Source organism: Archangium sp. Cb G35 (assembly GCF_001896145.1).
Lineage (GTDB): Bacteria > Myxococcota > Myxococcia > Myxococcales > Myxococcaceae > Archangium > Archangium violaceum.
In genome coordinates this window covers 1,034,992-1,261,315 of record NZ_MPOI01000001.1, presented here as the reverse complement: position 1 = coordinate 1,261,315, position 226,324 = coordinate 1,034,992, and the positions used below count along the sequence as shown (strand labels likewise).

203 protein-coding genes and 1 other RNA gene (1 of these 204 cut by a window edge) are annotated in these 226,324 nt (G+C 69.0%); 107 read left to right on the top strand and 97 right to left on the bottom strand.

Going from position 1 to position 226,324, the window contains the following annotated elements:
• Positions 1-310, bottom strand: the 5' portion of a protein-coding gene (locus tag BO221_RS05285; protein ID WP_073559157.1) for a tRNA (guanosine(46)-N(7))-methyltransferase TrmB. 311 nt of this gene lie to the left of the window's left edge; only the first 310 of its 621 coding nucleotides appear in the window; the start codon lies at positions 308-310; its stop codon lies beyond the left edge, outside the window.
• A gap of 91 nt (positions 311-401) precedes the next feature.
• On the opposite strand from BO221_RS05285, the gene BO221_RS05280 reads away from it, so the two are divergent.
• From BO221_RS05280 to BO221_RS05255, 6 genes are all read left to right on the top strand, one after another.
• Complete coding sequence (locus tag BO221_RS05280) at positions 402-1,340, top strand: bifunctional riboflavin kinase/FAD synthetase (RefSeq protein ID WP_073559156.1); 939 nt, start codon at positions 402-404, stop codon at positions 1,338-1,340.
• A gap of 187 nt (positions 1,341-1,527) precedes the next feature.
• Positions 1,528-3,234, top strand: coding sequence for a type IV-A pilus assembly ATPase PilB (gene pilB, locus BO221_RS05275; RefSeq protein ID WP_073559155.1), 1,707 nt, complete (start codon positions 1,528-1,530; stop codon positions 3,232-3,234).
• Between the two features lie 46 nt (positions 3,235-3,280).
• Positions 3,281-4,393: a type IV pilus twitching motility protein PilT gene (locus BO221_RS05270; RefSeq protein WP_073559154.1), complete on the top strand. Its 1,113-nt coding sequence runs from the start codon at positions 3,281-3,283 to the stop codon at positions 4,391-4,393.
• A 50-nt stretch (positions 4,394-4,443) separates the two neighbouring features.
• Complete coding sequence (locus BO221_RS05265) at positions 4,444-5,700, top strand: type II secretion system F family protein (RefSeq protein WP_073559153.1); 1,257 nt, start codon at positions 4,444-4,446, stop codon at positions 5,698-5,700.
• A 13-nt stretch (positions 5,701-5,713) separates the two neighbouring features.
• The gene (locus BO221_RS05260) at positions 5,714-7,318 is read left to right on the top strand and encodes a nitrogen regulation protein NR(II) (protein WP_369864310.1); all 1,605 of its coding nucleotides are present in this window, start codon (positions 5,714-5,716) and stop codon (positions 7,316-7,318) included.
• 22 nt (positions 7,319-7,340) lie between these two features.
• Positions 7,341-8,735, top strand: coding sequence for a sigma-54 dependent transcriptional regulator (locus tag BO221_RS05255; protein WP_304528693.1), 1,395 nt, complete (start codon positions 7,341-7,343; stop codon positions 8,733-8,735).
• Between the two features lie 25 nt (positions 8,736-8,760).
• Here BO221_RS05255 and BO221_RS05250 read toward each other — a convergent pair whose 3' ends face one another.
• From BO221_RS05250 to BO221_RS05235, 4 genes are all read right to left on the bottom strand, one after another.
• Positions 8,761-9,528 carry an ABC transporter permease gene (locus BO221_RS05250; protein ID WP_073559151.1) on the bottom strand — a complete coding sequence of 256 codons (768 nt, stop codon included), beginning with the start codon at positions 9,526-9,528 and terminating at the stop codon, positions 8,761-8,763.
• Positions 9,528-10,490, bottom strand: coding sequence for an ABC transporter ATP-binding protein (locus tag BO221_RS05245; protein WP_073559150.1), 963 nt, complete (start codon positions 10,488-10,490; stop codon positions 9,528-9,530). Before BO221_RS05245 ends, BO221_RS05250 begins: the two co-directional genes overlap by 1 nt.
• A 4-nt stretch (positions 10,491-10,494) precedes the next feature.
• The gene (locus tag BO221_RS05240; protein WP_233165676.1) at positions 10,495-11,397 is read right to left on the bottom strand and encodes a hypothetical protein; all 903 of its coding nucleotides are present in this window, start codon (positions 11,395-11,397) and stop codon (positions 10,495-10,497) included.
• 98 nt (positions 11,398-11,495) lie between these two features.
• Positions 11,496-12,131, bottom strand: coding sequence for a prepilin-type N-terminal cleavage/methylation domain-containing protein (locus BO221_RS05235; RefSeq protein WP_073559149.1), 636 nt, complete (start codon positions 12,129-12,131; stop codon positions 11,496-11,498).
• Positions 12,132-12,428: 297 nt separating this feature from the next.
• Between BO221_RS05235 and BO221_RS05230 the strand changes: the two genes are divergently transcribed.
• The 17 genes from BO221_RS05230 to BO221_RS05150 all read left to right on the top strand — a co-directional run bounded on the left by BO221_RS05230 (position 12,429) and on the right by BO221_RS05150 (position 37,288).
• Positions 12,429-13,367 carry an A24 family peptidase gene (locus tag BO221_RS05230; protein ID WP_073559483.1) on the top strand — a complete coding sequence of 313 codons (939 nt, stop codon included), beginning with the start codon at positions 12,429-12,431 and terminating at the stop codon, positions 13,365-13,367.
• A gap of 16 nt (positions 13,368-13,383) precedes the next feature.
• Positions 13,384-14,508 carry a sensor histidine kinase gene (locus BO221_RS05225; protein ID WP_073559148.1) on the top strand — a complete coding sequence of 375 codons (1,125 nt, stop codon included), beginning with the start codon at positions 13,384-13,386 and terminating at the stop codon, positions 14,506-14,508.
• A 49-nt stretch (positions 14,509-14,557) separates the two neighbouring features.
• On the top strand, positions 14,558-15,973 hold the full coding sequence (locus BO221_RS05220) for a sigma-54 dependent transcriptional regulator (RefSeq protein ID WP_073559147.1): 1,416 nt from the start codon (positions 14,558-14,560) through the stop codon (positions 15,971-15,973).
• A gap of 215 nt (positions 15,974-16,188) precedes the next feature.
• Positions 16,189-17,271 carry a type IV pilus assembly protein PilM gene (gene pilM, locus BO221_RS05215; protein ID WP_043391957.1) on the top strand — a complete coding sequence of 361 codons (1,083 nt, stop codon included), beginning with the start codon at positions 16,189-16,191 and terminating at the stop codon, positions 17,269-17,271.
• Positions 17,272-17,307: 36 nt separating this feature from the next.
• Positions 17,308-17,982 carry a PilN domain-containing protein gene (locus BO221_RS05210; protein ID WP_073559146.1) on the top strand — a complete coding sequence of 225 codons (675 nt, stop codon included), beginning with the start codon at positions 17,308-17,310 and terminating at the stop codon, positions 17,980-17,982.
• Between the two features lie 14 nt (positions 17,983-17,996).
• The gene (locus BO221_RS05205) at positions 17,997-18,608 is read left to right on the top strand and encodes a type 4a pilus biogenesis protein PilO (protein WP_073559145.1); all 612 of its coding nucleotides are present in this window, start codon (positions 17,997-17,999) and stop codon (positions 18,606-18,608) included.
• A gap of 48 nt (positions 18,609-18,656) precedes the next feature.
• Positions 18,657-19,232: a pilus assembly protein PilP gene (locus BO221_RS05200; protein WP_052517843.1), complete on the top strand. Its 576-nt coding sequence runs from the start codon at positions 18,657-18,659 to the stop codon at positions 19,230-19,232.
• Positions 19,233-19,301: 69 nt separating this feature from the next.
• Positions 19,302-22,028, top strand: a complete 2,727-nt coding sequence (gene pilQ, locus BO221_RS05195; RefSeq protein ID WP_073559144.1) for a type IV pilus secretin PilQ — start codon at positions 19,302-19,304, stop codon at positions 22,026-22,028.
• 36 nt (positions 22,029-22,064) lie between these two features.
• A complete protein-coding gene (locus BO221_RS05190) occupies positions 22,065-22,754 on the top strand; it encodes a hypothetical protein (RefSeq protein ID WP_143195262.1) in 690 nt (229 codons plus the stop codon).
• A gap of 41 nt (positions 22,755-22,795) precedes the next feature.
• Positions 22,796-23,158, top strand: coding sequence for a hypothetical protein (locus BO221_RS05185; protein WP_073559142.1), 363 nt, complete (start codon positions 22,796-22,798; stop codon positions 23,156-23,158).
• 104 nt (positions 23,159-23,262) lie between these two features.
• Positions 23,263-23,841 (top strand): elongation factor P, encoded by a 579-nt coding sequence (gene efp / locus BO221_RS05180; protein ID WP_073559141.1) that lies wholly within the window; start codon positions 23,263-23,265, stop codon positions 23,839-23,841.
• 31 nt (positions 23,842-23,872) lie between these two features.
• Positions 23,873-24,478 carry an acetyl-CoA carboxylase biotin carboxyl carrier protein gene (gene accB / locus BO221_RS05175; RefSeq protein WP_073559140.1) on the top strand — a complete coding sequence of 202 codons (606 nt, stop codon included), beginning with the start codon at positions 23,873-23,875 and terminating at the stop codon, positions 24,476-24,478.
• A 38-nt stretch (positions 24,479-24,516) separates the two neighbouring features.
• Positions 24,517-25,902: an acetyl-CoA carboxylase biotin carboxylase subunit gene (gene accC, locus BO221_RS05170; protein WP_073559139.1), complete on the top strand. Its 1,386-nt coding sequence runs from the start codon at positions 24,517-24,519 to the stop codon at positions 25,900-25,902.
• A gap of 180 nt (positions 25,903-26,082) precedes the next feature.
• On the top strand, positions 26,083-29,250 hold the full coding sequence (locus BO221_RS05165; RefSeq protein WP_073559138.1) for a tetratricopeptide repeat protein: 3,168 nt from the start codon (positions 26,083-26,085) through the stop codon (positions 29,248-29,250).
• 24 nt (positions 29,251-29,274) lie between these two features.
• Positions 29,275-30,216, top strand: a complete 942-nt coding sequence (locus BO221_RS05160) for an ExeA family protein (RefSeq protein ID WP_073559137.1) — start codon at positions 29,275-29,277, stop codon at positions 30,214-30,216.
• 5 nt (positions 30,217-30,221) lie between these two features.
• Positions 30,222-34,151, top strand: a complete 3,930-nt coding sequence (locus BO221_RS05155; RefSeq protein ID WP_073559136.1) for a translocation/assembly module TamB domain-containing protein — start codon at positions 30,222-30,224, stop codon at positions 34,149-34,151.
• A 5-nt stretch (positions 34,152-34,156) separates the two neighbouring features.
• Positions 34,157-37,288, top strand: a complete 3,132-nt coding sequence (locus tag BO221_RS05150; RefSeq protein WP_233165674.1) for a POTRA domain-containing protein — start codon at positions 34,157-34,159, stop codon at positions 37,286-37,288.
• A 25-nt stretch (positions 37,289-37,313) separates the two neighbouring features.
• On the opposite strand, the gene BO221_RS05145 is transcribed toward BO221_RS05150, so the two are convergent.
• Positions 37,314-39,611, bottom strand: coding sequence for a YfhO family protein (locus tag BO221_RS05145; protein WP_073559135.1), 2,298 nt, complete (start codon positions 39,609-39,611; stop codon positions 37,314-37,316).
• Between the two features lie 210 nt (positions 39,612-39,821).
• On the opposite strand from BO221_RS05145, the gene BO221_RS05140 reads away from it, so the two are divergent.
• The 6 genes from BO221_RS05140 (at position 39,822) to BO221_RS05115 (ending at position 46,318) form a co-directional block, all read left to right on the top strand.
• Complete coding sequence (locus tag BO221_RS05140; protein ID WP_143195261.1) at positions 39,822-40,382, top strand: hypothetical protein; 561 nt, start codon at positions 39,822-39,824, stop codon at positions 40,380-40,382.
• Positions 40,383-40,400: 18 nt separating this feature from the next.
• Positions 40,401-41,252, top strand: coding sequence for an HNH endonuclease (locus tag BO221_RS05135; protein WP_073559133.1), 852 nt, complete (start codon positions 40,401-40,403; stop codon positions 41,250-41,252).
• Positions 41,253-41,816, top strand: a complete 564-nt coding sequence (locus tag BO221_RS05130) for an SMI1/KNR4 family protein (protein ID WP_073559132.1) — start codon at positions 41,253-41,255, stop codon at positions 41,814-41,816.
• Between the two features lie 157 nt (positions 41,817-41,973).
• Positions 41,974-42,600, top strand: coding sequence for a hypothetical protein (locus BO221_RS05125; RefSeq protein ID WP_158079788.1), 627 nt, complete (start codon positions 41,974-41,976; stop codon positions 42,598-42,600).
• A gap of 111 nt (positions 42,601-42,711) precedes the next feature.
• Positions 42,712-44,049 (top strand): lysophospholipid acyltransferase family protein, encoded by a 1,338-nt coding sequence (locus BO221_RS05120; RefSeq protein WP_073559481.1) that lies wholly within the window; start codon positions 42,712-42,714, stop codon positions 44,047-44,049.
• A 16-nt stretch (positions 44,050-44,065) separates the two neighbouring features.
• Positions 44,066-46,318, top strand: coding sequence for a hypothetical protein (locus BO221_RS05115; RefSeq protein ID WP_073559130.1), 2,253 nt, complete (start codon positions 44,066-44,068; stop codon positions 46,316-46,318).
• A 9-nt stretch (positions 46,319-46,327) separates the two neighbouring features.
• Here BO221_RS05115 and BO221_RS05110 read toward each other — a convergent pair whose 3' ends face one another.
• On the bottom strand, positions 46,328-47,458 hold the full coding sequence (locus BO221_RS05110; RefSeq protein WP_073559129.1) for a CotH kinase family protein: 1,131 nt from the start codon (positions 47,456-47,458) through the stop codon (positions 46,328-46,330).
• A gap of 265 nt (positions 47,459-47,723) precedes the next feature.
• Between BO221_RS05110 and BO221_RS05105 the strand changes: the two genes are divergently transcribed.
• The 3 genes from BO221_RS05105 to BO221_RS05095 all read left to right on the top strand — a co-directional run bounded on the left by BO221_RS05105 (position 47,724) and on the right by BO221_RS05095 (position 50,828).
• A complete protein-coding gene (locus tag BO221_RS05105; RefSeq protein WP_073559128.1) occupies positions 47,724-49,109 on the top strand; it encodes a glycosyltransferase family 1 protein in 1,386 nt (461 codons plus the stop codon).
• A 92-nt stretch (positions 49,110-49,201) separates the two neighbouring features.
• On the top strand, positions 49,202-49,948 hold the full coding sequence (locus BO221_RS05100) for a hypothetical protein (RefSeq protein WP_083680745.1): 747 nt from the start codon (positions 49,202-49,204) through the stop codon (positions 49,946-49,948).
• Between the two features lie 100 nt (positions 49,949-50,048).
• Positions 50,049-50,828, top strand: coding sequence for an arylamine N-acetyltransferase (locus BO221_RS05095; RefSeq protein WP_073559127.1), 780 nt, complete (start codon positions 50,049-50,051; stop codon positions 50,826-50,828).
• Positions 50,829-50,843: 15 nt separating this feature from the next.
• Here BO221_RS05095 and namA read toward each other — a convergent pair whose 3' ends face one another.
• From namA to BO221_RS05040, 11 genes are all read right to left on the bottom strand, one after another.
• A complete protein-coding gene (namA, locus tag BO221_RS05090) occupies positions 50,844-51,914 on the bottom strand; it encodes an NADPH dehydrogenase NamA (protein ID WP_073559126.1) in 1,071 nt (356 codons plus the stop codon).
• 120 nt (positions 51,915-52,034) lie between these two features.
• Positions 52,035-53,294 (bottom strand): MFS transporter, encoded by a 1,260-nt coding sequence (locus BO221_RS05085; RefSeq protein WP_073559125.1) that lies wholly within the window; start codon positions 53,292-53,294, stop codon positions 52,035-52,037.
• Positions 53,291-54,220, bottom strand: coding sequence for a Ppx/GppA phosphatase family protein (locus BO221_RS05080; RefSeq protein ID WP_073559124.1), 930 nt, complete (start codon positions 54,218-54,220; stop codon positions 53,291-53,293). The genes BO221_RS05085 and BO221_RS05080 overlap by 4 nt, the downstream gene beginning before the upstream one ends.
• Before the next feature lie 15 nt (positions 54,221-54,235).
• The gene (locus tag BO221_RS05075) at positions 54,236-55,420 is read right to left on the bottom strand and encodes an aminotransferase class V-fold PLP-dependent enzyme (RefSeq protein ID WP_073559123.1); all 1,185 of its coding nucleotides are present in this window, start codon (positions 55,418-55,420) and stop codon (positions 54,236-54,238) included.
• 35 nt (positions 55,421-55,455) lie between these two features.
• Positions 55,456-55,839 carry an MmcQ/YjbR family DNA-binding protein gene (locus BO221_RS05070; RefSeq protein ID WP_073559122.1) on the bottom strand — a complete coding sequence of 128 codons (384 nt, stop codon included), beginning with the start codon at positions 55,837-55,839 and terminating at the stop codon, positions 55,456-55,458.
• Positions 55,840-55,849: 10 nt separating this feature from the next.
• On the bottom strand, positions 55,850-57,211 hold the full coding sequence (locus BO221_RS05065; RefSeq protein ID WP_073559121.1) for a restriction endonuclease subunit S: 1,362 nt from the start codon (positions 57,209-57,211) through the stop codon (positions 55,850-55,852).
• A complete protein-coding gene (locus BO221_RS05060) occupies positions 57,208-58,731 on the bottom strand; it encodes an N-6 DNA methylase (RefSeq protein ID WP_233165673.1) in 1,524 nt (507 codons plus the stop codon). Before BO221_RS05060 ends, BO221_RS05065 begins: the two co-directional genes overlap by 4 nt.
• A gap of 124 nt (positions 58,732-58,855) precedes the next feature.
• Complete coding sequence (locus BO221_RS05055) at positions 58,856-60,142, bottom strand: DPP IV N-terminal domain-containing protein (protein ID WP_073559120.1); 1,287 nt, start codon at positions 60,140-60,142, stop codon at positions 58,856-58,858.
• Complete coding sequence (locus BO221_RS05050; protein WP_073559119.1) at positions 60,139-60,912, bottom strand: energy transducer TonB; 774 nt, start codon at positions 60,910-60,912, stop codon at positions 60,139-60,141. The genes BO221_RS05055 and BO221_RS05050 overlap by 4 nt, the downstream gene beginning before the upstream one ends.
• 3 nt (positions 60,913-60,915) lie before the next feature.
• Positions 60,916-61,383, bottom strand: a complete 468-nt coding sequence (gene tolR, locus BO221_RS05045; RefSeq protein ID WP_043390607.1) for a protein TolR — start codon at positions 61,381-61,383, stop codon at positions 60,916-60,918.
• A gap of 12 nt (positions 61,384-61,395) precedes the next feature.
• The gene (locus BO221_RS05040) at positions 61,396-62,103 is read right to left on the bottom strand and encodes a MotA/TolQ/ExbB proton channel family protein (protein ID WP_073559478.1); all 708 of its coding nucleotides are present in this window, start codon (positions 62,101-62,103) and stop codon (positions 61,396-61,398) included.
• A 182-nt stretch (positions 62,104-62,285) separates the two neighbouring features.
• Between BO221_RS05040 and BO221_RS05035 the strand changes: the two genes are divergently transcribed.
• Together BO221_RS05035 and murI are read left to right on the top strand one after the other, a co-directional pair.
• Entirely contained in the window at positions 62,286-63,329 is a 1,044-nt protein-coding gene (locus tag BO221_RS05035) for a hypothetical protein (protein ID WP_073559118.1), read from the top strand.
• Positions 63,330-63,439: 110 nt separating this feature from the next.
• Entirely contained in the window at positions 63,440-64,258 is an 819-nt protein-coding gene (gene murI / locus BO221_RS05030) for a glutamate racemase (RefSeq protein WP_073559117.1), read from the top strand.
• Between the two features lie 2 nt (positions 64,259-64,260).
• Here murI and carF read toward each other — a convergent pair whose 3' ends face one another.
• Positions 64,261-65,115, bottom strand: coding sequence for a plasmanylethanolamine desaturase (gene carF / locus BO221_RS05025; protein WP_073559116.1), 855 nt, complete (start codon positions 65,113-65,115; stop codon positions 64,261-64,263).
• 209 nt (positions 65,116-65,324) lie between these two features.
• Here carF and BO221_RS05020 point away from each other — a divergent pair, with 209 nt between their 5' ends.
• Complete coding sequence (locus BO221_RS05020) at positions 65,325-65,873, top strand: hypothetical protein (RefSeq protein ID WP_073559115.1); 549 nt, start codon at positions 65,325-65,327, stop codon at positions 65,871-65,873.
• Positions 65,874-65,888: 15 nt separating this feature from the next.
• Here the strand turns inward: BO221_RS05020 and BO221_RS05015 are convergent, their stop codons facing one another.
• Positions 65,889-67,376 (bottom strand): DASS family sodium-coupled anion symporter, encoded by a 1,488-nt coding sequence (locus tag BO221_RS05015; RefSeq protein ID WP_233165671.1) that lies wholly within the window; start codon positions 67,374-67,376, stop codon positions 65,889-65,891.
• Between the two features lie 250 nt (positions 67,377-67,626).
• On the opposite strand from BO221_RS05015, the gene BO221_RS05010 reads away from it, so the two are divergent.
• From BO221_RS05010 to BO221_RS04975, 8 genes are all read left to right on the top strand, one after another.
• Positions 67,627-69,171: a DUF2380 domain-containing protein gene (locus BO221_RS05010; RefSeq protein WP_083680744.1), complete on the top strand. Its 1,545-nt coding sequence runs from the start codon at positions 67,627-67,629 to the stop codon at positions 69,169-69,171.
• A gap of 3 nt (positions 69,172-69,174) precedes the next feature.
• The gene (locus BO221_RS05005) at positions 69,175-69,645 is read left to right on the top strand and encodes an NUDIX hydrolase (RefSeq protein ID WP_073559113.1); all 471 of its coding nucleotides are present in this window, start codon (positions 69,175-69,177) and stop codon (positions 69,643-69,645) included.
• A 186-nt stretch (positions 69,646-69,831) separates the two neighbouring features.
• Positions 69,832-70,527, top strand: coding sequence for a cell division ATP-binding protein FtsE (ftsE, locus tag BO221_RS05000; RefSeq protein ID WP_043390621.1), 696 nt, complete (start codon positions 69,832-69,834; stop codon positions 70,525-70,527).
• Positions 70,524-71,426, top strand: a complete 903-nt coding sequence (locus tag BO221_RS04995) for an ABC transporter permease (RefSeq protein ID WP_073559112.1) — start codon at positions 70,524-70,526, stop codon at positions 71,424-71,426. The genes ftsE and BO221_RS04995 overlap by 4 nt, the downstream gene beginning before the upstream one ends.
• A complete protein-coding gene (locus BO221_RS04990; protein WP_083680743.1) occupies positions 71,423-72,592 on the top strand; it encodes a murein hydrolase activator EnvC in 1,170 nt (389 codons plus the stop codon). The genes BO221_RS04995 and BO221_RS04990 overlap by 4 nt, the downstream gene beginning before the upstream one ends.
• A complete protein-coding gene (locus BO221_RS04985; protein WP_073559110.1) occupies positions 72,589-73,614 on the top strand; it encodes an oxidoreductase in 1,026 nt (341 codons plus the stop codon). The genes BO221_RS04990 and BO221_RS04985 overlap by 4 nt, the downstream gene beginning before the upstream one ends.
• 113 nt (positions 73,615-73,727) lie before the next feature.
• Positions 73,728-74,579 (top strand): alpha/beta fold hydrolase, encoded by an 852-nt coding sequence (locus BO221_RS04980; protein WP_369864296.1) that lies wholly within the window; start codon positions 73,728-73,730, stop codon positions 74,577-74,579.
• Between the two features lie 39 nt (positions 74,580-74,618).
• Positions 74,619-76,013: a S41 family peptidase gene (locus tag BO221_RS04975; protein ID WP_073559476.1), complete on the top strand. Its 1,395-nt coding sequence runs from the start codon at positions 74,619-74,621 to the stop codon at positions 76,011-76,013.
• A 125-nt stretch (positions 76,014-76,138) separates the two neighbouring features.
• Here BO221_RS04975 and BO221_RS04970 read toward each other — a convergent pair whose 3' ends face one another.
• The 15 genes from BO221_RS04970 to BO221_RS54755 form a co-directional block, all read right to left on the bottom strand.
• A complete protein-coding gene (locus BO221_RS04970) occupies positions 76,139-77,260 on the bottom strand; it encodes a site-specific integrase (RefSeq protein ID WP_073559108.1) in 1,122 nt (373 codons plus the stop codon).
• 248 nt (positions 77,261-77,508) lie between these two features.
• A complete protein-coding gene (locus tag BO221_RS04965; RefSeq protein WP_073559107.1) occupies positions 77,509-77,691 on the bottom strand; it encodes a hypothetical protein in 183 nt (60 codons plus the stop codon).
• Between the two features lie 62 nt (positions 77,692-77,753).
• The gene (locus tag BO221_RS04960; protein ID WP_073559106.1) at positions 77,754-78,536 is read right to left on the bottom strand and encodes a hypothetical protein; all 783 of its coding nucleotides are present in this window, start codon (positions 78,534-78,536) and stop codon (positions 77,754-77,756) included.
• Positions 78,537-78,563: 27 nt separating this feature from the next.
• Positions 78,564-78,785 carry a hypothetical protein gene (locus BO221_RS04955; RefSeq protein WP_073559105.1) on the bottom strand — a complete coding sequence of 74 codons (222 nt, stop codon included), beginning with the start codon at positions 78,783-78,785 and terminating at the stop codon, positions 78,564-78,566.
• Positions 78,786-78,809: 24 nt separating this feature from the next.
• Positions 78,810-79,226: a hypothetical protein gene (locus BO221_RS04950; RefSeq protein ID WP_073559104.1), complete on the bottom strand. Its 417-nt coding sequence runs from the start codon at positions 79,224-79,226 to the stop codon at positions 78,810-78,812.
• Entirely contained in the window at positions 79,223-79,828 is a 606-nt protein-coding gene (locus tag BO221_RS04945) for a glycoside hydrolase family 19 protein (RefSeq protein ID WP_233165669.1), read from the bottom strand. Before BO221_RS04945 ends, BO221_RS04950 begins: the two co-directional genes overlap by 4 nt.
• Entirely contained in the window at positions 79,825-80,025 is a 201-nt protein-coding gene (locus tag BO221_RS04940; RefSeq protein WP_073559103.1) for a hypothetical protein, read from the bottom strand. Before BO221_RS04940 ends, BO221_RS04945 begins: the two co-directional genes overlap by 4 nt.
• Positions 80,026-80,036: 11 nt before the next feature.
• Positions 80,037-80,498 (bottom strand): hypothetical protein, encoded by a 462-nt coding sequence (locus BO221_RS57020; protein ID WP_073559102.1) that lies wholly within the window; start codon positions 80,496-80,498, stop codon positions 80,037-80,039.
• Positions 80,499-80,501: 3 nt separating this feature from the next.
• Positions 80,502-81,179 (bottom strand): hypothetical protein, encoded by a 678-nt coding sequence (locus BO221_RS04930; protein ID WP_073559101.1) that lies wholly within the window; start codon positions 81,177-81,179, stop codon positions 80,502-80,504.
• A gap of 31 nt (positions 81,180-81,210) precedes the next feature.
• Complete coding sequence (locus BO221_RS04925) at positions 81,211-81,510, bottom strand: hypothetical protein (RefSeq protein WP_073559100.1); 300 nt, start codon at positions 81,508-81,510, stop codon at positions 81,211-81,213.
• Positions 81,507-82,232, bottom strand: a complete 726-nt coding sequence (locus BO221_RS04920; protein WP_143195260.1) for a hypothetical protein — start codon at positions 82,230-82,232, stop codon at positions 81,507-81,509. The genes BO221_RS04925 and BO221_RS04920 overlap by 4 nt, the downstream gene beginning before the upstream one ends.
• Positions 82,233-82,349: 117 nt before the next feature.
• On the bottom strand, positions 82,350-83,696 hold the full coding sequence (locus tag BO221_RS04915; protein ID WP_073559098.1) for a hypothetical protein: 1,347 nt from the start codon (positions 83,694-83,696) through the stop codon (positions 82,350-82,352).
• Between the two features lie 210 nt (positions 83,697-83,906).
• Positions 83,907-84,530, bottom strand: a complete 624-nt coding sequence (locus tag BO221_RS04910) for a hypothetical protein (RefSeq protein WP_073559097.1) — start codon at positions 84,528-84,530, stop codon at positions 83,907-83,909.
• Between the two features lie 2 nt (positions 84,531-84,532).
• On the bottom strand, positions 84,533-85,144 hold the full coding sequence (locus BO221_RS54760) for a hypothetical protein (RefSeq protein WP_073559096.1): 612 nt from the start codon (positions 85,142-85,144) through the stop codon (positions 84,533-84,535).
• A 36-nt stretch (positions 85,145-85,180) separates the two neighbouring features.
• Positions 85,181-85,462, bottom strand: coding sequence for a hypothetical protein (locus BO221_RS54755; protein ID WP_073559095.1), 282 nt, complete (start codon positions 85,460-85,462; stop codon positions 85,181-85,183).
• Between the two features lie 322 nt (positions 85,463-85,784).
• Here BO221_RS54755 and BO221_RS53440 point away from each other — a divergent pair, with 322 nt between their 5' ends.
• Both BO221_RS53440 and BO221_RS04895 read left to right on the top strand, forming a co-directional pair.
• Positions 85,785-86,045, top strand: a complete 261-nt coding sequence (locus BO221_RS53440) for a helix-turn-helix domain-containing protein (protein ID WP_233165667.1) — start codon at positions 85,785-85,787, stop codon at positions 86,043-86,045.
• On the top strand, positions 86,042-86,719 hold the full coding sequence (locus BO221_RS04895; protein WP_083680742.1) for a recombinase family protein: 678 nt from the start codon (positions 86,042-86,044) through the stop codon (positions 86,717-86,719). Before BO221_RS53440 ends, BO221_RS04895 begins: the two co-directional genes overlap by 4 nt.
• 316 nt (positions 86,720-87,035) lie before the next feature.
• Here the strand turns inward: BO221_RS04895 and BO221_RS04885 are convergent, their stop codons facing one another.
• From BO221_RS04885 to BO221_RS04870, 4 genes are all read right to left on the bottom strand, one after another.
• A complete protein-coding gene (locus tag BO221_RS04885) occupies positions 87,036-87,254 on the bottom strand; it encodes a hypothetical protein (protein ID WP_073559092.1) in 219 nt (72 codons plus the stop codon).
• A complete protein-coding gene (locus BO221_RS04880) occupies positions 87,251-87,670 on the bottom strand; it encodes a hypothetical protein (protein WP_073559091.1) in 420 nt (139 codons plus the stop codon). The genes BO221_RS04885 and BO221_RS04880 overlap by 4 nt, the downstream gene beginning before the upstream one ends.
• Positions 87,667-88,017, bottom strand: a complete 351-nt coding sequence (locus BO221_RS04875) for a hypothetical protein (RefSeq protein WP_143195258.1) — start codon at positions 88,015-88,017, stop codon at positions 87,667-87,669. Before BO221_RS04875 ends, BO221_RS04880 begins: the two co-directional genes overlap by 4 nt.
• Before the next feature lie 521 nt (positions 88,018-88,538).
• Positions 88,539-90,332, bottom strand: coding sequence for a hypothetical protein (locus tag BO221_RS04870; protein ID WP_233165665.1), 1,794 nt, complete (start codon positions 90,330-90,332; stop codon positions 88,539-88,541).
• Positions 90,333-90,559: 227 nt separating this feature from the next.
• Between BO221_RS04870 and BO221_RS55345 the strand changes: the two genes are divergently transcribed.
• Complete coding sequence (locus BO221_RS55345) at positions 90,560-91,090, top strand: hypothetical protein (RefSeq protein WP_073559088.1); 531 nt, start codon at positions 90,560-90,562, stop codon at positions 91,088-91,090.
• An 85-nt stretch (positions 91,091-91,175) separates the two neighbouring features.
• Here the strand turns inward: BO221_RS55345 and BO221_RS04860 are convergent, their stop codons facing one another.
• From BO221_RS04860 to BO221_RS04835, 6 genes are all read right to left on the bottom strand, one after another.
• Positions 91,176-92,969: a M4 family metallopeptidase gene (locus BO221_RS04860; protein ID WP_073559087.1), complete on the bottom strand. Its 1,794-nt coding sequence runs from the start codon at positions 92,967-92,969 to the stop codon at positions 91,176-91,178.
• 202 nt (positions 92,970-93,171) lie between these two features.
• Positions 93,172-93,972 (bottom strand): glutaminyl-peptide cyclotransferase, encoded by an 801-nt coding sequence (locus BO221_RS04855; protein ID WP_233165663.1) that lies wholly within the window; start codon positions 93,970-93,972, stop codon positions 93,172-93,174.
• A 32-nt stretch (positions 93,973-94,004) separates the two neighbouring features.
• Entirely contained in the window at positions 94,005-94,943 is a 939-nt protein-coding gene (locus tag BO221_RS04850; protein WP_233165661.1) for an L-lactate dehydrogenase, read from the bottom strand.
• A gap of 98 nt (positions 94,944-95,041) precedes the next feature.
• Positions 95,042-96,238, bottom strand: a complete 1,197-nt coding sequence (gene thrS / locus BO221_RS04845) for a threonine--tRNA ligase (protein ID WP_073559085.1) — start codon at positions 96,236-96,238, stop codon at positions 95,042-95,044.
• Positions 96,239-96,542: 304 nt separating this feature from the next.
• Positions 96,543-97,082, bottom strand: a complete 540-nt coding sequence (locus BO221_RS04840) for an ankyrin repeat domain-containing protein (protein ID WP_073559084.1) — start codon at positions 97,080-97,082, stop codon at positions 96,543-96,545.
• 38 nt (positions 97,083-97,120) lie between these two features.
• Positions 97,121-98,593 carry a catalase gene (locus BO221_RS04835; RefSeq protein WP_073559083.1) on the bottom strand — a complete coding sequence of 491 codons (1,473 nt, stop codon included), beginning with the start codon at positions 98,591-98,593 and terminating at the stop codon, positions 97,121-97,123.
• A 128-nt stretch (positions 98,594-98,721) separates the two neighbouring features.
• On the opposite strand from BO221_RS04835, the gene BO221_RS04830 reads away from it, so the two are divergent.
• Complete coding sequence (locus BO221_RS04830; protein ID WP_073559082.1) at positions 98,722-99,648, top strand: LysR substrate-binding domain-containing protein; 927 nt, start codon at positions 98,722-98,724, stop codon at positions 99,646-99,648.
• 197 nt (positions 99,649-99,845) lie between these two features.
• Here BO221_RS04830 and gspC read toward each other — a convergent pair whose 3' ends face one another.
• The 3 genes from gspC to BO221_RS04815 form a co-directional block, all read right to left on the bottom strand.
• Entirely contained in the window at positions 99,846-100,736 is an 891-nt protein-coding gene (gspC, locus tag BO221_RS04825; RefSeq protein ID WP_073559081.1) for a type II secretion system protein GspC, read from the bottom strand.
• Between the two features lie 249 nt (positions 100,737-100,985).
• Positions 100,986-101,441 carry a hypothetical protein gene (locus BO221_RS04820; protein ID WP_073559080.1) on the bottom strand — a complete coding sequence of 152 codons (456 nt, stop codon included), beginning with the start codon at positions 101,439-101,441 and terminating at the stop codon, positions 100,986-100,988.
• A 130-nt stretch (positions 101,442-101,571) separates the two neighbouring features.
• Positions 101,572-102,018: a hypothetical protein gene (locus BO221_RS04815; protein ID WP_073559079.1), complete on the bottom strand. Its 447-nt coding sequence runs from the start codon at positions 102,016-102,018 to the stop codon at positions 101,572-101,574.
• A 345-nt stretch (positions 102,019-102,363) separates the two neighbouring features.
• On the opposite strand from BO221_RS04815, the gene BO221_RS04810 reads away from it, so the two are divergent.
• Genes BO221_RS04810 through BO221_RS04795 form a run of 4 tightly spaced genes read left to right on the top strand, consistent with a single transcriptional unit; the run spans position 102,364 to position 106,999 of the window.
• Entirely contained in the window at positions 102,364-103,335 is a 972-nt protein-coding gene (locus tag BO221_RS04810; RefSeq protein WP_073559078.1) for a hypothetical protein, read from the top strand.
• Entirely contained in the window at positions 103,328-104,035 is a 708-nt protein-coding gene (locus BO221_RS04805; RefSeq protein WP_073559077.1) for a PIG-L deacetylase family protein, read from the top strand. Before BO221_RS04810 ends, BO221_RS04805 begins: the two co-directional genes overlap by 8 nt.
• On the top strand, positions 104,032-105,900 hold the full coding sequence (locus tag BO221_RS04800) for a hypothetical protein (RefSeq protein WP_073559076.1): 1,869 nt from the start codon (positions 104,032-104,034) through the stop codon (positions 105,898-105,900). Before BO221_RS04805 ends, BO221_RS04800 begins: the two co-directional genes overlap by 4 nt.
• 1 nt (position 105,901) lies before the next feature.
• Positions 105,902-106,999 (top strand): trans-aconitate 2-methyltransferase, encoded by a 1,098-nt coding sequence (locus BO221_RS04795; RefSeq protein WP_073559075.1) that lies wholly within the window; start codon positions 105,902-105,904, stop codon positions 106,997-106,999.
• Between the two features lie 21 nt (positions 107,000-107,020).
• On the opposite strand, the gene BO221_RS04790 is transcribed toward BO221_RS04795, so the two are convergent.
• On the bottom strand, positions 107,021-107,884 hold the full coding sequence (locus tag BO221_RS04790) for a LysR family transcriptional regulator (protein WP_158079787.1): 864 nt from the start codon (positions 107,882-107,884) through the stop codon (positions 107,021-107,023).
• 106 nt (positions 107,885-107,990) lie between these two features.
• Between BO221_RS04790 and BO221_RS04785 the strand changes: the two genes are divergently transcribed.
• Complete coding sequence (locus BO221_RS04785) at positions 107,991-108,827, top strand: MBL fold metallo-hydrolase (protein ID WP_073559073.1); 837 nt, start codon at positions 107,991-107,993, stop codon at positions 108,825-108,827.
• Between the two features lie 48 nt (positions 108,828-108,875).
• On the opposite strand, the gene BO221_RS04780 is transcribed toward BO221_RS04785, so the two are convergent.
• The 6 genes from BO221_RS04780 to BO221_RS04755 all read right to left on the bottom strand — a co-directional run bounded on the left by BO221_RS04780 (position 108,876) and on the right by BO221_RS04755 (position 124,612).
• Positions 108,876-109,343 (bottom strand): OsmC family protein, encoded by a 468-nt coding sequence (locus tag BO221_RS04780; RefSeq protein WP_073559072.1) that lies wholly within the window; start codon positions 109,341-109,343, stop codon positions 108,876-108,878.
• 48 nt (positions 109,344-109,391) lie between these two features.
• Positions 109,392-109,946 (bottom strand): hypothetical protein, encoded by a 555-nt coding sequence (locus tag BO221_RS04775; RefSeq protein WP_143195257.1) that lies wholly within the window; start codon positions 109,944-109,946, stop codon positions 109,392-109,394.
• Between the two features lie 131 nt (positions 109,947-110,077).
• On the bottom strand, positions 110,078-111,313 hold the full coding sequence (locus tag BO221_RS04770) for a sulfotransferase (protein ID WP_073559473.1): 1,236 nt from the start codon (positions 111,311-111,313) through the stop codon (positions 110,078-110,080).
• Positions 111,314-111,326: 13 nt separating this feature from the next.
• On the bottom strand, positions 111,327-113,945 hold the full coding sequence (locus tag BO221_RS04765; protein WP_073559070.1) for a MupA/Atu3671 family FMN-dependent luciferase-like monooxygenase: 2,619 nt from the start codon (positions 113,943-113,945) through the stop codon (positions 111,327-111,329).
• Positions 113,942-117,916, bottom strand: coding sequence for an amino acid adenylation domain-containing protein (locus tag BO221_RS04760; RefSeq protein WP_073559069.1), 3,975 nt, complete (start codon positions 117,914-117,916; stop codon positions 113,942-113,944). The genes BO221_RS04765 and BO221_RS04760 overlap by 4 nt, the downstream gene beginning before the upstream one ends.
• A gap of 24 nt (positions 117,917-117,940) precedes the next feature.
• Positions 117,941-124,612 carry a type I polyketide synthase gene (locus BO221_RS04755; protein WP_073559068.1) on the bottom strand — a complete coding sequence of 2,224 codons (6,672 nt, stop codon included), beginning with the start codon at positions 124,610-124,612 and terminating at the stop codon, positions 117,941-117,943.
• Positions 124,613-124,738: 126 nt separating this feature from the next.
• Here BO221_RS04755 and BO221_RS04750 point away from each other — a divergent pair, with 126 nt between their 5' ends.
• From BO221_RS04750 to BO221_RS04735, 4 genes are all read left to right on the top strand, one after another.
• Positions 124,739-126,109, top strand: coding sequence for a cytochrome P450 (locus BO221_RS04750; RefSeq protein WP_073559067.1), 1,371 nt, complete (start codon positions 124,739-124,741; stop codon positions 126,107-126,109).
• Positions 126,110-126,118: 9 nt separating this feature from the next.
• Positions 126,119-126,967, top strand: a complete 849-nt coding sequence (locus tag BO221_RS04745; RefSeq protein ID WP_073559066.1) for an MBL fold metallo-hydrolase — start codon at positions 126,119-126,121, stop codon at positions 126,965-126,967.
• 261 nt (positions 126,968-127,228) lie between these two features.
• Positions 127,229-128,218, top strand: coding sequence for a D-alanine--D-alanine ligase (locus BO221_RS04740; protein WP_073559065.1), 990 nt, complete (start codon positions 127,229-127,231; stop codon positions 128,216-128,218).
• Positions 128,219-128,448: 230 nt separating this feature from the next.
• Positions 128,449-129,966 (top strand): cellulose synthase family protein, encoded by a 1,518-nt coding sequence (locus tag BO221_RS04735; RefSeq protein ID WP_073559064.1) that lies wholly within the window; start codon positions 128,449-128,451, stop codon positions 129,964-129,966.
• A gap of 70 nt (positions 129,967-130,036) precedes the next feature.
• On the opposite strand, the gene BO221_RS04730 is transcribed toward BO221_RS04735, so the two are convergent.
• Positions 130,037-130,615, bottom strand: coding sequence for a hypothetical protein (locus tag BO221_RS04730; RefSeq protein WP_073559063.1), 579 nt, complete (start codon positions 130,613-130,615; stop codon positions 130,037-130,039).
• An 84-nt stretch (positions 130,616-130,699) separates the two neighbouring features.
• On the opposite strand from BO221_RS04730, the gene BO221_RS04725 reads away from it, so the two are divergent.
• The gene (locus BO221_RS04725; protein WP_073559062.1) at positions 130,700-131,698 is read left to right on the top strand and encodes a PEGA domain-containing protein; all 999 of its coding nucleotides are present in this window, start codon (positions 130,700-130,702) and stop codon (positions 131,696-131,698) included.
• A 3-nt stretch (positions 131,699-131,701) separates the two neighbouring features.
• Here the strand turns inward: BO221_RS04725 and BO221_RS04720 are convergent, their stop codons facing one another.
• From BO221_RS04720 to BO221_RS04710, 3 genes are all read right to left on the bottom strand, one after another.
• On the bottom strand, positions 131,702-132,049 hold the full coding sequence (locus BO221_RS04720; RefSeq protein WP_073559061.1) for a DUF4180 domain-containing protein: 348 nt from the start codon (positions 132,047-132,049) through the stop codon (positions 131,702-131,704).
• Positions 132,050-132,197: 148 nt separating this feature from the next.
• The gene (locus BO221_RS04715) at positions 132,198-133,382 is read right to left on the bottom strand and encodes a DUF6348 family protein (protein WP_073559060.1); all 1,185 of its coding nucleotides are present in this window, start codon (positions 133,380-133,382) and stop codon (positions 132,198-132,200) included.
• Positions 133,383-133,411: 29 nt separating this feature from the next.
• On the bottom strand, positions 133,412-134,986 hold the full coding sequence (locus BO221_RS04710; RefSeq protein WP_073559059.1) for a HEAT repeat domain-containing protein: 1,575 nt from the start codon (positions 134,984-134,986) through the stop codon (positions 133,412-133,414).
• 83 nt (positions 134,987-135,069) lie between these two features.
• Here BO221_RS04710 and BO221_RS04705 point away from each other — a divergent pair, with 83 nt between their 5' ends.
• Together BO221_RS04705 and BO221_RS04700 are read left to right on the top strand one after the other, a co-directional pair.
• Entirely contained in the window at positions 135,070-135,705 is a 636-nt protein-coding gene (locus tag BO221_RS04705) for a hypothetical protein (protein ID WP_073559058.1), read from the top strand.
• A gap of 98 nt (positions 135,706-135,803) precedes the next feature.
• Positions 135,804-137,594 (top strand): M1 family aminopeptidase, encoded by a 1,791-nt coding sequence (locus BO221_RS04700; protein WP_233165660.1) that lies wholly within the window; start codon positions 135,804-135,806, stop codon positions 137,592-137,594.
• Between the two features lie 3 nt (positions 137,595-137,597).
• Here the strand turns inward: BO221_RS04700 and ftsY are convergent, their stop codons facing one another.
• On the bottom strand, positions 137,598-139,178 hold the full coding sequence (ftsY, locus tag BO221_RS04695; RefSeq protein ID WP_073559472.1) for a signal recognition particle-docking protein FtsY: 1,581 nt from the start codon (positions 139,176-139,178) through the stop codon (positions 137,598-137,600).
• Positions 139,179-139,308: 130 nt separating this feature from the next.
• Here ftsY and BO221_RS04690 point away from each other — a divergent pair, with 130 nt between their 5' ends.
• Positions 139,309-139,866 (top strand): hypothetical protein, encoded by a 558-nt coding sequence (locus BO221_RS04690; protein ID WP_073559056.1) that lies wholly within the window; start codon positions 139,309-139,311, stop codon positions 139,864-139,866.
• A gap of 13 nt (positions 139,867-139,879) precedes the next feature.
• Here the strand turns inward: BO221_RS04690 and rnpB are convergent.
• From rnpB to BO221_RS04675, 3 genes are all read right to left on the bottom strand, one after another.
• An RNA gene (gene rnpB, locus BO221_RS04685) (RNase P RNA component class A) lies at positions 139,880-140,271 on the bottom strand.
• A 58-nt stretch (positions 140,272-140,329) separates the two neighbouring features.
• Positions 140,330-140,965, bottom strand: coding sequence for a ribonuclease HI family protein (locus BO221_RS04680; protein ID WP_073559055.1), 636 nt, complete (start codon positions 140,963-140,965; stop codon positions 140,330-140,332).
• A gap of 9 nt (positions 140,966-140,974) precedes the next feature.
• Complete coding sequence (locus tag BO221_RS04675; protein ID WP_073559054.1) at positions 140,975-141,700, bottom strand: zinc ribbon domain-containing protein; 726 nt, start codon at positions 141,698-141,700, stop codon at positions 140,975-140,977.
• A 289-nt stretch (positions 141,701-141,989) separates the two neighbouring features.
• Between BO221_RS04675 and BO221_RS04670 the strand changes: the two genes are divergently transcribed.
• Complete coding sequence (locus BO221_RS04670) at positions 141,990-142,169, top strand: hypothetical protein (protein ID WP_073559053.1); 180 nt, start codon at positions 141,990-141,992, stop codon at positions 142,167-142,169.
• Positions 142,170-142,225: 56 nt separating this feature from the next.
• Here the strand turns inward: BO221_RS04670 and BO221_RS04665 are convergent, their stop codons facing one another.
• Entirely contained in the window at positions 142,226-142,516 is a 291-nt protein-coding gene (locus BO221_RS04665; protein WP_073559052.1) for a TIGR02300 family protein, read from the bottom strand.
• A gap of 144 nt (positions 142,517-142,660) precedes the next feature.
• On the opposite strand from BO221_RS04665, the gene BO221_RS04660 reads away from it, so the two are divergent.
• Positions 142,661-144,361 (top strand): AgmX/PglI C-terminal domain-containing protein, encoded by a 1,701-nt coding sequence (locus BO221_RS04660; protein WP_073559051.1) that lies wholly within the window; start codon positions 142,661-142,663, stop codon positions 144,359-144,361.
• Positions 144,362-144,366: 5 nt separating this feature from the next.
• A complete protein-coding gene (locus BO221_RS04655; RefSeq protein WP_083680740.1) occupies positions 144,367-145,560 on the top strand; it encodes an MFS transporter in 1,194 nt (397 codons plus the stop codon).
• Positions 145,561-145,568: 8 nt separating this feature from the next.
• Here BO221_RS04655 and BO221_RS04650 read toward each other — a convergent pair whose 3' ends face one another.
• Positions 145,569-145,844 carry a DUF3006 domain-containing protein gene (locus BO221_RS04650; protein ID WP_073559050.1) on the bottom strand — a complete coding sequence of 92 codons (276 nt, stop codon included), beginning with the start codon at positions 145,842-145,844 and terminating at the stop codon, positions 145,569-145,571.
• Positions 145,841-147,016 (bottom strand): ComEC/Rec2 family competence protein, encoded by a 1,176-nt coding sequence (locus tag BO221_RS04645; RefSeq protein WP_073559049.1) that lies wholly within the window; start codon positions 147,014-147,016, stop codon positions 145,841-145,843. The genes BO221_RS04650 and BO221_RS04645 overlap by 4 nt, the downstream gene beginning before the upstream one ends.
• Before the next feature lie 104 nt (positions 147,017-147,120).
• On the opposite strand from BO221_RS04645, the gene deoC reads away from it, so the two are divergent.
• The 4 genes from deoC to BO221_RS04625 all read left to right on the top strand — a co-directional run bounded on the left by deoC (position 147,121) and on the right by BO221_RS04625 (position 150,841).
• Entirely contained in the window at positions 147,121-147,930 is an 810-nt protein-coding gene (gene deoC / locus BO221_RS04640; RefSeq protein ID WP_073559048.1) for a deoxyribose-phosphate aldolase, read from the top strand.
• Positions 147,931-147,951: 21 nt separating this feature from the next.
• Positions 147,952-148,344, top strand: coding sequence for a TraR/DksA family transcriptional regulator (locus BO221_RS04635; protein ID WP_073559047.1), 393 nt, complete (start codon positions 147,952-147,954; stop codon positions 148,342-148,344).
• A gap of 89 nt (positions 148,345-148,433) precedes the next feature.
• Positions 148,434-150,170, top strand: coding sequence for a phospho-sugar mutase (locus BO221_RS04630; protein WP_073559046.1), 1,737 nt, complete (start codon positions 148,434-148,436; stop codon positions 150,168-150,170).
• Entirely contained in the window at positions 150,167-150,841 is a 675-nt protein-coding gene (locus BO221_RS04625; protein WP_073559045.1) for a hypothetical protein, read from the top strand. Before BO221_RS04630 ends, BO221_RS04625 begins: the two co-directional genes overlap by 4 nt.
• 27 nt (positions 150,842-150,868) lie before the next feature.
• On the opposite strand, the gene BO221_RS04620 is transcribed toward BO221_RS04625, so the two are convergent.
• The 4 genes from BO221_RS04620 to BO221_RS04605 form a co-directional block, all read right to left on the bottom strand.
• Positions 150,869-151,402, bottom strand: a complete 534-nt coding sequence (locus tag BO221_RS04620) for an ATP-binding protein (RefSeq protein ID WP_083680739.1) — start codon at positions 151,400-151,402, stop codon at positions 150,869-150,871.
• A 377-nt stretch (positions 151,403-151,779) separates the two neighbouring features.
• Entirely contained in the window at positions 151,780-152,709 is a 930-nt protein-coding gene (locus BO221_RS04615) for an ABC transporter permease (protein ID WP_073559044.1), read from the bottom strand.
• The gene (locus tag BO221_RS04610) at positions 152,702-153,838 is read right to left on the bottom strand and encodes an ABC transporter permease (protein ID WP_073559043.1); all 1,137 of its coding nucleotides are present in this window, start codon (positions 153,836-153,838) and stop codon (positions 152,702-152,704) included. The genes BO221_RS04615 and BO221_RS04610 overlap by 8 nt, the downstream gene beginning before the upstream one ends.
• Positions 153,831-155,294, bottom strand: a complete 1,464-nt coding sequence (locus tag BO221_RS04605) for an ABC transporter ATP-binding protein (protein WP_073559469.1) — start codon at positions 155,292-155,294, stop codon at positions 153,831-153,833. Before BO221_RS04605 ends, BO221_RS04610 begins: the two co-directional genes overlap by 8 nt.
• 166 nt (positions 155,295-155,460) lie before the next feature.
• Here BO221_RS04605 and BO221_RS04600 point away from each other — a divergent pair, with 166 nt between their 5' ends.
• Positions 155,461-156,195, top strand: coding sequence for a hypothetical protein (locus tag BO221_RS04600; protein ID WP_073559042.1), 735 nt, complete (start codon positions 155,461-155,463; stop codon positions 156,193-156,195).
• The gene (locus BO221_RS04595) at positions 156,192-156,836 is read left to right on the top strand and encodes a hypothetical protein (RefSeq protein WP_143195254.1); all 645 of its coding nucleotides are present in this window, start codon (positions 156,192-156,194) and stop codon (positions 156,834-156,836) included. The genes BO221_RS04600 and BO221_RS04595 overlap by 4 nt, the downstream gene beginning before the upstream one ends.
• A gap of 426 nt (positions 156,837-157,262) precedes the next feature.
• On the opposite strand, the gene trxA is transcribed toward BO221_RS04595, so the two are convergent.
• The 4 genes from trxA to BO221_RS55845 all read right to left on the bottom strand — a co-directional run bounded on the left by trxA (position 157,263) and on the right by BO221_RS55845 (position 161,511).
• The gene (trxA, locus tag BO221_RS04590; protein WP_073559040.1) at positions 157,263-157,589 is read right to left on the bottom strand and encodes a thioredoxin; all 327 of its coding nucleotides are present in this window, start codon (positions 157,587-157,589) and stop codon (positions 157,263-157,265) included.
• Positions 157,590-157,681: 92 nt separating this feature from the next.
• Entirely contained in the window at positions 157,682-158,029 is a 348-nt protein-coding gene (locus tag BO221_RS04585; RefSeq protein WP_073559039.1) for a calmodulin, read from the bottom strand.
• 206 nt (positions 158,030-158,235) lie between these two features.
• Positions 158,236-159,510 carry an ankyrin repeat domain-containing protein gene (locus tag BO221_RS04580; RefSeq protein ID WP_073559038.1) on the bottom strand — a complete coding sequence of 425 codons (1,275 nt, stop codon included), beginning with the start codon at positions 159,508-159,510 and terminating at the stop codon, positions 158,236-158,238.
• 111 nt (positions 159,511-159,621) lie between these two features.
• A complete protein-coding gene (locus BO221_RS55845) occupies positions 159,622-161,511 on the bottom strand; it encodes a LysM peptidoglycan-binding domain-containing protein (protein ID WP_073559037.1) in 1,890 nt (629 codons plus the stop codon).
• Positions 161,512-161,750: 239 nt separating this feature from the next.
• On the opposite strand from BO221_RS55845, the gene BO221_RS04570 reads away from it, so the two are divergent.
• From BO221_RS04570 to BO221_RS04560, 3 genes are all read left to right on the top strand, one after another.
• Positions 161,751-162,638 carry a hypothetical protein gene (locus tag BO221_RS04570; protein ID WP_143195253.1) on the top strand — a complete coding sequence of 296 codons (888 nt, stop codon included), beginning with the start codon at positions 161,751-161,753 and terminating at the stop codon, positions 162,636-162,638.
• A gap of 133 nt (positions 162,639-162,771) precedes the next feature.
• Positions 162,772-163,218: a nuclear transport factor 2 family protein gene (locus BO221_RS04565; protein ID WP_073559035.1), complete on the top strand. Its 447-nt coding sequence runs from the start codon at positions 162,772-162,774 to the stop codon at positions 163,216-163,218.
• A gap of 87 nt (positions 163,219-163,305) precedes the next feature.
• On the top strand, positions 163,306-164,613 hold the full coding sequence (locus BO221_RS04560) for a thymidine phosphorylase (RefSeq protein WP_073559034.1): 1,308 nt from the start codon (positions 163,306-163,308) through the stop codon (positions 164,611-164,613).
• Positions 164,614-164,626: 13 nt separating this feature from the next.
• Here BO221_RS04560 and BO221_RS04555 read toward each other — a convergent pair whose 3' ends face one another.
• Positions 164,627-165,277, bottom strand: coding sequence for a hypothetical protein (locus BO221_RS04555; RefSeq protein WP_073559033.1), 651 nt, complete (start codon positions 165,275-165,277; stop codon positions 164,627-164,629).
• A gap of 2 nt (positions 165,278-165,279) precedes the next feature.
• Positions 165,280-165,525 carry a hypothetical protein gene (locus BO221_RS04550; RefSeq protein WP_073559032.1) on the bottom strand — a complete coding sequence of 82 codons (246 nt, stop codon included), beginning with the start codon at positions 165,523-165,525 and terminating at the stop codon, positions 165,280-165,282.
• 790 nt (positions 165,526-166,315) lie between these two features.
• Here BO221_RS04550 and BO221_RS04545 point away from each other — a divergent pair.
• The 8 genes from BO221_RS04545 to BO221_RS04510 all read left to right on the top strand — a co-directional run bounded on the left by BO221_RS04545 (position 166,316) and on the right by BO221_RS04510 (position 172,576).
• The gene (locus tag BO221_RS04545) at positions 166,316-166,696 is read left to right on the top strand and encodes a PilZ domain-containing protein (protein WP_052517835.1); all 381 of its coding nucleotides are present in this window, start codon (positions 166,316-166,318) and stop codon (positions 166,694-166,696) included.
• Positions 166,693-167,097, top strand: coding sequence for a cytidine deaminase (locus BO221_RS04540; protein WP_073559031.1), 405 nt, complete (start codon positions 166,693-166,695; stop codon positions 167,095-167,097). Before BO221_RS04545 ends, BO221_RS04540 begins: the two co-directional genes overlap by 4 nt.
• 10 nt (positions 167,098-167,107) lie before the next feature.
• Positions 167,108-168,436: a 5'-deoxyadenosine deaminase gene (locus BO221_RS04535; protein ID WP_073559030.1), complete on the top strand. Its 1,329-nt coding sequence runs from the start codon at positions 167,108-167,110 to the stop codon at positions 168,434-168,436.
• Positions 168,437-168,622: 186 nt separating this feature from the next.
• A complete protein-coding gene (locus BO221_RS04530; protein WP_043391843.1) occupies positions 168,623-169,357 on the top strand; it encodes a PspA/IM30 family protein in 735 nt (244 codons plus the stop codon).
• 27 nt (positions 169,358-169,384) lie between these two features.
• Positions 169,385-170,572 carry an ABC transporter substrate-binding protein gene (locus BO221_RS04525; RefSeq protein WP_073559029.1) on the top strand — a complete coding sequence of 396 codons (1,188 nt, stop codon included), beginning with the start codon at positions 169,385-169,387 and terminating at the stop codon, positions 170,570-170,572.
• Between the two features lie 39 nt (positions 170,573-170,611).
• Positions 170,612-171,421: a hypothetical protein gene (locus BO221_RS04520; RefSeq protein ID WP_073559028.1), complete on the top strand. Its 810-nt coding sequence runs from the start codon at positions 170,612-170,614 to the stop codon at positions 171,419-171,421.
• A gap of 92 nt (positions 171,422-171,513) precedes the next feature.
• Positions 171,514-171,984 (top strand): hypothetical protein, encoded by a 471-nt coding sequence (locus BO221_RS04515; protein WP_073559027.1) that lies wholly within the window; start codon positions 171,514-171,516, stop codon positions 171,982-171,984.
• Positions 171,985-171,997: 13 nt separating this feature from the next.
• On the top strand, positions 171,998-172,576 hold the full coding sequence (locus BO221_RS04510) for a hypothetical protein (RefSeq protein WP_143195252.1): 579 nt from the start codon (positions 171,998-172,000) through the stop codon (positions 172,574-172,576).
• Positions 172,577-172,620: 44 nt separating this feature from the next.
• Here the strand turns inward: BO221_RS04510 and BO221_RS04505 are convergent, their stop codons facing one another.
• Positions 172,621-173,724 (bottom strand): alpha/beta hydrolase, encoded by a 1,104-nt coding sequence (locus BO221_RS04505; protein ID WP_083680736.1) that lies wholly within the window; start codon positions 173,722-173,724, stop codon positions 172,621-172,623.
• Positions 173,725-173,902: 178 nt separating this feature from the next.
• On the opposite strand from BO221_RS04505, the gene BO221_RS04500 reads away from it, so the two are divergent.
• The 8 genes from BO221_RS04500 to BO221_RS04465 all read left to right on the top strand — a co-directional run bounded on the left by BO221_RS04500 (position 173,903) and on the right by BO221_RS04465 (position 184,782).
• Entirely contained in the window at positions 173,903-175,513 is a 1,611-nt protein-coding gene (locus tag BO221_RS04500) for a hypothetical protein (protein ID WP_073559025.1), read from the top strand.
• On the top strand, positions 175,510-176,205 hold the full coding sequence (locus BO221_RS04495; protein WP_073559024.1) for an ABC transporter ATP-binding protein: 696 nt from the start codon (positions 175,510-175,512) through the stop codon (positions 176,203-176,205). The genes BO221_RS04500 and BO221_RS04495 overlap by 4 nt, the downstream gene beginning before the upstream one ends.
• The gene (locus BO221_RS04490; RefSeq protein ID WP_073559023.1) at positions 176,202-177,485 is read left to right on the top strand and encodes an ABC transporter permease; all 1,284 of its coding nucleotides are present in this window, start codon (positions 176,202-176,204) and stop codon (positions 177,483-177,485) included. The genes BO221_RS04495 and BO221_RS04490 overlap by 4 nt, the downstream gene beginning before the upstream one ends.
• Positions 177,482-178,276, top strand: a complete 795-nt coding sequence (locus tag BO221_RS04485) for a hypothetical protein (protein WP_073559022.1) — start codon at positions 177,482-177,484, stop codon at positions 178,274-178,276. Before BO221_RS04490 ends, BO221_RS04485 begins: the two co-directional genes overlap by 4 nt.
• Before the next feature lie 101 nt (positions 178,277-178,377).
• Positions 178,378-180,891 carry a serine/threonine-protein kinase gene (locus BO221_RS04480; RefSeq protein ID WP_073559021.1) on the top strand — a complete coding sequence of 838 codons (2,514 nt, stop codon included), beginning with the start codon at positions 178,378-178,380 and terminating at the stop codon, positions 180,889-180,891.
• Between the two features lie 72 nt (positions 180,892-180,963).
• Complete coding sequence (locus BO221_RS04475; RefSeq protein WP_073559467.1) at positions 180,964-182,718, top strand: ATP-binding protein; 1,755 nt, start codon at positions 180,964-180,966, stop codon at positions 182,716-182,718.
• Positions 182,719-183,029: 311 nt separating this feature from the next.
• Positions 183,030-184,166, top strand: coding sequence for a hypothetical protein (locus BO221_RS53420; protein ID WP_143195251.1), 1,137 nt, complete (start codon positions 183,030-183,032; stop codon positions 184,164-184,166).
• A gap of 115 nt (positions 184,167-184,281) precedes the next feature.
• Positions 184,282-184,782, top strand: coding sequence for a hypothetical protein (locus tag BO221_RS04465; protein WP_233165658.1), 501 nt, complete (start codon positions 184,282-184,284; stop codon positions 184,780-184,782).
• Positions 184,783-184,827: 45 nt separating this feature from the next.
• On the opposite strand, the gene BO221_RS04460 is transcribed toward BO221_RS04465, so the two are convergent.
• From BO221_RS04460 to BO221_RS04450, 3 genes are all read right to left on the bottom strand, one after another.
• Positions 184,828-186,822, bottom strand: coding sequence for a lytic transglycosylase domain-containing protein (locus BO221_RS04460; protein ID WP_073559019.1), 1,995 nt, complete (start codon positions 186,820-186,822; stop codon positions 184,828-184,830).
• Positions 186,823-186,970: 148 nt separating this feature from the next.
• Positions 186,971-188,518 (bottom strand): multiheme c-type cytochrome, encoded by a 1,548-nt coding sequence (locus BO221_RS04455; RefSeq protein ID WP_073559018.1) that lies wholly within the window; start codon positions 188,516-188,518, stop codon positions 186,971-186,973.
• Between the two features lie 4 nt (positions 188,519-188,522).
• Positions 188,523-188,906, bottom strand: coding sequence for a PleD family two-component system response regulator (locus tag BO221_RS04450; RefSeq protein ID WP_043391817.1), 384 nt, complete (start codon positions 188,904-188,906; stop codon positions 188,523-188,525).
• 169 nt (positions 188,907-189,075) lie between these two features.
• Here BO221_RS04450 and BO221_RS04445 point away from each other — a divergent pair, with 169 nt between their 5' ends.
• Both BO221_RS04445 and BO221_RS04440 read left to right on the top strand, forming a co-directional pair.
• Positions 189,076-190,707 carry a mechanosensitive ion channel family protein gene (locus BO221_RS04445; RefSeq protein ID WP_073559017.1) on the top strand — a complete coding sequence of 544 codons (1,632 nt, stop codon included), beginning with the start codon at positions 189,076-189,078 and terminating at the stop codon, positions 190,705-190,707.
• Positions 190,708-190,858: 151 nt separating this feature from the next.
• Positions 190,859-192,190 (top strand): dicarboxylate/amino acid:cation symporter, encoded by a 1,332-nt coding sequence (locus BO221_RS04440; protein ID WP_073559016.1) that lies wholly within the window; start codon positions 190,859-190,861, stop codon positions 192,188-192,190.
• Between the two features lies 1 nt (position 192,191).
• On the opposite strand, the gene BO221_RS04435 is transcribed toward BO221_RS04440, so the two are convergent.
• Together BO221_RS04435 and BO221_RS04430 are read right to left on the bottom strand one after the other, a co-directional pair.
• Positions 192,192-192,608, bottom strand: a complete 417-nt coding sequence (locus BO221_RS04435) for a VOC family protein (RefSeq protein ID WP_073559466.1) — start codon at positions 192,606-192,608, stop codon at positions 192,192-192,194.
• Between the two features lie 76 nt (positions 192,609-192,684).
• Complete coding sequence (locus tag BO221_RS04430; protein WP_073559015.1) at positions 192,685-193,638, bottom strand: sigma-70 family RNA polymerase sigma factor; 954 nt, start codon at positions 193,636-193,638, stop codon at positions 192,685-192,687.
• Between the two features lie 178 nt (positions 193,639-193,816).
• Here BO221_RS04430 and BO221_RS04425 point away from each other — a divergent pair, with 178 nt between their 5' ends.
• On the top strand, positions 193,817-194,572 hold the full coding sequence (locus tag BO221_RS04425; RefSeq protein WP_073559014.1) for a ZIP family metal transporter: 756 nt from the start codon (positions 193,817-193,819) through the stop codon (positions 194,570-194,572).
• A gap of 147 nt (positions 194,573-194,719) precedes the next feature.
• Complete coding sequence (locus BO221_RS04420; protein ID WP_073559013.1) at positions 194,720-195,127, top strand: CBS domain-containing protein; 408 nt, start codon at positions 194,720-194,722, stop codon at positions 195,125-195,127.
• A gap of 21 nt (positions 195,128-195,148) precedes the next feature.
• Here the strand turns inward: BO221_RS04420 and BO221_RS04415 are convergent, their stop codons facing one another.
• Entirely contained in the window at positions 195,149-195,634 is a 486-nt protein-coding gene (locus BO221_RS04415; RefSeq protein WP_158079786.1) for a universal stress protein, read from the bottom strand.
• A 188-nt stretch (positions 195,635-195,822) separates the two neighbouring features.
• On the opposite strand from BO221_RS04415, the gene BO221_RS04410 reads away from it, so the two are divergent.
• Together BO221_RS04410 and BO221_RS04405 are read left to right on the top strand one after the other, a co-directional pair.
• Entirely contained in the window at positions 195,823-196,617 is a 795-nt protein-coding gene (locus BO221_RS04410) for a bifunctional 2-polyprenyl-6-hydroxyphenol methylase/3-demethylubiquinol 3-O-methyltransferase UbiG (protein ID WP_073559012.1), read from the top strand.
• Positions 196,614-197,357, top strand: a complete 744-nt coding sequence (locus BO221_RS04405; RefSeq protein WP_073559011.1) for a Type 1 glutamine amidotransferase-like domain-containing protein — start codon at positions 196,614-196,616, stop codon at positions 197,355-197,357. Before BO221_RS04410 ends, BO221_RS04405 begins: the two co-directional genes overlap by 4 nt.
• A 203-nt stretch (positions 197,358-197,560) precedes the next feature.
• On the opposite strand, the gene BO221_RS53415 is transcribed toward BO221_RS04405, so the two are convergent.
• Positions 197,561-197,926 carry a hypothetical protein gene (locus BO221_RS53415; protein WP_143195250.1) on the bottom strand — a complete coding sequence of 122 codons (366 nt, stop codon included), beginning with the start codon at positions 197,924-197,926 and terminating at the stop codon, positions 197,561-197,563.
• A 193-nt stretch (positions 197,927-198,119) separates the two neighbouring features.
• Here BO221_RS53415 and BO221_RS04400 point away from each other — a divergent pair, with 193 nt between their 5' ends.
• The 3 genes from BO221_RS04400 to BO221_RS04390 all read left to right on the top strand — a co-directional run bounded on the left by BO221_RS04400 (position 198,120) and on the right by BO221_RS04390 (position 204,060).
• Entirely contained in the window at positions 198,120-201,725 is a 3,606-nt protein-coding gene (locus tag BO221_RS04400; RefSeq protein WP_073559010.1) for a PAS domain-containing protein, read from the top strand.
• 200 nt (positions 201,726-201,925) lie between these two features.
• The gene (locus BO221_RS04395) at positions 201,926-202,888 is read left to right on the top strand and encodes a hypothetical protein (RefSeq protein WP_073559009.1); all 963 of its coding nucleotides are present in this window, start codon (positions 201,926-201,928) and stop codon (positions 202,886-202,888) included.
• Between the two features lie 146 nt (positions 202,889-203,034).
• The gene (locus BO221_RS04390; protein WP_073559008.1) at positions 203,035-204,060 is read left to right on the top strand and encodes a peptidoglycan-binding protein; all 1,026 of its coding nucleotides are present in this window, start codon (positions 203,035-203,037) and stop codon (positions 204,058-204,060) included.
• Positions 204,061-204,129: 69 nt separating this feature from the next.
• Here BO221_RS04390 and BO221_RS04385 read toward each other — a convergent pair whose 3' ends face one another.
• From BO221_RS04385 to BO221_RS04370, 4 genes are all read right to left on the bottom strand, one after another.
• The gene (locus BO221_RS04385) at positions 204,130-204,546 is read right to left on the bottom strand and encodes a hypothetical protein (RefSeq protein WP_073559007.1); all 417 of its coding nucleotides are present in this window, start codon (positions 204,544-204,546) and stop codon (positions 204,130-204,132) included.
• A gap of 82 nt (positions 204,547-204,628) precedes the next feature.
• Complete coding sequence (locus tag BO221_RS04380) at positions 204,629-205,705, bottom strand: ketoacyl-ACP synthase III family protein (protein ID WP_073559006.1); 1,077 nt, start codon at positions 205,703-205,705, stop codon at positions 204,629-204,631.
• On the bottom strand, positions 205,702-207,252 hold the full coding sequence (locus BO221_RS04375; protein WP_073559005.1) for an AMP-binding protein: 1,551 nt from the start codon (positions 207,250-207,252) through the stop codon (positions 205,702-205,704). Before BO221_RS04375 ends, BO221_RS04380 begins: the two co-directional genes overlap by 4 nt.
• A gap of 15 nt (positions 207,253-207,267) precedes the next feature.
• Positions 207,268-207,741, bottom strand: coding sequence for a nuclear transport factor 2 family protein (locus BO221_RS04370; protein WP_083680734.1), 474 nt, complete (start codon positions 207,739-207,741; stop codon positions 207,268-207,270).
• A gap of 195 nt (positions 207,742-207,936) precedes the next feature.
• On the opposite strand from BO221_RS04370, the gene BO221_RS04365 reads away from it, so the two are divergent.
• From BO221_RS04365 to BO221_RS04345, 5 genes are all read left to right on the top strand, one after another.
• Positions 207,937-209,160 (top strand): hypothetical protein, encoded by a 1,224-nt coding sequence (locus BO221_RS04365; RefSeq protein ID WP_143195249.1) that lies wholly within the window; start codon positions 207,937-207,939, stop codon positions 209,158-209,160.
• A 17-nt stretch (positions 209,161-209,177) separates the two neighbouring features.
• Positions 209,178-209,975 carry a helix-turn-helix domain-containing protein gene (locus tag BO221_RS04360; RefSeq protein ID WP_073559003.1) on the top strand — a complete coding sequence of 266 codons (798 nt, stop codon included), beginning with the start codon at positions 209,178-209,180 and terminating at the stop codon, positions 209,973-209,975.
• An 88-nt stretch (positions 209,976-210,063) separates the two neighbouring features.
• Positions 210,064-210,453 carry a VOC family protein gene (locus tag BO221_RS04355; RefSeq protein WP_043391788.1) on the top strand — a complete coding sequence of 130 codons (390 nt, stop codon included), beginning with the start codon at positions 210,064-210,066 and terminating at the stop codon, positions 210,451-210,453.
• A gap of 286 nt (positions 210,454-210,739) precedes the next feature.
• Positions 210,740-211,240: a hypothetical protein gene (locus BO221_RS04350; RefSeq protein WP_143195248.1), complete on the top strand. Its 501-nt coding sequence runs from the start codon at positions 210,740-210,742 to the stop codon at positions 211,238-211,240.
• Positions 211,237-211,884 carry a hypothetical protein gene (locus tag BO221_RS04345; protein ID WP_073559001.1) on the top strand — a complete coding sequence of 216 codons (648 nt, stop codon included), beginning with the start codon at positions 211,237-211,239 and terminating at the stop codon, positions 211,882-211,884. The genes BO221_RS04350 and BO221_RS04345 overlap by 4 nt, the downstream gene beginning before the upstream one ends.
• 9 nt (positions 211,885-211,893) lie before the next feature.
• On the opposite strand, the gene BO221_RS04340 is transcribed toward BO221_RS04345, so the two are convergent.
• Together BO221_RS04340 and BO221_RS04335 are read right to left on the bottom strand one after the other, a co-directional pair.
• Positions 211,894-213,162, bottom strand: coding sequence for a cytochrome P450 (locus BO221_RS04340; RefSeq protein ID WP_073559000.1), 1,269 nt, complete (start codon positions 213,160-213,162; stop codon positions 211,894-211,896).
• Positions 213,163-213,204: 42 nt separating this feature from the next.
• A complete protein-coding gene (locus BO221_RS04335) occupies positions 213,205-214,065 on the bottom strand; it encodes a class I SAM-dependent methyltransferase (protein WP_073558999.1) in 861 nt (286 codons plus the stop codon).
• A gap of 75 nt (positions 214,066-214,140) precedes the next feature.
• Between BO221_RS04335 and BO221_RS04330 the strand changes: the two genes are divergently transcribed.
• Both BO221_RS04330 and BO221_RS04325 read left to right on the top strand, forming a co-directional pair.
• Complete coding sequence (locus BO221_RS04330; protein ID WP_073558998.1) at positions 214,141-214,563, top strand: helix-turn-helix domain-containing protein; 423 nt, start codon at positions 214,141-214,143, stop codon at positions 214,561-214,563.
• A gap of 77 nt (positions 214,564-214,640) precedes the next feature.
• Positions 214,641-215,414, top strand: coding sequence for a hypothetical protein (locus BO221_RS04325; protein ID WP_073558997.1), 774 nt, complete (start codon positions 214,641-214,643; stop codon positions 215,412-215,414).
• Between the two features lie 160 nt (positions 215,415-215,574).
• On the opposite strand, the gene BO221_RS04320 is transcribed toward BO221_RS04325, so the two are convergent.
• From BO221_RS04320 to BO221_RS04305, 4 genes are all read right to left on the bottom strand, one after another.
• Positions 215,575-216,081 (bottom strand): ABA4-like family protein, encoded by a 507-nt coding sequence (locus tag BO221_RS04320; RefSeq protein WP_073558996.1) that lies wholly within the window; start codon positions 216,079-216,081, stop codon positions 215,575-215,577.
• 505 nt (positions 216,082-216,586) lie between these two features.
• Positions 216,587-217,471 carry a nucleotidyltransferase domain-containing protein gene (locus BO221_RS04315; protein WP_233165656.1) on the bottom strand — a complete coding sequence of 295 codons (885 nt, stop codon included), beginning with the start codon at positions 217,469-217,471 and terminating at the stop codon, positions 216,587-216,589.
• Positions 217,468-218,529 carry an isopenicillin N synthase family oxygenase gene (locus BO221_RS04310; RefSeq protein WP_073558995.1) on the bottom strand — a complete coding sequence of 354 codons (1,062 nt, stop codon included), beginning with the start codon at positions 218,527-218,529 and terminating at the stop codon, positions 217,468-217,470. Before BO221_RS04310 ends, BO221_RS04315 begins: the two co-directional genes overlap by 4 nt.
• Positions 218,530-218,541: 12 nt before the next feature.
• Positions 218,542-219,297: a bifunctional 2-polyprenyl-6-hydroxyphenol methylase/3-demethylubiquinol 3-O-methyltransferase UbiG gene (locus tag BO221_RS04305; protein ID WP_073558994.1), complete on the bottom strand. Its 756-nt coding sequence runs from the start codon at positions 219,295-219,297 to the stop codon at positions 218,542-218,544.
• A gap of 219 nt (positions 219,298-219,516) precedes the next feature.
• Between BO221_RS04305 and BO221_RS04300 the strand changes: the two genes are divergently transcribed.
• Positions 219,517-219,867 (top strand): DUF1428 domain-containing protein, encoded by a 351-nt coding sequence (locus BO221_RS04300; protein WP_073558993.1) that lies wholly within the window; start codon positions 219,517-219,519, stop codon positions 219,865-219,867.
• A gap of 213 nt (positions 219,868-220,080) precedes the next feature.
• Positions 220,081-221,214 (top strand): hypothetical protein, encoded by a 1,134-nt coding sequence (locus BO221_RS04295; protein ID WP_073558992.1) that lies wholly within the window; start codon positions 220,081-220,083, stop codon positions 221,212-221,214.
• An 83-nt stretch (positions 221,215-221,297) separates the two neighbouring features.
• Here BO221_RS04295 and BO221_RS04290 read toward each other — a convergent pair whose 3' ends face one another.
• Positions 221,298-221,864 (bottom strand): DnaJ domain-containing protein, encoded by a 567-nt coding sequence (locus BO221_RS04290; RefSeq protein ID WP_073558991.1) that lies wholly within the window; start codon positions 221,862-221,864, stop codon positions 221,298-221,300.
• A 123-nt stretch (positions 221,865-221,987) separates the two neighbouring features.
• Complete coding sequence (locus BO221_RS04285; RefSeq protein ID WP_073558990.1) at positions 221,988-223,067, bottom strand: hypothetical protein; 1,080 nt, start codon at positions 223,065-223,067, stop codon at positions 221,988-221,990.
• Between the two features lie 415 nt (positions 223,068-223,482).
• Here BO221_RS04285 and BO221_RS04280 point away from each other — a divergent pair, with 415 nt between their 5' ends.
• A complete protein-coding gene (locus BO221_RS04280) occupies positions 223,483-225,111 on the top strand; it encodes a serine/threonine-protein kinase (protein WP_083680782.1) in 1,629 nt (542 codons plus the stop codon).
• 51 nt (positions 225,112-225,162) lie between these two features.
• Here BO221_RS04280 and BO221_RS04275 read toward each other — a convergent pair whose 3' ends face one another.
• Positions 225,163-226,278: a hypothetical protein gene (locus tag BO221_RS04275; RefSeq protein ID WP_143195247.1), complete on the bottom strand. Its 1,116-nt coding sequence runs from the start codon at positions 226,276-226,278 to the stop codon at positions 225,163-225,165.
• Positions 226,279-226,324 lie beyond the last annotated feature (46 nt).

Genomic DNA, 226,324 nt, shown 5'->3' with positions numbered 1-226,324 from the left:
CGAGCGACTGGTCCGCGAAGATGCGCGGCACCACGAAGCGCGCGTCCGCCTCGAGTACCCGCAGGTTGCGCAGGCCCATCTTGCTGCCGCGGTCCAGGGTGTCCCGCGCGTATTTCTTGCGCCACTCGAAGGCGACGAAGCGCACCTGGGGGTTGCGCCGGCAGTACTCCAGCGCGTGGCCACCGGCGCCGGAGCCGATCTCCAGCTCGAGGGGTCCAGAGAAGCCGAACTCCGCGTCCCAATCGGGAGGGGTTTCGAGCTGGGCCAGATGCAGGCCGACGGGATCGGGGAGGAGGCGGGGGCGGGCCATGACGGATGCGTGACGCTGGGGGGCCTCTTCGCATGGGCCGGGGCGGTCTGGCCAGGGCAAAGCGACGGCTTTGGGGGTATACCGGCGCTCCATGAAGGTCTTCCACGGTGTGACGGAGGCGCGGGAGCTGGCCGGCTGTTCGCTCGCGCTGGGCAACTTCGATGGGGTGCACCTGGGCCATCAGGCCCTCTTCGCCGAGGCCCGGCGCCAGGGTTCGCCCACCGCCGCGCTCACCTTCCTGCCCCACCCGGGCAAGGTGCTGCAGCCGGAGCTGGCCCCCAAGCTCATCTCCCTGCTGCCGCGCAAGCTGGAGCTCTTCGAGGACTGTGGGCTGGACGCGGCCGTGGTGCAGCCCTTCACGCGCGAGTACGCCCGCCACTCGCCGGCCGACTTCGAGGCCTCGTTGCTGGACGTGCTGGGCGCGCGCCACATCGTGGTGGGCTACGACTTCACCTATGGCGCCGCCCGCGCCGGCACCGCGGACACCCTGCGCGAGGCCGCCGCCGCCCGGGGCGCCCAGGTGCACGTGGTGCCTCCCGTCACCGTGGATGGGGTGGTGGCCTCGTCCTCCAAGGTGCGCGAGTACATCCTCGAGGGCCGGGTCAGCGCGGCGCAGCGCCTGTTGGGGCGGCCCTTCGACCTGGACGGCACCGTCGTCACCGGTCATGGGCGTGGCCGGGGCATCGGCTTCCCCACCGCCAACGTGGACACCCAGAACGAGCTGCGGCCCGCCGCTGGCGTCTACGCCATCCGCGTCCGCTTCCTCGGCGCCTCCGGGTCCACTCCGGACGCCACCTGGCTCCCCGGGGTGGCCAATATCGGCGTCAAACCCACCTTTGGCGTCAACGAGGTCACCATCGAGGCGCACCTGCTGGACTTCAGTGGTGATCTCTACGGGCGGGAATTGAGGGTGCAGTTCCTGGAGCGGCTGCGCGCCGAGCGCCGTTTTGGCTCGGTGGCGGAGCTCGTGGGGCAGATCAAGAGGGACGTCGAGGCTGCTCGGGCGGTTATCGCCCGGGCGTCCGGCTGAACTTTTCCCGAGTAGATTCAACGGTTTGCCAGGAGAGCGGGCCTGAGACGCCGCCTTGACAGGCCCGCGCGTCCCTTTCTTTAATCCTGAAACATCGGTGCGCTCGTATCCGCGCGCACCAGGGCGTCCTCTCGCGCCGACACGCGAGGGGAGCCATCAAGCCATTTCAACGTTCGAGGCCATCTGAATGTCCGGTCGACTTGGTGAACTGCTGGTTCGTGAGAACCTCATTTCCGTCCAGCAGCTGCGCAAGGCCCAGGAGGAGCAGCAGAAGACGGGCACGCGTATCGGCACCGCCCTCATCAAGACGGGAGCCATCGAGGAGTCCAAGCTCACCGACTTCCTCTCCAAGCAGTACGGCGTCCCGGCCATCAACCTGAAGGACTTCGACATCGACGCGGAGATCATCAAGCTCGTGCCGAAGGAAGTGGCCGAGAAGCACCTGGTGATTCCCGTCAACCGCGCCGGTCCCTCGCTCATCGTGGCGATGTGCGATCCGTCCAACATCTACGCGGTGGACGATCTGAAGTTCCTCACCGGCTACAACGTGGAGCCGGTGGTCGCCTCTGAAATCTCCATCCGCGAGGCCATCGAGCGCTACTACGCCGAGAAGGGCCCGGACATGAACGCGCTCGTCGAGGAGATGGCCGACGACATCGAGGTGGCCAAGGAGGAGGAGGAGGATGGCAACGTCGAGCAGATGGCCCGCGCCGCGGACGACGCCCCCGTCGTCAAGCTGGTGAACCTCATCCTCCAGGACTCCATCAAGAAGGGCGCCTCGGACATCCACGTCGAGCCCTACGAGAAGGACTTCCGGGTCCGCTTCCGCATCGACGGCTCCCTCTACGAGGTGATGCGCCCTCCGATGAAGCTGCGCAACGCCATCACCAGCCGTCTGAAGATCATGGCGAACCTGGACATCTCCGAGCGCCGCCTGCCGCAGGACGGCCGTATCAAGATCAAGCTCGGCGGTGGCAAGGAGATGGACTTCCGCGTCAGCGTGTGCCCCACGCTCTTCGGCGAGAAGGTGGTGCTCCGCCTCCTGGACAAGTCCAACCTCCAGCTGGACATGACGAAGCTGGGCTTCGATCCGCAGCCGCTGGCCTGGTTCAAGGAGGCCATCGAGCGCCCCTACGGCATGGTGCTGGTGACGGGTCCCACGGGCTCCGGCAAGACGACGACGCTCTACTCGGCGCTCTCGATGCTGAACCAGATCGACACCAACGTCGCCACCGCCGAGGACCCGGTCGAGTTCAACTTCGCCGGCATCAATCAGGTGCAGATGCATGAAGACATCGGCCTGAACTTCGCCGCGGCGCTGCGCTCCTTCCTCCGTCAGGACCCGGACATCATCATGATCGGTGAGATCCGCGACTTCGAGACGGGTGAAATCGGCGTCAAGGCAGCGCTCACGGGCCACCTGGTGCTCTCCACGCTGCACACCAACGACGCGCCGGGCACGGTGAGCCGTCTGCTCAACATGGGTATCGAGCCCTTCCTCGTGACGGCCTCGCTCAACCTGATTCTCGCCCAGCGTCTGGCGCGCCGCCTGTGCGCCGCCTGCAAGCGGCCGGCGGAGAACGTGGACGAGCAGGCCCTGCTCAACGCCGGCGTGCCCGCGGAGAAGCTCGGCACCTTCACGCTCTACGAGAAGGTCGGCTGCCGCGACTGCAACGACCGTGGCTACCGCGGCCGCGTGGCCATCTACGAGGTCATGCCCTTCTGGGATGGCCTCAAGGAGCTGGTCATCAACGGCGCCTCCGCCGCCGAGCTCAAGCAGGAGGCCATCCGCCTGGGCATGAGCTCTCTGCGCATGTCGGCCCTGGCGAAGATGATGGACGGCGTCACCACGCTGGACGAGGTGGTGGCCAACACGGCGCCCGACACCTTCTGACCCTCTCGCACCACCCGCCACACCCCCTACCCGAAGGACGGTTTTCGTGAATCTGCATCAGCTGCTCAAGGCGATGGTCGAGAAGGGCGCCTCCGACCTCCACATCACCACCGGCTCCCCGCCCCAGCTCCGCGTGGACGGCGAGCTGGTGCCGCTCAAGACGGCCCAGCTCACCCCGGTGGAGACCAAGCAGCTCTGCTACTCCATCCTCACGGACGCCCAGAAGCACAAGTTCGAGGAGGAGAACGAGCTCGACCTGTCCTTCGGTGTGAAGGGACTCTCCCGCTTCCGCGCCAACATCTACATGCAGCGCGGCGCGGTGGCCGGTGCCTTCCGCACCATTCCCTTCAAGATCCTCACCTTCCAGGAACTCGGCCTGCCCCCCGTGGTGGCCGAGCTGGTGAAGAAGCCGCGCGGCCTCATCCTGGTGACGGGTCCCACGGGCTCGGGCAAGTCCACGACGCTCGCGTCCATGGTGGACAAGATCAACACCGATCGTCACGAGCACATCATGACGATCGAGGACCCCATCGAGTACCTGCACCCGCACAAGAACTGCCTGGTGAACCAGCGCGAGGTGGGCGCGGACACGCGCAACTTCAAGACGGCGCTCAAGTACATCCTCCGGCAGGATCCGGACGTGGTGCTGGTGGGCGAGCTGCGTGACCTGGAGACGATCGAAGCGGCGCTCGTCATCGCCGAGACGGGCCACACCTGCTACGCCACGCTGCACACCAACAGCGCGGTGCAGACCATCAACCGCGTGCTGGACGTGTTCCCCCCGTACCAGCAGCCGCAGGTGCGCGCGCAGCTGTCCTTCGTGCTGGAGGGCGTGATGAGCCAGTCGCTCATCGCCAAGCAGGGCTCTCCGGGCCGCGTGCTGGCGCTGGAGGTGATGATCCCCAACCCCGCCATCCGCAACCTCATCCGTGAGGACAAGGTGCACCAAGTCTACTCGGCCATGCAGGTGGGCCAGGCCAAGTTCGGCATGCAGACCTTCAATCAGGCCCTGGCGCAGCTGCTGGCGCGGCGGCTCATCTCCCAGGAAGAGGCTTTCGGCCGCTCGAGCGACCCGGACGAGCTGCGCAACATCCTGTCGGCGGGCACGGGTCCTGGTGGCGTGCCTGGTCAGCGGCCGGCCGGTCCTGGCGGACGCTAATTCGCGAAATTCGACGCAGGGGATAGACTCGCATCCCCTCGGAGGGCTGTATGGCGGCAACGGCAACCCAGAAGTCTGCATCCCCAAAGTCCAAGAACACAGCCCAGTTCCTCTGGGAGGCCAAGACCAAGTCTGGCGAGACCAAGAAGGGAGAGATGGAGGCCTCCGACATCGAGGCGGTCAATGCCCGTCTCAAGTCGCTCGGTCTCAACCCCGTCAAGGTCCGCCGCAAGGGTCTCCTCGACTCCGACCTGAACCTGACCATCGGTACGGGCGTCACGGGCAAGGACATCCTCGTCTTCACCCGTCAGTTCGCCACGATGATCGACGCCGGCCTTCCGCTGGTGCAGTGCCTCGACATCCTCGGCAGCCAGATGGACAACCCGGCCTTCCGCAAGGTCGTGTTCGCCATCAAGAACAAGGTGGAGCAGGGTTCCACCTTCGCCGACGCGCTGGCGGACCACCCCAAGGTCTTCGACGAGCTCTTCGTCCAGCTGTGCGCGGCCGGTGAGGTCGGCGGTATTCTCGACAACATCCTCAACCGTCTCGCGGCCTACCGTGAGAAGAACGAGAAGCTCAAGCGCAAGGTCAAGGGCGCGATGACCTACCCGGCCATCGTGCTCCTCGTGGCCTTCGGCGTGACGGCGCTGCTGCTCCTCAAGGTGACGCCGACGTTCGCGAAGATGTTCTCCGACTTCGGCCAGGCGCTGCCGGCGCCCACCCAGTTCGTCGTGGACCTGTCCGAGTGGGCGCAGAAATACGTGCTCCACGCCTTTGCTGGCATCGCCGCCATCGCCATCGCCTTCACGTACACGTACCGGCATCCGCAGGGACGGCGCTTCCTGGACAAGGTATTCCTGATGGCGCCCATCTTCGGGCCCGTCATCCGCAAGGTGGCGGTGGCGCGCTTCACCCGTACGCTCGGCACGATGATCTCCTCGGGCGTGCCCATCCTGGACGCGCTGGACGTGACGGCGAAGACGGCCGGTAACCGCTCCGTGGAAGAGGCCATCTACTTCGTGCGCGGGAAGATCGCCGAGGGCAAGAACATCGCCGGTCCGCTGCTGGAGACGAAGGTGTTCCCGCCCATGGTGGTGCAGATGATCGGCGTGGGTGAGGCCACGGGCGCCATGGACACCATGCTCAACAAGATCGCCGACTTCTACGACGACGAGGTGGACACGGCCGTCGCCGGTCTCACGGCGATGATCGAACCGCTGATGATGGTGTTCCTCGGCGGCGTGGTCGGTGGCTTCCTCATCTCGATGTACCTGCCCATCTTCGCCATCGCCGGTGCCGTCAAGTAGCGTCGGCGGTCTCGTGCTCGCGGCGCCTCCGCAGTCGGATGCGCTGCGGACACGGCTGGTGTGGCTCACCGTGTTCCGCACGGTGGCCGTCAGTCTGTCGCTGGTGGCGGTGGTGGCCCGGCTGCTCATGCAGCCGCTGGTGGAGGAGCCCAGCCGCGGCGACACGTTGTCCTTCACCGTCATCGGGCTCGTCTACCTCTTCACCCTGGTGTACGGCCTCATGCTGCGCGGGGGCCGGGCGGACCGGGTGGCGGCGGTGGTGCAGGTGGTGGGTGACCTGCTCATCGCCTCGGTGCTCGTCTTCCTCACCGGAGTGGGGGACAGCCCCTTCACCTTCCTCTACCTGCTAGCCGTCATTGGCGCGAGCATCCTGCTGGATGGCCGGGGCGCGCTGCTCGCCGCGGGGGCCGGAGCCATTGCCTACGGCTCGCTGCTGATGGCGGTGAAGCTGCGGTGGCTGGAGCCGCCCCTGGGCGTGGGGGACATCACCCGGCAGCGCCTGGCCTTCCTGCTGGGCAGCAACGTGCTGGCCCTCTTCCTCATCGCCGCGCTGGCCGGCTACCTGACGCGCCAGCTGTCGGCCACGGGCGGGAGGCTGTCCGAGCGCGAGGCGGACCTCAAGAAGCTCGACACCCTGCAGCGGCAGATATTGGCCTGCATGCCCTCGGGGCTCATCACCTGCGACGAGTCGGGGCGGGTCACCTTCGTCAACGGGGCCGCGCGCTCCATCCTGTCCCTGGAGGGGCGGCTGGTGCCGGGCCTGCACGTGGAGTCCCTGCTGCCGGGCTCCCTGGGGCCGGAGGTCCGCCAGCGCCGCCGCGAGCTCACGGTGCAGACGCCCTCGGGCCTGCGCACGCTCGGGCTGACGGTGACGGGGCTGGAGGGCAGTGGAGGCGGGGGCACGCTCGTCGTCTTCCAGGACCTGACGGAGCTGCGCCGCATCGAGGAGGACCTGAAGCGCGCGGACCGGCTGGCCGCCCTGGGGACGCTGGCCGCCCAGCTCGCCCATGAGATTCGCAACCCCCTGGCCGCCATGAGGGGCTCGGCGCAGCTGCTCGTCCAGGAGCCCGGCGGGGACCCCACGTCGGCCAAGCTGGTGGAGATCCTCCTGCGCGAGTCGGACCGGCTGTCCAAGTTGGTGGAGGACTTCCTGCGCTTCGCCCGTCCGCCGCCTCCCGTCAAACAGGCGTTGGACCTGGAGGTGCTGGTGGCGGAGACGGTGGACATGTTGCAGGCGGATCCGCTGGCCTGGCAGGTCGGGGTGGAGCAGGTGCTGGCCCCGCTGCGGGTGCCGGTGGACGCGGATCAGCTCCGCCAGGTGCTCATCAACATCCTGCGCAACGCCTTCCAGGCGGCGGGCCCGGGAGGCCGGGTGCGGGTGACGCTGGAGGGCGCGGACGAGCTGGCCCTGCTGCGCATCTGGGACTCGGGGGGAAGCATTCCCTCCGCGGACCTGTCGCGCATCTTCGAGCCCTTCTTCAGCACCCGGGAGGGTGGTACCGGGCTGGGTCTGTCCACTGCGTACTCCATCGTGCGCTCGCATGGTGGCAACATCCGGGTGTCCTCCTCTCCGCAGGAGGGCACCGAGTTCCTCATCCAGCTGCCCGTGCAGGGTTGAGGGGGAAAGGGAGAGCGTGGCCGTGCACATCCTGGTGGTGGACGATGAGCTGTCGATGCGCGAGTTCCTGGAGGTGCTGCTGACCCGTGCGGGTTACCAGGTGACGTGCGCGGACGGCGTGAAGGCGGCCCGGGAGGTATTGGGCTCGGCGAAGGTGGACCTGGTCATCACCGACATGAAGCTGGGCTCCTCGCAGAGTGGCATGGACGTGCTGCGCGCCACGCGCTCGCTGCCCGAGCCGCCCGAGGTCATCGTCATCACCGCTTTTGGCACGGCGGCGTCGGCGGTGGAGGCCATGCGCGAGGGGGCGTACGACTACATCGGCAAGCCCTTCGACAACGAGGAGCTGAAGCTGCTGGTGCAGAAGGCGCTGGAGAAGCGCTCGCTGCGCCAGGAGAACGTGTCGCTGCGCGAGCACCTGGTGCCCGGCGCGGGGGTGATGGGGGTGGGGCGCAGCGAGCGGATGCGCGCCGTGTGGGGCCTGGTGGAGAAGGTGGCGCCCACGCGCTCGACCGTCCTCATCCACGGGGAGAGCGGCACGGGCAAGGAGCTCATCGCCCGGGCCATCCACCTCAAGAGCCAGCGGGCGGGCCAGCCCTTCCTTCCCGTCAACTGCGCGGCCCTCAACGAGGGCGTGCTGGAGAGCGAGCTCTTCGGCCACGTGAAGGGCGCCTTCACCGGGGCCACGCAGGAGCGGCCGGGCCTGCTGGTGCACGCGGGCGAGGGGACGGTGTTCCTCGACGAGATTGGCGAGGTGCCGCTGGCCACCCAGGTGAAGCTCCTGCGCGTGTTGCAGGAGCGCAAGGTGAAGCCGGTGGGCAGCTCGGCGGAGATTCCCTTCCACGCGCGCGTGGTGGCCGCCACCAACCGGCGCCTGGAGGCCGAGGTGAAGGCGGGGCGCTTCCGGGAGGATCTCTTCTACCGGCTCAACGTCATCACCCTGGAGCTGCCGCCGTTGCGCGAGCGGGCGGGAGACATCGCGTTGCTGGCCGAGCACTTCCTCGAGCGCCAGCGCAAGGAGCTGGCGCGGCCGGGGATGCGCTTCTCACCGGAGGCGCTGTCGGTGCTGTCCGCCTACTCCTTCCCGGGCAACGTGCGGCAGCTGGAGAACATCGTCGAGCGCGCGGCCACGCTGGCGGATGGGGACGTGCTGACGCTGGGCTCGCTGCCGCCCACGCTGCGCGGTGAGCCGGCTCCGTCCCTGGTGGCGGCGGCCCCGTCGGCGGAGGTGCAGCTCGGCCCCGGCTTCTCACTGGAGCACCACCTGGATGATGCCGAGCGGCGCTACCTGCTGGCCGCCCTGGCCCAGGCCGGCGGGGTGAAGATTCGCGCGGCGGAGCTGCTCGGGCTGACGTTCCGCTCCTTCCGCTACCGCCTGGCCAAGCACGGGCTGTCGGAGCGGGAAGACGAGGCCTGAGCCCCGTCTCCCCGGGCCGCGGGCCTCAGCGGAAGTCGCGCCGGTTGAAGAGGATGATGGCCAGCGCCACCAGCACGCCGGTGAAGGCCATGCCGTACGCGGCGGCCGACAGCAGCTCGCTGGAGGTGACAGGGGCGTAGTACGTCGCGTGCGGCCGGTAGTTGAAGCGGGAGAGGTCCGGCAGCACGTAGTACACGGCCTTGCCCAGCGCCTGGATGGCTCCGCTCTGGGACTTCGAGGCCAGCTTGTAGATGTCCGACGACAGGTGGCCGGCGAAGTAGACGCTCACCGTGACGAACGCCGACACCATCTGGCTGGAGAAGCTGGACATCAGGAAGCCCACGGCGCTGAGCACCCACAGCTCGAACCACAGCATGCCCACCGCCGCCAGGTGCGCCGGGCTGATGGGGCTCTGGTAGAAGTACATCATCGCGAAGAAGAGCGCGGCCATGAGCAGCTGCAGCACCGTCACGGTGAGCATGTTGCCCGCCAGCCGGCCCACGAGGAACGCGCCACGCGACAGCGGCTTGGACACCATGAGGAAGATGGTGCGCCTCTCAATCTCCCGCGAGATGAGCCCGCTGGAGAGGAAGATGGCGAGCAGCACCAGCATCAGGCTCATGGCTCCCAGGCCCACGTCGGTGATGACGCGATCGAACGTGCCGACGGTGATCTCCAGCACGAGCGTGGTGGACATGAGCATGGCCAACGCGAAGATGGCCACCAGCAGGGTGACCCGGTTGCGCCGGGCCTCCCTGAAGCCATTGAGCGCCAGGGCGATGAACGGACCCATCACGAAATCTCTCCTCCAACGGGACCCTGCTTCGCCTCTTCCAGGGCACGCAGGAACAGTTCTTCCAACGAGAAGCGGGCGGGGTGGAGCTGGGTGACCCGTCCCCCCTGCTCCAGCAGGCGCTTGAGCAGCGGCTGTGCATCCGACTCGCGCACGTGCAGCAGTACGCGGTTCTCCAGCGGCCGGGCCATCTCCAGGGTGATGCCCATCGCCTGGATGCGCTCCAGCGGCAGCCCCTCCACCGTCATCTCCACGTGCGTGGTCTGCGAGCTCACCAGCTCGGCCACGCTGCCCTCGCGCACGCGCCGGCCACCCACCAGCACGGCCACCCGGTCACAGAGCGCCTCCACGTCCGGGATGATGTGCGTGCAGAAGAGCACCGTGGTGCCGCGGTGGCGCTCCTCGAGGATGAGATCGCGGATCTGCCGGCGGCCCACGGGATCCAACCCCGAGGTGGGCTCGTCCAGGATGAGCAGGGCGGGCTTGGACACCAGGGCCTGCGCCAGCGCCACGCGCTGCACCATGCCCTTGCTGTAGCGGCGGATCTGCAGGTTGGCGGCGCGGGTCATCTGCACCATGCCCAGCACCTCGGAGACCCGGTCATCCAGCTCCTTGCCGCTCAGGCCATTGAGCCGTCCCGACAGCGTGACGAACTCGCGGCCCGTGAGGTACTCGTAGGGCGCGGGGTTCTCCGGCACATAGCCCACGCGGCGGCGTGCCTCACGGTCCGACGGGGACAGGCCGAACAGCCTCGCCTCGCCTCCCGAGGGCTGCACCAGGTTCAGGAGGATCTTGATGGTGGTGGACTTGCCGGCGCCATTGGGCCCGAGCAGTCCATACACCTGGCCCGGCATCAGCGAGAGATCCAACGACTGGAGGGCACGCACCTGCCGGTTCATGAGGAAGCCGAGCCGGTACGTCTTGGACAGGTTTCGGATTTCGATGGGAGAGGGAGAGTCCATGGGTTCACCGCTCCATGGGCATGGCCCACTGGTAACCACGGTTGTCGGGGGTGAAGATCTCGAGCCGCCGCTGCTGCGTATGGGAATAGGCGCGTTCATCGCTACCAATGAAGAACCCGCCGTCCTGGGGGTCGTACGGCGGCCTGTCCAGGAAGCCCAGCCACAGCAGCGTGTTGATGTCCGGAGGGGCCACGCCGAACTCCTGGCGGAAGCGGCCGATGGAGGCCTCCACGCGCCGCAACTCGCCTTCGAGCTCCAGGTCCCTCACGCGCTGCTTGAAGATCTCCCGCGTCTCCTCGTCCTCCGCGGAGTTCGCGAGGGTGCGGGCCAGCGCGAGGCCCGCGTCCACGCTCCCGGATTGGGCGTAGAGGCGGGTGGCCAGGGCGGGCAGGTACGAGGGCGCGCCCGGCAGCTTCGAGGCCCGCTCCAGGACTTGGGCGGCCTCCTGGTACTGCTGGTGGAAGGCGCTCAGGTTGTAGGCCAGCAGCACGTGCATCTTGAGATCGTCCGGGAACTGCTTCAGGCCCTTGCGCAGAAGACGTGTGGACTCATCGGTGTTGGCCCAGATCTCCCGTCCGGTATTGGTGGGCAGCACGCCGCCGGCGAACACGTAGACGAGGCCGAATTTCGGATCCAGGTCCGTGGTGAGATCCGCATACGGATAGATGTCTCTGTACTCTTCGGCCACGAAGGCACGGCCGGTGGACTGGATGGTCTGAAGCCAGAAGTAGTCGGCGACCAGTTCCAGGTATCCACGGCCGGCCAGGCGCAACAGCTCCTGGCGGGGGAGCAGGGGCTCCTGGTGGGGACCTCGGGGCTGCTGACGAGGCGGCGCCGCGAGCAGGACGAGAGCGGTCAGGCAGAAGGCGCCAACCAGCAGGGCAGGCAGGGAAGTTCGCGACCTCATGGGCGGCATTAAAACAGAAAGGACACCCGGCTTTATGCCCGAGTGTCCTCTCATTTTCGACGGCGGCTCACAAGAGCCTATCCGGCGAGGCGACTACATCAGTCGCAATCCACGTCGTTGTAGTTCATGTACGGCGTACCGGCGACGGCCATGGTCTCGTCGGCGTTGCCGCAGGAGGCCGTACCCGTGGAGTCACCCGTGGAGATGTACCAGGTGTCGATACCGGCGGTCTCGTTGTCGATGTTGCCGGCGGCGATCGCGTCGATGTTGCAGCCGGGGCAGGAGCCGGAGATGCCCGGCTTCAGGGGCGCGCCGCCCGTGCCGGCGTGGTTCAGGTTGACCGTGGCGGCCGTCGGGTTCGTCGTGGAGCCCTTGAACTTACCGGTGTCCACCGTGATGCCGGTGGCGGAGGTCTGGTCGGCCTTGATCGCCTCGCCCTTGCGCTCCTCGAAATCCAGGGTCTGCGCGAAGTAGTAGGCGTAGCGGTTGCCGCGCTCGGGGGCGTAGCCGATGATCTTGATGTCCTCCTCGTAGCGGTCCTTCTCCTGGAGGAAGGCGCGCTGCGTGGTGAACCAGGCCTTCAGGTTGGCCTTGGCCTCGCCCTGCTTGGAGCGAGCCTGGAACTTGATGAAGTTCGGGATGGCGATGGCGGCGAGGATGCCGATGATGGCCACCACGATCATGAGCTCGATGAGCGTGAAGCCGCGGTTCTTACGGGCGAACAGACGGGTCATTTGAATTCCCTTCGGGTGAAGGAGGGGTTGCGGCCGAAGCCGTCGTGAGGAATAGCACGAACGGTGCCAGGATCAAACCCTTGCAGCCTTCACGCTGATCCAAGGACTTGGCTTTGGCGCGCGGCGTGGGTGACGGTTTTGGGGTGCCAATTTTTGTCACCAGGTGACAGGAATCGTCTGCCCCGGTGACGCGCTTGGGCCCTATGCTCCGCCATCCGCGGATGCTCGCGGAACGAAGGGACGCGGAACGTGACTCCTCAGGCGGTGGAAGGCGCGGCCGTGACGCTGGTTTTCGTCATGGGCCTGCTCTTCGGCAGTTTCTTGAATGTCGTGATCGCTCGCGTGCCCGCGGGCGAGAGCATCGTGCGTCCCCGCTCGCGGTGTCCTCGATGCGGGCATCAACTCGCGTGGTACGAGAACATTCCAGTCCTGTCGTGGCTCGCGTTGCGTGCGCGTTGCAGCTCGTGCGGTCTGCCCATTTCCTGGCGCTACCCGCTCATCGAGCTGCTCACCGCGCTGCTCTTCCTGGCCTGCCAGCGCCGCTTTGGTTGGACGCCCGAGCTGGTGGCCGCGCTGGTGCTGGTGCTGCTGCTGGTGCCGCTCTCCTTCATTGATCTGGAGCATTGGATCCTCCCGCAGGAGCTGACGTGGCCGGGAATCGTCGCCGGGGTGGCGCTGTCCGTGCCGATGGGGATGGACCGGGTGCGCGACTCCGTCATTGGCGCGGTGGTGGGCTTCCTCGTCTTCTGGGGGATGGAGTGGCTGGGGGAGAAGATCTTCAAGAAGGAAGCGCTGGGCGCGGGAGACAAGGATCTGCTCGCGCTCATTGGCGCCTTCCTCACGTGGAAGCCGCTGCTCGCCGTCATCTTCCTGTCCTCGTTGCAGGGAGCGGTGGTGGGCTCGCTGATGCTGCTCGTCCGCGGGCGGGCGGGACCGGTGCCGGACCCCGAGCCGGAGTCCCCCACCGCGCCGCCGCCGGCCACGCCTTCCGAGACCGAGAGTCCCCAGGCGGCGGAGGGGCCCGGGCCGGTGCCGAAGCCGGAGGGAACGGAGCCGGTGGCCGCCCGGGAGGGTGACGAGGAGGGCGAGGAGGAAGACGACTGGGAGCCGGGCCCCACCAACATCCCCTTCGGACCCTGGCTGTCGCTCGCGGCGCTCGAGGTGATGCTGCTCGGTCCATGGCTGCGCGAGGTGTTGCCGGTGCCGCTGGACATGCTGTTCGCGGGAGCCCGGTGAGCGAGGGCGGACGCGGATGAAGTGGCGGATCGCCAGCATCGCCTTCCTGCTCAGCGTGGTGGGCACGGGCTTCACCTGGCTCACCTTGCAGCGGCCGTTGCTGACGCTGTTGGAGGTGGCACGGCACGGCTCGGCGCCCGGCTCGTTGGAGGCGGCGGTGTTGTCGCGGACGCTGGGCTCGTTGCCCTTCCTCCTGATGCTGGACCTGGTGCTGCTCACACTCCTGGCGTACGGGGTGTTGGACTTCATGGTGGGCCGGCCCCTGCGGCGCACCGAGGTGGTGGTGGAGCAGCTCGGCCGGTTGGAGCTGGACGTGTCGGTTCCGGAGAGCCCGGGGCCGCTGCTCTCGCGCATCCAGCGGGCGCTCTCGCGGATGGCGGCGGCGCTCCAGGAGGAGCAGGAGACCACGCGGCGGCAGGTGGAGGCGCTGCGGGCGGCCAACGCGCGCCTGGCCCAGGCGCAGACGGAGCTCGTCTCGGCGGAGCGGCTGGCCACCGTGGGCCGGCTCGCCGCGGGCGTGGCCCATGAGGTGGGCAACCCGCTGGCGGGCATCCTCGGCTACCTCTCGCTGGCCGGAGCCCGCGTGAAGGATCCCGAGGTGCAGGAATACCTCGGGCGCATCGATCATGAGGTGCAGCGCATCGACGGCATCGTCCGGGGCCTGCTGGAGATCGGCCGTCCCGCGCGCGAGCAGCTGGGGCCGGTGGAGGTGGGGAACGTGGTGGAGACGTGCGTGCAGCTGGTGAAGGTGGGCCGGGACTTCTCGCGGGTGCGGCTGGAGCTGGACCTCACCCCCGGACTGCTCGCGCGGGCGGATTCGGGCCCGCTGTCACAGATCGTCATCAACCTGTTGCTCAACGCGGTGCAGGCCATGGGAGGGGAGGGGCTCGTCCGGCTCGCCACCCGGAGTAGTGAGGAAGGGGAGGTGATGCTGGTGGTGGAGGACACGGGGCCTGGCATCCCGGCGGAGGTGATGCCGCGCCTCTTCGAGCCCTTCTTCACCACCAAGGAGCCCGGTCAGGGCACGGGACTGGGTCTGGCCGTCTCGCGGTACCTGTCGGAGGGCATGGGGGGGCGGCTCACGGCGGAGAACATGCCGGGAGGGGGTGCTCGCTTCTCTGTCCGGCTGCCAGCCATCTGAGGCGGAATCTGGCCGCGCACCCCGGAGTGGGCTACTTCTGAAGGGTCCCATGGCCCTCTTCCGCAGCATCCTCGTCGCCGACGACGAGCCCTCCGTCCGCCACGTGCTCACCCTGGTGCTCTCGGGGATGGGCTATGAGGTGCGCGCCGTGGCAGATGGAGAGGAGGCGCTGCGGGAATTGTCCGCGCGCGGCTACGACGTGCTCCTGTGCGACGTGCGAATGCCCAAACGCGACGGCCTGTCCGTGCTGCGCCAGGCGCTCGCCGAGCACCCGGGGCTGACGGTGGTGGTGATGAGCGCCTACGGCTCTCAGGAGCAGGCGCTCGAGGCGGTGGGGGCCGGCGCGTACGACTACGTGCGCAAGCCCTTCAAGCCCGAGGAGATCGTCTTCGTCCTGCGCAAGGCGGAGGAGCGCGAGCGGCTGCTGCGGGAGAACCGGCGTCTGCAGGCCTCCGGCGGCGTCGCGCCCGGCGAGGGCATCCTCGGCGAGAGCGAATCCATGCGCGTGGTGATGCGGCAGGTGGAGCGGCTCGCGCCGGTGGGCACCACCGTCCTCATCACCGGCGAGAGCGGGACGGGCAAGGAGCTCATCGCCCGGGCCCTGCATGCGCGCTCCCCCCGGGCCGCCATGCCCTTCGTCGCCGTCAACTGCGGCGCCATCCCCACGGGCCTCATCGAGAGCGAGCTTTTCGGCCATGCCCGGGGGGCCTTCACCGATGCGCGCACCGCCCGGCGCGGCCTCTTCAGCGAGGCCGACGGCGGCACGCTCTTCCTCGACGAGGTGGGGGAGCTGCCCCCGCCCGCCCAGGTGAAGCTGTTGCGCGTGCTACAGGAGGGCGAGCTGCGCCCGGTGGGGGAGAACCGCGCGGAGAAGGTGGACGTGCGCGTCCTGGCCGCGACCCTGCGCGATCTGGGCCGGCTGGTGGAGCGGGGCGAGTTCCGCGAGGACCTCTACTACCGCCTCAACGTGGTGAACGTGCGCGTGCCCCCGCTGCGCGAGCGCCACTCGGACATCCTCCTGCTGGCCCGCGCCTTCCTCCTGCGCTTCAACCGCGAGCTCAACCGCGAGCCCCCCGTGCGCGGCTTCGGCCCCGAGGCCGAGGCCCTCCTGGCCTCCTACGCCTGGCCCGGCAACGTGCGCGAGCTGGAGAACGCGATGGAGCGCGCCGTCCTGCTGGCCGAGGGAGAGCTGATCCTCCCGGAGAACCTGCCAGAGCGGCTCTGGGCCACGCCCCCACCGGCCAGCGCGCCCGCGCTCACCCCCACGCGCCCCTCTTCCGAGGCCAACCTGTCCCTCAAACAGGCCATCCGCGACCTGGAGGAGTCCTACATCCGTGCCGCCCTGCGCCGCACCCGGGGCAACCGCACCCGAGCCGCCGAGGTGCTGGAGATCAGCCATCGGGCCCTGCTGTACAAAATCAAGGAGTACGGAATCGACGCGGACGCCGAGGGGGAGCGAGGCTGACTGGCTGCCGGGTAGAGGACGGAGCGGGGAGCGGGGCGATTTGACGGAACGCGTCCGAAGCCGGAAAATCGGCCCCACAAGAGCGGCGTGGGTGCACCGCCGTGGGATTCCGGGGGACAGATTGGCCGTCTGCTGCACGGGCAGGCGCGGAGCACTTTTTAGGAGGGCCCGCGAGCCGGTGCTACGCTGGCGGCCCCTCCAGGAGCAATGACTGTATGGCGAAGGGAAAGCTGGCTCTCGGTCTCGATATCGGATCGACCTCGGTGAAGATGATCCTCCTCAAGGAGCAGCGCAAGCGCGGCCAGGTGAGCTACGCGCTGCAGAGCTTCGGCATGAAGCCGCTGCCTCCCGAGGCCATCGTCGACGGCGCGCTCATGAACTCCACCGCCATCGTCCAGGCGCTGCAGGAGTTGATGACCGAGCTGAAGGTCAAGAACAAGGAGGTCGCCATCGGCGTCTCCGGCCACTCGGTCATCATCAAGAAGATCCAGATGCCCCGGATGAGCCAGGAGGAGCTCGAGGAGAGCATCCAGTGGGAGGCGGAGCAGTACATCCCCTTCGACGTGAAGGACGTGAACATCGACACGCAGATCCTGGACGCGGGCGGCAATGACGCCACCGGCCAGATGGACGTGCTGCTGGTCGCGGCCAAGAAGGACATGATCAACGACTACACCACCGTGGTCTCCGAGTCGGGGCTGCAGCCGGTGGTGGTGGACGTGGACGCCTTCGCCGTCCAGAACATGTTCGCCTCCAACTACGACGTCCCCGACAAGGAGACGGTGGTGCTCATCAACGCGGGCGCCTCGGTGGTGAACATCAACATCATCTCCAACGGCATCACCGTCTTCACCCGTGACGTGACCATCGGTGGCAATCAGTTCACCGAGGAGATCCAGAAGCAGCTCAACGTCTCCTACGAGGAGGCCGAGGCGCTGAAGATCGGCGGCACGCGCGGGGACTCGGACGCCGTGGTTCCCCAGGAGGTGGAGCGGGTGCTGATGGGCGTGGCCGAGCAGGTGGCCGGTGAAATCCAGCGCTCGCTGGACTTCTACGCGGGCACCGCGGTGGACGCCAACTTCACCAAGGTCTACCTCTCCGGCGGAACCGCCAAGATTCCGGCGCTGTTCAAGACCATCGAGACGCGCGTGGGCGTGCCGGTGGAGATCCTCAATCCGTTCCGGAAGATCGACGTGGACAACCGCAAGTTCGACCCCGCCTTCATCATGGAGGTGGCGCCGATGGCCGCGGTGGCCGTGGGTCTGGCATTGCGCAAGCCCGGTGACAAGCTCGGCTGATCCTCCTCCATCCTCGTCTTCGAAGGACCGACGCACATGATGATTCGTATCAACCTGCTGCCCGTCCGGGCCAAGGTCAGGCCGAACGCGGGCCGCCAAGTCCTGGCGCTCCTGGCGTTCGTGCTCGTGGGCGCCTGCGTGGGCAACTACATGTGGTACGCCGATCGCGCTGGCGTGGTGGACAAGCAGGCCGATGGCCTGGCCAGCACCAAGCGCCGCATCGCCGATCTCGACAAGACGATCGGCGAAGTGAAGAACATCAACACCCGCAAGACCGAGGTGGAGAAGAAGCTCGCCGTCCTGGACGAGCTGCGCCGCGGCCGCTCCGGTCCGGTGCGCATGCTGGACGCGCTGTCCACCGCGCTGCCCAAGAAGGTGTGGCTGCGCACCTTCAACGAGGAGCGCGGCAACGTGAAGATCGCCGGTTCCGCCGTCAGCCATGACGACGTGGCCGAGCTGATGCGCAATCTCAACGGCATGGTGTGGACGCCCAAGGGCATTGGCCGTCTGGTGGAGCAGCGCCGTGAGGCCAAGACGTCCCGCGTGGAGCTGGTGGCGGCCGAGTCCGCCATCGAGGAGTTCCCCGTGACGGACATCAAGTCCTTCTTCTCCAACGTGGAGCTGAAGAGCACCCAGCAGGGTGCCTCCAAGCCCAATGAAGTGAGCACGGTGGTCTTCGACATCCTGCTCACCGCCAACTACGCCATCTGAGAGGACCTGGAGCCATGGACAAATACCTCGAGAGGCTCGCGAAGGCCCCCCCCGCCGTCCGCTTCGGCGGCCTGGCGGCCCTGGTGGTGCTGCTGACGGCCGCCAACTTCTTCTTCGGCATCCAGCCGCTGGAAGTGGAGATGGAGCGGCAGCGCGGCGAGCAGCGCAAGCTGGACCTGGAGCTGGCCGAGAAGAGTGAGATCGCCCAGAACCTCAATGAGCGCCGGCGCGAGATGGACGTGCTGGAGCAGCGGCTCGCCGAGGCCCTCACCGAGCTGCCCGAGAACAAGGACATCGAGGAGCTGCTCGCGCAGCTCAACGACATCGGCAAGAAGGCCGGGCTGGAGATCGCCCGCGTGGAGCCGGGTCCGGAGACGGTGGGCGGTGGTGATTTCTTCGCCCGCATCCCCATCAAGATGGTGGTGAGCGGCAACTACCACGAGATCGCCATGTTCCTGCAGGAGGTCTCGACCATGCGGCGCATCGTCAACGTCAACAACATCAAGCTCGATGGCGCCAAGGTGAAGAACGAGAAGGTGATGCTCAACACCTCCTTCCTCGCGACCACCTTCCGTTTCGTCAACACGGCGAATGTGGCCGAGAGCTCGAAGAAGAAGAAGAAGTAAGCAGAAACTTGATCGGTCCTGGAAATGGGGCGACAAGGGGACCCGCGGATGAAGACGTTCCACTCCATGTTGATTTCGGGGGCATTGGCCCTCGCGCTCGCCGGTTGTGGCGAGGAGGCGGCGGCGCCGGCAGCGGCGGCCGCAGCCAAGCCCAAGGCCGAGGCGCCAAAGGAGAAAGCCCCGGTGGCGACCACGGTGGTGACCGCTCCCGGCTACGTCTACAGCTACAATCCCATGGGCCGGCGGGATCCGTTCCGCAGTCCCATCGAGGACATGGTGCGCGAGAATCCGCAGCCCGGTGCCCAGGTGACGGCCTGCACCGAGCCGCTGTGCCAGTGGGACATCGATCAGCTCAAGCTGGTGGCGGTGATCACCGGTGATGCCAACCCGATGGCCATGGTGGAAGATCCCATGGGCCGCGGCCACATCGTGCGCCGTAACACCCGGATGGGCCGTCAGGGTGGCAAGGTGACGCAGATCCTCCGTGAGGAGGTCATCGTCACGGAGACGACCACCACGGCGGACCGGGTGGTCTACAACCCGGTGAAGCTGGAGCTGAAGCAGCAGGATGGCCGGGTGGACCCCGCCTACGACCTGATGACGGGCAAGAACTGGGAGCCGTAGTGGCCCGGTGACATGGGAGCCGGGGAGTCCCTGGCGCCCATGGCCCATTGCAACTTGTTGAGGGGAAGCATGCTCGAGGAGAGCGCTGTGACGAGGGGCAAGTTGATGAGCGTGGTGGCCGCCCTGGCGGTTGCCATCGTAAGTGTCGGGGCCGAGGCCGCCGAGCTCAATACGTTGCGCGACCTGAAGGTCGTGCAGACGGGTTCGGGCGCCCAGGTGGTGGTGGCCGGCACGCGGGCTCCTACCTTCACCGTCTTCCGGCTGAGTGGTCCGGAGCGGCTGGTGGTGGACCTCTCGTCGGCGGACGCCACGGGCATCAAGGGACACCACAACGGACAGGGACCGGTGGCCGGAGTGGTGGCCTCCCAGTTCTCGGACGAGCGCGCGAGCGTGGGCCGGGTGCTGGTGGCCCTGCACCAGGCCGCGCAGTACGACGTGCGCGCGGACGGCAACAAGGTCATCATCTCCGTGGACGGAGCGGTGGCCGAGGCGAAGGTCGCCGAGGCGAAGGCGCCCGCGGTCAAGGCGGAGCCGGTGACGCCGGCCGCGCCCGAGCCGAAGCCCGCCGCCGTCGCCAGCGCCGCGCCCGCTCCGGTGGTGGCCCCCGCGCCGCAGCCGGCCGCGGCCGAGCCGCAGGAGAAGAAGTCCGCCGCGCTGCCCGAGAACGTGGTGGCGGCCGAGGCGGACGAGCGCGAGGTGGCCCACCCGGCCCGCCGCATCACCGCCCTGTCCTTCGCCCGTGACACCCTGAGCATCCGCGCGGACGGCGAGGTCGCCCGCTACGAGGTGCTGGAGCTGGCGGATCCTCCCCGGCTCGCGGTGGACGTGTACGGCGTGGGCCTGTCGGCGCGTGCCCCGCGCATCCGCTCGGGCGTGCTGAAGGACGTGCGCGTGGGCGCCCACTCGGACAAGGTCCGGCTGGTGCTCGACGTGCGCGGGCAGATGCCCGGCTACGAGGTGGAGCGCACCAGCCGCGGCCTGGAGGTGGTGCTCGGTGGCAAGGTGGCCCGCAAGCCTTCCGCGCCCGCCGACACGCCCGAGAAGGTCGTGGCGGAGAACGAGCCCGTGCGCGTCAAGCCCGTGGACGCCCAGCTGGCCACCGTGGAGGTGAAGGATCTGACCTTCGACGAGAACGAGTCCGGTGGCCGGGTGAACCTGAAGCTGTCGGGCGCGGTGGCCTGGAAGGTGGAGCGGCCGGATCCGCGCAGCGCCGTGCTGTCCATCGAGAACGCCCGGCTGCCGCGGCGTCTGGAGCGCAGCCTGGACACCAGCGCGCTGGAGACGCCGGTGAAGATGATCAGCGCCTTCGCGGTGCCCGGCGAGGGCAACCGGGTGCGCGTGGTGGTGGCCGCGGACGGCGCCATCGAGGAGAACGTGAGCCAGGTGGGCGGTGGCCTGTCCTGGAGGCTGAGCGTCAAGGGCGTGAAGACGGAGCAGGTGACCGTCACCCAGCGCACCGCCGGCTTCACCGCCGAGGCGCCCACCTATGCTTCCGAGGGCGCGCCCCAGCAGGCCCGCTACCGCGGCAAGAAGGTGTCCTTCGAGTTCAAGGACATCGACATCCAGAACCTGCTGCGCGTCATCGCGGAGATCTCCAAGAAGAACATCGTCGTGGCCGATGACGTGTCCGGCAAGGTGACCATCCGCCTGCGCAACGTGCCCTGGGATCAGGCGCTGGATCTCATCCTGCGCACCAAGTCGCTGGGCAAGGAGGAGATCGGCAACATCGTGCGCGTGGCTCCGCTCAAGACGCTGGAGGAGGAGGCCCGGCTGCGCCAGGAGCGCAAGAAGTCGCTCGTGGCCCAGGAGGAGCTGCTGGTGAACCTCATCCCGGTGAACTACGCGTCGGCCAGCGAAATGTCGAGCCGCGTCAAGGATGTGCTGAGCGAGCGCGGCACGGTGACGGTGGACGCGCGCACCAACGTGCTCATCGTCAAGGATGTGCGCGCCAACGTGGAGAAGGCGCGGGCGCTGGTGCGCAACCTGGATACGCAGACGCCGCAGGTGCTCATCGAGAGCCGCATCGTCGAGGCCAACACCTCGTTCAGCCGCGAGCTCGGTGTGCAGTGGGGTGGTCAGGCCTCGGCCGCGCCCTCCACGGGCAATCCCACCGGCCTCATCTTCCCGAACACCGCGGTGGTGACGGGTGGTATCGATGGCACGGCGCCGGGCGTCTCCGACATCCCCAACTTCGCCGTCAACCTTCCGGTGGGCGCCGGCCTGGGCTCCGGTGGTGCGCTCGGCTTCGTCTTCGGCTCGGCCGGTGGTGCGCTCACCCTCAACCTGCGCCTGTCGGCGGCGGAGAACGAGGGTGTCGTGAAGACCATCTCCGCCCCCAAGGTGACGACGCTGGACAACAACACCGCCCGCATCAGCCAGGGTGTGTCCATCCCGTTCAGCCAGGTGTCCGCGTCCGGTGCCAACACCACCTTCGTCGAAGCGCGTCTGTCGCTCGAGGTGACGCCCCACGTCACCCAGGATGGCAGCATCATGCTGACCATCAACGCGGCCAACAACCAGCCGGATCCCTCGCAGACGGGTGCCAACGGCCAGCCCGCCATCCAGCGCAAGGAGGCCAACACCCAGGTGCTGGTGAAGGACGGCGACACCACCGTCATCGGCGGCATCTACGTGCGCCGTGGCAGCACCCAGAGCAACGCGGTGCCCTTCCTGTCCAAGATTCCGGTGCTGGGGTTGCTGTTCAAGAACTTCCGCGAGCGTGACGACCGTCAGGAACTGCTGATCTTCATCACGCCGCGCATCCTCAACCGGCAGACGATTGCCCAGTCCCTGTAGCCGGTCCCTCCTCTACGGTCCAAGGAGTCGATGTCCATGAAGCGATTGATGACGATTGCGGCGCTGGCACTGGGGCAGGCGGCCTGTGTGGCCAACCAGGGGGATGCGCCCTTCAGATTCCTCGATGCCCGCGCGCTGACAGTCGAAGAGGACGCGTGCGTGCCCTCCGATGAGCTCGTGATTGGCTCGGGCAGCATCGACCTGTCCGGTGTCCCCGCTGGTATTGCTCCGAACTACCTGCTGGCCATGAGTGTCGAGACGAACAACTCCTCCCAGCCCATCGTCATCAACCAGGAGCCGTTCTCGGGCCCGGGGCTCAGCGACATCACGATGAACGAGCTCGTCTATTCCTACGAGTTCGTGCCGAGCGGTGGTGGCGCGGCCGCGAACCTGATCGACACCGAGGAAGAGAGCACGGCCGTCTACCGCGTCCTGCGTCCTGGGACCGACGCCGACCAGAGCTACGTGTTCATGGATGCGTTCGGCCCCAAGGGGTCCGCGGCACTCGTTGGCAAGGATGGGACCGTGTTCGCCACCATCAAGGGCCGGGGCCGGCTGAGCAGTGGTCAGGTGGTGGAGAGCAACAAGTTCACCTTCCCGATCACCGTGTTCACCAGCGGGGCCAGCTACGTGTGCGCGGCACCTCTCGTTCCCGCCGGCAGGTGCGTGATCGGGCAGGATGTACCCAGGTTTCCCCCCGGCACCACCGCCTGCGTCTCTGAGTAGTGCTTGACCCCCTCCCCAGAGCCTCCTACAAGCCAGCCGCCATGTCCTTCCGCACGCACCTCGAGTCGGTGGTCAACCAGGTAGACGGGGCCCTGGCCTGCAGTGTGATGGGTTTCGACGGGATCTCCGTGGACACCCATCAGAGGGATGACGCGGCCGAGCTGGAGCTGAACGGGGCCTGGGTGGAGTACGCCAACCTGCTCGGTCAGCTCCGCCAGGCCGCCGAGACCCTCAAGACGGGGGAGGTCCAGGAGGTCAGCGTCAACAGCGAGCGGGTGCTCACGCTGATGCGCCTCATCACCCCGGAATACTTCCTGGTGCTGGCGCTCCGGGCGGACGGTAACTATGGGAAGGGCAGGTACGTCCTCCGGGTGATCGCCCCCAAGATTCGCGCCGAGTTGTAGACCGCCGAGCGGACGGCGCAGCGCGCCGCGCCTTTCCCCTTTGCAAGGCGCGGCGCCTCGGCTAGACACCCCGGACTTTTCAAGCTGTCCGAAGGAGCCTGTCCATGGCTGGTGTCATCGATACGTCCGAGTTCCGCAAGGGCATGAAGATCGAAATCGACGGTGAGCCGTTCGAGATCGTCGAGTTCCAGCACGTCAAGCCGGGCAAGGGCTCGGCTTTCGTGCGCACGTCCATCCGCAGCCTGCTGACCGGGCGCGTGCTCCAGCCGACCCTCAAGTCCGGCGAGAAGGTGGCCAAGCCCGACATCGAAGAGAAGGACATGCAGTTCCTGTACGAGCAGGGCGGCGACTTCTACTTCATGGACACCCGCAACTACGAGCAGACCTTCATCAGCGCGGATGTCCTCGGGGAGTCGAAGAACTTCCTCAAGGAGAACATCAACGCCTCCATCCTGTTCTACAACGGCAAGGCCATTGGCGTGACCCTGCCGAACTCGGTGGACCTGAAGGTCACCAAGTGCGATCCGGGCGTGCGCGGCGACACCGTGTCCGGCGCGCTGAAGCCGGCCACGATGGAGACGGGCTACACCGTCAACGTGCCGCTCTTCATCAACGAGGGTGACATCCTCAAGATCGACACGCGTGACGGCAAGTACCTCACGCGCGTGGCCACCGCGGGCTAAGCGCCCACTGCGGTTCAGGGAGGGGACGGAATTGGCAACCAAGCGCAAGGCAGTGCGAACGGAGCCCGCGGCCACCGTGCAGTCCGGCAGCGCCCGTATCGAGGGCAACACCACGTCCCTGGACGTGGAGGCCCTCCGGCAGATCGTGGAGATCCTCGAGGCCTCCGAGGTGACGCGGCTCGTCTGGCAGCGCGGTGAGGAGCGGCTGTTCATCCGCCGTGGCCCCGTGCCGGCTCCCACCATCGTGCACGCGGCTCCCGTGACGCCCTCGGTGAGCCCCGCGCCGGTGATGGCCGCCGCGCCGGTGATGGCCGCCCCTCCTCCCGCCGTGCACCATGCTCCGGCCCTGGCGGCCGCCGCGGCTCCGGCCGCCGCGGCTTCCGCGGCCGAGAAGCCCGGTCACTCCGTTACCAGCCCGTTCGTGGGCACGTTCTACCGGACGCCCGCCCCGGACCAGCCCCCCTTCGTCGATGTGGGCTCGGTGGTGAAGAAGGGCCAGGTGCTCTGCATCATCGAGGCCATGAAGCTGATGAACGAGATCGAAGCCGACGTGGCGGGCCGCGTGGCGGAGATCCTCGTGGAGAACGGGCAGCCGGTCGAGTTCGGCCAGGCGCTGTTCCGCATCGAGCCGGTCTGACATAGCGGGCGCCGAGCGCCCCGCGGAGGCACGACATCGTGTTCAAGAAGGTGCTGATCGCCAACCGCGGGGAAATCGCCCTGCGGGTCATCCGTGCCTGCCGTGAGCTGGGCATCGCCACCGTGGCGGTGCACTCCACGGCCGACGCCAACGCCCTGCACGTGCGGTTCGCCGATGAGTCGGTGTGCATCGGCCCGCCGCCGTCCAAGGAGAGCTACCTCAACATCCCGCAGCTGCTCTCCGCGGCGGAAATCACCCGGGCGGACGCCATCCACCCCGGCTACGGCTTCCTCTCGGAGAACGCCGAGTTCGCCAAGGTGTGCCGGGACTGCAAGATTCATTTCATCGGCCCCCGGCCGGAGATGATCTCGCTGATGGGCAACAAGGTCCGCGCCCGCAACGCCGCGCGCGAGGCCGGCCTGCCCCTGCTGCCCGGCAGCATCGGCACGGTGAAGGACCCCAAGGAGGCCGAGGCCTTCGCCCGGGAGATCGGCTTCCCGGTCATCCTCAAGGCGGCGGCCGGCGGTGGCGGCAAGGGCATGAAGATCGTCCGCGAGCCGCACGCGCTGGCCCAGGCCTTCTCCACCGCGGCGGCCGAGGCCGTGGCGTCCTTCGGCAACGGCGACCTCTACATCGAGCGGTACGTGGAGAAGCCGCGCCACATCGAAATCCAGGTCGTGGCCGACGAGCACGGGCGCATCATCCACCTGGGTGAGCGCGAGTGCTCGGTGCAGCGCCGCCACCAGAAGCTGATTGAAGAGAGCCCCTCTCCGGCCCTCACCCCCGAGCTCCGCCAGCAGATGGGCGAGGTCTCCATCCGCGCCATGGAGAAGCTCGGCTACAACAACGTGGGCACCATCGAGTACCTGCTCGACGAGAACGGCCGCTTCTACTTCATGGAGATGAACACCCGTATCCAGGTGGAACACCCGGTGACCGAGCTCGTCACCGGCATCGACCTGGTGCGCGAGCAGATCAAGCTCTCCTCGGGCGAGCCCCTCCAGCGCAAGCAGGAGGACATCCAGATGCGCGGCCACGCGATCGAATGCCGCGTCAACGCCGAGGACCCCGTCACCTTCGCGCCCTGGCCGGGGAAGATCACCGCCTACAGCGTGCCCGGTGGTTATGGCGTGCGTGTGGACTCCAGTGCGTACGAGAACTACACGGTGCTGCCGTACTACGACAGCCTGCTGGCCAAGCTGATCGTGTACGCGGAGGACCGGCCCACGGCGATCCGCCGCATGCAGCGGGCGCTGGGCGAGTACGTGGTGCAGGGCATCCGCACCAACATCCCGTTCCACCGGGCGGCCATGGCGGAGGACTCCTTCGTCGAGGGCAACTACGACACGCGCTTCGTGGAGCGGCTGCTGGCGTCCGAGACGGGCACCCACCGTCTGAAGAAGGCCATCGAGGAGACCCCCTAGGCGGGCCTGCTCGCCTGCTCATCGCGCAACCCCCTGATCCTCCTGGGGGTTGGGGTGGGTGGATTCCTTGACCCGCGAGGGAGGATTCCGTTAGCCTCGGGACTCCCTCGCTGTCTCCTTGAAGGAAGCAGAAACCCCGGATTTTCCTCGGGTTTCGCTCGGCAGGAAGCCCAACGCTCGATGGACAAGAACAAGATCATCGAAGCCGCCGCCAAGCTCGTTGCGAAGGGCGCCTACGACAAGGCCATCAAGGAGTACCAGAAGGTCCTGGAAGTAGACCCCAAGGATGGCCGCGTCCTCCAGAAGATGGGGGAGCTGTACCAGAAGAAGAACGACAACGTTCAGGCGGCCCACTACTTCACCAAGGTCGCCGAGGGCTACTCCACCGACGGCTTCTTCCTCAAGGCCGTTGCCCTCTACAAGCAGGTTCTCAAGCTCAACCCCAACCTGCTGGACGTCAATCTCAAGCTGGCGGAGCTCCATCAGCAGCTCGGACTGATGTCCGAGGCCATGGCGTATTTCCAGATCGTCGCCAACCACTACGACAAGGCCGGCGACGTCAAGAACTCCCTGGATACGCTCAAGAAGATGGTGGATCTCGACCCCGAGAACGTGGCGTCGAAGATCAAGCTGGCCGAGCTGTACGCGCGCGAGAACATGCCGCGCGAGGCCACCCAGGAGTTCAAGAAGGCCGCCGAGTACCTCAAGCGCAACAACCGGATGGATGACTGGTTCCGCGTCGCGGAGCGCCTGTCCACCCTGGATCCGGACAACGTGGCGCTGGCCAAGGACCTGGCCCAGCAGTACCTGTCGCGCGGAGACCAGAAGCGCGCCCTGGCCCGGCTCCAGGTGTGCTTCAAGGCGGACGGACGCGACGTCGAGACGCTCAACATGCTGGCCCAGGCCTTCCACGGGCTCGGCCAGACGGCCAAGACGATCTCCGTCTACAAGGAGCTTGCCAAGGTCTACCAGGAGCGCGGCCGCCACCAGGACGCCCGCAACATCTGGAATCAGGTCGCCGAGCTGGATCCGGCTGATCCGGACTACGAGGCGTACAAGGCGGAGAGCGCCAGTGCCGCTCCGGCCCCCGCGCCCGCCGCTCCAGCGCCCGCGCCGGCGCCCCAGCCGGCTCCCGCCAAGGCCCAGGCGGCTCCAGCCCCCGCGCCTCAGCCGGCTCCCGCCCCCGCTCCAGCCCCCGCGCCCGCCCAGGCGGCTGCTCCGGCCCCCGCGCCCGCCGCTCCGGCCCCGCCCGGCAAGGAGCAGTTCTCCAAGCTGCTGACGGAGACAGAGGTCTACGTCAAATACGGCCTGCACGACAAAGCGCTCGAACACCTGCGGAAGATCTTCGCGGTGGATCCGGAGAACCTCGACGCGCACGAGAAGGCCTTCCACATCTACGTCGCCTCCGGCAACACGGCCCAGGCCGGTGAGCAGCTGCTGAACGTGCTGCGCCTGTGCACGCGCCGCGCGGACGTGCAGCGCGCCCAGCCGTACCTGGCCATCATCCTCGAGCAGAACCCCGGCCACCCCGAGGTGCCCGCCTTCCTGTCCGTGCTGCAGTCGGATGAGACGGCGCCCGTCGAGGCCGCGCAGGTGGAGTCCGTGGGCGAGGACGCCATCCTCGTGGACTCCAGCGACGAGGAGATCGTCGTCGCCGACGCGCCCCCGGATGCCCTGGAGCACCCGCCGGGCGACGAGCTGGCCCTGGTCTCCGTGAGCAGCGGGGACGAGGAGGAGGGGCAGATCCTCTCCGGCGAGTTCGGCATTCCGGCGGACGCCGACGAGGGCGTGGTGCTCGCGGACGAGCCCGGCGCGGTGGTGTCCGGCGATGAGCCCCTCTTCGGCGCCGGCGACGAGCCCGAGGAGGCGACGACCGTCTTCATGGAGCCGGCCGGTGAGGAGGACGACGCCCTGGTCGCCCCCGTCGCCCTCGAGGACGAGCCGCTGGTGGCGGATGAGCCCCTGGCGCTCGGCGACGACGAGCCGCAGCCCACGCAGGTGGCCGCGCCCTCGGCCCACCTGCTCGAGAACTCCTTCGAGGACGACGGTTTCTCCGAGGCAGAGCCCACGCGCGTGGCCATGCTGCCGACGGAGCTGGACGAGCCGACCTCCTCTGGCTCTCCCGCGCTGGCGCTCGAGGACGAGGGCACTCCGGTGGATACGCCGGCGCTCGTCGGCTCCTACGAGTTCGAGGATCCCGAGCCCGAGCTCGTCCCCGCGCCCGTGGTGGCCGCGCCCAAGGCTCCGGCCGCCGCGCCCAAGGCCCCGGCCGCCGCTCCGCCCGTCAAGGCGCAGCCCCAGCCCGCCGCGCCCGCCAAGGCTCCAGCTCCGGTTGCCGCTCCGCCCGCCAAGGCACAGCCCCAGCCCGCCGCGAAGGCTCCTGCCGCCGCGCCCGCCAAGGCCCAGCCCGCGCCCAAGCCGCAGCCCGTCGTCGCCCAGGTCGAGGAGCCCGCCGAGGAGCCCGCCGCCGAGGAGTGCGACGAGGCCAGCTTCTTCCTGGATCAGGGCCTCTACGAGGAGGCTCGGGAGATCCTCGAGACGGTGCAGATCGCCTTCCCGGGCCATGCGCGCGCGGAAGAGCTCATGGCCCGGCTCGAGGCGCTCGAGTCCGGTGGGACTCCAGCCGCCGAGGAGCCCGAGGAGAACACCGAGTCCATCGCCGTGCCCGCCGTGCCCGCCCTGGGCGAGTCCCCCGCCGAGCGCGACGCGTTCGATCTGGCGGCGGAACTGGCCGGCGAGTTCGGGGACCTGGGTGGAGATCAGCCCGCGGCGCCCGCCGTCGAGGAGGACTTCCAGTACTCGGTGGAGGAGGTCTTCGCCGAGTTCAAGAAGGGCCTCGCCAAGGTGGTCAAGCCCGAGGACGTGGACACCCACTACGACCTGGGCATCGCCTACCGCGAGATGGGCCTCATCGACGACGCCCTCAACGAGTTCGCCGTGGCCCGCGAGGGCTGCGTGGGCAAGAAGCGTGAGGTGGATTGCCTCACGATGATCGGCCTGCTGCAGGCCCAGAAGGGCGATGCCGGAGCGGCGGTGGGCACCTTCAAACAGGCGCTCGCCAGCGAGCACGCCACCGGCGAGGTCGCCAAGGCCATCGGCTTCGAACTGGGCCTGTCCTACGAGGCCATCAACGAGCAGGGCAAGGCCCTCTACCACTACCAGCGCGTGGCCGCGATCGACCCGAACTTCCGGGAGGTCTCCAGCAACGTGCAGCGGCTGGCCGCCACCACCTCTCCCGTGCCGGATCCACTGCCCCCCAGCGGTGGGAAGGCGCCCAACGCTCCTCCCCCGGGTGCCATGCCCGCGGCCGCCGGAGCCGCCAGGCCGCGTAAGGTAGGCTACGTCTAGCGCTGTCCGAGGTTCGCCGAGCCCATGTCCACCTACCTCGACTATTTCGAGCTCAACCAGGAGCCCTTCTCCAACGCTCCGGTGAGCCGCTTCTATTACAACTCGGCCCAGCACTCCCAGGCGCTGACCCGGCTCATGCACTCGGTCAGCTACATGAAGGGTCTGTCGATCCTCATCGGCGACATCGGGGCCGGCAAGACGACGCTGGCGCGCCGCATGCTCGACTCGCTCCCCGAGTCCGAGTACGAGGCCGCGCTGCTCGTCATCATCCACTCGGGCATCACCGCCAACTGGCTGCTGCGCCGCATCGCCCTGCAGCTGGGCGTGGAGAACCCCGCCCAGGAGAAGCTGGCCCTCCTGTCCCAGCTCTACCAGCGCCTGCTGCAAATCTACGAGTCCGGCAAGAAGGCCGTCGTCCTCATCGACGAGGCCCAGATGCTGGAGACGCGCGAGCTCATGGAGGAGTTCCGGGGGTTGCTCAACCTGGAGGTCCCCGAGCGCAAGCTCATCTCCTTCGTCTTCTTCGGACTCCCGGAGATCGAGAAGAACCTCAAGCTGGACCCGCCGCTCGCACAGCGCGTGTCGCTCCGCTACAAGCTGGAGCCCTTCACCGCCGAGTCCACCGAGGCCTACATCAAGCACCGCCTCCGGCTCGCCAGCTGCCCGCGCATGCCGTTCACCAACGAGGCCCTGGTCGCCGTGCACCAGCGCTCGGGCGGCACCCCCCGCGTCATCAACAGCATCTGTGACAACGCGCTCTTCGAGGCCTTCCTGGCCCGCGAGCAGACCATCACCGACAAGCTCATCCACCGGATCGCCGACAACCTGGGACTCCAGGGCTCGACTCTGCCGGAAGGGCAACAGAAGCCCGCCGCCGCCGTGGGAGCGAGCAGTCGGGCAGGCGGCACCTCGAAGATCGATCTCGCGGAGATCGACCGTTACCTCGAGGGGTTGGGTAAGCTGTAGCTGTTTTGGCTCCCCGGAACAGGCAGCAGGGCGCGCGCAGGCCGCCGCTGTGGTTCATCGTCCTCACGCTCGTGCTGGGGACGGTGCTGCTTCTCCGTACGCGCACCGCGTGGGACCAGTTGTGCACGCAGGCCCGGCGCCAGTTGCCCACGCTGCTGGGGACGGAAGTGGGCATCGGCCAGTGCGAGGTGGATCCGCTCGGCCAGCGCCTCATCCTCCGCGGGCTGTCCGTCTTCGAGAAGGGCGCGGACACGCCACTGTTCGCCGCGGACTCCGCCGAGGTGCAGCTCGGCCTGCCCAATCCGTTCTCCGGTCAGCTCGCCATCGATCTGGTGAAGGTGCACCGGCCGCGCGTGGCGCTGGACCTGTCCCGCCCCAGGCCGCCGCCGGGTGAGCCCGGCGTGTGCCCGCTCAAGCCGCTGCGGAGGTTGCGGCTGGGGCGCGTGGCCATCACCAGCGCGGAGGTGCGGCTGACGCTGCCCGGCGGCCGGCTGGTGGAGCTGTCCGAGCTGGACGTCGGCCTGCGCGAGCGCTGGGGCGAGGAGGAGTTCGAGGTGGAGGCCCGGCGCGGCCTGGTGCACCTGGGTCCGGGACAGGAGCTCACCCTCGGACGGCTGGCGCTCTCGGGCGCGCTGGACGTGGACGAGGAGTTGCTGGAGTTGGACCGCGCCGAGGTGTCGCTGGACGACATGACGGTGAACATCTCCGGCCGCGTGGAGCAGCTGTGCGAGCCCGTGCTCGCGCTGGATGCCCAGGTGTTCCTGCCGCTGCGCACGCTGTCCCGGGCGGGCCTGCTGCCCAAGCCCGCTCAGGGCCATCTCTGGACGCGTCTCACGGCCAACGGCCGCCCGGCGGCGCCCAGCGTGTCCGTGGAGCTGTCGGGCAGTGGCATCTCCTATGCGCAGTACACCCCGGGCTCGTTCACCGCGCGGCTGGCGTACGCCGGTGAGCTGGTCACCGTGGAGGAGTTGCTCGTCCCCATCGGTCCGGCAGGCAACGCTCGCATCACCGGGACGCTCGCGCTCCGTCCGGGGTTTCCCGTCGAGGTGGACCTGGAGACGCATGAGGCGCAGTTCGGCCGCATCCTCGAGAAGGCCGGCCTGACGGGCTCCTGGGTGGACTTCCCGGCCAACGCCAAAGCCCACCTGTCCGGCACGCTGACGCCCAGACCCAATCTGTCCGGCGACCTGGATCTGCGCCACGGCCGCTTCATCCTCGCCTCGCGTGCCTTCGATGCGCCCGTGGACTCCGGACGCACCCTCCTCACCTACGCGGGCGGTCACGTGCGCTCGCAGGTGTCGCTCCTGCCGGACCGCGTCACCTTCTCCGGTATCGAGATCAACTCGGGCCGCTCGCGCATCGGCGGCGACGTGACGCTCTTCTTCGACACGCAGAAGGGCCTGCTCGTCAAAGCGCACGGCGACGCGGACCTCTCCGACTTCGGTCACATCGCCCAGCTGCCGTGGGCGGGACATGGCTCGGTGAGCACCACCGTCGAGGGTCCGTACTCACAGGTGAAGATCGGCGCGACCCTGTCCCTGCGCGACTTCATGTTCTGGGACTTCGACCTGGGCGTGGTGCAGGGGAAGATCACCTACGCGGACAAGGTGATGGGCTTTCCCACCATCTCCGGCCAGAAGGGGCGCACCCAGTACTTCGGCAAGGCGGAGCTCACCTTCGGGCGCTCGCTGCACACGCGGGCCGAGGTGCAGGTGCCTCGCGGCCGCACCGAGGACCTGATCGACATCATCGCCCCGTTGCACTCCACCATCTCCGTCATGCAGGGGCCCATGCAGGGCGAGGTCTCGGGCCGGGTGGAGATCGACAGCCCGATGGATCAGTTCTCCGGACTGGTGGCCCTCGACTTCAAGGACACCACCTACTACGGGCGGCACATGGGCAATGGCTCGGCCCGGCTGCGCTTCGACAATGGCGAGGCCATGGTGCTCGAGCGCACGGTGCTGGAGGGCCGGCTGGGCCGCACCTGGGTGGATGGGAGCTTCTTCTTCTCCGGGCCCAACAAGGGCGTGCTGGACTACCGCTTCGGCGGCGACAACCTGTCCCTGGCGGAGCTCGCCGGACAGGAGACCGCCGATCGCATGGGCCTGCGCGCCACGCTGGCCCTGGAAGGCACCGTCTCCGGCAACACGGACGTGCCGGTGACGACGGCCCACGTGTCCGGCCCGCAGGTCATCTTCGGCGGCCGCAACCTGGGCAACATGGGCTTCGAGGCCCGCATGGAAGGGCGGGAGCTGCAGCTCGCCGGCCGTCCCTCCCGCGACACCTCCGGCATCCTGTGGATGCGCGTGAAGGAGCCCTATCCCTTCGAGGCGGCGGTGACGCTGGAGCTGCCCGAAATCCGTCCGCTGCTGCCCGCCAACGCCTTCACCCAGGGCCTGTCCGGCTCCATCAAGGGCGTGGTGCGGGCCCAGGGCACGATGAAGAACGCCCAGGCCATCCAGATGGATGCCACCGTGGAGCGGCTCACCCTGGCCCGCGGCGCCTTCTCCGGTGCCAACGAGGGCCCCATCTCCCTGCGCTACGCCAACGGGCGGCTCGACGTGCCCTCCTTCACCTTCCGCGGGCCGGACACCGAGCTGTCCGCGGCGGGGTGGGTCAGCCCCGACCAGATGGACGTCTACCTGCGCGGCGGCATGAACCTGGGCCTGCTCGAGTCCGTCTCGCCCATGCTGGTGCGCACCGCTGGCCGCGTGGAGCTCAACGCCGTGGCCAATGGCAACCCGCGCTCACCCAAGGTGGCGGGCTCGGCCCTCATCTCCGACGCCAAGCTGTCCCTGCGCGACCAGCCGCTGGCGGTGCGGGACGTGAAGGGCCGCGTGGCCTTCACCGGGCAGCGCATCCTCCTGGAGTCCCTGGAGGGCTTCCTCAACGAGGGCCGCATGCTGGGCAACGGCGAGGTCACCCTCGTCGACTTCCGCCCCTCGGAGTTGATGATGAACGTGGCCCTCACCGACGTGGCCACGCGCTTCCACGAGGACCTGCCCTTCACCACCAGCGGCCGGCTGTGGCTCACCGGCACCCCGGACGCGATGCGCCTCGGCGGCGTCATGGACATCCGCAACCTGCGCTACCGCCGTGGCCTGGAGCTGGATGACATCCTCAAGCGGCTCTCCCGGCGCAGCGTGCTCACCGCCTCCCCCGCGGAGAAGCCCCGCGAGTACCTCACCTTCGACGTGGGCCTGCTCCTCACCGACGTGTGGTTGGACAACAACCTCGCCCGTGCACGGCTGCTCGGCTCGCTCAAGCTCACCGGCACCAACGCGCGCCCCGGCATCCTCGGCCGCGTGGAGACCTCCGAGGGCAGCCAGGCCTTCTTCCGCAACAACCAGTTCAACATCGACCGTGGGGAGATCGACTTCCAGGACCGCTACAGCATCGACCCCATGTTCGACCTGCGCGCCCAGGCCCAGGTGCGCGAGTACCAGGTGAGGCTCCATGCCTTCGGCCGCCCGGCCTCTCCCCAGGTGCTCCTCACCTCGGAGCCGAGCCTCACCGAAGGCGATGTGTTGTCGCTCCTCACGCTGGGTCTCACCAGCACCGACAAGGAGACGGCCGCCTCGGCCAGCGCGGGTCTGGCCGCCGAGGCCTTCTTCAACATCTCCGGCCTGGACCGGCAGGTGCAACGCTTCCTGCCCAGCAACCCCGTCCTCCGGGGCCTGTCCCTGCAAATCTCCACCACCTACAACGACGCCACCCAGCAGGCCGAGCCAACTGCCCGCTTGGAGTCGAAGTTCCTCACGGAGCAGCTTAAGATTGGCTTGACGCAGCCCGTCAGTGGGCGTGGAACTCGCGCTCGCGCCGAGTACCTTTTCGACAATCGCTTCTCCCTCCGGGGCCAGTGGGACAACGAGAACAGCGAGACAGCCTTCGGCAACCCTGGGGTCGAGCTCAAGTTGAGCTGGGAGTCCCAGTAACGCTCGTGCTCTGCCTGCTGCTGGCCGGCGGCGCGATGGCGCAGCCGGCGAAGGCCGTGGAGCCAGCGAAAGCCGCCGGGGCGCAGGCCACCGAGACGGCGCCGATCCCCGTGCGTCCGGAGCCGGTGATTCCGGCCGGTCCCACGGTGGTGGCGGTGGAACTGCACCTGCCCGCGGAGGAGGAGCCGGCGGGGCTGGTGGAGCTGGTGGCGGTACGCAAGGGGCAGGCGCTGTCGGCCCGCGCGGTGCGCCGCTCGGTGGAGCGGCTGTGGGCCAGCGGGCGCTTCTCCGACATCGTCGTGCGCACGGAGGACGTGCCCGAGGGCGTGCGCGTGGTCTTCGAGCTCTCCTCCATGGCGCGCATCCGCCGCATCGACGTGGAGGGCAACGTCGTCCTCGGTGACGCGGCGCTCCTGACGGCGCTGAAGGCGGAAGGCCTCGAGCAGGACAAGCTGCTCGACGAGGACGTGCTGAGGTCTGCCTTGAATGGCATGAAGCGCGCGTACGAGCGCCAGGGCTACAACGACGCGCGCATCCAGCTCACGCGCGAGGCCGTGGCCGGAGGCGTGGCGCTCGCCTTCACCGTCTTCGAGGGCAGCCCCACGCGGGTGGCGGCCGTCTCGGTGACGGGCAGCCCCGGCCTGCCGTTGCCCGAACTGCTCGCCACGCTGGGCCTGCGCGTGGGCGGCGTGTTGGACCGCGGTGGCCTGGAGTCCGGACTGGAGCGGCTGCGGACGCTGCTGCGCTCGCGCGGCTACTGGCGCGCCACGGTGGGCCCGCCCAAGCAGCGGAAGTCGGACGACGCGGCGACGGTGGTGGTGCCCGTCTCCGCCGGGCCGCGCTTCACCTTCCACTTCCACGGCAACCACCGCTTCCCGGACACCGTGCTGGCGCGGATGCTTTCCTATGACGGCACGGAGCCGCTGGACGCCCAGACGGTGGAGCGGCTGGCGCGGCGGCTGGAGTCCTTCTACCGCTACCGCGGCTTCAACGACGTGCACGTGGAGACGCGCGAGGTGCACCGGCCGGATGGCGAGGCGGCGGTGCTCGCCTTCGACATCGAGGAGGGCCATCCGCTGCGCGTGCGGCGCGTCATCTTCCGGGGCAACAAGGTCATCCCCAACGAGGAGCTGCGCGAGATGCTCACCGAGCACGTGCGCTCCAACGAGCCCCAGCCGGCCACCCTGCCACTGCTGTCGGACGCGGTGGAGATGGGCCCGGGCAAGCGCCGCATGGGGCCTCCCGAGTGGGTGCATGAGCCGGCCACCGTCTTCGTCGAGGATGCGTGGAGGAAGGCGGCGGAGGTGATGACGGAGGCCTACCGCGAGCGCGGCTTCCTGGAGGCCCGGGTGCGCTTCACCCGCCTGCGCGTGGAGGTGGGCCGGCGCACGGCGGTGGGCTGGTTCGACGTGTTCGAGGGCCCGCAGGTGCGCGTGGCCGACATCCGCATCGAGGGCGGGCCCCAGGGCTTCGACGGCCGGAGCCTGGTGCCCATCAAGGTGGGCGAGCCCATGAGCAACGACGCGGTGGAGCGCGGGCAGCAGGCGCTCGTCACCGAGTTGGGGCGCAAGGGCTACCTCTTCGCCCGCGCGGAGACGGCGCCGAACCTCGCGGCCAAGGGCGTGAGCCTCCTCTACCGCCTGGAGCCGGGTCCCCAGGTGACGGTGGGCCGCCTCCTCGTGCGCGGGACGTCCCGCACCAACGAGGAGGTGGTGCGCGCCACCGTGCGCCTCAAGGAGGACGAGGTGCTCAGCCCGGACAAGCTCTTCGAGAGCCAGCGCCGGCTCACGCTCCTCAACATCTTCCGGCAGGCCACGGTGCGGCTGGAGAAGCCGGACGTGCCCGAGGCCAGCAAGGACGTGGTGGTGGAGGTGCGCGAGCGTCCGCGCTGGGAGGGCGAGGTCGCCGGCGGCTACTTCCTGGCGGAAGGCCCTCGTCTGGGACTGGACGTGTCGCGCTCCAACGTGGATGGGCGCGGGCTCAACCTGTCGGGCCGGTTGAAGCTCAACTACATCGGGTGGAGCGCGCAGGGCTGGGAGAAGGCCTCGATCGCCCGCGCCCGCTGCACGGCGGTGCCCGAGGAGTGCAAGGCGCCCGAGCCCTATGCCTGGGTGAGTGACTTCGGTGGCCGCGTCGTGTTGTCCGCCGCCCAGCCCCGGCTCTACGGCCTGCTGCCCCTGGAAGTGGGTGCCCGTTTCGATCTCATCGGCGAGCGCGTGCACCGGCCCTCGTACCTGTCCACCCGAGCCGCCGCCGTGGCGGGCCTGGACTGGTCGGCGACGCGCTGGCTGAGCTTCGCGTTGCAGTACGAGCTGGAAGGCAACCTGCTGGAGCGCGGAGAACGGCAGCTCACCGCGCCGAGCCGCGCCGACCAGGAGCGCCTGCGCTTCCCCACCGGCTTCTTCATCCTGAACTCGCTGCGCGCTTCCGGCGCGGTGGACCTGCGGGATGATCCGGCCAATCCGCGCAGGGGCCTGGTGGTGTCCACCAGCGCCGAGCTGATGCGGGACATCCGCTCGCTGCCGACGAACGCCAGCGGCGAGGCCACGGATCCTCAGCCCATCAACGGCGTGAAGCTGACGGGGACCGTGAGCGGCTACGTGCCCCTGCCGTCCCGGGCGGTATTCGCCCTGTCCCTGCGCGGGGGCACCATCGTTCCCCTGGTGGATGACTCCTGGGTCATCGGCTCCAAGCGCTTCTACCTGGGTGGCTCCTCCAGTCTGCGGGGCTTCCGCGAGGATGGCATCCTCGGCGAGGACCGGCGCACGGAGCTGCGGCGGCAACTGGCCGACTGCCGCTCGCTGGTGCACCCGGCGGGTTGCTCCACGGAATTGCTGACCATCCTCGCCGGTCAGCCGCCCACCAGCGAAGGTGGGCAGGTGTTCACCCTCGCCAAGGGCGAGCTGCGCATTCCCGTGGGCTCCTCCTTCGACGTGGGCCTCTTCGTGGAAGCGGGCAACCTCTGGGAAGACCTGAAGAAGTACCAGTTCTCCGCCTTGCGCTACTCGACGGGCATCGGTGCCCGCTACCAGACGCCGGTGGGCCCGCTGTCCTTCGACGTGGGCGTCAACCTGGACCCGGATGAGACGCTCAACGAGCCGCTCATGCAGTTCCACTTCAGCATCGGCACCTTCTGAGCCCCCGTCTGGAGGGGCCGAGGGCTCACTGGCCGCGTCTCGAGACGAGCGCGAGGAGCACGAGCACCAGCACGCCCGCGAGCGTCGCCTGGAGCCCCGAGGAGAAGCCCGGATCCGTGAAGGAGAACTCCACCTGGTGCGAGCCCTCCGGCACCTCGAGGCCCATGAGCGCGCCGTTGACGATGCGCATGGGCACCTCGCTGCCATCCACCGCCGCCGTCCAGCCCGGGTAGGCGTTGGCCGCGAAGACGACGAAGGTGCCTCCCGCCGGGGCCACCACCCGCGCCCGGGCGCTCCGGGAACCGAGCTCCACGTTTCCCACCTCGGCGGGCCCGTAGGTGCTCGACGTGCCTCCTTCCACGAGCGCCTCCTGGCGTGTGTCGACCTTCCCGGAGCCCAGGCGCGCGAGGGCCTCCTCCAGGCTGGCCACCGCCGTGGTCCGCGGCACCGTCCGCAGGCGCTGGGGGCACTCGGAGCGCTTCGTCACCGCGAGCCCCAGGGAGGGCTCGGTCAGCAGCACCTGCTCGCCCGGGCCCACGGACTGAGCCGCCTGGGCCGATGTCAGCAGCAGACAGCCCGCGTAGAGCTCCGCCACCATCTGCGGCCTTCGTGCGAGCACCCCCATCAGTCCCGTCCAGCGCCGCAGGTTCACCGCGCTGTAGCTGGTGACCTCCTCCAGCCCGAAGACGCCGGAGAGGTTGCTCTTGAGCGTCTGGTGTTCCCACTCGCGCAGGCGGATGAGCCCCTCGAGGTCACGGCTCGGGGGCGCCGAGGCCTTGAGCGCCCTGTCCATGCGGAACACCCGCGTCGGCGGTGAGCCCGCGAGCTCCCGGAGCCGCGCCGCGAGCGCTGGCTCCTGGTAGAGGGAGGCCGGCCCGAGCCACACCGTCTTGCGCGCCGTCCAGAGCAGATCCACCGCCACCAGAGCGAGCGCGCCCATGGCCACGGCGCGGCTTCCGGGCTTCCGGAGCGCCATCGCCGCGAGCCCCAGCATCAGGGCCGTGAAGCACAACACGGTGCCCACCGAGCGCGCCGCGTTCTCCAAGGGGCCGCTCGGCTCGGCGCGGGTGCTGGCCGCCTGGAGGATGGAGGCGAAGAGCTCCCGGGCCGTGTCCGTCGCGGCCCCGGTGAAGAGGAGGGCCACCGCCATGAGACCGGCGGCCACGCCCAGGGGAATCAACCGCTTTCGCGAGGGCCCGGTGACGAGCGCCCGCGCGCCGGACGCGGCGAGCACCGCGCACCCGAGCACCACCAGGACGACGTACTTCTCCGGGTAGCGGAAGAACCGGAACGGGGGCTGCTCGAGCAGGAAGGACACCGGGGAGCGTTCACCCAGGGCCAGCAGCAGGCCCAGCGCGCACAGGCTGAGCGCGAAGCCGGTGAGCCGGTCCTTCCTCGCGCCCAGCACGGCGAGCACGAGCACCGTGGCTCCGAGGTAGATGCTGAGGGCGAAGGGAATCGAGCCGGGTCCCTTCACCATGAACCAGGCCCAGAACTGCGGCACGCCCAGGTACTCGCCGAATGGGTAGGGGAAGAGGAACTCGAGCATCCGCACCGGGTGCAGGTTCCAGCTCGCGAGGTAGCCGACCTCGGAGCCGCCGCGGGTGGACTCGGCGAGCAGCTCGAGGGCGGGGAACACCTGCACACCGGCGAGCAGCAGCCCGAGCGCGCCGGCACCCGCGAGCGCCACCAGCCGCTCCTTGCGGTCCGGGAACCACGCCACGTACGTCGCGGCGACGAGCGCCGAGTAGAGCGCGGATTGGGGATCTCCCGACACGAGCTGCGCGGCGATGAGGAGCGAGAGGACGGCCAGCCTGCGCAGGGGAAGGAGCTGGGCCTGGAGGACGACGAGCAGCCAGGGCGTCCAGGTCCAACCCGAGACGAGCGGTCCGAAGTTGCCCAGTCCCGCCATGTAGCCGGTGAGCCCGAGGGCGAGCGTGCCCGTGAGGGCGGCCGGTTCCTCGAAACCCTTGCGCCGCAGGAAGACGAAGAGCCCGAGCTGGCCCAGGAAGTGGTGGAGGACCAGGAGGAGCGCGTAGGCGGTGGGGAAGGAGAAGACGGCGAAGAGGAGGTTGGGCGGGTAGAAGACGCCGGCGTGGATGTCCGCGAGGAAGGGGATGCCACCCTGGTGGAAGGGATTCCAGTGCGGCAGCCCCCCGAGCGCGAAACGCGTGGCCTGGGTGGGCCAGTAGTAGTGCATCACGTCGCGGTAGAAGAACGCGCGGCCGGGCAGCAGCCCCCCTCCGTAGAGGGCGAGGGACGCCAGCAGCAGCAGTCCAGGCGCGGCGAAGCGGTTCAGCGGCCGGAGGGCGGGGGAGGCCATGAGCGCCCCGGGTATATCACCAGGGAAGCGGGGCTCAGGCCGCGCGAGCGCCCGTCTTCGCGGAGTAGGCTTGGCGTGCACGGCCACAGGCGCTGCTCGCTCATCTCGAAGCGCTGGCGCAGCTCTCCCGTCCCTCGGAGCAGGCCCCATCCGCCCTACGCTTTTCCATGTCCAACTGGCACTCCGCGTAGTAGTTATATTCACAGACTGATGAAATTCACCCGCGCACAATTGGATGAGTGGTTGCAGCGCGATCCGGAGCAGTTCGTCGAGCGCGTCCTGGAGCGCGTGCGCGAACAGCATCCCACCTTGCGCTCCACTGATGACATGCTGCGCGACTCCATCCGTGCTGGAGTCAAGCGGGCGCGCGTCAACGGGCTTCGCTCGGATCGCCAAGTCAGTGAATTCATCCTGATCATGTTCGAGGTCGCGCCCAACTTCGATCAGCAGAAGGACATCCGGCAAATGCTGGATGACACCAGCCTGCCGGTGGAAGAGCGTTGGGAGCGGCTCTTCACCCCGGCTTTCGATGCGGCCTGGGATGAAGCCGATCAGCCCGGCTTTCTCGATGCGGGGGCCTGGTTCGAAACACCGCCCAAGGACCTGTCGGAAGTGGGCCTCCCGTCCTTGGAGGAATGGGCTGAAGTGGTCGTGCTCTCGCGCATCGCGCAGCAGACTCCTCCTGGACAGCCCCTGCGGTCCCCAACGCTGCAAGAGCTCTACGAGGCGGCTGTGGAAATCGAACAGCGGGTCAAGGCCAACAAGAAGTGACACCGGCGAAACGAATCCATGGCCACGGAACTCAATCAGGTCAACAAACAATACGATTCCGAAATCGCCAAGGCGCAACAGCAGCTCCAATCCCTGGTCAAGAGCAAGGAATGGGAGACTGCCAAGGCGGCGGTTGATGCCGCGGGAATCGTCGATCCCACCCCGATTTCCGACGGCATTGGCACCATCATGAGCCTGGCGGAAGGAGACTTCATCGGCGCGGGGCTCTCCGCCATTTCCCTGATCCCCTACCTGGGCGATGCCGTGGGCAAGACTGCAAAGGGGGCGCGTGCGCTCAAGCGGCTCAAGGAACTGGCTGACGCCACGGCCAAGGTGACGAAGCGGCTGGACCAGCTCAGTGACAAGCTGGCGCGACGCCGCGAGGCCGCCCGGCGTGTGCGGGAAGCCAAGCGCGAATCGGTGGGCTCCGTCGAGGAATGTGCCGCGAAGGGCAAGTGGGGCGATGATGTCCAGCTGCCGACGACGGGCTCATGGAAGCCACCGAACTCCAAGGGGCATGGCACCTGGACCTCGGAGGATGGCAAGTACACGGTCGAGTACGAGAAGGGCTATCCGGACTTCACCAGGGCCACGGGTCCGGCCGGCACGCCCATCGTCAAGGGCAAGGTCGAGATCGAAATGGACATGGGGGGAAAAACCTCGAAAGACTTCTCCGAAGCGGACAAGGCCATGCGAGATGTGCACGGCAAGGACTGGAAACGTTCCCCGGGTTATACGTGGCACCACAGTGAAAATGGGACCTCGATGGTGTTGGTCCGCAAGGATGTCCATGACAAGTCCATCACGAGAGGTGGCAGCGGCGCTGCTCACTCTGGCGGTGCGAGCATCGCCAAGTCTCCGGAGTTCTGAATGAAGCCCTGGGAGAAGATGAAGTTCGAGTCCGTGGCCACGCGGCCCGGCCAGCCATCGCGAATCCAGCAGTTCGAGCAGCTCTGCGGGAGCCGCCTGCCCGGCGATCATCACCACTTCCTGCTGGACGTGAATGGTGGAAGGCCCGTCCACCCGACAGCACCCAATCCGGACGAGTACCCCGTGGTCGCGGTGGATTGGCAGGGCCGTCCGCCCCAAGGCGCTCTGGATGAAGTGATTGTGGACTACCTGTTCAACGCCGAGGACTGGGCGGGCATCTACGAAGAGGAACGGAGTGAAGGCCTGACGTTGTCGGGCGCCTACCGGGAATTCGTCCAGGAGGAGCCACGCATTGCACGCGGGTTCATTCCGATGGGGTCCGATCCGGGAGGCAGCCTGTTCCTGCTCGACGTGAGCGGAAAGCAGCCGGGGTCCGTCTGGTTCTGGGCCCGCGATTGGTTCGACGCCGGCCAACTGGAGAAGGATCCCTTCCATAACCTCGGGTACATCGCGCCGGCCTTCTCCGAGTTCATTTCGAAGATCCGATTCAAGACCATCGACTGAGTCCTCGCGGACGACGATGAGCCATGTGTCCTGGTCACGCGCGTATTTCGAGCGGATCCGGCCTACGTTCCTGGAGTGCTGGGCCGAGGAACTGAGGGCGCTGGCCGTTTCCCACGTTCATCTTCCCCTGACGCCCGCTGAGGCGAGAGCGCTCTCGGTGACTCCACCTCTCTGGCGGGAGCGGCTCGTCGCCTCGGACACGGAGGGCCTGCATTCGCTCGCCGCGAGACTCCAGACGGTGGTCGAGGGTGTCGAGCAGGGAGTGTTCGTGCGTCTCGGCTCGGGCAGCCCGAAGGACTCGGCGCTCTTCCGTGAGCATGGCGGGTGTGCCCGGACTCCGATGATGGCGTTGAAGTTCCTCCAGACCTCTCCTCGCACGCGGGCGCACCTGTCGCGCTTCCTGGAGTTGGGCCATCCCGTCCATCTCTTCGTGCGGCACTGGGTGCGAATCCCCCCGTGGCAGGAGTTTCGCTGTTTCATGCGCAATCGCCGGTTGGTGGGGATCTCCCAGCTCGCCCACCGGGGTGACACGCCCGGATACTCGCTTGCGCCCAGGGCGGAGGAAATCGCGCGGAACATTCAGGACTTCTTCGTTGGGGTGGCGCGAGCCAGTCATGTTGGCAGCGCGGTCTTCGACGTGTGGTGTGACACCGGAGCGGGTGATGGAGCGCCTGCGCGGGTCTGGCTTTTGGACGCCAACCCCTGGGGTCCGGCAAGTGATGCCTGCTTGTTCGATTGGCGCCAACCCGAAGGCTTCGATGGAAGCTTCCGCTACCTCAAATAGGGAGAGCCGCTCACGGGGGTATTGGCGTCCACGCACGCCCCGTGAGGAAGCCCCGGGCCGGGCGGGCCGGGGCTGTGCCCGGGAAACGAGCACCCGGTGTACACTGCGCGCGTGTTCTACAGCATCGTGCGTGCGGTGGTGGCCTTGGCGCTTCGGCTCTTCTACCGGGTGAAGGTGAATGCGCCCTCGGCCGAGCCCGAGGGCCCGGTCATGTTCGTGGGCAACCACCCCAATGGGCTCATCGATCCGGCGCTCGTCTTCATCCTCACGCGCCGGCACGTGACGTTCCTGGCCAAGGAGCCGCTCTTCCGCCTTCCCGTCATCGGCTGGCTGCTCAAGGGGCTCGGGGCGCTGCCGGTGTACCGCAAGCAGGATGACCCCTCGCAGATGGGCAAGAACGAGGGGACGCTGGACGCGGCGCGCGGGGCACTCGTGGCCGGCCGGGCCATCACCCTCTTCCCCGAGGGCAAGAGCCACTCGGAGCCCTCGCTGGCGGAGCTGAAGACGGGGGCGGCCCGCATCGCGCTCGGGGCGGCGAAGCAGGGCGCGCCGGTGCGCATCGTCCCGGTGGGCCTCACCTACGCGGACAAGAACCTGTTCCACAGCGAGGTGCTCATCGAGATGGGCACCCCCATCGAGGTGAGGGACTTCCTGCCGGCGGATGCGGCGGACGAGGGGGAATCGGTGCGCCGGCTCACGGAGCGCGTCGCCGAGGGGCTCCGCGCCGTGACGCTCAACCTGGACAAGTGGGAGGACCTGCCGCTCATCCAACTGGCCGAGCAGCTCTTCGCCTTCCGGAAGAAGGAGGCGCGGGACCCCGATCGGCTGCGCAACTGGGCGCGGGGCCTGCAACTCTTCCGCTCCGAGCAGCCCGAACGCTTCGAGCGGGTGCGGGCCGAGATGGTGTCCTTCCTGCGCCGGCTGGAACTGGTGCGGGCAGACCCCACGGACCTGGCGCTGGAGTACCGCACGGGCCCGGTGACGCGTTTCGTGGTGAAGAACCTGCTGATGCTGATGTTCGGCCTGCCGCTGTTCGCCCTGGGGCTGGGGCTCTTCTACGTGCCGTACCTGCTGCCGAGGTGGGCCAGCCGCAAGGCCGAGCTGGACGTCCAGGCGACGGTGAAGTTCCTCGTGGCGCTGGTGGTGGCGCTGGCGTGGTGGGGGGCGCTGACGGTGGGGGCGTGGCTGTGGCTCGGGGCGCCGCTGGGGCTGACGGTGCTGCTGGGCGTGCCGCCGCTGGCGCTCTTCACGCTGTACTTCTCCGACCGCTGGCTGGTGTTGCTCCATGACGTGGCCGTGTTCTTCACGCTGGGCAGCCGGGGGAAGCTCAAGGCGCGGCTGCTTACCGAGGGCGAGCGTCTGGCGGCAGAGGTGGAGAAACTGGCCGGGGAGTACCAGCCGCGACTGGACCAGGGCGGAGCGCACTTAGCTGTGGTAGCAGAGCAGTGAGCTTCCGTGCTCGACCATGCAACCGGTTGACGACAGGTGGCCTGAATCCATTCAGGCGCTCTATGCGCAGGTGACGGGGGCCACCCCCGACGCCGTGCTGTCGTCGCGTCCTCAGTGGTCGGAGCAGCTCGCCGAGTGGGTGCGGAGCGCCACCCTGGACGAGCGCGAGATGGCGCAGACGGCGGCCTGGTCCCGGCTGGACTCCGGCGAGCGCTCTCCGGGCGAGCTGTTGTTCCTGCTGGCCCACGGCGGCGAGCTGCTGTGGCCCTACACGGCGCCCCCGAGGGAGTTGCTCCACCGGCTCATTTCCCGGCGGGAGCAGCTCGTCCTGGCGCTGAATGCTCAAGGCCAGGCCGAGGCCGTGGGGCCGCTCATGGAGCAGGTGGGCGCCGAGGTCTCCAAGGTGCTGACGCGCTACCTCAAGCGCCACCCCGAGGCGTTGACGGAGCTGGTGAGTGGCGTGCGCTGCACGTTCGACGGCCGGGTGCTGCGCTTCCACGACACGGTGGAGCTGGACCTGAAGTTCCTGCTGGGCTCGGAGAAGCGGGTCATCGGGCGGTTGGATCAGCTCCGGGCGTTGCTGCCGCACCTGCGCGAGGGCCGGGACAAGCTGGTGGCCTTCATCCGGGAGCGGGCGGCGCGGATTCCCTGGCGCGAGTGCCGGGACGTGCTGGAGGAGAAGCTCTTCCAGATGGTGGCGTTGCCCGAGGGCCGGAGCGAGCTGCGCGGCTTCCTGGGGAGCTACGCGAGCGGGAAGGGCGAGGCGCGCTGGTGCACGCGGGCGAGCCTGCTGCTGACCAGGAACCTCGAAGAGGGAGGCGCGTTGGCGGTCATCGAGAACCTGAGTGAGCTGCTGGTGTACTTCGAGGCGCCGGTGGAGGGCCTGCGAGGCGCCCTGCAGGCGCTGGTGGCCAGCATCCACGAGGACAAGGAGCTCGAGCGGCACCGGGTGGTGGCGGACAAGTGCTGGGAGCACCTGAAGCCGAAGGCCGAGCCGGGGCTGGCGCTGGTGTTGCTGTGGCTGGAGGAGCGCATCTTCCGGGTGGGGCTGCGGCAGGGCTCGGAGGATGCCTTCGAGCGGAGGAACCAGGCACGGGAGCGGGTGCGCGAGCTGCCGGTGGCGGAGGCGCTGTACTGGCTGGCGGAGGAGTGCGCGGACCTGTGGCCGCGGGTGGAGTCGGAGCGGCGGCCCGGAGCGGACGAGCTGGCGGCGTGGAGGCAGGAGGTGACGCGGCGGTTCGCGAAGAAGCCGGTGCTGCGCAAGGCGGCCATCGAGTTCTTCCTGTGGTGTGCGCCGGACGCGGCGGCCTCGGAGGCCGAGCTGGTGACGCTGTCGCTGGTGAAGACGGGCACGGACCGGCGGCAGTTGCGCCGGCTGGGTGAGCACCCGTCCACGCGCGTGCGCTTCCGCGTGCGGGCCATCAACGCGTGGCTGACCCACGGGGCGGAGTCCGCGCCCGAGCCGGCGACACCCGCGACGCTGACGGGGGCGCTGCGCCACTTGAGGGCCGCTGGGGCGATGACGCTCGGCGGGGGCCGGACGTGGCTGAAGGACCGGGACCTGGAGGAGTTGCTGCTGGGCGCGTTCAGCCGCGTGGAGCGGGACTTCTCGGCGCGCTACCCTGAGCACTTCCGCGAGGACGAAGCTCGGCTGGTGACGCGGCTGCTCGAGGACCTGCGGCACGAGTTCGAGAGCATCCGCTCGGACCTGTCGATTCTCCTCTCGCAGGGGCAGCCGGTGCCGCTGGAGCTGGACCTCCAGTACCGGAGGGCGAGGGAGCCGGTGGAGGGGGAGCCGGCGCCGGAGAGCGCGAGGCCCGCGGGAGTGGAGCTGGCGTTCGTGCTGAAGGTGGAGGTGGACTCCTTCCTGACGACGAAGCGCGCGGTGCTGGTGCTGGCGAGGAAGCTGGAGCACCGGGGCGAGTGGGCGCCGAACCTGCGGCTCGGGCGCGAGCAGGTGGACGGGCTGCTGGGGCAGACGGAGGCCTCGTTCTGCCTGTTCCTGGTGCCGCCCTCGCTGCGCGCCGAGTGCTGGATGGTGCCGGCGCGGCTGGTGCGAGGGCTGATGGATGCGCAGGGCTCGCTCTCGACGGTGTCACGCGAGGGAGCGCAGCGGGTGGCGCGCTCGTTGGCGCAGTGGATGACCTACGACTTGCTGGGCCTGTGGACGGGCGACGACCGGCCCGCGGTGCTGGCGCGGACCGAGCCGGGCGCGGAGCGGGCCCCGGACTTCATCGTGGAGATCTCCGTCCGCAAGCGCGGGCAGTGAGGGGCCGCGTCACGGCTCGGACGGGAGGAGCCCTTCGAGGAGGACGCGGCGGCCGCGAAACAGCTCGAGCTGGAGCGGAAAGCGCGCCTGGAAGTCCTTCAGTTCCACACGGACCCGTGCATCGTCACGCGGCGCGGACTCGATGACGGTGCGCACCACCTCGGCGCGGGACTGCATCGCCGCATCGCTCCAGACCTCGCGGACCACCGTGTTCAGCCGGGCGAGGAAGCGGGCATTCAGGACAGGGTGTTCCCGCACCCGCTGCGCCAGACGGGAGCGGGGCACCTGGAACGGGTCGAGGTCCGGCCGATCCATCAGCTGGTCCATCCCGTGTGGCAGGAAGACGAAACGCCCATCCCGTGGCCGGTGGTAGACGTAATAGTTGTTGAGGTTGAGCGTGTATCCATCCCAGTGCGCCAGCGCCACCTCCAGCGCGTAGCTGGTGAGCCACGCATCCACGTCGAGCACGGCCTCCAGTTGCTGCTCCAGCGTGTCGTCCGGAGCCGTCTCGACGATGGCGGCCAGCGCCCGCAGGTCGTCGCGGGTGCGTCCTTCCTCCTGTTCGTCCTTGAGGTCCAACAGGGCGGGGCTCCCCAGGGGAGCGGCGAAGTCCACGCAGCAGGGTCCCTCGTAGAGGTTGCCGTCGCCATTGCCGAACATCCCGCGCAGGGCGCGTGAGTCGTAGGCCTCGCGTACCACGTAGAAGCCGTAGATCTTCCCGTTGAGCACCACCAGCGCATGCGCGGTGCGTGGAGCGGCGAGCCCCGCCTGGCGGTGGAACTCGTACGCGAGGTGCTCGTTGAGCAGGCCGCGGTCCTGACTGGCGTTGTTCAGCAGCAGCTTGTCCAGCCCCTGGTAGCGCTGGCCCTTGACGAACTCATCGAATTTCAGGCTCCAACCGGGCTTGCCCGACAGGGTGGACCCCGAGCCCCAGTTGCCCTTCTGGCGGATGCCCGCGTTGGGTATCGACACCCCGTTGAGGGTGATGTCACAGGGGATGCGCTGTTCGTGATCGTACTCCAGGGCCTCGAGGTGCTCGGGCGACACCTGGATGGAGACGTAGTGGAGGAAGCGGGTGTCGAAGGCGTGCCAGTCGTGAGGGAGCTCCCGGGGAGGAAATGGCGCGGTCTCATCCCGCACGTGCTCTGGAACCCGTGCGTTCGGCGGAGTCTCTTGTACCCGGGTACAGGCCCCGAGCACCGAGAGCAGCACCACTCCCGCCCACCAACCTCTGGCCCGTTTCGGACACATGGCCCTGGAGGAGTAGGCATGGGCACGGGCTCGCACCAGGGACCCCCAGGGCTCGTCGAGATGTACGCGGGTGGATAGGCCGGTGGGCCATGGGCTGCCCGGTCCTCCCCGGCGCTGCTAGAGGCTTCACTGCCGCACATGAAGGGGGGATTCCATGAGGAAGGAAGACAGACGCCGGATCTTCGTCGACTTCACGCTGGTGGATTACCGGACGCGGGTGACCGGCATTCCACGCGTCGCTTATGCGTACCTCGAGGAGGGCTACGCGCTCGGCGATGCATATGGGTTCGAGGTCGTCCCCGTGTACATCCAGGACGGAGAGCTCATCGATGCCCGTCCCTTCCTCGTCGGGAGCAACCTCCGGCGCTTCCGCCGTCAACCGGGCCTCCGGAGCCTGCATCAGCTCCTCCGGTCGTGGCTCTACTTCGTGCTGCACGTGCTGCGGCTCGGAGCCGTGTCGTGCGTGGTGCCCTTCTTGCGGCTCGCGAGTCTGCTGCTCTCGTTCGAGTTCTTCGACCTCTGGAAGAACGTGCTCCACAAGGGTTTTCGCGCCGGCTACTTCTCCCTCAAGCGGCGCGTCAACGGCTTCCTCGGGAAGCGTGTGGAGTTCCAGCCGGGGGAGGTCCTCTTCATGCCCGCGTACTGGCATGACACCCGGCCGGGCCTCTACATGCGGCTGCGGAGCAGGGGGCTCGTCCTGTGCCCGCTGGTGCATGACATCCTGCCCATCACCCACCCGGAGTTCTACGAGTCGCCCTGGCGGGAGCAGTTCGATCGCTGGGTGTTCGAGGTGCTGAGCCACAGCGATCACATCTATTACATCTCGGAGTTCACCCGGGACTCGGTGGCCGCGGTCAACGCGAGCCGTTTCCACCGGCAGCTCCCAGGCGGCACGGTGCTGCATCATGGCCGCGACTTCGCGAGGAGTGAGCGGGTGCCCGCTGAGGTGACGTCACCAGCGGTCAGGGCCGTTCGCGAGGGGCCTCCGTACTTCCTGATGGTCGGCTCCATCGAGCCGAAGAAGCACCACCTGAAGGTGCTCGCGGAGTTCGAGTCGCTTTGGCGCCGCGGAGTCCAGGTGCAGCTCGTCATCGTGGGTGGCGGTGGGTGGAAGAACGGGGAGATCCACGAGGCACTGAGCGCCAACCCGTACCTGCACGGCTCGCTGCTCTGGCTGGAGGGTGTGGAGGATGGAGACCTCGCGCTGCTGTACCGGGACGCCGCGGGGCTGCTCCAGGCCTCGGAGGCCGAGGGCTTCGGCCTGCCGCTCATCGAGGCGCTCTCGCTGGGGACGCCGGTGCTCGCGAACGACATTCCCGTCTTCCGAGAGCTGGTGGCGGCACACGCGACGTTCTTCGACATCCACCGCGAAGGGGACCTGAGCGCGCAGGTGGAGCGGCTCATCCGCGAGGGCCGCCAGCCGGTGGTGGACTTCGCGTGGCCCACCTGGAGTGAGCAGGCGCGCGTGCTGTTCGAGGACCTGGCGGCGCGCTCGCGGGTGGCGGTTCCGGCGTCTGGGTGGAAGCGCCTGGCGGCCTGATACGAGGAATTCAGGTTCTGGCGTGTTGATCTTGTTTTGCGGATATCGTACAGATTCCTCGGATTGGGCCGGTTGATGCTCGGAGGAATGCCTTGAAGCCGCGGAAGACGATTCGTTCCATCACCTGTTCGCTGATGTCCGGGCTGCTGCTGGCCGCTTGCGGTGGCGTTCCCGAGGACGCGCTGGCTCCGGCCGGGGAGCAATTGGGTACGCAGCAGTCACCGCTGTGCGTCGGCCTGAGCGTTACCGGGCTGAACATCGCGGGTGTCAGCTCGTACGAGGGGATCGCGGCCGGCGCTGGAAGCTGGGAGGTGTCCACCGGCGCCAATGGGGTGCGGACGGAGTTCTGGGTGGATGGTTCCCTGCGGAGCGCCTCCGAGTATCTCGGAACCTCGGGTGGCTGGAACTTCAGCGCCGGGGGGATGGGGTGCGGAGGGCACAACCTGGAGGTGAAGGCGTTCCCCATGATCGTGGACAGCGGTGGCAACCGCACCACCTGCTTCGACAGTCCCCAGACGCTCACCGCGCCCTTCAGCCAGTACTGCCCCCCCACCACCACGCTCTCCTGCGTGCGGAGCACGAATTTCCTGGTCAAGTGCACGGGGAGCGTCAGCCAGGGCACCGGTACGCACACCCCCTACTGGCAGGAGTCCATCCTGGGCGAGGGATACGGTTGGTCCCAGGGTTCGCTCATCCAGTACTTCAGCTGCGAGGCGCGAAGCACTGACAACAAGGACTGGCCCCTCCAGTCGGTCACCTTCAACTTCAAGGTGCAGGACAGCAACGGGAACTGGTCGAACGTCAGCAGCAGGTCCTTCTCCTGCGTGGCCTACATCTGATGTCCCGTCCGAGGCTCGCCAGTTCCTGGCGGGCCTCACCCCCGCATCCGTCTGACCTATACTGCGCGAGGCGTGCTTTCGAGCCGCGGACGGGGGATCCATGGACATCGGCCAGTACCTGCGGAGGCTGGGATACGAGGGGACTCGGGCGCCCAAGCTGGAGACCCTGCGCGCGCTGCACCACCGGCACCTCGAGTCCGTTCCCTTCGAGAACCTCGATGTCCACAGCCGGCGCCCCATCGTGCTCGACGAGGCGGCCTTCTTCGACAAGGTCGTCCGGCGCAACCGCGGTGGGTTCTGCTACGAGCTGAACGGCCTGTTCGCCGCGCTCCTGCGGGCCCTGGGGTTCCAGGTGACGTACCTGTCCGGGCGGGTGTCACCGGACGGCATCCACCCCTCCGGCCCCGAGTTCGATCACCTCGTGCTGGAGGTCTCCCTGGACGGTTCCTCCTGGCTGGTGGACGTGGGCTTCGGTGAGGGCTTCGTCGAGCCGCCCCCGCTCGTTCCAGGGCCGTGGGACTCGGGAGGGCAGCGCTTCCACCTGGAGCGGCTCGGGGAGGACTGGTCGCTCTCACAGGATGTGCCGGGCGGCACGAGGAAGCTCCTCTACGTGTTCTCGTGCGTGCCGAGGCGGTTGGAGGAGTTCTCGGAGATGTGCCGGTACCACCAGACCTCGCCGGACTCGTTCTTCCTCAAGAACACGCTCTGCTCGCTCAAGACGCCCACGGGGCGGGTGACGCTGAGTGGCAACCGGCTCATCGTCACCGGCCAGGGCCAGCGCGTGGAGCGGCAGCTCGCAACGGCGGAGGACATCGAGCGGGCCCTGCTGGAGCACTTCGGAATCCCTTGCGGAGCCCTCGGCGGGGCCGCGGCTCCGTGAGGAAGGGAGCGCGGCTCAATCCTGGGCGCGCTCGTACTGGGGAGGCCATGGCACGGTGGCGTGGAGCTCGCGGGCCGCGTGCAGGGGCCAGTAGGGGTTGCGCAGCAGCTCCCGGGCGAGGATGACCACGTCCGCCTGTTCCGTGCGCAGGATGTGGTCGGCCTGGAATGCGGAGCGGATGAAGCCCACGGCGCCGGTGGCGATGCCGGCCTCCTTGCGGATGCGCTCGGCGAAGGGCGTCTGGTAGCCGGGCCCCGCGGAGATCTTCACCCCCGGCACCAGGGCTCCCGAGGAGCAGTCGATGAGGTCCACCCCGTCCTGCTTCAGCAGCTTCGCGAGCGCCACCGACTCGTCGAGGTTCCAGCCGCCCTCGGCCCAGTCCGTGGCGGAGATGCGCACGAAGAGGGGCAGCTCCTCGGGCCAGCGCTTGCGCACCGCTTGCACCACCTCGCGGGTGAGCCGCACGCGGTTCTCGAACGAGCCGCCATACCGGTCCGTGCGCTGGTTGGACAGCGGCGAGAGGAACTCGTGGAGCAGGTAGCCGTGCGCGGCGTGGATCTCCACATGGCGGAACCCCGCGGCCTTCGCGCGCTCGGTGGCATCGACGAAGGCCCGCACCACCCGTTGGATGCCCGCCTCATCGAGCGCCTCCGGCACCGTGTGCTCAGCGTCGAAGGGTACGGGGCTCGGCCCCACGGGCTTCCAGCCCTCCTTCTCACTGGGCGGAATGGGGGCACCGCCCTTCCAGGGCTGCGCCGTGGACGCCTTGCGCCCCGCGTGCGCGAGCTGGATGCCCGCCACCGAACCCTGCTCGTGGATGAAGCGCGTGATGCGCGCCAGCGGCGCGATGTGCTCGTCCTTCCAGATGCCCAGGTCCTGCGGCGAGATGCGCCCGATGGCCTCGACGGCGGTGGCCTCGAAGATGATCAACCCCGCGCCTCCGACGGCCCGGGTGCCCAGGTGGACGAAGTGCCAGTCGTTCGCGAAGCCGTCCTCGCTCGAGTACTGGCACATGGGCGAGACGACGATGCGATTCTTGAGGGTGAGCCCGCGCAGCGTCAGCGGGGTGAACAGCAGACTGCCCATGAGGCCTCCAGCATGCCGCCATCGGGCCGGGAGGACCCCGGCCCGGGCGAGGGACCATACTGGGAGCGCTCGCGGGTCCGCGCTGAATCCCGCGCGGACTGTCCGGAGCCAACCTGGACTTCAGGCCGAGACGTGCCGGAACAGTTTGCCCGCCATCAACAGCGAGAGTCCGCCCAGCAGCACTGGCACGGCATTGAGCTCGATGGCGAAGCTCAAGCTGCTCAGGTCCGCCACCTTGCCGATGGCGGTAGGCGAGATGGCATCGCCCAGCATGTGGATGAACAGCACGTTCAACCCCATGGCGAAGGCGCGGAACGCCGGAGGCACGCCGTTGACGATGGCCGCGTTGATGGGGCCGCTGTTGAGGAAGATGAAGAACTGCGCCAGGAAGATGATGGCGAACATCGGCGCGTGCGAGTCCACCTTCATCGCGAGGAACATGAGGGGGGCCGCGATCAGCAGTCCCACGCCCGACATGCGCAGGCCACCGCCCTCCATGCGCCGGTCCATCTTGTCGCCCAGCAAGCCTCCGGCCAGCGTGCCCACCAGACCCGCGACGGCGGTGACCGCGCCGGAACTGAAGCCCGCGCTCCCCGGGGTCATGCCTCGCTCGCTGACGAGGAAGGTGGGCAGCCAGTACCCGAGCCCTCCGATGGAGAACGTCATCAGCGTGTAGCCCGCCGTGGTCCACCAGAAGGACTTGTTGTTCGCCAGTCCCTTGAGGCCCACGAGGAAGGGCAGCTTCGTCTGCGCCTCGGGCCCGTCCATGGCCCCGCGCTGGGGCTCGGGCATGAAGAAGGCCATGACACCCAGCACCAGGCCCGGCGCGCCGCCCACGAAGAAGGCCATGTGCCACGAGTAGGCCTCGCTCAGCCACCCGCCCAGCCCGTAGCCCGCCGCCGCTCCCACGGGGATGGCGATGTAGAAGAAGGACAGCACCCGCGTGCGCTGCTGGCGCGGGAAGAGGTCGGAGATGATGGACGGGGCCACCGCGCCATACCCGGCCTCGCCGATGCCCACGCAGGCCCGCGCCACCATCAGCGCCGCGAAGGTGGTCGCCAGTCCCGAGGCCCCCGTCGCCAGGCTCCACAGCAGCACGCCCGCTGCCACCAGGTAGCGCCGCGGCAGCCGGTCCCCGAGGAATCCACTCACCGGGGAGGCCAGCATGAACACCAGCATGAAGAAGCTGCCCAGGTAGCCCGCCTGGGTGTTGGTGAGCTGGAAGTCCTGCTTGATGTAGGGCAGGGCGACCGTGACGATGTACCGGTCGAGGTAGTTGACCAGGTTGATGAGGGAGAGGATGAGCAGCGCGTAGTAGCTGGTACGCGTGGCGGACACGGCGGGCTCGGTGGAGGGGGCCACGGCGGTGGTCGTACTCATGACTGGGAGGCTCCGAAACGGTACGCGAGCAGGCCCCAACGCAGGCCCCGGTCGCTCACCCGGCAGCGCTCGAGCCCGAGCGCCCGGAGGCTCTCGAGCAGGATGAGGGCTCCGGCGGGAATCACATCCGCGCGCTTGGGCTGCAGGCCCGGCAGCTTCTGGCGCTCGGCGAGCGGCAGCCGGCACATCTCGTTGGCCAGTGCCTCCAGCGTGGCGAGCGTGAGGGTGCCGCCCTGGACGCGCGCGGCGTCATACGGGTCGATGGCGTACCGCACGGTGTAGAGCGTCGTCACCGTGCCGGCGATGCCCACGAGCATCGCATCCTTCGGGCAGGGGGGCAGCTGGGAGAACGTCTCGCGCAGGTGCGACTCCAGGCGGGCCCGGTCCTCGGCGGACATCGGGTCCGAGTGCACGTAGCGCTCGGTCATGCGCACCGCGCCCACGTCGAAGCTGTGCCGGAAGGCCATGCGGCCCTGGGCATCCCCGTAGATGAACTCGGTGGAGCCACCGCCGATGTCGATGACCACCAGGGGCGCCGAGGACTCGCGCCCGAAGTCCGCGTGGGCCGAGGTGAAGGAGAGCTGCGCCTCCAGCTCGCCGGAGATGATGTCCACCGTCACGCCGGCGCGCTCGCGGGCCCCGTTGAGGAACTCGGCGCCGTTCTCCGCGTCGCGTGCGGCGCTGGTGGCGGATACGGCGATGGCCTCCGCGCCCAGGCTCCGGGCCTCGCTGGCGAAGTCGGAGAGCACCTGGAGGGTGGCCTCCAGGCCCTCGGGCGAGAGGCGGCGGCTCTTGTCCACGCCCCGGCCCAGGCGGGTGATTTCAGCGCGCTCGCGGACGGCCTGGAAGCGGCCATCCGGCAGGCGGTCGGCGACGAGCAGGAGGACCGAGTTGGTCCCCACATCGATGGTGGCGTAACGAGGCATTGCGCGGCAGCTTACTCAGCGTACCAGCGCCTCCAAAGTCTCGGCGAGCCGCTGGTACTCCGCGTGCGAGTTGTAGAGCTGGGCGGACAGGCGGATGTGGCGGTGGGGGGCCCGGGGCCAGGGGACGATGGGCACCTCGATGCGGTACTCGGAGAGGAGCCGGTCCTGGAGCGGATCCAACCCCAGCACCGAGGGCTCGGCCGGGAAGCCGTCCGGGAGGGGCACGGTGGCCATGGAGCCCACCATGTCCTCGGGGCAGCGGGGGACCACCTTGAGCCGCTGGCACAGGAGGGTCCGCGCCGCCATCGCCTTGGCGTGGTTGTGGGCCATCACCTCGGGCCAGCCGCCGGGGAGCATGCCGCCCACGACCTCCAGCGCCTTGGGGATGCAGAGGAAGGGGGTGGGGTCGTCCGTCCCGAGCCAGTCGAATTCCAGGCGGAAGCGCGAGCGGTCCGTGCGCCGCGAGTTGTACCCGTGGCTGATGACGAGGGGGCGGATGCCGGGCTGGAGATCCCTGCGCACGTAGAGGAAGGCGGCGCCCTTGGGGGCACACATCCACTTGTGGCAGTTGCCGGTGTAGTAGCCGGCGCCGAGCTGGTGCAGGGACAGGGGCACCTGCCCGGGCCCGTGGGCGCCGTCCACGAGCGTTTCGATGCCGCGCTCGCGCAGGGCACGGATGAGCCCGGCCACCGGCATCACCAGCGCCGTCTGGCTGGAGATGTGGTCGATGAGCAGCAGCCGGGTGTTGAGGGTGACGTGGGAGAGCAATGTGTCCACCACGGCCTGGGGCGAGGGGACGGGCCAGGGCAGCTTCGCCACCACCACCTTCACGCCCCACTGGCTGGCCACGAAGTCGAGCGCGTTGCGGGAGGCGTTGTACTCGTGGTCGGTGGTGAGCAGCTCGTCACCGGGAGCGAAGCGCAGCGAGCGCAGCACGGTGTTGACGCCCGTGGTGGCGTTGTTGACGAAGGCGAGGTCGTCCGGGTTGACGTCCAGGAAGTCCCCGAGCGCGGCGCGGGCCGCATCGGCGAGGGGCTCGAGCTCGCGGTGGAGGAAGCGGACGGGCTCGGCCTCCATGCGGGCGCGCAGCCGGGACTGCTCTTCCAGCACGCGCGTGGGGCAGGCGCCGAAAGAGCCGTGGTTGAGGAAGGTCACCTCGGGATCGAGCGACCAGTGGGAGCGGAAGGGGGACGCGTCCATGGCGGAGGGGCACAATGCCCGGCCCCCTGGCCAAGTCAACGCGTGGCTCGTTTCCGGGTGGGGGCCGGTGGTGCACCATCCAGCGCTGCGAGCATGCGCTTGAGGGCGACGAGCCGGTAGCTGCGCTCGAGGAGCTGGCGCACCTCCTTCCAGTCCACCTTCTTCCCGTCGAGCCGCAGGCACGTCCAGCCGTTCTTGCCCGTGTAGGGAGCGACGAAGAAGCGCTCCTGCTGGCAGAGCAGGTCCTGTTCCTCGGGAGTCACCTTGAAGGCCAGGCAGCGGGTGCCCTTGTACGAATCGAGTACGGCGAAAGTTTTCGTTCCCGCCTGGAAGGTGGGGTTGCCGAAGGTGGTCGTCTCCCGGGCCTCGGGGAAGGCGAGACAGAGGGGGCGGAGTCGTTCGAGGTGCGCGTCGGACATGGCCCGGGAATCATGCCTCACGCTCCGCGCGGATGCGCTCCAGCAGCGCGGAGACGGGCGGGTCGTCCGGGTCCTGGGGAACGAGCTCGCCGCGGAAGGCCCGCGCGAGGAGCGACCGTTCGAGCAGGGAGAGGTTGTCCAGCTGTCTTCCCGCTCGAGCCGCGAGCGCGTCTTCGCGGGCCCGGGCCGCGTGGAGCCGGGAGACGATTTCGAGCTGCTCGGCTCTGGGCGCCAGGGGAAACCAGGCGGGTTTCAAGAACTTGAAATGGCGGCCGTAGCTCCGTTCCGGGATGGAGATGGCCCGCAGCAGGAAGAAGGCGTAACCCGGCTCGACGAGGGGGGATGGCCGCAGCACCTTCACGCCCTCCGCTCCCTGGATGAAGGGGCGGGAGAGGAGCTTCACGCAACGGGTGTGGTCTCCGAAGACCACGGCCGGCAGCTCCCCGTCGTAGACGAGCTTCGAATCATTCGAGTAACCGCCCACCTCGGACGTGCCCTGGTCGACCACGGGGAACTCGCCGTGCTCCAGGTAGTCCTCCCGCTTGAGTTTCTTGTCGCCGCTCGTCTCGTCCGAGAACACGAATTCGAAGGGCACCCAGCACCAGCCATCCGGGAGCCGCTGGTGCGGCCACCGGGCCTGTTCGACGCCGTCGTCCTCGGGCTTCTCGAGCTGGGGTGGGCGGCATCCTGGAATCTCGAGCGCGGCGGTGCTCGCGGCATCCCAGACGGAGTCCGGCCCACGCTTCGCGCGCCAGTCCGCCGTCAGGTCTCCCCGGAAGGCCGCCGCCAGGACGGTCCGCCGCAACCGCCCGAGCAACTCGTGCACGCGCTCCAGTGACGCTTTGGCCGCGCCACTGTGGGCGAGGAGCGTGTCGAGTCTGGCTATGATGCGCCGTTGCTCGGCGAGCGGGGGAATGACGACTTCGATGTTCCGGACGATCCCGGTGTTGAGATTGACCTGCGTCATGCCCCGGCGGTTCTCGTCGATCAGCCGGGTGCGGATATGGCGGAAGAATTCGTAGAGGAACTCCGTCACGAACAATCGCGGGTCGAGGTTCGGGAAGGCCACGAAGCCGTCATGGATGCAGCCCTCCACCGCGAGGATCTTCGGGATTCCGACCGTGGCGCTGTTCGACAGGATGAGGGTCCCCGCGGGGAGCAGACGGCTCTTCCGGGCTCCGGCGGTGGTCACCCCTTCCACCGTCTTCGACAGCGTCCGGGCCTGCTCGCGGCCGAGGTCTCCGATGGAGATCCACGGGATGGGACCGCCGAAATACCGTGGGTCGCCCTTGGGGCGAGGCGAGGCCCCTCGAACCACCTCGACGACGTCACCGAGGCGGGTGGCCGCCCATCCCCGCGGAAGGGGGCTCATGCCGCCTCCTCGCCGTCCTCCTCCGGTGCGCCCGTGAGGAGTTTCGTGAGCGCCTGGAGCTCCCGCAGGGCGCTCTGGAGCTCGACTTCGATCTCCGCGGAGAGCGCCTCCGGGTCGGGCATGTCCTCGGGGTCATGCTGGCCGCCGTCCTTGAGCCACGCGATGTCGAGGTTGTCGTGGCGCTTCGCGAGCTCCTCGCGCGTGAATCGGCGGAACCGTCCGGTCTCTCCTTCGTCCTCGCGAGGGCTCTTGCCGTGCGGGTCCGTGCCGTAGACGTCCACGAAGGGCTTCAGCGTCCCGGAGGTGAAGGGCGTGCGCTTGCCGAAGCTCGGCATGTTCGCGCGCAGATCGTAGACCCACACCGCCTGGGTGTTGCCCGTGTCCTTCTGGCCCCGGGTGAAGAAGAGGACGTTCGTCTTCACGCCCTGGGCGTAGAAGAGGCCCGTGGGCAACCGCAGGAGCGTGTGCAGGTCGCACAGGTCCATCAGCTCGGTGCGCACCTTCTGTCCCACGCCGTCCTCGAAGAGCACGTTGTCGGGCAGCACGACCGCGGCACGGCCACCCGGCGCGAGGCCCCGGTAGATGTGCTGGAGGAAGACGAGCTGTTTGTTGCTCGTGGAGTACGTCAGGTCCTCCCGGGTGGGCCGTCCGCCGCCCTTCTTGGTTCCGAATGGCGGGTTGGTGAGGATGACGTGGGCCCGGGGCAGGCTCGCGCCCAGGACCGACAGCGAGTCCCCGGGTTGGATGGCGCCCTCACCGCCGCGAGGCCCCTCGATGCCATGCAGCAGGCAGTTCATCAGCGCGAGCCGCTGCGTCTCGGGGACCAGCTCCACGCCGGTATAGGCCTGCTCCACCTGCCAGGTGGCTTCCTTCTCTCCGAGGTCCTGGAGGTTTCGCGTCCTGGCCTTGATGTGCTCATGGGCCGCGACGAGGAAGCCGCCCGTGCCGGCCGCCGGATCCTGGATGCGCTCTCCGGGCTGGGGCTGGATGAGCGCCACCAATGTGTTGATGAGCGGGCGGGGCGTGAAGTACTGGCCCGCGCCGCTCTTGATGTCGGTCGCGTTCTTCTCGAGCAGGCCCTCGTAGAGGTTGCCCAGGCCGTCCTCGCGCGCGCTGAACCAGTCGAGTGCGTCGATGCCGTCCACGAGCTGCTCGAGGTGCCTGGGTTGGCGCAGTGCGGTCCGGGCGCTCGAGTAGATGGCGCGGACGCGCCGGTTGGGGGCACGTCCGAGCTCGAGGAGCAGTTGCTGGTAGAAGTCGTACCGCGCGGCGCCGGTTCGGGCCTTCAGGTCATTCCAGCGTTGGCCCTTGGGAAGGGCCTCTTCCTGGCCGGCCTCCTTGGCCATCTTGAGGAAGAGGAGCTGGGTGAGCTCGGTGACGTAGTGGTGGTACGAGGTGCCGTCGTCCCGGAGGACGTCGCAGAGGGACCAGAGCCTGGCGACGCTGTCCCGAGGGCCCGCGGATATCCCCTCTCCCCTCGGGAGAGGGTCAGGGTGAGGGTATCTGTCCCTGTTCTTCAACCCATGGACCCCAGTGTGGGCAGGGGGTTCAACCCGGGATTCGAGGCACCCTCACCCCGTCCCTCTCCCGGCGGGAGAGGGGAAGTGTCCGTGCTCGTTCCCAGGGGCGCGCCTTCGCAGAGGCTCAACGGCCCCAGTCGGGCGTCAGCAGGGTGGTCTTCTCCTGCCCTGGCAGCGCGACCTGATTGTTGCCATCGGCTGTCATCACGAAGAGCTGCGACCCGCCGTTGCGCGTGGAGGTGAAGAGAACCAGGCGCCCGTTGGGCGAGAAGGACGGCTCCTCGTTGTTCGCCTGGTCCTGGGTGAGGCGCGTCACCTTGCCGCTGTCCACGTTGACGGTGAAGAGATCGAACGCGTTGCGCTCGTCGCGAGCGGTGAAGGCGATGAGATCGCCCCGGGGAGACCAGTCCGGCGTCTGGTTGTAGTTGCCCTGGAAGGTGAGCCGGCGTACGCCGGAGCCGTCCGCGTTCATCACGTACACCTGCGGCGAGCCGCCTCGGTTGGACACGAAGGCGATGCGCTTGCCGTCCGGCGACCACGAGGGGCTGGTGTTGATGCCGAAGCGCGTATCCGTGAGCTGCTTGGGCTTGTCGCCATCCGCCTCCGCCACCCAGATCTGCGTGCTCTCACCCGAGGCGAGCGAATACGCGATGCGCTTGCCATCCGGCGAGAATGCGATGCCGGTGGACATCTGCCCCTCGGCCGTCTTGATGCGAGCGGTGTTGCCGTCCGGCCGGCGGATGTAGAGGTCCGGCTCGCCCTGCTGGTACGAGGTGAAGCCCACCGCGCCGTCCGGCCCGAGCGAGGGCAGCAGGTTGATGCCGCCGCGGGTCACCTGCTTCGCGTTGCGGCCGTCCCAGTCCGCCACCCAGATGTCGCGGTTGTTGCCCGTCTTGCGCACGTAGGTGATGCGCGAGAGGAAGGGGCTCGGCTCGCGGGTGAAGTGGCGGTAGATGGCGTCGGCGAGCTTGTGGGCCACCAGGCGCGGCTCGGCGGCGGGGGCGCTCTGGGCCGTCTTGAAGTCCTCGCGGCCGGTGCCCACGTTGAACACGCGCGCCTCGGCCTTCAGCTCGCCGCCCTCCCGGGCCAGCGAGTACTTCACCAGCGACTCGGCGCCCACGTCCGCCCAGCGCGAGAAGTTGATGCTGCCGGCCGCCATGCCCTCCTTCGCGTCCGCCAGGAAGCTGCCGCGGTCCAGGACCTGGAAGATGCCAGAGGCGCGCAGGTCATACATGAAGGCCTCGTCCACCTCCTGGGCGGACGCCTTGGCCTCCTCGCCCTGCACGAGTGGCGCGGTGGCGGCCAGGGGCAGGGGCCGGAAGTTGGCACCGGAGATTTGAATGACGGGGGCCTGGGCGAGCGCCGCCACCGGCAACAGGAGGAGCGAGAGGAAAAGGGCTTTCGCGTTCACGGGCTGAACTCCAGGACGATGCCGCTCTTCTGCAGCGTGTCCCGCAGATGGTCGGGGGGAGGAGAGAAGGGAGAGGCCTTCTTCACCGCGGCCAGGACGGCCGAGTCGAAGAGATCATTGCCGCTGGCCTTGGCCAGCCGCGTATCGATGACCTCACCGGTGCGGTTGAGGCGCATGGCCACCTGGGCCTTCAGGTACAGACGCTCGTTGTCGGGGATGGTGTCCGCGACGTTGTAGTGGCGGCGCACCTGCGAGGAGAGCAGGCCGAAGTAGCGCTCGCCCTCGGCGGTGGCCGAGTCGCCGTTGGGGTCGCCGTCCTCGGCGCCGTCCAGCTCCTCGTCGGGTTTCGACTTGGAGAGCTTGTCGAAGGCGCCGAACAGCTTGTTGCGCCGGTCCTCGCCCTTCGTCTCGCCCTTCTGGGGCGCGGGGGCGGGGGCGGGCTCGGGCTTCACGCCGGGGATGGGCACGGCCACCTTGGCCGGCTCGGGCGCGGGGGCCGTGGGAGTGGGCGGGGCCTCCACCTTCTTGGGAGGAGGCGGAGGCGGCTGCTCCTTGCGGGGCAGCAGCTTCTCGTCCCGGGGCTTGCCCAGGCGCACCAGCGTGGCGCGGATGGGCTTCTGGTCCAGTTGTACCCGGGGGCCCTCGACGAAGGCGTTGTACAACCCCACGGAGAGCAGGATGAGCACGTGCCCCACCAGGGACACGCCGAGGAAGCGTCCCAGGCGGGAGCTCCTCGGTGCGAGCAGACTGTGATTGACGGCCGGGTGCATGGGCTAGCGCCTTGCTTCCTTCGCTTCCTTCTTGCCCTTGTTGGACGCCCGGCCCCCGGCGGTGGGGTCCGTGATCATCCCCACGTTGCTGATGCCGGCGCGCTGGGCGGCGGCCATGACGTCCACCACCACGCCGTACGGCACGTCCCGGTCCGCGTGCAGGTACAGCTCCTTGTCCGCCTGCGCCTTGGCGTTGGTGGCCAGCTTCTTCTCCAGCTCGTCCACCGGCACCTCGGCCTCGCCGATGTAGATGCGGCGCTGCGCGTCGATGGACAGCACCAGCTTCTTCTCGGCGGCCTCCACCGGGGCGGCCTTGGCCTCCGGGAGGTTCACCTTGACGCCCTGCTGGATGAGGGGCGCCGTCACCATGAAGATGATGAGCAGCACCAGCATCACGTCCACCATGGGCGTGACGTTGATCTCACTCATGGTGACGCGGCCGCCGCTTCCGCGATTGGAGCCCATGCCCATGGCGCGTGTCTCCTAGCGGAAGAAGTGCCGCTTGATGATGTTGAGGAAGTCCGCGGAGAAGTTGGCCATCTCCGTGTCGAACACCTTGATGCGGCTGACGAACGAGTTGTAGGCCACCACCGCGGGGATGGCCGCGAACAGGCCGGCCGCCGTGGCGAACAGCGCGTTGCCCACCGGCGCCGCCACCGTGGCCAGGGTCGCGTTGCCCTGCTCGGCGATGGAGTTGAAGGCGTTGAGGATGCCGATGACCGTGCCGAACAGGCCCACGAAGGGCGAGGCCGAGCCCACCGTGCCCAGGAAGGACACCCGGGACTCCAGCTCGGTGAGCTGGGTGGTGGACGCCCGGTTGAGCGCCCGCTCCACGTTCTCGATGCCGCCCAGCCGCTCGGCCATGGCGCCCTCGGCCCCCTCCTTGTGCTGGGCCAGCTTGCTCAGCTCCTCGTACCCGGCGCAGAACACCTTGGACAGCGGCGAGCCGTCCAGCTTCTGGGCGTCCTGGTAGATGGTCTCCAGCCGGGACGCCTTCCAGAAGGAGTCCAGGAAGCTGAGGGACTGGCTCCGGGCCCGGGACAACTGGGTGTGTTTGAGTGCGATGAGCCCCCAGGAGGCCACCGAGACGCCCATCAGCAGGCCCAGCACGCCCAATTCCAGGAGGGAGGCGTCACGGAGGATCTGCAGGTAGTTCATGGCGCCGAGCGCCGGGGGGAGGTGGGGCAGCATCATGGGGTTCAGGCCGTAACATCCGTGTCCGGGGTGGTCAAACAAACCCGGTGGGGGGAGGGGGCAGGCGGGAGATAGTTGCCGGGCTTTAAATAAATTCCCCAAGGGGGCGTCCGAGGGGGTGTGTGACGGGCCGGATGCCCGTACCCCCCTCCCTACCGATGTAGAATCGAGGACGTCCCATGAACGCCAGAATCCTCACAGCATTCCTCTGTCTCACGGCCGCCAGCACGGGCTGCATCATCGTTGACGGTGACGGTGATGGTGGTGGTTACCCGCAGGGCTACGAAGGCGATGTCACCTTCCTGTGGACGTTCGCGCCCAATGGCCGGTGCGTGGATGTGCCGGATGTGAAGAACATCCAGATCGCCATCCCCGGGGAGTCGCTCCACAACAACGGCGTCTACGCCTGCAACACCGCCGGAGTGGATGGAATCGTCCTGCACGACTTCGCGCCCGGCAACTACCCCTACACCGTCCGGGCCATCGGTTATGACGGCCACACCCTCTTCGAGGGCCGGGGCACCTTCACGGTGAACGGGAATGTGCGGGTGAACATCGACCTGACGCCCAACGGGATGTCCTACGCGCTGGTGTCCTGGGCCTTCCCTCCCAACACCTACAGCAACAACCCCTCCTGCTCGCAGGCCGGCGTGAGCTACATCAAGGCGCAGATCGACGGCGGCGAGTGGGTGACGCTGAACTGCGCGGACGGCATGTCCAACGGGGGCGTGGAGACGCCGTGGCTGGCGGATGGGACGCACACCATCCAGATGATCGCCTATGGCCGGGATCGGGCGGGCCGGGATGACCTGCCGCTGTACAACACCTTCGGCACGTTCGTGACGAGCGCGGGCAGCCCCCGGTCCGAGTCCTACCGGTTCTTCGAGGTGGGTGGCATGTCGCTGCGCTGGGAGCTGTGGGACGGCAGCACGCGCCGGACGTGCTCCGAGGCGGGCGTCACGGGGATGGTCATCAACCTGAAGAACCTGGCGACGGGCGAGCTGGTCTACGGCACGGAGGGTGACTACCAGTCCTGCACGGGTGCGCCCATCCTCTACCAGTACCTGAAGCCGGGCCGGTACGAGGTGTACATCCGCGGCATGAGGGGCTCGAGCATCGCCTACAGCAACGAGGATCTCCCGGACCAGCTGACGGTGAATGCCTTCGAGCAGAAGACGGCGTCGGATACCTCCTACACGGTGGCCCTGGTGCGGGAGTACTAGTCAGCCGCCAGGCAGCCTGGAGTCCGGAGGGCCGGGGCATCCGCCTCGGCCCTCCTTGCTTTGCGGGCGGGCGGCTGGGGTTGGCATCAAACGTGATAGGGAAGCCGGGTATGCGGCAAGGCAGCCACAGTCCCATCGGGGTTTTCGATTCGGGTGTCGGAGGACTGACGGTCCTCAAGGCACTGATGTCCCACCTTCCCCACGAGAGCACGCTCTACCTGGGAGACACGGCGCGGGTGCCCTACGGCACGAAGTCGGGCGAGGTGGTGACGCGCTACTCGCTGAAGAACGCGGAGTTCCTGCTGGAGCGGGGCATCAAGCTGCTGGTGGTGGCGTGCAACACGGCGTCGGCGGTGGCGTTGCCGGCGTTGTCGGCGGCGCTGCCGGTGCCGGTGGTGGGGGTGATCGCGCCCGGGGCGAGGGCGGCGCTGAGGCGGACGCGGGGTGGAGGGGTGGGGGTCATCGGGACGCCGGGGACCATCCGTTCAGGGGCGTACCAGCGGGAGCTGGAGGCGGCGGCGGGGACGGAGGGGGTGAAGGTGAAGGCGAGGGCGTGCCCGCTCTTCGTGCCGTTGGCGGAGGAGGGGTGGCTGGGAGGAGACGTCCCGCGGCTGGTGGCCCGCGAGTACCTGGCGGACTTCGCGCGGAGCGGGGTGGACACGCTGGTGTTGGGCTGTACGCACTACCCGCTGCTGAAGGACGTCATCGCCGAGGCGGTGGGGCCGCAGGTGGAGCTGGTGGACTCGGCGGAGGCGACGGCGGAGGTGGTGGCGTCGCTGCTGGAGGAGCAGATGCTGCTGGCGCCCGGGGGAGGGACACCGGCGCACCACTACTTCGTGACGGACGTGCCGGAGCGTTTCGTGGAGGTGGGGGCGAGGTTCCTCGGGAGGCCCATCCACGCCGCGGAGCAGGTGGACCTGTCCTTCTAGTCTCAGGAAGGCCGAGCGGAGGACACGGGCGCCTCCTCCGGAGTCGCCTCCTCCAGAAGCTCCTTGGCGGCCTGGACGACGGGAGGAGTCGCGGTGGAAGTCGCCTCGAAGAGCTCGAGGGCGGCCTCGGTGCCGATGTCGTCCTTGCGGGGAATGAGCCCGGTGACGAGGGTGATGAGGCGCTCCAGGGTGGGGAAGAAGCCGATCATCATGAGCGGCTTGTTCATCCAGCCGACGGTGATGCAGTAGTACTTGTTGAAGGGGGCGGTGTGGTGGATGCGGTGGTGGTCGGGGGGGAGGATGAGGTGGACGCGCTGGAGGAAGCCGATGAGCGCGGGGGGGTGGTCCATGTGGGACCACTTGTGGAACTGGTTGGTGGCCATCACCCAGAAGATCATGGCGCCGAGGAAGGCGGAGACGAAGACCTGGCCGGGGCTCGAGTGGGGGAGGAGGACGGCGAGGATGGCGACGGGGAGGGAGACGAGGCAGTTGTTGCCGTTGGTCTCCACGAAGTCATGGCGGGTGATGGCCTTCTCGTCGACGTGGTGCTCGCGGAAGGGGCGGATGAAGGCCTTGCCGAGCACGGGCATGTCGGTGGAGCCCCAGGTGTCGCCCATCCAGTGGACGAAGCCGGAGACGAAGTCGGCGGCCAGGTAGCCCAGCAGGAGGGCGCTGAGGAGGAGCCAGGGGCCGGTGTGGGGGTTGCCCCACAGGCGCCAGACGAGGGCGGACTCCAGGCCGACGAAGGAGACGATGCTGGCGATCTCCATGGCGCGGATGGCGGGCGAGTAGCCCTGGGCCAAAGCGGCGGCGTCCTGCTGGCGCAGGTGGTTCTTGAGCTCGTTCTTCTTCGTCATGAGTCCCGTTGTGCTCAGGGGGGCCGGGCGGGGGCCGCCGACCCTGTCCAGGGAGACTCTACCTGGAGTTGGATCCTGGACGAAGTCATCGGGTGAACGATGCAGGCGCCCGGTCTTCAAGCCGGGAGGCCAGCGGGCATCCGAGGAAGAAGGACCGACGCGTTCCTTGTGTCCCCTGGTAGCCGCTGGTACGTTCTGCGGCCTCGGGCATGGCGAAAACCTTCGAAAAAGCCGTCACCGGCTTCAACCACAACATCAAGTACAAGGGGAAGGTCTACCACGTCCAGACCGAGGACTCGGGCGTCAACAACCCCCACATCATCACCCACCTGTTCGTGGGGGGTAACATCCTCGCGTCCAAGAAGACGTCGTACGCGGACATCCTCAACGCCGAGAACCTGGGCGAGGTGGTGCGCGAGTTGATGGAGGAGCAGCACAAGGAGATGCTGCGCAACCTCATCAACGGGGTGTACGACGGCTTCGACACGTCGGGCGTGCGGCACTACCAGCCGGGTCAGTTGGGCACGGCCGAGGACGCCGCGCAGGCCCGGCAGGCGGCACCGGCGGCCAAGCCGCAGCCGGCCCCGCCCTCGGGCGCCTTCGTGCCTCCGGAGATCGCCGCGGCGCGCGCCCTCAAGGTGGCGCCGAAGATCAACGAGGTGGGCGTGGAGACGCTCTTCGGAGAGGATCTCATCTCGGAGAAGAGCCTGGACGAGGTGATCCTCAGCTACCTGGCGGGCGAGGACAACAACCAGTAGTCCCCGGCGCCGTGCTCAGCCGAGCACGAAGCGCACCCAGACGAGCCCGTAGACGGTGAGGAGCGCGGCGGCCAACAGGTCCAGCGGCAGCCCCACCTTCATCATCGTGGGCAGACGCACGTAGCCACTGCCGAAGACGATGGCGTTGGGCGGAGTGCCCGCGGGCAGGGCGAAATCGCACGACGAGGCGAAGGTGCTCACCGCGAGCAGGGGCAGCGAGCCGGGCAGCACGTTGAGGAGCACGTTCACGGTGGCGGTGTTGGAGGCCATGGCGGACAGGAGCACGGTGGACAGGGCCACGGCGCCGTACTGGGCGGTGGGGCCCAGGGATTCGAGGTTCGCCAGACGCGCGGCCATGTACGTGGACAGCCCGCCGCCCTCGATGCCCGCGGCGAGCGCGAAGCCGCCTCCCAGGAGCAGCAGCGTGTCCCAGGGGACGCGGGCCAGGGCCTGGAGTGACAGCCGGCCCAGCAGCACGAGCGTCCCGGCGGAGAGCAGCGCCACGCCCGCCTCGTAGTGCTTGCCGAGCAGCTTGAAGCCGCCGAAGGCCGAGGCCACCCAGGGCGCGAGCACGGGCCGCAGGAAGTCCCCGCCCATCCACAGGAGCGCGGCCACCAGGAAGACGGTGCCCACCACCTTCTCGCCGCTCGACAGGGGCCCGAGTGCGGACAGTTCCCGCTGGATGACGTCCACACCCTTGCCGGGGCCGAGCGCGTCCCGGCGGCCCATGCGCCACAGCATCCACCAGATGAGTGGCACGAAGAGGAGGACGAAGGGCAGAGCGGCGGCCATGTACTCGAGGAATCCCACGTCGGTGCCGAGCCGTCGCGAGGCGACGCCTGCGAAGACGGAGTTGGTGGGGCTGCCGATCTTGGTCCCTATTCCTCCGGTATTGGCGCCATAGGCCACGCCGAGCATGAGCGCGGCGCCGAAGTGCTCCAGCCGCCGGCCCTCACCGGCCTCGAGCTGGGCGATGAGGGCCATGCCGATGGGCACCATCATCACGGCGGTGGCGGTGTTGGAGATCCACAGCGAGACGGAGGCGGTGGCCACGAGCATGCCGAGCAGCAGGCGCTGGGGCGCGGTACCGATGGCACGCATGATGAGCAGGGCGATGCGCCGGTGCAGGTGCCACTGCTCGAGCGCGGCGCCCAGGGCCATGCCTCCGAGGAAGAGGAAGATGTAGGGGTCCACGTAGGGCAGGGCGGCGCGACCGGCGGCGGCGAGCGGGCTGCCGGTGTCGAAGACGCCCAGGGCGGGGAAGAGGACGAGGGGGAGGAGGGCGGTCCAGGCCATGGGGACGGCCTCGGTGAACCACCAGAGGGCCATCCAGGCGGCCACGGCAGCGGCAGCGGCCGGGCGGTGGCCCATGCCGGGCACGGCGTGGAGCCCCGAGGGGATGAGCAGAAGGGCCCCGGCGGCGAGCGGCCCAGCAATCAGGCCAACCAGGCGCACACGGGACGGCGAGATGGGGGTCTCACTCCGGGTCGAGCGGGAAGCCACGTTGCGTACCGTGACACAGGTGGCGCGAGCGGGGCCATGGGCCCGCGGGGCCTACTTCGAATCGGGAGGTTCCAGTTCTGCCGGCAGGAGCCTCGGGACGAACCTCAATCCCGGGTTGGGTTGCGGTCCCCGCGACACGGGGTGTCCTCGGCCCGCGCTGCCCGGAGTTGTCGGGGGCCATCGCCAGAATGGGCGTCGCCCATTGGAGGCGCTGAGGATGGTCGCGCCGCGATGGGCCTGGAGGTGGACGATGCGCGCTGATTCGTCGGGGGTAAAGGGAGCGGGGCTGCTGGTGGCCCTGGCCCTCCTGTCCAACGCCTGTGTGGCGCTGCCGCCACCGCCTGGCCAGGGGCGGAGCGTGCGCTACAGCCCGCGGGGCGCCACCGGGCCCGCCTTCGCCGGAGCACTGGATGAAGAACCGCCGCGTGTCCTCGCCGCCCAGTCGCCCCTTCCTTCTGGGCCCGAGGCGCCACAGCGGCTGCACCGCCGCCGTGGCTCCCAGGAGGCCGTGACGGCGGCGGGCCCTGGTACCTCCGACGCGACTGGGTGGCAGACCGCCCTCTCCACCCACCTGGCCTTTCGCGGTGCCCTGCGCGAGTTGTCCGATTCCACCCGCCGCATCTCCCGCGAGCTCTCCAGACTCGAGGCCAGCTCCTCGGGCCTTGTCGGCGCGGGCGACGGCCTCTTCATCCGCTACGTTGAATATGGGGAACGTCAGTTGCGTTGGATTGACGCCGAGCTTGCCGCCTCCACGGAATGGGCCGCTGCCGCGTCGGAGGTGGAGGCGCCGGACATGCAACTCGCCCTGCTGCGCATGGTGGGCCCGCGGCTGGAGGCCGCCATGATGGGCGCCCTGCTGCTGGCCGTTTGGGTTGACGTCCTCAGTGTCACCGACGCGACGCTCTCCCGGCGCCTCTACAGCGTGGAGATGCTCTTCATGAGCCTGGATGGCTGGCAGAAGAGGCTGGAGCCGTCCATGACGGCGCTCTCGTCGCTGGAGCCGGAGCAGGTGGACGCAGCGGCGCAGGACATGCCCGCCCTGGTGGGCCACCTCACGCGCGAGCTCGATGCGCTGCTCGAGTCCGTGCGCCGGGGGGAGGAGAACGTCCGGAAGCTGCTGCTGCTCAGGGACGTGGTGGAGTCACTCACCCTGGTGTCGGCGCTGAAGTTCACGTTGCCCGCGCTGCGTGCGGCGGCTCCCATCACGCTCGGGGTGGGCCTCGTGATGGGCCCCACCGGGGTGATGATGGGGACGCGGGTGGTGGTGTCCGCCGAGTGGGTGGAGATGATGCGCCAGTTGGTGCGCGCGGGCGTCCTGTGCCTGCCGGCCGTCAGCGCCGCGGTGCGGATACAGGCCGGCCAGGTGATGATGGCACAGGGGCACGGCGACCTGCCGGGGGGCGTGCGCGAGGCGCTGGGTGATGCGCCCGAGGTGCGGGCCATGCGCGTGACGGGCAAGACGGGCGCCGGCATGGCAGAGCCTCCGCGTCACCACGTGATGCCGAACGAGCTGCGCGAGTGGTTCGAGAGGCGCGGCTTCACCGGCAAGATGAGCATCGATGGGTTCTGCGTCTCGCTTCAGCAGGCTCACCATCAGGCCATTCACGGTGGTGGAAACTGGAAGCAGGGACGCATGTGGCCCGGTGAATGGAACCGGATGATCATGGAGGCGCTGTACGATGCCGAAGCCAAGGCTGGCCGGATGTTGACGCGGAACACAATCCTGGAGATCGTCGCAAGCTACATGGAGTTGTACGACATCCCGATGAACTTCGTCCGCTGTCGAGGGACATGAGCGATGACCGATGGACGCTCCTGGGAGGGTCACTGGAAGGTGCGCCTGTACGAGCGGGTCCGCGAGCGAGGCTACGACTCGCTCACCGCCTTCGCCGAGGCGCGCCCCACCGCCTCGCTGGTGGCGCTGGCCAAGGAGCTTGGACCGGACGATATCGCGGGCGTGCAGGTATTCAGCGGGTTGGTGGCCGAGGCCGAGCGAAGCCGCCGGGTCACGCGCCTGATACGCGGCCAACTCGTGCGCGAGCTGGCCGAAGCACTCCGCAACGGCTGGCCGACTGTGTTGGATGACGCAAACCGCCTCAAGGTTGCCGTCGCACTCGCCCGTTGGGGGACCTTCACCCCAGAGCCCCATAAGGAGCGCGTAAGGCGGATCGGTGATGCACTCCTTGCCTCGCCACCGCCGCCCGGTTGGCGTCCGCTCGGGCCCGACGACGAGTTGCTGCTCACGCTCCTGCCCGACGAAACAGTCTAGCCCCAAGCCTTGGTCGAGCCGGGCTCTGGAGGGCCAGACCGGCGGCGGTCTTTTCCTCCGCGGCAAGTCGCATGGCGAGCAGGCAGCCAGGGAGCACACGGGGGGAGGGCACACTCCGGGTCCAGCGGGAAGCCACGTCCGCAACGTGGCGAGGTGGCCGCCACGAGGCCATAATCGGTCCCGCCGATGATCCAGATGTTCCACGTCTACAAGGCGTATCCAGGCGATCCGCCCGTCCTCTCGGACATCAACCTTCACGTGCAGAAGGGTGAGTTCGTCTTCCTCACCGGGCCCTCGGGCGCCGGAAAGACGACCCTCATGAAGCTCATCTTCTGCGGGGAGAAGGCCACCAAGGGTCAGATCCTCGTGGGCGGCCGCAACATCGCCCGCATCCGCGAGTCGGCCATCCCCTACCTGCGGCGCAACATCGGGGTCGTCTTCCAGGACTTCAAGCTCCTCCCCCACCGCACCGTCGAGGACAACGTCGCCTTCGCCCTGGATGTCCTCGGCGTGCCCCGCGCCGTGGCTCGTGAGCGCGTGCAGCGCATGCTCAAGCTCGTGGGCCTGCAGCACAAGGCCAGCTCCATGCCCCTCAAGCTCTCCGGTGGTGAGCAGCAGCGCGTGGTCATCGCCCGGGCGCTCGTCAATGACCCCACCATCCTCCTGGCCGACGAGCCCACCGGCAACCTGGACCCGGCGCTCACCCTGGAGATCATGGACCTCCTGATGGACGTCAACGCGCGTGGCACCACGGTCATGGTCGCCACCCACGATCACAGCCTCATCACCCGCTACCAGAAACGCACCCTTCGCCTGGAGAACGGCTTCATCGTGTCGGACGAGGACGGCGTCAAGGCCGCCCGGCGGATGGCCGCGGGATGAGCGTCTTCGCGAAGACGGCCTACTTCTGGCGCTCGGCGGCCTCGGGCCTCCGGCATGCACCCTTCATCCACTTCGTCGCGGTCACCACCATCGCCATCGCCATCTTCTCCGCTGGTCTCGCGCAGGCCGCCGGCCGCATGGTCGAGGCCCTCATCGGCTCGCTCGGCGGCGAGGTCCAGGTGACGGTGTACCTGTCCCCCGAGCTCGACGAAGAAGGCGCCGCCGTGCTGCGCGAGCGCATGGTGTCCCTCAGTGGTGGCCGCGCCAATCTGGTTCCCCCTCGGGCCGCACTCGAGCGTCTCGCGACCGAGCTGGGCGATCTCGGTGAGGCGTTGGCCCAGTTGCCGGAGAATCCGCTGCCGCCCTCGCTGGAGCTGGAGGTCCCTCAGGAGAGGCGCACCCCGGGCGCTCTCAAGGCGCTCGCACAGCAACTGCGCGCCATGCCCGGCGTCACCGGCGTGGACTACGGCGAGGAGGCCGTGGAGCGGCTCTCGGCCATCTCCAAGGCGCTGCGCTATGGCGGGTGGGTGGCCTTCGCCGTGGTGCTGCTCGCCACCGTGGTCATCGTGTCCGCGACGCTTCAGCTCGCCATCTACGCGCGCCGCAGCGAGATTGAAATCCAGAAGCTGGTCGGCGCGACGGACCGCTTCGTCAAGGCGCCCTTCCTCATCGAGGGCTTCCTCCAGGGTCTGCTCGGGGCCGGCGTGGCCCTGGCGGGACTGCTCGCCTTCGAGCGGCTCGCGGGGCCCGGCCTGGCCTCGCTCTTCTCCTTCCTCGTGGGTCCCGGCGGCATGGTGCCGCTGCTGGAGCCGCGCATCGCCCTCGAACTGCTGGCCGCGGGCTGTGGGCTGGGGCTCGGTGGCAGCTTCATCGCGGTGGGGCGCTTCCTGCGCGTATGAGCCGGCTCGTCCTCCTCGCACTGCTGCTGTGGGGTGGTGCCGCCCTCGCTCAGGAGGACGCGGCTCCCGCTGAGTCCGCCCAGCAGGGCGCGGCGGAGCCTCCCGCCGCATTGGACGAGGCGTCCGAGCGGGAGGCCGTGCGCGAGAAGCTCGCCACGCAGCGGGCGGCGCTCGCGCTCATCGAGTCCCGCAAGGTGTCCGCGCTGGAGGTGCTGGAGATGGTGGAGCAGCGCGCGGCCACCAGCTCGCAGCGCGTGAAGGCGCTGGAGCGCGACCTGTCCGTCTTCCGCAAGCGGCTCGCCGTGGCCGAGCAGGAGGACGCCCTGACGCAGGAAATGCTGCGCGGGCAGATGCGCCGGCTCTCTCCCCGGCTGTGGGGCATGTACCGGCTGATGCGCCGCCGGCCCCTGGAGGTGCTGCTGAGCGCGAAGGACTTCTCCGCCATGGTGTGGCGCTCGCGCGCGCTGCGGGCGACGCTCGAGGAAGATCTGCGGCTGCTGCGCACGGTTCAGCGGGTGGCCCGGTTGCGGCGCCAGTCGGCGGCCGAGCTGCGCCGGTTGCAGGGTTCTCTGGACGTACGCCTGGGCTTCCTTCGCGAGCAGGCGGCGCTGGCGAGGGCACAGCAGGGGGCGCTCGAGGAGATTGTGGGCGCCATCAAGGGCGAGGCGGAGCTGGCGCGGCGCATGGTGCGCGAGCTGGAGCAGGCGGATGAGGACCTCAGCCGCGTCATCCAGGACCTCAACGAGGGTCCGGCCTCGTCCGGCTTCGGCGCCCTCAAGGGCAAGCTGCCCTTCCCCGCGCCGGGACTCATCGAGGTGGGCTTCGGCAAGGTGGTGAACCCGCGCTTCAACACCGTCACCGTGCAGAAGGGCGTGGACATCCGCGCGCCCGCGGGCTCGCCGGTGAAGGCGGTGGCCGAGGGCACCGTGGCCTACGCGGGATGGATGCGCGGCTACGGCAACCTGCTCATCCTCGACCATGGTGGCGGCTACCACACGCTGGTGGCGCACCTGGCCTCCGTGGCCCAGGAGGTGGGTGCCCAGGTCGCCGCCGGTGACGTGGTGGGCGAGGTCGGTGACACTGGCTCACTCAAGGGCGCCTACCTGTATTTCGAGATCCGCCGCGCCGGGCAGGCGGTGGATCCTGCCCCCTGGTTGGCACGATGACCGCTCCCATCCGTACGGGATTGATTGGGTACGGCCTGTCCGGTGCGCGCTTCCATGCGCCGTTGCTCGCCGCGGAGCCCGCCTTCACCCTGGCGGCGGTCGCGACCCGCAAGGCCAGCGAGGCCGCTCGTGACTGGCCGGGTGCGCGCGTGCTCTCCCAGGACGAGCTGCTCGCGGACCCGTCGCTGGAGCTGGTCATCATCGCCACGCCCAACGACTCGCACGCGGCGCTGGCGGAGCGGGCGCTCCTGGCCGGCAAGCACGTGGTCGTGGAGAAGCCCTTCACCCTCGACTCGGCCGAGGCCCTGCGGTTGGACGCACTGGCCCGCGAGCGCGGCCGGTGTCTGACCGTCTTCCACAACCGGCGCTGGGACGGGGACTTCCTCACCGTGCGCCAACTGCTGGAGCAGGGACGGCTCGGCCGGTTGTTCAGCTTCGAGAGCCACTTCGATCGCTTCCGGCCGCAGGTGAAGGCGCGCTGGAAGGAGGACGATGTTCCCGGTGGTGGCACGCTGTGGGATCTCGGCTCGCACCTGATTGATCAGGCCCTGCAGTTGTTCGGCATGCCCGAGTCAGTCACCGCGGACCTCGGCCGGCAGCGCACCGGCGCGAGGGCCACGGACTGGTTCCACCTGCTGCTGCGCTATGGCGAGCTGCGCGTGCTGTTGCACTCGGGCTCGGTGGTGCACGAGCCGTGGCCACGCTTCGTGTTGCAGGGCGAGGCCGATGCCTGGAGCAAATACGGGTTGGATCCGCAGGAGGAGCAGCTCGGGGCGGGGCTCCGGCCGGGCATGGCGGGTTGGGGCATCGAGCCTTCGGAGCGCTCCGGCCGGCTGAGTCGCGGCGGAATCGTGCCGGGCCTCCCGGGCCGCTATGAGGCGTTCTACCGCCAGCTGGCCGTGGCCATCGCGGGAGAGGGCCCGGTGCCGGTGACGGCGGAGAGCGCGGCCCAGGTCATCCGGGTCATCGAGGCGGCGGAGCGCAGCGCGCGCGAGGGCCGGCGCATCCCGCTCCCTGGCTGATTTCCCGCATTCCGGGCCGGGGACCCGGCTTCCAGGCGTCCACTCGTGGAAGGATGCGGCACGAAGATGATGCGGTGCGGCATGAAGGGGGTTAGCTTCCGGCTGTGGATCTCATGTCAGGACTCCAGGAAGTCACCCGGCGCATGTTGGTGGCGCGCGGCGTGCGGTCGAGCATGGTGGACGTGGCCGGGCAGCGGCTGCACCACTACGAGCTGAAGGGGAAGGGCAAGGGGCCGCCGGTGCTGCTGGTGCACGGGCTGGGCGGGACGGCCAACGGCTTCGCGCGCATCTTCTTCGGGCTGGCCCGGCGCTTCGAGCGGGTGCTGGCGGTGGACCTGCCGGGACACGGTTTCTCACCGGAGTACTGCCTCGGGCCCACGTGCGTGCGGGGCCAGTACAACATGTTGGTGGAGTTCTGCCGGAAGGTGGTGGGAGGCCCGTCCTTCGTGGTGGGCAACTCGCTGGGCGGTGCCCTGTCCGTTCAGCTGGCGGCCGAGCATCCCGAGCTGGTGAAGGCCCTGGGGCTGGTGGCACCCGCGGGCGCGGACGTGGGGCACGAGTTCTTCGTGGAGGTGCTCCAGGCCATGGATGTGCGCACGGCCGAGCAGTGTCGCGCGCTCACCAGGCGCCTCTTCCACCGTCCGCCCATGTTGATGATGGCGCTGGCCGACATGGTGCGCGGCATCTACTCGACCCCGGCGGTGAAGGCGCTGAGCGCGGACGCGCTGGCCACGCGCGAGTACCTCAAGCCCGAGGTGCTCCAGTCGCTCGCCATGCCGGTGCTGCTCGTGTGGGGTGGGAGTGAGAAATTGCTGCCCCGGCAGAGCCTGGACTTCTTCCGCTCGCACCTGCCGGCTCACTCGCGGGTGAGGGTGGTGGAGGAGTTTGGCCACGTCCCGCAGGTCGAGCGGCCGAACGAGCTGCTGTCGGAGTTGGTGCAGTTCGCGGACGCCACGGGGCTGTAGGAGGGCCGGGGCGCGGGCCGGGTGCTAGACTCGGGGCTCATGCGTTCCCTGCACTCCTGGCGCGCGGCACTCGCCGCGGGCCTGTTGCTCCTGGCTCCCGCGGCGCGGGCGGATGGGCGTGCGCCCTCCACTCCTCCCAATACCGCCACGTACGAGCAGCTCGAGGTGTTCGCCCGGGTGCTCTCCTACGTGGAGAACAACTACGTGGAGCCGGTGGATGAGAAGCGGATGATGTACGGCGCCATCCAGGGAATGCTGGAGACGTTGGATCCGCACACCGTCTTCATGCCGCCCGAGGTCTTCAAGGAGATGAAGATCGACACCTCCGGCGAGTTCGGAGGGTTGGGCATCGAGGTGGCGCGCAAGGGTGACCGCATCGTGGTGGTGGCGCCCATCGACGACACGCCAGCGGCGCGAGCGGGCATCCGGGCCGGGGACGAGCTCATCGCGATCGACGGTGAGAACATCCAGGGGATGGGCGTGCCGGAGGTGCTCCAGCGCATGCGGGGCCCGGCGGGCAAGCGGGTGCTGTTGACCCTGATGCGCGAGGGTTTCAACGCGCCGCGCGAGCTGGCCATCATCCGGGACCACATCCGCATCATCTCGGTGGAGGGAGCGCTGTACGGAGGCATCGCGCACCTGAAGGTGAAGAACTTCCAGGACCGCACGGCGCTGTACCTGCGCAAGGAGCTGGACCGGCTGCGGGAGCAGAACGGGGGCAAGCCGCTGCGAGGGGCTGTGCTGGACCTGCGGAACAATCCGGGTGGGTTGTTGGACCAGGCGGTGGCGGTGAGCGACCTGTGGCTGCCGGGGAACCTGCCCATCGTGAGCACGCGGGGGCGCAAGGGAGGCCGCGCGAACGAGGAGTTGAGCAAGGACCGGGACACGGAGCCGGACTACCCGCTGGTGGTGCTGGTGAACGCGGGGAGCGCCTCAGCGTCGGAGATCGTCGCGGGGGCCCTGCAGGACCACGGACGCGCGACGATTCTCGGCACGCAGACCTTCGGGAAGGGGAGTGTTCAGACGGTCATCGAGCTGGAGGACGGCTCGGGGCTGAAGCTGACCATCGCGCGCTACTACACGCCGAAGGGGCGGAGCATCCAGGAGAAGGGCATCACGCCGGACTACCTGATCCCGGAGACCCAGGGCGGGAAGGGCTCGAAGGACCAGCCGCGGGAGAAGGACCTGGATCGGCACTTCAAGGCGGAGCCGGTGGTGTCGAACGAGTCCGACATGGTGGCGAAGCCGAAGAACCTGCCCGAGAGTGTGCGGGACTGGGACGTGTCGGCGAAGGTAACGGACTACCAGCTGAAGATGTCGCTGAACTACCTGAACAGCGTGGCCAACGGCGCCGCCCGCCCTACGAAGGCGAGCACCGAAAAGGCGAGCACCGAGAAGACGAGCACCGAGAAGGCGAGCACCGAGGTCCCCTGACCCCACTTCCCCTCTCCCCTCGGGAGAGGGAGTAGGTGCTTTCTTAGTGTTTCTGGGCATTTGAGTCTCCTTGTCCCTCTCCCGAAAACAGCCGTGGGGAGAGGAGAAGGTGGTTGTCCTACCGCTCACTTCGTCCTCACCACACTCAGGCCCCTGCCGCTGCGCTCGGCAAGGGCCTGAGCCTGCTTTTCCGCCTGCACCTTCCAGGCGTCCTCCAAGTCGTCTCCCTCCACCACCTCCACCATCAGCGCCTTCAGGTAGGCGTCCATGGTGCGCTGGTCCTTGTGCCGCAACAGCGTGCGTAGCCGCTCCCCCTGAATGCCCGCCCGGTACATCTCCGTGGCGAAGGTGTGGCGGTACACGTGCCACGTGTCGGCGCCGTCCACGCCGCGCACCCACGTGGGGAAGTCGTGCGGCGCCACCTCGCGGTGCAGCCCCATGAGCCCCTGGAGCTGGTGGCGGTAGTACGGGAAGACGAAGTTCTGCGCGCACACGCCCTGCGAGCGCCGCCAGTCCACGGTGGGGTTGAGGGCCTGCTGCTGGCGCCAGCGCAGCGCCTCGCGCAGCAACTGCACGGGCTCGGGCGCCAGTCGGATGGTGGCGCGGCTGAACTCCGTCTTCAGGTCGCTCCACTTCGTGGTGTCGTCGCCGCGCTGCTTCTCCACGGTGAGCGTGCCCGCCTCCAGGTTGAGGTACTTGAGTCCCCTATCCAGCTCGCTGCCCGGCAGCGGAATGCCCAGGGCCTCCTGGAGCCGAAGGCCGTGCCAGCGCAACGTGGAGATGAACGCCCTCGCCAGCGGGTCCGGCATCGCCGCCTGCAACAGCGGGTACGTCACGTAGGGCTCGGACATGCTGCGCGGCCGCTGGCGCGCCGTGGACGCCTGACGCGGCACCTGCGCGAGGTCGAGGGGGTTGGCAATCATCAGCCAGCCCTTCTTGGGCGTGTTGCGACACTTCAGGTAGACGCGCTGGAGGTTCTTCCGGTGCGTCTCCGCCGTCAGGTCCGTAACCCGCTCCGGGCACGCCGGGTCCTGGCGCCACAGCAGGTACTGCTGCCACTCGCCCGGGCCGGGGTGGGTGATGCCCCGCGCATCCAGCCACGCCAGCGCCTGGCGGATGTAGCTGCGCCCGGAGTCGCGGGTGTTGGCCGCCTTCGTCTTGAGATGGATTTCGTCGTACCACTCGGAGAGCTCGCGGAAACTGGGTTCCGCGAAGAGTCCGCCCTGGAAGCTCGCTGCCTGCTGCATGGGCCACCAAAAGCGGAGGGCCCTACCCCACGTGTTCTGAGCACGCAGGGAGGGCCCTCCAGGACACGCCGGTGGACTGGCATCCACCATTTCGCGCCCACAGCCGTGTTAGCACGCCCCCAGTGCTCAGAACACCGGGAACGCGCGCACGCCGTCCGCCTGCCAGGGCCTCGGGCGCGCCATCATCTACTTTCGGGACAGCCTGCCCCTGGCCTCTGGCCGGTGTCAAGCCGGTGGCTGGTCGGGCGTCAGCCCTTCAGCACCTTCTGGAGCACCTGCTCGAGTTGCCGGACCGTGGCCCCGCCGTCCTCGGCGGACAGCCGCTCGAGGGCCGCCAACAGCGCCTCCGCCCGGGCCCGGGGGCCCTTCAGCGTGACCAGCGCCGCCGCCACCACCACCGCCACCTGTTGCCTGTCCCGGCCGTCCGCCATGCGGCCACCGTAGGCACGGCGGCCACCGGGTCCGCCATCCCACGCAGGTGGTATTGCGGCCGCTACCGCAGGATGCTGGATGGCACGCGCGGCGCGGCGAGCACAGGCGTCAGACACTGCCCGCCGCTCTCGTACAGCTTGTCCGGACACGGCGGCTTCGCGGCGTGCGGCATCCAGCATCCACCGCTCCGCTCCACCTCAATCGTGGGGTCGCACGGCGGCACCTTCTGGTTCTTGAAGGGCTTGGGCGGCACGCCGCGCCCGATGACAGCGGCCTCTCCCATCTCGGCACCGTCCGTCATCACGCCCTCATCTAGGAGTTCGGGCACGGCCTCGAGCAACACCGGCGCGGCGTCCACCAGCGTGAACGGCTCCTGCGGGGGCGGGGGCGGCAGCGGGGACGGCCACAGCAGGACGGCGACCACGGCCGCCAGCGTGCCGGACATAAGCAGCCACCGGACGCGGCGGCGACACGGACGGCGGCGAGCGGCCGGGCCTTCTGGGTGACTGGGGCCGCTGGCGAGGTGCGCGGCCGCGTCGGGCCGCCCCTCCAACCTGCTGGCCGCGCCAGCCAGGCGGTGCAGCATGAGCGTCAGCTCCGGCAGCTCCGCCCCGTCCGGCGCGCGTTCCACCTCCAGCACGAGGTGGGGCGGGTTGGTGGCCGCCGTGGCGCGCACCGTCCACTCCGCGTCCGGCATCCAGTCCTCCTGCGGCCCGGGCGCCACCACCACCGCTGGCGTGCCCGTCTCCGCGTGCACCGCCTCATACACGCGGCCGGAGCCTTCACCGAGGCCCCGGTAGCCCTTCTTCACGGTGTACGGCCCAACACGGTTGCGCGGATTCATGGCCGGCCACCGTACCACGGCCCGCCGTCAGTGCTGCCCGGCCAGCGCGGCCGCGCGGTACTTCTCGGCCTCCACGACGGCGCGGTACGCCAGCGTGTGCGGCTTGGCGAACGTCTTCACCAGCCACGAGAAGCCCTCCCACGCGCCGCTCCAGAACCACGGCTCCTTGTAGTCCGGCACGCCGTTGCCGTTGAAGTCGAACGTCAGCGTCGGCCGCTCCTGCTGCTGCTGCGCTTCGGGCTTGTCCATGTGCTGCCCTCCGTTGGTGCTGCGTCACATCGTCGCGAGCGGGGCCGCGACAGTGCCCATGGGACTCCGGCTCACCACGCCGGGCTTCAGCTTCGCCGCTGCCGAACCCGCCGCCGCCGCCGTCGGCTCCGCCATCGCCTTCACCACCATGGCGGGCAGCTTCGGCGCCGCCGCGCTCGCCGCCGTCCCTGGTGTCTGTCCGGCCGCGCCGGGCAGCGGCGGGCGCGGGGCCGGGACAGCGGCCGAAGCATTGGCCGCCACGTTCGCCTGGAGCTTCGTCATTGCGGCGGCCACCTGACCGGGCGTGGCCACCTTCTCCAGACGCTCCACCAGCGACGGCGCCTCAGTCTCGCGCTCCTGGCTCCAGCGCCGGTAGAGGTACACCGCCAGCCCCGCCGCCAGCGCGGCCGCGAGCACGGCCGCCACCTGCCCCGTCTTCATGCCGCCCCCAGCGCGGCCTGAGCGCGCACGTGGTACGCGTCCCGGTCCGCCTTGCCGTTGTACCCGCCGTTGATGCGCTTGGTGATGGCGTCGAAGTTGCCCGCGTCCGCCAGCTCGTTGAGTTCCCGCGTCCGCCAGAACCACGCCGCCGTCCGGAAGCCGACCGCAGGCGTGGCCGCCAGCTCCGGCTTCCCCTCCAGGTCCACCCCCAGCGCCCTGCCCGCGTCGCGGTAGTTGTTGCGGCCCGTCAGCTGGATGGGGCCGCGCCCCTTGTACCGGCGGCCGTCACCTGGCTGCGTGTTGCCCAAGTCCCGGCGCCCCTCGTACGCGTCTCCGCTGGCCAGTTCCTCGAAGTAGCGGAACTCCGCCGACTCGTGGGCGAGCTGCGCCAGAAAGGCCGCCTTGCGCCGGGGCGTGGTGATGCCAGCCTCCGCCATGGCCGCCACGAGGTGCGACAGCAACTCCTCCGCCCGGGCCTGCGCGAGGCGCGGCATGATGGCACGCAACTGCTCGAGCGTCAGCAGTCCGCCACCGCTGGCCACGGCCACGCCGACTGCCAACACCACGGCCGCCACCAGCGCCAACCACGCCCCGCGGCTCACCGGCCCGCCTCCACCCGCCGGACGCGGCGGCCGAGGTCCGCCACCACCGCCCACAACCGCCGACTGCGCGTCTCCAGCGCCGCCACCCGCGCCTTGAGGTGCTTCACGTCCTCGGCCAGCTCGCCGGTGGCGTGCCGCTGCCCGAGGTAGCCGCCCACGAATGCCGCCGCCGCCGTCACCGCGTCTTGCACGTCCATGCGTCACCTCGTCAGCGCCGGGCCACCGCGACCACGGCCACCACCAGCAGCACCGCCACGCCCGCCCCCACCGCCAGCTTCAACCCCGGCGGCCAGTTGAGCGGATTCACCTGGGTTGCCGTCTCGACGGCCGCCGCCTTCACCGCCGCGAAGAGACTCCGGTCGTACGCCTCACCGGCAATCCTCTCCACCGCGTCCGCCACGTCCTTGCGGCCGAAGTCCAGGAAGCGCTGGACGTCGTACGCCGTGCCGTCATCCCGCCGGCCGTTGACGGCCCACGTGCGGTACGTGCTGGCCCACCTCTCCAGCAACACCCCCACGTCCGCGAAGGCCTTCTTGATGGACGCGGCCTCGGGCGGCTGAAACCAGCCACTCGTATTCGCCTCCACCTTCACCTTGGCCCGGGCGTACTGGGCGCGCACCTCGCGAATGGCCTTGTCGACGGCCGCCACCTCCTGCGCGCTCGCCGCCATGGCCTACCGAAACCCCCACAGCTCGATGCGCGCCGGTCCGGCGTTCAGCGTGGGCGGCCCACCCACCACCTGGAAGCGAGCGCGCACCGTTCCCGGCCGCCCCGAGCGCGCCGTGCGCCGCGTGGCCGTCACCTCCGCCAGGCCGTCGCCGAGCTGCACCATCGCAGTGCCGGGCACCTCCGCCATGTCCTCCGTCCCGGCTCGCAGACTGTCCGCCGCCAGGGCGTTGATGTGGTCGCAGTCCACGAAGAGGTGCACGTCGACGCCGGTGGCATCGGCCACGCCCGGCAGATGGGCGCGCACGGTGACGGCCGCCCATCGCGAGACGTCCAGCAACTCGCCCGCCCAGTTTTCCCCCTCGGCCAGCGCGTCGAAGTCCACACGGCGCAGCAACACCCCGCGCGTGGGCGCGTCCGCCAGCCCCACTCCCTCGGGCCCGGGCTCGAACGTAGTCACCAGCCACCTACTGCCGGGCTCACACTCGCGAACCTGGATGGCCAGCGCGTCCGCCCAGTAGAGCGCCCGCTCCTGCATCACCACCTGGTCGCTCGCCGCCGCGTTGTCGCGCCGCACCACCACCGGGTACACCGCCCCGTCCGCGAGCGGTTCCACGAGCATCCCTCGACTCGCCGAGACATTCACATTGCCCGCCGCGTCCGCCGTCATCTCCACGGTCTGCATTGCCTCCCCCTCTTGCGTGCTGCCGCGACGCTCAGAACAGCTTGAAGCCCTTGAAGATGTTTCCGATGCTGCTGATGGCGTTCTGGATGCCGCCCACCACGTTGGTGACCGTGCTCACCGCGCCCTGAATGCCACCCACCACCTGCTGCACGACGTTGACCGGCGCGGGCGCCACCGGCGCGGGCGCCGCGTGCGCCACCACCGGCGCCGGGGCGGGCGGCAGCGCTGGCGTACCCGCGCCCGCCGCCGCTCCCCGCTTCATCCACCACACCGCCGCCGCCGCCGCGCCCGCGAGCACCACAACCCCCGCCACCACTGCCGTCGTATTCATCTGAGCTCCTCGTCAGCCCTGAGCTTCGCGGGCTTCCTGACCGGCGCGACCACCTTCGGCTCGGCCACCCACTTCGTCATGTCGCCCTGCAACGGCGTGCCCACCTTGGCCGCTGGCGTCGGCGGCGGCGCAAACACCCCTTGGAGTGCATTCGCCACGAAGGTGACGCCATTGGCCACGGCCGCCACCGGCGCGTGTATGGCGTTCTTGCTGTCCGTGATGTCGAACACCTTCACTACGTCGCGTATCGCCCGCTCCGCCTCCACACCCGCCACCGCGCGAATGCCGAGCGACACCACTTCCGCCGTGGCCTTGAGGGGCAGCAGCGCAGGCGCCCCGATGGCCACGCCCGCCGTCTGCGCCAGGCGCCGGTTGATGTCGGCCGGGATGCCGAGCTCCGCACCCAGCTTCTCGGCGGCCGTCTTCACCGTGAGGCCCACCGTCAACATGGGGTTGAGCACGGCCGCGTTGCCCGCGCCCTCTCCGGCAATGCTAGTGACGAACTGCCGCTGAAGGTCCGCCGCCTGAATGCCGAGCTTCACGGTGGACGCCGCCGTACCGAACACGACGTCCAACGCTTTCTCCGCCACCTTGGCCACCAGCTCCCCGCCGCCACTGCCCGAGGGCGGTTGCGGCGGGGGCGTACCCGCATTGGCCGGTGGCACCACCACTGGCGCCGCCGCACCGCTCGCGGGCCGCTCCGACGTGGGGAGCGTGCTCACCGGCACGCCGGTCGCCGCCTCCCCTTTACCCCTGGTCGCCGCGTACACCCCAGCAGCGGCCAGCCCGGCCGCACCCACCAACAACAGCGCCATGTGTCACCTCATGCGGACTTCGCTTCAGGCCACCAGCCGACCCACGGCCGTCAGCACCAGCGAGCCGGCGCGCGACAGGCCGTAGACGTCCTGCACGCACCCGGGCACCGCCAGGGCGAGCTGCTTCACCACGTCCGCCGCGTTCTTCTCCTCGCGGTTGGCGTAGAACGCGGCGTACGCGCCTCGGGCCGCACCGAGCACGCTGTCCGGCACGAAGGGCTCCGCCTGCCTGCCGTCCTCGCTCACCATGCCCGGGTAGCGCTGGAACTCCTTGTCATCCGTGTCCACCAGCACCATGGGCATGTACGGATAGAGGGAGTGGGGGAGTTGCCCGTCCTCCAGGCTGTAGACGGTGGCCGCGTTGATGGCCTTCAGTGTCTTGTTGCGCCCGTTCTTCCCGGCGGCATCCTGCACGTCCTCCCGAATCTCCTGGTCCTCCGGGACCGGGCAGATGAGGCCCGCCAGCCGCGTGGTGCCGAGCGTCTTGGTGATTTGCTCCACCTCGAAGACACCCGACAGCCAGTCACGCAGCTGCATGTCGCTCGTCACCTGGTACAGCACCGTCTCGCGGTCGCTGATGTCCGCTTCCGCCGGGACGTTGGGCAGGTCGAGGAACTGGGTGTACGCGTCCACCGCGGACATATTGGTGTACTGCTCCTCCTGCCCGATGCGGACCGCGATATCCGTCAGCGTCGTACTGGCGAGCGGCGTGGAGCGCTCCACCGCCAGCAGCACGCACCCGGGCGGCAGACGGGCCTTGCGGTCCGTCTCGTCCAGCTCATGCCACTCGGGCAGGTACGTCCACTGCTCGGGCCCCTTCTTGCTGTAGTCGTCGGGGATGATGTCCAGCGTGACGTTGCCCGACACGGTGAAGCCGCTCGGCAGCGCATCCGTCTTGCGGAACACCTCGAGCTGCATCGTCTTGGCCTGCGTCCGCCCCACGCCGAAGAGACGCCGCAGCACACCGAGCTGCCACAGGCGGCCCGTGGGGATGGTGACGTAGAACTGCACCGTCGTGGTGGCGCTGTTGGTGAGCGTCTTGCCCAACCCGTACACGCTGTTGGCGTACCCCTCCCACTCGCTGCCCAGCAGGAAGCGGGCAATCTTCTGCACGCGGGTGAAGGTCACCATGTTCAGCGGCTTCCGGCGGCCGTTGCGGCCGTAGGACAGCTTCAGCGAATAGCCGTCCAGGAACGTCTGCTTCTCCGTGTCCGAGAGGGCCCGCGAGGTGCCGGAGGCATTGGCGATGCTGACCGTCATCAGGCAGCGAATGGCCTGCATGATGCGGCCCTTCTCGATGACGAGTTTGCCCTTTTCCAGCAGCGCCTGCGTGCCCTGTCCCGTGAGCGTGAGCGTCGAGAGCTTCTTCATGACTGTGTTTCCCTTTCGCGTCGGCCGCGTCTGTCCTTGCCGCGCTCGCCGACTACAGGAGCGCCTTCACGCTCGCCGGGGCGAACTTCTTCACCACCACCAGCAGCACCAGCGACGCCACCGCGCTGGCCGCAACAACCCCCGCCGTCTTCATCATGTCTGCCTTCTCCTGCCGGTCCCCCCGGCGTGTTGAGAGCGCGGCCGCAGCCGTCACTCGTCCTGCCAGACCAGGCGCTCGCCGCGCTTGAGCTTGGGCACCTTCTCCGCAAAGTCCTTGCCGCACCGCTTGGCGATGGCCGCCACGTCGTCCGGGTCGTCCTGCTTGCCCGTGTCCACCAGCGTCAACTGTGTGCGCGTGGTGTACGGCACGTGCACCATCCGCTGAGCTGCCAGCGCCAGCGGCAGCTTCTTGTGCCTCCCCTGCGTGGCCAGGAAGTTGAGCCGCTTCTGGACTCTGGCGCTCATGAAGTAGAGCACCAGCTCGTCCGCGCTGAACACGAGGTCTCCCGCCTCGTACGCGAGCCGCGCCAGCTCATCGAATCCCCGCGCAAGGTCCTCCTCTTCGAGGCTGTCCGGCACCACCGCGAACGACGTGTCTCCCTCCAGCAGTTCGCTCGGGTCCGCCAGCACCGCCCACAGCTCCCGCGAACTGGGCAGCGGCCCGAGCAGCACCTCGTCCGTGGCGTGGCCGTCCTGGGCGTACTCGTTGTGAGGGTCAAACGCGATGACGCGCTGCCCGGCCTTCAGGCACCTGCCCAGGTTCTCCTTGTTGCGCGTGGACTTGCGGCTACCGCGCTTGCCCACGTACGCGTGGCACTCGTGGGCCTGCATCATGGTCAGGCCGCCCGCGTGCCAGCGCCTTCCGCGCTGGGCTTGTCGTCCTCGCCCACCTTCTCCATCACCAGCTCGAGCGTGGGCGGCCCCAGCCACATGAGCGTCACCATGGCCAGCTGGCCCTCCGGCGTGGTGATGGCGGCCGGGAGGTACTTGGCCAGCACCGGCGCCAACGCCTCCGTCAGCGCCTTGGCCGGAACGATGTCCTCGCCCCCCAGTGGGTTGGGCTTGGGCCGCATGGGGTCGTAACGCGTCCCGGCCAGCGGCGCGGCCAGCATGGCCACCACGGACTGAGCCACCGGCACCATGGCGGCCGTCTCCTCGGCCGTGGGCGCCGGGGCGGCCGCCTCCGTCTTCTCCAGCGCGGCGGGCGCGGCCTGGCTCGGCGCGGACCCCTCCTCACCGGCGAGCTTCGCAGCCGCCGTCGCCAGCGCGTCCGGGTCGTTGCTGGCAAGCAGCTTCTCCAGCTGCCGCTTGAGCCGCTTCTTGTCGGCCGCCAGCTTCGCGGCCTCGGCGCTGGGCGGCTTGCGCTCGCGCTTCCCGCCAGTAGGCGCCTGCTGCTCGGCCGCCGCTCCGTTCGCGGGCGGCGTGTCGTTCATCGTCTCAGCGTCCATGACGGTTGCCCTCGGGCGGCGGCGTGGTGACGTGGGCTACTTGGCGAAGATGGCCTTCTGCTCCTCGGTCGCGGCGAACTGCTCGAGCTCCCCCAACTCAGCGTCCGCGTCCGGCAACTCCTCGACCACCACCGGCACGCCGAGACCCGCCAGCCGCTCGGCCAGGGCCGCCTTCCGGCGCGCGTGCTGCACCTGCTCGAGCGTCAGCCCGGCCTTGGGCGTGGACAGCATGACGGCCTGCGCGACGTGCCGCTCCAGCACTCCGCCCGCCGCCTCCCTCTTCAACCGCTCACTCCGCTCGCGCGCCGTCTCGCCCATGCATTGCTCTCCGTGTCGCGGGCCCGTGGCCCAGAAAGGGTGTTGACGGCGGCGGCGGACAGGCTCTCGTCCCCGCTCTGGCCATGTTGGTTCGTGCTCGGTCCCGAGGGAGCCGACACAGGTGGGCAGCGCCGCACGCACGAATGGCTGTCAGTCACGTGGTGGGCCCGCGCTCCACCGCCGCCATCAACGTGAACAGGTGTCTCAAACCCCGGCCGGTATTGGACCTGGGCGCGTTCGCACCGGCCGCCGCTCCCTTCCTTGGGCCTCCCACGGGTTCTCACCTTTCTCACCTGTGGCCGCGAGGCCGTAGACTGTCGGTATGAGCCCCCGCGTTCCCCGCATGCCTGGCTCGCGACGGACGCCGCAGCGTCCCGCCGCGGCCGGCGAACTACCCCCACCTCCGCGCAACTGGACGACCGTGAAGGACGCGGCGGACAGGGGCGGACTGAGCCTCGCCACCATGTACCGCCACTGCGACCAGGGCCTCGTGGTGTGCCGCAAGCTGGGCAGCACGTGGCGCGTGCGCCTCGGCAGCGACGGCTTCCCCCTCTACGTCGCAGAGACTGGCGCCGCGGCATGAGGGTGGCGTGCTACCTGCGCGTCTCCACCGACGAGCAGACGGTGGAGAACCAGCGGGCGCCGCTCGAGCAACTGGCCCGGGCCCGCGACTGGGAGCCCGTCTGGTACGAGGAAACCTGGAGCGGCCGTGATGACCGGCGCCCCCAACTGCAGAAGCTCCTGGAGGACTGCCGCAAGGGCAGGGTGCAGGCCGTGGCCGTGGTGGCGCTCGACAGACTCACCCGCCGCGTGAAGACGCTCCTGCGCATGTTCGAGGACTTCGACAGGTGGGGCGCGCGGGTGGTGAGCATCCGCGAGAGTTGGACGGACCTGCCCGCCAACCTGCGCGACCTGGTTGTGCACGTGCTGGGCTTCTGCGCCGAGATGGAGGTGGCCAACCTCCGCGAGCGCACCCGGGCGGGCATGCGCCGGGCAAAAGAGAAGGGCACGAAGACGGGCCGCCCCATCGGCCGCCCCCGCCTGTCGCGGACGCAACTGGCCGGGGCCGTGGAGCTCGTCCAGGGCGGCGCCAGCCTCCGGCAGGCCTCCCGGGACACCGGCGTCAGCGTCCGGGCCATAAGGCGGCGCCTGGACGCCCTGGCGGCCCCCCAGAACGTCGAAGGGCCCGGAGAGGAGGGCTCACCCCCTCTCCAGGCCCCAGGTGCGGCAAAAGGGTCTACCGCCGCGTCCCTCTGAACCTACCCCTCGCCCGAGGGTGCGGCAGAAGGGGTCCCTTTTGCCGCACCCCTTGTGCAATCGCACTCCGGCGCCCCAACTCCTCGCGACGCGCAGCTCTTCGCGTGCCCCGCCTCGAGGAACGGGCCCACAGGCAGCGTCTGCACCCACCACCCGCCCCATTTGTCGCACGCCGGGCAGGGCCGGAGCTCTACGGCTCGCGCCGCGCACACCAACAGACCGCACCACGAGCACTGAACCACGTGCGTCTCGCCTCGCTGCATGGCCCTGGTCGCCACCACCTCCACGTCGGCCGGGAACAGCTCGAGCTGGGCGGTCATGACTGGCCCTCGTCCATCTCCGCCAGCGCCTCCTTGAGCCACGCGAGCTGCTCTCCGATGCCCTGGCCCGCCAGCGGGGTTGAGTACATGTACCGGTCCGCCGCCGGGACCGGGGTGTCCCGCTTCGTCTTTCCACAGGCCACCAGCGCCACGCGCGCCACCTTCACCGGCTCGGGATGCACCGCGTGGAAGAAGAGGTCGAGCTGGCCTCTCATGACGCGCCCTCCAGGCAGCACGGCGGCGGCACGGGCTCGCCCACGCAGTCCTCCCAGTACGGCACACCGTGCGCACACCGGGGCCAGCCCTCCACGGCGGCGCGCGTCGGCATGGCCCCGTGCCGCCCGGCCGCGTCCTTCGGCCGGAGCGACGGGCACCGCTCGCACGGCACCCACAGGGCAGCAGCCGCCACCGCCACGCCGTCCCGCCGCTGCTGGGGGCCCTCGCCGCGGGCGCTGCCCTTGCTCCACGTGCGCACCGAGAGTCGCTCGGCGCCGGTGAAGTCCACGTGGTGCATGCGGTAGCCGTTGAGGGTGTGCCGGAGCGGCAGTCGCGTGTCCGGCAGCGTGGGCTGCTTCACTTCCACCGTGCGCGAGCTCGTGGCGGGCCTCGCCCGCTTCCGCCCGCGCGTCATCGCTCATCCTCCGGCGCCACCACGCGGCCGAGCTCGCGCAACGCGGCGAGCTCGCCGTAGCACTTCTCCAGTTTCTGGTAGAGCCCGCTGCGCTCCGCCTCCAACTCCCGGACGCGCCCTTCCAGCCGCTCGCACAGTCCGTCCTCTTCCTCCATCCGCGCGGAGACCCGCTCGGCGCGTTCGGCCGCTGCATGCTCCCGCTCGGCGGCGGCGCTGGCCTGCATCAGCGCGTCGTCGCGCTCGCGGACCAGGCGTGCCACCTGCTCGCCCAGGTCCACCGCCGTCGACAGATTGGCGCGGGCCCGGCCGCGCAACTCACGCAGCAGCAGCGCCAACGCCCGCCGCACCCACGCCTTGTCTCCCACAGGCAGCGCGGCCCGTCTGAGACCCCTATTCACCGCCCGCAGCCAGCGCCGCCCCTCGCCGTGGCACCGCCCACACGCAACATGCCCCAAGACAACAGCGCCCGTCTGGCACCCCTCCGCTGTGCCAGTGGCCGGGGGCCTCGCCTCCGCTTCGCTCCGGCTCGGCGGTGACACGTCCGCACGCGGCACGTTGCTGGTCGGGCAGAACGGCCGGTGCTCATGCGCAGGACGGCGGCACACCGAGCAGCAGAACGGCGTGTGCTTGCGTCCGCACACGTCGCACGCGGCACCCGTCACGCCGGACGCGGGCTTCCTCCCCTGCACGTCCTGGCGGGCCCTGTCCCTCTCCCCGTATTGCTTGGAGGGAGAGGGGTTGGTGACGTCCAACCCCTTGCCACTACTGGCGGTTTCTGCCTCTCCTCTCCGGGAAGAGGTACTCCTCTTCCTGCTAGGAGAGGGACGGGGTGAGGGTATCGAGAGCCTCGGGTTGACCCTCGAAGACCCTATCGCGTACCGCCGGGCCACAAGGGAGCATCCGCCTGGTCCGAGGGCCACACCGTGCCCCGGTTGCCAGGAATCTCCTTGCCCGCGGGGTCCGTGACGAAGTTCCCCACGTCGCCAAAGGCCCGCTCGGCATTCACCCGGCCACCACTCTGCCGCATGGGCCCGAGCGTCGTCCCCTGCCGCACGGCGACCACCTCATGGGGTCCCGGCCGCAGATCCACGAGCGCGCCCTTGCGAGCGGCGTCCAGCAACTGCTGCTCGTTGCCGATCGGATCAGCCACCGTCTTGGCCTTGAACGTCCACACCAGCAGGCTCGTGGGCTCCCGGCCGGCGAAAGCCCGCTCGAGCAGGTCCTTGCTGCCGAAGAACTGCTTGCCGATGTCGTTCTGGTTCACGGGCCCGGCCATCAGACACACGCCGCCGCTGAGGTCACACCCCTCGGGAATCTCGGTGGTACCGGCCACCTCGGCGACGAGCGCGCCGCGAGCCGCCGCAGCTCCAAAGGCACGCACCGCGTGGGCGAAGGACAATCCCGATTGCTCCACCTCGCGGCGGGACAATCCTCCGACGTAGATGCGCTGACCCGCGAGCGCGAACGCCTTCCGCCCGCGAGCACTGTTGCGCGAGAGCGCCCGCCCGAGCGCCAGGTCCGCCCACAGCGGCAGCCGGGCGATGAGCTTGTCGGTGACCTGCTCCAGCTCCTCGCGGACCGAGCGCAGCCGCTCCTTGCCATGGGGCGTGAGCACGTCGATGCGCTCGAGCAGCACCAACTCCTTGGCCCGCTCGCGGGACACTCCGGTGAACCGGGCGAAGGCGTTGTAGGCCGCGCGGCCCGCCTGCACCGTCAGTTCCTCGGGCACGTCCATGGGCTGGCGCGTTTGATAGGCCGGAGGGGCTGCCGGCTCGGCGTTGACACCGGGCTGGATGCGCTCGCTGCGCAGGGCGAGCAGCGCTGCGCCCAGGCGCCGTGCCGTGGAGCGCTCCATCGGGATGCGCTCCTCCTCGGGCACATGACCCACCTGGGCCACGAGCGAGATGCGCCACCCCGCCGCGCGCTCCGCCGGGGTGAGGCCCACGAGCGCCTCCAACTCGCGCAGGGCCGCCGTGTCGGCGGGCTGCTCGAAGGGCTCCAGGAAGACCTGGGCCCGCCGCGTGCCCGCGGAGGCAATCACCGTCGCGCGCTCCATGGCATCCGCGAGGACGCCGAGGTGCAGCTCCTTGAGGTAGCCGATGGTGGGGATGTCATCCGCGTGGCGGAAGCGCTTGGCCCAGGCGCGCATCGGCACGGTGATGAGGCTGGCCAGCGGCTTGTGGCCGACGAAGGTGAGCAGGAAGGTGAAGGGGGTGCGGTAGGGGCGCGCGAGCACCACGTGGGTGCAGGCGGCACCGTCGAGCACGGGTGCCTCCTTGCGGCCCATGCGCCTCAACAACGCGGCGGCCTGCTCGGAGTCCTTGGGGCCCAGCAGCACCTCGCGCTGCCCGCGGAAGTTGGTGGACTGCCTGGCGGAGAGCACGCCGAGCGAGCACTCCTCGAAGAGCTCGCGCTCGGTGAGCGCCGGGCCCGGGACGAAGCGCGAGGGCCTCGGCAGCGAGAGCAGCGACAGCAGGATGCCGGCCTCCTCCCGTGAGAGCGAGACGCGCGTGCGGTAGCCAACGGGCGAGGACGACTCGAGCGACTCGGGCAGGTGGTAGCGCGTGCGCTTCTCACCGGGTGCGGCGAAACGTGCATCGCGGCGGACGCGGAACTCGGACGGAGGGGCGGGGATGGCCACCAGCTCGAGCGGCTTGCTCACGGGTGACTCCTCGACATGGTCGGGCTTCCTCATGGGGGCGCGAGAGTGCCAGCGGCGGGCGTGGGCTGTCGCGCCTCACGTGCTGGCGCCCTGCGTCATCCGGGTGAACAGAGGGGCGGCCCCTCGGACAGACCCGGGAGCAGGAGCCCTTGCCTGCTTCCCGCTCTGCTTCCGGATGGCCTCGCCGCGCCTCATTCCTCTCCGGCAACCCAAAGGAGGGTTCCCGGATGCCGATCCGCCTCATGTGGTGCAGCGTGCTCGTTGTCGGTGCGGCGCTCTGTGGTCTGTCCTGTGCTCCCACCGCCGATGCCGGGCAGGAGGCCGGGCTCCAGGAAGAGGAGGTCCGGGGAGATTTCTGCGGTGGCATCGCCGGCATCCCCTGCGCCGAGGGGTACGCCTGCGTCGATGACCCTCGCGACGACTGTGACCCGGACCGGGGCGGCGCGGATTGTGGCGGCATCTGCCGGAGGCAGAACCCCGCCGCCTGCACGGGACGGGAACCGGGCCTGCGCTACGTCTCCCACGACCCCGCTCAGTGCGCCGCCATCCGCTTCACCTGCAAGGAGGGCTTCCTCCCGTTCTTCAACGAGTGCGGGTGTGGTTGCCAGAAGCAGCAGAAGGCCTGTGACTACAACGACCCGGACCGCTCGTACGTCTCGAGGGACCCCGACGCGTGCGCCGCCATCACCTTCATCTGCGAGGGCAGCACCCAGGGGTTCTTCGACGAGTGCGGCTGCGGCTGCGAGATCGTCCGGTAGCGCCTCCGCCTGCCACGAAAAGACAACCGGCGCGGCCACCCGAAGGTGAGCCGCGCCGGCGTGAGGACTGCGGTGCTACCCGGGATTACTGGCCGGAGCTCGCCTTGTAGGTGGTGCCGGAGTAGGCCGTGTAGCCCTTGATGAGGACGTAGTACGTGCCCTGCTTCGCGCCGTTGATGGTGCAGCTCTCCGAGGCGGTCGCACCCGCCGAGCGGCAGTCGTAGCTGGTGGTGGTGGGCGCGCTGCCGAACTTCACGTACAGGTCGGCGTCACCCGTGCCGCCAATCGTCTCGAACTTCATCGCCGTCGCGCCGGCCGGCGTGACGTAGCTGTAGTTCGTGTTGCTGTTGCGAGCGCCGGACAGGTTGCTCACCGTCTGGATGACCGTCCAGGCCGGGGGAGCGGCCACGCCCACCGCGGTCCAGGCGTCGTTCACCGCGGCGGCGGCGGCCGAGCCGTAGAGGTCGGTGGCGGCCTGCGCCGTGGCGCCGCGCGCCTCGGAGAAGGAGCTGCCCGGGGTCAGGTACACCGTGTTGGCGCGGTAGAAGATGGCCGCGCCCTTCTGGATGCTGAGCACCGGGTTGGCGTCGAGCGCGGGCACCACGTTGCTCGTCTTGCCGCGCGGGTGCGTGCCGCCGGTCACCATCAGCTTGAAGGCCAGGTTGGCGATACCCGAGTTCCAGTGCACGCCGCCGTTGTCGGAGGTGCCCGTGTAGCGCGTCGGGTAGTAGTCGAAGTCACCCGCCAGCGCCGGGTCGTTCATGTAGCGCAGCGCGTCGCCCGCGGTGGCCGGCGTCCAGCACTCCTCGCCGATCTTCCAGGTGTTGGCGCTGACCGCACCGTCACGGGCGGCCTCGATGGCGGCGCCGAAGACGTCGGACATGGCCTCGTTGAGGGCGCCCGACTCGTTGGCGTAGATGAGGTCCGAGGCGGTGTCGGTGACGGCGTGGGTGAGCTCGTGGGCCACGACGTCGAGCACGGTGAGCGGGCCGGACTGGCTGCCGTCTCCATCGCCGTACACCATCTGCGAGCCGTTCCAGTACGCGTTGACGTAGTTGCGGTCGTAGTGGACGGACGAGGTGAGGGTGGCTCCGGCGCCGTTGTAGCTGTCACGGCCGAAGTTGTTGAAGTAGTAGTCGTAGGTGAGGCCCGCGTTGTCGTGGGCCTGGTCCAGCACCGCGTCGCCGGTGGGCGCCTGGCCCTCGGAGCGCACCAGCGTGCCGGGCAGCGTGGTGCGGTTGTTGGCGTTGTACGTCTTGCGGTTGCGGGTCGTCTTCAGGTTGTCGAACTGCTTGACGATCTCACCCGTCTTCGCGTCGATGAAGAGGTTCGGCATCGAGGGCTCGCCCTTGGCCGTGAGGGCCTCGAGCTGCACGCGGTACGTCAGGCGGGCGCCATTGCCGATGTCATCGGTGAGGATCTGCAGGTCCGACTTCGGCGTGGCCGTCAGCGCGCGGGAGCCACCCACCTGGGCCACGGCGATCTGGAGGGCCTCCTCGGCGCGGAGGCCGGGGGTAGTGTCCACCTTGAGGTCGCGGGCCAGACGGTCCGTGACGGAGACGACGGAGCCGTTCGCATCCAGGTGGAGGATGGCCTCGGCGCCAAAGACGGGCACGCCACGGAAGCTCTGCGACACGCGCTCGTGCGCCAGGCCGCGCTCGTCACGCAGGCTGCGCTTGAGGGACACGTCCCCCGCGCCCCGGAAGAACTCCGGACGCTGCGCCCGAAGCTGCTCCAGACCCCGGCCCTCGGCCCTGGTGGAGATGTTGCTGTCCTGGGTCCCCTGGGTGTCCTGGGTGTCGGCGGTGGTGCTGTCGACGCTGCAGGCGCCCCCGAGGAGCATGAGGGGGAGGATGGAAACCAGACGACGAGTGCGCATGACGGTTCCTCCGGCTCGACGGTTGTGTCGAGTGATTTCTTGTATTCTAAGAAATTAGGACATCCTGTCAACCCGCAATTTTCTGCTCTTGCTGCGCGAACGCGGGAAAAGGGGAGTCCCGAGTGTGGACTCGCGCACACGTGCACCGGCCACGCGCCTTGGAAAAAAGGCGTGCGGCTGAAATAGCGGGTGGGTGGAGGGACTACCTGGGGACGAGCCGGATGTGGAACAGCCGGGGCCAGCGCTTGCCGGTGACGAGCAGCCGGTCCCGGGCCGCGTCGTAGGCGATGCCGTTGAGCACGTCCTCGACTCCGGTCCGGTCCTGGGGCGGGAGGAGCCCCGAGAGGGAAATCCACCCGGTCACCTTCCCCGTGGCCGGGTCGATGCGGGCGATGTCGTTCTCCATGTACACGTTCGCGTAGATCTCCCCCTTGATGAACTCCAGCTCGTTGAGCTGGGAGATCTCCCGGCCGTTGTCGGTGACGCGGATGGAGCGCTGCAGCGCGAGCGTGGCGGGGTCGAGGAAGCGCAGGGTGCTGGAGCCATCGCTCATGATGAGCGAGGTGCCATCATCGGTGAGGCCCCAGCCCTCGGTGGGGTACTCGAAGCGGCCCACCTGCTGGAACGTCGCGGCGTCGTAGATGAAGCCCACGTGCGAGCGCCAGGTGAGCTGGTAGATCCTTCCCTTGAAGAGGGTGATGCCCTCGCCGAAGTACTGCCGCTCCAGGGCGTGCCGGCGCAGGACCGCGCCCGTTTCGAGCTCCACCTCGCGCAGGTTCGACTGGCCGTTGAGCCCCGTGCCCTCGAACAGCCTGCCATCGCGGTAGACGAGCCCCTGGGTATAGGCATTGGGGTCGTGCGGCCAGCTCTGGACGACATCGAACCCGAACACCGGTGTGGCCGCCGGGGGCGTGGACGCGGGAGTGCGCTCACTGCGGCAGGCCAGCAGGGTGAGCAGCACGAGGGGGGCGAGCCACGCGAGGCAGGGTCGTCGGGAAGTCACGATGAGAGGCTCCTGGGGGCGAGGCGGCTTCGTCAGAAACCCAGCGTGCGGATGGCCTGGCGGATCGTATCCGCGCTGCGGCGCAGGCCCTCTCGCTCCGTGTCGTCGAGGGGAACCTCGAGCACCGTCTCCACACCCGCGCGGTTGACGATGCTCGGCACGCTCATGCAGACGTCACCGATGCCCTGGTAGCCGTCCAGCCGCGAGCTCACGGGCAGCACCCGGTTCTCGTCGTACAGCACGGCCTCCAGGATCTGCGCCGTGGCCAGGCCGATGGCGTAGTTGGTGGCGCCCTTGCCGCGGATGATTTGATAGGCGGCGTTGCGCACGTTGTCGAAGATGCGGGTGCGGTCGCCGTCCGTCAGCCGCGAGTGTCCCGGCGCCGACCACTTCATCAGCGGAACCGAGCCCACCGTGGCCGAGCTCCACAGGGGAATCTCCGAGTCCCCGTGCTCGCCCGCGATGAGGGCATGCACGTTCTGCACGGCCACGTTGAGGTGGCGGGCAATCAGGAAGCGGAAGCGCGAGGAGTCCAGCACCGTCCCGCTGCCGAATACCCGCCGCGCGGGCAGCCCGCTCAGCTTCTGCACCACGTACGTCAGCACGTCCACGGGATTGGTCACCACGAGCAGCAGTGCATCCGGGGCCACCTTCAGCAATTGCGGAACGAGCGTGCGGCACATCTCCACGTTCGCGCCCGCCAGCTCCATGCGCGTCTGCCCCTGTTTCTGCTTGGCGCCCGCGGTGATGACCACCACGTCCGCTCCGGCGCACACGCCGATGTCGTCCGAGCCCTCCAGCGTGGCCATGGGCACGAACTGCAAGCCGTGATTCAGGTCCAGCACCTCGGCGTCCACCTTGGCGCGGTTGATGTCGTAGAGGGCGAGCTGCTTCGCCACGCCCCGGATCATGGTGGCATAGGCGATGGTGGCGCCCACCGCGCCGGCTCCGATGATTGCGATCTTGTTCACGCGCTCGGCCATAGGTGGCGCAGCCAAGCACATCCGCTCGGGTTGCGCATGCTCCCTCTCCCCCTGGGAGGGGGGAGAGGGGACTCACGCCGCTTCCTTCACGCCGGCCGGCACTCGGCGATGAGCGCCGCCACCGCCTCGTTCCACGGCAGGTCGAGCTGCGAGCCGTTGCGCCGCCGCAGCCGGACCGAGTTCCACTCCATCTCCCGATTTCCCACCACGGCGAGCCACGGCACTCCCGCCTGGTGCGCATCGACGATCTTCTTGGACAGTGACTCGCCCCGGACATCCACGCTCGCGCGGCAGCCCACCTCCCGCAGCTTCGCGGCGAAGCGCTCGGCGTAACTGGCGGCTGCCTCGCTCACCGCCGCCACCACCACCTGCTCCGGCGCGAGCCACGCGGGCAGCGAGCCCTCGTGGTGCTCCAGCAGGATGCCGAGGAATCGCTCCAGGCTCCCGAGCATCGCCCGGTGGAGCATCATCGGCCGGCGTTTCTGTCCCGAGGCGTCCACGTAGCTCAGGTCGAACCGCTCCGGCAGCACCAGGTCCAACTGGATGGTGCCGCACTGCCAGGCGCGGCCGAGCCGGTCCTTCAGCACGAACTCCAGCTTGGGTCCGTAGAAGGCGCCCTGGCCGGGTTGCATGTGGCACTGGAGGCCTACCTGTTTCGCCGCGTCGAGCAGCAGCGACTCGGCCAGATCCCACACCTCGTCACTGCCCGCGCGCTGGGCGGGACGGCTGGAGAAGGCCACCTCCACGTGCTCGAAGCCGAAGTCCGCGTAGAAGGCCTGGAGCGAGCGGCAGAAGCGGAAGACCTCCTCCCGCATCTGCTCCTCGGAACAGAAGATGTGGCCATCGTCCTGGGTGAACTGGCGCAGGCGGAACAGGCCGTGGAGCGCTCCACCGGGCTCGTTGCGATGCACCAGCCCGAACTCACCCAGCCGCACGGGCAGGTCCCGGTAGCTGGGCGCCATGCGGTGCACCAGCTGGATGTGGCCGGGGCAGTTCACTGGCTTCACCGCGAGGTGCCGCTCGCCCTCGTCGGCGAGCTGGAACATGTTCTCGCGGAAGTTGTCCCAATGGCCGCTGCGCTCCCAGATGGGCTGGGCCAGGATTTGAGGGGTTCTCACCTCGCTGTAGCCCTCGCGTTGCATCTGCTGCCGGACGCGGCTCTCGATGAGCCGGTAGAGCAGGTAGCCGCGGGGGTGCCAGAAGACCATGCCGGGCGCCTCTTCCTGCAGGTGGAAGAGGTCCAGGCGCTGGCCGAGGGAACGATGGTCGTGTGCGTCGAGCATGGCGTACTCCGATTCGGGGAAAGAAGCCTTCCGGTCGGAGCACTGAGCGCTTGCACGGACGCCCCGGCCGGTGAAGGCGGGGCAGGGAACCGTGCGTTCGTCAGCTCACTTCACGCACGAGTCCACTCCCGCCGTCTGAGTGGCGGTGGTGGTCGTCGTGGTCGTGGCGCTGAAGAAGCTCACGCGACGCAAAGTGCGCGCGGCGTCATTTTTTGTCAAGCCGGGTTGCGGTGACTGTCTGGCCGCCGTGCACGGGGCGCGGCGGCCGGGAGGAAGCGTTGTCAGGCACGGAGCAGCGCATGCGTCACGTGCGGACCGCGAGCCACTCCGTGAGCAGTTCGGGCGTGCGGCGGGCCCCCATGGCGCGGGCGTAGTCGAGCGCCGTGCGGCCCTCGGCATCCTTGCGCTCCGGTGCGGCGCCGCGCGCGAGCAACAGCTCGAGCACGTCCACCTGGTCGAACATCGCCGCGAACATGAGAGGCGTCTTGCCGTCTGGTCCCGAGCCATCCACCCGGGCGCCGTAGTCCAGCAGCAGCCGGGCCATGGAGGTGCTCCCCTTGAAGGCGACCCCGGCCAGCGGTGTCTGGCCGCGGTCGTTGATGCGCTCGGGGTCGGCACCCCGCTCCAGGAGGGCCCGGGCGGTGCCCTCCTGGCCGAGGTAGCTCGCGAGCATCAGCAGGGTGTCCCCCTTCTCGTTGCTGAGGTTGACGGGCAGCCCCGCGTCGATGAGCCACGCCAGGTTGGCTGTCTCTCCCGCCCGCGCGTGCTGGAATGCCGTCCGCGCCAGGGCCATCACGTCATTGTCCATCACCATCGTCTGCGAATCAGGAGTCTGGTTCTTCATGGGAGAGCCTCGAGAAGGGAGAAGGGGGAGAGGAGTGCTCAGCGCGAGCGGCGCTTGTCGTGGACGGCCTTGGCCACGCGCGCGCCGTACTCCTCGTCGGCGTTGCGGAAGTGGGCGATGGCGCGCGTGATGACGTCCTCGCGGCTCACCTGCGACAGGCTGCCCGCGATGTTCTCCACGAGGCGCTGGCGCTCCGGCTCGCTCATCACCCGGTAGAGGTTGCCGGCCTGGACGAAGTCGTTGTCCTCGGCGTGCCGCACCGGGACGTAGGTGCCCGTGAGGCCGGTGACGGAGACGCCGAGCCCGGTGGCGTCGCCCGACTGCGCGGGGCCGTTGTAGCTGTTCGGCTCGTAGTTCTTGTGGCGCCCGCTGTTGCCGTCGAAGGCCATGGCGCCGTCACGGCCGTAGTTGCGCGCGCCACCCTGGACACCCCTGGGCGAGTTCACCGGCAGCCGGGTGTGGTTGATGCCGAGCCGGTAGCGCTGCGCATCGCCGTAGGCGAAGAGGCGCGCCTGGAGCATGCGGTCCGGCGAGGGGCCGATGCCGGGCACGAAGTTGCTCGGGTCGAGCGCGGCCTGCTCCACGTCCGCGAAGTAGTTGTCCGGGGCCCGGTTGAGCACCAGCTTGCCCACCTCGATGAGGGGGTAGTCCTTGTACGGCCACACCTTGGTGAGGTCGAACGGGTTGAAGCGGTACGTAGGCGCGTCCGCCTCGGGCATCACCTGCACCTTGAGCGTCCACGAGGGGAATTCACCACGCTCCAGCGCCGCGTAGAGGTCGCGCTGGTGGTGCTGCGGATCCCTTCCGCCAATGGCCGCCGCCTCCTCGCTGGAGAGCGTGCGGATGCCCTGGTCGGTCTTGAAGTGGAACTTCACCCAGAAGCGCTCGCCCTTCGCGTTCACCCACTGGAAGGTGTGCGAGCCAAAGCCATCCATGTGCCGCAGCGTGGCGGGGATGCCCCGGTCACCGAAGAGCCAGGTGAACTGGTGCGTGGCCTCGGGCGAGTAGGAGAAGAAATCCCACTGGTTGTCGGGCTCCTGGCAGTTGGTGAACGGGTCGTACTTCTGCGAGTGGATGAAGTCCGGGAACTTGATGCCGTCGCGCAGGAAGAAGACGGGGGTGTTGTTGCCCACCACGTCCCAGTTGCCGTCCTCGGTGTAGAAGCGGACCGCGAAGCCACGCGGGTCGCGCGCGGTGTCGGGGGCGCCCTTGGAGCCGGCCACGGTGGAGAAGCGCAGGAAGACCTCGGTGCGCTTGCCCTTCGTGTCGAAGAGCTTCATGAGCGTGTAGTTGGAGAGGTTCGGGTGGGTGACCTCGAAGTATCCGTAGGCGCCCGAGCCCACCGCGTGCACCACGCGCTCCGGGATGCGCTCACGGTTGAAGCGGGCGAGCTTCTCCAGCAGGTGGTGATCCTGCAGCAGCACCGGGCCCGCGGCGCCGGCGGTCTGGGAATGCTGGTTGTCGGCGACCGGAGCTCCGGCCTCGGTGGTCAAGCGGGGACGATTGGACACGCGATTTCTCCTGCGAGTGGCGTCAGTGCGTTTGTGACGTGACGGAAAGTAGAGAGTTCGCGCTGAGTTGCCCAAGACATCATTCCGATGGGAGTGATAGGAGGGGGCTATCAGTTGTTCCAGAGCCCATGCCTTCCCTGAACGACATCTCCCTGAGGCAATTGGAGTACCTCGTCGCCGTCGCGGACCTGCTCGGCTTCCGGCGAGCGGCCGAGCGGTGTCACGTCTCCCAGCCGGCCCTGAGCGCGCAGATTCAACAGCTCGAGGACGTGTTGGGGGTGAAGCTCTTCGAGCGGGACAAGCGCCGGGTGATGCTGACGCCCGCCGGAGCGGAGCTGGTGGCGCGGGCGCGCAAGGTACTCACCGAGGCTGGGGACATTCTGTCCGCCGCGTCGCGGTTGTCGGATCCGTTCGCGGGGCCGCTGAACCTGGGGGTCATCCCCACCATCGCGCCCTACGTGCTGCCCGAGATCATCCCCGCGCTGGTGAAGCAGTACCCCCGGCTCCAGATCCGCCTGCGCGAGGACAAGACGGAGGTGCTCGTGCGAGACCTGGAGGAGGGACGGTTGGACGCGGCCCTGCTGGCGCTCGTGCCTGAGGTGGGGGACGTGGAGCACGCCATCATCTCGGAGGATCCCTTCGTCGTCGCGGCCCCCCCGGGACACCCGCTGGAGAAGAAGGAGCAGGTGCAGTTCCGGGACCTGGACGAGGAGAACGTGCTGCTGCTGGAGGACGGCCACTGCTTCCGGGGGCAGGCGCTCGCGCTGTGTACGCGCATTGGTGCCCGGGAGGTGGATTTCCGGGCGACGAGCCTGACCACCCTCGCGCAGATGGTGATGTCGGGCGCGGGGGGCATCACGCTGCTGCCCGCGCTCTCGGTGCCCATCGAGAACCGGCTGGGTCAGCTCGTGGTGCGGCCCTTCTCGGACCCGTCACCGAGCCGCACCATCGCCCTGGTGTGGCGCCCGGGTTTTCCCCGGGCCGATGCGCTCCGGGCGCTCGCGGGTACGCTCCGCTCCGTGTGGCCCGGGAACAAGACAGCGACGAAGCGCTGATACTTCCTTCACTACTCCTGCCACTACTCCCTCCACTACTCCCTCTCCCCTCGGGAGAGGGTTGGGGTGAGGGTGCCTGGACCCGTTCTCCAACCCGTGGCCCACAGTGGGGTCAGGGGTTCAACTCGTGATTCGTGGCACCCTCACCCCGTCCCTCTCCCGAGGGGAGAGGGGAAATGCGCTCGAGGGAAATGCGCTCAGCGCACCGCGTATGTCAGGCGCATCGGCTGGCCGTTGCGCTCCACCTCCAGCTCGATGTGCGGAGACTCCCGCAGCTTCTGGAAGGCCTCGAGCCCGCGCTCGGCGCTGGCGATGGAGAGCCCGTTGATGCGCTGCAGGATGTCTCCGTTCTGGAGGCCAATCCGGCCGTAGAGCGAGCCTTGCCGGATGGAGAACAGCTTGAATCCCTGCGGCTCCCCGTTGCGCATGGCGGGGATGACGCGCGCCTGCATGAGCAACTCACTCGGATTGGCGAGCGCCACGTCCAGGTCCTTGCGCGAGACCTCGTAGCTCTGCGGACCCAGCTGGCGGACCTCGACGCCGGACTTCGGTTCCGTCGCGGAGGGCGCCGTCGCGGCACGCGGCTCCACGGGCGGGGGAAGCGCGTCCGTCGCCGTGGCGCTGACGTACTCCAGCCTCCCCGAGTTCATCAGCAGCACCCGCGTGCGCTCGATGGCCACCACCTCGGCACCCAGGATGTCACCGCCCATCCACACCGAGCGCGTGCGGCGCGTGGTGCCCTCGTACACGGAGGCGAAGGTGTTGGAGGGATTCGCCCCCACCATCGTGCCCAGCAGCTTCAGGCCCAGCGTGTTGGGCACCGCCTCGTCGTTGTCCTCCTCCGGAGCGCGGATGACCTCCTCACGCAGCTTGTCCGGCAGGCCCAGGATGCGGGCGAGGGGTCCCAGGGAGAGCGGGGTCGGCAGCTCCTGCTTCGCACGTACCTTCTTCGGCGGCTCCTCGATGGAGGGGCCCGGCTGGAGCCAGGCGTCCACCACCGAGTTCACGCCATGCGCCGCCACCAGGCATGTGCACGCGATGCAGAGCAGGGTGAGTGCATGGAACGCGGGACGGACGAGCGTGGACATCGGCGGCCTCCAGGAGGGGAGCGTGGATGCACTCCCCCAAAGCAAGGCCGGGACCAACGGCTTCGTGACGTGCCACTCCAGAGGGAAGAGGGGGGCTCTTCCCCGGGTGCCGCACACCCCGCGCGCGACAACCTGTCAGCGGTGGCTCGCGGGGGGGTGACAGCCCGTCCAGCCGCGCACCTGGAGAAAAACAAAAGGGGCACACGCCCGAGAGCGTGTACCCCTTGAGTGCAGCGGATGCGGGCCGAATCAGGCGGCGCGGAGCAGGCTGGCGGCCTTGAACGCCGCGAACTGCGCCAGGTTGTACTTGTCGCCCTGGGCGGCGGGGGTCTCGTCGCCCTTGCGCGAGCTCATCAGGCCCTTGACCAGGTCCAGCACGCCACCGGTGCTGTTGGCCTGCGAACCCAGGCCGATGGCGGCGCCGAGGCCCGTCTTGCTCAGCAGCGAGCCGGCCTTACCCAGCAGGCCGCCACCGAGGTTGCCCACGAGGCCGCCGATGATGCCCTTGAGGCCGCCACCGTTGAGGACGCCGTCGGCCATGCCGACGATCTTCCGGGCGCCCGCGACGAAGGGACCCACGCCCGGGATGAACGAGGCGATCTGCCCCAGGGGACCATTCAGGAGCTTGTTGGCGAAACCAACCGCCTTCTTGGCGAAGTCACCGATCTTGCTGAAAGCCTTGCCGATTCCCTTGATGAAACCCATGGCGAAACCTCGTGTTTGGAAGTAGTGGGCGCTGCGTTGAAATGATTATCGGAGGGGGGGGTTGGAAGTTGCGTGGGGGTGATTTTCGGGACGATTTATTTGAAGCCCCCTCCAGGAAAGCCCAATGAAATCAGGGCTTTGACGGGGTGCGGCCCTTCTTGATCGCGTCCTCGAGGCCCGGATCAGCCTTGATTTTCACGGCCTCGCCGCCCTGGGCGGACAGATCCACGCCCTTCTTGCGCGCATCGTCGAAGCCACTCGGGGCCTGGCCGGCCTTGAAGGCCTCGACGCTGGCGCGCACGCTGGCCTCGATGGCCTCGGAGGTGGGCGGCTCGACGCCCATCTTCCGCAGGTTCTCGTCGCTCACGACGAGGAACGCGGGCTCCACGCCCGGGTTGTTCATGTAGTACCCGACGGTGTTGACGAACTCGTCGAGCTCCATCTCGAGCTCCGCGGCCATCTTGGCGATGTTCGGGTCCGCGAGGATCTTCGCGCGCAGCTCGGCGGAAACGGGCGGGGGGGCGTCGAGTTGATCGATGTCGGTTCCAGCTCCAGCGGCTCCAGCTCCATTGCTCATATGAACCTCGTGGGTAGGGGTATTGGACTTTCGGCGGGGCAGCTTACGAGGAAAGCCGGATTCCCGTCGAGGGCACCCGGGATCTCCATCCTTCAACAGCCTGCTACATCCCGCGGACGTTGAATTGGCCGGTATGGGCCCGGCCTCCCAGAGCTCGAGCCATACCGGCGGCTCTGGCTGGGAAGGTGCGAAGCATACAAGGCGTCAGTGATGTCTGGCTTTCGCCACACGGCCTGTCTGGGTGACAGGCATTGAGAGTGGGCCGGGCATGTCAGATGCGGGCTGTATCTTGTGTTCATCAAGCCTGGTCATGCCATGACACCACGACATCGCACGTCCATCTCCATGCAAAACATTTCTCGTTCCCCGGCTCCCGCGCTGCTTTCCTCGGCCGGGCGTGAGGGGCTCATCCGCCGGGAGACTCCCCTTTTCGAGGACATCGAGCCCCTGGACCTGGAGGACTTCCTCACGGGCTCTTCCTCCCGGCGCAAGGACTTCGCGGAGCGGCTCATCACGCACCTGAGCGAGCGCGGGTTCTTCTACCTGGAGCGGCCCTCCGCGTTGCTGGCGCGGCACGGCCTGGAAGGGAACTTCGAGCGCTACGAGGCCATCTACCAGCATGCCCTGCTGGCACATCCATACCTGAACGATTTGATGCACGCGCCCACCGTCTTCCAGACGGGCTACAACTTCACGTGGTTCCCGGAGTCCACCGTGGTGCGGCAGGCCATCGAGGCCTTCATGGCCAAACCCGCCACGTGGAGGAACTTCCGCAAGCAGTGCGTGCCCGCGCCGGTGCGCGATCTGCTGGAGGCCTCGGAGGAAGTCTACCGGGCCTGCTACGCCGTCGCGCTCGTGCTGCTGGAGGCGCTGGAACTGGGCTACGGCCTGCGCGAGGGCGGGCTGCTGCGCCTGTTCCGCAAGCAAACGGAGGGCGCCGTCCGCTTCGTGAAGTACCACGCGCCCAATGCCACGCGGTTGCGCCGGCAGCTCATCACGCACGCCTCCGAGCCCCACTCCGACAAGAGCTTCTTCACCTTCAACCTGGGCGAGTCCCGGCCAGGCCTGGTCTGGCTGGGCGGAGACAGGCCATGCCTGCTGCCCAACGGGGAGGGGCACTGGCTCATCACCTCGGGCCGCTACTCCGAGGGGCTGACGCGGCTGTTGGACCGGCCCGTGATGCCGTTCCCGCACACCGTGCACAACGATGGGGAGCGGGTCGTCATCCTCGGTTTCGTGACGCCAGAGGGGATGCTGCACGACATCCCGGTCGAGGAGTGGCCCATGCCGCGGCTCGCATCCTCGACCCATGGCTGAGCTCTTCTTCTCGCCACACCCGGATGACATCGCGCTGTCGGCCTTCGCGAGCATGCTCCGGGTGCCTCCGGGCGTGCCCCGGGCGTTGATCAGCGTGTTCACCCAGAGCTGTTGGGAGTTCGTCTTCCCGGTGGACCGGACACGGGCGCTCGCGGTGACGTCGCGGCGGCTGGAGGAGGACCTGCGCTTCGCCCGCGCCTGGGGGGCGAGCCTGGTGCACCTGGGCTTTCGCGACACGAGCCTCCGGATGTCCCCGGGCGTGGAGGATCGGCGTCCGTCCGCCACGGATCCACTCCTTCCCTCTGTCGAGGCCGCGCTGCGGGACGTGCTGGAGAACGAGGCGCCGGACGTGGTGTGCCACGTGCCGCTGGGCATCTCCGGGCACGTGGACCATCTCATGGTCCGGGACTCCATCCTGGCGCTCCGTGGGGGCGCGCGGGGCGTCGTGTTCTACGAGGACCTGCCGTACTGCGAGCGGTACACGGAAGAGGAGATAGCGGCCTTCGTGCGCGCGCTGGGGCTGGGGCTCGCTCCGCACCTGGTGGACCTGGAAGCGGAATGGCCCGCGAAGGTGGAGGCGATGCGCCTGTACGAGAGCCAGCTCGAGGAAAAGACGATTCCCACCATCGAACGCTACGCCCGGAGGATTGGGGCGGGGCGGGGGATGGCCGAGCGGGTGTGGAAGGTGGATGCGAGATGAATACGCGTGACCTGGAATGGGAAGGACCGCTGCTGGTGCATGTCTCCTATGAGGCGACGCGCACGCAGGGAGGCGTGGGCGTGGTCCTGTCGCAATTGCTTGCATCACCCGCGTTTCGCGAGGGCTGCCGGCGCACGCTGCTGGTCAGTCCGCTGGTGCGGCCATGCGGCCTGGGCAGCTACGAGATGAGCGAGTCGCTCGAACGGGACCTGGAGGCCGGCGGGGAGGTGCTCTACAGCGGCCTGCGGCGGCACAACCCGCCGGAGCTGGCGCGGCGTCTGCGGCCCGTGGAAGAGCGGTACGACGTGTCGTTCGTCTATGGGAGGAGGGAGGCGCCGGGGGGCCCCGTGGAGGTGTTGCTGGTGGACCTGACGGATGTGCTGCGCGGCCATCGGGTGCGCCTGGGCACCATGCCGTCGTTCCTGGCGCGCATGCGCACGCGTCTGGGGATCGACGTCCAGCTCGACTGCCGGGGTGCGCGCTCTTCGCCCTGGCGGCTGGCGTCCAGGGCCTGGCGGAGCCTCTTCGGCGAGCGGCTGGGCGGCTCCGCGCTCGTGAATGATCTCCACCGGAAAGCGGTGCACCATGGCTTGCGGCACGCCCCGCCGCTGGACCACGACGCGATGATGGGACTGGTGATGGCCGAGCCCGTCTTCGACGCGGTGGAGGTGCTGAGGCCGGAGGATGGCTCGGGCGCCGTCATCCTCGCGCAGGAGCACCTGTCGCTGCCCCTGGCGTACAAGGCCCGGCTGGACGGCGGCGGGTGGTGCCGGACGGTGTTCTACGCGGGCGAGGTGCGCACGCCGCGGGTGGTCGTCGAGTACGGCGCGCGGCCGGGGCAGGTGGCCTCGGACAACCGCTATTACCAGGTGCAGCGCCTGGGGCTCGCACAGGGACGGACGATGGACGAGGTGTTCCCGGTGGGCTCCTGGACCAGCTTCCAGGTCCTCCGGGGCGGCCACCAATGTGATGTCGTGGGGGCCGTCAGCGAATCCGTGGCGGACGAGCTGCGCTTCCTGGACCGGGGCTTCCGGGCGCGGCCGCTCACCGTCATTCCCCATGGCCACCGCGCCGTGGAGACGAGCTGGGAGGCGCGCGATGACAGCCGGGCGAAGGTGCTCCGGCATGTGAAGGCGCACTGGGGAGTGGACTGCCAGCTCCTCCTCACGCGCATCTCACGCGACGAGGTGTGCAAGGGTTTGTCGCGGGACGTCACCGTCTGCGAATACCTGGCGGAGTTGCTGCCGAAGGAGCGGCTGCCGGCGGTGCTGCTCCTGGTGACGGAGTGGTGGGAGAAAGACCTCTCGCCCAACATCCGTGCGCTGAGGGCGCGTGTGGAGGCGTTCAACGCGCGGCGGACGGGCATCCACATCGCGCTCATCAACCAGCCCACCTGGCCCGCCGGGCTGGACTTCACGCGCGATGACCTGCTCCGGGCGACGGACGTGTCGCTGGGGCAGTCGATGTACGAATCCTTCGGCCTCGCGCAGCTCGAGGCGCTGAGCGGCGGGGCCATCTGCGTCATCTCGGGCGTGAGCGGAGCGCGCCCGGCGGTGCGCGCGCTGTGCGAGCGGCTCGGGACGCCCGAGGCGGCGTATCCCAACCTCGTGGTGGCGGACTACGCCGCGGAGGAGACTCGGGTGCCGCCGCGCACCCTCGAGGAGTGGATGGCTTTGTCCGGGGAGGAACTCCACGCGCTGGAGCGGCGGACGGCGGAGTCCGTGGCGCGGCGGGTGGTGGAGCGGCTTCCCCGTGACGAGCGGGCCGCCCGAGAGTTGTTGGAGACGGGCCGGCGGCTCGCCGGGCAGATGCAGTGGGAGCCGCTCATCCGTGAGCAATTGATTCCCTTCATCATTGGAACCTGACATGCATTCGAATGCACCGGTGGCCACGCTCATCGTGGCCGCTCATCCCGAGGACGTGGCGCGTCTGTTCAGCACGGTCTGCGCCGGGGCGGATGTCGCCATCGTGACGGAGGAGGACGGCCTTGGCCGCGAGCTGGAGACGGTGGGTCTGGTGCTCGGGGCGCGCAGCACGCGAGCGCTGACGCCCGCCGGGCTGGATCCCTGGTGCCGCGAGCAGGCGGCCCGAGGCGGCGTGCGGGTCTTCACCCACAGCCCCCAGGAGGATGCGCCACGCCACCGCGACGTCTGCCTCGCGGTGAGCCGCGTGTTCGACCGGCTCCAGGTTCCCGCGCTCGGAGCGAGGCCCACCTCGTACCAGGTGCTGGACGACGCGGCCTTCCAGCGCAAGCTGGAGCTGCTGAACGCGCTCTATCGCGAGCGGCCCGGTGGCTCGGAGGCGTGCACGCACCCGGTGCGGGATGGGCTGGGAGTGGAGGCGTTCTGCGAGGTCCGTCACCCGGATGTGGTGCGGGCGTTGTCGCTGACGAAGCCGGAGATCTTCGCCGAGTTGGAGGACCCGTGGGGCTTCACCCACTCGACGTACGAGCGTGAGCGCTACGACCTCACGGCCCGCGTCCTGGGCGCGCTCACCGGACAGGGGATCCCGCCCCGGATCGTGGTGGACGTCGGGGCCTGTGAGGGATTGATGACGGAGCGGCTCCGGGCGCTGTTCCCGGAGGCGGTGGTGCACGCGGTGGAGCCGGACCCCCACTTCGCCGCGCGTCTGCGCGAGCGGTTGGGAGGCGACGAGCGGGTGAGCATCGTGGAGGCGTCCGCGCTGGACGTGCCGCTGGAGGCGGACCTCGTGCTGCTGGCGGAGGTGCTGTACTACCTGCCCGTGGAGGCGGGGCGTGAGCTGCTGGGCCGCATCCGTGCCTCGCACCTGTTGACCTCCTACGGTGGGCGGTTCGGTGAGGAGGTGCACGCGGCGCTGAGGGAGCTCGGGTGGCGGCAGGTGGTGTGTGGCTCGCTACCCGCGCGCATCGAGCCAGTAGATGGCGTGGCGAGCCCGCTGCTGGTCCGGCGGGCCGGCACGGACGTGAGACTCTGGAGCCGGTGAAGCCCAGGAGAGGACGTCTGTCTATGACGGGCTCGCGTCGCTCATGACGCTTCCGAGCCACCCCATCAATGCCCGCACCTTGGGCACGTGCTGCTTCGAGCGGTGGACGACCATCCAGATGTCGCGCGAGGGGAGCCGGTCGCTGCTCCGGGCTCCTACCCGCCGTGGCGCCACCTCCACGACGCCGTGGAGCCTCGCGGCGAGACCCCGGGGCAGCAGGGCCACTCCGAGCCCTGCTTCGACCGCGAGCCCGAGGGACTCGAGGTCCTCGACGAGCAGCCGTGGGGGACGCGTGGCGAAGGCCTGTTCGGCGTGGCGCTGTTCGGGGATGCCGCCGACCGAGCCCGTCAGGCCCATCCAGGGGGTCTCGGAGTGGAGCTCCAGTGAGGAGGCCGCGAAGAGGGCATAGGAGGCCGTGCCGACCTTCCTCGCGACGAGCTCGCCCCGCTCGGGGCGCACCATCCGGAGCGCCACGTCGGCTTCTCCGGCGGCGAGGCTGTTGATCCGGTTGTCCGCCAGGATGCGCAGGCGCAGGTGGGGAAAGGCCCGGTAGAACTCGGGCAGGCGGGGGGTCAGCTTCCAGCGCACCATCTCGCCGATGGTGGTCAGCGTGAGCTCGCCGCGAAGCTCCGGCGTGTCTTCCAGCGCGGACCGCGCCGCCAGCGCGGCCTCCACCATGGGTTGCACCGCCGCCAGCAACGAGGACCCGCGCTCCGTCAGCCGCGGCGGCGCTTCGCGCAGCAGCAACGGAGAACCGGCGCTCTCCTCCAGCCGCGCCAGGTGTCTGCTGACGGTCGACTGGCTCACGCCCAGGGCTTTCGACGCCGCCGTCAGACTCCCGAGGCGCGCGACCGCCTCGAACGTGCGCAACAGCTCCCACTCCATCCGGACCCCCATGCAAAAATGGATGCCTGGGTTCCGAATCTAGCGATTTCCATCCATTCGTGCGGTCTCTAGTTTACGGGTCGATTCCGTCTCACTGGAGCGCTCCATGAAGATCCGCCACCTGCGCAACGCCACCGCCCTGCTGACACTGGGAGAGCACCGTCTGCTGATCGACCCGATGCTCGCCAGGCCGGGCTCGATTCCGGGCTTCAAGTTCTTCGGAGGCGGCCGCCGCCCCAACCCCCTGGTCCCCCTGCCGCCCGACACGTTCTCGTGGTTGGAGGAAGTGACGGGCGTGCTCGTCACCCACCCCCATCCGGATCATCTGGACACGGCGGGCATCCGATGGATCCGCAAGCACGGGTTGCCCGTGTGGACGAGCCGGTTGGATGCGCCGGGCCTCGGGAAGAGGGGACTCACCGTTCACGCGCTGGAGGATGGTGCACTCGGGATGGGGGTGGAGCGCATCCCGGTCCGGCACGGGCGCGGGCTGCTCGCATGGCTGCTGGGCCGCGTCTCGAGTTACTACCTGGCGCACCCGGACGAGCCGAGCGTGTACATCACGTCGGACGCGGTGCTCACGGAGGACCTCCTGGCGGCAGTGGAGCGCCTCCAGCCCGACGTCATCATCGCTCCGGCGGGCTCGGCGAACTTCGGGGTGGGCGGCGATATCCTTTTCTCCGTCGACGAGCTCGTGACACTCGTCAGGCGGGCACCCGGTCTGGTGGTGCTGAATCACCTGGAAGCGCTCGACCACTGCCCGACCACGCGCGAAGGGTTGCGCGAACGGATGAAGGCCGAGGGACTGCTCGAGAAGGTGTTCATTCCCGCGGACGGAGATGAGCTGCACTTCGCACGGCCAGAGAGGGCACGCGGGCCGGTGGCACCGGGGCCCGGTGCGACGCAGGAGCGCGAGCGCGCGAGTCTTGCCAGTCACATGTGAGCGCCCAGGTTTGGAGCACTGGGAACGGCCCACGCGGCGGGAGGTGCTCTACGTCCCCGCTGCCACCTCCTCGATGCGCGGCTCCATGCGCACGGTGGAGGTGAGGGACAGGCCAATGAAGCAGTACTTGTGGGCCTTCTCGAACATCTCGCGCACCTTGGCCGCGTCAGTCCCGGGGGCCACGCGGATGGTGGGCGCGAGGCGGATTTCAGTGACGCGGGTCACCTTGCCCTCGGTGCCGAGCACCACCTGCACGTCGTCCACGTAGCCGCGCACGTCCAGGTGCACCTTCCTGGCGAGCGACAGGAAGGTGAGCATGTGGCAGGTGGCGAGCGAGGCGCCGAGCATGTCCTCGGGATTCCACCGCGTGTCGTCCCCGCCGTAGGGCCCCGCGGCGCTCACCGCGATGTCCGGCTTGCCCGGTGCGGAGGCTACCGCCGCGCGGCTGTGCTCGCCCGCGGCGTAATCGGTGGTGGTGCCTTCCCAGCGCAGCGAGAGAGGGTAGATGCCGGACATGGCTCCTCATCTACCAGCTCAGCACCCAGGGCGGAAACGCCCTACGGCCTACCAGCAGAAGCGGCCGTCCGAGCACACGCCACTGGACGGGCAGCAGGAGCCGTTCGAGCAGTAGCCCTGGCAGATGCTCCCGCAGTCCACGTTGCAGCTGTAGCGGGTCTCGTTCGGATCACAGAAACCATCGCCGCACCACGTGCCGCCGCAGTCCTGCGCACACACCTCATTGGACTCGCAGATACCGTTGCCGCAGACGGTGGGCGGGTAGCGGTCCGCCTCGGTGGGCGCCGGGCACGCGGCGTTGCACTGGTAGTACAGGCCGTAGCAGATGGTGTTCTTCTGGCAGCTCGGGTGCCGCTGGAAGTAGTAGGGGTAGTCCGACACCTTCTCCGCGCAGACGGAGCAGCCCGTGCCGCGACACCCGTTCCACTGGCCCGCCGTCCCGTTACATGTCAGCTCCGCCGTGCTCTGGCCCACCGGCTCGACGGACATGGCCGGCGCCTCGTCGGCGCCCACCCCGGGCTCCATCTCCTGACCACAGCCGCTCCCCACCACGAGCAGCATCGCCAACAGCAGGGACTTCGTTCCTACCTGGAGAATCCGCATGCAAGCCTCCGGCAGCCGCCCCACGGGCAGCGCCTCCACTCGCCGTTCATTCGGCGAGGTTCGCAACAACCCGGCCTTCTCCGAGTGAACGAGGCCTCCGCCCATTTGTCGCATTCTCCGGAATTTCCGGCTTATTTGAGGACGTTGAATCGCTCGGTGTAGGCCCGGAAGCGCTCGGCCACTCGCTGGGCATCGAGCCCGTAGTGCTCCAGCGTGTACTGGTGCACGCCGTGCTTGTGGCGCGGGTTCTCCGCGAGCCACGACTGGACGACTCCGGCCGCCGCCTCCTCTCCGCCCAGTCCGGCCCAACGGTGGATGCGCTGCACCTGGCCCGTGGGGTCCGCCATCAGCTCGTCGTAGTGCACGTCGATGAACTGCTCGGGGGATGCCTTCGCGCGCACCTCCATGGCCCGGTCCATCGCCTGGCCCCACGTGTCGAGCCACTGCCGCCCCAGCGCCACCGGCTCATGGTTGCGGACCGACAGGACGCGCGAGGCCTCGTACATGCTGCACCCGGAAGCCACCACCTCGCGCGGGTCGCGGTGGGTCTGGATGATGCGCGCATCCGGGAAGACGCTCAGCAGCGCGTCCAGGCTGTAGAGGTGGATGGGGCTCTTGAGCACCAGGTGGTGGGCCCGGGACTTCCACGTGAGGAGCTGGAGCACCTCGCGGTAGTAGTGGTAGGCCGGCACCCTGTCCGTGCTCAGCAGCCAGCTCATGTAGCCCGGCAGGTGCGCGCGGCTCTCGGCGGCGAAGTCGGTGAAGCTCAGCCCGAGCAGGAAGAGACACTCCTCGGGCGCGGTGGGCTCGAAGGGGTGGATGGTCTTCATGGCCGGAAGTGCCTTGTGCGCCTGCTCGGCGAAGAGGCGGGCCCGCTCGATGCGCGGATCCGAGGCTTCCGTCGCCGGGTCCGGCGGCGGCGAGGGCCACAGCAGCTCCCACATCTTCGGCGCCCGGGCTCCGGGCATCCTCGCGAGCAGGTTGAAGAGCAGCGTCGTGCCCGTCCGCATGAAGCCGACGATGAACACGGGCCGCTCGATGGGCACTTCGCGGATCTCCGGGTGGCGCGCGAGGTCCGCGGCGATGTGCAGCCGCTGCACCAGCAGCCGCAGCAGTCCCCTCCGGATGGAGAGCCGCCCCACGAGCGACAGGTCTCCCTCCTCCTCCAGGGCGCGCGTCAGTCTGCACAGGGGCTCGATGAAGCCCTCGTCACCGAAGTCGTTCAGGCCCGTCTGCTTGCGTGCCTCCGCCATGAGCCGGTCCGCGTTCAGCTCGAAGGCCACGCGGCCCACGCCACTGCCGAGCTGGTTGAGCAGCCGCATGCTCAGGGGGAGCTGTATCGCCGTCACGGCGTTCTTGCCTTCCATGGTGTCCAACCTCTCAGTGGAGCTCGAAAGTGACCGGGGGCTTCCCGGGAAGCCGTTCGTCCAGGTGCTCGGCCAGGACGCGGCGGGTACGCAGCGCCTCGTCATTGGCCAGCTCCTTCAGCTCCGCCAGGTACGTCAGGCCCTCGATGGCATGGGCCTCGGCGACGCCGAAGTCGATGAAGCACGCCAGCTCGTCCGCCCCGGCCTCCATCAGCCGGTCCACCATCGGCAGGCACGAGGTGGGCGTGCCAATCAGCGCGCTCATCCGGTAGTGCTGCTCGAAGGCGAACGTGGCCAGCGAGTCCAGCCACTTCGGATCGTCGATGTCCATCTGGATGTCCAGGCTTCGCACGCGCATCTGCTGGAGCCTCAGGTGCGTGCGCAGGTAGTGCGTGAGCGGACCTCGGACCCTATCGAGCACCTCGCCGGAGTCCCGCCCCACGAACGTGTGCAGCATCACCGACACCGTGCCCGCCGCCGGGTCATGTCCCGCTCGCGCCCGGGCCGCCCGGTAGAGGGCGATCTTCTCCCGCACCTCGTCCACCGGTTGCGAGGCCAGTGACGTCAGCACGTTCAGGCCCAGCTCGCCCGCCTTCTCGAAGAGCTCGGGGTTGCCGGGGCAGGTGAGCCAGATGGGCAGCTCGGGTTGGACCGGCCGGGGGAAGGTGCGGAGCTGGACCTCGTTGCCCGCTCCGTCTCGCGTGGCCACGGCTCCTCCGCGCCAGAGCTCCCGTACCTGCTCCAGCGAGCGGAACAGCACCTCGCGCTTACCCTCGAAGTGGTCCGGTGCCAGCGCGAAGTCGTTGGGCATCCAGCCGGACGTCACGGACAGGCTCACCCGGCCCTTCGACAGGTTGTCGATGACCGCCCACTCCTCCGCAACCCGGAAGGGACTGTGCAACGGCAGCACGACGCTGCCCGAGCGCAGGCCGATGCGCTCGGTGATGGTGCTCAGCGCGGCGCTCAGCACCGAGGGGTTCGGGTAGAGCCCACCGTGCTCGTCGAAGTGACGCTCGGGCGTCCAGATGGCCGTGAAGCCGTTGCGGTCCGCGAACCGTGCTCCGTCGAGATAGAGGCGGTATTTGTCGCTCGTGCCCGCGCCCTCGTTGGCGAAGAAGAAGAGGCCGAAGCCGGGCTTCTTCCGGGCTCCGGCCGCTGGGCGCACCGGCTCCACACGGGCCACGAGTGCGCCGGAGCCGGGCGTGCTCGAATCGGGAACCACGGACACCCGGGCCACCGCCGGGTGCCGCGCGAGCACGGCCTGGACCTCGGCCGCTCCGAAGCGGTTTCCCCCCGTGATGGAACCCGCCACGCGGTTCTCCGGCATCTTCGGTGGCGGCGAGAGCGCGGAAGGCTCCTGCTCGGCCCGAAGCGCCAGTTCCTCCAGGAGCGTCCCGAGGTGCGCGGCGGCATGGGCCACCGCCGTGGAGGCGAGCTGTCCGGGGTCATAGTGGAACCGCAGCTCCAGCCGGGGTCCCTGCTCGGCGCGGACGACGAGCGGCGCGGGGAAAGACGTCACCTCATGGGTGAGGCCGTGGAAGCCGAGGCTCCGGGCGAGAGGTCCCAGGCCCTCGTCCTCGGTACCGGTGGTGACGATGCTGTCGAAGAGAGGCAGGTTCTCCGGAGGAACCTCGAGCCAGCTCTGGAACTGGGAGGGCGCGAAGTAATCGGAGGCGTGCCGCTCGGCGTGTTCGGCCTGGAGACCCCTGAGCCAGCGCAGCAGCGTGCCACGGGAGGGGACCTGGAGCCGGCGGGGAACGAGCGTGGCGAAGCGCCCCACCAGCGTACCGCCGCCGGACAGTGCGGCCGGGAGCCCGTGCGTGAAGGTGCCGAAGAGCAGATCTTCCCCCTGACCATACTGCTGGAGCAACACCGCCCAGGCGGCGTGGAGCAGCGTCGAGAGCTCCAGCGAGTGCTGCCGCAGGAACGCCTGCACGTGGGCGGTGGCCGTGGGCTCCAGGAGGAACCGCTGCATCATCCCCTCTCCCTCTGGGAGCGGGCCGGGGTGAGGGTCTTCCCGCCGTGTCACACGCCACGCCTCGGGAATCCGTGAGCACCGTGCGCCCTGGAGCGGCTCTCGGGCCCGCCGTTCCGACTCCTGAGCGTCCTGTTGCTCGAACCACGCCATGAAGTCGCGGTGGGGCCGGCTCCTGCCGAGCACTGCCTCATTTCCCTCACGAGCGGCGCGATAGAGCACCATCAGCTCGCGGAGGCACACCTGCGCCGAGTCCTCATCGAGCACGAGCGGGTGGTACGTGAGGACGACCGTGCCCATCTCGGGCGAGTCCCGCAGCACGGTGACTCGGAGCAGGGGCGCGTTCGCGGGATTCATGCTCCGTCGCCGGTCCTCCTCGAGGAACGCCGCGAGCGGGGCCGTCCGCTGCTCCAGGCGGGGCTCGACCTTCTCGCGCACCACCTGCACGGGCTCGTTCATGCCCTGGGCGAAGAAGGCGGTGCGCAGGGCGGAGTGTCTGGCGAGCAACTGGCGCAATGCGGACGTGAGGGCCGCCTCGTCGAGCCCCTGGCGGAAGCTCCAGTGGAGCTGGGCGGGACGGGCCTCCGGTGCCGAGGCCCGGGAGAGAAGCTCCCGCTGCACGGGCGAGAGCCGGTAGACATCCTGGACGTTCTTCATGGGAGGGCGGCCTGCAGATGGCGGGCGAGCTCGGCCACGAGGGGTTCGGTCATGATGGAGTAATGGTCTCCCGGCATCTTGACGAGCTGGGGCGGCTGTTGCGTCACGGTGTCCCAGCCTCCCATCGGTCCCGAGGCGGCCGCGAGCGCGCCTTCCTCCGGGCGGATGAGGAGGAGGGGCGCGGGGTGACCCCTGGCGGGCACGTACTCCTGGAAGGCACGGGCGTGGGCCCGGTAGACGCCGAAGCGCGCCCGCAGCACCTCGAGTCCCACGCCGGGAGGCAGCGCGCCCACGCTGCGGGCCCGCTCTCCCAGCAGGGCGAGCCGTGCCTCGGCGTCGAGTGGAGCGAGCTCCTCGGCGGACAGCGTGAGCTCGTGTCCGGCGATGCGTCCCAGCTCCATCGCGAAGCCTGGCAGCAGCGTCGTGTCATCGAGCCGCGCGGGCCCGGCCCCCGGCTGGAGCGTGGGCACCCAGCTGTCGATCAGCGCAACCCACTCCACGCGCTGCCCCCGGCGAATCAACTCGCGCGCCATCTCGAAGACGACCAGTCCGCCCATGGACCAGCCCGCGAGGGAGTAGGGGCCCTCGGGCTGCACCTTGCTCAGGACCTCGAGGTAAGCCGCCGCCATGGCCTCGAGCGAGGTGAAGGGCTCGCGGGTGCCATCGAGCCCCGGGGCCTCGAGCCCGTAGACGGGTTGCTCCATCCCCAACCGCCGGGACAGTGGCACGTAACAGAGCGCGCTGCCGCCAATGGGGTGCACACAGAACAGGGGCCGCCGCTTGCCCTTCGTCTGGATGGGGACGAGCGGCGTCCAGTCCGTGCTGGCCGAGGGCTCCTGTCGCAGCAGCTCGGCGAGCCGCTCGACGGTGGGGTGCGTGAAGAGGACCGACAGGGGCAGGGTGCGGCCCAGCCGCTTGGACACCTGGGACAGCAGGCTCATCGCGAGGAGCGAGTGCCCACCCAGCGCGAAGAAGCTCTGGTCGATGCCCACCGGCCGCACGTTCAACAGCTCCTCCCAGAGCTCGACGAGCCGCAGCTCCACGGCGTCACGCGGGGCCATGGGAGGCGCCTCGGGAGCGCGGGCGCCCGTGGGCGCGGGCAGGGCCTTGCGGTCCACCTTGCCGTTGGGGGACAGCGGTAGGACGTCCAGCACCACCACCGCCGAGGGCACCATGTGCGTGGGCAGCCGCTCCGAGAGGTAGCCATGCAGCACCTCGGGCTCCGGCGTGTGGCCCGCGCCCGGTACCACGTAGGCCACCAGCCGCCGGTCACCCGGTATGTCCTCGCGAGCCACCACCACCGCTTCCTTCACCGTGGGGTGCTCCAGGAGCCGCGATTCGATCTCCCCCGTCTCGATACGGAAGCCGCGGATCTTCACCTGGTGGTCGGCGCGGCCGAGGAACTCGATGCGGCCATCCGGCAGGTACCGGGCGATGTCTCCCGTCCGGTACATGCGCTCGCCCGGCTCGCGGCCGAAGGGATTGGGGAGGAAGCGTTCCGCGGTGAGCTCCGGCCGGTGGAGGTAGCCCACCGCGAGCCCGTCTCCGCCGATGTACAGCTCGCCGGGCACGCCCACCGGCACGGGTTGGAGCTGCCCATCCAGCAGGTACACCTGGGTGTTGGCGATGGGCCGGCCGATGGAGACGGTGCGCTCCACCTGTCCCGGCTCCTTCATCACGTAGCAGGTGGTGAAGGTGGAGCTCTCCGTGGGCCCGTAGCCGTTGATGACCCAACCCGCGCGCGAGAGCCGCTCCCTCACCCGGCCCGGAGGAATCACGTCACCGCCAGCGAGCACCTGGCGTACGGAGTCCAGCGCCTCGGGGTGGTACGCCACCATCTGGTCGAAAAGGGGTGCCGTCAGCCACAGCGTCGTCACCGCGTAGCGCTTCAGCACCCCGCCCAGCTCCTCGAGCGAGTGCATGTGCGGAGGGCACACGGCCAGTTTCGCGCCGTGCAGCAGGCTGCCGAAGAGCTCGAAGGCCGAGGTGTCGAAGGAGATGGGCGACAGCAGGAGGAAGGTCTCTCGTGGCCCGGTCTCGAAGTAGCCGGTGTCCATGGCCATGCGCATCACGCCGCGGTGGGGCACGCACACGCCCTTGGGCCGTCCCGTCGAACCCGAGGTGTACATGACATACGCGAGGTCCATGGGGCGGGTGCCCACGGACGGCGGTGTTTCCTCGCGCGACGCGGCGAGCTTCTCGCGGTCCTCGTCCATGAGCACGCGCCGCTCGCTGCCCGAGGGCAGCAGCTCCGCCAGGGAGCGCTGGGTGACGAGCACGGAGACGCGGGCCTGGTCCAGCATGAAGGCCAGTCGCTCGCGAGGGTAGGCCGGGTCCAGGGGCAGATAGGCCCCGCCCGCCTTGAGGATGCCGAGCACGCCCACCACCGTCTCCGGCGAGCGCTCCATGCACAGGGCGACGATGGCGCCCCTCCCCACGCCGAGCGAGCGCAGGTGCCACGCGAGCTGGTTGGCGCGCCGGTCCAGCTCCCGGTACGTCAGGTGTGCGCCCTCGGCCTCCACCGCCACGGCGTCCGGCGTCCGGGCCACCTGGGCCTCGAAGACCTCGTGGAGGCAGGCGTCGCGCGGGAAGGGCCGCGTGGTGTCGTTCCACTCCAACAGCAACTGGCGCCGCTCCTCCTCCGTCACCAGGGGCAGCTCGTGCAGCCGCCGCTCCGGATGGGCGACCATGCCCTCCAGGAGGACGCGCATGTGTCCGAGCATCCGATCGACGGTGGCGGTGTCGAAGCGGCCCGTGTCGTGGACGAGCTGCAGCTCCAGCGTCTCGGCCAGGTCCGCCATGAGCGTGAGGGGATGGCCCGTCCGGGGGTCCGCGTAGCCGATGCCGTCCAGGGTCACCTTCCCACCAGCAAAGGGAGGGAGCTTCGGCATCGGTCCGCTGTGGATGGCGATGACGCTCTGGAACAGCGGCTGCCCACGCGGCACCTGTCCGAGACCCTGCACCTCCACCAGTGAGAGTTGATCATGCCGGCGCGCGGCGACCTGGTCCGCCTGGAGCTGCTTGAGCCAGGGGACGAGCCGGGCCTCGGGAGGCACCTCCGTGCGCAGCACCAGCGTGTTGATGACGAGCCCCAGCATCAGCTCGGAGCCGGGGAGGGACGGAGAGCGGCTGGAGGTCACGTTGCCGAAGGCCACGTCGTGCTCGCCGCTGTAGCGGGAGAGCAGCAGGGCCCAGGCGCCCTGCACGAGCGTGCCCGGTGTGAGCTGATGCTGACGGGCGAGCGCCGCGAGCCGCTCCATGGTGGTGGCGGGCAGGCGGATGGAGCGGGCGGCATACGTCGCGTCCGCCTGGATTGGCAGCTCGGCGCCCCGGTCCACCCAGAATGGCGTGGGCGCGGTGAAGCCCTGGAGCGCCTGCCGCCAGTATTGCTCGGACTCGGCGCGGTCTCGCTTCGACTGCCAGGCGATGAAGTCCCGGAAGGGGCGGACCGGCTCCAGCTCCGGCTCGCGTCCCAGGGAGAGCGCGTCGTAGTGCGAGGCGAGCTCCCGCAGGCACAATGGCAGCGACCACCCGTCGAGCAGCAGGTGGTGGTAGCTCCACAGGCACCGGTACAGCTCCGGCCCGAGCCGCAGCACGGCGAAGCGCATGAGGGGGGCCGCGGTGAGGGTGAAGCCCCGCTGCCGGTCGGTGGCGAGCAGGGCGTTCCACTTCGCCTCCTGCTCGCTCGCCGGGAGGTCCTGCCAGTCCTGCTGCTCCCAGGGCACCTTCACCTCGCGGCGCACGGCCTGGATGGGCTCGGCGAGGCCCTCCCAGAAGAAGGCGGTGCGCAGCACGGCATGGCGCTCCACCATCCGTTGCAGCGACTGGCGCAGCAGCGCGGCATCGAGCGGCCCGCGCCACAGCCAGTACACCTGCTCCACATAGGTGCCTCCCCGGGGCGAATAGAGGCTGTGGAACAGCATGCCCTGCTGCATCGGCGAGAGCCGGTAGACATCATCGACGTTCTTCATGGCGTCCTCGGGGATGCGGTGCGGTCACTCGCCGGACTGGTCGGCCTGCTCGAGCAGCAGGGCGAGGGTGTCCATCTGCGCCTCGTCCAACCGGGCGAGGGGGAAGTCGGAAGCGGAGAGGGCGGCGCGGGTGTTCTGGTTCCCGGCGCACAGCGCGCGCAGTGCACCGAGCACGTCCGTGGCGAGCCGCTCCACGTCCGAGTCCCGGCACGCGCCCTGAGCATGGGTGCAGCGCAGGTGGAGCCGGCCGCCGGACAGTGAGCCCTCGAGCACCAGGGCGTGGTCACCCGGTGGCCGTTGGCTGGAGAGCCCTTCCGGGAGTTCCTGGCCCGCGCCCGGCAGCCGCAGTTCCACGTCGGCCTGGGGACGAGCACCGCCCGCGGGGAGCTGGCGCACCTGCTCCTTGATGGCCTTGAGGAGCGATACCTCATCGGCGCCCTCGGGCGTTTCGAGGCGCAGGGGCCAGCTCACGTCGAAGCAGCCCACGGTGCGGGAGCAGTCGATGCCCTCGAACGCGCCGCGCCCGTCGCGGGTGAGGTCGATGAGGTGCGCGCGTCCCTTCGTCCAACCCGGGAGCGCCTGGGCCAGTCCCATGAGCAGGGCCTCGCCGAGGTCGGCGCGCCAGTCGCTCGTGAGCTTCTCCCGGAGCGTTCGCGTCTCCTCCACGGTCAGCGACACCGTGTGCTCGCGCAGGGGACCTCGCGCGGTGCGCTCCGCAGGGATGCGCGTGAGGTTCTCCCGTGGCGGGGCTTCGGTGCTCCGGGACGCGGAGGTCTCGGCCAGACGCTCCGCCCAGCGCTTGAACGAGGCCGTCTTCGGGCGCGGGCTCTCGCCGTCCTTGCGCCGCAGGGCTTCCTTCAGATCCTCGGCGAGGATGCGCCACGAGGCCGCGTCGAGCACGAGCGCGTGGCCAGCGAGCAGGAGGCGGTCCTCCCGTCCCGGGCGGTGCACGAGCGTCCCCACGAGCATCGTTCCCTGGGTCGGGTCGAGCTTCGTCTGGAGGTTCGACTCGTCAGCCCCCATCAGGAGCGGCACGGCCGTGCCCGGAGACATGCCCTCCTGCTTCCAGCCCGTGTCCTCGCGGACGAAGCGGTGGCGGAGTGCATCGTGCTGAGTGAGCACCTCTCCGAGTGCCTTTTCCAAGCGGGGAAGCTCGAAGGTTCCGGGGATGTCCAGCCCCAGAACCCGGCTTGTCCCTGCGGGAGGCGGAGGGCTCTCTCCGAGGAGGCGGTGCTGCTCGGGGGTGAGGGGCACGGGGCCCACCACCGGACCCTGGAGCGTCAGCAGCCCCTCCAGCACGCGGGCGAGCTGCGCGATGGTCGAACTCTGGAAGAACTGCTCCGGGTTGAGCTGGAGTCCCTGACGGCTTCCCCTCGCCATGATCTGGATGGCCATGACGGAGTCGCCGCCGAGCTCGAAGAAGTCGTCGTGGACGCCGATGCCCTCGATGCCCAGCACCTCCTGCCAGGCCGCGGCGAGTTTCTGCTCCAGCTCGTTGCGAGGCGCCACGTGGGCCGTCTTGAGGCCCGGCCGGGGCTGGAGCCCGCTGCTCTCCGTGCGTGAGCCTCCCACGGCCTCGGCGATGCGCTCGCGGACGACCTCGTCGGTGCGCTCCTGGGTGGCGCGCAGATCCCTCACCGAGACCACCACCTGCGGCATCACCCGCGCCGCCAGCAGCCGCTCGAGCGCGGCCACGCCTTCGTGCGGGAGGATCTCCTGCCGCTCGGCCTCGGGCCGGCCGGTGCCGGACTCCGGCTCCTGCTGCGAGGCGGCCAGTGCACGGAGCTCTGCGGCGGGGTCGTTCACCCGCTTCTGGGTCAGCCGCTCCACCTCGGCGACCACCCGGCCTTGCTCGTCCATGAGCACGGCCTCGAAGACGAGCGTCTCGCCATCGGAGCTGGCCTGCTCCGGGAAGCGCGCGTGGGCGTGGATGCGCCGCGGAATGGGCCCGAGGAAGCGCAGGCGCCCGTAGCCGAACGGCAGGTAGAAGCCGTGCTCGGCGAGGAAGCTCTTCGCCATGCCGGAGGTCCGGTCCATGAGCGAGGGGTGGAAGTGCATCCGCTCGAAGTCGGCGGAGAACTCCGGCTGGAGCTCCAGGGTGACGAGCAGCTCGCCCTGGCCCACGTGGAGCTGGCGGACGCTGCGCCACCGGGGCCCGAGGTCTTCCTCGTACTCGGCCTCGAAAGAGGGGGGCGTGTGGCCGCACCGGCGGCGGATGGCGTCGACGTCGAGCACCCGCGGCTCCGGAGCACGGATGAACCGGGCGTGACCGGTAGCATGCGCGGTGGCCTTGCCCGTGCCGCCCTTCGGTTGCGAGCGCACCACCCAGCGGTAGTCCTCGCCCTCCTTGTCGATGACGAGCCGGATCTCGCGCGTCTCGCCGTCAGGCACGCGCAGCGGGAAGAGGAAGAAGGTGTCCACCAGTTCGAGCGTTCTGCCCTGGGCCTTGTCTGCGAGCGCGGCCCGGACCAGCTCGAACCAGGCGACGCCGGGGACGGTGGGGACGCCGACGATGCGGTGCTCGTCCACCACCCAGCGCGAGGGGCCATTGCCGATGTCGCTGGCGAAGACGAGGCGCTCCGGCGTGTCCACGAGGCAGCGGTGGAGGAGGGGATGGTCGAGCACGCGGACCGGCTCCTCCTCGCGGGAGCCCTTGCGCGCGGCCATGCCGACCTCGTCCCAGGCGCCCCAGTTCACCGAGACCGCGTGGATGCCGGTGCGCGCGTGCCAGGAGCGCAGGAAGGCATCCAGGAAGGTGTTGGCCGCCGTGTAGTCCACCTGTCCGAGCCGGCCGACGACGGAGGACAGCGACGAGCAGGCCACGAGGAAGTCGGGTTGGGAGCCCTCGAGCGCGGCCGCGAGCACCTGGGTCCCCTTCACCTTGGGGGCCAGCACGGCGGCGGCGGCCTCGGGCGTCTTGAGCTGGATGAGACCGCCGCCCGGAACACCCGCCGCGTGGATGACGCCATGGAGCGCACCGAAACGCTCCCGGGCCGCGGTCACGGCTCCGCGCATCGCCTCGAGCTCGGTGACATCCGCGCGGCACACGAGCACCTCCGCGCCCAGCTCCTCGAGCCGCTGGACGGCGCGGATCCTCCGGCGTGTCTCCTCCTGGCCAGGAGCCTCCAGGAGCCGGGGCCACTCCTCACGAGCAGGCAGCCCGGTGCGGCTGGTGAGCACGAGCCGGGCCTTCACCCGGGTGGCGAGCGCCTCGGCGAGCGAGAGCCCCATGCCGCCGAAGCCACCGGTGATGAGGTAGACGCCACGCTCGCGCAGGGGCGGCGTGCCCTCCTCGATGCGGAGCGACTCGAAGTCCCGCACCCACCGCCGGTTGTTGCGGTATGCGACGACGGGCTCCTCGGAGCCGGAGGAAGCCTCCGCCGCCAGCAACCCGGCGAGCCGCTCGAAGTGGAGGCTGTCCGCGGGAGGCAGCGAGACGTCCACGCTCCGGCAGCGGAGGCTGGGGTACTCGCGGGGAATGACGTGGACCGGGCCGAGCACCGTGGCCTGCTCGGGCCACACGAGGTCTCCGCCGGTGACCTCCTGCATGCCGTTGGTCACGGTCATCAGGTGTACCGGGCGCTCCAGGCCCTGACTCCCGAGCGCCTGCGCCAGCATCAGCAGGCCGTGGAAGGAGCGGGAGAGGACGTCCTCGGAGGAGACACCGGTGGTCTCGGGTGTGAGGCCGAAGAGATAGAGGATGCGCTCCGGGGCGCGTCCCTCGGTGCGCAACTCCGAGAGCAGGGCGGCATGGGCCTCGCGGGTGGGGGCCAGTTCGAAGGTGTCCGCGCCCGTGCGCCGGAAGGCGCGTCCCAGCCGGGCCTCGACGGCCTCCGCGCCCTGTTTCCGCAGGTGCTCGGCGATGCGCGCACCGAGCCCCGCCCCATCCGTGAGCAGCAGCCAGGCCGTGGGCTTCGCGCCCGCCGTGGGCTTCGGGGCGACGGGGGGCACCGACTCCTTCCAGACCGGCAGGTAGAACCAGCTCGACAGGTCCGTGCGCTTCTCGAGCGAGCCCACCGGCGCGGAGGGGGAGGCACGGAGCTCGACCCAGTGGCGCTGGCGCTCGAAGGGGTAGGTGGGCAGTGGCACCCGCTGGCGCTTCTCCGCGGAGAAGAGACCCGGGGCGGCCACGCCGTGCAGCCAGAGCTGGCCCACGGTGCGCAGCAGGTGCTCCACGTCCGAGGTGCGCTGCTCATCGGGCGCTGGCAGGCAGCTCAGCACCGCCGTGTCCGGCTTCTTGCGCGGGTGCCACCGCGCGAGCGTGCGCAGGGCACGGCCTGGACCCACCTCGAGCAGGAGGGCCTTGTCCTCCTTCAGCAGCTCATCCAGTCCATCGGCGAAGCGCACGGGACGGCGCAGGTGTTCGGCCCAGTAGCCCGGGTCCATGGCCTGCTCGGCGGACAGCCACGTGCCCGTGGTGCCGGACAGGAAGCGGCGCGTGGGCGGGTTGCGCTTCACCCGAGCCACGGCCTCGCGGAAGGGGACCACCGCGGAGTCCACCCGCGCGCAGTGGAAGGCATGGGACGTGTGCAGCCGCCTGTACGTCACCGCGCGCTCCGAGAGCCGCCGCTCCAGCGCGTCAACGGCCTCGCTGGAGCCCGCGGCGACACATGAGGACGGGCCATTCACCGCGGCGAGCTCCAACCCTGTGCCGAGCAGGGGCAGCAGCTCGCGCTCGGAGAGCTGGACGGAGAGCATCGCGCCCGGGGGACACGCTTGCAGCAGGCGGCCCCGGAGCGCGATGAGGTCCAGCGCGTCCTCCAGCGAGAACACGCCCGCGAGGCACGCGGCGACGAACTCGCCCACGCTGTGCCCGATCATCGCGTCCGGCCGGAGACCCCAGGACTCGAGCAGCTTCGCCAGTGCGTACTCGACGGCGAAGAGGGCCGGCTGCGCGAGGGCGGTCTGCTCCAGCCGCTTCGCCGCGTGGGCGTCGTTCCGGTCAGCGGGGAAGAGGACCGGGCGCAGGTCCAGGTCATGGCGCCGGCGCAGGGATTCGAGGCATCGGTCCAGTTCCTCGCGGAAGACGGGCTCGGAAGCGTGGAGGTCGGCGGCCATCCCCAGATGCTGGGAGCCCTGGCCGGGGAACATGAACACCAGCGAGCGGCGGACGGGCTCCTGCACGCGGGAGACCACCTGTCCCGGATGGAGGCTCTCGAGCGCCGCGATGGCATCCGGCGCGTCACGGCACACCACGAACCGGCGGTGGTCGAAGGTCCGCCGGCCCATGGCGAGCGTGTACGCCACGTCCGGGAGTGGCAGGCCGGGGTTCTGCTTCAGGTGTTGGGCGAGCCGGGCCGTCATGGCCTCCAGGGCCGCGTCCGAGCGGGCCGACAACTGGAAGAGCTGGAAGGGGCGCGAGGCAGCCGGGCCCGTGCGCTCCGGTGCTTCCTCGAGGACCACGTGCGCGTTGGTGCCGCCGAGGCCGAAGGCGCTCACGCCCGCGCGCCGGGGGGAGGGACCGTCCCAGTCGCGCAGGCGCGCGTTGACGTAGAAGGGGCTGGAGTCGAGGCCGAGCTCCGGGTTGGGAGACTCGAAGTGGAGGCTGGGCGGGAGGCGCCGGTGCTGGAGCGCGAGCGTCGTCTTGATGAGCCCGGCGACACCGGCCGCGGTGTCCAGGTGACCGAGGTTGGTCTTCACCGAGCCGAGCGCGCAGAAGCCCTGGCGCTGGGTGTGGTGGCGGAAGGCCTGGGTGAGCGCCTGGACCTCGATGGGGTCGCCAATCGGCGTGCCGGTGCCATGGGCCTCGACGTAGGAGATGGAATCGGGAGACACGCCCGCGAGGGCCTGGGCCATGGAGATGACCTCGGCCTGGCCCTCGACGCTCGGGGCGGTGTAGCCGACCTTCGAGGCACCATCGTTGTTGAGGGCGCCGCCGCGGATGACGGCGTGGATGGTGTCGCCATCGGCGAGCGCATCCGCGAGCCGCTTGAGCAGCACCACGCCCGCGCCGCTGCTGGGGACGGTGCCCTGGGCCCTGGCGTCGAAGGCGCGGCAGTGGCCGTCCGGCGAGCCGATGCCGCGCTCGTTGTAGAGGTAGCCGGTGCGCTGGGGGAGGGGGAGGGAGACGCCGCCGGCCAGCGCCATGTCGCACTGGTGGCTGAGCAGCGACTGGCAGGCGAGCACCACGGAGACGAGCGAGGTGGAGCACGCGGTCTGCACGGAGATGCCCGGTCCCTTGAGGTCGAGCTTGTACGCGGTGCGCGTGGCCAGGTGATCGTTCTTGTTGTGGAGGATGGTCTGGAACGCGTTCGCCGTGCCCACCAGCCGTCCGGCGGGGGCGAGGTGGTGGAGCAGGTAGCCGTTGGCTCCCGCGCCCGCGAAGACGCCGATGGGGCCCGCGTAGGCCGCGGGGTCATACCCGGCGCGCTCGAAGGCCTCCCAGGCACACTCCAGGAACACGCGCTGCTGCGGGTCCGTGAGCTCCGCCTCGCGCGGGGAGAATCCGAAGAAGCGCGCATCGAAGAGCTCGATGCCCTCGAGGACGCCCCGCGCCTTGACGTACCGTGCATCGCCCAGCTCCGCCGGATCGATGGCCGCGCGCTCCAGCTCCGTGTCGGAGAAGAAGGAGATGGACTCGATGCCTTCCTGGAGGTTGTGCCAGAACTGCTCCACCGTGTGGGCGCCGGGGAAACGGCACGCCATTCCGACGATGGCGATTCCTTCCACTTCCAGGGGTTGCTGCTCGGTGCTCATGCGTATCCTTGTATCACCCGCTTATCGGGGAACTCCCGTGGAAATGAACATGACATCAACTTCAACTTGGGATGGCGCGGCGTGTTAAAACCGCGCGGCTCTCACGCGGAGTAGGAGGCGCATGTGATGACGGCAACGCGAGAGGCCCCGGGGCCGAAGGGCCACTGGTTCTGGGGGAGTTTGCGTGAGCGGCGCGGGGAGTCACTCGGGTTCCTCGTGCGGATGCACCGCGAGTACGGCGACGTGGTGCAGTGGCGGATGGGGCCCGTGAACCGGGTGCTGTCGCTGGTGAACCCGGAGCACGTGCGGCACGTGCTGGTGGAGAACGTGGGCCGGTACTCGAAGGGCTCGGGCGCGCAGCGGTTGAGCACCATGCTGGGCAATGGCCTGCTGACGAGCGAGGGCCCGTTCTGGATGAGGCAGCGGCGGCTCGCGCAGCCCGCCTTCCATCGCGAGCGGCTGATGCGGATGGTGGGGATGATGGGGGAAGAGGTGGAGCGGATGGTGGAGCGGTGGAAGGCGCGCTCCGACACCTCCGCTCCGGTGGAGATGGCGGACGAGATGGCGCGCACGACGCTCTCCATCGCGAGCCGGGCGCTCTTCTCCACGCAGGTGCTGGGCGAGGCGGACCGTGTCCTGCCCTCGCTGACGGTGGGACAGCAGGTGGTGAACGAGCGGGTGCTCTCTCTGTTTCCGTTGCCGCTCTCCCTGCCCACGCCAGGCAACCGCGCGTTCCTCCGGGCGCGCCAGACGCTCGACTCGGTCGTCTTCGACATCATCGCGCGGCGCCGCCGGGGAGAGACGCAGGGGCAGGATCTGCTGGCGATGTTGATGGAGGCGCAGGACGCGGAGACCGGCGAGCGGATGACGGACGCGCAATTGCGCGACGAGCTGATGACGCTCTTCATCGCCGGCTATGAGACGACGGCCAACGCGCTGACGTGGGCGTGGTACCTGCTGTCCCAGCACCCGGAGGTGGAGCAGCGGGCGCGGAGCGAGGTGGCCGAGGTGCTCGGGGAGCGTGCGGCCGGGCCCGAGGACATTCCGAAGCTGCGCTACCTCGCGCAGGTGCTCGAGGAGAGCATGCGCCTGTATCCGCCGGCCTGGGTCATGGTGCGGCAGGCGCGGGAGGATGATGTGCTGGATGGCATCCGCATTCCGGCGGATCCGCGCCTCATCGTGGCCGTGTCGCCCTATGTGATTCACCGCCAGCCCCGGTTCTGGCCGGATCCAGAGCGGTTCGACCCGGAGCGCTTCTCGCCCGAGCGCGCGGCGGAGCGGCCGAAGTGGGTGTACCTGCCGTTCGGGGCGGGCCAGCGTCACTGTATCGGCAGCCACTTCGCGATGATGGAGATGGTGCTGGTGCTCGCGGGCGTGCTGCGGCGCTTCCGGCCGCGGCTCGTGCCCGGGCGGACTGTCGAGCTGGAGCCGCTGGTGGCGCTGCGGCCCAAGGGCGGTCTGCCCATGTTGCTGGAGCCTGTTACGGCCAGCGGTTAGCTTCCCGGGATGCTCACCGAGGTCAGCGCGGGGCCCTATACGATTCGAGGCATTTCGGTCGGCGGCGTGTACACGTCGCTGCAGGTGCCGGAGCTCGGCGTGGTGCTCGATGCCGGAGTGCCCATCCGCTCCTTCGCCGGGACGGACCGCATCTTCCTGAGCCACGGCCACTCCGACCACGCGAGCGCCCTCGGGTCTCTGCTCGGCATCCGCACGCTCATCGGCAAGCCACCTCCGCAGGTGTTCCTGCCCGCGGAGATCGAAGCGCCCGTGCGCGAGGCCCTCGCGGTTCAGGGCCGGCTGCACCGGACCGAGACCGACATCGAGACCGTGCCGATGCACCCGGGGGACACGCATCACCTCGGGCACGGGCTGTGGGTGCGCGCCTTCCGCACGCACCACAAGGTGCCCTCGCTCTGCTACCAGTTCTTCCGCCGCGTCTCGAAGCTCAAGCCCGAGTTCCAGAGCCTGCCCCCCGCGGAGATCGGCCGGCGGCGCCAGGCCGGGGAGCCGCTCTTCGACGAGATGGATCGGCTGGAGCTGGCCTATGCCACCGACACGCTCTCGCACGTGCTGGAGACCGCTCCCTCGCTGCTCGACTGCCGGGTGCTCATCCTGGAGTGCACGTTCATCGACTCCAAGCGCACGGTGCAGGATGCGCAGGAGCGCCTGCACATCCACCTGGATGAGATCCTCGCGCGGGCCGAGAGCTTCCAGAACGAGGCCCTGGTGCTGATGCACTTCAGCCAGGCCTACAGCCCTGATGAAGTTCACGCCGTGATTCAGGCTCGTGCCCCCGAGGGTCTGCGCGAGAGGCTCCGTATTTTCGCTCCCACCTCGGGACGCTGGTTCGGGTGAACAGCGGGGAGGACGGGCCCGGATACCCTCACCCCGTCCCTCTCCCGGGGGGAGAGGGGAGGGCGCGTGGGGTGGGTCGGCGTGGTTCGAGGGCCACGCCGTGGTCTTCCGGACACGCTCGCTCCGTGTGGGTCTCTGCTCTCCGTGTCCCGAAGTGCCCGGGAAGACGGCACTTTCGAGCAGCCGGGCGAGCACGCGCGCACTCACGCCCCGTTGGCATCCCGCGTGCTCTAGCCCCCTGACAAGGAGGAATCCAAAGTCATGGGCAAGCGCGTCGGTGTTCTGATGGGGGGTTGGGGCGAGGAGCGGGAGATTTCGTTGAAGACGGGTGAGGCGGTGGTGGCGGCCCTCGAGTCTCGCGGCCACACGGTGAGCCGCATCTTCGCCGGCCCCGGGCTGGACCGCGCCCTGCGCTCGGCCGAGCTCGACGTGGCCTTCCTCGCCCTCCACGGCCGCATGGGCGAGGACGGCAAGGTGCAGGGCCTCCTGGAGCTCATGGGGCTGCCCTACACCGGCTCGGGCGTGCTGGCCTCCGCGCTGGCCATGAACAAGCCCATGGCCAAGAAGCTCTTCCGCCTGCACAACCTCCCCACCCCCATGGGCTACCGCCTCGGCCGCGCCGACGTCCCCCGCGCCCTGGAGATCCACGGTGACCTCGGCTTCCCCTGCGTGGTGAAGCCCGCGTGTGGTGGCTCCTCCCTGGGCCTCTCCGTGGTGCGTGAGCCCGAGGCGCTCGCCGCCGCCGTGGCCCAGGCCTGCCGCTTCGGCGGCGAGGCCCTCGTGGAGCGCATGGCGCGCGGCCGCGAGGTGACCGTGGGCATCCTCGGCGAGGAGGTGCTCGGCACCTGCGAGATCGCCACCCCGCGCGAGGGCTTCGACTACGACGCCAAGTACAAGGGCGGCTCGCGCTACTTCCTCCCCGCGCGCCTGTCCCCCACGCGCGTGGCCAACGTGGAGTCGCTCGCGCTCGCCGCCTACCGCGCCCTGGGCTGCCGCGGCTACGGCCGGGTGGATCTCATCTGCTCGGAGGATGAGAACGACGTCATCCTCGAGGTGAACACGCTGCCCGGCATGACTCCCGCGAGCCTCCTGCCGAAGATTGCGGCCCAAAAGGGGCTCGACTTCCCCGCGCTGGTGGAGCGCATCCTGTCGCTCGCCACGCACGACGAGGTGGACGTGACCGAGGCTCCGCTGGCCCCGGAACCGCCCTCCGCCGCGCCCGTCGCGGTGGCCCAGCGCGCCGCCAGTTGAGGCCCCACTCCGCGTGTGGCGCCAGACAACCATTTGACAGTCACTTGACGCGTCCCTATTGTCCGGCGCTCGTTGTGAACCGGTAAAGACAAACCCTTGTCTTTCCGGGCACATACGTGGCGGGGGGCCCCGAGGGACCGAGTGCGGCGGTCTGCGCGGGTCGGTCTTTCAAACTCCGCCGAGCAGCGTAAGGACCGCGGCGACTTCACCCGCGGGAGGGGCCAGGTCAGATGACCACCGTCGAGATCATCTTCTTGGGCGTGTACTTCAGCGTCCTGTGCGTGCTCGCGGTCTACGGATCGCACCGCTACCGGATGGCGTATCTGTACTACCGCCACAAGTTCAGGCTGCCCACGCCCAAGGGCGTGCTTCCGGCGATGCCGCGGGTCACCATTCAGCTGCCCATCTTCAACGAGATGTACGTGGTGGAGCGCCTGGTGGAGTCGGTGTGCCGCATCGACTACCCGCGCGAGCTGCTGGAGATCCAGGTCCTGGACGACTCCACGGACGAGACGTGTGGCATCGCCCGCGCCTGCGTGGAGCGCCACCGGCAGAAGGGCCACGACATCGTCTACATCCACCGCGAGAACCGCTCGGGCTTCAAGGCGGGCGCGCTGGAGAACGGCCTGAAGACGGCCACCGGCGAGTACATCGCCGTGTTCGACGCGGACTTCGTGCCCAGCCCGGACTTCCTGCTGCGCACGGTGCCCTTCTTCGCCGACTCCAAGGTGGGCATGGTGCAGGTGCGCTGGGGCCACCTCAACCGTGAGTTCTCCATCCTCACCCAGGCCCAGAGCATCTTCCTGGACGGCCACTTCATCATCGAGCACACCGCGCGCAACCGCGCCGGCTGCTTCTTCAACTTCAACGGCACCGCCGGCATCTGGCGCCGCATCACCATCTCCGACGCGGGCGGCTGGCAGCACGACACGCTCACCGAGGACCTGGACCTGAGCTACCGCGCCCAGGTGAAGGGCTGGCAGTTCATCTTCCTGCCCGAGGTCATCTCCCCGGCCGAGCTGCCGGTGGACATGAACGCCTTCAAGAGCCAGCAGCACCGCTGGGCCAAGGGCTCCATCCAGACGGCGCGCAAGCTGCTGCCGATGATCCTCAAGAGCGACCTGCCCTTCGCCGTCAAGCGCGAGGCCTTCTTCCACCTCACCAACAACATGGCCTACCTGTTGATGGTGCTGCTCAGCGCGCTCATGCCGCTGTCCATGGTGGTGCGCTTCCAGCACGGCCTGTACGGCACGCTCTTCCTGGACCTGCCCTTCTTCATCAGCGCCACCGCCAGCGTCTGCGTCTTCTACGTGGCCGCCCAGCGCGAGCAGGGCGCCAAGGGGTGGGACCGCTTCAAGTACCTGCCCTTCATCATGAGCCTGGGCATCGGCATGGCCATCAGCAACGCCAAGGCCGTCATCGAGGCGCTCCTGGGCCAGCAGTCCGCCTTCGCCCGCACCCCGAAGACCGGCGCCGAGGGCAAGAAGATCACCGCCATCAAGAAGAGCTACCGCGGCAGCAAGACCCTGCTGCCCCTCATCGAGCTCGGCTTCGCCACCTACTTCCTGGGCGCGCTCTGGTTCGCCATCGACAAGCGCATCTGGGGCTCGGTGCCCTTCATCTTCCTGTTCCTCGCCGGCTTCGCCTACGTCGGCCTCTCCAGCCTCCTGGAGGGCCGCCTGAAGGTCACCGAGTCCGCTCCCGCTCCCATGCCGGTGTCCGAGGAGCAGACCCGCCGCGCCGCGTAGTGGGAACCGGGGTGGGGAAGACCCTCACCCCGACCCTCTCCCAGGGGGAGAGGGGGTTCCCTCGGGTCTCTCAGCGCCCGGACGTGCCGCCGTCTCCGGCCGTGGGTGTGGTCCCCGCATCCGGGACTCCCGCGTCCGGAGTCCCCGCATCGGGTGCGGCCCTCAGCAGCCGCTGGTCCTTCCACACCGGCTGCGGACCGCTGGGCGCCGGGCGGCAGTCCTCGTCGATGGCCGTGGACGCGATCGAACGCAGAGTCAGGCCCTTTTCGTCACACACCACCGCCCGTGTCGGGAAGCGCATCGGGCATGCCGCGCCCCCGGTGGTGAACGTGGTGGAGCGCGTCTCGCCCACGAAGCCGTCCGACGTGCGGTTCAGCACGATGCTCACCGTGGTGCCCCCATCCGCCTGGGCTTCCAGGCCCTGCCGGGTGCGCGCCAGCGTCAACGTCAGCGTGCTCCCGTCATCCTCGCCCACGTAGCGGAACGCGGGGTTCTCCGTGTGGTGGTACTCGCCTGCCTGGTTCTTTTCGCACCCAGGGGGGACCTGGATGGGGGGAGGCGCCGGGGGCTGGCCTGGGGTCCGGGCCGGGCAGGCCGTGAGGGCGGCCGCGAGGCCACCCGCTGCGATCCACATGATCTTTCGGGACATGGGAGCGGATCTTCCCTCAACCCGCCTCCGAGGTGGGCTCCTGTTTGACCCCTTTCCCGTGACTCTCTAACCTTTGTACCCGCCATGCTCCTGCGCCGCGCCTCCCTGATCGCGTTGCTCCTGTGCCTCGCCGCGCCGTCCTCCTACGCGCAGGGGATGGATGATCTCCTCGCGCCCCTGGCGCCCTCCTCGTCCGCGAAGAAGGGCAAGGGGAAGACGACCCAGCGCCGCACGCCCAAGGACACGAAGAAGAAGGCCCCGAAGGCCGCCAAGGGGGCCAAGGGCAAGAAGGGCAAGGGCGCCAAGGCCGTGGAGCCGGAAGAACAGGCGGACGCGCAGGCCGAGGGGTCTGATCTCCTCGCGCCCCTCGTCAAGAAGACCGAGCTGCTCGTGAAGCTGGGCGGCACCTCCGCCCGCGGGGCGCGCTTCTTCCTGAATGAGCAGGAGCTGGGGGCGATGCCCAAGGGCCCCATCGAGGTGGACCCCGGTGACCATGTCGTCGCCGTGCGCAAGACCGGCTACCGCGACTTCTCCCGCCGCATCACCGCCAAGGAGGGTGAGCTCACCGAGGTGACCGCGCTGCTCGAGCCCACCTCGGGCTTCGTCTCCGTGAAGGCCGATGTCGAGGGCGCCCGCGTTCTCATCAACGGCGATGACAAGGGCGTGGCCCCGCTCGACAGCCTCATGCTTCCGGCCGGCTCCTACGAGATCGTCGTCCAGCGTGACGGCTTCCGTTCCGAGTCGCAGCGCATCGCCGTTCGCGCCGGCAAGGAGTACACCGTCTCCGTCAACCTGCGTCCCGAGGCGCTCGCGCAGTCCGACAAGCCGAAGGCTGCGAATCTCACGCCGTCCCTCTCGGACCCCTCGCCGCTGACCCCGCAGCCGGCTCCGGCCGTCGCCTCGGCGAGCCCGCTCACCAGCCGCTGGTACTTCTGGGCCGGCGTGGGCGCCGTGGTCACCGCCGCCGCCGTCGGCACGGTGATGGCCACCTCGCAGCAGCCCCTGGACCCCAACAAGGTCTGCGGTACCACCTGCGATGGCGTCATCAACCGCCCCGCTGGGGGCGGGTTGTTCCAGTTCTGAGGCTCACGCTCGAGCGCGCAGCCAGGCTTCGCCTTCCTCCCGGGAACGGACGAATCGCACCAGCGGGTGTGTGCGATGTTCGTAGGCGAGTTCCTTGAAGCGCTCACCGTGGGCTTCCGGGTGGGGGACGACGAGCGCCACGCGCAGGCGGTAGTTCACGAACTTCTGTAGGAACTCGCCCGCCAACCCGGTGCGAAGGTTGAAGAACTCCGGAGCGAGGTCCTCCTCGGTGAAGAGGATTCCCTCCGCCCCGAAGCATGCGCCGATGGCATCGGTCACGTCCCGGACGGAACGGATGGAGAGGCCCGCTTCGGAGGCAACGAGGACGCCGCGTTCTTGTTCTTCGCTCATGGTTTCTCCTGTCGGCTACGAGTCTGGCGCAAGGCGGCGCCCCGTCCATCGACATCCCGCTCTGGGTGGCGGACAGCGTGGGCCGCTACCGCGTGCAGTCGGGTCAGCTCCGGCTGCCCGTGAGCCGCTGAGGCAGGTCCGCCCCGCCTCACCAGAACTTCCACCACGGTTTCCGGGGTGGGGCGGGCGGGCCAGGCGGAGGTGGGGCCGGGGCCGGGCTCCGGATCGCCGGCACCTGGTTGTGCAGCTCCGCCGCTGCCTCGTCCGACAACGTGATGAGTGCCGGGGTGAAGACGAGATCCTCGGGCTTCGAGCCCGCCTTCAGCGCGTTGTTGAGGACATGGGCGGTGGCGCTGCGCAGGGCGATCTCGTTGAACTGCTCGCCCGTCAGCGAGCGATCCACGAGCGCCTTCTCCGCGAGCCGGAGGGCTTCCCGCCACAGGGGATCCTCGGGCAGGAACACCGGCCGCTCGTGGCGCGAGCCGTCGGTGACGAAGAGGGCCATGTTGGCGAAGCGGGGCCCCATGTCGTGCATCAGCACCTGTGCGAAGGCCAGGGGGAGGTAGGCCACCAGCTTCTCCGCCTCCAGCGGCGTGGCTCCCTGGGCCCGAAGCTCCTCGTCGATGAGTTCATCGTCGCGGTTGGGAGGGTCGACGAAGGCGGCCACCGCCCGGCTCACGTCCACACCACCCTGGAGCACCAGGAACAGCCGCTGGCTGAAGAAGTGGGGAGCGCGCGGCCAGGGGGCCTTCCCGAGTGCCTCCTTCAGCTCGGGCCACTCCTCGTTGTCGAGGAGGACCTCGAGCGTCATGGGCCGCGACGACTGCTGGGCGTAATAGACGCGCACCCAGTGGGTGCCGGAGACCAGCGGCAGGGTCGCGAGTGCGCGCTCGAGCTCCTGGAACCAGGTGCGCGTGGCCTCCGCGGAGGGCTGTGCGCCCCGGCCCTGGATGTTCCCGAGGATGACCCGCCGGCGCACTCCGGAGATTTCCCACTCCGCGAGCGTCACGTGTTCATCGGGAGTCCGGACGAACGCACCCAGGAGGACGTGGAGCGAGCAGCGCGCGAGGTTTTCGAACGCATCCCGTTCGGCCTCCTGCGCCGTCTCGCCGAAGCCCGCAAAGGACTCGATGAGCACCCGCCCCGTCCACGGCTCGAGCACCACATCGAGCTGCACGGAGCAGTGCTTCGGGTGGGTCTGCGCGTTCACGAACCACGCCTGGGCCCGTGGGCCTGAAGGGCCCAGGCGCAGCCACTGGCCCTCCTCCAGGCAGGTCACGTCATGGAGTTGCAACAGCTCGCGCAGGGGCTCGAGGGCGGGGGACGCGTTCATGATTGTTCTCCTGGGAGGTCCAATGCCCCTCAGGGCTCGTAGGCGCGCAGCTGGTGGTCCAGTTGCCGCGCCAGCTCGGGGTCGAGGTGCCGGGCCGTGCGCACGGCATCCCTCAGCACGCGGACCTGCGCGGCCGAGGGACTGGCGGAGAAGCTCCGGAAGGACGCATCCAGCCAGTGCCTGAGTCGCGCCTGGACCCGCGCCCGCGCCAGGTCGTCCGGGAGGCCGATGGCCTCGAGCAGGAGGTGGAGGGCCTCGAAGCGGGGCAGGGCGTCGATGAGCTGGATGGCCTGCCGGAGGGTGTGAGGGGCGAGCCCCGGCAGCAAGAGGCACCGGCGCAGCCAGCCGGGGGTGACGCGTCCCGCGCGCGAGGCCAGGGCCAGGGCCGCGGCCCGGCAGACGCTCGGCGCCGGGTCGAGGAAGAGCTCGCGCAGGGCCTCCACCTCGCTGTCACCCGCCAGCCGGCCCAACGCCGTGACGGCCTCGCGCCGCACCGCCACGCGCGGGTGGGCGAGGAAGGGCGCCAGCAATGGCACATCCGAGGCGTTGCCCGTCTCCCCCAGCCCGGCGAGCGCTCCGGGCCGCGTGGGCGTCTCGCGGAGCGCCGCCCGGTACAGCCCGGATAGTTCCACGGAGCCGGAGAGCCTGCGCTGGGCGTAGTCGCGGATGGCGTGGTGGGGGTCCGTCAACGCCTCGCGGATCTTCGCCTCGCCGAGCGTGGGAAGCCGCCGCACGTAGATGGAGTAGGCCTCGCGCCGGATGAACATGGAGTGGGAGCGCTCCATGCGCGCCAGTACCCACGGGAGGGTTTCCTCGGAGAAGAGGTGCTCCACCCGCTCCACCACGAGCCGCCGCACCACCGGGTCCGTGTCGTCCAGGCCGCGCTCGGCGGCACGCCGGGCCATCTCCTCGGGGCCCTTCAGCAGCAGCCGGACCGCCGTCCGGCGCGAGTGCCACTTCAATGCATCGAGGTGCTTCTCCAGCCACGCGAGTGCGTCCGGCTGGCACAGCCTCGCCATCACCGCTTCCACGAAGGGCTGGTGGTCCGCGCGCTTGAAGTGGCGCAGCGCCTCCACCAGCGGGAAGTGCCGGGCCAGCAGTTCCAGCGGGACTCGGGGGAGCGCGGCCGTCGCGGCCTCGAGCGCCGCCTCGCGCACCGGGAGGACCCAGTCGTTGAGGCGCAGGAGGAGGAAGGGCCACGCGGCCACGTTCCCGCTCCGGAGCAGGTGGAGGAGGGCGGCCTGCCGCATGTAGCCACTCGGGTGGCTCGTGAGCAGCGTCGCCACCGAGGGGGACAGCGCCGCGTAGGGTTTGAGATCCTGGGGGCCGAGGCCGATGTAGTCCGTCTCGTAGAAGCTGACCTGGCGCAACGCCTCGTCCAGGCCGCGCACGTCCTCCGGGCCCAGGTGGGAGAGGAGGTGGTGCAGCGCGATGGCGAGCGAGCGGGCCTTGTCTTCCGACGCGGAGAACAGCTTCCGGAAGAGGGGAAGCACCAGGGTCGGCTCGTTCTGCGCGCCGAGTGTTGGCAGCAGGGACTCGTGGTGGGGTCCCCACGCGGACAGTGCCTCCAGCAGCGCCCGGGCACGGGTCGAGAGGTTTGTCATGGTGACTCCAGGACGTGCGCGGCGTGACCGCGCTGACGGGGGTGGGGAACGCACCCTGGGGAGCACCGGGGTAGGCTCGTCACGTGCTCACTTTCTACCATGTGCAGCTCGATGGATTCCCGGACCCGGCTGGGATGCCTCGGTTTCTCGAGGTGCTGCCCCCGACCGTGGAGCCGTGGTTGCGCGAGCGGCTGGAGCTCGGTGGGTCTCTCTCCGAGGAGGAACGGGAACGGCCTCGCTTCGCGGGCGTGGAGCTCTCCATCGGGGAGGCCTACGCGCTGCTCGCGCGGCTGCGGCAGACGGGGGCGAATGGTTATCTCGTGCCAGGGAGATACCGGACGCCCCGGCTCTCCGTGGAGGAGTCCCTGGCGATTGCCGAGAGGGAATTGCGCGAGCGCATCTCTGGCCACCGGACGTTTCGTTCCTTCCGATTCGAGCCGGTGCGTCTCAACGTTTCGTGGAGCACGCCGATGTTCCGGGTGTTCCAGGCCTACTCCCCGGACATGGATGAGCACGGTTACATTCCCGCCTCGCTGTCCGTGCAGGTGGACACACAGGACGGGCATCTCTGGGGGCCCGAGGAGTTCTTCCTGCTGCGGGAGCGGCTCGAGGAAGACGGCCGCCGGGCGCTGGGGTTGCCGCGGATGGAGTCCCCCTCGGAATCGAGCCGGCTGGAGCGGCGCAAGCGCCGCGGGAAGTTGAAGCGCGTGAAGCCGTGAGGGCCACGGGTGGGAAACAGGGGCCCGGAGTGTTCACGGGTGGAGCGCTGTGACAGATACCCTCACCCCGGCCCTCTCCCGAGGGGAGAGGGAGGACCATGCGGTGTAACATCTGTTTCATGCTCGCCTACCTGCGTCGCTGGCCGCTGCTGGCTCTGCTGCTCGTGCCCGGGGTTGCTCCCGCCGGGGACTTCGTCCCGCCCGAGGTGCAGTTCTCCCTCCAGCACCTCAAATCCGAGGAGAAGGCCCGTGTCGCACAGGCGCTCGGACCCCTGGAGAACCTGCCCCGCTATCAAGTCCAGCTCGAGGTGGATCCCAAGACGCGCAAGGTGAAGGGACATCTGCGCGTGCAGTTGTTCGTGCGCAACCGTCCGCTGGACGCCGTTCACCTTCGCGTCACCCCCAATGCCTTCGAGCCGCGCGTGGAGCTCTCCGAGGTGAAGGTGGACGGGAAGCCGGTGAAGCCGGAGCGTCCCGAGGACGGTCTCTACCGCCTGCCTCTGGCCAGCCCCGTGGCTCCGGGCGGTTCGGTGGTGGTGGACCTGGACCTGGAGGCACGGGTGCCGCGTGCGCAGCCCGGCTCCACGTCTCTGCTGGGTTCGCTCGGCTCGTCGGAGGGGGGCGGGGACTACGGCGCCTTCGCCGCCATGGACGACTTCATGAGCCTGGTGGGCGTGGTGCCGCTGGTGCCTCCCCTCGATACGAGCGGCAATCCCTGGGCCGGTCCCTCGGGCGTGGGCGACCTCGCGCTGTACGAGCCCTCGAACGTGCTCGCCAACGTCACCGTTCCCTCGGGCTGGAAGGTGCTCGCCACGGGCGTTCCCATGGGCGAGCTGCCCCAGAAGGACGGCCGCATCCGCTACACCTTCGCGGCGGGCGCGGTGCGGGACTTCCCCGTGTTCGCCTCGCGCGGCTACCAGAGCGCCACCACCACGGTGAATGGAGTCACCGTGGAGAGCCACTTCGCCGCCCGCGACGCCGCGGTGGGCAAGCGCGTGCTGAAGTACACCAGTGACGTGCTCACCGAGTTCGAGCGCCGTCTCGGGCCGCTGCCGTTCAAGTACTTCCGCGTGGTGGAGGCCCCGCTGGCCGGTGGCGCGGGCGGCATGGAGTTCCCCGGCCTCGTCACCGTGGGCACGGCCCTCTACCGTGGGGCGGCGGATCCGAACAGCGTGCTCCAGGGCGTGCCGGGCATGGGGCAGATGCAGCAGCTGCTGGAGGCCATGGGCGGGGACGCGGCACCGCTCGCGCAGCTGGGCCAGTCGCTGGAGCGCACGCTCGAGTTCACCGTGGCCCACGAGGTGGCGCACCAGTACTTCGCCGCGCTGGTGGGCTCGGATCCCATCCACATGCCGGTGGTGGACGAGACGCTCGCCCAGTACGCGGCGCTGCTCTACATGGAGTGGAAGCACGGGCGCGCGGTGGCGGACCGGATGCGCGAGGAGACGCTCGTGGGCTCCTACCACCTGTACCGGCTCTCGGGCGGCAAGGACGGCCCGGCGGACCGGCCCACCTCCGAGTTCGACGACTCCATGCAGTACGGCGCGCTGGTGTACGGCAAGGCGCCCCTGCTGCACCACGCCTCACGCAAGCTCGTGGGGGACGAGGCCTTCTTCAAGGCCCTGCGCTCCTACGTGGACGCGTACCGCTTCAAGTGGACGTGTGGCGACTGCTTCACCCGCGAGCTGGCCAAGGCGAGCCCCTCGAAGGCCCAGGCGCTGGAGCAGTTGCGCGTGCGCTGGTGGCAGGAGGCCCACGGGGACGAGGACCTCGGCAAGCCCAACATGGGCGCCATGCTCGGCGCCGGCATGAATGGGGAGGCGCTGGACCCGGAGACGCTCAAGCTCATGGAGGAGCTGCTTCCGGGCCTGATGAAGGGACAGGAGTAGGCGCTAGTCGAACAGCGCCTGGACGAACTCGCGGGGCTCGAAGCGGCGCAGGTCGGCGACCTTCTCGCCGACGCCCACCCACACCACGGGCAGCTTCAGCTCGTCGGCGATGCCGATGATGACGCCGCCCTTGGCCGTGCCGTCCAGCTTCGTCAGCGCGATGGCCGTCACGCCCACCGCCTCGTGGAACTGCTTGGCCTGCTGGATGGCGTTCTGCCCGTTGGTGGAGTCCAGCACCAGCAGCACCTCGTGGGGAGCCCCGGGAAGCGCCTTGTCGATGACGCGCTTCACCTTCTTCAGCTCGTCCATCAGGCTCACCTTGGTGTGGAGCCGGCCCGCCGTGTCCGCGATGACCACGTCGGCGCCCGTCTCCCGCCCCTTCTTGATGGCCTCGAACACCACCGAGCTCGGGTCCGCGCCCTCCACCCCCTTCACCAGCTCCGCCTTCGCCCGGTCCGCCCACACGTCGAGCTGCTCGGTGGCCGCCGCGCGGAACGTATCGCCCGCGGCCAGCAGCACCTTCTTGCCCTGGCCCGTCAGCTTCGCCGACAGCTTGCCGATCGTCGTCGTCTTCCCCGCGCCGTTGACGCCCACCACCATCACCACGTGCGGCGGGCCTCCGCCCTCCAGCGTGCGCGGCACCGGCAGGTCCACGATGCGCGTCACCTCCTCGCGGATGAGGTCCTTGATGCGGTTGGCGTCGCTCAGCTCGTTGCGCTTGAGCTTGTCGCGCGCCACCTCCACCAGGTTGGACGCGGTGCGCACGCCGATGTCCGCCGTGAAGAGGATCTCCTCCATCTCCGCCAGGACCGACTCGTCCACCTTGCGGTTGGAGCCGAACAGTCCGTTGAGCCGCGCCATGAAGCCCTGGTTGCGCGTCTTGTCCAGGCCCTGCGCCAGCGTCTGGCCCGCCTCGGCTTCGATCTTCGCCCGCGCCGCCGCCTCCGCCGCGCGCCGCGCCTCCTCGACGGCCGCCGCCTCCCGGGCCTTCTGCTCGGCCACCAGGCGCTCGCCCTCCTCGCGCTCGCGCTTGCGCCGCTCCTTCGCCTCGTCCTCCGCCGCCTTCTTCGCGCGGTACTCGGCGCGCTTCTCCTCCTCCTCGCGCTCCTTGAGGGCCCGGACCTCGGCCTCCAGGCGGGCGCGCTCGGTGGCATCCGTGGCGGCCTTCGCGGCGCGCGTGGCCTCCTCGCGCTGACGGGCGAGGGTCTCGGCACGGGCGTGGATCTCCTCCGCCTCGCGCAGCCTCGCGAGCTCCGCCTCGCCAGGCGGCAGCTCCACGCGCAGTTGCGGAGTCTCCGCGGGCAGCTCGGGCTTCTCCTTCGCGGGAGGCGGCACCGGCTTGCGGCCGGGCTCCTCGGGGCGCTTCTTGAAGAAGAGCTTGCGCGCCGCGGCCACCATCAGGGCCACGAGCAGCACGGTGATGCCCACGCCCACCACCGTGTCCACGGCGCTGCCCTCGGGCGGCGGGGGCGTGCCCGTCTCCGGTACCCCGGGCTGCGTCCGAGGGGGCTCCTGGGGCAGCGGAGCGGGCTGCGGCGACGGCGCCTGCGCGAGGAGGACGGGAAGGGCGGTGGGCGTCTTCATGACGCGCACCGCATACCTCAAGATGCCGCCGCGAGTCCCACCCATCTTCAGCCCCCGCCACACGGCCAACACGTCCCCGGGCCACGGGCCGGTGGATGCCGTGCCAGGAAGCCGCTAGAAACAGGGGGCCATGCGCCGTCCCACGCTCCTCGCCCTCCTCGGTTCCGCCACCCTCCTCAGCGCCTGCATCGTCGAGGCTCCTGGAGGCGCCAGCCCCAATGAGCGGCGCCAGGCCGTGGTGTCGCAGGTGCCGCCGCTCTCGGTGCGCAACGGCGCCAACTTCGAGGACAAGGTGGAATTGGTGGCCGCCACCGTGCAGCCCGGCCGCATCGCTCCCGGCGAGGGCGCCCGCGTCACCGCCTACTTCAAGGTCCTCAAGCCCCTGGAGGAGGACTACATCATCTTCGTCCACGTGGAGGACGCGGAGGGCCGCGCGGAGCGTCTCAACATCGACCACAAGCCGGCCGGTGGCCTCTACCCCACCACCCAGTGGAAGCCCGGCGAGACGGTGAAGGACGAGTTCAACATCGTGCTCCCTCCCGGCTCCGCCGCCCGCGCCCTCAACATCTGGATGGGCTTCTGGGACCCGAAGACGGACGCGCGCCTGCAGCTCAAGAATCCAGACGCGGTGCGCAACGACGGGCGCAGCCGCATCCTGCTCGCGCAGGTGCCCGTGGCACAGCCGTAGGTACAGGGAAAAAAACCGGAGTGGCCCTGTAAGCCGAGTCTTGTCCCCACCCCTTTCGGGATGGGCGGTGAACATTCATCTAGGGCCCTGGTTGCCCAGGGGCCTCATCAGCGAGCAACCCGAACGCATGGGGCGGGCAACCCCTGTCCCCTTGCGGGGACGCGCTCCTATTGGCTCTTGCTCCAGGTGGGGTTTTCCGTGCCGCTCGAGTCACCCCGAGCGCGGTGCGCTCTTACCGCACCGTTTCACCCTTACCGGCCCCTCGCGGAACCGGCGGTTTGTTTTCTGTGGCACTGTCCTGCGAGTCGCCTCGACTGGCCGTTAGCCAGCACCCTGCCCTATGGAGCTCGGACTTTCCTCCCGTCACCCGTTCCTGCAGTGACCAGCGTTCACCCGGACCACTCCGGCACACGCCTCATACAACAGAGGAGGGCCCGAGGTCACTCCGGCAGGACGCTCCGGCTCACATCCGCTCGTCGATGGCCCGGTTGCTCATCTCGTCGGCCGCCTTGTTCTTCTCGCGCGGCACGTGGGTGAGCTTCACCCGGGAGAACCGCTCGAGCAGCTCCGAGGCCTCCTCATAGAGGGGGCGGAGCGTGGGGCTCTTCACCTGGTAGCGCCCCTGGAGCTGGCGGATGAGCAGCTCGCTGTCGGCGAGTACCTCCAGCTCCTTCACCCCCAGGCTCCGGGCGTGCTTCAGGCCGAGCAGCAGGCCCATGTACTCGGCGTAGTTGTTCGTCTGGGTGCCCAGGAACCTGCCGAGCCGGGCCACCACCCGTCCCTCGGTGTCCACGAGCACCGCGCCGGCTCCGGCGGGACCCGGATTGCCCCGGGCGGCCCCGTCCGAGAAGAGCTTCAGGCTCGAGGGGATAGCACCTGGAGCGGGTGACTCCTGGGGCAGGGGAGGGATCGTCCGGGAGGGGCGGCGCGGCTCGGCGGCCGGAGGTTCGGGCGCACGAGTCGCGAGCTGGCTGGCCGCGGCTTCCAGGAGACGGCCCAGGTCCTCGCGGGTGAGGCCTGGAAAGGCCCGCACCGTCCCCGAGAGCGGCTCCTCGCGCCCGATGTAGCGGAGGAGCTCTGCGAGATCCGGCGGGGCCATCGCGCGGGGCTACTTCGCCACCGGCGTCTCGAGCGCCTCGACAGCGTAGATGATGCGGTTGCAGGACGGGCAGATGTCCGTGCCCAGCGACACGCGCAGGTTGTTGTAGAGCTGCGGGGGCACGTTCATGTTGCAGCCCTGGCAGGTCCCGGCCACCACGCCCACCATCGCCGGCAGCTTCTTCTTGCGGATGGTCTCGTAGCGGCGCAGCAGCGTGGCGTCCACGCCCGAGGCCACCGTGGAGCGCTTGCCCTCGAGCGTCTTGACCTGGCCCTCGGCCTGGCTCTGCTTGCCGCGCAGCTCGGTCATCCGCGAGGACAACTGCTCCTGGCGGGTGGCGAACTCGGCCTCCTTGGCCTTCACCGCCTCGCGCGCCGCGCCGAGCGTCTTGGTGAGCTCCACCAGCTCGTCGGACATCGTCTGGTTCGCCTTCTTGGCGATGTCGATCTCCCGGGCCAGGGCGGAGTATTCGCGGGTGGAACGCTGCTCGGCGAGCCGCGCCTCCCACTTCTTCACCTTGTCCTTCTCGTCCGAGATGTTCTGCTCGAGCGTCGTCTTCTGCCGCTCGATGTCGGCCACCCGGGTGCGCTCCGCCTCGATGGCGCTGCGCGCCGCGCCCAGCTCGCGCTCCAGCTCCGCCAACTGCCGGGGATGCACGTCCGCGGCCTTCCGGAGCGAGGCGACCTCGAGGTCCACCTTCTGCAGCTCCGCCAGCGCCTTCAGTTTCTCCCGCAAAATCGCTGCCTCCATGGGGGGCCCTACCGCGGGGCCCGCGCCCTTCTACCAACAAGGATCTGCACGGTCCAACGCACAAATCGATCCAGTGTCATCCCTCGTGTTGCGAGCAAGCAGGCCGGGTGCATGCCGCCGCCGCTCCCGGGGGCCGGGCGCCCGCCCGCATGGCCGCTCCGAGCGGCCTTCCTCCCGCCCTCTTCCTCCTTCTCCCAGGAAGAATGTGGCGAAAAGTTTCCGTCCTGGTGGAAAGCTGCTACATGTCTGGTCGATGAAATCCGGGGGACGACCCATGCAGCCGAAGAAGCGACCGAGCTCGAAGCCAGGAGCAGCCCTTTCCCTGTGGGACAAGGGGCAGGCGCCGCGGCGGCCGGTGGGCGTGCAGGCCCTGGGACCCGTGCGCTACGAGCAGCTGCGTCAGGTGCTTCACCAGCTCTCCTCCCGTCCGAACGGAACGGCGGAGTCGCGCTGAGCCTGTGAAAGCCGAAGGGGGCACCGCCGGGTGGCGGAGCCCCCCTCGTACCGGGCTCAGATTTCCTCGTCCTCCTCGCCGGGAGCCGCCTCGGCGTCCTCGTCTTCGAACTCGGCCAGTTCTTCCTCCTCGCTCTCCGCCGCCGGTTCCTCGGGCTCGATGGGCTCGATGACCTTGGGGATGGAGGACAGACGGCTGCGCCGGCCCTCGGAGGCGGGCTTGAGGGCCGGGCTCTCCCGTTGATCCGTGCCACACTTCGGGCACAGGGGGTCCGGCTTCTTCATGTCATAGAACTTCGTGCTGCATTTGAAGCAGACGTACTTGTTCCCGAGGTCCTTCGCGGGCATGCGCCACCTTCTGTGTCAAGAGGGTAGGGGGAGGCGGCTCTTAGTTGGGCCGGCAGGCAGAGTCAACCCGATGGTTTGCACTCTACGGCATAGGCGCTAGCATCGCAGATGCTCGCCCTTGTGTGCGCGCGCCGGACAGCCCCCTTGAACTTCTCCTGCAACAAGTGTCAGCGGCGGTACTCCATCGCGGACGACAAGGTCCGCGGCAAGACCGTCAAGGTCCGCTGTAAGAACTGCCAGAACGTCATCTCCGTGGAGGGTCCTCCCGCCGAGACCGAGGAGAGCACGCGCGTCGTGTCCCTGGCGGACGTGGAGCGTCTGCGGGAGCAGGACCGCTCTCTCGCCGAGGAGGAGTCGGCCGCGGTCGTGGCCCAGCCGGCCCCCGCGGCGGCGGCGAACATGTCCTGGGAGGACGAGCCCACCCGGACCATGCCGCTGCGCGATGCGAGCTCGCCCTGGTTCGTGATGGTGAAGAGCAAGCAGGAGGGCCCCCTGGACGAGGGCGCCCTGAGTGAGCTCGTGGCCTCGGGCGCCGTCACGGCGCGCAGCTACTTCTGGCAGCAGGGCATGCCGGACTGGAAGCGGGGGCAGGACATCCCCGAGCTGGCCGGTTTCTTCGCGCCCGCGGCCCCGCCGCCCGCGCCGCCTCCTCCCCCCGCACGGGCCGCGCCGCCGCCGCCCCTCATGGCGCCAGAGCCCGACCCCTTTCCGGCCGAGCAGTCGGCCACCTCGTGGCAGCCGGACCCGCCCGCGCCCTCGCAGACGACCTGGGAGACCGAGCCCGCGCCACGCCGTGCGGCCTCCGCCCGGCAGGACTCCACCCCGTGGGAGCAGGACCCGGACATCGCCGTCGCCGCCAGCCCCGACACGGGCTCCGCCAGCTCCGACATGAACGGCGCGCCCCTGGGCGAGCTGTTCTCCGACCTGGACCTCCCCCAGTCCGAGCAGGGCGATGGGGGGGAGCTGGGCATGGACTCGCTGGCGGGCTCCTCGCGGGAGGACCCCCTCGCCGCCCTGGGCAAGGAGCCGGAGCAGCCGCGCAAGCCAGCGGAGAACACCCAGTACTTCGTGAAGAAGGCGGGGATGCACCGGCGCAATCCGGCCTGGAAGATCGCCCTCTTCGTCGTGCTGTTGGTGGCGCTGCCGGTGGGCGTGCTGTACGCGCTCACGGAGATGCAGGTGGTGCCGCTGCGCGTCACCCGCGTGGATGCCAAGGGGAAGGTGGTGGAGCAGCCCGTGTCCGTCTTCTCGCCCGAGGGCATCGGCGAGCTGAGGGAGCTGATGCTCGGCCGCACCAGGCCGCCGCCGCCCGCGCCCACGCCCGCCCCGAAGACCGAGGCGAAGCCCGAGAAGAAGGCCGAGGCGAAGCCGGCTCCCACCGAGGAGGCCGCGAAGCCGGAGGAGACGCCGCAGGACCCGGCCGCCCAGCCGCCCCAGGGCGAGGAGCAGAAGGCCGTGGCCGCCCTCTACGGCGAGGGCGAGAAGAAGGACGTGGGCCCCGAGGTGCGCGAGAACACCGAGGTGGCTCCCACCGACTCGGCCGAGCAGTCCGGCCCGCCCCCGGAGGCGCTCGACCGCGTGGTGAAGCAGTCGCAGACGGCCTTCAAGTCCTGCATCGACCAGGCGCTGCGCAAGAACCCGAAGCTGCGCGACGGCAAGCTGCTGCTCACCGCCACCGTGGGCAGCTCCGGCACGGTGAAGAAGGTGTCCTTCGACCGCGACGACATCACCGGCTCGCCCATGGGCAACTGCATCAAGGCCCGCGCCCGCCGCATGGTGTTCCCCTCCTTCGAGGGGGATGACGTCGAGGTCGAGATTCCGCTCGTCCTCAGCAAGTCCATGTAGCGCGAGTGGCCACTCCTCGCGCGGGCACGGGCCGCCTGCCGCGCACCGTGGTGGTGCTCGGCGTGGTGAGCCTGCTGACGGACGTCAGCAGCGACATGATCTTCCCGCTGCTGCCGGCCTTCCTCGCCGCGAGGTTGCCGGCGCAGGCGCCCGTCCTGTTGGGCCTCATGGAGGGCGTGGCGGACCTGATCTCCGCCCTCATCAAATACCAGTCCGGTGTGTGGGCGGACCGGGCGCGCCGCCTCAAGCCGATGGTGCTGCTGGGCTATGGGTTGTCCAGCCTCATGCGCCCGCTGATGGCCTTCGTCACCCTGGCGTGGCACCCCGTCGTCATCCGTGCGTTGGACAGGGTGGGCAAGGGCCTGCGCTCCAGCCCGCGCGATGCGCTCATCGCCCACTCCGTCTCTCCTGAAGCCCGTGGCCAGGCCTTCGGCTTCCACCGGGGCATGGACCACGCGGGCGCCGCCGTGGGCTCGCTCGCCGCGATGGTGCTGGTGGCCGTGGGCCTGCGCGTGGAGCAGGTGTTCTTCGTCGCCGCCGTGCCCGGACTGCTCGCGGTGCTGGCCATCCTGCTCGTGCGCGAGCCCTCGCGTCCGGAGCCGGATGCGGCCCCGGGTGCCACCCGCGCGCTCGCTCCGGTGCCCCGGCGCCTCGCGTACTACCTCGTGCCCATCACCCTGTTCGGCGTGGCCAACTCCACCGATGCCTTCCTCCTGCTGAAGCTCACCGAGGAGGGCGCGCAGCCCGAGTTCCTGCCACTGGCGTGGCTGCTGCTGCAGGCGGTGAAGTCGGCCGTGTCGTTCCCGGCGGGCCGGCTCGCGGACCGGCTGGGCGCCTCGCGGCTGGTGGTGACGGGCTGGTCCCTGTACGCGCTGAGCTACCTGGCGCTCGCGTGGGCGCGGGGCTTGACGCTCACGATGATCGTCATCGGCGTCTACGGGCTGTACCACGCGCTGGCCGAGGGCGCGGAGAAGTCGCTGCTCACCTCACTGGTGCCCGCCGAGGCCCGTGGGCGTGCCTTCGGCCTCTACAACGGATTGACGGGAGGCGCGTCGCTCGCGGCGGGCCTGCTCTTCGGCCTGCTGTGGACGAGCATGGGCAGCACCACCGCCTTCGTCACCGCCGGGGCGCTCGCCGGGCTGAGCGCGCTGCTGCTCGTGGTGCTGCTGCCTCGCGCGCGTCCTCCGGCGGAGGCCTGAAACCGGAGTTACAGCTCGAAGTCTCCGGGCGGCGGCGTCTTGTCCTTCATGGCCCGCTCCCGGGCCTCGCGGACCTCGGTGCGCAGGCGCTCGGTGGCCTCCGCGTCCACCGTCAGCGTCTCCAGGTCCAGCACGTCGCCCTCGCGCACTCCGGGCGGCAACTCCTCGCGGCGCCGCGTCTGCTTGCGGCCATCCACGATGAGCACGGCGAGCCCGTCCTCGAACCGGTCCACGCTGGCCAGCGTCCGGGTGCGCTGCGGTTTCCGCGGCTTCTTCTTCGTCATGGGTCGCAGTCCTTGGCGGGGCGGCGCTCCTGCTCGGCGGAGGCGCGGTCCTTGTACACGGTACGCTCCTTCGTCTTCGCCTGCTCGAGCGTGCGGCAGTCCTCGCTGTGGAACACCTTGGTGCCCTTGAGGCTCACGTAGCGCATCCCCTTGCTGCTGGAAGCCGGGAGCTTTCCGCTGGCGGGCACGACCTTGTCGCGGGTGGATCCCACGGAGCCCGAGGTCCCCGACGGCATGGGCCCCTTGGCCACCGGGCCGGTCGTCTGGCCGGTGACGACGACGGGCGCGCTCCGGCCCTTCTGTGCGGTGAGGGTGACGGTGGTGCCGTTGCTCACCGCGAGCACCTCGCCCTGGATGTCGGTGCGGAAGATGCGCGCCCCCGTCTTGCCGAGCCGCTCGAGGGCCTCGGGAGTGGGGTGCCCGTAGTCATCGCCGCAGGAGATGACGGCCGCCTGGGGCTTCACCGCCGCGAGGAAGGGCGCGGTGGACGAGTGCTTGCCCCCGTGGTGCGCCACCTTTAGCACCGTGGAGGTGAAGTCGATGGGCCGGGTCAGCAGGAAGGCCTCGGTCTCCGGCTCGGCGTCTCCCGTGAAGAGGAACGCCGTCTTGCCGTACGTCAGCTTGGCCACGATGGAGTTGGCGTTGACGTCCGAGCGCGTGCCGTCGAGGAACGCATCGCGCGGGGTCCGCGGCCAGAGGATGGTGAGCGTCACGCCCTCGCCCACGGTGAGCAGCGTTTCCGGCGCGCTCGGGTTGGGCGTGGGCGTCATCACCTGGCCCACCTTCTGACCCACCACCTCCAGCAGCTTGCGGTAGGACTCGCTCGGGTGGTCGAAGCCCGGGTCCATGAAGCGCTTCGCTCCCACGCCCTGGATGATCTTCACGAGGCCGCCCAGGTGGTCCAGGTGCGGGTGGGTCATGATGACCAGGTCGATGGGCTCCCGGAGCAGTTGGCGCAGGCGGGGCACCAGGGCCTCGTCGGCCTCGGGAGGGCCGCCGTCGATGAGCACCGTCTTGCCCGTGGGCGAGACGATGAGCGCCGCGTCTCCCTGGCCCACGTCGAAGAAGTAGACGGTGAGGGGCTTGAGAGGAGGCGTGGGGGCCGGGGCGGCGCGGCCCGGAAGGGCGGCGAGCAGGGCGAAGAGGACGAGGAAGAGCCGCGCGAAAGCCATGAGCGGAGGGACTCTACAGCACGGGCCAGGGTCCGTTGCGTGTCGGGCAAGGGGCCGTCTCGGTGCTTCCCGAGCGGGCTGGAGTGGGCTACACCCCGCTCCATATGTCCGAGGCCCAAGACATCCAGAGGGTCGTCGAGGAGATCGCCGACCACGTCCGCCGCAGCATGCCCGGTCTCCGGGCGGGCAACCCGCCGCCCCCGAGCCCCGTGCGGACCGCGTCCATCGCGCCCGGGTCCATCCGCGACAACGCGGACCTGGCGCCCTACATCGACCACACCCTGCTCAAACCCGAGGCCACGCGCGAGGACGTCGCCCGGGTGGCCCGCGAGGCGGTGGAGCATGGCTTCGCCACCGTGTGCGTGAACTCGAGCCACGTGGCCACCGTGGCGGGCATCCTGGCGGGCTCCCGCTCGGTGCCCATCGCCGTGGTGGGCTTCCCGCTGGGCGCGGCCCTCACGAGCGCCAAGGCCTTCGAGGCCCGCGAGGCCATCCAGGCCGGCGCCCGGGAAATCGACATGGTCATCCACGTGGGGGCCCTCAAGGCGCGCGACTACGCCCTGGTGCTCTCCGACATCGCCCAGGTGGTGGAGGCCAGCCGGCCCTGGCCGGTGAAGGTCATCCTCGAGACGAGCCTGCTCTCCCAGGACGAGAAGATCGCCGGCTGTGTGTTGTCCAAGGCGGCGGGGGCGGCGTTCGTGAAGACGTCCACCGGCTTCAGCACCGGCGGCGCCACAGCGGAGGACATCTCGCTCATGCGCCGGGTGGTGGGCGAGGACGTGGGCGTGAAGGCCTCGGGAGGCATCCGCTCGGCCGAGGACGCCCTGAAGATGATTCAGGCGGGCGCCAACCGCCTGGGAGCCTCGGCGTCGGTGGCCATCGTCACCGGCCAGAGGTCCACCGCGAAGTACTAGCCACCCGGTGGGGAGAGGCCCGTGACCGAGGCACAGCGCGAGAAGTACAGGCAGAAGTTGCTGGCGCTCCACGCGGAGCTGACCGGCAAGGCTCCCTTGAAGATCGAGCCCAACCGCACCGACGAGGCGCGCGTGGGCGGCGACGAGGACGAGCAGCCGCTCAACGAGATGATGCAGGCCATCGCGTCCAAGCGGAACCGGAACTCGGAAGGCGTGCTCCAGCTCGTGGTGAAGGCGCTGGGCAAGCTGCGCGACGACCCGGACTCCTTCGGCGAGTGCGAGGAGTGCGGCGACGAGATTCCGCCCGGCCGGCTCGAGGCCATGCCCTACGTGGGCTTCTGCGTGAACTGCCAGGGACAGAAGGACGCCCCCAAGGGCGGGCCCACCCGGCGCAAACTCACCGATTACACCTGAGCCCCGGCTCGGGTCTGATCATCGCTGAACAGACGGGGAGGACGGACGCGGCCCCACCGCCGCACCGGCCTTAAGGAGAGGGGAAGCACATGGACGCGACTGGATTGAAGCAGAAGGCGGAGGCGTGGCTCCAGGCGGACCCGGACGCGGCCACCGTGGCGGAGCTGCGGGACGTGCTCGCGCGGGGAGACCTGGCGGACCTGGCGGACCGTTTCTCGGGGGACCTGGAGTTCGGCACCGCGGGCCTGCGCGGCGTGCTGGGCGCGGGGCCCAACCGGATGAATCGCGCCGTGGTGCGCCGGACCACCGCCGGACTGGCGCGCTACCTCAAGGCCACCGTCCCGGACGTCACCACCCGCGGCGTGGTGGTGTGCCGCGATGGCCGCCGGCTCAGCGCCGAGCTCGCCGAGGACACCGCCTGCGTGTTCGCCGCCGAGGGCATTCCGGCGCACGTCTTCCCCTCGCTGGCGCCCACGCCGCTCGCCGCCTTCGCCACCCTGCACCTCAACGCCGCCGCGGGCGTGATGGTGACGGCCAGCCACAACCCTCCCGAGTACAACGGCTACAAGGTCTACTGGGGCAACGGCGCTCAAATCATCCCGCCCCATGACAAGGGCATCGCCGACTTCATCTCCCGCGTGGAGCCCGCCAACCAGGTGGAGCTGCTCACCCCCACCGAGGCGCACGCCCGCGGCTTGTGGCGCGACGTGCCGGACTCGCTCGGCGAGGCGTACCTGGATGCCATCCTCAAGCTGCGCGTGCACGGGCGCGGCTCCGAGTCGCTCTCCATCGTCTACACCGCCATGCACGGCGTGGGCGGCGTGTGGATGGAGCGGGCCCTGGAGCGCGCGGGCTTCCGCAACGTCCACCCCGTGGCCGAGCAGCACCAGCCGGACGGCACCTTCCCCACCGTGCGCTTCCCCAACCCCGAGGAGCCCGGGGCCATGGACCTGTCGCTCGCCACCGCCGAGCGTGTGAAGGCGGACCTGGTGCTCGCGAACGATCCGGACGCGGACCGGCTGGCCGCCATGGTGCGCGACGGCTCCGGCAAGCTGCGCATGCTCACCGGCAACGAGGTGGGCGTGCTGCTGGGCCACTACGTGCTGGTGCAGGGGCCCACCCGGCGCGGGAAGCCGCACGTCGTCACCACCATCGTGTCCTCCACGCAGCTGGGCGACATCGCCCGCGAGCTGGGCGTCGCCTATGACGAGGTGCTCACCGGCTTCAAGTGGATCGCCAACCGCGCCGTCGAGCGTGAGAAGCAGGAGGGCACCCAGTTCGTCTTCGGTTACGAGGAGGCGCTCGGCTACTGCGTGGGCTCCGTGACGCGGGACAAGGACGGCGTGGGCGCGGCGCTGGTGTTCGCGGACCTCGCCGCCTGGTGCGAGTCGCGCGGCCAGACGGTGCTCGGCTACCTGGAGGAGATCCAGCGCCGCTTCGGCCTCTACGTGAGCGCGCAGCGCAACTTCACCTTCCCGGGCGCCGAGGGCGCTCAGGTGATTGCCCGCATCATGGACGGCTTCCGCCGCTCGGGGCCCTCGCGCGTGGGCGAGCTGCCCGTGCGCAACGTGCTGGACTACAAGAAGGGAGAGCGGCTGCCGCCCTCCAACGTCCTCGCCTACGAGCTGGAGGGCGGTGGACGGGTGACGGCGCGGCCGTCCGGCACGGAACCGAAAATCAAATACTACTTCGAGCTGAAGGAGACGCTGGCCGCCGGCGAGCCGGTGGAAGCCGCGCGCGCCCGGGGAGAGGCCCGTCTCCAGAAGCTCATCGACGCCTTCATCGCGCTGGCGCGCGAGCGGGGGCAACCGGAGGTGGGTGCGTGAAGCGCTGTGTTTCGAGTTGGGTGCTGATGGGAGTCCTCCTCGTCTCGGGCGCCGCCCTGGCGCAGGAAGAGGGGGCGACGTACAGCCGTGGCCAGGGCTGGTCCGTGCTGTCGGGCCAGACGCTGGGTTCGGGGACCGCGGTGACGGGCCAGGTAGGCTGGCCGGGCTTGTCGCTGGGCCTGCTGCACGGGGCCACGTCGCGCTTCGACATCGGCGGCAAGCTCACCTTCAACTATGGCCGAGAGGGCCTCATCACCAGCGTGGTGCCGGGGCTGAAACTGCAGGCGTGGATGCGGCTGATGCTGCTGCAGACGTCGCGGGTGAACGTCGGGCTGACCTTCGCCCCCGGGCCCTTCTTCTACTTCTATGAGCGCTACGCCGACGTGGGCCTGACGCTGCCCATCGCCCTCACCGTGGGCATTCCCGTGGGCAGCGCCCTCATGCTCAACGTGGGCCTGGACATCCCCTTCTACGTCATCTTCGGCACGGGCGGCGGCGTGGTGGTGCCCGTCCTGCTGGGTGGCGGGTTGGAGTACTTCCTCGACCGCAACCTCGCCGTGAACTTCAACGTGCGCATGGGGCCGTCCGTGGGCTCCTACCCGGGCCTCTATGGCCGTGGCAGCGCCCGCTTCACGCTCGAGGCGCTGCTGGGCGTCGCCTACAAGTTCTGACCGGAGCGGCCACCGGGCCCGCGAGCACTACCAGCTCGCGGTGCCCTGGTCCTCCAGCTCCACCGAGACGGTGATGGTGCTGCCCGTCAGCCCGTGGTTCTTCACCGCGAGGCTTCCGCCCAGCGACTCCACCAGCTCGCGCGCCGCCGCCAGGCCCGTCTGGGGAGCGCTCTCGCGCGCCGCGTAGCGCACCTGGAAGCGCGGGCCGTAATCCCCGAAGTCGTCCTGGGGCTCCACCGCCAGCCGCACGGTGCGCGCCGGCAGCTCCGCGTTCCGGTGGGCCTGCACCGCGTCGCTGAGCAGGTGCAGCATCACCTGCTCCATCCGCCGCCGGCTCACCCGCGCGAACACCGGCTCGTCCGGCAGCTCCAGCCCCACCTCGCCGTTCTCCACGTGCCCCGTGGCGTGGAGCAGCGCCAGTGCGTGCTTCGCCAGCGCACACAGGTCCAGGTTCTGCACGTCGGTGCCGTCCAGCGCGCCCACGGCGCTCAGGTGGCCGCGGCTCTCACCGCTCGTCACCGCCGTCTGCCTCGGCCAGTAAGCCATCGCCACCGCGCTCATCGCCTCACCTCGTGCTTTGGATGTGTCTGATTTCACGTCGGCTCCCCCCCCACGACATGTTCCGGACGCCGACCTCCTCCTCCCGTCCCCAACCCCGCGGCCCGCACCGTCAGCTCACTTCTCCACTGCCTTGCGGCCCGCTCGCGTGCCACCCATTCCATGCGATGTGCATGCCGATTGCTCGCCACTCCGTTCGTGAGTGTACGGTACGGGACAGTCTATCCTTTCTTCCTTGAGTTTCAGAGCTTTGGTTGGTTACGCGGATGAAGCCCTACTCATGCATCGCTTTGGGTACATGAGAATACGTGGGTCAGGAGTGATTCCCGGTCGGCCGGGACCCGGGTTCAGAAGGACCCGGGCCCCGGTGGTGCGCCGCGTCAGCGCGATTCCTGCTCGTAGGGGGTGCCGAGGGCGGCGGGCGCATGGGTGCGCTGGCCCTGGAAGGCGAGCACCGCGAGCGTCAGGACGTAGGGCAGGGCGAGGAGGAAACCCTGGGGCACCACTTCCAGGAGGCCGGGGGCGCTGGAGGCCAGGCCGATGCGCAGCGCGCCGCCGAAGGAGAAGAAGAGGGCGGCGAGGAAGGCCCCCAGCGGCGTCCAGCGGCCGAACACCATGGCGGCCAGGGCCATGAAGCCGAGGCCGGCCGGGGTGTGCTGCTCGAAGCGGTCCAGCACGGCGGTGGAGAGGGTGGCCCCGCCCAGGCCCGCGAGCATGCCGCTGCCCAGCACGGCGAGCCAGCGCAGCCCCGTCACGGACAGGCCCAGGGTGGCCACGGCGTGGGGCTTCTCGCCCACCGCGCGCAGCCGCAGGCCCAGGGGCGTGCGGTAGAGCAGCCCGTGGAAGGCGAAGGGCAGCACCAGGGCGATCCACGTCAGGGCCGAGTGCCCGGAGAGAACGCGCAGCAGGGGCACCTCGGACAGGCCGGGCAGGTGCCAGCGGGTGAGCTGCTGGATGGGGGGCGTGCCGTTGGGCCCGTAGAGGGACTCGAGGAGGTAGGTGCCCCCGGCGAGCGCCACGAGGTTGATGGCCATGCCGGACACCACCTGGTCCGAGCGCCAGCGGATGCACAGGTAGCCGTGGATGGCGGCCATGCCGGCACCGGCGAGCATGCCCACCAGTACGCCCACGGGTGTGGGGAAGGTGATGGCCGCCACGGCCGCGCAGAAGGCGCCCGCGCGCATCATCCCTTCCACGCCCACGTTCACCACGCCGGAGCGCTCGGACAGCGTGGCCCCCAGCGCGGCGAAGAGCAGCGCGGGGAAGTACTCCAGCGTGGAGGACAGGAGCGCCTCGATGATTTCAAGCACGGGGCACCTCCGGGCTGGCTTCCGGCTGCCGGGTGGGTGCCACGGGTGCCACCTTCCTCGGGCGCAGCAGCGCGAGCCACACCAGCCGGCCCGCCACGAAGAGCAGGGCGAGGCCCTGGATGAGCTCGGGGTAGCTCTTGTGCACGCCGAGCAGCTGCATGCTCGTACCGCCCGCGCGCAGCGCTCCGAAGAAGAGGGCGGACAGCGCCACGCCCAGCGGGTGGTTGCCACCGATGAGCGAGATGGCGATGCCGTCGAAGCCGTAGGGCGCGCCCAGTCCGCCGGGGTAGCGGTACTCGGTGCCCAGCACGAGCACGGCGCCAGCCATGCCCGCGAGCGCTCCGGCCAGTCCCATGGCCTGGGCGGTGCGCCGCACCACCGGAATGCCCGCGGCCCGGGCGGCCTCGGAGCCCAGGCCCACCGCGCGCGTCTCGAAGCCCGAGCGCAGCCGCGAGAGCCACACCCAGATGGCGAGCGCCACCGCGAGCGCCAGGGGGAAGCCGAGGTGCAGGCGGGACATCTCCCCGAGCAGCCGGGGCAGCTGCGCGCTGGTGGCGATCTCCGCGGTGCCCGTGATGGAGAGGTGGGTGCCGGCGCCGGCCCTCAGCGGACCCACCGAGAGCCAGTTGTCCACCAGGCTCACCGCCACCCAGTTGAGCATGATGGTGGAGATGACCTCGTGGACGCCCCGGGCGAGCTTGAGGCCCGCGGCGATGAGCGCCCACAGGCCTCCGGCCACGCAGGCGGCGAGGATGGCCACCGGGATGTGCAACACGGCGGGCAGTTGCAGCTGGGCGCCGGCCACCGCCGCCGCGAGCGCGCCCACGAGCATCTGCCCCTGGGCGCCGATGTTGAAGAGGCCCACCTTGAAGGCCACCGTCACCGACAGCCCGGTGAGCAGCAGCAGGGCGGCCTTGATGGCGGCCTCGCCGAGGGGCCGCGTGAGCACGGTGAGGCTCCCGCCCTCGAAGTACCGGGCCCAGTCGCCCAGGCCTCCGCGGAGCATCCGGAGGTAGGCCCCGGTGGCCGTCTCCGCGTCGCGCGTGAGGGCGATGAACACCCAGCACATGGCGAGCGCCAGGAACACGGAGAAGACGGAGGGCAATACCGCGCGCAGCCGATCACCCATGGGCCACCTCCCCGCGGGTGCCGAGCATCCGGCGGCCTATCTCCCGCTCGTCGAACTCGGGCCGGGTGAAGGTGCCGGTGACGCGGCCCTCGAAGAAGACGTAGATGCGATCGGCCAGGGCCAGGACTTCCTCCAGGTCCAACGAGACGAGCAACACACCGGCTCCCTTGTCGCGCGCCTCGCGCAGCTTCGCCTGCACCTGCGCCACCGCGCCGATGTCCAGGCCGCGCGTGGGCTGCACCACCACCAGCAGCTTCGGCCCCGCGTCCAGCTCGCGCGCCACCACCACCTTCTGCTGGTTGCCGCCGGAGAGCGCCTGCAGTGGCACCTCGGGGTCCGGCGGCCGCACTTCATAGGCCTTCAGCAGTGCCGCGGTGCGCTCGCGTCGGCCCGCGAAGTCCACCTGGAGCCCCCGGGCGAAGGGCGCCTGGGTCTGCCGGCCCAACGCCACGTTCTCTTCTACCGTCATGGCCTTCACCACCGCGCGCCACAGCCGGTCCTCGGGCACGTGCCCCACGCCCCGGCGCCGGGCCTCGGCGGGTGTCAGCCCCGTGAGCGGCCCGCCCAGCAGATTGCCTCCGCCTCCCTCCAGCGACCGCAGGCCCGTGAGCACCTCGGCGAGCTCGCGCTGACCGTTGCCGTCCACTCCGGCGATGCCGATGATCTCCCCCGCGTGCACCTCCAGGGAGATGCCCTGGAGCGCGGGCCGGCCATCCTCTCCCCGGGCCCGGAGCTCCTTCGCCTCCAGCAGCTTCTCGCCGCCGGGCGGGTGGTACGCCTGCGCCTCGGCCTGGGGGACGCGCGACTCGCCCACCATGAGCGCGGCCAGCTCCTCGGGCCGGGTGTTGGCGGCGCGCACCTCGGCCACCAGCCGGCCCCGGCGCATCACGGCCACCCGCTCGGCCACGCTGAGCACCTCGCGCAGCTTGTGGCTGATGAAGACGACGGTGCGCCCGCCGGCCGCCAGCCCCCGCGCCACCCGGAAGAGGTCATCCGACTCCTGGGGGGTGAGCACCGCGGTGGGCTCGTCGAGGATGAGCACCTGGGCGCCCCGGTGCAGCGCCTTCACGATTTCGACCTTCTGCTGCGAGCCCACGGACAGGGTGTCCACCCGGGCGCGCGGGTCCAGCTTGAAGCCGAAGCGCTCGCAGGTGGCGGCCACCTCCTGGCAGGCCCGGTCCATGTCCATGCGGCCCCAGCGCGAGGGCTCGCGGCCGAGCACCACGTTCTCCGCCACGGTGAGGGTGGGGACGAGCATGAAGTGCTGGTGCACCATGCCGATGCCCTGGGCGATGGCGTCGCGGGGGCTGCGCAGGCGCACGGGCTGGCCCTTCACGAGCACCTCGCCGGAATCGGCCTGGTAGAGCCCGTAGAGGACGTTCATCAAGGTGGACTTGCCGGCGCCGTTCTCGCCCACGAGGGCGATGACTTCCCCGGAGCCGATGTCCAGCGACACGTCGTCCAGGGCGGTCACGGCGCCGAAGCGCTTGTGGATGTGCCGGAGGGAGATCAAGACAGTCCACCTTTATCAGATGGATGGAGGGATGGCGTGCATGCCGGATACACCGGGCGTGAAGATACGCGAGCACTCGTCGTCCAGCCCGGCTGCCGGAGCCTCGTTCATGTCATCCCATGGAATCCTCGCCCTGTTCGCGCTGCTGCTGGTGGGCTGCCCCTCTGGAGGCGACCTTCCCGGCGGAGGCGGACGGCTGGCCCACATCGACGAGGACGCGCGGGCCCTGCGCTACCCTCCGGAGCGGCTGCCCTGGAAGGCGCATCCCGGCGCCCAGGTGGCCCTGGGCCTGGTGCGCGAGAACCCACTGACGGACCGTGACGAGCCCATCCGCCAACCCATGGCCGCGGTGGTGGCCCTTCCCGGGCGCGTGGCCGTGGTCTTCCCGTCCGCGGACCATCCGGGGTTGGACCTCGCGTGGGCGGGGCTCGACGTCCCCTGGCAGCGCACGTCCCTGCTGAGCACCCCCCTGGAGTCCATTGGCGCGCTGGACGCGGTGGCGGACGAGGAGGGGCGGGTGCATGTCTTCGTACGCGAGCGCGATGTGCCGGGGCGTCTGCGCTACCTGCGCTACCTGCGCTACCTGCGCTGGCGCGAGGGCGAGCCGGTGACCGAGGAGCCCATGCCGGAGGTGCCTCGGGCCCTGGGCCTGGCCGCCTATGATCGCTGTCCGGACGTGAGCGCCGCGGCCCAGTCCTCGGGCCGGCTCGCGGTGGCGTGGACCGTGCGCCCCGAGCCCACTGCCTCCACAGTCCAGCTCGCGCGCCGCGGCGAGGACGGTGTCTGGCGGGTGGAGCAGATCTCGATACCCTCCGCCGGGTGTCGGAGAACCAGACCGACGTGACTCCGGGCCGATGGCCCCTGAAGGAGCCGCTCACGGCCGGACATCGCTACTGGGCGGGTCTGAGCAACAACCAGAAGGACTGGGGAGAGGTCTCGTCCAATGTCCGGGACGGCTGCGTCTATCCGTGGCAGTACGCGCTCGCGGGCCTGGCGCCTCCGCGCCTGAGCTTCCAGATGGAAGGCCGCACCGCGCCGAAGGATCCGCGGGAGACGCCCTGGGAAGTGGACTGCGTGCCAGGGCTCTACACGCGCGCCGCGGATGGCGTCTGTGAGCTGAGCGGCCCCACGGAGCAGGCCGGGGATGCGCGGGAGTTGAGCCTGTTCAGCACCGTGCCCCTGAGGGGAGGCCCTGGCACTGGCGGGGTGGAGGCCGGAGGAGCGCCGATCGACGGCGTCACCTGGAAGCTGATCTCCGAGAAGAACATCCAATACACACTGCCTGGCCCGCTGACGCCGGGCACTACGTACACCGTGCGCATGCCCGAGCAGGTGCGGTCCATCTGGGGCAGGCCGCGCCCCAGCCCCGAGGCCCGGGGGATGCTGCGCATCACCGTGGAGCCGCCCGGAGGCCCGCTCCTCCCAATTCCTTTCAGGAAAGTGGGCGAAGATATCCCCTCGCCCTCCGGGGAAGGGTCAGGGTGAGGGTATCCGGTCCCGTTCTTCAACCCGTGGCCTCAAGTGGGGACAGGGGGTTCAACCCGGTTTCACCCGACACCCTCACCCCGTCCCTCTCCCGGAGGGCGAGGGGATATTGGGTCACGGTCAGCGCATGGGGCGATCCTTCGTGGACTTCCCTGAATGGGATTAAACTCTCTCTTCCGGACGTGGCGGGCCTCGCCTTCTTTCCCCTGCTGTTGCAGGTCTTGTGGGAGGTGGTGACCACGGGCGGAGGCACCAGGCTGGCCAGACGGCGGCACAGCTCCAGTCATGTGAGGACATCCGAGAAGAGTTCCACGTCCTTCAGCAGCACCCACCGCACCCGGTGCGCAAAGGACAGCGTCCACTGTCCTGGCGCCCCAGGTGGAAGGGGTCGTCCCGCGCGGGTGAGGGACGGCCGCGCGGAGGCGGCTACAGGTGGGCGGAGAGGAACTCGCCCAGCTGGGCCTTGGAGGGCACTCCCTCCTTGAGGGCGACGCGCTCGCCCTGCTTGTAGAGCATCATCACGGGGATGCGCTCGACGCCCTGGGCCCGGGCGGTGGTGCGGTTCTCCTCGATGTTCAGCTTGGCGATGGTCACCCTGCCCGCGTAGTCCTCGGCGAGCTCGTCCAGGATGGGCGCGAGCCGGGAGCAGGGACCACACCAATCGGCCCAGAAGTCGACCAGGATGGGGCCCTCGTGCTTCAGCACGGCCGCCTCGAACGTATCCTCGGACACGTGAATGATTTTGTCGCTCATGTCCGGCTTCCTGGAGGTGTTCTGGGTGGGTTCGACGACTCACCGCATGGCGCGCGCCCCGGCCTCCGCAGCCGGGACGGCGGTGGGTTGCATCAGGGGGTGACTTCCCGCGTCAGCTGGGAGTCCCACGGGCACCAGTGGCCGCCCGGGAGGAACGCGCCGCCTGCCTCGTCCAGGTGGTCCTCGACGTACATCATGTTGGCATCACAGACCTCGATGGCCACCTCGAAGAAGCTGATGGTGTCCGGGTCGAGGCAGAAGTTGAACCTGGGGTTGTAGGGCTGCTGACGCTTGATGATCCGGCCGTGGACGTGGATCGCGTCCTTCTCCTTTCCGGAGAGGATGTCCCGGGCCTTCTGGATCGTTGCTTCATCCTTCAGCTCGATGATGAATTCCAGGCCCGGCGAGGAGGGCTGCTTGAAGGCGAAATACGCTGGCATCTGTGCTCCTGTGAATGGGGAGGCGGAGGCTATAGGCCCGGACCGTGACGCGATTCCATAGATGCTTTGTTGAATTGACGGGTAGGCGAAAATGTGCGGATGGACTGTCATTACACCTCGCCAGGGCACACGCTACCGATAGACTCCCACGAGACTTCGCCAGGCTCCCTCTGGGAGTGCCAGGCGGCAGGTTCGATTCCACCCGGTTACGCGCGACCCCTCGTGCCCAGGAGGCTGGTGAGGTGGGGGTTCTCGTGGGCCAGGGCTTCCTCGGCGGGTGTGAGTCCCCCTCGGTCCTTCCGGGTGGCGTCCGCCCCTGCCTCGAGCAGGACTTTGATGACGGGCGCCCGGTCCTTGAAGCGCGCCTGCTGGTGCAGGGGCGTCCAACCCTTGTCGGCATTGGGGTTGGCGCCGGCCTCGAGGAGGGCCCGGGCCACCTCGGGCCGCTGCGCGTCGAAGAGCGGGGTCCGGCCGTCCTGGTCGAGCGCGTCCACCGGCACCCCGCCCTTGACCAACTGGGGAATGCAGGTCACGCAGCCATGCTCGGCGGCGAGGTGCAGGGCCGTGGCCTTCGCCTCGTCGACGGCCGACGCTGACAGGCCCAGGGCGAGCAATTCCTTCACCAGCGCCGCGTCGTCCACCATGGCCGCCAGGTGCAGCACGCCACGTTTATCCTCGTTCAACGCTTGCAGGTTCGCGCCCAGCGCGCGCAGGGCCAGCACGCGGCCGACCCGGCCACCCGCTCCGCCATCGGGACCAAAGTGGGGAGCGGTATCCATCCCCGCTGCGAGCAGGAGGCCCGCGTCCAGGCTCCTGGCCTGTTTGCCCTTGGGGCGGCTGGCGGGTTCGCGCGCTCGCAGCCAGGAGATGAAGCCTTCATCGGAGAACGCGCCCTGCAAGCCGTTGAAACAGCTCGCGTCATCGTCATCGACGTTGATGACCTGTAGCTCGGGTGTCTCCTTGACCTGGGCGAGCAGTGCCTCGTACCCGTCCTCCGGGTCATCCTGGCGCAGTGCGCGCCAGGCCTCGAGCCCCCGGCGTGCGAGCGCATGGTCTGGAATGTCACGCAGACCTTGCGCCTCCTCCAGTGCGGCCTCGACTTCGTCCAGTTGCGCGCCGGTGGGCCGTCCGCGCACCACCTCTTCGGCCCATTGGCTCAGGGCGAGGGACCGCGCACGCTGGGCGTCGCTCAGCTTTCCTCCCGGGCGTGTGCCCCGGGTCAGCGCGAGGACCCGGTCTCGAATCCGCCAGTGCTCCGCCTTGAGTTCCCGCGACCAGCGGTCGGGCTCCACGCGTCTCGTGGCATCCATCGCCCAGTTGAGGGAGTGCAGCGCCATCAGCCGGTCCGGCTCCGCCTCCAACACCTGACGCAGCAGCGGAATGGCTTCGTCCAACTGGGGCGGCGTCTCGTCGAGAAGGCCATCCACCTTCTTCATCAGCTTGGAGACGTCCACCTTCTTCGTATCGGGAAGCGGAGACATGGCGCGGCGATGCTGCCATGAAACCCGTCCGCCCCATCGAGCAACAGTGCTTCGGCGAGGTGGAGCCCGTGCGGCCCTGGCTCACTGGAGCCAGGGCCCATGGCGCGAGTGCTACCCGTTGATGCGCACCATCGAGACATCGTAGGCGCGCCGATCGATGGAGGCTCCATCCTGGGCGGGCCGGTACATCATCCCCGTGCTGTCATCGACGTAGAAGCGATTGTTCGGGTTGGTATCCGTGCCGATCTGCGCATGGCGCGTGCCCGGATCGTGGAAGTTGTAGTAGGTGCGGCCCTGCTCGTCGACGCCCCGGCCCGTGATGACGACGAAGTGGTCCGTCAGATCATCCGCGTTGTAGTCGTCGTCCCTGTGGCTCACGCCCACCACCACCGGGCGGCCCGCATCGAGCTGCGAGTCGATGTAGTTGCGGCCTTCCTGGGCGCGCGCGGAGTCCACCGTGAGGCGGCCCTGCGTGTCCTCGCTCGTCCCGACCTGGATGCGGCGGTCCGAGCCATGCACCGTCACGCCCAGGGTGCCCACCATCGCCTTGGCCGCATCGAAGCACGCCGTGTTCCCTGGGGTGAAGCCATGGCCCCCCTCGAACTGGCTGTAGTACGGCACCTGCACCTGCCGCGCGCTCGTCGAGCCAGGTGCCGTCACCTGCCCGGAAGGCTGCGAGGTGAGGTGCTCTGGACGCGGCCGGGGCAGCGGCGGCGTGAGGTGCTCTGGACGCGGCTGGGGAATCGGCGGCGTGAGGTTTTCGGGGCGCGGCCGGGGCAGCGGCGGCGTGAGGTTCTCGGGGAGCGGCTGGGAAGCCGGCGGCGTGAGGTGCTCCGGACGCGGCCGGGGCAGCGGCGGCGTGACGGGAGCCTGGGCCGTGGCGCCCCCCGCCTGTTCCTGCCGCAGCATCTCGAGGGCCGTGGCCTGCTCGTTCACGAAGCGCTCCGCCACGCCTGCCTGGACGTTGGCGGAGCTGCTCGAGAAGTGCGCCAGCTCACCGTCGCCGTTGCGGCGGCCCCGCTCGGCGTAGATGCCCTGGATGAGCTCCGCGTCGGTGACGGTGGCCGGGTCACGGCCCGCCAGTGCGGTCGCGAAGATGTCATCCGCGCGGCCCGGACCGTGCTGCACGGCGGTGGACCAGGCCACGTCGCGCAGCGCGGCCGAGCGCGTGCTCAGATCGATGCCCGTGTTCCGCTGGATGCCCGTGGCCGCCACGTCGTAGTGCGTGGCCTGGATGTAATCGTGCTGGGCTCGATCGAACCCCTGCGGATCCCTCGCCGCCAGGTCCCGCCAGGCCGTGCTGAACGCCTCGGTGCCGGGCGTGTGGCCCGACAGCGCCGCGTGGTAGTCCGGATGGCTGGTCCTCAGCGAATTCACGAACTCCTGCGCCGAGCCGTTGTTGGTCGCGAACTGGTACGAGCCGTAGGACACGCCACCGTGATCTCCCCGGCCCGAGGACACGGTTCCAGGACCGCCCCGCGCCTCGTACTGCCGGCTGAGTCCCCCCAGCTCCGCCTGGGGCTGAGCCGCGGGCCGGAGCGTCTGGGCCTGATCCGCGGCGACGGGCCGCTGGGCCGCCTGTGCCTGAACGTCGGGCCGGAGCGCCGGAGTCTGGTTTCCACGCCGGAGCGTCTGGGCTCGAGCCTGGGTGTCGGGCCGGGACGCCGGAGCCTGCGCGCCGGGCCGCCGGGACGCCGGAGCCTGACCGCCGGGCCGGGACCGGGGACGCGGCGCGGCGGAGAAGCTGTCCTCGGAGCGGCCACGGGGACGGCGTCCAGCGTTCCGCGCGGCGGGACGATCGAAGCCGTCCGGAATCTGGAGTGTCTGCCCTTCACGAATCTTGTTCGGATCCTCGATATTGTTGGCGCGTGCCAGCGCGTCGACAGTGGTGTTGTGTTGCCGGGCGATCCCCGACAAGGTGTCGCCTGAGCGAATCCGATAGGAAGAGGTCATGGTCTCGTCGTCATCCGCGCCGCGCACGCCGGGGCGTACAGGCGTCATGAGGGCATCGTCTGGGTTATCTCGGATGATCGTCCCCGGGTTTCTTCCCCCCGGCCAGATCCGGAATTTTTCCCAGGCCCGTTCGAGGAGCGTCCGAGCAAATGGTCACCCGATTGCATTTGCAGGGTAGAATCACAGCGTTGGTGTTGCTCTCCCTATTGCCTGGTGCGCTCGCGATGGCCCAGGCGGCGGCGCCGTTGACGGGCCGCTACGAGCAGGAGGGGGGAACTCTCATTGTCTTGGAAGGCGATAATGAGACACGCGTGTACTACGAGGCGGTGTTCCCGCAGGGCGCCAGCGTGGGTACCTGCGAGTGCTCGCTCGTGGTGAAGCAGAAGTCCGGGAGCCGTTGGACGCTCCAGGGCTCCGAGCCTTCGGACAAGTGGAGCCTGAGTGTCGAGCCCACGCGGCTCATCCTTCAGGGGAAGACCTCGGATTGCTGTGGGGCGGGATGGCCTGGCAAGGAATCCTTCGACCGGAGCGGGGTGCGAAGCCCCATCGTCTGCGCGCTCAAGGCGCCCAGGGCGTACTTCTTCGACTCGGAAGCGGCTCCCACCCCTCGCAAGGCGTACGTGGTGACCGGGGACAAGGTGGAGGTGTTCGTTCCCGGCTCCGAGCCGGCCCGGGTCCCCGCTCGCTTCCAGGGCTCGCGCAAGACGACGGTGGGTCTGCTCGAGCGCAAGCACCTGGAGTGTCCGCGAGAGCGCGCCACCCCCGCGAGCCTCCAGTCAGTCAAAGCGGAGCAGCTCCAACCCTTCGCGGGGACGTGGATCGCCCTGACGCGCAAGGGCAAGGAACTCGTCATCAAGAAGCCCTGCGATGCCCACACCCGGAGCTTCACCGTCCGCCCCGCCAAGGGGGAGTTGGAGGTCCAGCTCGGCCAGGAGACGGCGCTCACGAAGGTCACCGGGCTCCAGGCCGGCGCGGTGGCGGGGAGCTCCTCGCTGACGCTGACGTACGAGAGCGGCAACACCGAGACGGTGACGTGGACGGAGGTGGATGCGTCCAGGGGCCTGGTGCGCTTGAGCAGTCCCGATCTCTTCTCCGGGGACCGGGAGTACGTGCGTGAGGACAAGAAGTCGGCATACCCAGTCCAGGAGGAGACGGGCTGCGGCACGGAGCGCTGATGCTCGTCGCATGAGCCCGCGGCCAGACGTCTGGCCGGGTGGTTGCCCGCCCGGGGTCCGCTCACAAAGGACGCGAGGGGGACTCCTTCCCGAGAACCGGTGGTGCTCCGCGCCACCCGCAGGGAGGAGTGTCATGGCCCATCCTCATGAGCAGCTCATTCGCGCCGTCTACACCGAGTTCGGCCGGGGCAACCTCGCGGGAGTCCTCGCGCTCTGCTCGCCGGACATCCGGTTTCGCTTCCGTGGCGACAACGTGCTCTCGGGCGAATACGACGGCGCGGGCCTGGCGCGGATCGCCATGAAGCTCGGGCAGGTGGCGGGCCCGTCGCTGCGGATGAACATCGAGGGGGTGCTCGCCGATGACACGCGCGGCGTGGTGTTCCTGCGCGATACCCTCACCCGTGAGGACGGCGGGGAGTCCTACGAGGTGCGGCTGCTCCACGTGTACCGCATCGAGAATGGCAAGCTCGTGTCCTTCGACGAGCTGCCCTTCGACCAGAACGCCTTCGACGAGGCCTTCCGCGCCCCGGGTGTCCCGTCCACCAACGAGCCGGTGGAGCCGGTCCACTCCATCCACTGAGCCGGGTGGACCCGGACCCCGTCACCTAGCAGATGGATGGCGGGATGGCGTACACGCCCGCCCTGCTTCCTGCTATGGGCTGTTCCCGTGAGACCCTACGAGCTCATCAAGGCCAAGCGGGATGGTCAGCGGCTGGCGCCCGAGGACATCCGCGCGTTCATCGAGGCGTACACGTCGGGGCAGGTGCCGGACTATCAGATGTCCGCCCTGTGCATGGCGGTCTTCTTCCGGGGGCTGGACTCCGTGGAACTGAGCGCATGGGCCCAGGCCATGCTCAGGTCCGGCGAGGTGGTGGACCTGTCGGATACACCGGGCGTGAAGGTGGACAAGCACTCCACGGGTGGGGTGGGGGACAAGGTGTCGGTGAGCCTGGCGCCCCTGGCGGCGGCCTGTGGGGTGCCGGTGCCGATGATTTCGGGCCGGGGCCTGGGGCACACCGGTGGGACGGTGGACAAGCTGCTGTCCATTCCCGGCTTCCGGATGGACATCGCGGTGCCCGAGTACCGCCGGCTGGTGCGCGAGGTGGGGTGTTGCCTCATCAGCCAGACGGAGGCGATTGCCCCGGCGGACAAGAAGCTCTACGCGCTGCGGGACGTGACGGCCACGGTGGACTGCATTCCGCTCATCGCCAGCTCCATCATGAGCAAGAAGCTGGCGGAGGGGATTGATGCCCTGGTGCTGGACGTGAAGGTGGGCAGCGGGGCCTTCATGAAGAAGGTGGAGGACGCGCGCACGCTGGCCCGGACGATGATTGGCATCGGCGCGGAGATGGGCCGCAAGGTGACGGCGCTGCTCACGGACATGAATCAGCCGCTGGGCCGGGCAGTGGGCAACGCGCTGGAGATCGTCGAGGCGGTGGAGATGCTGCATGGCCGGGCGCCGGCGGACTACACCGAGGCGACGATGGCCCTCACCGCCGAGATGCTGGTGCTGGGCCGCAAGGCGGCCTCCATCGCCGAGGCGCGGTCGATGCTGGAGAAGGTCATCGCGGACGGGAGCGCGGTGCGCAAGCTGAAGGAGATCGTCCAGGCGCAGGGGGGAGACCCGCGCGCCATCGAAGACTACACGCGGCTGCCCCAGGCTCGCGCCACGGTGGACGTGGTGCTGGCGCCCCAGGATGGCTTCGTCACCGTCATCGACACGGAGGCGGTGGGCCTGGCGGCGGTGGCACTGGGGGCCGGGCGGCAGCGGGTGGACAGCATCATCGACCCCGCCGTGGGCTTCACGCTGCTGCGCAAGGAGGGCGAGCCCGTGAAGGCGGGGGAGCCCGTGGTGCGGGTGCACTACAACGACCCGGCCCCGCTGGAGGAGGTGAAGGCGCGCCTGACCAGGGCGTACCAGTTCGGGCCCAAGGCCCCCGCTCCCCGGCCGCTGGTCATCGAGCGGCTGGAGTAGTGGGACAACGTCCTCAGCTCCGCGCGTACTGACGCACCCGGGCAAGCCAGTTCCGGGTGTGCTCGTCACCCTTGAGCAGGAAGTCGAAGCGGAGGGCTTCCACCATTCGGACCAGGGGCTCGTCCCGGGCGACGAGCTCGGGGATGTCCCACGGGAACGCGATGCTGGAGTGGTGCTCCTCCACGTATTGGGGGTCCACCGCCACGGCTTCGAGATACCTCGCGAAGAGGTCGAAGAAGCGGTCAACGCTGGACGCGACGGGCAGGACGAACATCTGGTCGTGAGCGTCGATATAGATGACCGGCTGGACGCCCCGAGGGTCGGCCAGAAGGGGCACTGTGCCGTAGTAATAGGCCAGGCTGGGCTCTTGTCCGAAGACGAGGGATGAACGAAACGGCTCCGCGTCGTTCCGGCGAAGTCCTTCGTTGATTCTGGCGAGGCCGTCCTCGTGTGGGCCGGGCGTGTAGAGGAGGAAATCCCCCAGTACTGCGCTCCCCAGACGCCTATAGGCGGCAGCGAGCATGGGGTCGAAGGGGGAACCCAGGAACAGCTGTCCCGAGCCCGGCGCGGTTGGCTCCGGGGTGGATGTCTCCAGCGGGAGGCCGTGTTTCCGGCACACGTCCATCAGTCGTTCCAGGCCGGGCAGTGGGGTGTCGGCTTTCATGGCTACCTGGCTCCTCTGCCCAGGCGGGTGAGCAGTGCGGAGACCTCCGCGAATGCGGCCTGTTCGGCTGCATCGAGTGCACCTGACATACTGGAGTCGTACACCTTGTCGTACCAGCGGCCGAAGTGCCGGTCGACCAGTCCGACCATGTGCTCGACCTGCTCGGTGGTGGCTGGAGTGCCGGGCGGGGGGCGGAACGTGTTCCACATCCTGTTGATGGCTTGATGCACGGGTTTGGCGATGCCCACGAGGTTGGCTTTGTTGTTGATGTCGACTGCGGGCCGGGTAGCCCGTGCGCCGCATGGGTTGCGGTCTCGCCTCTGGAGGCACCGCCACCGAGACCGCCTCATAATCGATTCGCCAGCGGTGACTTTCCCGGTGCAGGGTGAAGGAGATGCCGCCGTTGCGCTGCTCGGTGAGCAGGCCGAGCAATCTTCTCAGGTCCTGCGTGAAGGACTTCTCGTCCACCAGCGATGGTGCCTCGCCTCCGGTGGTGGTTTGTTGCCAGGACAGCAGGGTGAGTGCCCCGTTTTCGGTCCAGAAGGTGAACTCCAGTCTCGTGCCGACCCGCTCTTCACGACTGGCGACTCCCCACATCTGTGCCAGTGCCCACTCGAGTTCGGCTCGACGTGCCTCATCCTGGGTCCTCGACTCCTCGGACGAGGGCGGGTTTCCGTGGCGGATGATGAGGCCGGTCGTCCTTCCCGGTGACAATGCTCCTGGAGTTGGGAGGTGGGCGCTCTCGAAATGACCTCGAGCCGTGGCGCATCCCTGGACCAGCAGTATCATTGCCAGTATCCACCCGCATCCACGGTGGGTCATCGCATGCCCCTTCGCTTCGCGCCCATACGGCTGCGGCGGGATGGTACGGCGGCTTCCGGGTCATCCGGGCGGGCTCTCAGGGGGGAATGCGGCCTCCAGGCCCTGCCTGTGAGCGTCCGGTGGTCGCCCATTCCACACCTGATCACCTGAGTCCGTGCCAAGGGCGCGAGTGTAGGTATGATGGGGGGCGGTAGCCCGCGCGGGAGCGAGCAAGGCATGAGTGAGCAGTCCAAGGACGATGGCCAGCGGCGGGCGGATGAGCGGCGGGAATCTCCCCGGGTTCCCATGCGCATCCGCGTGCGGCGGGAGGGCTCGTCCCAGGCGTTCGACTCTCGCGAGGGCAACATCTCGCTCGGGGGCTTCGCCTGGTTCGGCACGTCCCTGTCGGTGGGCATGAACGTGGAGGCTCGCTTCACGCTGCCCGGCTCCACCGAGGAGCTCCAGGTCCGCGGTCAGGTCCTCCACGTGGCCCACGGCTCGCGCGGCTCCTCGGCGCACGTGCGCTTCCTGGATCTGCCCATGGAGACCGAGATGCTCATCGCCCGCTACCTCGATGACCTCGAGCTGGCGGAGTCCAGAGGGGGAGGCGGTTCATGAGCGCGGACATTCCCTGGGAGCAGCTGTTCGAGGCGGCGAAGAAGGTCCGGGATCGCGCCCATGCCCCGTACTCGAAATTCCCGGTGGGCGCGGCGGTGCTCTACGCGGATGGCTCGGTGGTGACGGGCTGCAACGTGGAGAACTCCTCCTACGGACTCTCCGTGTGTGCCGAGCGCGGTGCCTTCGCGGCCGGAGTGGCCCAGGGCCGGAGCAAGCCGGTGGCGGTGGCCATCGTGGTGGACACGCCCACCCCATGCCCGCCCTGTGGCATGTGCCGGCAGGTGATGCTGGAGTTCGCCCCGAAGGAAATGCCCGTGCGCAGCCGCAACCTCAAGGGTGATGAGGCGCGCTACTCCCTCGGAGAGCTTCTCCCCCACGCCTTCACCAGCGATTTCCTCTAGAGTGCGGTCCGTGGATCTGCTCCTCACCAACGGCACCGTCGTGACCATGAACCGCGAGCGCGAGGTGCTCGCGGAGGCAGATGTCCTCATCCAGGATGGGCGCATCGCCCGGGTGGGACGCAACATCCGGACCCGGGGCGCTGGTCTGCGCGTGCTGGACGTCGCCGGCAAGGTGGTGCTGCCCGGCCTCATCCACGGCCACCTGCACGCCTGTCAGACGCTCTTCCGCAACCGGGCGGACGGGCTGGAACTGCTGGACTGGCTGCGCGAGCGCATCTGGCCCTTCGAGGCCGCGCACGACGCGGACTCCATGCGCGCCTCGGCGGACCTGACCTTCGCGGAGCTCATCCGCTCGGGGGCCACGGCGGCGCTCGACATGGGCTCGGTGCGTCACTACGACGCCGTCTTCGAGTCCGCCCGCGACTGTGGCTTCCGGCTCACCGGCGGCAAGGCGATGATGGACGCGCCCGACGTGCCCACCGGGCTGCACGAGTCCACCGAGGCCTCGCTGGCCGAGAGCCTCGCGCTGCTGGAGCGCTGGCATGGCACCCACGGGGACCGGCTGCGCTACGCCTTCGCGCCGCGCTTCGTCCTCTCGTGCACGGAGAAGCTGATGCGCGAGGTGGGGCGCCTGGCCCGGGAGAAGGGCGTGCGCATCCACACCCACGCCAGCGAGAACCGCTCGGAGGTCCAGGCGGTGCGCGACCTCACCGGCCGGGACAACGTGGCCTGGTTCCACGAGCTGGGTCTCACTGGCCCGCACGTGACGCTGGCCCACTGCGTGTGGCTGACCGAGGCGGAGCAGAAGGTGCTGCGCGACACGCGCACGGTGGTGTGCCACTGCCCCAGCTCCAACCTCAAGCTGGCCTCGGGTTTCGCCCCGGTGCCCGAGCTGTTGGACGCGGGCGTGACCGTGTGCCTCGGCGCCGACGGCGCGCCCTGCAACAACAACCTGGACATGTTCATGGAGATGCGGCTGGCGGCGCTGCTGCACAAGCCGCGGGTAGGCCCCCGGAGCATGCCGCCCGAGCGCGTGCTGGAGATGGCCACGCTCGGCGGGGCCCGGGCCATTGGCATGGAGGCGGAGCTGGGCTCGCTCGAGGAGGGCAAGCGCGCGGACATCACCGTGGTGGACCTCTCCGGCCTCCACGCCACCCCGGCCGACCCCCGGGACTTGCTCTCCCCGCTCGTCTACGCCGCCCGCTCCACCGACGTGGTCCACGTCCTCATCGACGGCAAGCCCGTCCTCAAGGACCGTGCCCTCCTGACCCTGGACGCGGCCTCCGTGGCCTCGAGCGCCCGGCAGCACTCCGCCCGCATCACCGCCCGGGTCCGCTGAGGCCACGAATCCGTCACGGGTAGGGCCTGCTCGCACTCCGAGCGTACCAGCGGGGCCCGGCGAGTGTTCTCTGGCAATGGGCACTGTTCGCCGAGCGTAGGCCCCAGGCATTCGTCATACGTGGAATACGGTGGGATGGTGTAAGGTCCCCACAAGACTCGAATTCGCAGGAGGTAGACCCCGGCCATGTGGAACCGGTTCACAAGGGCAATGCGCAGCTTCTTCGGTTTCTTCGTCTCCTCCATCGAGGACCCGGAGCTCATTCTCGAGCAGAACATCCGTGACCTGAACGATCAGGTCCCGAAGATGAACGAGTCCATCGCCATGGTGCGGGCGAACCTGACGCTCCTGGAGAAGGAGAACGTCAAGTACAAGAACGACATCCGCGACCTGACGGCGAAGGTGAAGGCGGCCATCCAGGCGGGACGTGACGACCTGGCGGCGCAGTACGCCACCAAGCTGCAGACGGAGAAGGCGGCGCTGGAGCGCAACGAGCAGCAGCTCGAGACGGCCAAGCAGGCCTACGAGAAGTCGCTGAACCTGAAGAAGGCCTTCATGCGCGAGAAGGACCGCAAGACGCAGGAGGCGATGAACGCCATCCGCGACGCGCGGCGTGCGCAGTGGCAGTCCAAGGTGGCCGACGCCATGGAGTCCTTCCAGGTGGCCGGCATCGACGCCACGCACGACGAGATGGTGCGCAAGGTCAACGAGAAGGCCGCCGTCAACGAGGCGCGCATGCAGATGGCGCTCGAGTCGGTGGACCACCAGGCCGTGCAGATCGAGGAGGACGCCGAGCGCCTCCAGGCCATGGATCTCGTGAAGCAGATGAAGATGGAGATGGGTCTCCAGAGCCCCGCGCCGGTGTCCGAGGTGGGTGGCGGCACGGAGAAGACCATCGGCAAGAAGGTGGAGATCAAGTAGTCCCGTGGAACGGAGGAGGCCGAGCTGATGGCGTTGCGACGCGGACCCGGCCTCTATCCGTTCCTGGCGTTGTGTGTCCTGGGGGCGCTGTACCTGCTGGCCTCGCGGCTGGGGTACCTGGACCGCCTCCAGGCGCGTTTCTTCCCGGCGGCCAAGGAGGCGGTGCGCCTCTCCCCGGGAGACTTCCCCGCGGGGGTGGCGGCACCGGTGGCGGACCTGGCCTCGGTGCCCCTGAGGCCCACGCTCATCGGCTTCACCGCGCGAGGCTCGGCGGCGTCGTTGCTGCTGGCCACGGGTGGGGCCTCGACGCTGGACAACCCCGCGGTGCCGGCGGGCGCGGCGCAGGGCCTGCTGAAGACGGCCTACGCCATGGACGCGCGGGCCGTCGTCTTCCCCACGGACGAGGAGCTGCGGCAGGCGTTGGCGGTGGGCGCGGAGCACGGCGGGGTGGACATGGCGGCCATTTCCGTGGACCGGCTGGCGGCGTGGCTGCCGTCGCTGCGGGACGCGGCGCCGCGCACGGTGATGTTGCTGGGGCGCAGTCGAGGGCAGGAGGCGCTGGCGGCGGTGGGGGTGCCGGACCTGGCCTCGCTGCGGGGCAAGCGGGTGGGGGTGTATACCTCGGGCGCCTCGTACTACTTCGCGCTGTGGGTGCTGTCGCGCGCGGGCCTGCGCATGACGGATGTGCGGTGGGTGGACCTGCCCTCCACGCTGGACGCGGGCCGGGCCCTGCGCGAGGGCCGGGCGGACGCGGTGGCGGGACTCTGGGGCGATGTGGAACTGGCGGCGAGGGATCGGGGCGGCGCGGTGCTGGCCACCACGGCGGACGCGCCCCACCTGGTGGCCACGGTGCTGGTGGCCCGAGGGGATTACGCCGCGCGTTACCCGGACGCGGTCCGCCGTGTCATCCGCGGGCTGCTGGACGCGGGGGCCAATGTGCAGAAGGACCCGGGGCCCGGGGCGCGGCTGTTGGGCGAGGTGGCGCCCTACCTGGGAGACCCCACCGAGGCCATCCGGAGTGCCCCTCCGGCCACGTTGGCGGACAATCGGGCCTTCTTCGGGCTTTCCGGCGAGGCGCCCGTCACCTATGACGAGCTCTTCCAGAGCGCCTCGGCGCTCTACCGGAAGATCAGGCGCACGGCGGCGGCCCCGCCAGCCGAGGACACTCGCGACCTCGGCGCGCTGAAATACGTGTCGGAGGCGCGAGGGCCCTGAGCCCTCTGTCCGCGAGGCGCCTCCCTGGCGAGGACTTCCGTGGCCCGCACTCCCAACTTCTTCAAGGCTGCACTCCTGTTGCCCGCCAACCTGGTCGGGCTGTTGACCGCGGGGGCCTCGTCGGCGCTCACCGGGGAGCCACTGCCGATGCTGGTGGCGCTCGGGGTGGAGACGCTCTACCTGGGCGTGGTGCCCTTCTCGAAGCGCTTCCAGCGGGCGGTGCGCGCGAGTACGCCGGGGGCACAGGATGACGAGGCCGCGCGGCAGCAGGTGGACTCGCTGCTGTCGGAGCTGGCCGCCTCGCAGCGCGAGCACTACCAGGTGCTGGTGGGGCTGAAGGAGAAGATCCTCGCCAACTACGCGAAGCTGCCCGGTGGGCGGGTGCTGGCGGCCAGCAGCGAGCAGCGGTTGGACGCGCTGCTCACCTCGTTCCTGCGGCTGATTTCCACGCTGAACCAGTACCGCACGTACCTGAACTCCTCGGAGCGGCTGTCGCTGGAGAAGGACGTGCGCGCGCTGGAGTCGGAGCTGGGGCAGGAGACGAATCCGCGGCTGAAGGACGTGAAGGAGAAGCGGCTGGAGCTCCTCAAGCGGCGGCTGGCGCGCTTCGAGCAGGCGGGGGAGAGCCGCGAGATGGTGAGTCACCAGTTGGCGAGCATCGAGGACCTGATGCGGTTGACGCACGAGCAGTCCATCGCCATCCGGGATCCCGAGGGCGTCAACCGGCAACTCGACGCGCTCAGTGCGGAGGCGCAGGCGACGGACGAGACGGTGCGCGACATGGAGCGCTTCCTCGACTTCAGCGAGGAGACCGCGGGTCCGCTGCCGCACGGGACGCGGGTGCGGTGAGGGATTCCAGACAGCGCGTGGCGTGAGCCGTTTCGTGTCTCGGGTGTTTCCTGTGTCATGCCAACCGAGGGCCCATGGCTCACGGGAGGAGAATGACTCGGGCATTGCTGGTGCGTGTGTTCCTGCTGGGGACGATGGCGCTTCTGCTGGAGGGCTGCGCGACCGTCTCCGGTGGGAGCATCCCGCCGTCTGCCTTCGAGTTCCACGACATCGTACCCGAGCAGGGGCCGGAGGCGGGTGGATGGAAGGTGGCTCAGGTGAACATCTTGTTGTCCCGGATTTCTCGGCGCAGGCCGTTGCAGGCCTGGTGCGATGTCGAGGTCGGGGTACCCCGTATCACTGGCAAGCGACCCATCTCCACTGAGACCGCACAGCGGAGATCGGCGGAATCCGCCAATGGGGCCGCTCGCATGGTCTTGCTTGGGAACGAGACTGTATCCGCCATGGCCTGCAAGCAGTTCAGGGATGAGATGAGGCTTCTGCTGAGGGAATACATCGGTGGGGTCAGGGTGACGAAGTTCATGACCCCAGGCCTCGAGCCGAAATCCTTCCCTGATGATTGAGGTTCAAGACAGCATGGATGAGCGTTTCTCCGCGGACGCACTCGTTGAACTCGTGCATCACTATTATCCGTCGGGCATTCATGGGGACGATCCGCGGCACAGAGAAAGTGAGGAGTACAAGCGGTTGACCGCTGCGCGGCTGGCTGCGCAGAAGGAGGACGCGGGCTGGAAGACCTTTCGGCAGCGCGTTCGCGAGCAGCTTCCTGAATGCAAGCAGTGGGAGCTGCCTGGTCTTCTCTACGACCCGAGCCGCCGTGTTCGTATCTACCTGCCGGATTCGCAGGTTCCCGCGGGGGAGCGGAAAGCCGTTGTGGTGCTCACGAGTATCCTGGCCCCGATACACATCCTGCATGCTTCTCGGGAAGTGGATCTGGACGAGGAGCGGTCGAGCTACCAGAGTTGGTTTCCTCCTCTTCCGCCCGAGTACCTGCCGTATGAAGCCAGGCTGGATGCGCTCGTTCGTGAGTCGTTCGGGACCGTCCGGTTGTCCAACGACGTTCTCTTCACCCCTGTGCCGGACCTCCAGGTCGGCAACACGGGCTTCGAAGAGGTGAAACTCCTCCACTGCCTCTTCACTGACGACATCTGGTGAGGGTGCTCGCGGCTTGAGTGGCGCGGCACCCTCACCCCATGCGCTCAGTAGACGGTGCTCTGCCAGGGGAAGAGGTACGTGAGCGGGACATTGAGCCGTGCCGCCCACGAGGACTCGTTGTGCCCCGCTCCCTGGGCCACGTAGTAGTACAGGTCGTTGCCCTGCACGTACCCGTCCGCCACCAGCGCGTCCCGCATCCGCGTCGTCTCGGTCAGCCCGTCGCTGCTCGTCCCCGCGTCGATGTAGAACTTCACCGCCACCTTCGTGGTCGCGGCCTCCACCTGCTTCGTCAGCGCCTGGTTGTTCCACCAGAACGAGCTCGACAGCGCCGCCAGCTTCCCGAAGACGGCCGGGTTGCGCCGCCCGATGTAGAACGACACCAGCCCGCCCAATGACGAGCCGATCATCGCCGTGTTCGCCTTCGCCGACAGCGTCCGGTAGTTCTGGTCGATGAACGGCTTCACCGTGTCGAGGATGAACCGCTCGTGCTTGTCCGCGCCCCCGCCGCCGTACTGGGGATCGCAGCAGGGCGTGTACTCGTAGATGCGGTTGGCGTCGCCGTGGTCGATGCCCACGATGATGACCTCGTCCATCGAGCCGTTGCCGATGAGCGAGTTGGCCGTCTCGTCCATGCGCCACTCGACGCCGTAGGTGGCCCGGGCGGCGCTGAAGAGGTTCTGCCCGTCATGCGCGTACAGCACCGGGTAGCGCTTGAGCGGGTTCGCCGAGTAGCTCGGGGGCAGGTAGATGGTGAGTGCCCGCGAGTTGCCGAACTGCGGCGAGTAGAAGTTGGAGACGGTCTGCAGCTGGCCCGAGGCCGGGCCGAAGAACGGGTAGATGTCCACCGTGGCGCCGGCCTTGATGCGGTAGTTGGCGCCGGTGGACCAGGTCACGTCGTTGATGAGGGGCTTCACCTCCACGTCGCCCACCGTGTTGGACCAGGTCAGCGTCCAGGCGTTGCCCGTGGTCCACGTGGCATTCGTGCCCGTGGTCCACGACAGGGGCGCCTTGCTGCCCCGGAGGGTGATGCGGTTGCCGTAGCCGACGTCGTAGAAGACCCGGACGGTGGTGGCCTCGGCCGCCGTGCTCATGGCCAGCAGCAACATCGCCGCCAGCGTGCCTGCCCTGCGCGTGAGGGAATCGGACATGGGAGTGCTCGCCTGTTCGTGGGGATTGCCGCCTCCTGGACTCGCCGGGGCGCGGGTTGATCACCCACTCTCCCAGTGCGCTTCCGGGTAGGGCAAGGTCTCCCCCCGGACGGCCGTGGCGAAGCTTCCGCAGGAAGAATTTGACTCCGGGCCCGGGGCCGTCTGCACTCCCGTTCCTATGCTCCGCCGCGCCTCGCCCTGGCTCCTGCTCGTACTCCTCGTGTTCGCCGGTTGCTCCCGTTGCGGCGACAAGCAGGGCACCCAGGGCGTGAAGACGACCAACCCCGCCCGCTTCCTGCCCCGAGGCGCCCAGGCCGCCATCGTCGTCCCCGATCTCGGCACCTTCGGCGAGCGGCTCGCCCGCTTCCAGAACCTCAAGCTGGCCAACTTCGTCGCCCAGCTCCAGAACGCCTCGTCCGCCGAGGCCTACGTCTCCGCCATCATGCGTCAGGTGGGCGTGGACCTGCGCAGCCGCCATGCCATGGAGGCCGCCGGAATCGCCCCGGGCCGTGGCGCGGGCGCGGCCCTGCTCGGTGGCAACCAGGCCTTCTCCGTGCTCGGCGTGAAGGACGAGAAGACCCTCCGGGGGACCTTCTCCACGCTCGCCCGGGGCCGGCTCGGCGCCTCGGAGACCGCCGAGCAGCAGGTCCCCGGCGGCACGCTCGTCACCTTCACCCGGCCCGGTGCGCAGCAACCCTCGCTGGGGCTCCTCTTCACCGGCGATTACGCACTGCTGGGCGCGGGCGCCATGGTGTCCCAGCTCTCCGGTTACGCCACGCTGCCCGTGGAGAAGTCGCTCGTCGCGGAGCCGCTCCTCAACGACTCCCTCAAGCGGCTGCCCGCCGAGCGCGACTTCTACGCCTTCCTCCCCGGTGGCACGGGTTTCCTCATTCCGCCCGGCACCACCCAGGCCGTCACCCTGGCGGGCTCGCTGGGCGAGCGCGCGGTGACGCTGCGCGTGGATACGCCGTGGCCGGACACGCAGGCCTCGCTCGCCGCGCTCGTGCCGCAGCAGGCCACGGACCTGAGCGGCTACCTCCCGGAGGACAGCTTCCTCGTGGCCCGTTACCGGGGAGACCCCGCGCAGCTCGATGGCGTCTGGCCCTACCTCGTGGGCCCCTACGTCACCCGCGCGGTGCAGGAGAGCGGCTTCGACCTGGAGGGCGAGGTGCTGGACAAGCTCGAGCCCGGCCTCGTCGCGGGCGTGTCCCTGGCGCCCACCGCGCAGCTCGGGGCGGGCGTGCCATCGTTGGACCTGCGGCGCACCAACCCCTTCCGCTTCGTGCACATGGTGGTGGTGGGGGAGGGGAAGGACCCGGCGGCCCTCGCCTCCACGCTGGAGAAGGTTCCGCCCATCGCCCAGCGCTTCGGCGCCGAGGTGAAGCCCGCGGACGTGAGCGGCCAGCGCGTCTACCTCACCTCGTACCGGCAGGGAGAGGGCGCGCACTTCGCCTCGGTGGGCGACAAGGTGGTGCTCGCTGCGCCGCAGTCGCGCCTCGAGGCGGCGCTCACGAAGCTGAAGGCCCCCGCGGGTACCAGCCCCGTGGCCGAGGACCTGCGCCCGGCGCTCCAGGGGCCGGTGCTGGGGGCGGTGTTGGACCTGCGGCGCCTCGCCGATGCGGTGAAGGCACTTCCCTCCGAGGCCTGGGGCATTGGCGGCTTCGCCATCAAGGCGACCACGGTGCGCTGGCTGGACGCCACGGATGACCTCCGCGCGGTCACGCTGGGCCTCTCCGAGAAGGAGAAGGCCCTGCAGGCCGAGCTCACCCTCTGGTTGGCACCCCATTGATACGCGCACGCGACATCGTCAAACAGTACCGGGATGGGGACGGCACCGAGGTGCGCGTCCTGGATGGGCTCTCGCTCGACGTGGCGGACGGTGACTTCGTCGCCGTGGTGGGCCCGTCCGGCAGTGGCAAGTCCACGCTGCTGCACCTGCTGGGCGGCCTGGACGTGCACTACCAGGGCGACGTGGAGGTGGCCGGCGTCAAGCTGTCCGGCCTGAAGGACAAGGAGCTCGCGCGCTTCCGCAACCAGCACGTGGGCTTCGTCTTCCAGTCCTTCCACCTCATCCCCAACCTGTCCGCGGTGGAGAACGTGCTGATGCCCTCGCACTTCGGCGCCGCGTCCCCCGAGGCCCGCAGGCGCGCCGAGTCCCTGCTCGACCGGGTGGGCCTGCTGGCCAAGAAGGACCGCGCCCCGGTGCGGCTCTCCGGTGGCGAGCGGCAGCGCGTGGCCATCGCCCGGGCGCTCTTCACCGGCCCCCGGCTGCTCCTGTGTGACGAGCCCACCGGCAACCTCGATGCCGCCACCGGCGCCGGGGTCATCACGCTCTTCGAGGAGCTGAACCGCGAGGGCATCACCCTGCTCGCCGTCACCCATGAGGATCGCATGAGCTCGGCGGCCCGGCGGGTGCTGCGCCTCAAGGAGGGCCGGCTCGTCGAGGAGACCCGGCCCGCGCTGGCGGGAGGTGTGTCATGAGGCTGGCGGCGCTGTCCCAACTGGTACGGCTGAGCCTCGCGCGCGAGCGGCGGGGCGCGTTCTTCTCCGCCTTCGGCGTGGCCATGGGCGTGGGGGCGCTCGTCTTCTTCGTGGGCCTGGGCCTGGGCGTGGGCCGCGTCATCCGCGAGCGCATCTTCCCCAACGACGCGCGGCTGGTGGACGTGGTGCCTCCCGCGGTGTCGCTCGGTTCGTTCCTCGGGGGCGGCAAGCTGGACACCCCCATGGTGGAGCGGCTCCAGGCGCTGCCCGGTGTGGAGAAGCTCTACCGGAAGATGAGCGTGCGCGCCCCCGCGGCGAGCCTCTACAACGGCGACTTCTTCGGCCGGAAGATGCGCATGGGCATGGACGTCCTCGCGGTGGGCGTGGAGCCCGGCCTCGTCGAGGGGGACGTACAGCTCGGCAAGTTCGTGGACCCGGGGCCGGGCCAGCCGCTGCCGGGCCTCATCTCCACGCGGCTGTTGGAGATCTACAACAACACCTTCGCCCCGGCCCGCAAGCTGCCCACGCTCACTCCGAGCCTGCTCGTGGGCTTCACCCTCCCGGTGGACTTCAACCGCTCCTATGTGACCGCCCCGCTGCCCGACGTCGCCGTCATCTCGTCCCAGGTGCAGGTGGTGGGCGCCTCCGACCGGGCGCTGCTCGCGGGGGTCACCATCCCCCTGGACGCCGCCATCCGCCTCAACCGCGAGATGGGCCAGGACGCGGAGACGTACTCGGGCATCACCCTGGTGGCCACCAGCCCCGGCGCGGTGCCGGGCATCATGGCGGCGGTGCGGGAGATGGGCCTGGAGATCGACGACCAGGAGCGGCGGCTCGCGGAGAACGTGGGCGCGGCCGTCACGCTCACCACGTCCGCGTTGGCGCTGCTGTCCATCCTCATCTGCGTGCTCGCGGCGGTGAACATCGCCCATGCGCTGAGTGCCTCGGTGCGCGCGCGGGCCAAGGAGATCGGCGTCATGCAGGCGGTGGGCGCCTCGCGCTCGGACGTGCGCAACATCGTCCTGGCCGAGGCCGGCGTGGTGGGCGTGGCCGGTGGCTTCCTGGGCACCGTCTCCGCGCTTCTGCTGGCCCTGCTCATCGACCGGCTCGCCGTCTCCTACCTGCCGCAGTTCCCCTTCAAGCCCGAGAGCTTCTTCTCCTTCCCCTGGCCCGTGGTGGTGGGGGGCGTGCTGCTCGGGCTGCTGGCCGCGGTGGCCGGCGCCTGGTTCCCCAGCCATCGGGCCGCCGCCACGGACCCCGCCCGCACGCTCGCCGGATGAATCGGCCCTCGCTCAAGACGCTCCTCGGCAACGCCGCCAGCCTGGGGGCCCTCGCGTGGCTCTATGGGGGTGACCTGCTGGATGCCCTGCGGGCCCGGAGCGCCGAGGTGTCCGCCTTTCTGGAGCCGCCCCTGGTGGTGTGGCCCGCCGGGGTGCTGGCCGCGACCGTGGGGGTGCTGGGCGTCGTCCTGTGGGGACTGGTGCGAGGCAGGGGCGAGGACTTCAAGGGGTACCGGCTGTTGCCCATCCTCCTGCTGTGCTCCCTCTTCGTGGACCTGATTCGCGTCGAGAACGAGGTGCCCAGGCGCTCCGAGGACCTGGCGGCCCTGGTGCTCCGCGACGTCGAGGCGAAGGCCGAGGCGCTGTCCGATGGAAGCACCGTCCCGTCGGATCCGGCGGTACTCCAGTCCCTGCTCGCGGGGTTGGATCCACCCCCGTACCTCGTCCGGGGACAGCGCGCGGCGGCCTGGTCGCTCCAGGTGCGCCCGGGGTGTGAGGGTCCCGTCCGGGAGGCGCCGGGCCTCGCGGTGGGGACGCTCATCTACTGCGTGGCCCCGGACCGGAAGACGGCCTGGGTCTCCCTGGTCGCCCTGCCAGCGGGCGAGCGCTTCGGGCTGCCCGCGGTGCTGTCCGTGGACGGCCAGCCACACGTGGCGGTCGTGCAACCCACACCCCCCGAGGAGGAAGAGGGGGTGCCGCTCGAGCTCCCACTGGCTTCTTCCCCCGAGGAACCCGCTGTGGCCCCCCAGGCAACGGATGCCGGCGCCCTGGCTCCGGCCCCTACGCCCTGAGGGTGACTTGTGACGTTCTGGGGGTGGGGGACGGCGCGCGGTTGACCCTATGGAGGGGCGGTCGATAGGCTCGGCCTTCAAACACCGAGCCACGCACCCACGTGACGACCACTCAACCGAAGCGGCAGCCCATCCCGTTTGGGAAATATCTCCTCCTGGACCGCATCAACATCGGCGGTATGGCGGAGGTGTGGCGCGGAAAGATGTTCGGCGCGGGAGGATTCGAGCGCCTCGTCGCCATCAAGCGCATCCTCCCCAACATCGCCGAGGACGATGAATTCATCTCGATGTTCATCGACGAGGCGAAGATCAGCGTCCAGCTGAACCACGCCAACATCGCGCAGATCTACGAGCTGGGGCAGATCACCAACAGCTACTTCATCGCGATGGAGTACATCCCTGGCCGGGACATGCGGGCCATCTTCGACCGCTGCCGGAAGAAGGGCGAGCCCGCTCCGGTGCCGCTGGTGGCCTACATGGTCTCCAAGATGTGCGAGGGCCTGGACTACGCCCACCGCAAGAAGAACAACCAGGGCCAGGACCTCAACATCGTCCACCGCGACATCTCGCCGCAGAACATCCTCATTTCCTTCGAGGGCGAGGTCAAAGTCATCGACTTCGGCATCGCGAAGGCGGCGGGCAAGGCCACCAAGACGCAGGCCGGCATCCTCAAGGGCAAGTTCGGCTACATGAGCCCGGAGCAGATCCGCGGCATGCCGCTGGACCGGCGCTCGGACGTCTTCGCCATCGGCGTGTGTCTCTACGAGATGCTCACCGGCGAGCGGCTCTTCGTGGGTGACAGCGACTTCAGCGTGCTGGAGAAGGTGCGCAAGGCCGAGGTGGCCCCGCCCTCCACGTACAACCGGCGCATCCCCGAGGCGTTGGAGAAGATCGTCCTCAAGGCGCTCGCGCGCGACGTGGACGAGCGCTACCAGTACGCCAACGAGCTGGGGGACGACCTGCAGCGCTTCCTGCTGACGTCGGACTCCATCTTCGGGCGCAAGGACCTCATGCAGTACATGAAGTCCACCTTCGCCGAGGACGTGGAGCGCGAGAAGCAGCGGATTCAGGAGTACGCGGACATCAAGCCCCCCGAGGGGATGCTGGCCGCCCTGGAGATGGGCTTCAGCGGGGCGCCGCAGGCGCCGGCCAGCGCGCCGGTGCCGGTCCAGGCGCCCGTGTCGCCTCCGATGCCCGCCACCCCCTCGTTGGGAGGTGTGCGCCGGGCGCCCACGCTGGGTGCCATGCCCAAGCTGACGGCGCCCGCGCCCACGGCGCCGCCGGTGCCGGACGAGGAGGAGTCCGGCGCGACCATGGTGGTCAGCAGCTCCGAGTACCTCGACGAGCCCACCACGCAGCCGGGCCTCGTGGGCCCCGGGCGCACGGTGACGCCGGTGGAGGTGCCGCGTCCGCCCGTCATCGACGAGCAGCCCGCCCAGCGTATGGCGGCCATGAGATCGCCGGGTCTGGCGGCGCCGCCGCGGCCGTCCATTCCGACGCTCTCGCCCGCTCCGCCGTCCGCGGAGAGCACCACCGTGGCCCGTCAGGGCCGCAACACGATGGATGGACTGCGCGCCGTGCGGCCGGAGCCTCCGGTGGCCGAGCAGTCCATCGTGCCGAGGGCCTCGCTGGCGGCCATACCGGCGGTGGCGGGCCCGCGGCCTCCGGCGGCGCCACCTCCTCCGCTCATGGATGAGCCCGACGAGTCCACGGACGCCATGGAGCTCACGCCGGCCACGCCACTGAGAGCGGCCGCCGCCGCTGCCCAGCGTGGCGCCGCGGCCTCGTCGCCTCCACCTCCGGCACTGGCCGCCGTGGCCGCTCCCGCGTCAGCGCAGGCTCCGGGCAAGGGGGGACGCCGTCTCCCGCCGATCATCGTGGGGGGCGCGGCCCTGTTGCTCCTGCTGGCGGGGGTGTTGGGCTTCTTCATGTCGCGGCCACCGCCCATGGGCTACGTGCTCGTGAACGTGCCGCCCGAGGTGAAGCCACCGGTCCGGGTGAGCTTCGGTGGTCAGGAGCTGGATACATCCAAGCTGCCCGTGCTGCAGGAGGTGAAGGCCGGCCCCGCCCTGGTGATGGTGAGTGCCGAGGGCTACCACCCCTACACCGAGCAGGTGCTGATCGAAGAGGGCATGACGCCCAAGAGGGTGGAGGCGAAGCTCGAGCGCCTGGTGCAGATGGCGCGCGTGGTGATCGTCACCCAGCCGCCGGACGCGGAACTGAAGGTGGACGGCAAGGTGGTGCGCGAGAAGGGCAGCAGCTCCACCTACTTCGGCGAGCTGACCGCGGGCACCGAGGTCGTGGTGGAGGCCAGCGCCCCGGGCTTCAAGCCCAAGCAGGAGCGAGTCACGCCGGCCGCGGGCGACAAGCCCACGGACGTGCAGCTCAAGCTCGAGGCGGATGGCTTCGAGTTGGAGGTGGAGTCCTCGCCGCCGGGCGCGACCATCTTCGCGGGTGGCAAGGAGTGGGGCGAGACGCCCAAGACGCTGCGGCTGCCCAACGGGGTGAAGCAGGTGCTCCTCAAGCTGCGTTGCCACGGGGACGAGGTCCTGGACGTGTCTCCCAGCGCGGGCCAGGTGAAGGGGCGCCTGAAGAAGCAGCGCGGCTGCAAGTAGCGCGGTAAAGAAAGGCGCCCGCCCGGCTGGGGCGGGCGTGTGCGCCCCATCGGGGGCGGGAGGGGTGTGTCGGTGTCCAAGTCACGCAAGGCCGAGGCGGCGGATCCACTCGCGGGGCTGCCGGGTTGGGCCCAGAAGCTGGCCCAGAAGTACTACACGAAGACCGTCAGCACCTTCCTGCTCTACGGAGCGGTGAGGGACCTTCAGCCCACCACCCAGGAGGACGGCAGCCGGAGCTTCGGCACCCTGCGCACCTTCCTGTCCGAGGAGCTCTTCGGCGGGCGAGACCACGTCATCTTCTATGATCGCTCGTCGGGCATCCGCTCCGCGTCTCCGGAGACGCAGAAGGATTTCCAGCGGACCATGGCGGGCTACGACGCGCTCTACGGCACGGACTACGCCAAGAGCCTGCCGAGGGATCCGGCCCGGGCGCTCCAGATTCTGGAGAACTTCCTGCGGATGCGCCTGAGCGAGGGCAAGTCGCTGGCGCTCATCATCGACTTCGCCGAGACGCTGGTGCCGGGCGGGGAGATGAGCCACCTGTCGGCGGAGGACCGGTTCGTCCTGGCCACGCTGGAGAAGTGGGCGCACGACCCGCAGTTCCTCGGCGGTGACGCGTCGGTGGTGCTGCTGGCGGAGAACCTGGCGGACGTGTCCCAGCGCCTGTCGCGCAACCCGTACGTGGCGGCCATCGAGCTGCCCCTGCCCACCGAGGAGGAGCGGCTGGAGTACGTGCGCTACAAGCTGGAGGGCAAGAAGCTGGCGGCGGTGTCGGACGTGCCGCTGGCGGGCCTGGCGAAGATGACGGCGGGCCTCTCCCGCATCAACCTGGACCGCGTGCTCACCGAGGCCCTCGAGCGCGACGTGCGCATCACCACGGATCTGCTCAAGGAGAAGAAGAAGGAGCTCATCCAGGCCGAGTGCCACGGTCTGCTCGAGTTCATCGAGCCGGTGCACACGCTGGACGCGGTGGCGGGCCACGGCAAGGCCAAGGACATGCTGCGCCACGCGGCCAACGCCCTGAAGAAGGGGCGCATCGAGGTGATGCCCATGGGCTACCTCGTGAGTGGTCCGGTGGGTACCGGCAAGACGTTCATGGTGTCCTGCTTCGCCGGCGAGATTGGCATCCCGGTGGTGAAGTTCCTCAACTTCCGCAGCCAGTGGCAGGGCGTCACCGAGTCCAACCTGGAGAAGATCTTCAACCTGCTCAAGGCGCTGTGGCCCGTGGCGGTGATGGTGGACGAGGCCGACACCTTCCTGGGCAACCGCGACTCGGGCGGGGACTCGGGGACGAGCAGCCGCATCTTCGGCTCCATCGCCTCGTTCATGGGCAACACGGTGTACCGCGGCAAGATTGTCTGGTTCCTGCTGACGGCCCGGCCGGACCTGCTGCCCATCGACCTGAAGCGGCAGGGCCGCGCCGAGGAGCACCTGGCGCTCTTCTATCCGGAGACGGAAGCGGAGCGGGAGGAGCTCTTCAAGGTGATGCAGAAGAAGACGGGCCTGAAGCTGGACGTGACGTCCATCTCGGAGCTGATCCCCACGGGGACGCGGCAGCTGAGCGGCGCGGACATGGAGGCGGTGCTGGTGCGCACGCGCTTCCGGGCTTTGGCCAACGGGCGCGAGCAGGCCACGGTGGAGGACCTCAAGGCCGTCTTCGAGGACTTCGTGCCGCCGAGCTACCCGCTGGAGATCGAGCTGCAGAACCTGGTGGCGGTGCAGGAGTGCACCAGCCGCGAGCTGCTGCCCGAGAGCTTCCGCCGGCTGGACCGGGACCACGTCACCCGGCGCATCCGCGAGCTGAAGATGCTGCTCGAGGAGGGGTGAGGTGAGTCGGGGTGGGGCGGCGGGACGCCTCACCCCGGCCCGGTTTCGCAAGGAGTTTCTTGCCGCTCGACAGGGACGATGTGGAGCGGGCTCTTGGGTATCGAGCAATTCTGGCTTTGCTGCCATCCAGCGCAAGCCGATCGAAAAGCATCCTGCAGCGGGTAGGACTGGTTTCGATTCAACTGGAGCCTTACCGGCTGTGAACCATTCTGGCGATTCACTTCTGGTTGTCTTTCTTTTCCGAGCCTCAGCGCCGGTGTGCTCACGTAATTTATATTAAATAAAGAAGTTACTTTGAGGGGGATTAGAGAATGACGCAAACAAATCTACCCGCGTTGCTCTCCGTTGCAGCTGGTGTCTCTACGGCATTTGGCGCCATCTCGTTGTTTGCTGCCCTTTTCGTGTGGCTGGCGTCGCGAAGAGCTGAAGACTCTCTCGCAGTAGCGTTGGGGGCGGATGGTATTCCTCCCAACATAGTCTTGGCGCTCGTTCGTTCTATCAAGAGTGGAGGCTACCAAGTCGAAGCGCTTGCGGCGCTATTGAAGAGCGAGGAGAAACGAATAGCCCTGGTGACGAAACGATTGCAGTCAAGTGCTGATCTCAAGTTCCTGATGCAAAGCCAGAGGCAGCATTACATAAAGCGTTTGCTCATTAGTTCATTGGTTCTCCTTGTGTTTGCTGTTCTCTGTGCCTGCATGGGTGCTTTAAAGTCTGTTGAGTTGAGCCAGCAGATTGGCCCCGGAAGAGGCGGCGGCTCTTCCACTCAGACAGAAAAGGCCAAGGGAATTGGGGGCCAGCCAGCAGCAATAACCATGGTTGACAATAAAGCAGCAGAGGAGATTGCTCCACGGGAGCAAGCGCCAGTGGATCGACGGCACCGCGTCACCTATGGAGTGGCTGGTTGGCGAGACCTCGTCCAAGACAAACGGACTGCGCTCCAGAACTACCGCACAATGGTGCTGAGTGATGCCGCGCTGAGCTACGAAGAAAAGGAGAATCGCATAGCAGTCAGGATCTCCCAAATCCGCAACGAGGTCCGTGCCCTCCGGACGACCAAGTACGAGGCGGTCAGGAAGACTGCGGGCGTCGGCAACAGCGTCACGAAGGACACAAGCGGTGGCAGATCTAAGACAAGTGATGCTGAGTGTACCGGCGCGGGCTTGCCACACATGTATACGACTCCGAGTTTGGCGCAGGGTGCCTACAAGAGCGGAGATGACGATGCTACGCCCGCTATCATCAGCAGCAGCGGAATCGCTGTCGATCCTGCGGGGATCGTCATCGAGGATGGTGCGAAAGTCTGCGCGATTGCGCTCAAGCAGTCAGGCAAGGGGCGGAAGGTGGCGTATTCCAAAGCTGTGTTTCAGATTAGGCCTGCTCGAATCACCGCAATGGTGAATGACGAACTTGCCCTGATCATGGAGGAGATCTCAAAAAGCTCACCCTGATACGACCCGGTCACTTCTCTGGGGCACTGCGGAACTCCGAGGAGAAGTCCTCCTTGGAGATCGGCCAAGCTGACCGAGTAGTACTAGGTGTCTGGTATCTTTTCTGGTCTCGTTCATGGGCAACACGGTGTACCGCGGGAAGATCGTCTGGTTCCTGCTGACGGCCCGGCCGGACCTGCTGCCCATCGACCTGAAGCGGCAGGGCCGCGCCGAGGAGCACCTGGCGCTCTTCTATCCGGAGACGGAAGCGGAGCGGGAGGAGCTCTTCAAGGTGATGCAGAAGAAGACGGGCCTGAAGCTGGACGTGACGTCCATCTCGGAGCTGATCCCCACGGGGACGCGGCAGCTGAGCGGCGCGGACATGGCGGCGGTGCTGGTGCGCACGCGCTTCCGGGCTTTGGCCAACGGGCGGGAGCAGGCCACGGTGGAGGACCTCAAGGCCGTCTTCGAGGACTTCGTGCCGCCGAGCTACCCGCTGGAGATAGAGCTGCAGAACCTGGTGGCGGTGCAGGAGTGCACCAGCCGCGAGCTACTGCCCGAGAGCTTCCGCCGGTTGGACCGGGACCACGTCACCCGGCGCATCCGCGAGCTGAAGATGCTGCTCGAGGAGGGGTGAGACGCGGGGCGGGGTAGGGGAGTGGCTCCCTCACCCCGGGCCTCCCTACGGGGCCTTCACCACGAGCCGCAGACCGGTGGGCAGGCGCGTGGTGTCCTTGATGTTGTTCCAGCGCTTGATGTCCTCCACCGTCACGCCGTAGCGCTGGGCCACGCTCCAGATGGACTCACCGGCGGCCAGCTCGTGCACGGTGCCGGGGCGGCCCGCGTTGGCGGCCGGGGCGCGCTGGGCGATGACGGTGCCGGCGCGCTCCACCACCTGCTTGGGCGCGCTGTCCGGCCACACGTACAGCACCGAGCCCACCTTCAGGGCCTTCTTGCTGGCGCGCACCGAGAGGCTGTTCCACTTGCGCACGTCGTCCACGTTCACCTGGAAGCGCTGGGCGATGGCCCACAGGCTGTCTCCCGACTGCACGCCGTAGGTGATGCGCTTGCGGCCGTTGATGGTCTCCGTCTTGATGGGGCCGGTGGCCACGGGGCCGCGCGGCGTCCCGGCGGGCACCTCGTCCTCGGGGCGCAGCACCGTCACACCGCTGCGCCGCGCCTGCGCCACCTTGCGCGCCAGCGCGCTCTCTCCGTCCGTCTTGCCCCCGCCACGGCCGGCCGGCACCGGAATCACCAGCTCCGCGTTCAGCCGGAGCGTCTTCACGCTCTTGAGCTGGTTCATCTGCAGGATGGCCTCGGGCGCCGTGCCGTAGTTGAGGGCGATCTGCGACAGCGTGTCGCCGCGCTTCACCTTGTGGATGCGGAAGGTGAGCCGATCCTTGGGCGCGATGCGGGGGAAGTTCTCCGCGAAGCGCGGGGCCGTGCCGTGCGGCAGGCGCAGCACGTAGGGGTTCTTCGCGCTCGCCGGAGGGGTGCACCAGCGCCGCAGCTCGGGGTTGAGATCCTGGATGTCCACCACGGACACGCCCGCGGACCGGGCGATGACGTCCAGATCCGTGGCGTCGGTGAGCTTCACCTCGTCGAAGGAGAGCGCCTGCTCGTAGACGAACTCGTTCTCGGAGAAGCCGAAGGCCGCGGGGTGCTTGGCGATGAGCGCCGCGGCGATGAGCTTGGGCACGTAGTGCTTCGTCTCCGTGGCCAGCCCCTTCTCGGCGGAGATGACCCAGAAGTCACCCGTGCCGTGGCGCTCCACCAGACGGCGCACCCGGCTGCTGCCCGTGTTGTAGCCGGCCCACGCCAGGTACCAGTGGCCCAGCTCCTTGTAGAGATCCTTCAGGTAGCGCGCGGCCGCGTAGGTGGCCTTGATGGGATCCCTGCGCTCGTCCACCCAGAAGTCCTGGTGCAGGCCGTACTGGCGGCCGGTGCTGGAGATGAACTGCCAGGGCCCGGAGGCGTGCGCCCACGAGTACGCGGTGGGGGAGAAACCGCTTTCGATCATCGCCAGGTACACCGTGTCGCGCGGCAGTCCCTGGGCCTCGAGGATGGGCTGCATCACCGGCAGGTAGCGCGTGGAGCGGCTGACCCACTTGCGGAACCACTTGCGGCCCGGGCCCTGGAAGAACTGGATGTACTGGGCCACCAGCGGCTGCATCTCCACCGGGATGTCGTACTTGGGCTGCACCCGCGCCACGTCGAAGTTGGACAGGTCGGTGATGAGGGGCAGCTCGCCCAGCTCCTCGTCCTCGCGGAAGGTGGGCTCCTCCAGCGCGTCCAGCATGCGCTGGCGCAGCGGGTTGGCCAGGCCCAGCCGGCGCAGCGACTGGAGCACCTCGGCGTTGGGCCGGGCCCCGGGATCCAACGTGGCGCCCTCCAGCGCCCGCATCTCCTCGAGCTCGGTGGACTCCTCCGTGGGCTCGTCGTCGCCGTCGGCGGCCTCGGTGCCCTCGTTGCGCAGGTCCTCCAGCACCTCCTCGGCGGACTGGACCGGGACTTCCGCCTCGGGCTCCTGGGCCTTGATGATGGCGGCCCCCACCCGCAACTGCTTGTCCTGCGCGCTGAGCACCCGCATCCCGGAGGGCGGCGGAGGCATGGGCACCGCCTCCTTGGCGGGCGGAACGGACGTCAGGACCAGGAAGATCAGGCTGAAGGACTGCATGGTCACCTGGGAACCGGCTGCTGGAGGGGCCGGGTTGATTGGAGGCTCAAGTGTTCGATGCTTTTCGCTTCACTCAAACAAGCATCCGGACGGGCCATCTTCCCCTTGGATGGTACCAACGGGAAGAAACACACCGCCTGGATGTGTCTCAGGGCTTCGGTTTCACTGCCGGTGGCTGGCCGTGGCCGGGGCCGAGGATCTTCGGCACGTAGGTGGCGAAGTCGAAGTGGGGCGAGTTCTCCCGGTTGTGGCAGGTGACGCACACGTCCTGGCCGGGTTTGGCGATGATGTTGGTGCTGGACGGATCCTCGGCGTGGAGCGAGCCCGGACCGTGGCAGCTCTCGCAGCCCACGTTCTCGCGGCCGGCCACCTTGTCCAGGCGGCACACCCCGCCGGGCTTCTCCCAGCCGGTGACGTGGCAGCCGGTGCAGTTGAGGTGGAACTGCTTGCCCGCGTCCTCCAGCGTCTTCCAGGCGTGGTGGTGCTTGGAGGCCTCCCACACCGGGAAGGACTCCTCGTGGCACTCGGCGCAGGAGGCGTTGCCCACGAAGGCGGCCTGGCCCTTCTCCGGGGCCGGGCAGTCCTGGCCATGGGCCTTGGCCCACTCCAGGTTCATCTTCCCCACGTCCGCGTCGTAGGCCGTCACCACCTTCAGGGCCTCGGGGTCCGAGGGGAGGGTGGACTCCAGGGGGACGAAGCGCACCGAGAAGCTGTCGCCCTCTCCGGCCGCGGCCACCGGCGTGGTGAGCAGGGTCTGCCGGCGCGCCACCAGCTCCTCGACCTTCTGCTGCAGCAGTTGCTTACGCTCCGGGAGGATGCCGGGGAGGTTGATCTCCTTGTCCATCAACGCCAGGCGACGCTCGATGGAGGATGCCTCGCGCTCGGTGTCCGCCGCCGTCTTCTGCATGGTGAAGGAGCCCGGCTTCGCGCCGTAGGCCAGGTCCACGCGCAGCAGCGAGCGGCCCTTGCTCTGCAGGGCGACGACGGGCACTTCACGCGCCGGCTTGTTCTCCTCGCCGTCGAACTCGGAGGCGGTGTGCGTGGCCACCACCAGGTCCACTCCCAGCTCCGGCGTGGCCGCGGCCTGCTGCGCCTGTTGCACGGTGCCGTGGAAGAGGCCCAGCACGAACTGCGCGCCCCCGGCGCGGGCCTTCACCGCGGCCTGCTTCAGCCCGGCCCCGTCCGCGGCGCTCACCACGCCCACCTTGCGCGCTCCGGCGGCCAGCACCTTCTCACCGCCGGGCGCCAGCTCCGGCAGTCCCAGCCCCTGGCGGAAGGCGGCGCCGCGCGTGTCGTCCAGCTCGCCCGTCGCACGCACCACGAGGCCCATGTCCTTCATGGCCTCGGCGAGCGCCCGCGCCTTGCGCTCCTCCTGCGGCACCTGCTCCGGTTTCAGCTCCGGCTCGCCGAAGAGGCTGTCACCACCATCCACGTAGAGGACGGGCAGGGCGCCCTTGCGTGCCTCCTTCACCTGCGCCGCCGCGCGCGCGATGCTTCCGCGCATGTTCTCGCTGCAGCCGCAGGGGCCCAGGTAGCCGCGCACGTCCGCGGACACGAAGAGGATGGCTCCTGGCGCATCCGCCCGGGCGGCGGTGTTTCCCTGAGGGGTGGTGGCTGGCTCGGCGGGCCGGGACTCCTTGCGCGAGCACCCCGAGAGCGCCGCCAGCAGGGCCAGTCCGGTGACGAGCCGCCTCACCGCTTCACCAGATGATGCTCTGCACCAACTCGTCGATCTTCTCACCCATCTTCTCCAGTCCGTTCACCTTGGACAGGCTGCCGTCGGCGCCGACCTGCTCGGCCAGCTTGCTCAGCTCGTCATCCGGGAGGCTGGAGAAGAGGATGATGGGGATGTCCTGGGTGCCGTACTCGTTCTTCAGCGTCCGGCAGATGTCCGTGCCCTTGGCCTCGGGCATGTGGATGTCCGTGAGGATGAGGTCCGGCTTCCACGCCTGCAGGGTCTTCTCGAACTCCATCAACGTCGACGTGGCGATGACCTCGTAGCCGCGCGCTTCCAGCACGGCCTTCTCCATGGCGAGGGTGATCTCGCTGTCGTCGATGAGGAGGATCTTTCGCTTCTCTTGCACGGCAACCTCTTCCTGGGCGGCCTTTTCTAGCCCAGGGCTCCTATGGCTCCAAGGCTTTCTCGTGGGGATGGAATCCACGGGGAGGCGAGTCGTCAGCTTCCTTGGAGGACAAGCAGTCAGCGGCACATTGATGTTGCCGGGAGGGACGGGTGTGGGCACTAAGGCCACCATGCGCCGCGCTCTGACTGGACTGAGTCTTCTGCTGTCCGTCCTCCTGCTGCCGAGGGCCTGGGCCCTCAACGCGGGCCTCGGGGAGCCCCCGGTGTTGGACCGGCAGACGCCCTATGCCTCGGCCCAGGGGTTCTCCGCCGCCGTGCACCGGGGGGACTACGAGCTGGCCGCGCACTACCTGGACCTGGACTTCATTCCTCCCGCCGAGCAGAAGGCCCAGGGCGCCGCGCTGGCCCGGCGGCTCAAATTCGTCCTGGACCACAAGCTGCCCACCGCCCTGGCCAACCTGAGCAAGGAGCCGCAGGGAGACTCGGAGGGCAACCGCTACGACCAGATTGGCGTCCTCTCGGTGGGCGACGCCTCCTACCCCATCCGCCTGGCCAACGTCCCCGCCGCGGGTGGGCGGGTGTGGGTGTTCAACGAAGCGACGGTGCGGGCGATTGATCCGCTTTACGAGGAGTACGGCCCGTCCACGCTGGGAGAGGTGCTGCCGCCGTGGTTCTTCGAGAAGCCGGTGCTGGGGCTGGAGCTGTGGCAGTGGCTGGGCGCGGTGCTGACGCTGCTGGGGGCGGGAGTGCTGTGCGTGGTGCTGGAGAAGCTCTCGCTGGGGGTGCTGGGGCAGCTGGCGAAGTGGACGAGCAACGGCTGGGACGATGCGCTGGTGCCCGCGTGCAAGGGGCCGATGCGGTTGCTGTACTTCACGCTGCTCGGGGCGCTCGGGGCGACGCTGCTGCTGTTGCCGCCCACGGCCCGGTTCCTGGCGACGCACCTGTTCACCACGCTGCTCGTCGTGTCGGTGGCGTGGTTCGTCCTGCGCTTCCTCCGGGTGACGGCGCAGTTCGTCCAGCAGTCGGTGACGAAGGAGGGCAAGGACGCCGCGCGCGCGCGCGGGCTGCACACCCAGCTGGCGGTGCTGCGCTCGGTGTTCGAGGCGGCCACCTATCTCATCGCGGCCGCGCTGCTGCTCATGCAGTTCGAGACGGTGCGCAACGTGGGCGTGTCGCTGCTGGCCTCGGCCGGTATCGCGGGCCTCGTCATCGGTCTGGCGGCGCAGAAGTCCATCTCCTCGCTGCTGGCCGGCATCCAGCTGTCCATCACCCAGCCCATCCGCATCGGGGACACCGTCATCGTGGAGAACGAGTGGGGAACGGTGGAGGAGATCACCCTCACGTACGTGGTGGTGAAGGTGTGGGACGAGCGGCGGCTGGTCATCCCCATTCCGCACTTCCTCGACAAGCCCTTCCAGAACTGGAGCAAGGGCGGGCAGAGCATGCTGGGCCCGGTGTTGCTGCTGGTGGACTTCACCGTGGACCTGGACGCGCTGCGGGCGGAGCTGCGGCGCATCCTGGAGAACGAGGGCAAGGCGCTGTGGGACGGGAAGGTGGCCACGGTGGTGGTGCTGGAGGTGCTGGACCGGACGATGCAGGTGCGCGCGCTGGTGAGCGCCCACCCGTCGAACCTCTTCGACCTGCGCGCCCTGGTGCGCGAGAAGTTGATGGTGTACCTGCGCGCGCGGCCCGAGTGGCTGCCCACCACGCGCACCGAGTCCCGTTCGGTGGCTCCGCAGCCCGCTGCCGCCCCAGCGAACGAGCAGGCACAACCGCCTCCTCCCGCCACGCCGCGAGCGTAGGACCGCGGACAGCGCGCCGGGCCTTCCCTCCCTCTCCCTCTGGGAGAGGGGCGGGGTGAGGGACTGACGCCCTGCGTCACCCCGCGCCGGGTGGTTCCATCCCCGAAGCGAGATACGCTCCACCCCCCTATTTCCCAAGGAACCACCCTTCATGGCCGTACAGGACCTCCAGGCCACGCCCGCTCCTCGCGGACTCCACCGCCACCTCTATGTGCAGGTGCTGGTGGCAATCGCCCTGGGCGCGCTGCTCGGCCACTTCTTCCCGGACTTCGGCGCGTCGCTGAAGCCCCTGGGGGATGGCTTCATCAAGCTGGTGAAGATGGTGATCGCCCCCGTCATCTTCCTCACGGTGGTGACGGGCATCGCGGGGTCCACGGACCTGAACAAGGTGGGCCGCGTGGCCGCGAAGGCCTTCGCCTACTTCCTCACCTTCTCGTCACTGGCCCTGGTGGTGGGCATGGTCATCGCCAACGTGGTGAGGCCGGGGCAGGGGATGAACATCGACCCGAGCACCCTCACCTCCGCGAGCGAGGTGAGCGCCTACGCGGCCAAGGCGCATGAGCAGTCGCTGGTGAAGTTCCTGCTCAACATCATCCCCCACACGGTGGTGAGCGCGTTCTCCGAGGGAGACATCCTCCAGGTGCTGTTCGTCTCGGTGCTGTTCGGCGTCGCCCTGGCGATGATTGGGGAGAAGGCCCGGCCCACGCTGCAACTGCTCGAGTCGCTGAGCCACGCATTCTTCAAGCTGGTGAGCATCCTCATGAAGGCCGCGCCCATCGGGGCCTTCGGCGCGTTCGCCTTCACCATCGGCAAGTACGGCATCGGCTCGGTGGTGAACCTGGCGGCGCTCGTGCTCACCTTCTACCTGACGTCGGCCGTCTTCGTGCTCGTGGTGCTGGGGCTGGTGGCCCGCTACAACGGCTTCTCCATCCTGCGGCTCATCCGCTACCTCAAGGCGGAATTGCTGCTCGTGCTCGGCACCAGCTCGTCCGAGGCCGCCCTGCCCAGCCTGCTGGAGAAGATGGAGCGGGCGGGCTGTCCCAAGCAGATCGTCGGCCTGGTGGTGCCCACCGGCTACTCCTTCAACCTCGACGGCACCAACATCTACATGACGCTGGCGGCGCTCTTCATCGCCCAGGCGACCAACACCGAGCTGAGCATCAGCCAGCAGGTGCTGCTGCTGCTGGTGGCCATGGTGAGCTCCAAGGGGGCGGCGGGCGTGACGGGCGCGGGCTTCATCACCCTGGCGGCGACCCTGTCGGTGGTGCCCTCGGTGCCCATCGCCGGCATGGCGCTCATCCTCGGCATCGATCGCTTCATGTCCGAGTGCCGCGCGTTGACCAACTTCATCGGCAACGCCGTGGCCACCGTCGTGGTGTCCAACTGGGAAGGGGGGCTGGACCGCAAGACCTTCGAAGAGGTCCTGCACGCGCCCCCTCTCCCGGAGCCCAAGGCCGCGCCGGGGACCGCCGCGGCCGAGTAGCTCACTTCGTGAGCGCCGCCGGGTCCATCCACATCACCTCCCAGTGGTGCCCGTCGAGGTCGTAGAAGCTCCAGCCGTACATGAAGCCGTGGTCCTGCGAGTCCATGGCATGCTTGCCACCCTCGGCGATGGCCGTCTTCACCATCTGGTCCACCTCGGCCTTGCTGCTGCACGACAGCGCGAAGAGGCCCTCGGTGTGGGTGCGGGTATCGCAGAGCTGATTCTTCGTGAAGTCCTTGAAGCGCTTCTCGGTGAGGAGCATCACGAAGGCCTCGTCGCTGATGATCATGCAGGTCGCGTTCTCGTCCGTGAACTGCGGGTTGAACGAGAAGCCCAGCTTCGTGAAGAAGGCGATCGACCGCTTCAGGTCCTTGACGGGCAGGTTGACGAAGATCTTCCGGGAATTGCTCGCGGCCATGAGTGCCTCCATGAGGGGTTTTGCCTTATAGACGGCCCCTCCCGTGGAAACTCATCGGTCCCCCCGGAAAAAATCGCTAGGGGGCGAGCTCCGGGGGGAGACCGAAGCGCGGGAACAACGCCGCGGTATCGAGGAACGAGTTCATCGCGGCGATGCGGTCCCCCGACAGCTCGAGCACGATGAGGGCCCACGGCTTGTGGGGCCCCCCCGGTTCAGCGGGAGGCCGGTACTGCCCGAAGGCGGGCGAGCCGCTGGCCGAGGTGGGCACCAGCCGCGAGCCCCGGCAGCCCGAGCCCCGCCCCAGCAGCCACTGGCTGATGGGCTCGTGACCCTGGAGCCACAGACAGAAGGGGGGCATCGAGAGGGTCGCGTCCTGGTGGAGCAACCCGGTGAGCGCGGTCACGTCGTACCGCTCGAAGGCCTCGACGTACCGGTCGAGCAGGGTGGACTGAGCGTCGGACAGGGGCGCGCGGGCCTGGGTGAGGTCCCGGGTGGCGAGCGTGGCCCGGGCGCGCTGGAGGGCGCTGTTGACCGAGGCGGCCGAGGTCTCGAGGCTCTCGGCGGCCTCGGCGGCGGACCAGCCGAGGACCTCGGTGAGGAGCAGCACCGCGCGCTGCCGGGGAGGCAGGTGCTGGAGCGCGGCCACGAAGGCGAGGCGGATGCTCTGGCGCAGCACCACCCGCTCGGAGGGATCCGCGTCGGAGGGCAGGGCGAGCGCATCGGGGATGGGCTCGAGCCACTCGGAACCCGGCAACTGGGTGAGGGTATCGTCGGGCGTGCCGACGGGGCCGAGCTCCATCGGGCGCACGCGGCGCGAGCGATCTCCCAGCACATCGAGGCACACGCGGGTGGCGATGCGGTACAGCCAGGTGCGCATGGACGAGCGCTCCTCGAAGCGGTCCAGGTTGCGCCAGGCGCGCACCATCGTCTCCTGGACGGCGTCATCGGCCTCGGCGGCCGAGCCCAGCATGCGGTAGCAGTGGCCGGTCAGTGCTGTGCGGTGTTCCTCGAGGTTGGCGGCGGTGGCCATGGCCCTGGCATCTACCACTCCACCCTCTGCGTGCAAGGTCCACTCTCCGAGACTTCCCGGAGGGAGTCCCGGGCCCTCGGATTCGACTCCGCGTATGCCCCTCTCCCCCTGGCAGAGGGCTGGGGTGAGGGTCGGCTGGCATTCTGGACGGCGATCTGTGCTAGGTGTCGGGCCCCCCATGCATCTCGCGGTAGCCCTCTCCACCTATTCGTTGATCATCCTGCTGGGCGCCATCGCGGGCGCGCTGGCGGTGGTGTTCACCCGGAAGCCGACGCGGCTGGTGACGTTCCTGGCGTTCGCGGCGGGGGTGATGTTCGGGGCGGCCTTCTTCCACATGTTGCCGGAGGCGTACCACGGGGGAGGGTTCTGGGCGTTCGCGCTGGTGCCCGCGGGCTTCGTGTTCCTGCTGGTGCTCGAGCGGTACGTGCTGACGCACGCGTGCGAGGAGCCGCCGGAGTGCGAGGAGCACATGCACGGGAACACGCTGGGGCTGACGGCGTTCCTGGGGCTGTCGGCGCACACGCTGTTCGACGGCATCGCGCTGGGCTCGGCCGTGAAGGAAGGCGTGGGGGCGATGGCGCTGCTGGCCATCACCTCGCACAAGATACCGTCGTCGCTGTCGCTGGCGTCCATCCTCAAGGCCGAGGGGAAGACCACGGGACGCATCCTGGGCTTCGCGGTGCTGTACGGGCTGATGGTGCCGGTGGGGGCGGTGCTGTACTTCGCCTTCGATGCGGTGCTGCGCTTCGAGTCCCTGGCGCCCCGGGCGCTGGCCTTCTCGGCGGGCACGTTCCTCTACGTGGCGGTGTCGGATCTGCTGCCGCACGTGAACCGGCACGGCAAGGAGAACCGGGGGCGCAACCTGATGGCGCTGGCGGCGGGTCTGCTGCTGATGCTGGCGCTCTCGCAGGTGGCGGAGCATCCCGGACACTGAGCCCCACCAGGCGTGGGGCGAGTGGGCTGGCCGCCAGGTGGGCAGCCAGCGGACGCACTCCTGGCCCGGCCGCGGATTCGCTGGCTGCACGGGGCCTTCCGAGGTCGCACCCTGAGTCGTGGACCCGGAACGACCGCGAGGACCCCCATGCTCACCGTTGATGAACTGATGACCCGGGAGCTGGTCACCCTGAAGGAGGACGATGACATCGTCCGGGGGGATGACCTGCTGGCCGAGTACGACATCCGCCATCTGCCCGTGGTGAAGGACGGGAAACTCGTCGGGCTGGTGAGCCATCGGGACCTGATCCGGGCCCTGGCGCGCCACGAGCGGAGCCCGGGCTCGCCGCCGATGCAGGTGCGGGACATCATGACGCGCGCGCCGGAGACGTTGAGGCCCCGGAGCTCGGTGCGCGAGGCGATCCACAAGCTGCTCGACCGCAAGTTCGGCTGCGTGCCGGTGGTGGAGGATGGGGAGCGGCTGGTGGGCATCCTCACGGAGACGGATCTCATCCGGCTCGCGGGCCGCCTGCTGGACAAGGACGAGCGGCACTGAGACGAGCGGCACGGAGGCGCCTCACCCCATCGGTAGGGCCTCCTGTTCTTCTTCCATTCCGTGCACCGTCAGCACGGGGCAGGTGGCCCGGGCCACGACCTTCTGCGCGACACTGCCCATGAAGAGCCGGGCGAGTCCGGTGCGTCCATGGGTGCCCATCACGACCAGGTCATACCCGGTGTTCGCGAGGCGGAGGATGGTGTCGGCGGCGGAGCCCCGCTCCAGCTGGAGCCGCAGGGGGACGGAGCTGGAGTGGTAGCGCTCGGCCCAGGCGTGTAGCAGCCGGCCCGCATGGGCGAGGCCGCTCGAGTCCAGCGGACCTCCCGGGTCTCCTGCCTCCAGCATCAGGCTCTCGGCTTCCATGGTCTGGGGCGGCTCCCAGACGTGAAGCAGGTCGATGGAGGCGCCCATCCGTTCACCGAGCGAGAGGGCGTACTGCATGGCGCGCCGCGAATATTCCGAGAAGTCGGTGGCCACCAGGATGCGGCGGATGGGTTGGGCCATCATGGCTGTCTCCACGCGAGCGGACCCGTGGGCCCGCGACTCCACTGCCTTCATGGAACATGTGCCGTGAGGCCCTTGTGGGCCGTCCACATGGTGGACGCTAGGGTTGGCCGGAAGGCGCGCGGCCATGCTTGCTTTTCGGCCCGGGGCGCAGAGGATGCGCGGCGCCGCCAGCGCGGCATTCCCGCCCCATGGAACGACTCTCCGACTGGTACGATCATCCCGAGTATTACGAAGCCATTTTCGGCACGGACACCGAGCGGGAGATGGATTTCCTGCTGGAAGTGGGCCGCCGCTACGGAACGGGAGGCAAGCGGCTGCTGGAGCCCGCGTGCGGAGCGGGCCGGCTGGTGGCCGAGGCCACGCGCCGGGGCTGCCAGGTGGTGGGCTACGACATCTCCGAGAAGATGCTGGCCTACGCGCGCCAGCGCCTCACGCCGGCGCAGCGCAGGCGGGTGCGCCTCTACGCCTCGCGCATGGAGACGTTCCACCGGCCGGAGCTGGAGGGGCAGATGGACCTGGCGTTCAACCTGGTGTCCACGTTCCGCTACCTCGACAGCGAGGCGGCGGCGCTCGAGCACCTGGAGGGGACGCGGCGGCTGCTGAAACCCGAGGGCCTGTACGTGCTCGGCTTCCACCTCACGCACTACCCGCGGCGCAAGCCGGAGCATGAGCGCTGGGTGGAGCGGCTCGGGAAGGACACGGTGGTGTGCAACACCCACGAGGGGTTGCCGGAGCGCCGCCTGAGACGCTCGGAGATGCGCAACCGGCTGAGAATCACCGGGCCGGGGAAGGACCTGCTCATCGAGACACACTGGTACTTCCGCACGTACGACCTGGCGCAGGCGCGGCGCCTGTTCCGCCGGGCGGGACTGCGGGTGGTGGAGGTCTTCGACTTCGACTACCAGGTGGAGACGCCGCGCAAGCGGGGGGAGATCCGGCTCGACAGCATCTTCGTCCTGCAACCCGCGAAGAGCCCCGCATGAAGTCACCGCTCAAACCGCTGTTCCTGCTCGCGGACAGCTCGCTGCTGTTCTGGCGCGTGGGGGACAAGCCGTTCCTGGACTGCCTTCGCGTGCTGACGGGGGCGGACCTGGCGGTGCCGCCCATCCAGGCGGCCTACCTGGGCGCGTCCAACGGAGACGTGCCCGCCTTCTTCGAGCTCTTCACCGCGGCGATGGAATTGGCGGGCATCACCCACTGCCGGATGATTCCCTCGCGGCCCACGGACGAGGACCGCGAGTGGCTCGCGGGGGCGTACGTCATCCTGCTGGCGGGAGGAGATCCGCTGCTGGGCTGGGAGAGCTTCCGGGAGAACGGCCTGGAGCCCATGCTCCGGCAGCGCTACCTGGACGGCGCGGTGCTCATGGGCATCTCCGCGGGGGCGATGCAGCTGGGAGAGCGGGCGTGGAATGAGGTGGGGCCCGGTGGGCCGGAGTTGTTCCCGGTGCTCGGACTGGCCCCATTCATCGTGGGAGCGCACGAGCAGCCGGAGTGGGCGGGGTTGAAGCAGGCCATGAAGGAGGCCGGCCCGGGGGCGCGAGGGATTGGTATCCCGGCGGGAGGAGGAGCCCTGTTGCATCCGGACCAGAGCCTGGAGCCCGTGCGCCACCCGCTGGTCGAGCTGCGCCACGAGGAGGGCACGTTGCGCGAGACGTTGCTCTACCCACCGCGAGAGCCCTACCGGGGCGAGGTGCGGCTGCGGCCTTCCACGCTTCTTCAATGACAGATGAGCTGAACCGGACGAAGTGCGGGAGAGCCCCATAACCGGGGCATGCCCACTGCCCCGGTTGAGCCGCGATGACACACTCACCCTTCCGCTAGAACACCGGACGGTTTGACGGTCTTTTCCTCAAGGAAAACAGCTACTTAGAACAATGGCAATATTTCATATGTCATTGTAACTGGCTGGAATCCTTGAGGTTTCTATCAAACCGGGCGGTGTTCTAGGGGAGGGACGTCTTCCTCCATGTTCCGACCACGACGCGCGACAAATGGAGGCACTGCGCTCATACGCTTGGCCTCGACGAACTCGACAAAATAATCTTTGTCGACAAGTTGGACGCGGCCCACCATCACCGAACAGGCAACCACTGCCGACTGTCCGCCATAGGCGCATCGATACACATAAACCCGCTCCTTGGCCGCCTTGGCCTGTTCGCAGCGTCTGGCGACCTCTGAGTCGGTAGTAATGGACCTGAGGCAACCACTCTTCTGATCCCAGTCGTTTATCCAACGAGACTTCTTTCGGGCAGCTTCGTCACGGTCGTGGTGGACGATCAGGTATAGAGCCATGGGCGTCGGGCGCTCCCTTCCTCTTTGGTACATAGACCTGAAATGGAGGGCGAGGAAGCCAAGAGGGCGGCTCCTACGGGCGGGAATGCTCTTGTCTGCCTGCCCACTCCCGCGGGGAGGGATTCCTTTTCCATGCGCCATTACTCCAATCTGATGGAGCCGCTGTCTCCATTGTCAGGTGAGGAATGCCGCCATGAGTCTCGAGACGTGCTGGCCAGGGTCTTCGCCTTCATCTCTTCCAGGGTCACCGCCTGCCTCGCTGGCTGACGTGCTGGGGGCCCGGCGGGACGACATCCTCCATCACTGGGTGGAGAGGCTGCGCGAGGAGCAGGTCACGGAGCCTCGTGCCCGGAGCGTGTTGGAGAGTCACCTGGGGGACTACCTCCAGGAATTGGCAACGGCGCTGCATCGGACCGGGCAGGACGGAGCCGCCGCCGTCCCAGAGGAGAGCAACGTGGCCCGGGAGCACGGCCGCCAGTGCCTGTGCATCGGCTTCAGCCTGGCGGTGCTGGCGCGGGAATACGGCGTGCTGCACGAGTGCATTCTCGATTCGATCGAGCAGACGGGGGCACGCGTCACCCTGGCCGAGCTCCGGGCGCTTGCCACTTTCATCATCCACGGTATCGCCGATGCGGCCGACGAGTACACCCGCCAGCGAGATGCGTCGCAGCGGCTCAAGGAGGTCCAGCTCCATGAGTTGTTGGACCATGCTCCCGCCGCCATCTATGCCAAGGACGCCGAGGGCCGTTTCATCGTCGCCAACCGCTACCTGCAGGAGCAGATGGGGCACTCGCTCGAGGAAATCCTTGGACAGGACGACTTCGCCTTCTTTTCCAAGGAGCTCGCCGGCATGTACCGGGCCCATGACGCTCAGGTCCTGGCCGGTCAAAGCTGTGTCATCGAGGAGGAATCGTTTCACCAAACCTTGGGACCGCGCATGTACCTGTCCACGAAGTTTCCCTTGGGCGGGAATGGAGGCACTCCTACGGCCATTGGCGGCATCTCCACGGACATCACCGAACGGAAGGAGAGCGAGGCCGTTCGGGCCCGGCTGCTGCGCGAGGCCGAAGCCCAACGCGAGCGCCTGGACTCGATCCTCCAGCAACAGTTGCCGGCCTACATCCTGGTGATGCAGGGGCCCGAGCACATCATCACCCTGGCCAATCCCATTACCAGACAGCGCCTCGGTGGCCGGGAGATGCTCGGCAAGCCCATGCGCGAGGCGCTTCCGGAGTTCGTGGATCAGGGCTACGGCGAGCTGCTCGACAACGTCTACCGTATGGGCAAGCCCATCGCGGACAACGAGGTCCCGGTGTGGTTGTACCCACCCGGTGGGGGAGCGCCCGAGGAGCTCTTCTTCAACTATGTCTACGCGCCCACCCATGGGTCGGACGGCCAGGTGGATGGCGTCTTCGTGCATGCGGTGGAAGTGACGGAGTTGGTACGCGAACGCCGCAGGGCCGAAGAGGCGCTGGCCCTGCTGGATACCCTGCTCACCACCGCTCCAGTGGCGATGTCCTTCCTCGACCGCGACCTGCGCTACGTGCGCGTCAACCAGATGCTGGCCGATGTCCTCGGCCTTCCCATCGAGCGGATCCTGGGCCATCGACTGGAGGAGCTCTCTCCCTCCTTCGCCTCCCAGCACACGCCCCATCGCCGCCAGGTGCTGGAGACGGGACAGCCGGTCTTCGGAGTGGAATTGACGGGTACCCTCGCCGCGATGGACGGAGAGATCCACCACTGGCTCTGCAACCACGCCCCGGTGCGCAACCGGGCCGGCGAGGTCATCCTCGTGGCCACAGTGGCGCTGGACATCACCGAGCGCAAACGCGCCGAGAGTGCCACCGAGGAGCGATTCCGCCTCCTGGTGGAGGGCGTGGAGGACTATGCCATCTTCATGCTCGACCCCAAGGGCCGGGTGACGAGCTGGAATCCGGGAGCCGAGCGCATCAAGGGCTGGAAGGCGTCGGAGGTCCTCGGCCGCTCCCTCTCCCGCTTCTACCTCCCCGGAGACGTGGTGGCTGGCGTTCCCGAGCAGGCCCTGCAGCTCGCCGCCACCGAGGGGCAGTACCGCGCGGAGATGCCCCTGGTGCGCAAGGACGGCAGCCAGTTCTGGGCGGATGTCCTGCTCACCGCCCTGCGCGACGAGCGGGGGAACCTGCGTGGCTTCGCCATGATCACCCGCGACATTTCCCCCCGCCGTCAAACCGAGGAGGCGCTGCGCGCGACGACCCAGCGGATGCAGGCCATCCTGGAAACGGCGGTGGATGGAATCATCACCATCGACGAGTGGGGCCGCATCCAGAGCATCAACCCGGCCACTGAATGCATCTTCGGCCGTTCCCCCGAGAAGCTCCTGGGCCACGACTTCCTCCACCTGCTGCCCGAGCCGTACCTGAGCGGCAACATCGAGCCGGGAGGGTGCAAGCTGCTGGGCAGTGGGCGCGAGGTGAAGGGCTGCCGTGAGGACGGGAGCCTCTTCCCCCTGGAGCTCTCGGTCAGCGAAACGCGACTGTCTCAGGGTCGCTTCTTCACCTGCATCGTGCGCGACATCAGTGCGCGCAAGCACGCCGAGGAGGCTCAGGCCCTGTTCATCCAGGTGGGCACGCTGTTGTCCCAGTCGCTCGACGTCCTCACCACGCTCAAGAGTCTCGCCTCCCTCGTGGTGACCCATCTGGCTGACTACTGCCTGGTGGACCTGTTGGGAGAGGACGGGAAGTTACGACGGCTGGAGGTGGCGGCACGGGACCCCGAGCGCCAGCAGCTCATCCGCCGCTCCATGCCGCCTTCCCTCCAACTGGACGTCAGCGCCCTGCTGTACATCCTCGAGGGGGGCGTGCCCGTGGCCGAGCCAGAGCCCTCCCCAGAATGGCTGGATGCCCTCTCCGGCAGCACGAAGCAGCACCCATCCCTCCTGGAGTCGCTTGGCCTGAAGTCCCTCGTCCTCGTCCCTCTGATGGCCCGTGAGCGCAAGCTGGGCCTCATCTCCTTCGCCTGGAGCCAGCCCCGCTCCACGTGCTCCACCACGGACCTGGAAGTGGCCCGGGGTGTGGCCGAGCGCGCGGCCATGGCGCTCGACAATGCGCGTCTCTATCAGGATGCCCAGGCGGCCATCCGGGTGCGTGAGGATGTGGTGGCCATCGTCAGCCACGACCTGCGCACTCCCCTCAATGCCATCAGTCTGTCGGCCACGAGCCTGCTCAACCGCGAGGGCGTGGACGAGCGCACCTCCAAGGCCGCCACCCGCATCCGCGCGGCAGCGGACCGGGCCAGCCGGATGATTCGGGACCTGCTCGACTTCAATCAGGCGCGCATGCGGGGTCTTCCCGTCCATTGCGGGCCCCTGGACTTCCACGCTCATGTCCTGAGGGTGGTGAGGGAGGTGCGGGTCGCCCATCCAGACAGGTACATCGGGTTCCACGCCAGTGGAGAGGGGCAGGGCCAGTGGGATGGGGACCGGCTGGCCCAGGTGGTAACCAACCTCGTGGGCAATGCGATCCAACACAGCCCCGAGGGCTCTTCCGTGCGGGTATCGACCCGGAGCGAGGGCTCGAGTGTCCTGCTCGAGGTGCACAATGAGAACGCGGGGCACTCCATCCCGCCAGAGGTGTTGTCGCACCTCTTCGAACCCTACCGGCGGGGGGCCGAGGCCGGGGCGGGTCAGGGCAGCCTTGGTCTCGGGCTCTTCATCACCCAGGAGATCGTCCACGCTCATGACGGGAGCATCCACGTGCATTCCACGCCGGAGGAGGGCACCACCTTCACGGTACGTCTGCCGCGCCAACCGGTTCAGCGATAGCACCGCCCGGCGCCAACTCCCCTGACACAGCGGGTGGTGACCCCGGACACCAGGTGGTGAATGCCGTCACCATGCCGCGCGAAGCGGGAGGACGGCCGTGCTCGTCCCAACCCGCTGATTTTCCGAGCGCGGAGGGGGGCCGGTCCCGTGCGGGCGGTGGAGGCAGGGGTTGGCATACCTCCTGCTTTGGCAGCCACGCCATGTCCATCCACTCCGTCTCCCACCGCCCCGTCATCGCTCCCCACCTCCAGCCTGTGTCGTCGCCAGCCCAGCGGGTGGAGTGCACCCCGGCGTCGCGGCCTGGGAATGACCTGCGGCGGATGCTCATGACGGACTCCTTCGAGCAGGGCCCGCGCAGGCCAGGCGAGGTCATGGGTGCCTTCGACAAGACCTTGAATCAGGTGTCGCAGGTGCTCGGCGAGCTCATGCACCTGCGGAAGGGCCTGGAGGGACAGCAGGGACGCCCGCTTGTCGACCTGAGCGGAGGCGCGGCTCTCTCGCCCTCCAAGGCCTCGGCGTCCACCGGTGCGGCCAACACCCAGCCCCTGGGTCCTGGCTCCGAGGCGGGTCCCGGGTTCGGTGCTCCATCCGCCGGTTCTACCGAGCAGGTGGATCCGAGCACGCCGTGGCTGGCCAAGAACAACGTTGGCTCGCCGTACAACAGCAACATGCTGCTCATCGAGCCGAGCCAGAAGAGCCAGTACAAGTACACGAACACGTTCACCAACGACACGAACCAGCCGCAGACCATCACCCTCTGGAACAAGACGGGCGAGAACGGCAACCCGAACGACGGACAGAACTTCGACAAGAGCACGCCCAAGACGTTCACGCTGCAGCCCGGCGAGTCGCGAATCGTGGCGTTCGACACCAACAGCAGTGTGGCGTGGTGCGCATCGAAGGACGGCACGGCGAAGCCGGGCGCGAACTCCGGTCAGACCTGGGGCGAGGCGACGTTCGCGAACGGCGCCACGGGCTGGAGCGGCTACGACACCAGCCAGATCAGCCCCGCGGGCCACAATGGCAAGATGTCCATCTCGAACGAGGCCACGGGTCACACCGTGACGGAGGCCAACGCATGGCAGACGCCCTCGGATGACCCCTCGGGCCGCGATGTGGGTGTCCCCGCCGGCCCGCTGAACCTGGTCACGACCTTCAGCTGAGTCGTGTCCATCGCAACGGCCAGGGAGCCGCGTAAGTGGCTGGAACTCCTACGAAAACCGCTCCCTCGTGCCCTCGGGTTTCTCCTCCGGCGTCTCTATCCGGTGGGGGGACGCAACCTTGGTCCCCCAAAATCCGAGAATTCTTCATGTCCAATAAGATTGGTCCCCGAGCGGTCGTCCTGAAGGCCGGTTCGCACGGACCGGCGGTGCGGAAACTCGAGAACGAGTTGAAGGAGCGCGGGCTGCTCAAAGGTCCCGTCGATGGCCACTACGATCGGCGGACGGCCGAAGCGGTGAAGCGCTTCGAGCGCGCCAACGACCGCAAGGTGGACGGACAGGTCGGAAGCTGGATCTACAACAAGCTCCAACTCGGCGATCGCTTCGACGGGCCCAAGGGAAACCAGGGCGGTGGTTCGGTGCACGGCGGCAGCCCGGACAACGCGGGTGACACCGGCAAGACCGGGACGTTCCGGACGGTGACCGCGAACATCAAGTCCAACCCGGAGATGCCGCAGGCCCAGGTCCTCCACGATGTGCGCAAGGCCGCGGCGCAGGGTGATCTGATCGGCTGGCAGGAGATCAGTCCCCCCCGGTACTTCGACGCCATCAAGAGCCTCGGCAAGGAGTGGGGCCACTACATGCCGAAGGATGGCAACCTCCGCATCCCCGTTCCCATCTCCTGGAAGAAGTCCGAGTGGGACCTCCAGGACGCGGGCTTCAAGCGCACCCACGACGGCAAGGCCAAGGTGTCGCCGCATCGGTACATCACCTGGGCGAAGCTGAAGAACAAGGAGACCGGTGAGGATGTCGTGCGGATCAACACCCACCTCGTCTCCGGCGCCTGGACGAAGTCCAAGCTGGGCCGCCCGACCACCCCCTGGCGGCAGGAGATGTGGAAGAAGCACATGGCGCAGCTCGACTCGATGGTCGAGCGCTTCGAGAAGCAGGGGCTCAAGGTCGTGGTGGGCGGTGACTTCAATCGCAACCACTACAAGGTGCTCGGTAACGACGTGGTCTACGACAACAAGCTCAACGTCGGGACCCACGGCAGCAGCACGCTCGATTACCTGATGCACACCCGGGATCGGGAGCTGGAGCACGTCCGGACGAAGTACGAGCGCGGTCTCCACTCCGACCACGACGCGGTCGTGGCGACCTACCGGCTCAAGTAGCCGGCTGGGCCCTCCACACCGCCCGGGGGGCTTGCGTCTCCCCGGACGGCGCGAGTCACTGCGCGCGGGCTACTCCACCCAGTTGATCTTGCCCAGACCGGCGGGGATGAGATCACACACGTAGACGGTGTGGTCGTAGGGGTTGTTGTCGTAGACGCCCCGAGCCGCGATGCAGCGCGCGTTCGAAGGATACGGGGCGTTCAGGTCCTGCGCGAGCTGCTGGCAGGGCGCGTGGTCCGTCAAACCTCCGCACTCCTCGGTGCACTGGTCAGCGCTGATCCAATACGGGTTGTAGGTGGGGTACGAGTCCATCTCGTGCCAACACAGCCCGGACGCACAGTCCGTATCGGCGTTACAGCCGGTGCCGGTGGCGTTCAGGCTCTGCGTCTGCCCCTCGAGCGCCGGGGTCTGTTCGGGGGCCGTGCTGCCACAGGCGGCGAGGCCCAGCGAGATCAACGAGACGGACACTGCGAGGAAGTTCCGCATGGAGGAAGTCCTTTCCAGGTGAAGAGAGAGAGGGAAAACAATCATTCCTCGCGAGCAAAGCCAAGTGGCCTTCTCGTGAATTCTAGGTGTGCCCCACGCTCACACTCTTCGTGTCTCCGGCTGACGCCCAATGCGGCCGATGCAGTATCCGCACGGCCATGCACGCGAGGTTCGCCCCCGGCCCGGTACCGAGGAGCAGGAGGGTGTCTCCCGCGTCCAGCTCGCCGGAGACGAGGAGGTGGTCCAGCGAGAGCACCTGGTCGCTGGCGCCGACGTGTCCGATGGTGCGGCCGTACTCCCAGGTCAACCTGGACATGGGCAGTCCGAGCGGGACCGCGGCGCGTTCCCGTACCCGCTCCTCGGACCAGTTGACGAAGGCGACCCGGGTGATTCCAGACATGTCCAGGTTCGCTTCCTGGAGGGTCTTGTCGACGACGGTCCGCAGGGTCCTGTTCATCGTCGCCGCCATTTCCCGCGGGTCCACGCTCGTGGTCGAGAACCACTGCTCCTTGGCCCTCCCGAGGTCGAGCTGTGTGGTGCCCAGGGTCACCTCCGGCGGGAACAAGGGGGTCGAGCCCCGGTGCCTGTCCTCGTACTGGGGGAGTGTCACCGAGTTGATCGCCTCCAGGCGTGCGAAGCCGGTCCTCCGGGTGAGCAGCAGCGCGCACGCACCGTCGCCGAGCGGGGAGTGCGGAGTGGAGCGCCATCGGTCGATCATCGGGGTGCCGTAGTTGTCCGCCGCGGTGATCAGCGCGGCCGTGTGCTCCGGTGCCGCCATCAGGTGAGCCGCGGCCAGTTCGCAGGCGCTGAACATGCCCATGCAGGCCTGCCGGATCTCCGCCGCGGTCGCCTGCCCGGCGCCGGTGTGCCGCTGGACGTAGTACTGGGGACACCAGCCGTGTGGTCCCTGGAACCAGGTGCTGACGTACAGCAGGAGGCTCAGCGCCGCCGGGTCCTGGCCGGCGCGATGCATCGCCTGCCTGCTCGCCCGGAGCGCCATCTCCGGCGCGGGCAGATCGCCTGCGATCGTAACGCTCGTGATGCCGTACCGTCTGGCCTCGGCCTCGCCCAGGTGTCCCCGGGCCACGGCCCACTCGACTGGCACACGATCGGGAAGGTGGACCCCGGTGGCACCGATGAACACGCCTGGGGTTTTCATGAGAGCTCCCTGTCCGCCTGGTACGGGGCGCGCAGCTCCCGCTTGAGCACCTTGCCGGTGGGCGCCTTCGGCAACCCGGCGATGAACTCCACCGAGCGGGGTTTCTGGTAGGAGGCCAGGTGCCTGCGGGCGACGCCGATGATGTCCTCCGCTGTCGCCGTCTGGTTCGGTTTGAGCACCACGAAGGCCTTCACCGATTCTCCCCATTGCTCGTCGGGCACGCCGATCACGGCGCACTCCAGGACGGCCGGGTGTCTGCCGATCGCCTCCTCCACCTCGACGCTGTAGATCTTCTCTCCACCCGAGATGATCATGTCCTTCAGCCGGTCGACGATGTACAGGTAGCGCTCGTCATCCCAGGTGGCCACATCGCCGGTCCGCATCCACCCGTCCTGGAGGATGGCCGCGGTCAGGTCCGGCCGCCGGAAGTAGCCGAGCATGTTGGCCTGGCTGCGGACCACGATCTCTCCGGGAGTCCTTCCGTCGCGCGGCACGTCGTGGCCATTCGCGTCGACGACCCGGATCCGGGTGCCGAAGCCCTCGCGGCCACAGGAGCGCAGCCGGTGTGGATGGATGCCCCGCAGCGCGTTGCGGTGGTCCTCCTGGGACAGGAACGACATGGTCACTCCTTCCGTCTGCCCGTATCCCTGGATCAAATCGCACGGGAAGGCCTCCGCCGTCGCGCGCACCATCGCGCTGGGCATCGGGCCGCCGCCGTACTGGATGTTGCGCAGACTCGACAGGTCGTAGGTGTCGAACCCCGGTACCTCCAGCATCCAGTTGAGCATCGTGGTGATGCCGAGGAACGCGGAGACCCGCTCCTGCTCGATGACTTCCAGCGTCCGCCGGGCGTCGAAGTTCATCAGCACCACGGGGCAGCCGTGGGCCAGGTAGTTCATCGAGAGCACCACGGGGATGTGGAACATCTGCCCGGTGAGCAGGTAGATGTCCGAGGGCACGATCCGCTCCGCCACCGTCTGGTTGAGCATCCCGGCGGCCACACTGCGATGGCTGTGCACCACGCCCTTGGCCGTTCCGGTCGTGCCGCCGGTGTAGAGGATGAAGCAGGGGTGGGCATCCCGGACCTGTTCGCTCCAGGGCGGCTCGGTATCCGGCGCCGAGGCGAGGAGCTCCTCATAACTGCCATCCCCGGCGGGTCCACAGTAGAGCAGGCGCACCAGGTCGGCCGTCCGGCCCAGCGCCTCGGCCACGTGCCGGAACTCGGCCGAGGCGACCAGGACGGCGGGTTGGGCGTCGGCGACGAGGGTACGCAGCGCCTCGGTGGACAGCCGCCAATTCAAGGGTTGCAGCACCAGACCCGCGCGGCCCACCGCGAAGTAGAGCTCCTGGTACTCGATGCTGTTGCGGCTGAGCACGGCCACGCGGTCACCGGAGCGCAAGCCCAGTGCCCGCAGGCCATTGGCCAGCTTGCGCACCCGGGTGTCCAGGGTGGCCCAGTCGATGCGCCGCTGGTGGGTGATGTCGACCAGCGCGGTTCGCCGGGGCGTGAGGGCAGCCCACTTGGCGGGGATCAGTCCGAGGTTCATCGCGGGCTCCAGCCGTCAGTGGGGGAGGTCGAGCTCGATGTGCCGGGCGCGGAACCGCCAGGACGCTCCGGCCTGGACCACCTCGTCGGTATAGGTCCCGGTGGACAGCACCTCGATGCGTCCGTTCCGCACCGAGAGCAGCGTCAGATACGACCGCGCGGTGGCCGTGCCGGGACCAGAGGGGCCGACGACCAGGTTCGTGCACAGGTGCCGCCTGCGATCGTCCTGCGCCGCGGCGGAGTCCCGCATCAGGCGCATGATCTCCGCCTGTCCCCGGAACGGTCCGGCCAGGCCGCCGCCGACGACTCGCAGGGTCAGCGACGCATCCGGGGTGAAGCACTCGACGAGCGCGTCCCAGTCGCGGGTGTCGTAGGCCCACGCGTATCTCGCGAGCAGGTCGGCGATGGACTCACGCGGATGAATGCCAGACGTCTTCTTGTCCGTGAGCTCGAGGACGGACGGTGCGGTCTTGCTGTTGCCTTCGGGCATGCTCTTGTCTCGGTTCCTGTTCCGGATGAGGCAGCCGGTAACGCTGACGAGAGTAGAGGGGCACATCTCGGAGAAGAACACCCGGAAGAGGGAGAGGGCGTTCACCCTCCTGATGCGCCAGCCGAATGGGGACACGTGTGGATGGGAGGAGGCGGCTTGATTGACGCTCGGCGGGGTGGGTACGTTGCCCCTGTGATGACACTGAAAAGCGAGCGCAGTCACTGGCACACGGGCGTCGTTGCGGGTCTCATCGTTCTCGCCTGGTGCAGCGCCTGTTCGCCGCCCTCGGACTGTCCCTCCGCCCAACGGACGGTCGAGATGATCGTCAACCCCGAGCTCGGTTCCACCATCGATCCCGGTCTCGAGCGCTTCGCCCAGGATCTCTGCGCGGACGGCTACGATGTGACCGAAACCCGTCGTTCGTTCGAGTCGCCGGTGGAACTGCGTGAGCACCTGCGGGCGCGTCGCTCGGCGCTGGGGAGCCGCCTCGACGGAGTCATCCTCGTTGGAGAGGCCCCACGCGCCTACCAGTATGTGACCCTGGAGTCGGGCAACCCCAGCATCCCTCCCTTCTCCGAGGAGGTGATCTCCTACCAGTTCTACGCCGATCTCGATGGCAGCTTCACGGCGTCGCCGGGGTATCACTCTCCAGGAGGGCGGACGTACTCATACGACCAGCACGAGGGCGACGTCGATTGGGAGATCTGGGTGGGCGTGCTGCCCATCTACCAGAGCAGCGTGAGCGACACCGAATCGGCGCTCGTCCGCTTTTTCGACAAGAACCACGCCTATCGCACGGGCGTCGATCCGCTGCCATGTGCCTTCATCGAGGTCAGCGAGCACTTCACGGCCACGACGAGCGAGGAGCACGAGCGCATCCTGGCCGACATGAGATCGGGCATCTATTCGTGGCAACCCTTCAGCGAGGAAAGCTCGGCCCGCCTTTACTTCGACAGCCCGCCGGGGGGCCTGAGCGTCGATCAGGGCTATGCCGCTCTGCGCAGCGGCGCGGCCGATTTCTTCGTTGGGGGCGCCCATGGATGGGCGGGCGCGCATGGCAAGCTGACGATCGAACAGGTCGAGTCCAATCCCGTCAGGACGGTCTTCTTCTGGAGCGATGGCTGTTCCGTCGGAAACCTGGACCGCGGGGAGAACTTCCTGAGCTCGGTCCTCTACAGCCCGACGAGCCGCGTGCTCGTGGCCAAGGGAACGACCAACAATTCCGGTGGCATGGGCAACAATCAGGATGGGTACTTCGGACACAACGTCGCGGCCGCGCTGTCGCGGGGCGAGAGCCTCGGGGCGGCGATTCGGAGCCACGTGAACGTCCCGCTCATCTACCCCTGGAACGAGGCGCGCGAGTTTCACATGGCGACGTCGGTCGTCCTGGGGGATCCCACGCTGAAGCTGCGGCGGTAGCGCGGGAAGGTGTCGCGATGACAGCCGGTGCGGAGATGAAGGGCTACGAGGAGCTGGCTCCCCCCGCCAGCATGGCGGAGGTGGTGGATGCGTTCTGGCGCTACTCCGCGCCACCCCGAGGCGCGGGAACCGGGCCCGAGCTCCATCGGATACTGCCGGACGGCTGCACCGACCTCATCTTTCACTACCGGGACACGGGAAGCCCGGTGTGGATGGCCAACCCGTCCCTCGAGGTGGTTGGCCCCATGGAGCGCTTCGCCCTCGTCCCCATCGAGCCTGGCTCGGTGAGCCTGGGCATCCGATTCAAGCCGGGGTGGGCGCTCGCGCTGCTCGGCGTGAGTCCCCGTGAGCTCCGTGGGCTCAGTGTTCCCGTTGCGGACTGCTCGCCTGCGCTCGCCCTGCTCCAGCGGCGGCTCGAGGACTGCCGCTCATCCGCGGAGGCCCAGGCGCTCCTCCGGGAGAGCGTCGCCCGGAGGCTGGCGTCCTTCGGGCAGGCGCCGCGGTCCCGAGCCACCCAGGCCCTGGGCTGGCTCCAGTCCTCGGGGGGGCAGGTGCGAATGTCCTCGCTGGCGCGGACGCTGGGGGTGAGCGAGCGCACCCTGCACCGGGACGTGCTGGACGAGGCGGGAGTGCCACCGAAGCTGCTGGCCCGGGTGCTGCGCTTCCAGCGAGCCGTGGCGATGCTTCGCTCCAGCGCGGGGGAGGACCTGAGCGCCGTGGCGCTCGCGTGCGGCTACGCCGACCAGGCGCATCTCTCGCGAGAAGTTCGAGACCTGGCGGGCCTCACGCCCACGGCGCTTCAGCTCGAGGGATGAACCCTGTCCGATTCCTTCAAGACAAGCCGGGGCGGGCCGTGCGAAGAGCGCCGCACGCTGTTCCACCTGTGCACTGGAGTCCGCCGCCATGAAGCTCGGCTACGTCATCCTCTACGTCGCGAACGTGCCCGCCACCGTCGATTTCTACGAGAAGGCCTTTGGCCTGCAACGCCGCTTCCTCCACGAGAGTGGCCAGTACGCGGAGATGGAGACCGGTGCGACGGCGCTGGCGTTCGCCGCGGAGGAGATGGCGAAGGACAATGGCCTCACCGTGCGCTTCAACCGGCCGAAGGAGGACGCGGCGGCGGTGGAGGTGGCGCTCGTCACGTCAGATGTCAAGGCCGCCTATGAGCGCGCCGTGAAGGCGGGCGCCGGGGCCGCGCAGCCTCCCAAGCAGAAGCCCTGGGGGCAGACGGTTGCCTACGTGAGAGACCTCGACGGAGTCCTCGTGGAGCTCTGTACGCCGATCTCCTCCTGAGGGAGCCCGGAGCATCGTGAAAGGGTGATGATGGAAGGGGCTCGACAATCACCGCTGGCTGGGGTTCGCTTCTCCCGCCTCCGCGGCACTGTCCCCCCGCGGACCGCCTGCCCCCATGCGTTGGTTCGCGCTCCTCTTCCTGCTCTGCTCTACCGCAGCCGTGGCTGCTCCCGAGAGTCCCCCCCGCGGAACCTCCCGCAAGAAGCCGAAGGCTCCTCCGCGGGAGGCGAGCCCCGAGCCTCCTCCCCGGCCGGCTCCGACGAAGCCGGCGGAGGAGAAGAAGGAGATGCGTTACTCCCTCGCACTCGCGGGTGGCGCGTTCTACGGCGGTGGCTTCAACCGTGGTCCCCAGGGCTCGGTGCAGCTCACCCTGACGCCACCCGGCTGGGGCCGCTTCTCCATCGACGTGGAGCTCGGCTGGCGGCTGGCGCGCTTCAAGGCGAATGTCCCCGACGCCGGAGTGGGGGTCTCCGCCATGCATTCCATCCCACTCCTCGCGGTGGGGCGGATGAACCTCGTGAGTATGAAATACCTCGGCGTGGACGTGCGCGTCGGCGTGGGGCCGTCGCTGGCGCTGCATCACCTCTCGAGCAACTTCTCCGAGAGCTCCGTGCGCTCGGCGCTCGGTTGGGAGTTGCTCGCGGGGGCGCAGCTTCGCTTCCCCCTGGGGGCGATCGAGCCGTTCCTCGATGGGCGGGTGGGGCTCGGCGAGGCGTACATCCCCTTCGTCACCGGACGCTCGACGGGTGTGCAGGGGCTCCTCGGTGTGAGGTATCAGTTGCCATGAGAAAGCTCGTCTTCATCGCCGCGCCGTTTCTGCTCCTGGCTTGTCAGGACTGGCCGGAGCCGGTCATCCACTCGGTCTCGCCGCCGGAGATGCGCGCGAGCGAGTCCACGGAGCTCGCCATCGACGCGGAGCTGATCCTTCCCGCGGCTGTCGATTACAGCAAGGGGACCATCGAGGTGGACACCCAGGTGTCGGTGCGCGTCGGGTCGCTCGATGTGCCCACGCTCGCCGTCTCGCCCGAGGGCGTCGTTTCCACCCGCGTTCCGTCGGTGCTCACGCCCGGCAGCTACGACGTGAAGGTGACGCTCGGGGACGGCCGCACCGCCGTACGCCCGGGCGGCCTCACCATCGTCGAGGGGGAGTGGCCGGAGGGCTACAGCATCGACCCCATTGGCCCGCAGCGGCGCCTGGTGCCCTTCACGCTGACGGTGCGCGCGACCGGCGCTGGCGCGGCGGCTTTCCGCGGCAACGTGCGTCTGGAGACAGGGGTTGGCAGCACCGTCGGCCCGCGCGTGAGTGAGCCCTTCGTGGACGGGGTGCTCACGCAGCAGGTCGTGGTCGACTCCACCCAGGCGGACATGGCCATCCGCGTCACCGACATCGCCGGCCACGTGGCCACGTCGAACACGTTCCTGCTGCAGTGACGGGCGGGCCTATCTGTCCCAGACGAGTTCCAGCTTCTTCAGCGCACGGAAGAAGAAGCTGGGCTCGTACTCGGGGACGAAGCCGGGCGCGAGGCGCAGGTGGGGCAGCCGCTCGCGGAGCACCTCGAAGGCGACGCGGGCCTCGAGCCGGGCCAGGGGCGCGCCAATGCAGAAGTGGATGCCCCAGCCGAAGCCGATGTGCCGGCCCACCTGCGGACGTTGGACGTTGAAGGTCTCCGGGTCCGGGAACGCTCGCTCATCGCGGTTGCCCGCGCCGTAGACGATATTCAAGCGCGCGCCCTGGGGAATCGCGACTCCGCCCAGTTCGGTGGCCTCCTTGGCGACGCGGGGCTCCATCTGCACCGGCGAGGTGAAACGCACGGTCTCCTCGATGGCCGCCTCGAGCAGTTTCGGGTCATCCCGTACCGCTTGCCATTGCTCGGGGTTCCGCAACAGGTTGTACAGCAGGCTGCTGATGAGGCTCGTGGTCGTCTCGTGGCCCGCGCTCAGCAGAATCATCATCTGTGAGATCATCTCCGCGGTCGTGAAGGGCTTCTCTCCGTCCACCCGGGCCTGGACGAGCGCCGTCGTCAGGTCCCCGGTGGGGTGGGCGGCACGGTCCGCGAGCAGGCCGGCGTAGTAGTTCTGGTAGTCGACGCAGCTCTGGGCCGCGACATGCTGCTCCTCCAGGGGAGTCTGTGGGCTGAAGAGCTTCATCCAGGTGTCATGCCATTGCTTGACGCGGCGCATGTCCTCACGGGGCACGCCCAGCAGGTCGGCGATCACCGTCATGGGCAGCGGATGAGCCAGGGCCTCCACGAGGTCGACGTGTCCCTGATGGGCGAACTGCTCGACGAGGCCCTCGGTCAGCGTCCGGATACCCGCTTCCATCTCCGCGACACGCTGGGCGGTGAAGGCCTTGCTGAACAGCGCACGCACGCGGGTATGGCCCGGCGGGTCATTGTTGAACAAGCCCGGCGCGAGGGGGTAATGGGCCTTGGCGAGCACGGCCTCGATCTCCGCGGGCAGGACCACCGGGCTGTCCAGGTTGTGGAGCGAGGAGAAGAGGGTCGGACTCTTCAGGACGCGGTTGATCAGCTCATGGCTCGTCACGAGCCAGACGTTGAACTGCGGGCAATAGGCGACGGGCGCCTCGCTCCGTGCTCGGGCATAGAAGGGGTAGGGATTGCTCTGGAAGGCCGGATCGAACGGGTTGTAGGCCTGACCAATGGCCGCGGTGGGGTGGACGGTGGGCGCTTCCGGTGGTGCGGCGTTCATGCTCGGTCTCCTGGGGCGGGTGGAAACTGCCGGGTATGAGACCTATCGTAGGGCTTTGCCCGGCGCTCGGGCGCGGATCATCCAGCAGGCGGCGTTGAAGCGGACTTCCGTTCCGTGCACATAGGGCTCGAAAGCGGCGCGGACCGTTTCGATGACCTGGGTGCGAATCCGCTCGTCCACCTCGTGAAGGACCAGGCCGAGGGGACCGAATCGGCTCAGGTAACGGATCAACTCCTTCTCGGGCAGGGTGCAGGCTACATCGATTGGCTGGATGTCGATCCCGGCCCAGCCGCTTTCCTCCAGGATGCGGTGGACCCGGTGCTGGTCCGCGAAGGCGAACGGCCCAGGCGCGTCCGGACGGCGAGCGGGGAGGTTCGGCAGGAGCGGCGCCGCGGTGCGCTCGGCCGTCGTCATGAATGGATTGTCCGAAAGACTTCGCCAGGCGACGAAACGCAATGGGGCGTCGTCCTTCACGGCACGCCTCATGTTCGCGAAGGCTCGGACGGGGTCGTCGAAGAACATGACGCCGAAACGTGAAATGAGCATGTCGAAGCTCGCGGGTTCGAATGCGTGGTCTTGCGCGTTGGCGCGGATGAAGCTTGCCGGCACGCCTTCCTGTTCGGCGCGGGCCCGGGCGGCGGCGAGCATCGGATCCGAAATGTCGATGCCAACGCAGCGGCCCTCCGCGCCGAGCCGCCGTGCGACTGCGAGCGTCATGCCGCCCGTACCGCAGCCGATGTCGAGCACCTGGTGCCCGGAGTTGGCGGGGACCTCTGCCACGAGCAGGTCTTCGATCGGCTTGTACATCCGGTCGAGCATCTCCTGCTCCTCGGACCAGGCGCGCCCAGCAACGCCATTCCAATACTTCGTCTGCTCGTCACCCGTCTGGCTCATGGCCTTCATGCGCTTCTCCTTTGGCGTGCCTTCGAGAACCGAAAGCCGTACTGTGCCACTTCAAGCCGACTTGAGGTCAAGAGAGTGAAAGACCTGGACATCAGCGAGGTGGCGCGGCGGTCCGGCGTTCCTGCCTCGACGTTGCGGTTCTATGAGGAGAAGGGGCTGATTGCCTCTATCGGCAGGCGGGGCCTGCGCCGTTTGTTCGAGCCCGGCGTGCTGGAAAGGCTGGCATTGATCGCGCTGGGACGCGCCGCTGGTTTCTCACTCGATGAGATTGCGTTGATGTTCGCGCCGGATGGGCGGCCGCGCATCGATCGGCGGATGCTCGAGGCCAAGGCGGAGGAGTTGGACAGGACGATCCGCGAGCTCAGCGCCATGCGTGACGGCCTGCGGCACGCCGCTGCCTGCCCCGCGCCGAGCCACATGGAATGCCCTACCTTCCGTCGCATCGTGCGGGACGCCGCCTCTGGAGCGATGAGCTCGCGAAGGAAGAGGGCTTTTTAATCCTTTGAATAATCGTTCGGGAGGACAGTCCATGTCGCCGTAGTTCACGACACCCCCAAACTTCTGGACTCCTCACCATGCGCACCCTGACCCGTCAGGCGCGTGCCGGCATCCTGCTGGCCGCCTCCCTGTTGCCCTTTTCCGCTCTCGCTCAGACCACCCCCGAGATCTCGCCGGAGGCTGCTCCGGAGAGCGCTCCCGTTGAAGCCTCGCAAGACCCCGCGCAGGAGGTTGCCCCGGAAAGTGCTCCTCCGGAAGCCGTGCAGAGTAGTCCCCAGCCGGAGGCCTATCCCTCCAGTCCTCCGCCCGTTCCCGAGATCATTCCCACCCGCAAGAGCCTCTGGCGTTACTCGGCCAAGCCCGGAGCCACCCAACTCGATATCGGGGCCTCGGTTGGCTTCAACAGCCCCTCGGGCATCTACGGTGCGGAGGTCGAGTACCGCATGTACCCGATCCTGGGCCTGCGCCTGAGTGGCGGCCAGGGCGCATGGGGCACGCGGGTGGGCCCGCAGGTGCGTCTCTATCCGCTCGGCGAGGTGGTCTTGAGCCCCTTCCTCGAGGCGGGAGTGAGCCTCAACTTCGGAGGGGAGACCTGGTCGGAGATCGACGGCGTGCGGACCTACGCGGACATGCTGCTCACGCCCGTGGGCACCGTGGCGGTGGGCTCGCGCTGGGCCCTCGGCCGCTTGTTCTTCATCTCCTCCCGCGTGGGGTGGAGCTGGCGGATGCGTCAGGACAACGTCCAGGTGCGAGGGGGCGGAGAGCCGGATCTCCTCACGGCGGCCGCCCTCTCCCTGTTACAGCACGAGGGCTTCGTCATCAGCGGCTCCCTGGGCGTGTCGTTCTTCTGAGCGAACCGCCACCCACCGTCGTAGGGGGCCGTCTCCCGAGGTGAGTACGCGCGGGCGGGCGCGGTCGGACGCATCGGGCTGGGGCGGAACGCATCACGTTACGCTCGGGAAAGACGGCCCCACTGCGCTGACGGGCGGGACAGCGCAGTGGGGAAGTCCGTCACGCATTCACCAGGCGCCCCGAGGCTGGAGTCTCCGCGGAGGGAAGAGAGGATGCGCTCGTGGGTCCGGTTGCCTCCTCCATGGTGAGGACCCTCCGGGTGATGAACCGGACGATGAAGTACAGCAGCATCCCCAGCGGGCCATAGAGATACGTCAGCAGGACACAGGGCGCGACAGCCAGGTGGGGCACCTTGCGCCGGAGTGCATCTCGGACCACCCACGCGCCGACGAACAGGTCGAACACCAGGTAGTGAATCCAACAAACCAACGCCGTCCACGGCTCCTGGAAGAGCCGCATGGCGCCCTCGAGGGTCGCCGCGCTGGCGCCCTCGGGAGGGGAGGCCGCGAACAGCAGGAAGCCAAGATGGGCCAGCGCCAGCATCACTGGAATCACCACCGCGTGAACGAGTTTCTGCGTCCACTTCCAGCGCGGAGCGAACACCAGAAGGGCCCACGCGGGTGCAACACCATACGTAAAAACAAGGAACAGGGTTTCGGCTCTCATACAATCCTCCGGTCATGACAGGGGTTCGGGTTCACGACGAACCGACATGCATGAGCCGTGGCGCTGGATGACTTTTCCGGGCAGCCCGCTCCGACACACGTTGAAGAAAGCCTGTCGGGAGACGAGCGAGCGCGAAGCACCCACGCAGGTGGGCAACCAGGGCCTCGGTTCGCTTGTCGGCACACCGCTCCACCTTCACGGGCCCACGACACGAGCTCGCGCGGAAATTCGCGGCTCGGCATCGAGGACTGCGCACTCGCGGCGACGCATGAGCACTGTCCTACCGGTGTCGGTAGGCGAGTCACCCAGAGGGTCGCGCGGCGGAGCGGTGGTTCTAGCGGGCAGAGATCATGAGAGACGCGGGGGACGCGTCGATGGACAAACTAAGGCGCGACCCAGAATCTGTCCAATGATTTTTATCGAAGTCACCTGGCGGTAGGCGGCGCCACTGTTGCCAGCGTCATCGAATCCGCCAGGGAGCGCTTGCTGAGGCTTGCCTGCGCGCTCATTCCTTCTTCCCCGCCCGTTCGACGAGCGCGCGCAGAGCGTCGGACACGCCGTGCAGCCGGCGCAGCGCGCTCGCATGGTCCGCATTGCCGATGTCGCGCCAGATGCCGGCCTGTGTGCTGGCCAGCCCCGCGACTGTGAGCGGATAGGCCGCCGCTTCGGTGAGGGCGCCCTTCTCGTTGATGAGATAGCGGCTGTTCAAGGCGAACAGCACCTGCGCCACGCAACTCAGTGAGCGGTAGGCGCAGCCCGCGACGTGCAGCTGCTCGGCGCGCCTGGCCGCGAGCTCGGCATTCTCGATGGCGAAGCCCACCTCCCAGCCGAAGCGGGCAATCAGCGCGTCCCTGAGCGCCTCCGGGAAAGGCGAGGTTTCGCCCTTCAGCTCCGCGATGCGGCCAGACGGGTCGAGCAGCGGCTGGCAGGTCGCGACCTCCCCCATCCAGATGGTCGAGCAGAAGCCGTGCGGGTGGCCCGGCTGGTAGTTCATCGAGAAGCGGCCCTGCCGAGCCTCGGCGATGACCTCGCGCACCCGTCCGAGATCCCGGTAGATGAGATCGACCTCCACACCCGAGAGGGTGAGCCAGCCGCCGCCGTTGATCCACGGCCCCCAATCGCCGATCCGGGTCACCGTTGACGATGGGTCATCGACGAGCGGGGCAATGGCCGCCTGGAGTGCCGCGACATCGAGCGGCGCATCGGGCTCGTAGTACAGGCCGATGTCGTAGTCGGAAGCGGGCCCCGCCGTGCCCCGTGCGCGCGAGCCACCGAGCACAATCGCCGCCAGGCCTCGGACAGGCCGGAGCGCTTCGACCAGACGCGCAAGCACGGGATGTTCCATCCCTTCAATCTGGCACTCCGCGAAGCGCGTGACCACGCCCTTCATCCATTCGAGAGGACCTCGGAGCGCAGCTCGGGGAAGACCTTGCCCACCTTGCCGAGCAGGTAGTCCCCATAGGTGCCCTGGAAGGCGTGGACGCTCCGCTGGTCCCATCGCTCGTGGGCGTCCTCGGCGGTGGTGGTGGTGCGAAGGGCAGGGGCCTCGAGCGGTCGGATCTCCGCGTTCCATCCCGGGTCGAAGAAGAAGGGCAGGGAGAGGCGGTCACGCCCGGAGCGGTTGAGCACCCGGTGCGGCGTGGAGCGGTACACGCCCCGGGTCATCCGGTCGAGCATGTCGCCGATGTTGCAGACGAACGAGCCCGGGATGGGGGGCGCATCGATCCAGCGCACCTCGCCGTCCGCGCGGGACTTCACCTGGAGGCCGCCGGCCTCGTCCTGCTTGAGGAGGGTGAGCACGCCATAGTCCGTGTGCTCGCCCACGCCCCAGGCGGGCTGTCCGTCCTCGGCGGTGTCGGGTCCGGGCGGGTAGTTGAAGATGCGGAAGAGCACGAGCGGATCGGCCATGGAGCCCGTGGAGAAATGGTCCTCCTCCAGGCCGAGGCTGAGCGCGATGCCGCCCATGAGTGAGTGGCCGAGACGCGTGAGCGCGGCCAGGTAGTCGAGCACGGCCTCGCGCAGGCCGGACGGTTCCTGGGGAAAGAGGTTGGGGCCGTGGAGCGGCGTGCCCGCGCGCACGAGCGGGTGCTCGGGGCCGAGCTCGGTTCCGAAGTAGAGGCCCTCCTTGCGGTCGGGGCGGCCCGAGGTCAGCTCTCCTCCCACGGGGAAGTAGCCCCGCCAGGCGGCTCCGCCACGCGCCATGCGGATGGCGAGCTTCTCCTCCACGGGCAGCGCGAAGAAGCGGCGGCTCGAGGTCTCCAGGCGCCGCTGGAGGGCCTCGTCCACGCCGTGGCCGACGACGTAGAAGAAGCCGCTCTGCCGGCAGGCGGCGCCCAGCTGCTCCGCGACGGCCTGGCGCTCGGCGAGTGTCGAGGAGGGGTCCACGAGCGCTCGGACGCCGATGACGGGGACCTGCTCGAATCCACGGGAAGGGGGAGGGGAGCTCATTCGATGGAGGGGTTACGGCTTGGGAATGATGATCAGATCCTCATCCTGCTCCAGGCGATATACCCCGTCGTCGCTCCGGCAGCGCTCGGCGTGCACGCGGATCTTCTCATCCAGTGCACGCACCTCGTCCTCGCTCAGGGCCGCGAGCTGGTCCGCCGTGTAACAGCCCTCGAGCACGAAGAAGCGGCAAAGCGTGTGCATCTCCTCGAAGGTCTTCGCCACGAACCCGCTCATCGTCTCGAGCACCTCGTGCGGCAGCCGCTTCTGTTGCATGGTGGTGAGCAGCTGCTCGCCGAAGAGCATCGTCTCCGAGAAGTCGCGGCACAGCCGGTAGGTCGGCCCCCGGCCAGCGGCCATGACGATCACGCAGTATCCGCCAGGGCGTACGAACGTGAGCAGCCTGTCGATGAAGCCTCCCCAATCGGAGAGGGGCACGTGGTACAGGACGTGCGAGCACACGACGAGCTCGTACTGCTCGGGCGATTGGTAGCGCTCCAGGGGCTCGAGGAAGATCCTCGCCTTCTCGTGCTTGAACCCGGCGATCTGGTTCTGATTGGGTTCGAGCAGGGTGAGCGAGCCGAAGCGCGGCGCGAGCCGTTCGGCCACCTTGCCGGAGCCCGCGCCAACGTCCAGCAGCGCGGGCTGTTTCGGGAGCCGGGGGAGGATGCGCTCCTCGACGGCCTGCCCGATGTTCTCGGGGTGCCGGGCGGAGGCCGCGAGGATGCGGAATGCCGTGGCGTAATCCTGTGGCGACATCGTGATTCCCATACCGGTCTCTCTTTTCCTGGGGCAGGGCCTGGAGCGGCCCGTCGCACAGGCCCACGTTGGCACGAAGTATAGGAGGGACGGAGGCCTGGGGAGAGCCCCCTTCCCGGTCGGCAGGCCAGGTTCGCCCCGATGCATTGCGGACATGGGCCGCCAGACCGAAGGTTCCGGATGAACGGCTCCGCTCGGATACCTGTGGACCCAACGAAAAGGAGAGACGTCATGAGTTACATTGATGGGTTTGTTATTCCGGTGCCCGCCGTCAACAAGGACGCCTACCGGGCGATGGCCACCAAGACCTTGTCGCTGTTCAAGGAATATGGCGCGACCCGTGTCGTCGAGTGCTGGGGCGACGATGTGCCCGACGGGAAGGTCACCGACTTCAAGGGCGCGGTGAAGGCGGAGAACGGTGAGACGGTGGTCTTCTCGTGGATCGAGTGGCCGTCCAAGGCCGCCCGCGATGAGGGCAACAAGAAGATGATGGAGGACCCGCGCATGAAGGACATGAAGGGCATGCCTTTCGACGGCAAGCGCATGATCTTCGGCGGGTTCTCGGTCCTGCTCGACTCCTGAGCGCGGGGTGGTGACTGCTGTCTGGGGGAGTGGTGACTGCTGTCTGGGGACTGGTGACTGCACTCACCACCACCCATGGCTCTCCCGCCTCGTAACCCCCTGAAATCACGTGGGCCGCCCTCCCCATGGAGGGCGATCCGGGCATGGCATGCAGGGTGCAGTAGGTCAGGACATCGCTGGTCCGAACCCACCCCGCACCTTCCGAGGAATCCCATGGCCCGCATCGGCTCCAAGCTGCCCCGCTCCGCGACGTTCCCCACGCCCAAGACGTCCCAGTTCACGCCTCCGGCCCGCGCCTCCACGCTGCCGTCCACGGCGCCCAGCTCGCAGGTCAGCAAGCCCGCCGTGGCCGGCAAGCCCGCCCCGGCCGCTCCGGCCGCCCCGGAGTTCAAGCCGCTGAAGCACCCGGGTATGCCGGAGGGCGGCCCCACGTACAGCCCCTGGGAGAAGACCACGGGCGAGTCCTCGAACCTGATGGTGAGCGGCGGTGACAACAAGCTCACGGCTCCCGCGGGCGCCAAGCAGAACATGCTCGTCGACAGGCCGGGCAACCCCTTCCAGAAGGACGTCTTCGGGGGCACGCTGAGCGGCAACGTGGGCTCGATGCAGGCCTCCACCACGAGCCACAGCGGTGGTGGCGTGCACCACTACTCGGCCCAGGCCGAGCTCGCCGGTCCCAACGCCGCCTACCAGCTGCAGAAGGTGCACGCGGGCCGTCTGGGCGTGACCACCGGCAATCTCTCGGCCGAGGCCAACTCCTTCAAGGCGAGCGGCCAGGCGGGTGTCTCGGCGGATACGAACAGCCACGCGTACACGGCCGCGCTGACGGGCAAGGCGGAGACGGGCGTGGGCGTCTCGGCGAGCGCGAGCCACGACTTCAACCGGCACGTGGGCGCCTACATCAAGGGCGAGGGCAAGGCCTCGGCTACCGCCTACGCCGAGGGCGTGGCTTCCCTGGATCCGAGGACGGCCACGGCGCTGCTCTCGGGTCAGGTGGGCGCGGCCGCCACGGCGGGCGCATACGGCACGGCGGGCGGGCACCTGGGCCGGCTGCACGGCTCGGTCACCGGAGGCGTGGTGGCGGGCGCGGCGGCCCAGGCGGGCGGGAAGTTCGGTCTGGAGAACGGCTTCCTCAAGCAGTCCGCGGAGGTCAACGCGGCGGCGGGTGTGGGCACCCACCTCAAGAGCGACGTGGCGGTCGACCTGCGCCACCACATCAAGCCGGGCATCGCGGCCGGTCTGCGTCCCGGCGCCGGCGCCGCGACCGGTGTGGCCTCGCCCGCGGCCACGCTGCAGCCCGAGAAGTCGCGCGTCGAGCAGTTCTTCTCGAAGGTCTTCCACGGGTGAGAAGGCGGCATCGGGGTCATGCCGGAGCGTGACCCGGGATGCGCTGGATTCGGGCGCGAGCTCGAGGACGAGTTCGGGGTGGCTCACCCGGCCGGGGAAACCCGGACGATGAAGTCGATGGGCTTCGTCAATTCGAGCGGCTCGACGGAGGGGTGCAACACCGTTCCGTTGGCGACGCGCGCCGGAATGCTGAGCCAGAAGGACACCCGTTCGCGCTCACGGCCGGTGCCGGCGCACCGCTCGCAGCCGGCCCCGGGCGTGGTGGTGCAGCGCCGGCAGATGATGTCGGTATCGAATGACAGGGTCGCCGCGCCCCCTGTCTGGGCTTCATCCTCCTGGAGACACAGCTCGACGGTCCCGTTCCCGAGGAGCCGTACGCCTCCACACGCCAGGGCGGACGAGATGTGGCCGGACAAGCGCCACAGCCATCGGGGCGATGGGCTCGGGCTGCCGGCGGAGTCCTGGCCGGGAGGGGCGGCCTCGAGACGGCTGTACGCCTCGGCAATCTCCTGGAGGCGGGCGGCCGTGTCCGGCACTGACGGGCCGGTGTAGAGCTGCTTCGCGGCCCGATGGAACGCATCGCGGATCTCTTCTTGCGATGCTCCACGGCTCAGCCCGAGAAGCGCATAACAGGAGTCGAGGTTCGGCATGGATCCTCTGGCCGCGGATTTCCCGTGAGCATAGGCACGGACCCACCGCCGCACCCGGAGCCCCCTCGCTCATTGTTCATTTCGCTTCATCCGCTTCCAGGCCTCGTGAGAGGGCCCGTGCGGCTACCGCTTGATCTTCACCTCTTCGTAGTCGTCGGGGTTCACCCCGGGGATGTCGTTCAGGCCGCGGTGGTCCCGGGTGCCGATCCATGCACCGTCGGAGCGGCGGCGGAAGTAGCGGTCGTAGCCGTCGGCCACCTGGTAGGTGTTCCCCGCGCCGTCGATCACGGTGCGCTCCTCGGTGATGGTGTTGAGGAAGCGGCGGTGCGAGTCGTCGGAGGTGGAGGTGTGCATCCGCGCGTGGTGGGCCGCGTCCTGAGCCATCTGCTGATTGCGCCAGGCCGCGTTGTGCGCCTCGTGGCTCTCGTGCAGCGACGCCATGTGCGCCTGGTGGCTCGCCGCCATGTTCTGCAGTGTCGCCATGTTCTGCTGGTGGTTGGCCCGGAGGCGGGCGGAACCCTGATCGATCATCGCCATGTTGGCCTGGTGCTGCGCGGCCGAGCGCGCGCGCTCCTGCAATTGGCGCTGCAGGATGGCCGGGTTCGTCCGCCGGGAGTCCAGCATCTCCAGCAGCGCCGGGACGAAGGCCTCGGGGTCGCCCACCGTGGTGATGCCGTGCACCTCGGCCATCCAGACCTGGCCGAGGTTCGTACTGGAGCCGAACAAGACCGCCTGCACCCGGCGCGGTCCCTCGTCGAACGAGAAGGTGATCCGGCCGGCCGTGACCCACGCCTGTGCCGCGCCCGAGCGCTGGAACAACTGGCTGACCCTTTGGAACAGCTCCGGCGACGGCACCATGGCGCCCCACCGGAAGCCGGGCAGCCCGCCGAAGCGGTACTGGGCATGGGCGGGCAGGAAGTGCTCGATGGAGGTGTATGGCCGCGCCACCGCCCCGGGCGGCGAGCCGAACATCGTCGCGGCCGGCTCGATGAACATGGGGATTGTCGGATCGCCCAGGAACAGCGTGGTTCCTCCCGTCGGGCTCTCGGCCGTCGCGAGCTGGTGGGGAATGGAGCCGTTGCTCTGGACCCAGGCGCGGTTCCGCCAGCCGCGCGGCATCGCGACGGTGAAGACCTGCTCTGCGTCGGAGAGCGTCTCCCACATCTGGGGGGCGACGGAGGGCGGAGGCAGACGCTCGTGCATGCGGCGGATCCTTACTTGGACGCGAAGAGGACGGGATCCTACTGGCCGCGGCGGATGGACGTGAAGCGGTGGAGGCCGCTGGGCGGGCGGGATGGTTACAGCGAGGGCAGTCCACTTCTGTATCACTGCAATCCAGACATCCTCGCGAGCCGCTGAAGTCTATTTGACTCAGACAATGCTTGCCCGATCTCCAGGCCTGTACTGATTTAAAACGCCTCGTGATCGATTTGTGCTCAGACAAGAGCACGACAATTTGAATGCAGCCTGATATTTGGGCGCCCGCTGAACCTGAGAGCGCACCCTCGCGGGAGTTCGACATGGAATTGTCGGAACCGCTGGGAAAAAGAGGGAACTCGTGACGCAACAGCAACGGCTGGGAAAATACGAATTGGTGCGGAAGCTCGCCGCGGGGGGCATGGCCGAGGTGTTCCTCGCCAAGGCCGCCGGGCCCATGGGTTTCGAGAAGACCCTGGTCGTCAAGCGCATCCTGCCCGAGCTGGCCGCGGAACCCGACTTCGTTCAGATGTTCCTGTCCGAGGCCAAGCTCGCCGCCCAGCTCACGCACCCGAACATCGTGCAGATCTTCGATTTCGGCGAGTCCGAGGGCACCTACTTCCTGGCCATGGAGTACATCGACGGGCCGAGCCTGCGCACGCTCATCAAGCGTGCCGAGACCCAGGGGCAGCCTCTTCCCCCCGCGGTGTGCGCCCGGATCATCGCGCTCGCCTGCGAGGGGCTGGCCTTCGCCCACGACTTCATCGACCCCGAGACGGGTGAAGCACAGGGCCTCATCCACCGGGACATCAGCCCGGACAACATCCTGCTGTCGCGGCAGGGCGCGGTGAAGGTGGTGGACTTCGGCATCGCCAAGGCCGCCGGGCAGAGCCACAAGACGGAGAGCGGTGTCGTCAAGGGCAAGCTCCCGTATATGCCGCCCGAACAGCTGCGCGCGAAGCCGTTGGATCGGCGCGCGGACGTGTACGCGCTCGGCGTGGTGCTCTACGAGCTGCTCACGGGCCAGCGGCCGTACGCCTCGGAGTCGGAGGCCGGGCTGATGCAGGCCATCCTCTTCGAGCCGCACACCCCGGCGGCGGAGATCCGTCAGGATCTTCCCTTTCCGCTGCGGCGCATCCTCAACAAGGTGCTCTCCAAGGACCGCGATCAACGCTACGCGGATTGCCACGCCTTCCAGGCCGACCTGGAGAAGTTCATTGTCTCCGTTGGCGCGCCCGTGACGATGCAGCAGGTGGCGCATCTCATCAACCGGGCCAACACGGACCCCGGGCTTGGCATCCCCGTGGTGAAGGAGCCGCTCAAGACTCCCACTCCTGTGCCCCCGGGCCTCACCAGGAAGCGCCCCGCTTCGACGCCGAACGAGGCGGCGACGGCGAATCATCGCGGCCTCCAGGCCTCGAATCAGCAGGCACCAAGGGCCCTTGTCACAGCTCCGAGCCGGCGCCCCGCGTCCGAGCCGCAGACGGCCCCGGGGAGGGCCCGACGGCCCTCCGGGCCCATCGTGATCCCGGCCTCAAGTAGCGCTCCCTGGTCGGAGCAGGCGCTGACGAAGCCCCAACGGTGGATGCCGTCATGGGCGCTTGGCGTGTTGATGCTCCTGGTCAACGCCACGGGGAGTTGTGTGCTAGGCCCGCCGGATGTCGAGGAGCAGTCCGATGTGGCGACGAAGCCACCCGCGCAGGTGGTGCAGACGCCACCCGCGCAGGGGGTGAATCCTCAGCCCGCGCCGCAGGCATCCCCTCCGCCATCCGTGCCCGTCATCCCGCCGAGCCCTGTCGTGGACCCCGCGCCCGCCCCTCCGGCTATGCGCGTGGTCAGGGGTAAGGGAAACCTGGAACTGCGCGTCTATCCCTACGCCACCGTCTTCGTGGATGGCATGAATATGGGGGACACCCCCATGAAGCCCCTGCAATTGTCCGCGGGGCTCCACGTCATCAAGTTCGTCCACGCGGGCAGGACGATCGTGCGCGAGTTCGACGTCAAACCCGGGCAGGACAACATCCTCAAGCTCGACATGCTCGAGGATTGAGGAGCACCTCCCCTCCACGGCCCCATCCCAGGAACCGTGGAGGGCGGGGCGTCAATACCACCTGCTCTGCCAAGCCTTGATGTCGCTCAAGGCGGTGTCCAATTTCTCGCGGGTGTCGGCCTCCCGAACCCTCCTGCCCAGGCGCAGCAACTCCGTCCTCGCGGTGAACCGGTTCTCGGACGCCACCCCGGGAAGTTGATTCTGGAGCAGAAGCAGGCGTCGCATGATCCGCTCGCAGTCGGTAGCAACAGCCGCCCGGCAACCGAAGAGACTCGCCGGCTCTTCATCGGGCGATTCAGGGGCATTGGGTAGCGCCACGTCCTGGTCCTCGTCCCCGAGCTCCCAACGCTCTTCTGGCACGAGGGACTTCACGTACTGCCAGTCCGAGTTGAACGGGTAGACCGAGTACTCCTTGGCGAACTGGTCGATCTCCTGAATGGCGCGGATCCATTCGGTAGTCGAGCCCGCCTGCGAAACCAGGGACTTGAATTCCGACAATCTCCTGGCCACCTCGCCACCCCGAATATCTCGCAGGCACAGCATCTGTTCCATCATGGCCAGGCGCCACAACTGCTGTGCTTTCAAGGTCCTGCCAGGGGGGATGATTTGTCCGGACGGGCAGTTGGACGAAGTCCCCGAAGAAGGCTTCTGCTTGCCACTTGGGGGAGTGGTGGCGCTCGGATCCATCTGCGCTTTTTTCCGGACCGTCTCGAAGTGGCTCTCGATCTTGGGCGAGACCGGCACGGGAAGCTTCGCCTCGGGCCGGATCAGCAGTGCCATCTCGAAGGCATCTCCGGATTCCACGAACCTTCCCACCTGGTACAAGAGGACTCCCTCGTAGAGGGACAGGGTCACCAGATCGGGCGTATCCAATGGGTGCTGACGCGCGAGCCCGATGAACTCGAGGGCCTGCTCGTACTCGCCGTCCTTGTAGGCACGGATGATCATGCCAATCGAGATCTTGGGGGGGACAGCCACCTCCGGCTTCGGAGCGGCGGCGCCCTCCTTCGTGACGGCGGCAGGTGCCTCCTTGGCAGTGGCAGGCGCCTCCTTGACGGCGGCAGGTGCCTCCTTGACGGCGACAATCTCTCCCCCGGCCGCGTGAGCGGAAGGGAATGGCGTCCAGCTGGCAAGGAGCAGGGCGGGGATGATTCTCTTGTGGAACATGGCACACACGAAATGGAGCATCTGGGCGAGGACTGGCTTTAACCCA

What these genes read in the sequence shown, in the direction of transcription:
- BO221_RS05280 (WP_073559156.1), top strand. Translation starts at nt 402, where the DNA reads ATGAAGGTCTTCCACGGTGTGACGGAGGCGCGGGAGCTGGCCGGCTGT.
- pilB (WP_073559155.1), top strand. Translation starts at nt 1,528, where the DNA reads ATGTCCGGTCGACTTGGTGAACTGCTGGTTCGTGAGAACCTCATTTCC.
- BO221_RS05265 (WP_073559153.1), top strand. Translation starts at nt 4,444, where the DNA reads ATGGCGGCAACGGCAACCCAGAAGTCTGCATCCCCAAAGTCCAAGAAC.
- BO221_RS05250 (WP_073559151.1), bottom strand. Translation starts at nt 9,528, where the DNA reads ATGGGTCCGTTCATCGCCCTGGCGCTCAATGGCTTCAGGGAGGCCCGG.
- BO221_RS05245 (WP_073559150.1), bottom strand. Translation starts at nt 10,490, where the DNA reads ATGGACTCTCCCTCTCCCATCGAAATCCGAAACCTGTCCAAGACGTAC.
- BO221_RS05240 (WP_233165676.1), bottom strand. Translation starts at nt 11,397, where the DNA reads ATGAGGTCGCGAACTTCCCTGCCTGCCCTGCTGGTTGGCGCCTTCTGC.
- BO221_RS05235 (WP_073559149.1), bottom strand. Translation starts at nt 12,131, where the DNA reads ATGACCCGTCTGTTCGCCCGTAAGAACCGCGGCTTCACGCTCATCGAG.
- BO221_RS05230 (WP_073559483.1), top strand. Translation starts at nt 12,429, where the DNA reads ATGGGCCTGCTCTTCGGCAGTTTCTTGAATGTCGTGATCGCTCGCGTG.
- BO221_RS05225 (WP_073559148.1), top strand. Translation starts at nt 13,384, where the DNA reads ATGAAGTGGCGGATCGCCAGCATCGCCTTCCTGCTCAGCGTGGTGGGC.
- BO221_RS05220 (WP_073559147.1), top strand. Translation starts at nt 14,558, where the DNA reads ATGGCCCTCTTCCGCAGCATCCTCGTCGCCGACGACGAGCCCTCCGTC.
- pilM (WP_043391957.1), top strand. Translation starts at nt 16,189, where the DNA reads ATGGCGAAGGGAAAGCTGGCTCTCGGTCTCGATATCGGATCGACCTCG.
- BO221_RS05210 (WP_073559146.1), top strand. Translation starts at nt 17,308, where the DNA reads ATGATGATTCGTATCAACCTGCTGCCCGTCCGGGCCAAGGTCAGGCCG.
- BO221_RS05205 (WP_073559145.1), top strand. Translation starts at nt 17,997, where the DNA reads ATGGACAAATACCTCGAGAGGCTCGCGAAGGCCCCCCCCGCCGTCCGC.
- BO221_RS05200 (WP_052517843.1), top strand. Translation starts at nt 18,657, where the DNA reads ATGAAGACGTTCCACTCCATGTTGATTTCGGGGGCATTGGCCCTCGCG.
- pilQ (WP_073559144.1), top strand. Translation starts at nt 19,302, where the DNA reads ATGCTCGAGGAGAGCGCTGTGACGAGGGGCAAGTTGATGAGCGTGGTG.
- BO221_RS05190 (WP_143195262.1), top strand. Translation starts at nt 22,065, where the DNA reads ATGAAGCGATTGATGACGATTGCGGCGCTGGCACTGGGGCAGGCGGCC.
- BO221_RS05185 (WP_073559142.1), top strand. Translation starts at nt 22,796, where the DNA reads ATGTCCTTCCGCACGCACCTCGAGTCGGTGGTCAACCAGGTAGACGGG.
- efp (WP_073559141.1), top strand. Translation starts at nt 23,263, where the DNA reads ATGGCTGGTGTCATCGATACGTCCGAGTTCCGCAAGGGCATGAAGATC.
- BO221_RS05165 (WP_073559138.1), top strand. Translation starts at nt 26,083, where the DNA reads ATGGACAAGAACAAGATCATCGAAGCCGCCGCCAAGCTCGTTGCGAAG.
- BO221_RS05160 (WP_073559137.1), top strand. Translation starts at nt 29,275, where the DNA reads ATGTCCACCTACCTCGACTATTTCGAGCTCAACCAGGAGCCCTTCTCC.
- BO221_RS05145 (WP_073559135.1), bottom strand. Translation starts at nt 39,611, where the DNA reads ATGGCCTCCCCCGCCCTCCGGCCGCTGAACCGCTTCGCCGCGCCTGGA.
- BO221_RS05140 (WP_143195261.1), top strand. Translation starts at nt 39,822, where the DNA reads ATGAAATTCACCCGCGCACAATTGGATGAGTGGTTGCAGCGCGATCCG.
- BO221_RS05135 (WP_073559133.1), top strand. Translation starts at nt 40,401, where the DNA reads ATGGCCACGGAACTCAATCAGGTCAACAAACAATACGATTCCGAAATC.
- BO221_RS05130 (WP_073559132.1), top strand. Translation starts at nt 41,253, where the DNA reads ATGAAGCCCTGGGAGAAGATGAAGTTCGAGTCCGTGGCCACGCGGCCC.
- BO221_RS05115 (WP_073559130.1), top strand. Translation starts at nt 44,066, where the DNA reads ATGCAACCGGTTGACGACAGGTGGCCTGAATCCATTCAGGCGCTCTAT.
- BO221_RS05105 (WP_073559128.1), top strand. Translation starts at nt 47,724, where the DNA reads ATGAGGAAGGAAGACAGACGCCGGATCTTCGTCGACTTCACGCTGGTG.
- BO221_RS05095 (WP_073559127.1), top strand. Translation starts at nt 50,049, where the DNA reads ATGGACATCGGCCAGTACCTGCGGAGGCTGGGATACGAGGGGACTCGG.
- namA (WP_073559126.1), bottom strand. Translation starts at nt 51,914, where the DNA reads ATGGGCAGTCTGCTGTTCACCCCGCTGACGCTGCGCGGGCTCACCCTC.
- BO221_RS05085 (WP_073559125.1), bottom strand. Translation starts at nt 53,294, where the DNA reads ATGAGTACGACCACCGCCGTGGCCCCCTCCACCGAGCCCGCCGTGTCC.
- BO221_RS05080 (WP_073559124.1), bottom strand. Translation starts at nt 54,220, where the DNA reads ATGCCTCGTTACGCCACCATCGATGTGGGGACCAACTCGGTCCTCCTG.
- BO221_RS05075 (WP_073559123.1), bottom strand. Translation starts at nt 55,420, where the DNA reads ATGGACGCGTCCCCCTTCCGCTCCCACTGGTCGCTCGATCCCGAGGTG.
- BO221_RS05070 (WP_073559122.1), bottom strand. Translation starts at nt 55,839, where the DNA reads ATGTCCGACGCGCACCTCGAACGACTCCGCCCCCTCTGTCTCGCCTTC.
- BO221_RS05065 (WP_073559121.1), bottom strand. Translation starts at nt 57,211, where the DNA reads ATGAGCCCCCTTCCGCGGGGATGGGCGGCCACCCGCCTCGGTGACGTC.
- BO221_RS05050 (WP_073559119.1), bottom strand. Translation starts at nt 60,912, where the DNA reads ATGCACCCGGCCGTCAATCACAGTCTGCTCGCACCGAGGAGCTCCCGC.
- tolR (WP_043390607.1), bottom strand. Translation starts at nt 61,383, where the DNA reads ATGGGCATGGGCTCCAATCGCGGAAGCGGCGGCCGCGTCACCATGAGT.
- BO221_RS05040 (WP_073559478.1), bottom strand. Translation starts at nt 62,103, where the DNA reads ATGCTGCCCCACCTCCCCCCGGCGCTCGGCGCCATGAACTACCTGCAG.
- BO221_RS05035 (WP_073559118.1), top strand. Translation starts at nt 62,286, where the DNA reads ATGAACGCCAGAATCCTCACAGCATTCCTCTGTCTCACGGCCGCCAGC.
- murI (WP_073559117.1), top strand. Translation starts at nt 63,440, where the DNA reads ATGCGGCAAGGCAGCCACAGTCCCATCGGGGTTTTCGATTCGGGTGTC.
- carF (WP_073559116.1), bottom strand. Translation starts at nt 65,115, where the DNA reads ATGACGAAGAAGAACGAGCTCAAGAACCACCTGCGCCAGCAGGACGCC.
- BO221_RS05020 (WP_073559115.1), top strand. Translation starts at nt 65,325, where the DNA reads ATGGCGAAAACCTTCGAAAAAGCCGTCACCGGCTTCAACCACAACATC.
- BO221_RS05010 (WP_083680744.1), top strand. Translation starts at nt 67,627, where the DNA reads ATGCGCGCTGATTCGTCGGGGGTAAAGGGAGCGGGGCTGCTGGTGGCC.
- BO221_RS05005 (WP_073559113.1), top strand. Translation starts at nt 69,175, where the DNA reads ATGACCGATGGACGCTCCTGGGAGGGTCACTGGAAGGTGCGCCTGTAC.
- ftsE (WP_043390621.1), top strand. Translation starts at nt 69,832, where the DNA reads ATGATCCAGATGTTCCACGTCTACAAGGCGTATCCAGGCGATCCGCCC.
- BO221_RS04995 (WP_073559112.1), top strand. Translation starts at nt 70,524, where the DNA reads ATGAGCGTCTTCGCGAAGACGGCCTACTTCTGGCGCTCGGCGGCCTCG.
- BO221_RS04990 (WP_083680743.1), top strand. Translation starts at nt 71,423, where the DNA reads ATGAGCCGGCTCGTCCTCCTCGCACTGCTGCTGTGGGGTGGTGCCGCC.
- BO221_RS04985 (WP_073559110.1), top strand. Translation starts at nt 72,589, where the DNA reads ATGACCGCTCCCATCCGTACGGGATTGATTGGGTACGGCCTGTCCGGT.
- BO221_RS04980 (WP_369864296.1), top strand. Translation starts at nt 73,728, where the DNA reads ATGTCAGGACTCCAGGAAGTCACCCGGCGCATGTTGGTGGCGCGCGGC.
- BO221_RS04975 (WP_073559476.1), top strand. Translation starts at nt 74,619, where the DNA reads ATGCGTTCCCTGCACTCCTGGCGCGCGGCACTCGCCGCGGGCCTGTTG.
- BO221_RS04970 (WP_073559108.1), bottom strand. Translation starts at nt 77,260, where the DNA reads ATGCAGCAGGCAGCGAGCTTCCAGGGCGGACTCTTCGCGGAACCCAGT.
- BO221_RS04965 (WP_073559107.1), bottom strand. Translation starts at nt 77,691, where the DNA reads ATGGCGGACGGCCGGGACAGGCAACAGGTGGCGGTGGTGGTGGCGGCG.
- BO221_RS04960 (WP_073559106.1), bottom strand. Translation starts at nt 78,536, where the DNA reads ATGAATCCGCGCAACCGTGTTGGGCCGTACACCGTGAAGAAGGGCTAC.
- BO221_RS04955 (WP_073559105.1), bottom strand. Translation starts at nt 78,785, where the DNA reads ATGGACAAGCCCGAAGCGCAGCAGCAGCAGGAGCGGCCGACGCTGACG.
- BO221_RS04950 (WP_073559104.1), bottom strand. Translation starts at nt 79,226, where the DNA reads ATGAAGACGGGGCAGGTGGCGGCCGTGCTCGCGGCCGCGCTGGCGGCG.
- BO221_RS04940 (WP_073559103.1), bottom strand. Translation starts at nt 80,025, where the DNA reads ATGGACGTGCAAGACGCGGTGACGGCGGCGGCGGCATTCGTGGGCGGC.
- BO221_RS57020 (WP_073559102.1), bottom strand. Translation starts at nt 80,498, where the DNA reads ATGGCGGCGAGCGCGCAGGAGGTGGCGGCCGTCGACAAGGCCATTCGC.
- BO221_RS04930 (WP_073559101.1), bottom strand. Translation starts at nt 81,179, where the DNA reads ATGCAGACCGTGGAGATGACGGCGGACGCGGCGGGCAATGTGAATGTC.
- BO221_RS04925 (WP_073559100.1), bottom strand. Translation starts at nt 81,510, where the DNA reads ATGAATACGACGGCAGTGGTGGCGGGGGTTGTGGTGCTCGCGGGCGCG.
- BO221_RS04915 (WP_073559098.1), bottom strand. Translation starts at nt 83,696, where the DNA reads ATGAAGAAGCTCTCGACGCTCACGCTCACGGGACAGGGCACGCAGGCG.
- BO221_RS04910 (WP_073559097.1), bottom strand. Translation starts at nt 84,530, where the DNA reads ATGATGCAGGCCCACGAGTGCCACGCGTACGTGGGCAAGCGCGGTAGC.
- BO221_RS54760 (WP_073559096.1), bottom strand. Translation starts at nt 85,144, where the DNA reads ATGGACGCTGAGACGATGAACGACACGCCGCCCGCGAACGGAGCGGCG.
- BO221_RS54755 (WP_073559095.1), bottom strand. Translation starts at nt 85,462, where the DNA reads ATGGGCGAGACGGCGCGCGAGCGGAGTGAGCGGTTGAAGAGGGAGGCG.
- BO221_RS53440 (WP_233165667.1), top strand. Translation starts at nt 85,785, where the DNA reads ATGAGCCCCCGCGTTCCCCGCATGCCTGGCTCGCGACGGACGCCGCAG.
- BO221_RS04895 (WP_083680742.1), top strand. Translation starts at nt 86,042, where the DNA reads ATGAGGGTGGCGTGCTACCTGCGCGTCTCCACCGACGAGCAGACGGTG.
- BO221_RS04885 (WP_073559092.1), bottom strand. Translation starts at nt 87,254, where the DNA reads ATGAGAGGCCAGCTCGACCTCTTCTTCCACGCGGTGCATCCCGAGCCG.
- BO221_RS04880 (WP_073559091.1), bottom strand. Translation starts at nt 87,670, where the DNA reads ATGACGCGCGGGCGGAAGCGGGCGAGGCCCGCCACGAGCTCGCGCACG.
- BO221_RS55345 (WP_073559088.1), top strand. Translation starts at nt 90,560, where the DNA reads ATGCCGATCCGCCTCATGTGGTGCAGCGTGCTCGTTGTCGGTGCGGCG.
- BO221_RS04860 (WP_073559087.1), bottom strand. Translation starts at nt 92,969, where the DNA reads ATGCGCACTCGTCGTCTGGTTTCCATCCTCCCCCTCATGCTCCTCGGG.
- thrS (WP_073559085.1), bottom strand. Translation starts at nt 96,238, where the DNA reads ATGCTCGACGCACACGACCATCGTTCCCTCGGCCAGCGCCTGGACCTC.
- BO221_RS04840 (WP_073559084.1), bottom strand. Translation starts at nt 97,082, where the DNA reads ATGAAGAACCAGACTCCTGATTCGCAGACGATGGTGATGGACAATGAC.
- BO221_RS04830 (WP_073559082.1), top strand. Translation starts at nt 98,722, where the DNA reads ATGCCTTCCCTGAACGACATCTCCCTGAGGCAATTGGAGTACCTCGTC.
- gspC (WP_073559081.1), bottom strand. Translation starts at nt 100,736, where the DNA reads ATGTCCACGCTCGTCCGTCCCGCGTTCCATGCACTCACCCTGCTCTGC.
- BO221_RS04820 (WP_073559080.1), bottom strand. Translation starts at nt 101,441, where the DNA reads ATGGGTTTCATCAAGGGAATCGGCAAGGCTTTCAGCAAGATCGGTGAC.
- BO221_RS04815 (WP_073559079.1), bottom strand. Translation starts at nt 102,018, where the DNA reads ATGAGCAATGGAGCTGGAGCCGCTGGAGCTGGAACCGACATCGATCAA.
- BO221_RS04810 (WP_073559078.1), top strand. Translation starts at nt 102,364, where the DNA reads ATGCAAAACATTTCTCGTTCCCCGGCTCCCGCGCTGCTTTCCTCGGCC.
- BO221_RS04805 (WP_073559077.1), top strand. Translation starts at nt 103,328, where the DNA reads ATGGCTGAGCTCTTCTTCTCGCCACACCCGGATGACATCGCGCTGTCG.
- BO221_RS04800 (WP_073559076.1), top strand. Translation starts at nt 104,032, where the DNA reads ATGAATACGCGTGACCTGGAATGGGAAGGACCGCTGCTGGTGCATGTC.
- BO221_RS04795 (WP_073559075.1), top strand. Translation starts at nt 105,902, where the DNA reads ATGCATTCGAATGCACCGGTGGCCACGCTCATCGTGGCCGCTCATCCC.
- BO221_RS04790 (WP_158079787.1), bottom strand. Translation starts at nt 107,884, where the DNA reads ATGGAGTGGGAGCTGTTGCGCACGTTCGAGGCGGTCGCGCGCCTCGGG.
- BO221_RS04785 (WP_073559073.1), top strand. Translation starts at nt 107,991, where the DNA reads ATGAAGATCCGCCACCTGCGCAACGCCACCGCCCTGCTGACACTGGGA.
- BO221_RS04780 (WP_073559072.1), bottom strand. Translation starts at nt 109,343, where the DNA reads ATGTCCGGCATCTACCCTCTCTCGCTGCGCTGGGAAGGCACCACCACC.
- BO221_RS04775 (WP_143195257.1), bottom strand. Translation starts at nt 109,946, where the DNA reads ATGCGGATTCTCCAGGTAGGAACGAAGTCCCTGCTGTTGGCGATGCTG.
- BO221_RS04770 (WP_073559473.1), bottom strand. Translation starts at nt 111,313, where the DNA reads ATGGAAGGCAAGAACGCCGTGACGGCGATACAGCTCCCCCTGAGCATG.
- BO221_RS04765 (WP_073559070.1), bottom strand. Translation starts at nt 113,945, where the DNA reads ATGAAGAACGTCCAGGATGTCTACCGGCTCTCGCCCGTGCAGCGGGAG.
- BO221_RS04760 (WP_073559069.1), bottom strand. Translation starts at nt 117,916, where the DNA reads ATGAAGAACGTCGATGATGTCTACCGGCTCTCGCCGATGCAGCAGGGC.
- BO221_RS04755 (WP_073559068.1), bottom strand. Translation starts at nt 124,612, where the DNA reads ATGAGCACCGAGCAGCAACCCCTGGAAGTGGAAGGAATCGCCATCGTC.
- BO221_RS04750 (WP_073559067.1), top strand. Translation starts at nt 124,739, where the DNA reads ATGACGGCAACGCGAGAGGCCCCGGGGCCGAAGGGCCACTGGTTCTGG.
- BO221_RS04745 (WP_073559066.1), top strand. Translation starts at nt 126,119, where the DNA reads ATGCTCACCGAGGTCAGCGCGGGGCCCTATACGATTCGAGGCATTTCG.
- BO221_RS04740 (WP_073559065.1), top strand. Translation starts at nt 127,229, where the DNA reads ATGGGCAAGCGCGTCGGTGTTCTGATGGGGGGTTGGGGCGAGGAGCGG.
- BO221_RS04735 (WP_073559064.1), top strand. Translation starts at nt 128,449, where the DNA reads ATGACCACCGTCGAGATCATCTTCTTGGGCGTGTACTTCAGCGTCCTG.
- BO221_RS04730 (WP_073559063.1), bottom strand. Translation starts at nt 130,615, where the DNA reads ATGTCCCGAAAGATCATGTGGATCGCAGCGGGTGGCCTCGCGGCCGCC.
- BO221_RS04725 (WP_073559062.1), top strand. Translation starts at nt 130,700, where the DNA reads ATGCTCCTGCGCCGCGCCTCCCTGATCGCGTTGCTCCTGTGCCTCGCC.
- BO221_RS04720 (WP_073559061.1), bottom strand. Translation starts at nt 132,049, where the DNA reads ATGAGCGAAGAACAAGAACGCGGCGTCCTCGTTGCCTCCGAAGCGGGC.
- BO221_RS04715 (WP_073559060.1), bottom strand. Translation starts at nt 133,382, where the DNA reads ATGAACGCGTCCCCCGCCCTCGAGCCCCTGCGCGAGCTGTTGCAACTC.
- BO221_RS04710 (WP_073559059.1), bottom strand. Translation starts at nt 134,986, where the DNA reads ATGACAAACCTCTCGACCCGTGCCCGGGCGCTGCTGGAGGCACTGTCC.
- BO221_RS04700 (WP_233165660.1), top strand. Translation starts at nt 135,804, where the DNA reads ATGCGGTGTAACATCTGTTTCATGCTCGCCTACCTGCGTCGCTGGCCG.
- ftsY (WP_073559472.1), bottom strand. Translation starts at nt 139,178, where the DNA reads ATGAAGACGCCCACCGCCCTTCCCGTCCTCCTCGCGCAGGCGCCGTCG.
- BO221_RS04690 (WP_073559056.1), top strand. Translation starts at nt 139,309, where the DNA reads ATGCGCCGTCCCACGCTCCTCGCCCTCCTCGGTTCCGCCACCCTCCTC.
- BO221_RS04680 (WP_073559055.1), bottom strand. Translation starts at nt 140,965, where the DNA reads ATGGCCCCGCCGGATCTCGCAGAGCTCCTCCGCTACATCGGGCGCGAG.
- BO221_RS04670 (WP_073559053.1), top strand. Translation starts at nt 141,990, where the DNA reads ATGCAGCCGAAGAAGCGACCGAGCTCGAAGCCAGGAGCAGCCCTTTCC.
- BO221_RS04665 (WP_073559052.1), bottom strand. Translation starts at nt 142,516, where the DNA reads ATGCCCGCGAAGGACCTCGGGAACAAGTACGTCTGCTTCAAATGCAGC.
- BO221_RS04650 (WP_073559050.1), bottom strand. Translation starts at nt 145,844, where the DNA reads ATGACGAAGAAGAAGCCGCGGAAACCGCAGCGCACCCGGACGCTGGCC.
- BO221_RS04645 (WP_073559049.1), bottom strand. Translation starts at nt 147,016, where the DNA reads ATGGCTTTCGCGCGGCTCTTCCTCGTCCTCTTCGCCCTGCTCGCCGCC.
- deoC (WP_073559048.1), top strand. Translation starts at nt 147,121, where the DNA reads ATGTCCGAGGCCCAAGACATCCAGAGGGTCGTCGAGGAGATCGCCGAC.
- BO221_RS04630 (WP_073559046.1), top strand. Translation starts at nt 148,434, where the DNA reads ATGGACGCGACTGGATTGAAGCAGAAGGCGGAGGCGTGGCTCCAGGCG.
- BO221_RS04620 (WP_083680739.1), bottom strand. Translation starts at nt 151,402, where the DNA reads ATGAGCGCGGTGGCGATGGCTTACTGGCCGAGGCAGACGGCGGTGACG.
- BO221_RS04610 (WP_073559043.1), bottom strand. Translation starts at nt 153,838, where the DNA reads ATGGGTGATCGGCTGCGCGCGGTATTGCCCTCCGTCTTCTCCGTGTTC.
- BO221_RS04600 (WP_073559042.1), top strand. Translation starts at nt 155,461, where the DNA reads ATGTCATCCCATGGAATCCTCGCCCTGTTCGCGCTGCTGCTGGTGGGC.
- trxA (WP_073559040.1), bottom strand. Translation starts at nt 157,589, where the DNA reads ATGAGCGACAAAATCATTCACGTGTCCGAGGATACGTTCGAGGCGGCC.
- BO221_RS04585 (WP_073559039.1), bottom strand. Translation starts at nt 158,029, where the DNA reads ATGCCAGCGTATTTCGCCTTCAAGCAGCCCTCCTCGCCGGGCCTGGAA.
- BO221_RS04580 (WP_073559038.1), bottom strand. Translation starts at nt 159,510, where the DNA reads ATGTCTCCGCTTCCCGATACGAAGAAGGTGGACGTCTCCAAGCTGATG.
- BO221_RS55845 (WP_073559037.1), bottom strand. Translation starts at nt 161,511, where the DNA reads ATGACGCCTGTACGCCCCGGCGTGCGCGGCGCGGATGACGACGAGACC.
- BO221_RS04565 (WP_073559035.1), top strand. Translation starts at nt 162,772, where the DNA reads ATGGCCCATCCTCATGAGCAGCTCATTCGCGCCGTCTACACCGAGTTC.
- BO221_RS04555 (WP_073559033.1), bottom strand. Translation starts at nt 165,277, where the DNA reads ATGAAAGCCGACACCCCACTGCCCGGCCTGGAACGACTGATGGACGTG.
- BO221_RS04545 (WP_052517835.1), top strand. Translation starts at nt 166,316, where the DNA reads ATGAGTGAGCAGTCCAAGGACGATGGCCAGCGGCGGGCGGATGAGCGG.
- BO221_RS04540 (WP_073559031.1), top strand. Translation starts at nt 166,693, where the DNA reads ATGAGCGCGGACATTCCCTGGGAGCAGCTGTTCGAGGCGGCGAAGAAG.
- BO221_RS04530 (WP_043391843.1), top strand. Translation starts at nt 168,623, where the DNA reads ATGTGGAACCGGTTCACAAGGGCAATGCGCAGCTTCTTCGGTTTCTTC.
- BO221_RS04525 (WP_073559029.1), top strand. Translation starts at nt 169,385, where the DNA reads ATGGCGTTGCGACGCGGACCCGGCCTCTATCCGTTCCTGGCGTTGTGT.
- BO221_RS04515 (WP_073559027.1), top strand. Translation starts at nt 171,514, where the DNA reads ATGACTCGGGCATTGCTGGTGCGTGTGTTCCTGCTGGGGACGATGGCG.
- BO221_RS04510 (WP_143195252.1), top strand. Translation starts at nt 171,998, where the DNA reads ATGGATGAGCGTTTCTCCGCGGACGCACTCGTTGAACTCGTGCATCAC.
- BO221_RS04505 (WP_083680736.1), bottom strand. Translation starts at nt 173,724, where the DNA reads ATGTCCGATTCCCTCACGCGCAGGGCAGGCACGCTGGCGGCGATGTTG.
- BO221_RS04500 (WP_073559025.1), top strand. Translation starts at nt 173,903, where the DNA reads ATGCTCCGCCGCGCCTCGCCCTGGCTCCTGCTCGTACTCCTCGTGTTC.
- BO221_RS04490 (WP_073559023.1), top strand. Translation starts at nt 176,202, where the DNA reads ATGAGGCTGGCGGCGCTGTCCCAACTGGTACGGCTGAGCCTCGCGCGC.
- BO221_RS04485 (WP_073559022.1), top strand. Translation starts at nt 177,482, where the DNA reads ATGAATCGGCCCTCGCTCAAGACGCTCCTCGGCAACGCCGCCAGCCTG.
- BO221_RS53420 (WP_143195251.1), top strand. Translation starts at nt 183,030, where the DNA reads ATGACGCAAACAAATCTACCCGCGTTGCTCTCCGTTGCAGCTGGTGTC.
- BO221_RS04465 (WP_233165658.1), top strand. Translation starts at nt 184,282, where the DNA reads ATGGGCAACACGGTGTACCGCGGGAAGATCGTCTGGTTCCTGCTGACG.
- BO221_RS04460 (WP_073559019.1), bottom strand. Translation starts at nt 186,822, where the DNA reads ATGCAGTCCTTCAGCCTGATCTTCCTGGTCCTGACGTCCGTTCCGCCC.
- BO221_RS04445 (WP_073559017.1), top strand. Translation starts at nt 189,076, where the DNA reads ATGCGCCGCGCTCTGACTGGACTGAGTCTTCTGCTGTCCGTCCTCCTG.
- BO221_RS04440 (WP_073559016.1), top strand. Translation starts at nt 190,859, where the DNA reads ATGGCCGTACAGGACCTCCAGGCCACGCCCGCTCCTCGCGGACTCCAC.
- BO221_RS04435 (WP_073559466.1), bottom strand. Translation starts at nt 192,608, where the DNA reads ATGGCCGCGAGCAATTCCCGGAAGATCTTCGTCAACCTGCCCGTCAAG.
- BO221_RS04430 (WP_073559015.1), bottom strand. Translation starts at nt 193,638, where the DNA reads ATGGCCACCGCCGCCAACCTCGAGGAACACCGCACAGCACTGACCGGC.
- BO221_RS04425 (WP_073559014.1), top strand. Translation starts at nt 193,817, where the DNA reads ATGCATCTCGCGGTAGCCCTCTCCACCTATTCGTTGATCATCCTGCTG.
- BO221_RS04420 (WP_073559013.1), top strand. Translation starts at nt 194,720, where the DNA reads ATGCTCACCGTTGATGAACTGATGACCCGGGAGCTGGTCACCCTGAAG.
- BO221_RS04415 (WP_158079786.1), bottom strand. Translation starts at nt 195,634, where the DNA reads ATGATGGCCCAACCCATCCGCCGCATCCTGGTGGCCACCGACTTCTCG.
- BO221_RS04410 (WP_073559012.1), top strand. Translation starts at nt 195,823, where the DNA reads ATGGAACGACTCTCCGACTGGTACGATCATCCCGAGTATTACGAAGCC.
- BO221_RS04405 (WP_073559011.1), top strand. Translation starts at nt 196,614, where the DNA reads ATGAAGTCACCGCTCAAACCGCTGTTCCTGCTCGCGGACAGCTCGCTG.
- BO221_RS53415 (WP_143195250.1), bottom strand. Translation starts at nt 197,926, where the DNA reads ATGGCTCTATACCTGATCGTCCACCACGACCGTGACGAAGCTGCCCGA.
- BO221_RS04400 (WP_073559010.1), top strand. Translation starts at nt 198,120, where the DNA reads ATGAGTCTCGAGACGTGCTGGCCAGGGTCTTCGCCTTCATCTCTTCCA.
- BO221_RS04395 (WP_073559009.1), top strand. Translation starts at nt 201,926, where the DNA reads ATGTCCATCCACTCCGTCTCCCACCGCCCCGTCATCGCTCCCCACCTC.
- BO221_RS04390 (WP_073559008.1), top strand. Translation starts at nt 203,035, where the DNA reads ATGTCCAATAAGATTGGTCCCCGAGCGGTCGTCCTGAAGGCCGGTTCG.
- BO221_RS04385 (WP_073559007.1), bottom strand. Translation starts at nt 204,546, where the DNA reads ATGCGGAACTTCCTCGCAGTGTCCGTCTCGTTGATCTCGCTGGGCCTC.
- BO221_RS04380 (WP_073559006.1), bottom strand. Translation starts at nt 205,705, where the DNA reads ATGAAAACCCCAGGCGTGTTCATCGGTGCCACCGGGGTCCACCTTCCC.
- BO221_RS04375 (WP_073559005.1), bottom strand. Translation starts at nt 207,252, where the DNA reads ATGAACCTCGGACTGATCCCCGCCAAGTGGGCTGCCCTCACGCCCCGG.
- BO221_RS04370 (WP_083680734.1), bottom strand. Translation starts at nt 207,741, where the DNA reads ATGCCCGAAGGCAACAGCAAGACCGCACCGTCCGTCCTCGAGCTCACG.
- BO221_RS04365 (WP_143195249.1), top strand. Translation starts at nt 207,937, where the DNA reads ATGACACTGAAAAGCGAGCGCAGTCACTGGCACACGGGCGTCGTTGCG.
- BO221_RS04360 (WP_073559003.1), top strand. Translation starts at nt 209,178, where the DNA reads ATGACAGCCGGTGCGGAGATGAAGGGCTACGAGGAGCTGGCTCCCCCC.
- BO221_RS04355 (WP_043391788.1), top strand. Translation starts at nt 210,064, where the DNA reads ATGAAGCTCGGCTACGTCATCCTCTACGTCGCGAACGTGCCCGCCACC.
- BO221_RS04350 (WP_143195248.1), top strand. Translation starts at nt 210,740, where the DNA reads ATGCGTTACTCCCTCGCACTCGCGGGTGGCGCGTTCTACGGCGGTGGC.
- BO221_RS04345 (WP_073559001.1), top strand. Translation starts at nt 211,237, where the DNA reads ATGAGAAAGCTCGTCTTCATCGCCGCGCCGTTTCTGCTCCTGGCTTGT.
- BO221_RS04340 (WP_073559000.1), bottom strand. Translation starts at nt 213,162, where the DNA reads ATGAACGCCGCACCACCGGAAGCGCCCACCGTCCACCCCACCGCGGCC.
- BO221_RS04335 (WP_073558999.1), bottom strand. Translation starts at nt 214,065, where the DNA reads ATGAAGGCCATGAGCCAGACGGGTGACGAGCAGACGAAGTATTGGAAT.
- BO221_RS04325 (WP_073558997.1), top strand. Translation starts at nt 214,641, where the DNA reads ATGCGCACCCTGACCCGTCAGGCGCGTGCCGGCATCCTGCTGGCCGCC.
- BO221_RS04320 (WP_073558996.1), bottom strand. Translation starts at nt 216,081, where the DNA reads ATGAGAGCCGAAACCCTGTTCCTTGTTTTTACGTATGGTGTTGCACCC.
- BO221_RS04315 (WP_233165656.1), bottom strand. Translation starts at nt 217,471, where the DNA reads ATGAAGGGCGTGGTCACGCGCTTCGCGGAGTGCCAGATTGAAGGGATG.
- BO221_RS04310 (WP_073558995.1), bottom strand. Translation starts at nt 218,529, where the DNA reads ATGAGCTCCCCTCCCCCTTCCCGTGGATTCGAGCAGGTCCCCGTCATC.
- BO221_RS04305 (WP_073558994.1), bottom strand. Translation starts at nt 219,297, where the DNA reads ATGGGAATCACGATGTCGCCACAGGATTACGCCACGGCATTCCGCATC.
- BO221_RS04300 (WP_073558993.1), top strand. Translation starts at nt 219,517, where the DNA reads ATGAGTTACATTGATGGGTTTGTTATTCCGGTGCCCGCCGTCAACAAG.
- BO221_RS04295 (WP_073558992.1), top strand. Translation starts at nt 220,081, where the DNA reads ATGGCCCGCATCGGCTCCAAGCTGCCCCGCTCCGCGACGTTCCCCACG.
- BO221_RS04290 (WP_073558991.1), bottom strand. Translation starts at nt 221,864, where the DNA reads ATGCCGAACCTCGACTCCTGTTATGCGCTTCTCGGGCTGAGCCGTGGA.
- BO221_RS04285 (WP_073558990.1), bottom strand. Translation starts at nt 223,067, where the DNA reads ATGCACGAGCGTCTGCCTCCGCCCTCCGTCGCCCCCCAGATGTGGGAG.
- BO221_RS04280 (WP_083680782.1), top strand. Translation starts at nt 223,483, where the DNA reads ATGGCCGAGGTGTTCCTCGCCAAGGCCGCCGGGCCCATGGGTTTCGAG.
- BO221_RS04275 (WP_143195247.1), bottom strand. Translation starts at nt 226,278, where the DNA reads ATGTTCCACAAGAGAATCATCCCCGCCCTGCTCCTTGCCAGCTGGACG.